The 224,169-nt window shown below is 67.2% G+C and carries 215 protein-coding genes, 6 tRNA genes and 1 pseudogene (1 of these 222 cut by a window edge); 130 read left to right on the forward strand and 92 right to left on the reverse strand.

What is annotated here, in order from left to right:
- The 4 genes from ACFQ0E_RS14135 to nfi form a co-directional block, all read right to left on the reverse strand.
- Positions 1-240 carry the beginning of an HlyD family efflux transporter periplasmic adaptor subunit gene (locus tag ACFQ0E_RS14135; RefSeq protein WP_386824877.1) on the reverse strand. 975 nt of this gene lie to the left of the window's left edge, so 240 of the gene's 1,215 nt are visible here — the first part of the coding sequence; its start codon is at positions 238-240; the stop codon falls past the left edge of the window.
- On the reverse strand, positions 237-1,706 hold the full coding sequence (locus ACFQ0E_RS14140; RefSeq protein WP_386824879.1) for an efflux transporter outer membrane subunit: 1,470 nt from the start codon (positions 1,704-1,706) through the stop codon (positions 237-239). The genes ACFQ0E_RS14135 and ACFQ0E_RS14140 overlap by 4 nt, the downstream gene beginning before the upstream one ends.
- A 1-nt stretch (position 1,707) precedes the next feature.
- On the reverse strand, positions 1,708-2,160 hold the full coding sequence (locus ACFQ0E_RS14145; protein ID WP_386824881.1) for a MarR family winged helix-turn-helix transcriptional regulator: 453 nt from the start codon (positions 2,158-2,160) through the stop codon (positions 1,708-1,710).
- Between the two features lie 87 nt (positions 2,161-2,247).
- Positions 2,248-2,949, reverse strand: coding sequence for a deoxyribonuclease V (gene nfi, locus ACFQ0E_RS14150; RefSeq protein ID WP_386824883.1), 702 nt, complete (start codon positions 2,947-2,949; stop codon positions 2,248-2,250).
- Between the two features lie 123 nt (positions 2,950-3,072).
- Between nfi and ACFQ0E_RS14155 the strand changes: the two genes are divergently transcribed.
- Positions 3,073-4,323: a threonine synthase gene (locus ACFQ0E_RS14155; protein WP_386824885.1), complete on the forward strand. Its 1,251-nt coding sequence runs from the start codon at positions 3,073-3,075 to the stop codon at positions 4,321-4,323.
- 133 nt (positions 4,324-4,456) lie between these two features.
- Entirely contained in the window at positions 4,457-5,392 is a 936-nt protein-coding gene (locus ACFQ0E_RS14160; protein WP_386824887.1) for an alpha/beta fold hydrolase, read from the forward strand.
- Here the strand turns inward: ACFQ0E_RS14160 and ACFQ0E_RS14165 are convergent.
- The 4 genes from ACFQ0E_RS14165 to ACFQ0E_RS14180 form a co-directional block, all read right to left on the reverse strand.
- Complete coding sequence (locus ACFQ0E_RS14165; RefSeq protein ID WP_386824888.1) at positions 5,358-5,663, reverse strand: cyclic-phosphate processing receiver domain-containing protein; 306 nt, start codon at positions 5,661-5,663, stop codon at positions 5,358-5,360. The two genes, ACFQ0E_RS14160 and ACFQ0E_RS14165, sit on opposite strands and share 35 nt — an antisense overlap.
- 8 nt (positions 5,664-5,671) lie before the next feature.
- Complete coding sequence (locus ACFQ0E_RS14170) at positions 5,672-6,838, reverse strand: serine hydrolase domain-containing protein (RefSeq protein WP_386824890.1); 1,167 nt, start codon at positions 6,836-6,838, stop codon at positions 5,672-5,674.
- Between the two features lie 43 nt (positions 6,839-6,881).
- Positions 6,882-7,889, reverse strand: a complete 1,008-nt coding sequence (locus ACFQ0E_RS14175) for an NAD-dependent epimerase (protein ID WP_386824892.1) — start codon at positions 7,887-7,889, stop codon at positions 6,882-6,884.
- Between the two features lie 251 nt (positions 7,890-8,140).
- Positions 8,141-9,445, reverse strand: a complete 1,305-nt coding sequence (locus ACFQ0E_RS14180) for a nucleotide sugar dehydrogenase (RefSeq protein ID WP_386824893.1) — start codon at positions 9,443-9,445, stop codon at positions 8,141-8,143.
- Between the two features lie 216 nt (positions 9,446-9,661).
- Here ACFQ0E_RS14180 and galE point away from each other — a divergent pair, with 216 nt between their 5' ends.
- Complete coding sequence (gene galE / locus ACFQ0E_RS14185; protein WP_386824894.1) at positions 9,662-10,678, forward strand: UDP-glucose 4-epimerase GalE; 1,017 nt, start codon at positions 9,662-9,664, stop codon at positions 10,676-10,678.
- Here the strand turns inward: galE and ACFQ0E_RS14190 are convergent.
- The 7 genes from ACFQ0E_RS14190 to ACFQ0E_RS14220 form a co-directional block, all read right to left on the reverse strand.
- Entirely contained in the window at positions 10,663-11,550 is an 888-nt protein-coding gene (locus ACFQ0E_RS14190) for an alpha/beta hydrolase family protein (RefSeq protein WP_386824895.1), read from the reverse strand. The genes galE and ACFQ0E_RS14190 overlap by 16 nt on opposite strands.
- The gene (gene thiD / locus ACFQ0E_RS14195) at positions 11,547-12,371 is read right to left on the reverse strand and encodes a bifunctional hydroxymethylpyrimidine kinase/phosphomethylpyrimidine kinase (RefSeq protein ID WP_386824897.1); all 825 of its coding nucleotides are present in this window, start codon (positions 12,369-12,371) and stop codon (positions 11,547-11,549) included. The genes ACFQ0E_RS14190 and thiD overlap by 4 nt, the downstream gene beginning before the upstream one ends.
- 43 nt (positions 12,372-12,414) lie before the next feature.
- Positions 12,415-13,086: a YoaK family protein gene (locus ACFQ0E_RS14200; protein ID WP_386824898.1), complete on the reverse strand. Its 672-nt coding sequence runs from the start codon at positions 13,084-13,086 to the stop codon at positions 12,415-12,417.
- A gap of 1 nt (position 13,087) precedes the next feature.
- Complete coding sequence (locus ACFQ0E_RS14205; protein WP_386824899.1) at positions 13,088-13,657, reverse strand: GNAT family N-acetyltransferase; 570 nt, start codon at positions 13,655-13,657, stop codon at positions 13,088-13,090.
- Positions 13,658-13,667: 10 nt separating this feature from the next.
- Positions 13,668-15,068, reverse strand: a complete 1,401-nt coding sequence (locus ACFQ0E_RS14210) for a PhoH family protein (RefSeq protein WP_386824901.1) — start codon at positions 15,066-15,068, stop codon at positions 13,668-13,670.
- Positions 15,069-15,192: 124 nt separating this feature from the next.
- On the reverse strand, positions 15,193-15,681 hold the full coding sequence (locus ACFQ0E_RS14215) for a peroxiredoxin (protein ID WP_386824903.1): 489 nt from the start codon (positions 15,679-15,681) through the stop codon (positions 15,193-15,195).
- Positions 15,682-15,697: 16 nt separating this feature from the next.
- Positions 15,698-16,300: a glycine cleavage system protein R gene (locus ACFQ0E_RS14220; protein ID WP_386825394.1), complete on the reverse strand. Its 603-nt coding sequence runs from the start codon at positions 16,298-16,300 to the stop codon at positions 15,698-15,700.
- Between the two features lie 304 nt (positions 16,301-16,604).
- Between ACFQ0E_RS14220 and dapA the strand changes: the two genes are divergently transcribed.
- From dapA to ACFQ0E_RS14275, 11 genes are all read left to right on the forward strand, one after another.
- Positions 16,605-17,513: a 4-hydroxy-tetrahydrodipicolinate synthase gene (gene dapA, locus ACFQ0E_RS14225; protein ID WP_386824904.1), complete on the forward strand. Its 909-nt coding sequence runs from the start codon at positions 16,605-16,607 to the stop codon at positions 17,511-17,513.
- A gap of 59 nt (positions 17,514-17,572) precedes the next feature.
- Entirely contained in the window at positions 17,573-18,109 is a 537-nt protein-coding gene (locus tag ACFQ0E_RS14230) for a hypothetical protein (RefSeq protein WP_386824906.1), read from the forward strand.
- Positions 18,110-18,265: 156 nt separating this feature from the next.
- Positions 18,266-19,546, forward strand: a complete 1,281-nt coding sequence (locus tag ACFQ0E_RS14235) for a DUF418 domain-containing protein (protein WP_386824908.1) — start codon at positions 18,266-18,268, stop codon at positions 19,544-19,546.
- Between the two features lie 49 nt (positions 19,547-19,595).
- On the forward strand, positions 19,596-20,849 hold the full coding sequence (locus tag ACFQ0E_RS14240) for an NAD(P)/FAD-dependent oxidoreductase (RefSeq protein ID WP_386824909.1): 1,254 nt from the start codon (positions 19,596-19,598) through the stop codon (positions 20,847-20,849).
- A 72-nt stretch (positions 20,850-20,921) separates the two neighbouring features.
- A complete protein-coding gene (locus ACFQ0E_RS14245; RefSeq protein WP_386824910.1) occupies positions 20,922-21,113 on the forward strand; it encodes a YgaP family membrane protein in 192 nt (63 codons plus the stop codon).
- A 134-nt stretch (positions 21,114-21,247) separates the two neighbouring features.
- A complete protein-coding gene (hutG, locus tag ACFQ0E_RS14250; protein WP_386824911.1) occupies positions 21,248-22,039 on the forward strand; it encodes an N-formylglutamate deformylase in 792 nt (263 codons plus the stop codon).
- Complete coding sequence (locus ACFQ0E_RS14255) at positions 22,036-22,947, forward strand: DMT family transporter (protein ID WP_386824912.1); 912 nt, start codon at positions 22,036-22,038, stop codon at positions 22,945-22,947. Before hutG ends, ACFQ0E_RS14255 begins: the two co-directional genes overlap by 4 nt.
- Positions 22,948-23,015: 68 nt before the next feature.
- On the forward strand, positions 23,016-23,795 hold the full coding sequence (locus ACFQ0E_RS14260; protein WP_386824914.1) for a hypothetical protein: 780 nt from the start codon (positions 23,016-23,018) through the stop codon (positions 23,793-23,795).
- A gap of 115 nt (positions 23,796-23,910) precedes the next feature.
- Positions 23,911-24,558 carry a hypothetical protein gene (locus ACFQ0E_RS14265; protein ID WP_386824916.1) on the forward strand — a complete coding sequence of 216 codons (648 nt, stop codon included), beginning with the start codon at positions 23,911-23,913 and terminating at the stop codon, positions 24,556-24,558.
- A complete protein-coding gene (locus ACFQ0E_RS14270) occupies positions 24,539-25,255 on the forward strand; it encodes a class I SAM-dependent methyltransferase (protein ID WP_386824918.1) in 717 nt (238 codons plus the stop codon). Before ACFQ0E_RS14265 ends, ACFQ0E_RS14270 begins: the two co-directional genes overlap by 20 nt.
- A gap of 303 nt (positions 25,256-25,558) precedes the next feature.
- Positions 25,559-25,750, forward strand: coding sequence for a hypothetical protein (locus ACFQ0E_RS14275; protein WP_386824920.1), 192 nt, complete (start codon positions 25,559-25,561; stop codon positions 25,748-25,750).
- A gap of 89 nt (positions 25,751-25,839) precedes the next feature.
- On the opposite strand, the gene nhaA is transcribed toward ACFQ0E_RS14275, so the two are convergent.
- The 3 genes from nhaA to ACFQ0E_RS14290 form a co-directional block, all read right to left on the reverse strand.
- Positions 25,840-27,264 (reverse strand): Na+/H+ antiporter NhaA, encoded by a 1,425-nt coding sequence (nhaA, locus tag ACFQ0E_RS14280; RefSeq protein ID WP_386824922.1) that lies wholly within the window; start codon positions 27,262-27,264, stop codon positions 25,840-25,842.
- 10 nt (positions 27,265-27,274) lie between these two features.
- Positions 27,275-27,718: a fasciclin domain-containing protein gene (locus tag ACFQ0E_RS14285; RefSeq protein ID WP_386824924.1), complete on the reverse strand. Its 444-nt coding sequence runs from the start codon at positions 27,716-27,718 to the stop codon at positions 27,275-27,277.
- A gap of 241 nt (positions 27,719-27,959) precedes the next feature.
- Complete coding sequence (locus tag ACFQ0E_RS14290; protein ID WP_386824925.1) at positions 27,960-28,280, reverse strand: hypothetical protein; 321 nt, start codon at positions 28,278-28,280, stop codon at positions 27,960-27,962.
- Positions 28,281-28,609: 329 nt separating this feature from the next.
- Here ACFQ0E_RS14290 and ACFQ0E_RS14295 point away from each other — a divergent pair, with 329 nt between their 5' ends.
- On the forward strand, positions 28,610-28,909 hold the full coding sequence (locus tag ACFQ0E_RS14295; RefSeq protein WP_386824927.1) for a hypothetical protein: 300 nt from the start codon (positions 28,610-28,612) through the stop codon (positions 28,907-28,909).
- 52 nt (positions 28,910-28,961) lie between these two features.
- Here the strand turns inward: ACFQ0E_RS14295 and ACFQ0E_RS14300 are convergent, their stop codons facing one another.
- Positions 28,962-29,987, reverse strand: coding sequence for a NosD domain-containing protein (locus ACFQ0E_RS14300; protein ID WP_386824929.1), 1,026 nt, complete (start codon positions 29,985-29,987; stop codon positions 28,962-28,964).
- Positions 29,988-30,171: 184 nt separating this feature from the next.
- Between ACFQ0E_RS14300 and ACFQ0E_RS14305 the strand changes: the two genes are divergently transcribed.
- From ACFQ0E_RS14305 to ACFQ0E_RS14315, 3 genes are read left to right on the forward strand one after another with little or no spacing between them, the layout of a single operon-like run.
- Positions 30,172-31,002, forward strand: coding sequence for a trypsin-like serine protease (locus tag ACFQ0E_RS14305; RefSeq protein WP_386824931.1), 831 nt, complete (start codon positions 30,172-30,174; stop codon positions 31,000-31,002).
- Between the two features lie 25 nt (positions 31,003-31,027).
- Complete coding sequence (locus ACFQ0E_RS14310; RefSeq protein ID WP_386824933.1) at positions 31,028-31,354, forward strand: hypothetical protein; 327 nt, start codon at positions 31,028-31,030, stop codon at positions 31,352-31,354.
- A 30-nt stretch (positions 31,355-31,384) separates the two neighbouring features.
- Entirely contained in the window at positions 31,385-31,636 is a 252-nt protein-coding gene (locus tag ACFQ0E_RS14315) for a hypothetical protein (protein ID WP_386824935.1), read from the forward strand.
- A 39-nt stretch (positions 31,637-31,675) separates the two neighbouring features.
- Here ACFQ0E_RS14315 and ACFQ0E_RS14320 read toward each other — a convergent pair whose 3' ends face one another.
- On the reverse strand, positions 31,676-32,143 hold the full coding sequence (locus tag ACFQ0E_RS14320) for a metallophosphoesterase family protein (RefSeq protein WP_386824937.1): 468 nt from the start codon (positions 32,141-32,143) through the stop codon (positions 31,676-31,678).
- Positions 32,144-32,322: 179 nt separating this feature from the next.
- Here ACFQ0E_RS14320 and ACFQ0E_RS14325 point away from each other — a divergent pair, with 179 nt between their 5' ends.
- The 15 genes from ACFQ0E_RS14325 (at position 32,323) to ACFQ0E_RS14395 (ending at position 46,639) form a co-directional block, all read left to right on the forward strand.
- Entirely contained in the window at positions 32,323-34,656 is a 2,334-nt protein-coding gene (locus ACFQ0E_RS14325; protein ID WP_386824939.1) for a DNA internalization-related competence protein ComEC/Rec2, read from the forward strand.
- A gap of 144 nt (positions 34,657-34,800) precedes the next feature.
- The gene (locus ACFQ0E_RS14330; RefSeq protein ID WP_386824941.1) at positions 34,801-35,463 is read left to right on the forward strand and encodes a MotA/TolQ/ExbB proton channel family protein; all 663 of its coding nucleotides are present in this window, start codon (positions 34,801-34,803) and stop codon (positions 35,461-35,463) included.
- A 1-nt stretch (position 35,464) separates the two neighbouring features.
- Positions 35,465-35,905 (forward strand): ExbD/TolR family protein, encoded by a 441-nt coding sequence (locus tag ACFQ0E_RS14335; RefSeq protein WP_386824943.1) that lies wholly within the window; start codon positions 35,465-35,467, stop codon positions 35,903-35,905.
- Positions 35,902-37,680 (forward strand): lipid A export permease/ATP-binding protein MsbA, encoded by a 1,779-nt coding sequence (msbA, locus tag ACFQ0E_RS14340; RefSeq protein ID WP_386824945.1) that lies wholly within the window; start codon positions 35,902-35,904, stop codon positions 37,678-37,680. The genes ACFQ0E_RS14335 and msbA overlap by 4 nt, the downstream gene beginning before the upstream one ends.
- The gene (gene lpxK / locus ACFQ0E_RS14345; RefSeq protein ID WP_386824947.1) at positions 37,677-38,723 is read left to right on the forward strand and encodes a tetraacyldisaccharide 4'-kinase; all 1,047 of its coding nucleotides are present in this window, start codon (positions 37,677-37,679) and stop codon (positions 38,721-38,723) included. The genes msbA and lpxK overlap by 4 nt, the downstream gene beginning before the upstream one ends.
- Before the next feature lie 47 nt (positions 38,724-38,770).
- Positions 38,771-39,022: a hypothetical protein gene (locus ACFQ0E_RS14350; protein WP_386824949.1), complete on the forward strand. Its 252-nt coding sequence runs from the start codon at positions 38,771-38,773 to the stop codon at positions 39,020-39,022.
- Between the two features lie 3 nt (positions 39,023-39,025).
- A complete protein-coding gene (gene kdsB / locus ACFQ0E_RS14355; protein ID WP_386824951.1) occupies positions 39,026-39,805 on the forward strand; it encodes a 3-deoxy-manno-octulosonate cytidylyltransferase in 780 nt (259 codons plus the stop codon).
- Between the two features lie 3 nt (positions 39,806-39,808).
- The gene (locus tag ACFQ0E_RS14360) at positions 39,809-40,303 is read left to right on the forward strand and encodes a low molecular weight protein-tyrosine-phosphatase (protein ID WP_386824953.1); all 495 of its coding nucleotides are present in this window, start codon (positions 39,809-39,811) and stop codon (positions 40,301-40,303) included.
- Between the two features lie 34 nt (positions 40,304-40,337).
- The gene (locus ACFQ0E_RS14365) at positions 40,338-41,765 is read left to right on the forward strand and encodes a thioredoxin-like domain-containing protein (protein ID WP_386824955.1); all 1,428 of its coding nucleotides are present in this window, start codon (positions 40,338-40,340) and stop codon (positions 41,763-41,765) included.
- 22 nt (positions 41,766-41,787) lie between these two features.
- The gene (gene uvrC / locus ACFQ0E_RS14370) at positions 41,788-43,740 is read left to right on the forward strand and encodes an excinuclease ABC subunit UvrC (protein WP_386824957.1); all 1,953 of its coding nucleotides are present in this window, start codon (positions 41,788-41,790) and stop codon (positions 43,738-43,740) included.
- A complete protein-coding gene (gene pgsA / locus ACFQ0E_RS14375; protein WP_386824959.1) occupies positions 43,737-44,357 on the forward strand; it encodes a CDP-diacylglycerol--glycerol-3-phosphate 3-phosphatidyltransferase in 621 nt (206 codons plus the stop codon). The genes uvrC and pgsA overlap by 4 nt, the downstream gene beginning before the upstream one ends.
- Before the next feature lie 24 nt (positions 44,358-44,381).
- Positions 44,382-44,457: transfer RNA gene (locus ACFQ0E_RS14380), tRNA-Gly, on the forward strand.
- A gap of 112 nt (positions 44,458-44,569) precedes the next feature.
- A tRNA-Cys gene (locus ACFQ0E_RS14385) sits at positions 44,570-44,643 on the forward strand.
- 106 nt (positions 44,644-44,749) lie between these two features.
- Positions 44,750-44,832 (forward strand) — tRNA-Leu (locus ACFQ0E_RS14390).
- Positions 44,833-45,010: 178 nt separating this feature from the next.
- On the forward strand, positions 45,011-46,639 hold the full coding sequence (locus ACFQ0E_RS14395; RefSeq protein ID WP_386824961.1) for an FMN-binding glutamate synthase family protein: 1,629 nt from the start codon (positions 45,011-45,013) through the stop codon (positions 46,637-46,639).
- Positions 46,640-46,648: 9 nt separating this feature from the next.
- Here the strand turns inward: ACFQ0E_RS14395 and ACFQ0E_RS14400 are convergent, their stop codons facing one another.
- The 7 genes from ACFQ0E_RS14400 to trxA all read right to left on the reverse strand — a co-directional run bounded on the left by ACFQ0E_RS14400 (position 46,649) and on the right by trxA (position 54,279).
- On the reverse strand, positions 46,649-47,074 hold the full coding sequence (locus ACFQ0E_RS14400) for a nuclear transport factor 2 family protein (protein WP_386824963.1): 426 nt from the start codon (positions 47,072-47,074) through the stop codon (positions 46,649-46,651).
- Positions 47,075-47,175: 101 nt separating this feature from the next.
- Positions 47,176-48,993, reverse strand: coding sequence for a DUF885 domain-containing protein (locus tag ACFQ0E_RS14405; RefSeq protein ID WP_386824965.1), 1,818 nt, complete (start codon positions 48,991-48,993; stop codon positions 47,176-47,178).
- A 132-nt stretch (positions 48,994-49,125) separates the two neighbouring features.
- Positions 49,126-49,896, reverse strand: a complete 771-nt coding sequence (locus ACFQ0E_RS14410; RefSeq protein WP_386824967.1) for a queuosine precursor transporter — start codon at positions 49,894-49,896, stop codon at positions 49,126-49,128.
- Positions 49,893-50,573, reverse strand: coding sequence for a DUF502 domain-containing protein (locus ACFQ0E_RS14415; protein ID WP_386824969.1), 681 nt, complete (start codon positions 50,571-50,573; stop codon positions 49,893-49,895). Before ACFQ0E_RS14415 ends, ACFQ0E_RS14410 begins: the two co-directional genes overlap by 4 nt.
- A 99-nt stretch (positions 50,574-50,672) precedes the next feature.
- The gene (locus ACFQ0E_RS14420; RefSeq protein ID WP_386824971.1) at positions 50,673-52,727 is read right to left on the reverse strand and encodes a bifunctional serine/threonine-protein kinase/formylglycine-generating enzyme family protein; all 2,055 of its coding nucleotides are present in this window, start codon (positions 52,725-52,727) and stop codon (positions 50,673-50,675) included.
- A 198-nt stretch (positions 52,728-52,925) separates the two neighbouring features.
- The gene (locus ACFQ0E_RS14425; RefSeq protein ID WP_386825396.1) at positions 52,926-53,384 is read right to left on the reverse strand and encodes a DUF4442 domain-containing protein; all 459 of its coding nucleotides are present in this window, start codon (positions 53,382-53,384) and stop codon (positions 52,926-52,928) included.
- A gap of 19 nt (positions 53,385-53,403) precedes the next feature.
- Positions 53,404-54,279 (reverse strand): thioredoxin, encoded by an 876-nt coding sequence (gene trxA / locus ACFQ0E_RS14430; protein WP_386824973.1) that lies wholly within the window; start codon positions 54,277-54,279, stop codon positions 53,404-53,406.
- A 169-nt stretch (positions 54,280-54,448) separates the two neighbouring features.
- Between trxA and ACFQ0E_RS14435 the strand changes: the two genes are divergently transcribed.
- The 5 genes from ACFQ0E_RS14435 to ACFQ0E_RS14455 are packed head-to-tail and all read left to right on the forward strand — an operon-like array spanning position 54,449 to position 56,745.
- A complete protein-coding gene (locus ACFQ0E_RS14435; protein ID WP_386824975.1) occupies positions 54,449-55,087 on the forward strand; it encodes a hypothetical protein in 639 nt (212 codons plus the stop codon).
- Positions 55,084-55,524, forward strand: a complete 441-nt coding sequence (locus ACFQ0E_RS14440; RefSeq protein ID WP_386824976.1) for a hypothetical protein — start codon at positions 55,084-55,086, stop codon at positions 55,522-55,524. The genes ACFQ0E_RS14435 and ACFQ0E_RS14440 overlap by 4 nt, the downstream gene beginning before the upstream one ends.
- On the forward strand, positions 55,521-55,949 hold the full coding sequence (locus ACFQ0E_RS14445; protein ID WP_386824978.1) for a hypothetical protein: 429 nt from the start codon (positions 55,521-55,523) through the stop codon (positions 55,947-55,949). Before ACFQ0E_RS14440 ends, ACFQ0E_RS14445 begins: the two co-directional genes overlap by 4 nt.
- Entirely contained in the window at positions 55,946-56,164 is a 219-nt protein-coding gene (locus ACFQ0E_RS14450; RefSeq protein ID WP_386824980.1) for a helix-turn-helix transcriptional regulator, read from the forward strand. The genes ACFQ0E_RS14445 and ACFQ0E_RS14450 overlap by 4 nt, the downstream gene beginning before the upstream one ends.
- Positions 56,161-56,745 (forward strand): DUF998 domain-containing protein, encoded by a 585-nt coding sequence (locus ACFQ0E_RS14455; RefSeq protein WP_386824982.1) that lies wholly within the window; start codon positions 56,161-56,163, stop codon positions 56,743-56,745. Before ACFQ0E_RS14450 ends, ACFQ0E_RS14455 begins: the two co-directional genes overlap by 4 nt.
- On the opposite strand, the gene ACFQ0E_RS14460 is transcribed toward ACFQ0E_RS14455, so the two are convergent.
- From ACFQ0E_RS14460 to ACFQ0E_RS14470, 3 genes are all read right to left on the reverse strand, one after another.
- On the reverse strand, positions 56,726-56,977 hold the full coding sequence (locus tag ACFQ0E_RS14460; RefSeq protein ID WP_137852734.1) for a SemiSWEET transporter: 252 nt from the start codon (positions 56,975-56,977) through the stop codon (positions 56,726-56,728). The two genes, ACFQ0E_RS14455 and ACFQ0E_RS14460, sit on opposite strands and share 20 nt — an antisense overlap.
- Positions 56,978-56,979: 2 nt before the next feature.
- Positions 56,980-58,284, reverse strand: coding sequence for a metal-dependent hydrolase family protein (locus ACFQ0E_RS14465; protein ID WP_386824984.1), 1,305 nt, complete (start codon positions 58,282-58,284; stop codon positions 56,980-56,982).
- A 120-nt stretch (positions 58,285-58,404) separates the two neighbouring features.
- Positions 58,405-60,072: a type IV secretory system conjugative DNA transfer family protein gene (locus tag ACFQ0E_RS14470; RefSeq protein WP_386825398.1), complete on the reverse strand. Its 1,668-nt coding sequence runs from the start codon at positions 60,070-60,072 to the stop codon at positions 58,405-58,407.
- 615 nt (positions 60,073-60,687) lie between these two features.
- Here ACFQ0E_RS14470 and ACFQ0E_RS14475 point away from each other — a divergent pair.
- From ACFQ0E_RS14475 to ACFQ0E_RS14515, 9 genes and pseudogenes are all read left to right on the forward strand, one after another.
- Entirely contained in the window at positions 60,688-61,683 is a 996-nt protein-coding gene (locus ACFQ0E_RS14475; RefSeq protein ID WP_386824986.1) for a transglycosylase SLT domain-containing protein, read from the forward strand.
- Between the two features lie 95 nt (positions 61,684-61,778).
- Positions 61,779-62,168, forward strand: coding sequence for a TrbC/VirB2 family protein (locus ACFQ0E_RS14480; RefSeq protein ID WP_386824988.1), 390 nt, complete (start codon positions 61,779-61,781; stop codon positions 62,166-62,168).
- A pseudogene (locus tag ACFQ0E_RS14485) lies at positions 62,161-62,469 on the forward strand (type IV secretion system protein VirB3); the annotation flags it as partial. The gene ACFQ0E_RS14480 and the pseudogene ACFQ0E_RS14485, both read left to right, overlap by 8 nt.
- A gap of 274 nt (positions 62,470-62,743) precedes the next feature.
- The gene (locus ACFQ0E_RS14490) at positions 62,744-65,206 is read left to right on the forward strand and encodes a VirB4 family type IV secretion/conjugal transfer ATPase (protein ID WP_386824990.1); all 2,463 of its coding nucleotides are present in this window, start codon (positions 62,744-62,746) and stop codon (positions 65,204-65,206) included.
- 115 nt (positions 65,207-65,321) lie between these two features.
- Complete coding sequence (locus tag ACFQ0E_RS14495) at positions 65,322-66,113, forward strand: hypothetical protein (protein ID WP_386824991.1); 792 nt, start codon at positions 65,322-65,324, stop codon at positions 66,111-66,113.
- A gap of 75 nt (positions 66,114-66,188) precedes the next feature.
- Complete coding sequence (locus ACFQ0E_RS14500; RefSeq protein ID WP_386824993.1) at positions 66,189-67,391, forward strand: type IV secretion system protein; 1,203 nt, start codon at positions 66,189-66,191, stop codon at positions 67,389-67,391.
- 185 nt (positions 67,392-67,576) lie between these two features.
- The gene (locus tag ACFQ0E_RS14505) at positions 67,577-67,894 is read left to right on the forward strand and encodes a DUF4189 domain-containing protein (protein ID WP_386825400.1); all 318 of its coding nucleotides are present in this window, start codon (positions 67,577-67,579) and stop codon (positions 67,892-67,894) included.
- Positions 67,895-68,375: 481 nt separating this feature from the next.
- Positions 68,376-68,960, forward strand: coding sequence for a DUF4189 domain-containing protein (locus ACFQ0E_RS14510; protein ID WP_386824995.1), 585 nt, complete (start codon positions 68,376-68,378; stop codon positions 68,958-68,960).
- Between the two features lie 155 nt (positions 68,961-69,115).
- A complete protein-coding gene (locus ACFQ0E_RS14515) occupies positions 69,116-69,748 on the forward strand; it encodes a DUF4189 domain-containing protein (RefSeq protein ID WP_386824997.1) in 633 nt (210 codons plus the stop codon).
- 83 nt (positions 69,749-69,831) lie between these two features.
- On the opposite strand, the gene ACFQ0E_RS14520 is transcribed toward ACFQ0E_RS14515, so the two are convergent.
- Positions 69,832-69,906, reverse strand: a tRNA-Val gene (locus ACFQ0E_RS14520).
- 80 nt (positions 69,907-69,986) lie between these two features.
- Positions 69,987-70,979 (reverse strand): hypothetical protein, encoded by a 993-nt coding sequence (locus tag ACFQ0E_RS14525; RefSeq protein WP_386824999.1) that lies wholly within the window; start codon positions 70,977-70,979, stop codon positions 69,987-69,989.
- 43 nt (positions 70,980-71,022) lie between these two features.
- Between ACFQ0E_RS14525 and ACFQ0E_RS14530 the strand changes: the two genes are divergently transcribed.
- A complete protein-coding gene (locus ACFQ0E_RS14530; RefSeq protein WP_386825001.1) occupies positions 71,023-71,421 on the forward strand; it encodes a hypothetical protein in 399 nt (132 codons plus the stop codon).
- A 75-nt stretch (positions 71,422-71,496) separates the two neighbouring features.
- Here ACFQ0E_RS14530 and ACFQ0E_RS14535 read toward each other — a convergent pair whose 3' ends face one another.
- The 4 genes from ACFQ0E_RS14535 to ACFQ0E_RS14550 all read right to left on the reverse strand — a co-directional run bounded on the left by ACFQ0E_RS14535 (position 71,497) and on the right by ACFQ0E_RS14550 (position 73,559).
- Positions 71,497-71,730: a hypothetical protein gene (locus ACFQ0E_RS14535; protein WP_386825002.1), complete on the reverse strand. Its 234-nt coding sequence runs from the start codon at positions 71,728-71,730 to the stop codon at positions 71,497-71,499.
- 353 nt (positions 71,731-72,083) lie between these two features.
- A complete protein-coding gene (locus ACFQ0E_RS14540) occupies positions 72,084-72,287 on the reverse strand; it encodes a hypothetical protein (protein WP_386825003.1) in 204 nt (67 codons plus the stop codon).
- Between the two features lie 341 nt (positions 72,288-72,628).
- A complete protein-coding gene (locus ACFQ0E_RS14545) occupies positions 72,629-73,255 on the reverse strand; it encodes a TetR/AcrR family transcriptional regulator (RefSeq protein WP_386825005.1) in 627 nt (208 codons plus the stop codon).
- A 46-nt stretch (positions 73,256-73,301) separates the two neighbouring features.
- On the reverse strand, positions 73,302-73,559 hold the full coding sequence (locus ACFQ0E_RS14550; protein WP_386825006.1) for an acyl-CoA-binding protein: 258 nt from the start codon (positions 73,557-73,559) through the stop codon (positions 73,302-73,304).
- A 198-nt stretch (positions 73,560-73,757) separates the two neighbouring features.
- Between ACFQ0E_RS14550 and ACFQ0E_RS14555 the strand changes: the two genes are divergently transcribed.
- A complete protein-coding gene (locus ACFQ0E_RS14555; protein ID WP_386825007.1) occupies positions 73,758-75,746 on the forward strand; it encodes an SDR family oxidoreductase in 1,989 nt (662 codons plus the stop codon).
- Positions 75,747-75,963: 217 nt separating this feature from the next.
- Here ACFQ0E_RS14555 and ACFQ0E_RS14560 read toward each other — a convergent pair whose 3' ends face one another.
- Together ACFQ0E_RS14560 and ACFQ0E_RS14565 are read right to left on the reverse strand one after the other, a co-directional pair.
- Positions 75,964-76,539 (reverse strand): phasin family protein, encoded by a 576-nt coding sequence (locus ACFQ0E_RS14560; protein WP_386825009.1) that lies wholly within the window; start codon positions 76,537-76,539, stop codon positions 75,964-75,966.
- A gap of 148 nt (positions 76,540-76,687) precedes the next feature.
- Positions 76,688-77,974 carry a patatin-like phospholipase family protein gene (locus ACFQ0E_RS14565; protein WP_386825011.1) on the reverse strand — a complete coding sequence of 429 codons (1,287 nt, stop codon included), beginning with the start codon at positions 77,972-77,974 and terminating at the stop codon, positions 76,688-76,690.
- A gap of 137 nt (positions 77,975-78,111) precedes the next feature.
- Here ACFQ0E_RS14565 and ACFQ0E_RS14570 point away from each other — a divergent pair, with 137 nt between their 5' ends.
- A complete protein-coding gene (locus ACFQ0E_RS14570; RefSeq protein ID WP_386825013.1) occupies positions 78,112-78,927 on the forward strand; it encodes an FFLEELY motif protein in 816 nt (271 codons plus the stop codon).
- A 9-nt stretch (positions 78,928-78,936) separates the two neighbouring features.
- Here the strand turns inward: ACFQ0E_RS14570 and ACFQ0E_RS14575 are convergent, their stop codons facing one another.
- Complete coding sequence (locus ACFQ0E_RS14575; protein ID WP_386825015.1) at positions 78,937-79,212, reverse strand: polyhydroxyalkanoic acid system family protein; 276 nt, start codon at positions 79,210-79,212, stop codon at positions 78,937-78,939.
- Positions 79,213-79,326: 114 nt separating this feature from the next.
- Here ACFQ0E_RS14575 and ACFQ0E_RS14580 point away from each other — a divergent pair, with 114 nt between their 5' ends.
- The gene (locus ACFQ0E_RS14580) at positions 79,327-80,127 is read left to right on the forward strand and encodes an FHA domain-containing protein (protein WP_386825017.1); all 801 of its coding nucleotides are present in this window, start codon (positions 79,327-79,329) and stop codon (positions 80,125-80,127) included.
- A gap of 15 nt (positions 80,128-80,142) precedes the next feature.
- Here the strand turns inward: ACFQ0E_RS14580 and msrQ are convergent, their stop codons facing one another.
- Genes msrQ through ACFQ0E_RS14595 form a run of 3 tightly spaced genes read right to left on the reverse strand, consistent with a single transcriptional unit; the run spans position 80,143 to position 82,073 of the window.
- Positions 80,143-80,778 (reverse strand): protein-methionine-sulfoxide reductase heme-binding subunit MsrQ, encoded by a 636-nt coding sequence (gene msrQ, locus ACFQ0E_RS14585; protein ID WP_386825018.1) that lies wholly within the window; start codon positions 80,776-80,778, stop codon positions 80,143-80,145.
- Positions 80,778-81,773, reverse strand: coding sequence for a protein-methionine-sulfoxide reductase catalytic subunit MsrP (gene msrP / locus ACFQ0E_RS14590; protein ID WP_386825020.1), 996 nt, complete (start codon positions 81,771-81,773; stop codon positions 80,778-80,780). The genes msrQ and msrP overlap by 1 nt, the downstream gene beginning before the upstream one ends.
- Positions 81,774-81,833: 60 nt before the next feature.
- Positions 81,834-82,073, reverse strand: a complete 240-nt coding sequence (locus ACFQ0E_RS14595) for a hypothetical protein (RefSeq protein ID WP_386825021.1) — start codon at positions 82,071-82,073, stop codon at positions 81,834-81,836.
- Positions 82,074-82,109: 36 nt separating this feature from the next.
- Here ACFQ0E_RS14595 and serC point away from each other — a divergent pair, with 36 nt between their 5' ends.
- From serC to aroA, 4 genes are all read left to right on the forward strand, one after another.
- The gene (gene serC, locus ACFQ0E_RS14600; protein ID WP_386825023.1) at positions 82,110-83,195 is read left to right on the forward strand and encodes a 3-phosphoserine/phosphohydroxythreonine transaminase; all 1,086 of its coding nucleotides are present in this window, start codon (positions 82,110-82,112) and stop codon (positions 83,193-83,195) included.
- 169 nt (positions 83,196-83,364) lie between these two features.
- Positions 83,365-84,630 carry a prephenate dehydratase gene (pheA, locus tag ACFQ0E_RS14605; RefSeq protein WP_386825025.1) on the forward strand — a complete coding sequence of 422 codons (1,266 nt, stop codon included), beginning with the start codon at positions 83,365-83,367 and terminating at the stop codon, positions 84,628-84,630.
- Positions 84,631-84,784: 154 nt separating this feature from the next.
- Entirely contained in the window at positions 84,785-85,936 is a 1,152-nt protein-coding gene (gene hisC / locus ACFQ0E_RS14610; protein ID WP_386825027.1) for a histidinol-phosphate transaminase, read from the forward strand.
- A 29-nt stretch (positions 85,937-85,965) separates the two neighbouring features.
- On the forward strand, positions 85,966-87,294 hold the full coding sequence (gene aroA, locus ACFQ0E_RS14615; protein WP_386825029.1) for a 3-phosphoshikimate 1-carboxyvinyltransferase: 1,329 nt from the start codon (positions 85,966-85,968) through the stop codon (positions 87,292-87,294).
- A 30-nt stretch (positions 87,295-87,324) separates the two neighbouring features.
- Here aroA and ACFQ0E_RS14620 read toward each other — a convergent pair whose 3' ends face one another.
- From ACFQ0E_RS14620 to ACFQ0E_RS14635, 4 genes are all read right to left on the reverse strand, one after another.
- Entirely contained in the window at positions 87,325-88,077 is a 753-nt protein-coding gene (locus tag ACFQ0E_RS14620; protein ID WP_386825031.1) for an alpha/beta hydrolase-fold protein, read from the reverse strand.
- Positions 88,078-88,139: 62 nt separating this feature from the next.
- Positions 88,140-88,682 carry a TlpA disulfide reductase family protein gene (locus ACFQ0E_RS14625; RefSeq protein WP_386825033.1) on the reverse strand — a complete coding sequence of 181 codons (543 nt, stop codon included), beginning with the start codon at positions 88,680-88,682 and terminating at the stop codon, positions 88,140-88,142.
- A 75-nt stretch (positions 88,683-88,757) separates the two neighbouring features.
- Positions 88,758-89,567: a ferredoxin--NADP reductase gene (locus ACFQ0E_RS14630; RefSeq protein ID WP_386825034.1), complete on the reverse strand. Its 810-nt coding sequence runs from the start codon at positions 89,565-89,567 to the stop codon at positions 88,758-88,760.
- Positions 89,568-89,646: 79 nt separating this feature from the next.
- Complete coding sequence (locus tag ACFQ0E_RS14635) at positions 89,647-90,186, reverse strand: GNAT family N-acetyltransferase (protein ID WP_386825036.1); 540 nt, start codon at positions 90,184-90,186, stop codon at positions 89,647-89,649.
- A gap of 178 nt (positions 90,187-90,364) precedes the next feature.
- On the opposite strand from ACFQ0E_RS14635, the gene ACFQ0E_RS14640 reads away from it, so the two are divergent.
- The 5 genes from ACFQ0E_RS14640 to ACFQ0E_RS14660 all read left to right on the forward strand — a co-directional run bounded on the left by ACFQ0E_RS14640 (position 90,365) and on the right by ACFQ0E_RS14660 (position 99,494).
- A complete protein-coding gene (locus tag ACFQ0E_RS14640; protein ID WP_386825402.1) occupies positions 90,365-91,900 on the forward strand; it encodes a fumarate hydratase in 1,536 nt (511 codons plus the stop codon).
- 189 nt (positions 91,901-92,089) lie between these two features.
- Entirely contained in the window at positions 92,090-93,463 is a 1,374-nt protein-coding gene (locus ACFQ0E_RS14645) for an MBL fold metallo-hydrolase RNA specificity domain-containing protein (protein WP_386825038.1), read from the forward strand.
- Between the two features lie 349 nt (positions 93,464-93,812).
- Positions 93,813-95,174, forward strand: coding sequence for a DEAD/DEAH box helicase (locus ACFQ0E_RS14650; RefSeq protein WP_386825040.1), 1,362 nt, complete (start codon positions 93,813-93,815; stop codon positions 95,172-95,174).
- 275 nt (positions 95,175-95,449) lie between these two features.
- Complete coding sequence (locus ACFQ0E_RS14655) at positions 95,450-97,369, forward strand: hypothetical protein (RefSeq protein WP_386825042.1); 1,920 nt, start codon at positions 95,450-95,452, stop codon at positions 97,367-97,369.
- Between the two features lie 202 nt (positions 97,370-97,571).
- A complete protein-coding gene (locus tag ACFQ0E_RS14660) occupies positions 97,572-99,494 on the forward strand; it encodes a beta-propeller domain-containing protein (protein WP_386825044.1) in 1,923 nt (640 codons plus the stop codon).
- Positions 99,495-99,554: 60 nt separating this feature from the next.
- Here the strand turns inward: ACFQ0E_RS14660 and fdxA are convergent, their stop codons facing one another.
- Together fdxA and ACFQ0E_RS14670 are read right to left on the reverse strand one after the other, a co-directional pair.
- Positions 99,555-99,878 carry a ferredoxin FdxA gene (gene fdxA / locus ACFQ0E_RS14665; protein ID WP_137851849.1) on the reverse strand — a complete coding sequence of 108 codons (324 nt, stop codon included), beginning with the start codon at positions 99,876-99,878 and terminating at the stop codon, positions 99,555-99,557.
- 162 nt (positions 99,879-100,040) lie between these two features.
- Positions 100,041-100,116, reverse strand: a tRNA-Glu gene (locus ACFQ0E_RS14670).
- A gap of 175 nt (positions 100,117-100,291) precedes the next feature.
- Here ACFQ0E_RS14670 and pcnB point away from each other — a divergent pair.
- From pcnB to pgi, 6 genes are all read left to right on the forward strand, one after another.
- The gene (gene pcnB / locus ACFQ0E_RS14675; RefSeq protein ID WP_386825046.1) at positions 100,292-101,629 is read left to right on the forward strand and encodes a polynucleotide adenylyltransferase PcnB; all 1,338 of its coding nucleotides are present in this window, start codon (positions 100,292-100,294) and stop codon (positions 101,627-101,629) included.
- Positions 101,630-101,642: 13 nt separating this feature from the next.
- A complete protein-coding gene (folK, locus tag ACFQ0E_RS14680) occupies positions 101,643-102,167 on the forward strand; it encodes a 2-amino-4-hydroxy-6-hydroxymethyldihydropteridine diphosphokinase (RefSeq protein WP_386825048.1) in 525 nt (174 codons plus the stop codon).
- Positions 102,168-102,266: 99 nt separating this feature from the next.
- On the forward strand, positions 102,267-103,082 hold the full coding sequence (panB, locus tag ACFQ0E_RS14685) for a 3-methyl-2-oxobutanoate hydroxymethyltransferase (RefSeq protein WP_386825050.1): 816 nt from the start codon (positions 102,267-102,269) through the stop codon (positions 103,080-103,082).
- Positions 103,079-103,495 carry a hypothetical protein gene (locus ACFQ0E_RS14690; protein WP_386825052.1) on the forward strand — a complete coding sequence of 139 codons (417 nt, stop codon included), beginning with the start codon at positions 103,079-103,081 and terminating at the stop codon, positions 103,493-103,495. Before panB ends, ACFQ0E_RS14690 begins: the two co-directional genes overlap by 4 nt.
- Positions 103,496-103,532: 37 nt before the next feature.
- Complete coding sequence (gene panC, locus ACFQ0E_RS14695) at positions 103,533-104,381, forward strand: pantoate--beta-alanine ligase (protein WP_386825054.1); 849 nt, start codon at positions 103,533-103,535, stop codon at positions 104,379-104,381.
- Positions 104,382-104,570: 189 nt separating this feature from the next.
- Positions 104,571-106,094 carry a glucose-6-phosphate isomerase gene (gene pgi, locus ACFQ0E_RS14700; protein WP_386825056.1) on the forward strand — a complete coding sequence of 508 codons (1,524 nt, stop codon included), beginning with the start codon at positions 104,571-104,573 and terminating at the stop codon, positions 106,092-106,094.
- 6 nt (positions 106,095-106,100) lie between these two features.
- Here pgi and ACFQ0E_RS14705 read toward each other — a convergent pair whose 3' ends face one another.
- Positions 106,101-106,760: a hypothetical protein gene (locus ACFQ0E_RS14705; protein WP_386825058.1), complete on the reverse strand. Its 660-nt coding sequence runs from the start codon at positions 106,758-106,760 to the stop codon at positions 106,101-106,103.
- A 179-nt stretch (positions 106,761-106,939) separates the two neighbouring features.
- Complete coding sequence (gene queG / locus ACFQ0E_RS14710) at positions 106,940-108,064, reverse strand: tRNA epoxyqueuosine(34) reductase QueG (protein WP_386825404.1); 1,125 nt, start codon at positions 108,062-108,064, stop codon at positions 106,940-106,942.
- Between queG and ACFQ0E_RS14715 the strand changes: the two genes are divergently transcribed.
- From ACFQ0E_RS14715 to ACFQ0E_RS14745, 7 genes are all read left to right on the forward strand, one after another.
- Positions 108,063-109,595, forward strand: a complete 1,533-nt coding sequence (locus tag ACFQ0E_RS14715) for an NAD(P)H-hydrate dehydratase (protein WP_386825059.1) — start codon at positions 108,063-108,065, stop codon at positions 109,593-109,595. The two genes, queG and ACFQ0E_RS14715, sit on opposite strands and share 2 nt — an antisense overlap.
- Positions 109,592-110,062 (forward strand): tRNA (adenosine(37)-N6)-threonylcarbamoyltransferase complex ATPase subunit type 1 TsaE, encoded by a 471-nt coding sequence (gene tsaE / locus ACFQ0E_RS14720; protein WP_386825061.1) that lies wholly within the window; start codon positions 109,592-109,594, stop codon positions 110,060-110,062. The genes ACFQ0E_RS14715 and tsaE overlap by 4 nt, the downstream gene beginning before the upstream one ends.
- Positions 110,063-110,150: 88 nt before the next feature.
- Positions 110,151-111,692, forward strand: coding sequence for an N-acetylmuramoyl-L-alanine amidase (locus ACFQ0E_RS14725; RefSeq protein ID WP_386825406.1), 1,542 nt, complete (start codon positions 110,151-110,153; stop codon positions 111,690-111,692).
- A 188-nt stretch (positions 111,693-111,880) separates the two neighbouring features.
- Complete coding sequence (gene mutL / locus ACFQ0E_RS14730) at positions 111,881-113,761, forward strand: DNA mismatch repair endonuclease MutL (protein ID WP_386825063.1); 1,881 nt, start codon at positions 111,881-111,883, stop codon at positions 113,759-113,761.
- Between the two features lies 1 nt (position 113,762).
- Positions 113,763-114,725 carry a DUF1684 domain-containing protein gene (locus ACFQ0E_RS14735; RefSeq protein ID WP_386825065.1) on the forward strand — a complete coding sequence of 321 codons (963 nt, stop codon included), beginning with the start codon at positions 113,763-113,765 and terminating at the stop codon, positions 114,723-114,725.
- A gap of 36 nt (positions 114,726-114,761) precedes the next feature.
- Positions 114,762-115,799 carry a TraB/GumN family protein gene (locus tag ACFQ0E_RS14740; RefSeq protein ID WP_386825066.1) on the forward strand — a complete coding sequence of 346 codons (1,038 nt, stop codon included), beginning with the start codon at positions 114,762-114,764 and terminating at the stop codon, positions 115,797-115,799.
- Positions 115,796-116,242 (forward strand): hypothetical protein, encoded by a 447-nt coding sequence (locus ACFQ0E_RS14745; RefSeq protein ID WP_386825068.1) that lies wholly within the window; start codon positions 115,796-115,798, stop codon positions 116,240-116,242. The genes ACFQ0E_RS14740 and ACFQ0E_RS14745 overlap by 4 nt, the downstream gene beginning before the upstream one ends.
- A gap of 24 nt (positions 116,243-116,266) precedes the next feature.
- Here ACFQ0E_RS14745 and ACFQ0E_RS14750 read toward each other — a convergent pair whose 3' ends face one another.
- The 8 genes from ACFQ0E_RS14750 to ACFQ0E_RS14785 all read right to left on the reverse strand — a co-directional run bounded on the left by ACFQ0E_RS14750 (position 116,267) and on the right by ACFQ0E_RS14785 (position 123,977).
- Positions 116,267-116,440 carry a hypothetical protein gene (locus ACFQ0E_RS14750; RefSeq protein ID WP_386825070.1) on the reverse strand — a complete coding sequence of 58 codons (174 nt, stop codon included), beginning with the start codon at positions 116,438-116,440 and terminating at the stop codon, positions 116,267-116,269.
- The gene (locus ACFQ0E_RS14755) at positions 116,441-116,983 is read right to left on the reverse strand and encodes a hypothetical protein (protein ID WP_386825072.1); all 543 of its coding nucleotides are present in this window, start codon (positions 116,981-116,983) and stop codon (positions 116,441-116,443) included.
- The gene (rnfB, locus tag ACFQ0E_RS14760; RefSeq protein ID WP_386825074.1) at positions 116,980-117,429 is read right to left on the reverse strand and encodes an Rnf electron transport complex subunit RnfB; all 450 of its coding nucleotides are present in this window, start codon (positions 117,427-117,429) and stop codon (positions 116,980-116,982) included. The genes ACFQ0E_RS14755 and rnfB overlap by 4 nt, the downstream gene beginning before the upstream one ends.
- 22 nt (positions 117,430-117,451) lie before the next feature.
- Positions 117,452-117,736: a hypothetical protein gene (locus ACFQ0E_RS14765; RefSeq protein ID WP_386825076.1), complete on the reverse strand. Its 285-nt coding sequence runs from the start codon at positions 117,734-117,736 to the stop codon at positions 117,452-117,454.
- A 57-nt stretch (positions 117,737-117,793) separates the two neighbouring features.
- A complete protein-coding gene (gene metG, locus ACFQ0E_RS14770) occupies positions 117,794-119,899 on the reverse strand; it encodes a methionine--tRNA ligase (protein ID WP_386825078.1) in 2,106 nt (701 codons plus the stop codon).
- 77 nt (positions 119,900-119,976) lie between these two features.
- Positions 119,977-120,417 (reverse strand): DUF2147 domain-containing protein, encoded by a 441-nt coding sequence (locus ACFQ0E_RS14775; RefSeq protein WP_386825080.1) that lies wholly within the window; start codon positions 120,415-120,417, stop codon positions 119,977-119,979.
- 73 nt (positions 120,418-120,490) lie between these two features.
- Positions 120,491-120,931: a DUF2147 domain-containing protein gene (locus ACFQ0E_RS14780; RefSeq protein ID WP_386825082.1), complete on the reverse strand. Its 441-nt coding sequence runs from the start codon at positions 120,929-120,931 to the stop codon at positions 120,491-120,493.
- A 178-nt stretch (positions 120,932-121,109) separates the two neighbouring features.
- A complete protein-coding gene (locus ACFQ0E_RS14785; RefSeq protein ID WP_386825084.1) occupies positions 121,110-123,977 on the reverse strand; it encodes a TonB-dependent receptor plug domain-containing protein in 2,868 nt (955 codons plus the stop codon).
- A 241-nt stretch (positions 123,978-124,218) separates the two neighbouring features.
- Between ACFQ0E_RS14785 and apbC the strand changes: the two genes are divergently transcribed.
- From apbC to ACFQ0E_RS14820, 7 genes are all read left to right on the forward strand, one after another.
- Positions 124,219-125,076: an iron-sulfur cluster carrier protein ApbC gene (gene apbC, locus ACFQ0E_RS14790; protein ID WP_386825086.1), complete on the forward strand. Its 858-nt coding sequence runs from the start codon at positions 124,219-124,221 to the stop codon at positions 125,074-125,076.
- A gap of 210 nt (positions 125,077-125,286) precedes the next feature.
- The gene (locus tag ACFQ0E_RS14795; protein WP_386825088.1) at positions 125,287-126,657 is read left to right on the forward strand and encodes a S8 family peptidase; all 1,371 of its coding nucleotides are present in this window, start codon (positions 125,287-125,289) and stop codon (positions 126,655-126,657) included.
- A gap of 146 nt (positions 126,658-126,803) precedes the next feature.
- Entirely contained in the window at positions 126,804-127,373 is a 570-nt protein-coding gene (gene dcd / locus ACFQ0E_RS14800; RefSeq protein ID WP_386825090.1) for a dCTP deaminase, read from the forward strand.
- 22 nt (positions 127,374-127,395) lie between these two features.
- Entirely contained in the window at positions 127,396-129,132 is a 1,737-nt protein-coding gene (locus ACFQ0E_RS14805) for a tetratricopeptide repeat-containing sulfotransferase family protein (protein WP_386825091.1), read from the forward strand.
- Positions 129,133-129,202: 70 nt separating this feature from the next.
- On the forward strand, positions 129,203-131,305 hold the full coding sequence (locus ACFQ0E_RS14810; RefSeq protein WP_386825092.1) for an amidohydrolase family protein: 2,103 nt from the start codon (positions 129,203-129,205) through the stop codon (positions 131,303-131,305).
- A gap of 119 nt (positions 131,306-131,424) precedes the next feature.
- A complete protein-coding gene (locus ACFQ0E_RS14815; RefSeq protein WP_386825093.1) occupies positions 131,425-131,907 on the forward strand; it encodes a glutathione peroxidase in 483 nt (160 codons plus the stop codon).
- A gap of 11 nt (positions 131,908-131,918) precedes the next feature.
- Positions 131,919-132,323: a hypothetical protein gene (locus tag ACFQ0E_RS14820; protein ID WP_386825094.1), complete on the forward strand. Its 405-nt coding sequence runs from the start codon at positions 131,919-131,921 to the stop codon at positions 132,321-132,323.
- Between the two features lie 31 nt (positions 132,324-132,354).
- On the opposite strand, the gene ACFQ0E_RS14825 is transcribed toward ACFQ0E_RS14820, so the two are convergent.
- Complete coding sequence (locus ACFQ0E_RS14825; RefSeq protein WP_386825095.1) at positions 132,355-132,984, reverse strand: energy transducer TonB; 630 nt, start codon at positions 132,982-132,984, stop codon at positions 132,355-132,357.
- Positions 132,985-133,124: 140 nt separating this feature from the next.
- Between ACFQ0E_RS14825 and serS the strand changes: the two genes are divergently transcribed.
- On the forward strand, positions 133,125-134,417 hold the full coding sequence (gene serS / locus ACFQ0E_RS14830; RefSeq protein ID WP_386825096.1) for a serine--tRNA ligase: 1,293 nt from the start codon (positions 133,125-133,127) through the stop codon (positions 134,415-134,417).
- A 225-nt stretch (positions 134,418-134,642) separates the two neighbouring features.
- Here the strand turns inward: serS and ACFQ0E_RS14835 are convergent, their stop codons facing one another.
- Positions 134,643-136,469 carry a serine hydrolase gene (locus tag ACFQ0E_RS14835; protein WP_386825098.1) on the reverse strand — a complete coding sequence of 609 codons (1,827 nt, stop codon included), beginning with the start codon at positions 136,467-136,469 and terminating at the stop codon, positions 134,643-134,645.
- 310 nt (positions 136,470-136,779) lie between these two features.
- On the opposite strand from ACFQ0E_RS14835, the gene ACFQ0E_RS14840 reads away from it, so the two are divergent.
- A complete protein-coding gene (locus tag ACFQ0E_RS14840; protein ID WP_386825100.1) occupies positions 136,780-137,757 on the forward strand; it encodes a LysR family transcriptional regulator in 978 nt (325 codons plus the stop codon).
- 26 nt (positions 137,758-137,783) lie between these two features.
- Positions 137,784-137,873 (forward strand) — tRNA-Ser (locus ACFQ0E_RS14845).
- A gap of 240 nt (positions 137,874-138,113) precedes the next feature.
- Here ACFQ0E_RS14845 and ACFQ0E_RS14850 read toward each other — a convergent pair.
- Together ACFQ0E_RS14850 and ACFQ0E_RS14855 are read right to left on the reverse strand one after the other, a co-directional pair.
- Positions 138,114-138,983, reverse strand: coding sequence for a TIR domain-containing protein (locus tag ACFQ0E_RS14850; protein ID WP_386825102.1), 870 nt, complete (start codon positions 138,981-138,983; stop codon positions 138,114-138,116).
- Positions 138,984-139,124: 141 nt separating this feature from the next.
- Positions 139,125-140,027, reverse strand: coding sequence for a M28 family metallopeptidase (locus ACFQ0E_RS14855; RefSeq protein ID WP_386825104.1), 903 nt, complete (start codon positions 140,025-140,027; stop codon positions 139,125-139,127).
- 172 nt (positions 140,028-140,199) lie between these two features.
- Here ACFQ0E_RS14855 and ACFQ0E_RS14860 point away from each other — a divergent pair, with 172 nt between their 5' ends.
- Positions 140,200-140,847 carry a response regulator gene (locus ACFQ0E_RS14860; protein ID WP_386825106.1) on the forward strand — a complete coding sequence of 216 codons (648 nt, stop codon included), beginning with the start codon at positions 140,200-140,202 and terminating at the stop codon, positions 140,845-140,847.
- Positions 140,848-140,865: 18 nt separating this feature from the next.
- Here the strand turns inward: ACFQ0E_RS14860 and rne are convergent, their stop codons facing one another.
- Entirely contained in the window at positions 140,866-144,198 is a 3,333-nt protein-coding gene (rne, locus tag ACFQ0E_RS14865; protein WP_386825108.1) for a ribonuclease E, read from the reverse strand.
- A gap of 634 nt (positions 144,199-144,832) precedes the next feature.
- Here rne and ACFQ0E_RS14870 point away from each other — a divergent pair.
- From ACFQ0E_RS14870 to ACFQ0E_RS14880, 3 genes are all read left to right on the forward strand, one after another.
- A complete protein-coding gene (locus tag ACFQ0E_RS14870; protein ID WP_386825109.1) occupies positions 144,833-145,828 on the forward strand; it encodes an RluA family pseudouridine synthase in 996 nt (331 codons plus the stop codon).
- 109 nt (positions 145,829-145,937) lie between these two features.
- Positions 145,938-147,011, forward strand: coding sequence for a hypothetical protein (locus ACFQ0E_RS14875; RefSeq protein WP_386825111.1), 1,074 nt, complete (start codon positions 145,938-145,940; stop codon positions 147,009-147,011).
- Positions 147,012-147,076: 65 nt separating this feature from the next.
- The gene (locus ACFQ0E_RS14880) at positions 147,077-147,523 is read left to right on the forward strand and encodes a hypothetical protein (protein ID WP_386825113.1); all 447 of its coding nucleotides are present in this window, start codon (positions 147,077-147,079) and stop codon (positions 147,521-147,523) included.
- A 369-nt stretch (positions 147,524-147,892) separates the two neighbouring features.
- Here the strand turns inward: ACFQ0E_RS14880 and ACFQ0E_RS14885 are convergent, their stop codons facing one another.
- From ACFQ0E_RS14885 to ACFQ0E_RS14905, 5 genes are all read right to left on the reverse strand, one after another.
- Complete coding sequence (locus ACFQ0E_RS14885; RefSeq protein ID WP_386825114.1) at positions 147,893-148,828, reverse strand: hypothetical protein; 936 nt, start codon at positions 148,826-148,828, stop codon at positions 147,893-147,895.
- Between the two features lie 74 nt (positions 148,829-148,902).
- The gene (locus ACFQ0E_RS14890) at positions 148,903-149,454 is read right to left on the reverse strand and encodes a hypothetical protein (protein WP_386825116.1); all 552 of its coding nucleotides are present in this window, start codon (positions 149,452-149,454) and stop codon (positions 148,903-148,905) included.
- A gap of 110 nt (positions 149,455-149,564) precedes the next feature.
- A complete protein-coding gene (locus ACFQ0E_RS14895; RefSeq protein WP_386825118.1) occupies positions 149,565-152,363 on the reverse strand; it encodes a protein kinase domain-containing protein in 2,799 nt (932 codons plus the stop codon).
- Positions 152,364-152,427: 64 nt separating this feature from the next.
- Positions 152,428-152,973 (reverse strand): ECF-type sigma factor, encoded by a 546-nt coding sequence (locus tag ACFQ0E_RS14900; RefSeq protein ID WP_386825120.1) that lies wholly within the window; start codon positions 152,971-152,973, stop codon positions 152,428-152,430.
- A 34-nt stretch (positions 152,974-153,007) separates the two neighbouring features.
- A complete protein-coding gene (locus ACFQ0E_RS14905) occupies positions 153,008-153,349 on the reverse strand; it encodes a 4a-hydroxytetrahydrobiopterin dehydratase (protein ID WP_386825122.1) in 342 nt (113 codons plus the stop codon).
- A 101-nt stretch (positions 153,350-153,450) separates the two neighbouring features.
- On the opposite strand from ACFQ0E_RS14905, the gene ACFQ0E_RS14910 reads away from it, so the two are divergent.
- Both ACFQ0E_RS14910 and ACFQ0E_RS14915 read left to right on the forward strand, forming a co-directional pair.
- Positions 153,451-154,044 (forward strand): NfuA family Fe-S biogenesis protein, encoded by a 594-nt coding sequence (locus ACFQ0E_RS14910; protein ID WP_386825124.1) that lies wholly within the window; start codon positions 153,451-153,453, stop codon positions 154,042-154,044.
- 15 nt (positions 154,045-154,059) lie between these two features.
- Positions 154,060-155,877 carry a hypothetical protein gene (locus tag ACFQ0E_RS14915; RefSeq protein WP_386825126.1) on the forward strand — a complete coding sequence of 606 codons (1,818 nt, stop codon included), beginning with the start codon at positions 154,060-154,062 and terminating at the stop codon, positions 155,875-155,877.
- Positions 155,878-156,051: 174 nt separating this feature from the next.
- Here the strand turns inward: ACFQ0E_RS14915 and ACFQ0E_RS14920 are convergent, their stop codons facing one another.
- Positions 156,052-156,492 carry a c-type cytochrome gene (locus ACFQ0E_RS14920; protein ID WP_386825128.1) on the reverse strand — a complete coding sequence of 147 codons (441 nt, stop codon included), beginning with the start codon at positions 156,490-156,492 and terminating at the stop codon, positions 156,052-156,054.
- Positions 156,493-156,503: 11 nt separating this feature from the next.
- Complete coding sequence (locus ACFQ0E_RS14925) at positions 156,504-156,848, reverse strand: c-type cytochrome (RefSeq protein ID WP_386825130.1); 345 nt, start codon at positions 156,846-156,848, stop codon at positions 156,504-156,506.
- Between the two features lie 356 nt (positions 156,849-157,204).
- On the opposite strand from ACFQ0E_RS14925, the gene ACFQ0E_RS14930 reads away from it, so the two are divergent.
- The 3 genes from ACFQ0E_RS14930 to ACFQ0E_RS14940 are packed head-to-tail and all read left to right on the forward strand — an operon-like array spanning position 157,205 to position 165,008.
- Positions 157,205-158,374: an efflux RND transporter periplasmic adaptor subunit gene (locus ACFQ0E_RS14930; protein ID WP_386825132.1), complete on the forward strand. Its 1,170-nt coding sequence runs from the start codon at positions 157,205-157,207 to the stop codon at positions 158,372-158,374.
- Complete coding sequence (locus ACFQ0E_RS14935; protein ID WP_386825134.1) at positions 158,371-161,901, forward strand: efflux RND transporter permease subunit; 3,531 nt, start codon at positions 158,371-158,373, stop codon at positions 161,899-161,901. Before ACFQ0E_RS14930 ends, ACFQ0E_RS14935 begins: the two co-directional genes overlap by 4 nt.
- Positions 161,898-165,008 carry an efflux RND transporter permease subunit gene (locus tag ACFQ0E_RS14940; RefSeq protein WP_386825136.1) on the forward strand — a complete coding sequence of 1,037 codons (3,111 nt, stop codon included), beginning with the start codon at positions 161,898-161,900 and terminating at the stop codon, positions 165,006-165,008. The genes ACFQ0E_RS14935 and ACFQ0E_RS14940 overlap by 4 nt, the downstream gene beginning before the upstream one ends.
- Before the next feature lie 67 nt (positions 165,009-165,075).
- Here the strand turns inward: ACFQ0E_RS14940 and ACFQ0E_RS14945 are convergent, their stop codons facing one another.
- From ACFQ0E_RS14945 to ykgO, 7 genes are all read right to left on the reverse strand, one after another.
- On the reverse strand, positions 165,076-166,326 hold the full coding sequence (locus ACFQ0E_RS14945) for a TraB/GumN family protein (protein WP_386825138.1): 1,251 nt from the start codon (positions 166,324-166,326) through the stop codon (positions 165,076-165,078).
- A 157-nt stretch (positions 166,327-166,483) separates the two neighbouring features.
- The gene (locus tag ACFQ0E_RS14950) at positions 166,484-167,410 is read right to left on the reverse strand and encodes an alpha/beta hydrolase (protein WP_386825140.1); all 927 of its coding nucleotides are present in this window, start codon (positions 167,408-167,410) and stop codon (positions 166,484-166,486) included.
- A 23-nt stretch (positions 167,411-167,433) separates the two neighbouring features.
- A complete protein-coding gene (locus ACFQ0E_RS14955) occupies positions 167,434-168,063 on the reverse strand; it encodes a TetR/AcrR family transcriptional regulator (RefSeq protein WP_386825142.1) in 630 nt (209 codons plus the stop codon).
- Between the two features lie 71 nt (positions 168,064-168,134).
- Entirely contained in the window at positions 168,135-169,019 is an 885-nt protein-coding gene (locus ACFQ0E_RS14960; protein WP_386825144.1) for a carbon-nitrogen hydrolase, read from the reverse strand.
- Entirely contained in the window at positions 169,016-170,170 is a 1,155-nt protein-coding gene (locus ACFQ0E_RS14965; RefSeq protein ID WP_386825146.1) for an agmatine deiminase family protein, read from the reverse strand. The genes ACFQ0E_RS14960 and ACFQ0E_RS14965 overlap by 4 nt, the downstream gene beginning before the upstream one ends.
- 4 nt (positions 170,171-170,174) lie before the next feature.
- Entirely contained in the window at positions 170,175-170,504 is a 330-nt protein-coding gene (locus tag ACFQ0E_RS14970) for a hypothetical protein (RefSeq protein ID WP_386825148.1), read from the reverse strand.
- A 247-nt stretch (positions 170,505-170,751) separates the two neighbouring features.
- A complete protein-coding gene (ykgO, locus tag ACFQ0E_RS14975; protein WP_010342887.1) occupies positions 170,752-170,877 on the reverse strand; it encodes a type B 50S ribosomal protein L36 in 126 nt (41 codons plus the stop codon).
- A 195-nt stretch (positions 170,878-171,072) separates the two neighbouring features.
- Here ykgO and cmk point away from each other — a divergent pair, with 195 nt between their 5' ends.
- From cmk to ACFQ0E_RS15060, 17 genes are all read left to right on the forward strand, one after another.
- Complete coding sequence (gene cmk / locus ACFQ0E_RS14980; protein WP_386825150.1) at positions 171,073-171,774, forward strand: (d)CMP kinase; 702 nt, start codon at positions 171,073-171,075, stop codon at positions 171,772-171,774.
- Positions 171,775-171,974: 200 nt separating this feature from the next.
- Positions 171,975-173,666, forward strand: coding sequence for a 30S ribosomal protein S1 (gene rpsA, locus ACFQ0E_RS14985; protein WP_386825152.1), 1,692 nt, complete (start codon positions 171,975-171,977; stop codon positions 173,664-173,666).
- 126 nt (positions 173,667-173,792) lie between these two features.
- The gene (locus ACFQ0E_RS14990) at positions 173,793-174,095 is read left to right on the forward strand and encodes an integration host factor subunit beta (protein ID WP_137851901.1); all 303 of its coding nucleotides are present in this window, start codon (positions 173,793-173,795) and stop codon (positions 174,093-174,095) included.
- 184 nt (positions 174,096-174,279) lie between these two features.
- Positions 174,280-174,585, forward strand: a complete 306-nt coding sequence (locus ACFQ0E_RS14995; RefSeq protein WP_386825155.1) for a lipopolysaccharide assembly protein LapA domain-containing protein — start codon at positions 174,280-174,282, stop codon at positions 174,583-174,585.
- A 1-nt stretch (position 174,586) separates the two neighbouring features.
- Positions 174,587-175,765, forward strand: a complete 1,179-nt coding sequence (lapB, locus tag ACFQ0E_RS15000) for a lipopolysaccharide assembly protein LapB (protein ID WP_386825157.1) — start codon at positions 174,587-174,589, stop codon at positions 175,763-175,765.
- A complete protein-coding gene (locus ACFQ0E_RS15005; protein WP_386825159.1) occupies positions 175,765-176,766 on the forward strand; it encodes a hypothetical protein in 1,002 nt (333 codons plus the stop codon). The genes lapB and ACFQ0E_RS15005 overlap by 1 nt, the downstream gene beginning before the upstream one ends.
- 6 nt (positions 176,767-176,772) lie before the next feature.
- On the forward strand, positions 176,773-178,692 hold the full coding sequence (locus tag ACFQ0E_RS15010) for a polysaccharide biosynthesis protein (protein WP_386825161.1): 1,920 nt from the start codon (positions 176,773-176,775) through the stop codon (positions 178,690-178,692).
- Positions 178,693-178,770: 78 nt separating this feature from the next.
- On the forward strand, positions 178,771-179,667 hold the full coding sequence (gene galU, locus ACFQ0E_RS15015; RefSeq protein ID WP_386825163.1) for a UTP--glucose-1-phosphate uridylyltransferase GalU: 897 nt from the start codon (positions 178,771-178,773) through the stop codon (positions 179,665-179,667).
- A 26-nt stretch (positions 179,668-179,693) separates the two neighbouring features.
- A complete protein-coding gene (locus tag ACFQ0E_RS15020; protein ID WP_386825165.1) occupies positions 179,694-180,992 on the forward strand; it encodes an NAD(P)/FAD-dependent oxidoreductase in 1,299 nt (432 codons plus the stop codon).
- Positions 180,993-181,163: 171 nt separating this feature from the next.
- A complete protein-coding gene (locus ACFQ0E_RS15025; protein ID WP_386825167.1) occupies positions 181,164-181,361 on the forward strand; it encodes a hypothetical protein in 198 nt (65 codons plus the stop codon).
- A 219-nt stretch (positions 181,362-181,580) separates the two neighbouring features.
- Positions 181,581-181,766: a hypothetical protein gene (locus ACFQ0E_RS15030; protein ID WP_386825168.1), complete on the forward strand. Its 186-nt coding sequence runs from the start codon at positions 181,581-181,583 to the stop codon at positions 181,764-181,766.
- Positions 181,767-181,829: 63 nt separating this feature from the next.
- Complete coding sequence (locus ACFQ0E_RS15035) at positions 181,830-182,057, forward strand: hypothetical protein (protein ID WP_386825169.1); 228 nt, start codon at positions 181,830-181,832, stop codon at positions 182,055-182,057.
- Positions 182,058-182,154: 97 nt separating this feature from the next.
- Positions 182,155-183,183 carry an ATP-grasp domain-containing protein gene (locus tag ACFQ0E_RS15040; RefSeq protein ID WP_386825171.1) on the forward strand — a complete coding sequence of 343 codons (1,029 nt, stop codon included), beginning with the start codon at positions 182,155-182,157 and terminating at the stop codon, positions 183,181-183,183.
- On the forward strand, positions 183,180-184,055 hold the full coding sequence (locus tag ACFQ0E_RS15045) for an SDH family Clp fold serine proteinase (RefSeq protein ID WP_386825172.1): 876 nt from the start codon (positions 183,180-183,182) through the stop codon (positions 184,053-184,055). Before ACFQ0E_RS15040 ends, ACFQ0E_RS15045 begins: the two co-directional genes overlap by 4 nt.
- A 5-nt stretch (positions 184,056-184,060) precedes the next feature.
- Entirely contained in the window at positions 184,061-184,579 is a 519-nt protein-coding gene (locus ACFQ0E_RS15050; RefSeq protein ID WP_386825408.1) for a MauE/DoxX family redox-associated membrane protein, read from the forward strand.
- Between the two features lie 5 nt (positions 184,580-184,584).
- A complete protein-coding gene (locus tag ACFQ0E_RS15055) occupies positions 184,585-185,196 on the forward strand; it encodes a hypothetical protein (RefSeq protein WP_386825174.1) in 612 nt (203 codons plus the stop codon).
- A gap of 401 nt (positions 185,197-185,597) precedes the next feature.
- The gene (locus tag ACFQ0E_RS15060) at positions 185,598-187,097 is read left to right on the forward strand and encodes a GGDEF domain-containing protein (protein WP_386825176.1); all 1,500 of its coding nucleotides are present in this window, start codon (positions 185,598-185,600) and stop codon (positions 187,095-187,097) included.
- A gap of 130 nt (positions 187,098-187,227) precedes the next feature.
- Here ACFQ0E_RS15060 and ACFQ0E_RS15065 read toward each other — a convergent pair whose 3' ends face one another.
- The 3 genes from ACFQ0E_RS15065 to ACFQ0E_RS15075 all read right to left on the reverse strand — a co-directional run bounded on the left by ACFQ0E_RS15065 (position 187,228) and on the right by ACFQ0E_RS15075 (position 191,576).
- Positions 187,228-188,436, reverse strand: coding sequence for an acetyl-CoA C-acyltransferase (locus ACFQ0E_RS15065; RefSeq protein WP_386825178.1), 1,209 nt, complete (start codon positions 188,434-188,436; stop codon positions 187,228-187,230).
- Between the two features lie 76 nt (positions 188,437-188,512).
- Complete coding sequence (locus ACFQ0E_RS15070; RefSeq protein ID WP_386825180.1) at positions 188,513-190,885, reverse strand: 3-hydroxyacyl-CoA dehydrogenase/enoyl-CoA hydratase family protein; 2,373 nt, start codon at positions 190,883-190,885, stop codon at positions 188,513-188,515.
- A gap of 61 nt (positions 190,886-190,946) precedes the next feature.
- Positions 190,947-191,576 carry a TetR/AcrR family transcriptional regulator gene (locus tag ACFQ0E_RS15075; RefSeq protein ID WP_386825181.1) on the reverse strand — a complete coding sequence of 210 codons (630 nt, stop codon included), beginning with the start codon at positions 191,574-191,576 and terminating at the stop codon, positions 190,947-190,949.
- Positions 191,577-191,851: 275 nt separating this feature from the next.
- Between ACFQ0E_RS15075 and ndk the strand changes: the two genes are divergently transcribed.
- The 11 genes from ndk to moeB all read left to right on the forward strand — a co-directional run bounded on the left by ndk (position 191,852) and on the right by moeB (position 202,034).
- Complete coding sequence (gene ndk / locus ACFQ0E_RS15080; protein ID WP_137851913.1) at positions 191,852-192,277, forward strand: nucleoside-diphosphate kinase; 426 nt, start codon at positions 191,852-191,854, stop codon at positions 192,275-192,277.
- Between the two features lie 28 nt (positions 192,278-192,305).
- Entirely contained in the window at positions 192,306-193,496 is a 1,191-nt protein-coding gene (rlmN, locus tag ACFQ0E_RS15085) for a 23S rRNA (adenine(2503)-C(2))-methyltransferase RlmN (RefSeq protein ID WP_386825184.1), read from the forward strand.
- A gap of 108 nt (positions 193,497-193,604) precedes the next feature.
- On the forward strand, positions 193,605-194,423 hold the full coding sequence (locus ACFQ0E_RS15090; RefSeq protein WP_386825186.1) for a helix-turn-helix domain-containing protein: 819 nt from the start codon (positions 193,605-193,607) through the stop codon (positions 194,421-194,423).
- Positions 194,424-194,758: 335 nt separating this feature from the next.
- Positions 194,759-195,391: a YfgM family protein gene (locus ACFQ0E_RS15095; protein ID WP_386825187.1), complete on the forward strand. Its 633-nt coding sequence runs from the start codon at positions 194,759-194,761 to the stop codon at positions 195,389-195,391.
- A 16-nt stretch (positions 195,392-195,407) separates the two neighbouring features.
- Complete coding sequence (bamB, locus tag ACFQ0E_RS15100) at positions 195,408-196,601, forward strand: outer membrane protein assembly factor BamB (protein ID WP_386825188.1); 1,194 nt, start codon at positions 195,408-195,410, stop codon at positions 196,599-196,601.
- Between the two features lie 136 nt (positions 196,602-196,737).
- Positions 196,738-198,138, forward strand: coding sequence for a ribosome biogenesis GTPase Der (der, locus tag ACFQ0E_RS15105; RefSeq protein WP_386825190.1), 1,401 nt, complete (start codon positions 196,738-196,740; stop codon positions 198,136-198,138).
- Positions 198,135-198,380, forward strand: coding sequence for a hypothetical protein (locus tag ACFQ0E_RS15110; RefSeq protein WP_386825192.1), 246 nt, complete (start codon positions 198,135-198,137; stop codon positions 198,378-198,380). Before der ends, ACFQ0E_RS15110 begins: the two co-directional genes overlap by 4 nt.
- Positions 198,381-198,383: 3 nt before the next feature.
- Positions 198,384-198,977 carry a molybdenum cofactor guanylyltransferase gene (mobA, locus tag ACFQ0E_RS15115; RefSeq protein ID WP_386825194.1) on the forward strand — a complete coding sequence of 198 codons (594 nt, stop codon included), beginning with the start codon at positions 198,384-198,386 and terminating at the stop codon, positions 198,975-198,977.
- The gene (locus ACFQ0E_RS15120) at positions 198,974-200,260 is read left to right on the forward strand and encodes a molybdopterin molybdotransferase MoeA (protein WP_386825196.1); all 1,287 of its coding nucleotides are present in this window, start codon (positions 198,974-198,976) and stop codon (positions 200,258-200,260) included. The genes mobA and ACFQ0E_RS15120 overlap by 4 nt, the downstream gene beginning before the upstream one ends.
- A gap of 129 nt (positions 200,261-200,389) precedes the next feature.
- Entirely contained in the window at positions 200,390-200,878 is a 489-nt protein-coding gene (yiaA, locus tag ACFQ0E_RS15125) for an inner membrane protein YiaA (protein ID WP_386825197.1), read from the forward strand.
- A 10-nt stretch (positions 200,879-200,888) separates the two neighbouring features.
- On the forward strand, positions 200,889-202,034 hold the full coding sequence (gene moeB, locus ACFQ0E_RS15130; RefSeq protein ID WP_386825199.1) for a molybdopterin-synthase adenylyltransferase MoeB: 1,146 nt from the start codon (positions 200,889-200,891) through the stop codon (positions 202,032-202,034).
- Positions 202,035-202,043: 9 nt separating this feature from the next.
- On the opposite strand, the gene ACFQ0E_RS15135 is transcribed toward moeB, so the two are convergent.
- Complete coding sequence (locus ACFQ0E_RS15135; RefSeq protein WP_386825201.1) at positions 202,044-202,814, reverse strand: alpha/beta hydrolase; 771 nt, start codon at positions 202,812-202,814, stop codon at positions 202,044-202,046.
- Between the two features lie 8 nt (positions 202,815-202,822).
- Positions 202,823-203,125 (reverse strand): DUF1244 domain-containing protein, encoded by a 303-nt coding sequence (locus ACFQ0E_RS15140; RefSeq protein ID WP_386825203.1) that lies wholly within the window; start codon positions 203,123-203,125, stop codon positions 202,823-202,825.
- Between the two features lie 72 nt (positions 203,126-203,197).
- On the opposite strand from ACFQ0E_RS15140, the gene folD reads away from it, so the two are divergent.
- The 3 genes from folD to guaA all read left to right on the forward strand — a co-directional run bounded on the left by folD (position 203,198) and on the right by guaA (position 207,546).
- Complete coding sequence (gene folD / locus ACFQ0E_RS15145; protein ID WP_386825204.1) at positions 203,198-204,064, forward strand: bifunctional methylenetetrahydrofolate dehydrogenase/methenyltetrahydrofolate cyclohydrolase FolD; 867 nt, start codon at positions 203,198-203,200, stop codon at positions 204,062-204,064.
- Between the two features lie 216 nt (positions 204,065-204,280).
- Positions 204,281-205,738 carry an IMP dehydrogenase gene (guaB, locus tag ACFQ0E_RS15150; RefSeq protein WP_386825206.1) on the forward strand — a complete coding sequence of 486 codons (1,458 nt, stop codon included), beginning with the start codon at positions 204,281-204,283 and terminating at the stop codon, positions 205,736-205,738.
- A gap of 242 nt (positions 205,739-205,980) precedes the next feature.
- Positions 205,981-207,546 (forward strand): glutamine-hydrolyzing GMP synthase, encoded by a 1,566-nt coding sequence (gene guaA, locus ACFQ0E_RS15155; RefSeq protein WP_386825208.1) that lies wholly within the window; start codon positions 205,981-205,983, stop codon positions 207,544-207,546.
- Between the two features lie 181 nt (positions 207,547-207,727).
- Here the strand turns inward: guaA and ACFQ0E_RS15160 are convergent, their stop codons facing one another.
- On the reverse strand, positions 207,728-208,153 hold the full coding sequence (locus tag ACFQ0E_RS15160; RefSeq protein WP_386825210.1) for an organic hydroperoxide resistance protein: 426 nt from the start codon (positions 208,151-208,153) through the stop codon (positions 207,728-207,730).
- Positions 208,154-208,274: 121 nt separating this feature from the next.
- On the opposite strand from ACFQ0E_RS15160, the gene ACFQ0E_RS15165 reads away from it, so the two are divergent.
- Positions 208,275-209,096 (forward strand): AraC family transcriptional regulator, encoded by an 822-nt coding sequence (locus ACFQ0E_RS15165; RefSeq protein WP_386825212.1) that lies wholly within the window; start codon positions 208,275-208,277, stop codon positions 209,094-209,096.
- 48 nt (positions 209,097-209,144) lie between these two features.
- On the opposite strand, the gene ACFQ0E_RS15170 is transcribed toward ACFQ0E_RS15165, so the two are convergent.
- From ACFQ0E_RS15170 to ACFQ0E_RS15195, 6 genes are all read right to left on the reverse strand, one after another.
- A complete protein-coding gene (locus ACFQ0E_RS15170) occupies positions 209,145-209,825 on the reverse strand; it encodes an ABC transporter ATP-binding protein (RefSeq protein ID WP_386825214.1) in 681 nt (226 codons plus the stop codon).
- Entirely contained in the window at positions 209,822-211,027 is a 1,206-nt protein-coding gene (locus tag ACFQ0E_RS15175; protein WP_386825216.1) for an ABC transporter permease, read from the reverse strand. The genes ACFQ0E_RS15170 and ACFQ0E_RS15175 overlap by 4 nt, the downstream gene beginning before the upstream one ends.
- 3 nt (positions 211,028-211,030) lie before the next feature.
- Complete coding sequence (locus ACFQ0E_RS15180; RefSeq protein ID WP_386825218.1) at positions 211,031-212,194, reverse strand: efflux RND transporter periplasmic adaptor subunit; 1,164 nt, start codon at positions 212,192-212,194, stop codon at positions 211,031-211,033.
- Between the two features lie 38 nt (positions 212,195-212,232).
- Positions 212,233-212,934 carry an SOUL family heme-binding protein gene (locus ACFQ0E_RS15185; protein ID WP_386825220.1) on the reverse strand — a complete coding sequence of 234 codons (702 nt, stop codon included), beginning with the start codon at positions 212,932-212,934 and terminating at the stop codon, positions 212,233-212,235.
- An 85-nt stretch (positions 212,935-213,019) separates the two neighbouring features.
- On the reverse strand, positions 213,020-214,162 hold the full coding sequence (locus tag ACFQ0E_RS15190) for an NAD(P)/FAD-dependent oxidoreductase (RefSeq protein WP_386825222.1): 1,143 nt from the start codon (positions 214,160-214,162) through the stop codon (positions 213,020-213,022).
- Positions 214,163-214,166: 4 nt separating this feature from the next.
- Positions 214,167-216,188, reverse strand: a complete 2,022-nt coding sequence (locus ACFQ0E_RS15195; RefSeq protein WP_386825224.1) for a LodA/GoxA family CTQ-dependent oxidase — start codon at positions 216,186-216,188, stop codon at positions 214,167-214,169.
- A gap of 213 nt (positions 216,189-216,401) precedes the next feature.
- On the opposite strand from ACFQ0E_RS15195, the gene tadA reads away from it, so the two are divergent.
- Both tadA and ACFQ0E_RS15205 read left to right on the forward strand, forming a co-directional pair.
- Positions 216,402-216,911 carry a tRNA adenosine(34) deaminase TadA gene (gene tadA / locus ACFQ0E_RS15200; protein ID WP_386825226.1) on the forward strand — a complete coding sequence of 170 codons (510 nt, stop codon included), beginning with the start codon at positions 216,402-216,404 and terminating at the stop codon, positions 216,909-216,911.
- 64 nt (positions 216,912-216,975) lie between these two features.
- Positions 216,976-217,476 (forward strand): hypothetical protein, encoded by a 501-nt coding sequence (locus ACFQ0E_RS15205; RefSeq protein ID WP_386825228.1) that lies wholly within the window; start codon positions 216,976-216,978, stop codon positions 217,474-217,476.
- A gap of 27 nt (positions 217,477-217,503) precedes the next feature.
- Here ACFQ0E_RS15205 and ACFQ0E_RS15210 read toward each other — a convergent pair whose 3' ends face one another.
- The gene (locus ACFQ0E_RS15210; protein WP_386825229.1) at positions 217,504-217,965 is read right to left on the reverse strand and encodes a DUF2721 domain-containing protein; all 462 of its coding nucleotides are present in this window, start codon (positions 217,963-217,965) and stop codon (positions 217,504-217,506) included.
- Between the two features lie 63 nt (positions 217,966-218,028).
- On the opposite strand from ACFQ0E_RS15210, the gene orn reads away from it, so the two are divergent.
- Positions 218,029-218,616: an oligoribonuclease gene (gene orn / locus ACFQ0E_RS15215; RefSeq protein ID WP_386825231.1), complete on the forward strand. Its 588-nt coding sequence runs from the start codon at positions 218,029-218,031 to the stop codon at positions 218,614-218,616.
- Positions 218,617-218,833: 217 nt separating this feature from the next.
- Positions 218,834-219,061, forward strand: a complete 228-nt coding sequence (locus ACFQ0E_RS15220) for a YciI family protein (protein ID WP_386825410.1) — start codon at positions 218,834-218,836, stop codon at positions 219,059-219,061.
- A 54-nt stretch (positions 219,062-219,115) separates the two neighbouring features.
- Here the strand turns inward: ACFQ0E_RS15220 and ACFQ0E_RS15225 are convergent, their stop codons facing one another.
- Together ACFQ0E_RS15225 and ppsA are read right to left on the reverse strand one after the other, a co-directional pair.
- Positions 219,116-219,520, reverse strand: coding sequence for a hypothetical protein (locus tag ACFQ0E_RS15225; protein ID WP_386825232.1), 405 nt, complete (start codon positions 219,518-219,520; stop codon positions 219,116-219,118).
- A gap of 22 nt (positions 219,521-219,542) precedes the next feature.
- Positions 219,543-221,915, reverse strand: coding sequence for a phosphoenolpyruvate synthase (ppsA, locus tag ACFQ0E_RS15230; RefSeq protein ID WP_386825234.1), 2,373 nt, complete (start codon positions 221,913-221,915; stop codon positions 219,543-219,545).
- Positions 221,916-222,008: 93 nt separating this feature from the next.
- Here ppsA and ppsR point away from each other — a divergent pair, with 93 nt between their 5' ends.
- The gene (ppsR, locus tag ACFQ0E_RS15235) at positions 222,009-222,830 is read left to right on the forward strand and encodes a posphoenolpyruvate synthetase regulatory kinase/phosphorylase PpsR (protein ID WP_386825236.1); all 822 of its coding nucleotides are present in this window, start codon (positions 222,009-222,011) and stop codon (positions 222,828-222,830) included.
- Between the two features lie 97 nt (positions 222,831-222,927).
- Positions 222,928-223,434: a DUF1249 domain-containing protein gene (locus tag ACFQ0E_RS15240; RefSeq protein WP_386825238.1), complete on the forward strand. Its 507-nt coding sequence runs from the start codon at positions 222,928-222,930 to the stop codon at positions 223,432-223,434.
- Positions 223,435-224,169 lie beyond the last annotated feature (735 nt).

The following is a 224,169-nucleotide window of genomic DNA, read 5'->3' on the forward strand; positions in this document are numbered from 1 at the left end:
GCCGGTGGTCTGCGGTGCGATGGTGACGATGTTGCCCTGCACGTAGGCGTCATCGGTCTCCTGGTGCCAGCGCCCGACCATCATGTGCCAGGCGAACCAGGAGAGGCCGGAGATCGCGACGACGGCACCGAGCACGGTGAGCGCGCGGCGGCGCTTGCCGTTGCCCTGCGGTGCCTGGGTTGGCGTGGCGGACTGCGCGTTCGCCGGAGTTGCGGGAGCGGGAGAGGTCGGCGTGCTCATGGCGTGTTCGATGCGGAAGACAGGGAAGGAGAGATCGGCGTGGTGCCGCCGCCGAGGGCGATCGCGAGGTCGGCGGAAGCAGTGGCGCGCTGCGCGCGCAGTGCGGCGAGCTGCTGGTCGAGCTGCAGGACGGGACGTTCGGCGTTCAGCACGTCGATACGCGTGCCCAGGCCTGCACGATGCCGGCTGGCGAGCACGTCGCGCGCGCGGGCGGCGGCATCGCGCGCCTCGCGGGTCGAGGCGATCTGTGCGTCCAGCGTGCGCGAGGCCTGCAGGGCGTCGGCGACTTCGCGCAGGGCGCCGAGCACGGCCTGGTCGTACTGCGCGACTGCGAGGTCGTAGTCGGCATCGGCGCCGGCGAGCTGCGCGCGCAGGCGACGGCCCTGGAAGATCGGCAGGCTGATCGCCGGGCCGCCAGTGGCGAAGGCGGACTTCGGGTCGAACAGGTCGCCGAGCTTGCCCGTGGCCAGGCCGACGATGGCGCTGAGATTCACGTTCGGACGGAATTCGGCCTGGCTGGCGTCGATGCCGCGCGTGGCGGCTTCCACGCGCCAGCGCGCGGCGACCACGTCGGGGCGATGACCGAGCAGTTCGCTCGGCAGCAGCGAGGGCAGGGCGGCATCGGCCGATGCACCGAGGCGCGGCCGCTGCAGCGCCAGGCCGCGATCCGGCCCCTGGCCCGCGAGCGCGGCGAGCGCGTTGCGCAGCGCGTCGATGCGCTGGCGCCCGGCGTCGGCCTGCTGGCGTGCCGCGGCGACCGCGCTTTCGGCCTGGCGCAGGTTGAGCGTGTTATCGAGACCGGCACCGACGCGACGCCGGGCGAGATCGAGCATGCCCTGCGCACGCGCCTGCTCGCGTTCCGCCGTGTCGACGAGGTCGTGCGCCTGCGCCAGCGCGACATAGCCGCGTGCGATGTTGCCGGTCAGCATGAGCCGTGCGTGCTGCACGTCGACCTCGGCGGCATGCGCCTGATCCACCGCCGCTTCCCAGCGGGCGCGTTTGCCGCCCCAGAGGTCCAGGTCGTATGCGAAGGACAGGTCGATCAGCGACACGCCCGTGTATTCGCCGCCGCCGACGTTCTCGGGAATCAGGCTTTCCGGCAGATAGGCGCCGGAATACTGCGCCGTGCCGCGCACGCCGGGCCGGCGGGCCTCGTCGGCCAGACCGGCCTGGGCCTGTGCCTTGCGCACGCGGGCTTCGGCGGCGTCGATCGAAGGCGCATCGCGCAGTGCATCGGCCATCAGGGCGTCGAGCTGCGGATCGCCCCAGGCATGCCACCAGTCGCTCGCGGGCCAGGCCGCGTCGGACAGCCGGCCTTCGAAGGTCTTCGATACGGCCAGGGTATCGGCGTCGCGGGGCGTGGATGCGGGCGCCAGGCCATGGGTGCTTGCGCAGCCCGACAGCACTGCGGCCACGAGCACGGCAGGAAGCAAGCGCAGGAAAGGAAAGCGGAAGTCGCGTGTCATGTCAGTCCTCGCCACCGAGGTTGTCGCGCACCTGGCCGAGCAGGCGCATCAGGGTTTCCTGTTCGGCTTCCGACAGCCCGCGCAGGGCGCGTTCGCGGACGCGCAGGCCGCACTGGTGGATGTCGGCCCACATCGCCCGGCCGGTTTCGGTCAGGGCCACGCGCACCGCGCGGCGGTCGTCGGGATCGTCGATCCGGGTGGTGAAGCCGCGCTCTTCCAGCCGGTCGAGCAGGCGGGTCATCGCGCTGGGATTGAGGTCCGCCGCCCGGGCCAGTTCGCTGGCGCCGGCCTCACCTTCGGCGAGGCGCTTGAGGGTGATGTACTGGCTGAAGGTGAGGTCGTGCCCGGCCTGGGTGAGTTCGCGTTCCATGCGCGCCCACATGGCGTCGCGGACCTGGCGGAACAGCAGGCCGAGCTGCGAGCCGGACTGCGGGGTCTGGGAGGCTGCGTTCATGGTGCGAATTATTTTGACCCTTGCAATATTTGTCAATGCAAATATTAAAAGGGCAAACAAGAACGCAGCGTTACATGAGCAGGATGCTCAAACGACCGGTGCCGCCCCCGGTCGGCGCGAGGCCACGGCATCGGCCTGCCGGGTAGGTTCGGGCAGGCGGTAGCGGCCGACGTAGCGCATCGTCATCTCGACGGCGGTGGTCATCGACACCCGATGCCCCGGCGAGACCACCAGCGGCAGGCAGATCGGCTTGCTGCGCAGCAGCCAGCCGATCTGCTCGCCGCGATGGCGCAGCGGCACGCGTGCGCCGCGTTCGTCGCCGAGCACACCGTCGGCGGTGCCGACCAGCGGCTTCTTCGCCACACCGATGCAGGGCAGGCCGGTGACGACGCCGAAGTGCGCCGCGATCCCCAGCCGGCGCGGATGGGCGATGCCCTGGCCATCGACGAAGACCAGGTCGGGCGTCTCGGGCAGCAGTGCCAGCGCCGCGAACAGGGCCGGCAGCTCGCGGAACGACAGCAGGCCGGGGACGTAGGGCATCGAGGTCGGCACGCGGGCGACGCATGCATGCCGCAACTCCGCCGAATCGCCGTCGAGCAGTACGGCCGCGGCACGCGTGGTTTCGCCACCGTCCTCGAAGCCGACGTCGAAGCCTGCGATCAGGCGCGGCGGCGAGGCGAAGTCGTCTTCCAGCCGCACCTTGCGCGCGAGCGCCGCCTGCAGCGCGCGTGCGCCAGCGATGCTGCCGTCCCAGTCCTCGAATGCCGTCGTGCCCGATGTCGTGTCCATGTGCCGATTCTGCCCGCAACGCCTGAAGACGCGCTGTCGAGATTCATTCGCCGTTGCGGCAGGCCGTCGCTGGTGGCCGCTCCGCTACCATCGCGGCTTCGTTCATTCAGGGAAGTCGGTCCGATGTCGTACGTGCGTTGTCTGCGAGGTCTCGCTTCCGGTGTCGAATACCCGGCCGACGTCCCGATGAACCTCGATCCCGTCGATGGCCGGCCGGTCGAGATGGTGCTCGATCTCGAACGCCTGGCGGCCGAGAAGCCTGATGCTGCATGGTACGAGCCGTCGCGTCGCGACCTCTGGCGCTTCGGCGCGCTGATGGCGATGGACATGGCGAATCCCGACGACGCGCGGCACATCGTCGCGCTCGGCGAAGGCCACACGCCGCTGCTCGACTATCGCGACCATCCGCTCGCGGTCTCGGCGGGACTCGCGCTGCAGGTGAAGGAAGAGGGCAAGGCCCATCCGGGGTTCGGCGCCAATCCGACGCAGAGCTTCAAGGATCGCGGCATGGCGATGGTGGTCGCGCAGGCGCGCCGCCTCGGCCTGACGAAACTCGCGGTGCCCACGCAGGGCAACGCCGGCGATTCGCTCACGCGCTACGCGCTCGCCGGTGGCCTCTCGGTCGTGGTGGCGATGCCCGACGACACGCCGGCGCCGATCCTCGGCAATGTCGCCGCTGCAGCGCTGCGCCATCCGGACCGGGTGAAGCTCGAACTGATCGGCCCGACCATCCGCGAGGCCGGTGCCTATCTCAAGGAACACTACATCCCGCAGGGCTATTTCTCGGTCGCCACTTTCCAGGAACCGGGCTGGCGCATCGAAGGCAAGAAATCGCTGGGCCTGGAACTGGCCGAGCCGCTGCCCGGAGAGAGGCGTTGGTCCCCGCCCGACGCGGTGATCTATCCCACCGGCGGCGGCACCGGCGTGCTCGGCATGTGGAAGGCCTGGAACGAACTCGAAGCGCTGGGCCTGATCGACAGCCGCCGCCCGCGCATGCTCTGCGTGCAGAGCGAAGTCACGCCGCCGCTGGTGCGTGCCTTCGATGCAGGCGCGGACGACAGCACGGTGGTCGAAGCCGGCAGCACGATGAGCTTTGGTCTGAACGTGCCCGGCGGCGTCGGGCACTTCAAGGTGCTCGACATCATCCGCCGCAGCGGCGGCGCCGCAGTCGCGGTGAGCGAAGCCGACACCGGCGCCGAACTGCAGCGCGTCTGGCGCGACAGGTTCTGGTGGATCAGCCCCGAAGGCGCCGCCTGCCTTGCCGCGATCCCGCAGTTGCTCGATCGCGGCCTGCTGAAGAAAGGCGAACGCGTGGTCGCGGTGAATACCGGGTCGTCGGAGAAATACCTGCCGGCAGTCCGACATCTGCTGTAGCGGCTGCATCTGCACGAAGCGGCAGTGTCCCATGCTACGGTAGCTCAGCCCCGGCGTTGGTCGCGGGCCGCAGAGCCGCAGCGGACGCGGAAGACAGGCCGGCCATGCCGGCCGCCATTGGAAGGAACGACACATGTCGGGATTCGTACCCTGGGACAGCCAGTCGCTCGATGACTGGACTCGCCGGCACGCGCGCGGTGCCACCATCGAACTGGCGGGGTATCGCACCCACTACATCGAGAAGGGCGAAGGGCCACCGCTGATCCTGCTGCATGGCTTCTTCTACGACACTTATCTGTGGGCAGAGAACATCGATGCGCTGGCGCGACACTTCAAGGTGTACGCACTCGACCTGTGGGGCTGCGGCTACAGCACGCGAGACCCCATGGATTACGGCTACGCGCTCTATGCCGAGCAGTTGCGGTTGTTCATGGATGCGATGGGGCTTGCCCACGCATCCATCGCCGGGCAGTCGATGGGGGCCGGCACGGCGATCAAGTTCTGCGTCGAGCATCGCGACCGCGTCGACCGACTGGTTCTGGTCGATGCCGCAGGCATGCCCAACCCGCTGCCGGCGATGGCGAAATTCTTCAACCTGCCCGGCCTCGGCGAATTCCTGCTGACCCGCAAGACCGATCTGTTCCGCAGGATGGCGCTGAAGGATCTCTTCATCCACGACGCTTCCAGGATCACCGACGACTATTACGCGAACGTCGTCCGCGCGCACAAGATCGCGGGCTCGGTCACGGCCGGTTTCGGCATCCAGCGCGCCGATTTCTTCGACAAGCTGTCCGACGAGGTGCGTGCGCTCGGGTCTCTCGACGTGCCGGTAATGCTGGTCTGGGGGAGGCAGGACAAGGCGATTCCGCTGCACTGCGCACAGCAGATGCATGCGCTGCTGCCTGGGTCCCGACTGGAGATCCTGGACAGGGCCGGCCATGTTGCGAATTTCGAGCAGGCCGATGCGTTCAACCGGCTAGCGATCGATTTCCTGCGCGAGAGCGCATCGGCGCGGACTCAGGTCGCAGGCCCGCCTACGGAGCGCGGGACGCCGATGCCAGTCGCGTGATCGCCGCGATTCCGGCCTCCATGCGCACGCGTGTGGCCGGGTTCGCAGAGTGCACGCGCACGACGGGCGGCACGAAGCCGCGCGTGACCACGGCTTCCTCGATCCACGCGATCACGTCGTAACCCGTGCCACGCGCGTCGTCGCCGAGGTCGTGGTCGAGGCTGATCTCGACCACGTTGCCGGTATCGAGCAATGCAATCGCTTCATCGGGCCAGTAGACGCGGGTCCAGCCCTCGGGCGTGGCGCGTTCGTCGTCGAGGTAGATGCGCATGCGAGTGTTCAAGGTTTCAGCAGATGTCGGAAGACGCTGCGCCGGATCCCGCGCAGTGGCAGGCCAGGATGACCGTCGACGTTGAACAGGCAGGCGTAGGTCAGGCGCGAAGGCACATGCGTGGCGAGAAAGGCGGTGAAGCCGGCGATGCCGCCATGATGCTGCACGATCAGACTCCCGTCCCGGGTCGAACGGTCAAGGAACAGCCCGAGACCGTACTGCGTCTCGCCCATTGCACTGTCGCGTTCGGAAAAACGATGTTCACTCGAATTGCGGCCATCGCGCAGCTTCCCCGGCGTGATCATCGCTGTCAGCGATGAGGGCGCGACTACCCGCCCCGAAAACAATGCGTCATGCCATCGGCACAGGTCGCGAACGGTCGAGCGCATGGCGCCTGCCGCACCTGCCTGCGTCACGTCGAGGTGCATCGCGTTCACGAACGGCGGTGTGCCGCTTTCCGTTGGGGAATAGCCGCTGGCACGGCCCGCCACCACCTCCGAGGCATCGTCGAATGCGGATCGGTGCAGGTCGAGCGGATGGAGCAAGAGCGCTCTGGCAGCCGTCGCGAGGGGTGTGCCCGTGACTTTCTCGATGATCGCGCCGATGACGATGTAGTTCGCATTGCTGTAGAGCCAGGCGCCGCCGGGTTCGAAGTCGAACGTGGTGGCCTGCTTCGCGATCCTGTCCGCCAGTTCGACCTGTGAGCTGGCCGATGCGATCGATACATCGGCCTCCTCGTGCAGGCCAGCGGTGTGATTCAGCAACTCGCGGATCGTGAACGAAGGATGGGAGCCGAAAGACGGGAGGAATCTGCCGGCTTTGTCGTCGAGCGACAACTCGCGGGCATCGACCAGTTTCAGGATTGCGCCTGCGGCGAATTGCTTGGTCAGGGATCCGATCCTGAACGCGCTGTCGCTGGATGCAGGTGTTGAGGTTTCCAGGTTGGCCATGCCGACGCTGCGTGCATAACGTTCACGGCCGTCCTGCCATACAGCGAGCGAGACTGCCGGTGAACTCCGGTCCGCCATGGCGCTGTCCAGCAATCCATCGAGGGCGGCGCTGTCGAGCGCATCGGTTGCTCCTGTCGACTTGCCGGCGGAAAAGACGTCCGGAATCGCGGCGCCGGCGAACAATGCAGAGGTTGCGGCGATGAAGCGGCGGCGTGGGACATGCATGTCGATTCGATCCGTGTCGAGGAAAGGAGGTCGCCTGCGTTCGTCAGACCTTGTAGAACCCGCGATACCACTCGACAAAATTCCTCACCCCCACCTCGATCGGCGTATCCGGCGAATAGCCGGTGTCGCGGGCGAGGGCGCTGACGTCGGCGGCGGTGTCGGGTACGTCGCCGGGCTGCAGGGGCAGCAGGTTCATGGTCGCCTTGCGACCCAGACAGTCTTCCAGCACTTCGATGTAGCGCAGCAGCTGCACCGGGTTGTTGTTGCCGATGTTGTAGACACGGTACGGCGCCGAGGACGTGGCGGGCGTCGGGTTCAGCGGGTCGTGGGTCGGGTCGGGGCCGGGCACGCGATCGAGGGTGCGGATCACGCCTTCGACGATGTCGTCGATGTAGGTGAAGTCGCGGGTGTGCCTGCCGTGATTGAACACGTCGATGGGTTCGCCGGCGAGGATCTTCTTCGTGAACAGGAACAGTGCCATGTCCGGGCGGCCCCAGGGGCCGTAGACGGTGAAGAAGCGCAGGCCGGTGGTCGGCAGGCCGAACAGGTGGCTGTAGGTGTGCGCCATCAGCTCGTTGGCCTTCTTGCTGGCCGCGTACAGGCTGACCGGATGGTCGACGCTGTCCTCGACCGCGAACGGCAGCTTGCGGTTGGCGCCGTAGACCGAGCTGGACGAAGCGTAGACCAGGTGTTCGATACCGCGATGACGGCAGGCTTCGAGGATGTTGAGGAAACCGACGATGTTGCTGTCGACGTACGCGTGCGGGTTTTCCAGCGAATAGCGCACGCCGGCCTGCGCGGCGAGGTTGACCACGCGCTCGGGCTTGAAGCTGTCGAACGCCGCTTCCAGCGTCGCACGGTCCTCCAGCGAGCCCTGCACGAACGAGAACCCGGGCAGCGGCGTCAGCCGCGCGAGACGTGCGTCCTTCAGGGCCGGGTCGTAGTAGTCGTTGAGGTTGTCGTAGCCCAGCACCGTGTCGCCACGGGCGATCAGGCGTTCGGTGAGCTTGGAGCCGATGAAGCCGGCGGCGCCGGTGACGAGAACGCGCATGGGGATGCCTCTGGGAAACCGGCGTCTATTGTAGAACCGTGGGGCGGGCGTACGACTGCGTCGCACGTAAATCCCCCCGCCAACGCTGCGCGTTGTCGCCCCCCTTTTGCAAAGGGGGCGTGTCGCCGGAGCGTGGCGAGTTCCGCCAAGGTTGCGCGGCTTTCCGCAAATGGTGTCGCGTTTTTCGGCGGCTGTGAGGCGTTCCCCCCTTTGCAAAAGGGGGGCAGGGGGATTTGCCTTTCGCTGTTGCCTTACAGCCGCCCGTCCACCTGATCGCGGGGCAGCAGCCCCTTCACGTCGAACAGCACGGCGCCGGGTTTGCCGAAGCGACGGATGCCCTCGACGCCGAGATCAGCGAATTCACGGTGCGAGACCGCCAGGATCACGGCGTCGTAGGCGCCTTCGTCCGGTTCGACGGTCATGCTGAGGCCGTATTCCTCGTGGGCGAGGTGCGAATCGACCCAGGGGTCGTGCACGTCGACCTGTGCGTTGTAGCTGCGCAGCTCGGCGAGGATGTCGACCACGCGGGTGTTGCGCAGGTCGGGGCAGTTTTCCTTGAAGGCGAGGCCGAGCACGAGGATCCGCGCGTTGGCCGTAGGCAGGCCGCGACGGGTCATTTCCTTGATCGTACACTGCGCGACGTGCTGGCCCATGCCGTCGTTGATGCGGCGGCCGGCGAGGATCACGTCGGGGTGGTAGCCGATCTGCTGCGCCTTGTGCGTGAGGTAATAGGGATCGACGCCGATGCAGTGGCCGCCGACCAGGCCGGGCTTGAACGGCAGGAAGTTCCACTTGGTGCCCGAGGCGGCCAGCACTTCGTGGGTGTCGATGCCGAGGCGGTGGAAGATCAGCGACAGTTCGTTGATGAGCGCGATGTTGACGTCGCGCTGGATGTTCTCGATCACCTTGGCCGCTTCCGCCACGCGGATGCTGCTGGCCTTGTGCGTGCCGGCGCGGATGATGCTGGCGTACAGCGCGTCGACGAAATCGGCGACCTCGGGCGTGGAGCCGGAGGTGACCTTCATGATCGTTTCGAGGCGATGCTGGTGGTCGCCCGGGTTGATGCGCTCGGGGCTGTAGCCGGCGTAGAAGTCGACGTTGAAGGTCAGGCCCGATTCGCGCTCGACGATCGGCACGCAGGTTTCCTCGGTCGCGCCCGGATAGACGGTCGATTCGTAGATCGCGATGCCGCCCTTGCGGATCGCGCGGCCCACGGTGCGGCTGGCCGATTCCAGCGGGCGCAGGTCGGGGCGCTTGTACTCGTCGATCGGCGTCGGCACGGTCACGATGAAGACATTGCAGCCTGCCAGGTCCGTCGCGTCGCAGCTGAAGGACAGCTGGTCGGCGGCGCGCAGTTCGTCCTCGCTGGTTTCGAGGGTGCGGTCGTGGAAGGTCTTGAGTTCGGCGACGCGCTGGGTATCGATGTCGAAGCCGACCACCGGATAGCGCTTGCCGAAGGCCGCAGCGAGCGGCAGGCCGACATACCCCAGGCCGATGATGGCGATGCGGACGCGATCGGGACTGCTGGGGTCCAGGGAGGGGAGTACGGCCTGCATCGTGCGCTGTTCCGGGAAGTCTTGAACGTGTGGGAGGAAAGTCTAGCAGTCGGGTTGCCGGCAACGGCGCGATGCCGCACCATGGCCGCCGCCGTGACGGGCGTTGGCAGAAGGGACGCGGAAAGTGCGTTCATCCGGCCATTCCACGATGCGATCGCCATCTGGCGATGCATCATGCCTGCCCCGGCTTCTGTCCACGAACGGAAATCCTCTTCGATGCGAGTCCTTGTCTGCGGCGGTGCCGGTTACATCGGCAGCCATACCTGCGTGGCGCTGGCCGAACGCGGCCACGAGGTCGTGGTGGTCGACAACTTCTGCAACAGTTCGCCAGTCGTCGCCGAACGCCTGCAGCGCATCACCGGCCGGGCGCCGGACGTCCTCCGCATCGACATCCGTGATGCCCAGACCCTCGGCCGGGTGTTTTCCGGCGACCGTTTCGATGCGGTGATCCACTTCGCCGCGCTCAAGGCGGTCGGCGAGTCGTGCGAGAAGCCGCTGGATTATTTCGACAACAACATCGCCGGCACGATCGCGCTGCTGAAGGCGATGCAGGCGGCAGGCGTGCGCCGGCTGGTGTTCAGTTCGTCGGCCACGGTCTACGGCGATCCGGCCTCGGTGCCGATCGACGAGGATGCCGCGCTGTCGGCGACCAATCCCTATGGCCGCACCAAGCTGGTGATGGAACAGCTGATCGGCGATGTCTGCGCCGCCGACCCCGCATGGCAGGCGATCAGCCTGCGCTACTTCAATCCGGTGGGCGCGCATCCTTCGGGCCTGATCGGCGAATCGCCCAACGGCATCCCCAACAACCTGATGCCCTACATCTGCCAGGTCGCCGTGGGCAAACGCGAGCGCCTGCAGGTCTTCGGCGGCGACTGGCCGACCGTCGACGGTACGGGCGTGCGCGACTACATCCACGTCATGGATCTCGCGCAGGCGCACGTGCACGCGCTCGAAGCGCTGGACGGTGTGCAGGGCCATCTGCCGCTGAATCTCGGCGTCGGGCGTGGCGTCAGCGTGCTGGAACTGGTGCGCGCCTTCGAAGCGGCGAGCGGACGCACGGTGCCTTACGCCATCGTCGATCGCCGCGCCGGCGATGTCGCGGCGGTCTATGCCGATCCCGCGCGCGCCGAACGCATCCTCGGCTGGCGCGCCATCCGCGATGTCGACGACATGTGCCGCGACGCCTGGCGCTGGCAGTCGATGAATCCCGACGGCTACGCGGACGGCTGATCCAGACCGGCGGCGAGCGCCCGGGCCACGGCATCGGAGCGTTGCATCCAGGCGAAATGATCGGCCCGGGTGCCCAGCGTGGATGCGTCGAGCGTGCGGCAGCGCAGTCCGGTCGTGTGCATCTTGCCGAGCAGGAAATCGAGTGATGATCGCGGTGCCAGCCAGTCGTCGGCGAACAGCACCGCATCCACATCGACCGCGACGGCGGACAGCGCGGTTTCCAGATCGCGGCTCATCCCGGCGCCGGCATAGCGGCCGCTGAGCGCCGTGCGCGACCAGTCGCGCATCACGCTGCGGGCCTCCTTGCCGCCGAAGCCGATGGCGCGGCCGGGCAGGGCGCCCCGACGGTCGGCCAGCCAGGGCAGGAAGCGATAGGCCAGCGGCAGCAGCCAGCGTCGCGGACGCGGGAACGCCGGCCAGTAGGGCGCGCCGCTGGCGACCAGCCACAGCCGGGAGGAGGCGTCCGGCACTAGTCCGAGCAGGCAGGCGGCGAGCTGCCCGCCGAGGCTGTGTCCGCCGAGGATGTGCGGCACGCCCGGCGCACGCGCGTGCATCGCGGCGAGGCTGGCGGGCAGGTCGTGGTCGAGCAGTTCGCGATAGCCCCAGTCGCTGTCGTGGCCGGCGCGGCGGTCGCTGCTGCCGTGGCCGCGCCATTCGTGCACGAACACCGCGACGCCGCAGCGGTTCAGGGCCTCGGCGAAGGGCAGATAGTGGCGGGCGGCGACGCCCAGTGCGGGAATCCACAGCAGGCTGGCGACCGGCCTCTCCGGCTGTCGGACCAGCAGCCGGTAGCGATGGCCGTCGCCGGCTTCGACCGGCAGGCCGTCGCCCTCGTCGGGACGTTCGGGGTCGAGCGCGTCGGACGATTTCAAGCGCGGTCCGCCGCCCCGAAGTGGTCCAGCACGAGGATGTCGCTGCGCCCCGGGCGCGTGCCGGTCTTCAGGGCACGGTGCACGTAGGCCGAAGCCGCGTGGCAGGCCTCGTCCAGCGGCAGGCCCAGCGCCAGTTGCGCCGCCAGCGCCGAGGCCAGCGTGCAGCCGGTGCCGTGTGCGTTGATGTCCAGCCGGGGGTGGTGGATCTCGCGGTGCATGCGGCCGCCGGACTCACGGCGTGCCGCGAACAGGTCGACCACCTCCGGGCCCGTGTCCAAGTGACCGCCCTTCAGCAGGACCGCGCCCGCACCGAGGTCGAGCAGGTCGTCGCAGGCCTGGCGCATGGCGTCGAGGTCCGCAATGGGACGGCCGAGCAGGAATTCCGCCTCGGGCAGGTTCGGCGTCACCACGGTCGCCATCGGCAGCATCCGCTTGCGCAGCACCTCGATCGCGCTGTTGGCCAGCAGCTGCGCGCCGGAGGTGGCGACCATCACCGGGTCGACCACGATGAAGGGCGGGCAGTGCTGGTCGAGCGCCTTGACCACGGCATGGATCATGTCGGCGTTGGCGAGCATGCCGATCTTCACCGCCTGGATCCTGAAATCATCGAAGCAGGCGTCGATCTGTTCGCGCAGGAAGGTCGGCTGCGGCACTTCCACCGCGGTCACGCCACGCGTGTGCTGCGCGGTCAGCGCCGCGATCGCACTCAGGCCATGCACGCGGTGCGCGGCGAAGGTCTTGAGGTCGGCCTGGATGCCGGCGCCGCCACCGGAGTCGGAACCGGCGATGGTGAGGACGGAAAAGGGGCGTGAGTTGGGCATGCGGGGATTGTCGCTCGGCAACGGGGGGCTCCGCACCTCGAATTTACGACAGTTCGTGCCGTTTCCAGTGTCGGTGCGCGACGTAGGCGATGGCGATCGTGCCGGTCAGCACGGCCGGCACCGCCAGCGCGCGATAGGCCCACAGCCGGAACAGCCAGGCGCCGAGCACCGCACCGATCAGGAAGCCGGCGATGATCAGGGCGCTCAGCCGCAGCCGTCGGGTCTGCAGCGGCAGCCCGCGCAGCGCATGGCCCAGGCCGATGCCGAGATCGGTAAACATGCCGCTGAGGTGGGTGGTGCGGATCACCGCGCCGCTGTAGGTGGTGGCCATCGCGTTCTGCAGGCCGCAGGCCATCGCCGCCGTCCACGCGCCGAGGATCCACTGCCGCTCCAGCATCGGGATCGACGCGAACAGCAGCAGCGACACGCCGCCCAGCGCGACGCCGTAGCGACGCCCCAGCTTCAGCGTGCTGTCCTGCACGATCAGTCCGCTGAGCATCGCGCCGAGCACGAAGGCCACGATCACGCCGCCGAGGTGCATGGCCTTGCCGACGTCGGCCATCGACAGGGCATCGCCGAGCAGCGTCGTCGTGCCGGTGAGATGGGTGATCGCCTGGTGCTCGAACCCCAGGTAGCCGACGACGTTGACCATCCCGCCGATGCACGACAGGGCGAAGGCGCCGATCCACACCCAGCGCGGCAGGTGCACGCCCATCTCAGTCGCCTCCGGCGTCGGCGGGCGAGGGGGCCAGGTCGCGCGGCAGCAGCGAAAACACCACGGCATCGCAGGCCGCGTCCTGGAACACGATCGCATCGCGCGAGATGCCTTCGCAGACCGCGCCGAGCTTGATCGCGACGCGCAGGCTGGCGCCGTTGTCAGGCTGGACGAGGATCGCGATGCGCTGCAGGCCGAGGACATCGAACCCGAAGCGCGCGGCCTGTCGTGCGGCCGCGACGGCCACGCCGCGCCCACGCGCGGCATCGGCGATCCAGTAGCCCATGTGCGCGGAACGATAGGCCGGGATGCGGTGGTTCAGTCCGATGCCGCCGAGCAGGGCGCCCGATGCGTCGTCGAACACGCCGAAATGATGCTCCTCATCGGCCTCGCGCATCCGCGCGCAATGCGCGATCCATGCGCGCGCGGTCGCGAGGTCGTAGGCCTCGGTCGCCCACGGCAGCCAGCGCGAGAGTGTCTGCAGCGAGGCGCGGACGGCGCTGTGCAGGGCGTCGGCATCCTCCGCGCCCAGTGCGCGGAGGTGGAGGCGCGATGGCGCGTCCGTCGACATGGTCGCCGCGTCAGAGGACTTCCGACGCGTAGTCCGCCAGGCGCGAGCGTTCGCCGCGCTTGAGGGTGATGTGCGCGCTGTGCGCCCAGCCCTTGAAGCGGTCGACGGCGTAGGTCAGGCCGGAGGTCGTCTCGGTGAGGTAGGGCGTGTCGATCTGCTCGACGTTGCCCAGGCAGACGATCTTGGTGCCCGGGCCGGCGCGGGTGATCAGCGTCTTCATCTGCTTCGGCGTCAGGTTCTGCGCCTCGTCCAGGATCAGCCAGCGGGTCAGGAAGGTGCGGCCACGCATGAAGTTCAGCGAGCGGATCTTGATGCGCGAGGCCAGCAGGTCGTTGGTCGCCGCGCGCCCCCAGCTGCCACCGTCCTGGGTGTTGGGCATCAGTACTTCGAGGTTGTCGGTCAGCGCGCCCATCCACGGCGTCATCTTTTCCTCTTCCGTGCCGGGCAGGAAGCCGATGTCCTCGCCGACGCTGACCGTCGCGCGGGTCATGATGATTTCGCGGTAGCGCTGCTGGTCCATGGTCTGCGCAAGACCTGCCGCGAGCGCGAGCAGGGTCTTGCCGGTGCCGGCGGTGCCGAGCAGGGTGACGAAGTCGATCTCCGGGTCCATCAGTGCGTTGAGGGCGAAGTTCTGCTCGCGGTTGCGCGCGGCGATGCCCCACACGGCATGCTGGTGGTTGCGGTAGTCGTCGACGATCTGCAGCGTGACCTTGTCGCCCTCGATGCGCGCGACGCGCATCTCGGTGTCGGCGTCGCCCGGCAGATAGAGGAACTGGTTCGGATACCACTCGTCGTCCTCACTGCGGAGGATTTCGTAGAACGTGCGGCCCTTTTCGGTCCAGGAGCGCAGGTCCTTGCTGTAGCGCGACCAGAAATCCTCCGGCAGCGGCGTGGAACCGGTATACAGCAGGCTGAAATCGTCCAGCGCGCGGTCGTTCTCGTAATCCTCGGACGCGATGCCGGCGATCGAGGCCTTGATGCGCAGGTTGATGTCCTTCGACACGAACACCACCGGCACGTCCGGCTCGGTCTCGCGCAGGTGCAGGATCGCGCCGAGGATCTGGTTGTCCGGCATCACCGCGCCGAAGCGCTTGGCCGAATCGAAGCTGCTGGTCTGGAAGCGCAGCTTGCCGATGCTCTCGGCCGCGCGCAGTTGCAGGCCCTTCGGGCGGCTGAGCGTCAGCCCGGTGGCGATCCGGTCCGTGCCCTGGCCTTCGATGAGTTCGTTGAGGAAGCGGCTGACCTGGCGCGCGTTGCGGCTGGCTTCGGACGTGCCCTTCTTGGCGTTGTCGAGCTCCTCGATCACCTGCATCGGCAGGTAGACGTCGTGCTCCTCGAACTTGAACAGCGCGGTCGGATCGTGCATCAGCACGTTGGTGTCGAGGACGTAGATGCGCTTGCCTTTGGTCATCATGCGGTCGGTATGCCGATGCTGGGGGAGGAGGGCGTGCGATGCCGCGCTGGATCAGGCGGACAGCACGAGACCACCGCAGCCCGCGAGGCGGGGCGGTGGCCGGGGAGGGGGACGACGGGGATCACTGCGATCGCGCTGCCTTCAGTGCGTCGAGCACGGCCTGGGCATGGCCGGCGACCTTCACGCCGCGCCACTCGGCCGCGAGGATGCCGCCGGGCGCGATCAGGAAGGTGCTGCGGACGATGCCCAGCACCTTCTTGCCGTACATGTTCTTTTCCTGGATCACGTCGAAGGCCTTGCACAGCGCTTCGTCGGCGTCGCTGACCAGCGGGAAGTCGAAGCCCTGCTTGGTGCAGAAGTTCTGGTGCGACTTGATCGAATCGCGCGACACGCCCATCACGTCGCAATCGAGCTTCGCGAACTTCGGGAGCAACGCGTTGAATTCCAGACCCTCGGTGGTGCAGCCGGGCGTGGAGTCCTTCGGATAGAAGTACAGGATGACCCAGCGCTCGGCGAACTCCGACAGCCTGACGGTACGGTCGTCGGACAGCGCCAGCGGCAGCGCGAGGGTGGACTTGGTGAGCGGTTTTCCGAGCTTGGGGGCCGTCATCGTCAGTACTCCATCCTCAGAACTTCATCGGGTCCATGATGGCATCGAGGTTCAGGTGGTCGCAGAACTCGAGGAAATCGTCGCGCAGGCCGGCGATGTGCATGTCGGCCGGCACGCCGATGGTGAGCTGCGCCGAGAACATCTCCGCGCCGGTCTGCATGGCGCGGTAGCGCGCGCAGTGCAGGCTTTCGATGGTGATGCCCTGCCGGTCGAAGAAATCGGCCAGCTGGTACAGCACGCCGGGCTTGTCGGCGGCGACCACCTCGACCACGTACGGCAGCAGGTTGGACTGCAGCGGCTTGGGGCCGGTGCGGTACCACATCAGCTTCAGGCCTTCCTCGCGCTCCAGGCGGCTGAGCATGGCTTCCAGCTTGGCGATCGCGTCCCAGGGGCCGATCGCCAGCGCGGTCACCGACACGTCCCGGCCGACGGTGGACAGCCGGGCGTCGACGAGGTTGCAGCCGCTGTCCGCGATCCGCCGGGTCACCGACAGCAGCGGCGACTGCGGATGCGTCGTGTAGGCATTGATCAGCAGGTAGTTCTCGTTCGGCGCGGGCCGGGAGACGGTCGAGGAATCGCTCAAGTTGAAGTCCGCCAAGGGGGCGTGAAGTGGAGGCAGGCGCGTCCCGGGGCCGCTGTCGCGGGGTGTCCGGATGCGCGGTCAGGATACTGGTCGGCGGTTTCGGGCCGCAAGGGAAACCTCGGAATGCCCGGCAGCGCGCGCATTTTTTGCGCGCCAGCTGCCGACATGCCCCTGCAAGTGGTTGATTCCCGGTCGCCGGCCTTGCCGTGCGGAGGATGGAGTGTTCAGTGCTTCCCAAGTAACATCGCGTCCCGGTGCGATGCCGGGCGAGCCTTCGTCCGCAGCGCCTCCCATCCCGCGCTTCACGACCCCGTCCCCCCACGTTCCCCAAGGCAATCGCGTGCATCTGTCCGGCAGTATCACTGCGCTGGCCACGCCGTTCACGGCGGCTGGCCCCCTCGATGGCGACATCGACTTCGACGCCTGGGAGCGCCTGCTGCGCGCCCAGCTCGCTTCCGGAACCCAGGCCATCGTCGTCGCCGGCTCCACCGGCGAAGCCAATGCCCTGTCCGACGACGAATACGAGGCGCTGCTGCGCCGTGCCGTGGAGATCGTGGGCAAACGCATCCCGGTGCTCGCGGGCACCGGGCTCTCGAATACCGCCAAGACCATCGAACTGACCCGCCGCGCCGCCGCCTGCGGCGCCGATGCGGCGCTCGTGGTCACGCCGCCGTACGTGCGCCCGACCCAGGCCGGCCTGGTCGCCCATTACCGCGCGGTCGCCGACGATGGCGCCCTGCCGGTCGTGCTCTACAACGTCCCGGGCCGCACCGGCTGCGACCTGCTGCCGGCCACCGTCGCCGCGCTGGTCGATCACCCGCGCATCGTCGCCATCAAGGAAGCCCGTGCCGAGCCCGAGCGCATGGCCGAGCTGCTGGCCCTGCGCTCGCCGACCTTCACCGTCCTCTCCGGCGACGATCCGACCGCGACCAGGGCCATGCTGGCCGGTGCCGATGGCGTGATCTCGGTGGCCTCCAACGCCATCCCGGCTTCGATGCGCCGCCTCTGCGACCTCGCCCGGGCCGGGCAGCGTGCCGGTGCCGAGGCCGAAGCCCTGGACGCCGAGCTGCAGCCAGTGTTCGACTTCATGGGCGTCGAGCCGAATCCGATCCCGATCAAGGCCGTGCTGGCGCGCCAGGGCATCGGCCACGGCCTGCGCCTGCCCCTGACCGAGCTGTCCGCCGCCCACGCCGATGCCGCCGATCGCATCGTCGCCCGCATCGCCGAACTGGAGGCGCGTCCGGCCTGAGCCGGCCGCACCGCCTGCATTCCGGGCCCTGCCCGAACCGTTTTCCACCAGGAGTTGCCATGTTCCCGACCCGCAGTGTCCGCCTCCGCCAAGCCCTGTCCCGCGCCACGACGGTCGCCCTGATCGCTGCGATGTCCGTCGCCGTGCTCGGCACCTCGGGCTGCAAGTGGTTCCGCAAGGACAAGTACTACGGGCAGGACGAAAGCCAGCGCCCGCTGGAATTCCCGCCCGCGTTCGACGCGGCCGAAGCCGATCGCAGCGCGAATGCCGCCGCCGGCTCGGTCAGCCGCTCCTCGCTGACCGCCGCGGGTACCCAGGCCCGCGCCCTGGGCTTCACCGTCGCCGGCGACCGGGCCAGCGTCTTCGCCAAGGTCGGCGAGGCCCTCGCCGCGACCCCGGGCCTGACCGTGGCCAGCCGAGCCCAGCTGCTCGGCGCCTATGACGTGGACTATCAGGGCCAGAAGTTCCTGGTCCGCGTCAGCGAGAGCGGCAACGGCAGCCAGGTGTCCGCCGTCGATCCGCGTGGCGTCCCGGCCGACAACGACGCGGCCTCCAAGCTGATCGCTTCGCTCAAGGCGACCCTGGGCGGCAACTGATCGGCAGGCGATCCGGTCGTCCCGGGTCGCTTTCCGGTCGCCATGACGGCCCGCGCGAGCGGGCCGTCGTCGTTTCCGGTCGGCCGGGCGCATCCGGCGGGTTTTCCGCCTGCGTCGATTCGGTGAAGATGGCCGGCCCACGTCGAGGACTTCCGCATGACCCATTCCCCCGTGCTCCGGCCGGTCGGTGCCGAAGAGCGCATCGATGTGCTCGATGTCCTGCGCGGCTGGGCGCTGCTGGGCATCCTGCTGATGAACATCGAGGCCTTCGTCGGGCCGCTGATGGTCGCGATCACCGGTCTCGATCCCACCCTGACGGGTGCCGACCGAATCGTCGACGCCGCGATCTACATCCTCGTCCAGGGCAAGTTCTACCTCCTGTTCTCGCTGCTGTTCGGCATGGGCTTCGCGGTGATGATGGCGCGCGCCGAAGCCACCGGGCGCCCGTTCGCGGCGCTGTACCTGCGCCGCACCTTCGCCCTGCTGGCCATCGGCCTGGTGCACCTGATCGTGATCTGGTCGGGCGACATCCTCACTCTCTACGCCCTGATCGCGCTGGTGTTGCTGGCCCTGTTCCGACATGTGCCCACCAGCCACCTGCCGGGGTGGGCGCTGGGCTTCCATGCGTTGGCCTGGCTGTTCTCGGCCGGTCCGCTGCTGATGGGCGCGATGGCTCGCATGGTCCCGGGGGCGGCGACCGAGGTCGACAAGGTCATGCAGGCGGAGACCGCGCGCGTGCAGGTGCAGATCGAGGCGGAGCGCCAGGTCCTCGGCTCCGGTTCGTTTGCGGACGCCGTCGCGCATCGTGCCGGCGAGGCGCCGGAGATGCTGTTCTTCCTGCTGTTCGCCGGCGGCCAGGTCCTCGGCATGTTCCTGCTCGGCATGTGGTTCGTGCGCAGCGGCGCGATCGCCGATCCCGCGCGCTTCCCGCGCCTGTACGCATGGCTGCGCTGGGGCGCGCTGCCGGTCGGCCTGGGGATGATGCTCGTGTCGTTCGCGCTGATGCCCACCGCCGATTTCACCACGATCACCTTCGCCAACGGCTTCGGCACGCTGCTGTCGATGATCGCCGCGCTGCTGATGTGCCTGGGCTATCTGGCCTGGATCCAGCGCGGGCTGTCCACGTCGCTGGCGCCGATGCTGCGCGTGGCCGCACCGGCCGGGCGGATGGCGCTGACCAACTACCTCGCGCAGTCGGTGATCTGCACGCTGATCTTCTACGGCTACGGCCTGGGATATTTCGAGCAGTTGCCGCGCGCGTGGCAGCTGCCGTTCGCGATCGCGCTGTTCGCGCTGCAGGTCGCCTTCAGCCACTGGTGGCTGTCGCGCTTCCGCTACGGGCCGATGGAATGGCTGTGGCGCGCAGCGACCTATCTGCACTGGCCGGCAATGCGACGCGCAGATCGGGATGGCCCGCTGGTGCAGCAACCGGATTGACGATGCCGCAGGCATACGTGCGTGCCTGCACCTGGAGAGAAACGGAACGATGTCGGAAATCGATGTCCTGATCGTGGGTGGTGGCGTCAGCGGCCTGACGGCGGCGCTCGCCCTGCTGGAAAGCGGACGCGGCGTGCGCGTGATCGAGGCGCGCACACTCGGCAGCGGCGCCTCGCACGGCAACTGCGGCACCATCACGCCGAGCCATGCGCCGCCGCTCGCGGCGCCGGGCACCGTGTTCAAGGCCCTGAAATGGGCGCTCACCCCCGACGCGCCGCTGTACATCCCGCCGCGCTACGACCCGCTGCTGTGGCGCTGGCTGCTTGGGTTCTCGCGCCGCTGCAACCGGCGCGACTGGGAAGCCAGCGCGCGCGGCAAGTACGTCCTGCTCGACGACTCCCGCCGCCGTCTCTGCGACTGGATCACACGCTTCGGCCTGGACTGCGAATTCGTCGAATCCGGCGAGGATTACGTCTTCCGTGACCCGCGCGCCTTCGCGCATGGCCAGCGCGAGATCCCGCTGCTTCGCGAGCTGGGCGTGTCGGTCGAGCTGGTCGACGGCAAGCGCCTCGAAGCCGAGGAGCCCGCCCTAAAGCCCGGCGTCGCCGGTGCGCTGCGCTTCTCCGGCGATGCCGCGCTGCGTCCGGACCGCTACCTCGCCGAACTGGCCCGCGCCATCCGCGACCGAGGCGGCGAGATCGTCGAACACTGCGCGCTGCATGGCCTGCGCGAGGACCGCGAGGGTGTTGTCGCGTTCACCGACCACGGCCAGGTCCGCGCACGCAACGCCGTGCTCGCGCTCGGTGCGTGGAGCGCGAAATCCGCCGACGCGCTCGGCCTGCCGTGGCTCAAGCGCATCATCCAGCCCGGCAAGGGCTATTCGATCACCTACAGCGCGCCGGCCCGCGTGCCGAAGCGCCCGCTGGTGCTGCGCGAACGTTCGGTCTGCGTCACCGCCTGGGGCAGCGGTTTCCGCCTCGGCAGCACGATGGAATTCTCCGGTTTCGACGACACGCTCAACGCCCGCCGCCTCGGCGCGCTCGAACGCGGCGCGCGGGAGTACCTGCACGATCCCGTCGGCCCCGAAGTGCGCGAGCAGTGGTTCGGCTGGCGCCCGATGAGCCGCGACGACATGCCGCTGATCGGTCGCGCGCCCGGCATGCGTCGGGTGTGGATGAACACCGGCCACGGCATGATGGGCGTGGGCATGAGCTGCGGCAGCGCGCAGCTGCTAGCCGACCTGATGGCCGGCCGCGCACCGGCGCTCGACCCAGCGCCGTACCGGCCGGAACGTTTCGTCTGAGAAATTGCGCCGGATCAAGCCGGCGCAGCCCAGCAGCGCGACACTGGCCGCACCCCAGCAGGAGTGCTCGCCATGAAAGCGAATGTAGGTTCCGTCGATCGCATCCTCCGCGTCGTCATCGGCATCGGTCTGCTTGCGCTGTTCTTCGTGCTCGATGCGCCGCTCAAGTACCTCGGCCTGATCGGCCTGGTGCCGCTGGCCACCGCCGCACTGAACTGGTGCCCGCTGTACACGCTGCTGGGCATCAACACCTGCCGCACCTGACCAAGGACGCCGCCTTTCTCCCTCCCCTTCAAGGGGAGGGCCGGGGTGGGGATGGGTTTAGCCCTGCTGCTGCAGTCGCTCAGCACACGAACAGCGCCAAGCCTCCGTGACGCCACGCCGGTAGAATCCCCGGCATGGATATCTGCAGCCTGCATCGCGGCACCGCGCCGCTCCTGGTGAGCCTGCCGCACGACGGCAGCCGCATTCCCGACGATCTCGCCGCGCGCATGACGCCCGAAGCGCGGCGCGCGCCCGACACCGACTGGCACGTGTCGCGGCTCTACACCTTCGCGCGCGACCTCGGCGCCTCGATCCTCGTGCCGACGTACTCGCGCTACGTCGTCGACCTCAACCGACCGCCGGACGATGTCTCGCTGTATCCCGGGCAGAACACCACCGGCCTGTGCCCGATCGTGCGGTTTTCCGGCGACCCGGTGTATCTGCCGGGCCAGGAACCGACGCCGGACGAGGTCACCTCGCGCGTCGACACCTACTGGCGCCCGTACCACGAGGCGCTGCGTGGTGAACTCGACCGCCTGCGCGCCGAACACGGTCGCGTGCTGCTGTGGGAAGGCCATTCCATTCGCGGCGAATGCCCGTTCCTGTTCGACGGCCGCCTGCCGGACCTCAACATCGGCACCGCCGCAGGCGCGAGCTGTTCGCCCGCGCGCCAGGTGTGCATCGAAGCCGCGCTGCAGGCGCAGCAGCACTACGACTGGGTGCTCAACGGCCGCTTCAAGGGCGGCTACATCACCCGGCATTACGGCGATCCCGCGAACGGCATCGGCGCCGTGCAGCTGGAGATCAGCCAGCGCATCTACATGGACGAGGACTCGTTCGCCTACGACGAGGCGCTCGCCGCATCGGCCGCGCGCGCGATCCAGTCCTTGATCGAAGCCGCATTGCGCGCCGACGCCGGCGCATGAGCCAGGCCGCCACGCCGGATGTACGCCGGCTCGATCCGCTCGGCGTGCTGCTCGTCGCCGGCGGCGCGGTCGCGTTTTCCGGCAAGGCCATCATCGTCAAGCTCTGCTATCGCCACGGTGTCGACGCGGTCACGCTGCTCGCGCTGCGCATGATCGTCGCGCTGCCGTTCTTCGTCGCGATGGGCGTGTGGGCCGCGCGCCGCGCCGCGCCGCTGCAGCCCGGCGACCGCTGGCGCATCCTCGCCCTCGGCGCCTGCGGCTACTACCTCGCCAGCCTGTTCGACTTCCTCGGCCTCGCCTACATCTCGGCCACGCTCGAACGCATCATCCTCTACCTCACGCCCACGCTGGTGCTGCTGATCGGCGTGCTGCTCGCGCGGCGCTGGCCCTCGCGGCTGCAGTGGATCGCGCTCGGCGTGAGCTATCTCGGCGTCGCGCTCGCCTTCGGCCACGACCTGCGCGTGGACGGCGAGGGCACGCTCATCGGCAGCGCGCTCGTGTTCTGCAGCGCGCTCTCGTATGCCGCCTATCTCTACGGCAGCGGCGAACTCGTCGGCCGCATCGGCGCGGTCCGCCTCACCGCCTACGCCAGCATCGTCGCCAGCCTGCTGTGCATCGGCCAGTACCTGATCCTGCAACCGATGCCGCTCGCCGACCTCGCCCGCGAGGTCTACGCGCTCTCCCTGCTCAACGGCACGCTCTGCACCGTGCTCCCCGTCCTCGCCACGATGATGGGCATCCGCCGCATCGGCTCCGGCCCCGCCGCACAGATCGGCATGATCGGCCCGGTGTCCACCATCATCCTCAGCCTGCTGATCCTGCATGAACCGATGGGCGCGTGGCAGGTGGCGGGCACGGTGCTGGTCGCTGCGGGGGTGTTGGTGGTTTCGCGGGGGAGGGTGGAGTGATGATCCTGTTGGTTGTTACAGGGTTTTGTTGAATTGACCGGGGGTTGTGGGTAGTGGCAGTCTTTTGAGTGCGCCCCAACACGGGCTTCAAATTAGGCAACCATATGCCGCTATCCCATTCCGATGATCTCTACTGGCTAGCTGGTGGTACCAAGATGGTGCCGACAGCTACAGCGCCAGCTATGGCATTTGTCAATGAACACTCTAGGCTTCTGGACTTTGCTTTATTCGCGACCCAGGCATTCTTGGATAAGGCAAATGCCAGCATCGGAGTTGAAAATTCTTCAGACGGCTCCGATGACAACGATGAAATGCTTCAAGAGCTTATTCTTACGCGTACCGTTGACAACTTTCTCTGCTTTCTGAGTGATCTACTTGCGCTTATTTATAAGACGAAGCCGCAAATGTTGAGATCGTCCGAACAGGAGCGTCTAGATTTTGTTCTGAATTTTGAGAGCATGGACGAACTGCGTGCTGCAGTCGCGGAGAAAAAGGTCGAGCGCCTCTCATATCTCGGGCTGCGAGATCTGAATGATAGTCTTAGGGGTCAGATGGGGTTTGAGCTTTTCGGTTCACCAAAGGATCTGAATGAAGCGGCTGTTCTAGTCGAAATGCGAAACATATGCGTTCATGCTCGAGGAGTGGTTGGTGCTACATCTGCGCGTCGTTTCGCTGAGTTCAAAGATCTGCTCGGAAAGCGACTAGATTTCTCTCACGAGCGCATCCGTGCCTGCCGGAAATTTTTGGAGAACGCAGTCTTCGATATTGATGTCCGTGCGACAGAAAAGTTTTCCCTTCCTTGTTGCAAGGTTCCCAAGCCACCATCACATCTTATTGGGGGCGAATAAAAGAACTGCAAATCGCATTCACGAGAAATGCAAGCCGCTTTTCTGGAGGATGGAGCGTGAAGCGGATTTCACGGCAAGTTGATGTGCGTCGCTACGAGGTGATAAAACTGCGAGGATGACCTGTTTCCTCGTTAAGGAACTGATTAAATGGAGAGAGCATATGAGGTCTATGCTTACGTGGTTGGCAGCAGCGGCTTCTCTGATAGGTCTTTTTTTTACTCTTCGCCCGCCGAATGGAGATCTCACACCAGTGCAGGTTGGTGTTGTAATTTTAGTTTTGATAACATTTGGCGGTGCTGCATTTTCTGAAATCCGTCAAGAACGTAAGAGAGCCATTAAAAAATATAAAAACTCTGCTGCGATAAATGATTATATGTATGAAATGCTAAAGAATAGCGGAAGGTGCGAGATTTGTTCTCGAGATGCTAGTTGGGTATTAGACAAACGCATTCATTTCCTGCTTGAAGGAAAGGCATCAAGAGGTGAGTTGACGTTTCTTGTTCATCACAGCACGTCGGAAATCAAAGCATTGGCTGATCGTGGGGCAGAAGTCATTGAATATGGAAGACTGGGCTTTGAGCCAATAACTCGGTTTACCGTGGTCAATGCTGGCAATATTGCTTCGTCTTACGTGGCGATTGGTCGTCAAAAGCCAAATGAGCATCATGTGATTGAAGAGGTTGACTCGTCGCATCCTATGTATTCCATGGCGCGCGACCTTGTGCGATCAATTAGGATAGCAAATGATCAGTCTAAAAAATAAGAAAAATCCCAAAATTTTGACACGCGAGTGGGATGAAATTGCTGCCCTGCGTGAGGAGCAAATTTCATCAGGCAAGGATCATAGCGCTAATTTCGTGCTCGCTCCTGCGATAATCGAGGAGTTGCCTAAGGTTTATTATTTGGTGGATATTGGGTGCGGAACTGGATGGCTCACGTCACGTGCGTCGTTATATTCAAAGAAGACCGTTGGAATAGACCCTAGCTCAGAGTCTGTTTCACTTGCCAAAGTGCGTCACTCTAGATCTTCTATAACGTACTTGGCTGATAGCGTTGAGCATTACTCTCGTCGTCGTTTGCGTCCGATTTTTGATGCGGCCATTTCGAATATGGCAGCTAGCAGTTCGCCTGACTTGGATGCTTTCTTTGTTGCATCAAGAAAAATTCTTAGGGAGAAAGGACTGTTTATTGTAACGATACCTCACCCCTGCTTTTGGCCTTTGTACTGGGGTTATGCTTCCCATCCGAAGTTTCGTTACGATAAGTGCATTGCGGTTGAGAGTGAGTTCAAGATCCGCAGGCAGTCAACGCAGATGTTGACAACGCACTTCCATCATCCATTGCATCGTTACCTGTCTAGCCTCATAAGTGCTGGATTTGCTGTGGAGAAACTGCGCGAACTTACAGGTCGAGGCTTCAATTTTCCGCGATTTATGCTTATCGTTTGCCGTGCAACTTGATGTGCGAAAAATGCGGAGTGTGTAAGGTGCATAAGCGATGCGCCATACGCCTTCTTCAGATCACACATGATCGGTGTCGCATCATGGCGCATGACGCCTTCGGCTTATGCGCCCTACGAAAGGCAAAAGCGTGCGCGGATGGTGTGAGGTGGGTGCCCACCGTTGTCGTCCCAGTGTTGCATCGTGCTCGGCGCGTCAAGGTCGAGGCGAGTTGCTGCGCAAACCTTGACGCGCCTGCGCGCGATGCGGTGTGGACTCGCCAACGGCGGCCACAGTGGCTGCCGGGCGAAACGGAGTGCCGTCATGTCCAAGCCCAAGCCGCAGTTCCAGCCGTCCAACGTCCTCATCGTTGAAGTCCCGCCTCAGTTCATCGCCCTGTGCGAAGCCAGCGGCGCCAGCCCGCAAGCCGCGCTGCGCGGCATGGCCGCGATGCTCTGCGGGTTGCAATATGACGAAGACAATCGGCTGGTCCCGCTGGAAGAGAACGCTGCCTGATCCCTGCCCGGGCGTGGGCGCTGCCTGCGCCCGGGTCATCGTCCATGTGTTTCGCGCCGCATGCGTGGCGTGCCGACGACCACCGGCGCCTATGTGTCCTCGCTCGATCCGCGCCTGGCCGAGGTCAGCCACAGCAGCAGGCTCACCCCGGAGATCGCCGAGAGGAGCGAGGCCGTGAGGATGCCGAGCTTGGCGGAGCCCAGGCGATCGGGGCTGAGGGCGAGTTCGGCGATGAGGATCGCCATGGTGAAGCCGATGCCGGCGAGCGTGGCGCCGCCGGCGATCAGTGGCCAGGAAAGCCCGTCGGGCCTGATGCCGAGCTTGAGCCGGGCCGCAACGAAGCTGAAGAGCACGATACCGAGCGGCTTGCCCAGGGACAGACCCGCGACGATCGCGGCCGTGAGTCGCCAGTCGACCTCTCCCAGCGCCAGCGGGAAGCCGGCGTTGGCCAGTGCGAACAGCGGCAGCACCAGGAAGGCCACCCAGGGATGCAGGGACAGTTCGATGCGTTCGAGCGGCGAGATGGCCTCGCGCGCCGCGATGCCGGCGCGTTGCAGATCGCGGCGGTCCTGGGTGTCGCCGCTCCAGTGCGCGCCCGCCGGATAGGCCATGACCTTGCCGAGGATCGCGTGCAGGCGGTTGTCGCTGACCCAACTCCTGGCCGGGGTCATGAAGCCCAGGAGCACCCCGGTGAGCGTGGGGTGGATGCCGGATTCGGACAGCGAAAGCCAGATGAAGACGCCGATCGCAATATAGGCGGCGACGGCGCGGACACCCATCCACCCGAAGCCCGCCACTGCGATCAACCCCGCTGCGGCATAGCCAAGCGAGTCCCAGTGCAGGGCGCCGCCGTAGCCGATGGCGATGACGAGAATGGCGCCGATGTCGTCGAAGATGGCGAGCGACAGCAGGAACAGGCGGAGGCTGCGCGGTATGCGCGATCCCAGCAGGGCCAGGCAACCGATGACGAAGGCGGTGTCGGTCGCCATGGCGATGCCCCAGCCGCGCGGGGTCGTGCTGCCGTCGAGCACGACGAACAGCAGTGCCGGTACCAGCATTCCGCCCAGTGCCGCCGCCATGGCGAATGCCGTCGTGCGCGGGTCGCGCAGTTCGCCGAGCACGGTTTCCCGCTTCAGTTCCAGCGCGACCACGAAGAAGAACAGCGTCATCGCGCCGTCGTTCAGCCAGTGCTTGATGGTGTGGGAGAGCTCCGCATTGCCCCAGCGGATGCCGATGGGCGTGTCCCAGAAAGCCAGATAAGCCGCAGACCAGGGCGAATTCGTCAGCCCCAGCGCGAGGGCGACGCACAGCAGGAGCAAGGTTCCGGAGGCCGCTTCGATACGGAGAAAACGTGCGAACGCCTGCGTGAACCGGTCGGCCGGCTCGCGTGGCAAACGTTGCAGGCTCACGGGCATGGCCGAGCCCTGGCTGTGCATGCTTGCGATGCTGGCATGGTGTAAACGTCCGCCAAAAAAGAAAATGGCGGGGAAATCCCCGCCATTCTCGGATTGCACGGACAGACCGTTACAGCGGCTTGCCCGGGATGTTGACCTTGTCGATGCCGTGGATCACGCCGTTGCTGGAAGCGATGTCTGCGGAGGTGACATGGGCGCCATCGATGCTGAACTTGCCGTCCTTCATCACGATGGGGGCCGATTGGCCGCTTGCCGTCTTCGCCTTCTCCCACTTGCCGACTTCTTCCGCGCTCTTGCGGCCGTTGACGACGTGGTAGTTCACCAGCGCGGCCAGTTCAGCCTTGTTTTCCGGCTTGAACAGGGTCTCCATGCGGCCTGCGGGCAGCTTCTTGAACGCATCGTCGGTCGGGGCGAAGACGGTGAAGGGGCCGGGGCCGCGCAGCGTTTCGCTGAGGCCCGCTTTCTCGACGGCGAGGCCGAAGGTCTTGAACGAGCCGTTGGTGGCAGCGGTATCGAGCACGTTGAGTGCTGTGGTGTTGACTTGCGTGTTCATGTTATTGATTCCTGTCGAGCGAACCCGCCGTTCGCGGATTCGAAATGGCCGAAGCCAAGGCGCCTGCCCATGGCAGGACGCGAGAATGCCCAGTGCGGAGAGTGGGGGAGTGGTGCGGCGCATCTGAGTGGCCGTTACGACCTTGCGTCGTAGTGCCAGTGCATGCTGCGCCTTGTGATGTTATTTGCTTGTTACGACGCGTCGGACTGAGCGAGGCTCCAGTCAATCGACAGGATGCCATTCAGTCTGAGGCAGTATCGGCAACCTTGGAACGACGTCGTGTGGTGTCGTCGCATCCCCGGGAGTCTTGCTCGGCCGGTGGTTTGTCGGTGATTTGCAAGGAAATGAACACCACTCTTTCCACCTCGAATTCGAGCAGCGGGTGCAGCGATGGGTTCGAACCGGGCATCTTGATCAAGGTCAGCGTGACGGGCTGCCCCTTCTGCGACCCGATTCCACGGTAAGCCAGCTCCAGGCTGTAGGGTCGATCATGGCCCAGCAGCGAAATGTGCAGATCGCCGGATTTCAGGGCGTCGGCGAGTTCTCCTGAGACAGTGCGCATGGTTGTCTCCTTTGAAGGAATCGCATGGTTCCTTCCGCTTGTTGTAGCACCATCGCTGTAAGGATTCGCTATTCGAGTGTTGATTCACGCCATTTGTCTGCAGAAAGCCGGTCCGGCAAAGCCGAAAGTGCCGTACAGCGGTCTCAACTCCGCCGAAAAGGAGTCGCGTACTGCAGGAAGCGACGCCCCCCCCCCCCCACACACACCCGGTATGCGCATTCGACCATCCGCAGGGTGTCGCGGCGGGCCGGACTTGCCAACAGCGGCCATGGCGGCTGCCGGGGTATGAGGCATACTCTTCTCTGCTTCCGAGAGGGTCGCTGTCCTTCATGACCATCCATGCCGACCGTTGGAACGAACTCCGCAAGCGCGAACGCTGGATGCTGTTCTTCCTCATCGCGTATATCCCTGTCGTAGGCGGCTCGGTCGCGCTGCTCGAACGCTTCGTTTCGCCCGACATCCCCGGAGTTGTGCTCGCCATCGTCTGGATGCTGATGATGGCGGTGGCGTGGTACAGGCTGCTCTCCTTCGCCTGTCCCCGCTGCGGCGAATGGTTCCACACGAAGTGGTTCGCCTGGGTGTCGCTGGGACGGCGATGTGTCCATTGCGGGCTCGAGAAGGGGGCGTAACCTCTGTCGTCCACGCTGATCCGCTTGCGCGCGATGGGCTTCGAACCCGCGCTCAATGGTAATAGTTGATTCCGCTCTCATCGATCACGGGAGTGAGGGTGCCGGCGACATCATTGGCGATGGCGGTGTTGCTCACCGTGTCGACCCTGTAGTAGACGCCGAGGATATTGTCGTGCAACTGGTTGAGCCGGGCGAAGTTCTTGCGGACCGGTCGGCCCGGGCCGCCGTTGCCGAACTGGATGGCGATGATCTGCTGGCGGATCAGGTTGCTTTCGATGTCGTTCGAATAGGCGAGGTCGCCTGCGGAGGCGGGGCGGTTGCAGCTGCCGAGTCCGGCATCCACGAAGACCCCGATGCTGCCGGTGTCGATGCCGTTGCCGTGGATCTTGTTCATGTTCGAGGAGCGCACCACGATGCCGTACTCGGTGGCGTTCCAGATCACGTTCGAGTGGATCGTGTTGCGGTCGCTGCTGTCGAGCAGGCGGATGGCGAACGCCTTCGAGCGCGCGAAGGCATTGTTGGAGATCGTGCTGCTGCCGGTGTCCATGCCACACAGCTGCACGCCGCCATCGACGTCCGAGAACGCGTTGTCGACGATGCTGTGATACCCGGGGCCGATCCGCGGGTCGATCGTCGAGTTGTCGTAGAAGGCCAGGGCGATGGCGCTGTTGCGGCTGAAGGTGTTGCCGGCGAAGGTATTGGACAGCGCATGCGAGATCGATGCGCCGGCGACGTTGTCCTCGAAATCCACGCCCATGACCTTCAGCGCATGGCTGCGCTGCCCGTACACGCCGATCGAGAAGCCTCGGATCTTCCCCGGTCCCTTGATGGTCACGCTGCTCGCGTTGTAGATGCTGACGCCCGGGATGCGCATGTCGCCGCTCAGGGTATGACCATTGAGGTCGATGGTGACGCCGGAGGTTGGCACATGCAGCGCGTAGTAGCCGGTGGTGCAGTGCAGGTCGGCGGTCAGCCGCACATCCGAGGTCACGGTGTCGCCGCAGCTCAATGCGAACGAAGGAAAGGGCACCAGCAGGATGAGCGCGCACAGCCAGGATGGCAGCGATGACGTCGGCATGATCTTCACCTCGATTTGGGGGATGCTTGGGGTCACGCAAATCGGTGCTGTGGACGGACACCGAGGACGGGATGGACAGGCACGGAGCCAGAGTGCACGGTCCACTTGCTCGAGCGATCGGCCATGGGCATTTGCCCGTATGTCACAATCCGGATCCGTCGTTCGTTCTTCGAGGGATTTCCGCTTGACTCGACTCTGGCTGCTTCTGCTTCTGGCCGCTTCATCCACAGCCAGTGCAATCGTCATTCGCGACGATGTCGACGATGCGAAGTATCGATTGCCGGCCTCCGAGTTCCCCGCACTCGCCGACATGCCGGGCGAGGGACATGGCGTGCTGATCGCGCCGCAGTGGGTGGTCACCGCGGCGCATGCTGTCGCCGGGCAGCCCGGGCTCAGGCAGGTGACGATCAACGGCATTCCCCGCAACGTCGAGCGCGTTGTCGTGCATTCCGGCTACCGCAGTCCGCCGCCGGCATTGGCAGAGCAGGCCATGCAGACCTGGGACTGGACGCTGTTCGTCGCGCTGCTGTCCACGTCGGACGACATCGCGCTGCTGAAGCTGGCCGAGCCGGTGACCGATGTCGCCCCCGTGGCCCTGCACGAAGGCGAGGGCGAGTTCGGCCAGATCGTGCAGATCATCGGCAAGGGCGCCACCGCCGATGGCGTGTCCGGTTACGGGATGGACGCGTCCCATCGCACCCAGCTCCGCCGCGCCTACAACAAGGTCACCAGCGCCCACGACCGCTGGTTCTGCTACGTGTTCGACGCGCCTGCCACCGCGCTGCCGCTGGAAGGCGGATCCGGTGCCGGCGACAGCGGCGGCCCGATCCTGATCAAGACCGGAGAGGCCTGGCGACTGGCCGGGCTGACCTCATGGACTGCACCGCACAAGGGCACGACGCGTGTGCCTTTCGGGCAGTACGGCCAGATCAGCTGCAATGTCCGCCTCGGTCACTACCGCGCATGGATCGAAGGTGTGATGTCGGCGCGGTCGCCGGCAACCACGGATCAATAACCACGGCATTCCGCTGCCACGAATGATGAGCAACCCCTATCGTCCGCCGGACAGCCCCACCGACCAGCCACTGCCGTCAATGTCGCGCAGGCAGCGGTGCGGCTGGGCGTTCCTGTCCGGTTTCGTCTGGGCGGCCCTGTTCATTGGGGTCATCTTCATCCTCACAGCAACGGAGCCGCTCCATGTAGCTGCAATGCGATTGAAGTATGAGCGAGTGGTTGCTATTGCATCGGGATGCGGCGCTGTGTGCGCCGCGCTCGTGCTTTTCATCCCACGCTTTCCGGTCTGGCTCAACCTGTTCATCGGTCTGGTGCCGATCCTGCTGTTGATCATTTTCAGCATGTTTTTCTAGCAACCCGTCCTTTGCCCGGCCAAGCCTGCCATGACGCTCTCCATCACCCCATGGGCCGTTGCCCGCGTCCTGCTCTTCGTGCTCGCAATGCTGGGGCTCTTTCTGGCGCCGCCTGCGGTCACTGCATACACATGGCTTCTGTTGCTCGCCGTGCCGCTGTATTTCTGGATCAGGGGCAGCTTCGATGCATCCCTGTCGCCGGGCGACAGGTCGATCAATCGTGTGCAGGCCGTGCTGGGGGTGCTCGTGACTGTCGATCTCTGCTTTCGCTATCTGGGGTGAGCGAAGAGCGAGTGTGCCGGACAAGGCGTTCGATCGACTTCACTTCCCGATGTCAAGCTCGACGATCCGGGCGGATGCACGTCCCTGTTCGATCTCCAGGATCGCCACCGTCACCGGCAGCTTGAATCGACGCGGGCCGGCGCTGCCCGGATTGAGGTGGAGGATGCCGGCGCGTTGTTCGATGTGCGGGCGATGCGAATGCCCGGTCACGATCACGTGAACTCCGCTCGCCACGGGGTCGACATCGAGATCGGCGATGTCGTGCAGCAGGTGGATCAGCACGCCGCGAATGTCGATCCACTCGCGTTCGGGCAGGTCGGAGGCCCACGCATCCTTGTCGTTGTTGCCTCGCACGGCGGTGGTCGGCGCGAGCGTCGCGAGCTGCGCGAGGATCTCCGCCGCGCCGATGTCGCCGGCATGCAGGATCGCATCGCAGCCCTGCAGCGCCGTGATGGCTTCGGGCCGCAGCAGGCCATGGGTGTCGGAGATCACGCCGATGCGGGGCATTGTTAGCAGTCTGGTGGGCGTCCGCTGCCGACGGACGTTCGTGGGATTCGCAGTGTAGATCGTCGACGCGCTGTGCGGGATCGGAAAATTCCTACAGCAGACCGCGCGCTCCGCCGACATCTTCCGCGCAGTGATTGCGACACGCTGGCGCATCCCGACCCATGGAATTCCGATCACGCATGAGCATCCTGTCCGCTTCCGCCTGGCTGCTCGCCGGCATCGGCCTGTGCCTGTGTCTCCCGGCGCCGCCCGATGCCGTGCTGCTGTCGATGATCGCGGCCTTGGCAGTCGTGTCGCTGCTGCGCACGCACTGGCGTCCTTTTGCGGTGCTGTGCGCGGGGATGCTGCTCGCCGGCCTGCATGCCTCGTGGTCGCTGTCGAGCCAGTTGCCGGTGTCGATGGAGCACGGCGTTTTCCTGCTGCGTGGCACGGTGTCGGGCATGCCGATCCACGAGGCGCGGCGCACGCGCTTCGAATTCCTGGTCGACGATGTCGATGCGATGCCGGAGGCCCTGCGCGGCGCGCGGCTGCGGCTGGCGTGGTACGACGATTTCGATGTCGAGACGCCTCCGCCGGATGCGCCGAGGCTGCGTCTGGCGGCAGGCAGCCGCTGGGTGCTGTCGGCGAAGCTGCGCGCGCCGCGCGGGCTGCGCAATCCCGGCAGCGTCGACGGCGAGAAGCATGCCTTCGTCGATCGCATCGTCGCCGGTGGCTACGTGCGTGCGCCGGAGACCGCGCGCCAGCTGCGCGGGCCGCGTGGCATCGACGCCTGGCGCGAGGCGATGTCGCGACGGATCGAACGCGCCGTGCCGGACGCGTCGTCGCGCTTCCTGCGCGCGCTCGCGCTGGGCGACACGCGCGGGCTCGATGACGAGGACTGGTCCGTGCTGCGCGCGAACGGCTTGACCCACCTGATCGCGATCTCCGGCTTCCATGTCGGGCTGGTCGCCGGGTTCTTCGCCCTGATGGCGAGCGCGACGTGGTGGCTGTTCCCGCTGCTCGGCCGGGTCGCGCCACGCGTGCAGGCGTCGGCGCTCGCCGCGCTCGCCGGTGCCGCGATCTACGCGGCGATGGCGGGATTCGCGCTGCCGACGGTGCGCACGCTGCTGATGATCGCGGTCGTCGCCATCGCGCGGCTGTCGCGGCGTGCGTGGCGGCCGTGGTCGGCGGTGGCGATGTCGGTGGTCGCGATGCTGGTCGTCGATCCGCTGGCGGTGCTGACCGCCGGCTTCTGGCTGAGCTTCGGCGGCGTGGTGTGGCTGCTGTGGTGCCTGCCCGACGGCGGCGGCAGCCCGGTGCGAGACTTCCTGTCGGCGCAGGCGGTCGCGACGGTCGGCCTGCTGCCGCTGACCGTGGCGCTGTTCGGCCAGGCCTCGCTGGCCGGACCGTTCGCGAACCTGCTGGCGATCCCGTGGTGGAGCCTGGTCGTGGTGCCGCTGTCGCTGGTCGGCCTGGCGCTGGAGGCGCTGCATGCGGGGTGGGGCGCATGGCCGTGGCGACTGGCGGCCTGGGCCTTCGATCCGAGCTGGTCGCTGTTCGAAACGATGGCCGGCAGCCCGCTGGCGCTGTGGTGGCTGCCGGAAGCGCGCTGGTATGCACTGCCGCTGGCCCTGCTGTCGGCGTTCTGGTGCCTGCTGCCCCGCGCGCTGCCGGGCAAGCCGCTGGCGCTGCTGCTGTGGCTGCCGCTGCTTTGGCCGGATCGACAGGCGCCGGACCCCGGTGAGGTGGAGGTCGTCGTGCTCGACGTGGGGCAGGGGCTGTCGGTGCTGGTGAGAACCGCGAACCACCATCTTCTCTACGACATGGGTCCGGCGATTCCCGAGGGCTTCGATGCCGGCGAGCGGGCGGTGGTGCCGGCGCTGCATGCCTTGGGCGTGCGTGCGCTGGACGCGGCCGTGGTGAGCCATGGCGACAACGACCATGCCGGCGGCTTCGAGTCGGTGGCGGCGGTGTTCCCGATGCGCTGGGTCTTCGCGCCGGAGGGCAGCAACCGGCCTGCGGCCGTGCCCGGCTTGCGCCAATGTCGGGCGGGCGATGCGTGGACCTGGGATGGCGTGCGCTTCCGTGTCCTGCATCCAACGCCGCACTTCCCGTACCTGCGCAACGAATCGAGCTGCGTGCTGCGCATCGAGACCGCGCACCGTGCCGTGCTGCTGACCGGCGACATCGGCCACGTGATCGAGCGCGGCCTGCTGCGCCACGATCCGGCGGCGGTGCGGGCCGAGGTCGTGCTGATGGCCCACCACGGCAGCGATGGTTCCTCCGATCCCGGTTTCGTCGCCGCCACCGGCGCCCGCTTCGCCCCGGTCTCGGCGGGTTACGGCAACCGGTTCCGGCATCCCAAGCCGGCGGTGGTCGAGCGCTGGCGGTATCGCGGGGCGCGCACGCCGTTGACTGCCGAGACCGGCGCCCAGCGCCTGCGGCTGACGGCGGCGGGCATCGCCTACGAGGACGAGCGCACGCGGCGTCGTCGCCTCTGGGACGCCGTAGCGCGGCGGGCGAGGGCGGAGTAACGGGCTGAGTGACGAGCGACGTGGGCGGCGTTGCGCGAGGCGCGTGATGCCGGTCGCGTTGCATTCCCGGCCGCAGCCCCCATCCGGACGGCTGGGCTATGCTATGTGCCTGAATCAACACGGCCCCGGGCCGGAGGACGCGACGTGCTGGAACTGGTCAAGGCGGGCGGATGGCCGATGATTCCCCTGCTGCTGCTCACCGTGGCGGCGCTGGCGATCATCCTCGAACGGTTCTGGACCCTGCGCCGCAAGACCGTGCTCCCGCCCGGACTGGGCGACGAAGTCCGCGCCTGGGCCGCGCGCGGCAACCTCGACCCGACCCACATCGATTCCCTGCGCCGCACCTCGCCGCTGGGCAGCCTGCTGGCCGCCGCGCTGGACGTGCGCAACCGGCCGCGCGACCAGATCCGCGAGCGCATCGAGGACGTGGGCCGCCATCTGGTCCACCGGATGGAGAAATTCCTGAACACCCTCGGCACGATCGCCGCCGCCGGCCCGCTGCTCGGCCTGTTCGGCACCGTGGTCGGCATGATCCAGATGTTCATCACCATTTCCGACGGCAGCATCGGCGACGTCAACGAACTGGCCGGCGGCATCGGCAAGGCGCTGATCTGCACCGCGACCGGCATGATCGTGGCCATCCCGGCGCTGATGTTCCACCGCTACTTCCGTGGCCGCATCGCCGGCTACATCGTCGAGATGGAGCACGAAGCGATCCAGTTGCTCGATACCCTCGACGCGCCGCGCGCCTCGGCCCCGACCGCGTCCGGCGCGCGCGGGATCACGCCGCCGGTGCCTGGAATCTGACATGAGGATCCGCGACTTCCGCAGCGACGACGAGCCCGAGATCAACCTCGTGCCGCTGATCGACGTGATCCTGGTGCTGATCATCTTCTTCGTGGTCACCACCACCTTCGACGCGCGTTCGGTGCTCAAGCTGCAGCTGCCCAAGGCCGAGGGCACGCCGACCGAGGCGAGTTCGAAGGCATTGAGCGTGCTGGTCAACGCCGATGGCCGCTATTTCGTGCAGGATCGCGAGGCGCTGCGCACCGACCTGGAGTCGCTGAAGCGCACGATCGTCGAGGTCGCCGGCGATGACCGCAAGCGTCCCGTGCTGCTGCGCGCCGACGCGCGCACGCCGCACCAGGCCGTGGTCACCGCGCTCGACGCGCTGGGCCAGCTCGGCTTCCGCCAGATCAGCATCGCCACCGCGCCCGAACAGAAGGCCGGGGGAGCGGCGAAGCGGTGAGCAAGCGCGACACCACGCCCACCTGGCCGATCTATCGTCGCGTGCTGGGTTTCGCCCGGCCGTATCGCGCCCTGCTCGCGCTGGCGCTGCTGGGCATGCTGATCGAGGCCGCCGCCGGTGGCGCCTTCACCTTCATGATGAAGCCGATCACCGACGGCCTGAACAATCCGTCGCCGGACATGCTGTGGCGGATGCCGCTGATCATCGTCGGCATCTTCGTGGTGCGTGGGCTGGCCGGCTACATGTCCGACATGTGCATGGCGCGCTCCGCGCGCAGCATCGCCCGCGACCTGCGGGTACGGGTGTTCGGCAAGTTCCTGCGCATGCCCGGCCAGCACTTCGATCGCGAGCCGGTCGGCAGCATGCAGATGCGCCTGGGCTCGGACAGCGACCAGGTCGCGCAGGCGGCGGTGGATGCCGCCAAGGTCATGCTGCAGCAGTCGTTCCAGGTCATCGCGATGCTGTCGGTGATGCTCTACACAAGCTGGCGGGTCACGCTGGCGGTGCTGCTGATCGCACCGATCATGGCCTGGATGATGGACACCGTCGGCAAGCGCTACCGGCGCTACGGCCACCGCATCCAGGAAAGCGGTGGGCGCCTGCTGCAGGCCGCCGACCAGGCCCTGGGCGGGCAGCAGGAAGTGAAGGTCTACGGCGCGCAGCCGGCCGAGATGGCGCGTTACCGTGGCCTCGCCGACGAGAACCTGCGCCTGGCGATGAAGGTCGAGGCCACGCGCAGCATCACCTCGGCGGTGATCCAGCTGATGGGCTCGATCTGCCTGGCGCTGCTGCTGTTCTTCGCCGGCGGCGAGGCGATCAAGGGCCGGCTCACAGCGGGCGAGTTCGTCGCGCTGATGACCTCGATGATGGCGATGATCCCCGCGCTGAAGCAGCTGACCAACGTGCAGAACATGCTGCAGAAGGGCGTGGCCTCGGCTGAGCGCCTGTTCTCGGTGCTCGACGCCGACGAGGAGCGCGATACCGGCACGCGCGCGCTCGAACGCGCGCGCGGCCAGATCGAGTTCCGCGACGTCGGCGTGCGTTATCCCGGCCAGGCACAGGCAGCACTGGACCACGTGTCCTTCGTCGCGAAGCCGGGCACGGTCACCGCCATCGTCGGCCGCTCGGGCAGCGGCAAGTCCTCGCTGATCAAGCTGATCCCGCGCTTCTACGAGCCGGAATCCGGCGAGATCCTGCTCGATGGCCACGCACTGGGCGAGTACCGGCTGGCCGACCTGCGCCGGCAGATCGCCCTGGTCGGACAGCAGGTGATGCTGATCGACGGCACCGTCGCCACCAACGTGGCCTACGGCGAGATGGGCGAGGCCGATGCCGACGAGGTGCGCGGTGCGCTCGATGCCGCGAACGCCAGCGAATTCGTCGAGCGCCTGCCCGAAGGCGCCGACACCCACATCGGCACGAAGGGCGGGCGCCTCTCCGGCGGCCAGCGCCAGCGCCTGGCGATCGCGCGCGCGATCCTCAAGGACGCGCCGATCCTGATCCTCGACGAGGCCACGGCCGCGCTCGACACCGAATCCGAACGCCTCGTGCAGGACGCGCTGAACCGGCTGATGCCCGATCGCACGACGCTGGTCATCGCGCACCGACTGTCCACGATCGAACATGCCGACCAGGTGCTGGTGCTCGACCAGGGCCATCTGGTGGAGCAGGGCACGCATGCCGAACTGCTGGCGCGCGGCGGCCTCTACGCCCACCTCCATCGCATGCAGTTCCGGGATCCCGACGCCGCCGACGGCGCGTCGACGAGCGCATGACGACAGCCCGTTCCACGCACCCGCAGCCGCCGCCCTACTGGTTCGACGGCAGCGCGCCGCCCTGGCCCGCGCGCCTGCTCTCGCACGTCTACGCGGGCGCGGTCGCCGCGCGCGCGGCGCTGTTCCGCCACGGCGTGCTGCGCAGCACGCACCCGGGCAAGCCGGTGGTGGTGGTCGGCAACCTCATCGCCGGCGGCAGCGGCAAGACGCCGCTGGTCATCGCCATCGTCGAGCGCCTGCGCGAGGAGGGCTGGGTCCCCGGCGTGGCCAGTCGCGGCTACGGCCGCCAGGACCCGACCACGCCGCGCTGGGTCGAAGCCGACACCGCGCCGGAGCTGGCCGGCGACGAGCCCCTGCTGATCGCCCGCGAGGCCGTGGTGCCGGTGCGCGTGGATCGCGACCGCGCCGCCGCCGCGCGCGCGCTGGTCGAACGCGGCTGCAACGTGGTGGTCTGCGACGACGGCCTGCAGCACTACCGGCTCAAGCGCGATATCGAGATCGAGGTGATCGACGGCCGCCGCCGCTACGGCAACGGCCTGCTGTTGCCGGCCGGCCCGCTGCGCGAGCCGCTGTCGCGTCGTGCGGACTGCGATTTCCACGTCGTGAACGCGGGCACCGAGCCCGGTGACGGCCGGATCGCTGAAGCCGGCGAGGCCGGTTTCGGCGAGTGGCGGATGCGCCTGCTGCCCGGCGATGCGCAGGCGCTGCGCGGCGCGCGCGCGCTGCCGCTGTCGGCGTTCTCCGGCCAGCGCGTGCACGCGGTCGCGGGCATCGGACATCCCGAGCGTTTCTTCTCGCTGCTGCGCGACCTCGGCATCGCCGTCGTGCCGCATGCCTTTCCCGACCACCACCGCTACACCCGCGAAGACCTCGCGTTCGGCAGCGACCTGCCGGTGTTGATGACCGCGAAGGATGCGGTCAAATGCGCGCCATTCGCAGGCGAACGGTGCTACAGCGTGCCGATCCGCACGGAACTGCCCGAAGCATTCTGGGTAATGTTGCTGGATCGCCTGCGCGAATGCGCACAAGGACAATCGATGTGAACACGGCAGACATGCACAGGACCGCAGTGAACAGGAACGAGGCGAGGATGGCGGGATGGCTGCGGGCCCTGGCCGCACTCGCGTCCGCCGGCTGGGTGGTGCCGATGTGGCTCGGCTTCTGGACCGTGCTGCAGTTCGCCGAGCTGGAACTGATGCCGGCGCTGATGCAGCAGCCGCGCCTCAACTCCTTCCCCTTCCTCGATTTTGCGGTCGACTGCCTCGTGATCGGTTTCCTGTGGCTGGGCGCGGTCATCGCGGGCTGGGTCTGGGTGGCCACCGGTCGTCGCAGGGGCGCCTGAACGATGCCGGGCACCGATTTCGTCGTCGCCATTCCTGCGCGCTACGCCGCGTCGCGCCTGCCGGGCAAGCCGCTGCGCCTGCTCGGCGGCGAGCCGCTGGTGCTGCACGTCGCCCGCCGAGCGTTGGAGGCCGGCGCCCGCGAGGCCTGGGTGGCCACCGACGACGCGCGCATCGCCGAGGCCCTGGCCGACAGCGGCGTGCGCATCGCGATGACCTCGCCGGACCACGCGTCGGGTACCGACCGCCTGGCCGAGTGCGCGGCGATCGCCGGCTGGTCCGACGACACCGTCGTCGTGAACCTGCAGGGCGACGAACCGTTCGCACCGGCCGAGGGCATCCGCGCCGTGGCCGAGGCGCTGGTCGACAGCGCCGCGCCGATGAGCACCCTGGCCGCGCCGATCGAGGATGTCGAGACGCTGTTCGACCCCAATGCGGTCAAGCTGGTCCGCGCTGGCAACGGCGACGCCCTCTACTTCAGCCGTGCGCCGATCCCGTGGCCGCGCGACGCCTTCGCCCGCGATCGCGGCACGCTGCCTTCCGGCGGGCACTGGCTGCGCCACATCGGCATCTACGGCTATCGCGCCGGGTTCCTGCCGCGTTTCGCCGCGATGCCGCCCGCCACGCTGGAGCGGATCGAATCGCTGGAACAGCTGCGCGTGCTCGAAGCCGGACATCGCATCGCGGTCCGCCTTAGTCCGGCGCCGTTCCCGCCGGGCGTGGACACGCCTGAAGACCTCGACCGCGCCGAGCGCCATCTCGCCGCCCTGCGCGCGGGAGGCTGATCGATGCGGCTGCTGATGGTCTGTCTGGGCAATATCTGCCGGTCGCCGCTGGCCGAGGGCGCGGTGCGCGCGCACCTGGACCGCCATGGCCTGGACTGGGTCGAGGTCGATTCGGCCGGCACCGGCGGCTGGCATGCCGGCGAACCCCCGGATCGGCGCAGCATCGCGGTGGCCGCTTCGTTCGGGGTCGACATCCGCGCCCAGCGCGCGCGCAAGCTGGTCCGCGCCGATTTCACCCACTTCGACTGGCTGCTCTGTGCCGACCGCAGCGTGCTGCGCGATGTCCGCGCCGCCGCGCCGGCCGAGGCGCGCGAGCGCGCGGCGCTGCTGCTGGAATGGGCCGGGCAGGGCACTGATGCGGAGGACGCTGCCGAGATTCCCGACCCCTACACCGGCGGCCCCGAGGATTTCCGCCGCGTCTGGGACATGGTCGACGCCGCCGCGGCCGGCATCGTCGCGCGGATCGCGCGTGGCGCGTCCGGTCGAATGCCGGGTTGACGCTCGCGCCCTGACTGCGGATGCTGCACAGGTTATGGAACCTTCCCTCGCCCCCGAATTTCCGTCCAGCCTCGAATGGCTGAACCTTCCCCGCCCGCTGCGCATGGCGCAGCTGCGCGGCAAGATCACCGCGATCGCCTTCGTCAATGCCGGTTCGGCCTGGTGCCAGCAGCGGCTGGCCGACCTGGTGACCCTGCGCAAGCGGCACGGCGAACACCTGCATGTCGTCGCCGTGCACGTGCCGCGTTTCGACCACGAGCGCGATGCGCGCCGGGTGATGAAGCGCCTGCACCGCCAGACCCTGGATTTCCCGATCGCCCATGACGCCGACTGGGTCATGTGGCAGCACTACGGCATCGAGGCCTGGCCGACCGTGGTCATGCTCGACGGCCAGGGCCGCATCCGCGAGCGCGTGGTCGGCGACAGCCCGATCCGCGACCTCGACAGCCTGTTCACCAAGCTGCGCGCCGAGGAAACCCCGCAATCGATCAATCCCGACCCGATCGAACTGCGCCGCAGCCGCGAGCCCGACCTGCCGCTGCGTTTCCCGATCGGCATCGCCGCCAACCAGCAGTACCTCTACGTGGTCGACTCCGGGCACCATCGCGTGCTCGAGTGCACCCACGCCGGGCGCATCCACCGCCAGTTCGGCAGCGGCGGCGCGGGCTTCATCGACGGTCCGATGGAACTGGCCGCGTTCCAGAACCCGCAGGGCCTGTGGCTGCAGCGCGACGCGCTGTACGTCGCCGACACCGGCAACCATGCCGTGCGCCGGATCAAGCTGAGTACCGGCGACGTCGACACCCTCTGCGGCGCCGGCCGCGCCGGCACCCCGACCGAGGGCCCGGTGCAGGATCCGCGCGCGGTCGCGCTGGACCAGCCCCGTGCCGTGGCGGTCTCGCCCTCGAACATCGTCTGCATCGCCACCGCCGGCGACAACCGGATCTGGGCCTACGACCTGGGCGATCGCTCGATCCGCCTGCTCGCCGGCTCCGGCCGGATGGAGCTGGCCGATGGCGAAGGCCCCGCCGCCAGCTTCGCCGGGCCCAGTGCCTTGGCTATCGTCCAGCAGATCCTCTACGTCTGCGACGAGGCCGGCTCGGCCATCCGCAGCGTCCACCTGCGCACCCGCCAGGTGACCACGCTGGTCGGGCAGGGCGCCTGGCAGTTCGGCAACCTCGAAGGTTCCCGCGCCGACGCCCTGCTGCAGCAGCCGCAGGCGATCTCGCTGGACGGCGCCTCGCCGGTGCTCTGGGTCGCGGACAGCGGCAACGACCAGCTGCGCACCCTGCGCCTGGGTGGCGGCGAGGTCAGCACGATCAGCCTGCCGCAGCGCCTGCACGCGCCGGCCGGCCTGGCGGTGGTGAACGGCATCGTCTGGATCGCCGACACCGACGCCCACGCCGTGCTGCGCTTCGACCCGGCCGACGGCAGCCTGCGCCAGATCCCCATCGGGGACTGACCGCGCGGCGACCGAGTCCGGCATGGTCGGCAACGCATCCGGCGGGCCAGGCGGCACGGCCGACGACCCGGTCGAAGACGGCTTCGATGGTCGCGCCTACGCCCGCGAGCTGACGCCCGCGCCGGGCGTCTATCGCATGTACGCCGCCGACGACAGCCTGCTGTACGTCGGCAAGGCGGCGTCGCTGAAGAAGCGCGTCGCCAGCTACTTCACCAAGGCCCTGCCCACGCGCACCGCCGTGATGGTGTCGCAGATCGCGCGCATGGAAGTCACGGTCACGCGCACGCCGACCGAGGCCCTGCTGCTGGAAAACCAGCTGATCAAGTCGCTGCGCCCGCGCTACAACGTGCTGCTGCGCGACGACAAGAGCTATCCCTTCGTGGTGCTCACCCGCGAGGCCTGGCCGAGGATCGCCTTCCATCGCGGCGCGCGATCGCTGCCCGGCCGCTATTTCGGGCCGTATCCCAGCGTGTACGCGGTGCGCGAGACGCTGAACCTGATGCAGAAGATCTTTCGCCTGCGCAGCTGCGAGGACAGCGTGTTCCGCAATCGCTCGCGACCCTGCCTGCAGCACCAGATCGGGCGCTGCAGCGCGCCGTGCGTGGGCCTGGTGCAGGCGCGCGACTATGCCGACAGCGTGCGCCAGGCGACGATGCTGCTGGACGGCCGCAGCGACGACCTCACCGCCGAACTGACCGCGTCCATGGAACAGGCCAGCGCCCGTCTGGATTTCGAGGAGGCCGCGCGCCTGCGCGACCTCGTCGCGTCGATCCGCAAGCTGCAGTCGCGCCAGTACGTCGATGGCAGCGCCGCCGATCTGGACGTGCTCGCCGTGGCGATGAAGGGCGCGCAGGCCTGCGTCCTGCTGATGATGTTCCGCGACGGCCGCAACCTCGGCACCCGCAGCTTCTTCCCGAAGACCAACGGCGAGGACAGCGCGGAGGAAGTGCTGGGGGCGTTCGTCTCGCAGTACTACGCCGAACAGCCGCCGCCGCGCGAGATCGTCCTCGATCGGGACATCCCCGAGCGCGAGATGATCGAGGAAGCCCTGGGCCTCTCGGCCGGGCGCAAGGTGCAGGTCAAGACCAGCGTGCGCGGCGAACGCGCCGGCTACCTCGACCTCGTCCGCCGCAACGCCGAGATGGCGCTCGCCACCGAACTGGGCAGCAACGCCGCGCAGCGCGCACGTGCCGATGCGCTGCGCGAGATGCTCGGCCTGGACGAACTGCCGCAGCGCATCGAGTGCTTCGACATCAGCCACACCATGGGCGAGGCGACCGTGGCCTCCTGCGTGGTCTTCGACGCCGATGGCCCGGTGCGCGGGCAGTACCGGCGCTACAACATCGAAGGCATCGAGCCCGGCGACGACTACGCGGCGATGCACCAGGCGCTGGAGCGCCGCTTCCGTCGCGCCGTCGAGGCCCGCCAGGACGCCGAGACCGCTGCCGAAGATGAGGGGCAGGGCGAAGCGGCGGCGACCGGACGCACCCGCAGCGGCGCCGGCGTGCTGCCGGACCTGCTGCTCATCGACGGCGGCGCCGGCCAGGTGGCCCAGGCCCAGGCGGTGCTCGCCGACCTCGGCGTGACCGGTGTGATGATCGTCGGCGTGGCCAAGGGCGAGGCCCGGCGCCCCGGCGACGAAACCCTGCTGCTGCCCGATGGCCGCGAACTGCACCCCGGCGCGGCCTCCCTCGGCCTGCAACTGGTCCAGCAGGTGCGCGACGAAGCGCACCGATTCGCCATCACCGGGCATCGCGGGCGTCGCCAGAAAGCGCGCACGACGAGCAAACTGGAGGACATTCCCGGCATCGGACCGCGTCGACGCGCTAATCTGTTGCGGCATTTCGGCGGTCTCGGCGGCCTGAAGGCGGCGGGCATCGAAGACATCGCCCGCGTCGAAGGCATCAACGCCGCCCTCGCCGAACGGATCTACGCGAGCCTCCACGGCATCGACACGCAGCAAGGACTCCCATGAAGTTGACGGTACCGACCCTCCTCACCCTCGCGCGGATCGTGATGATTCCCGTGCTGGTGCTGGTGTTCTACCTGCCCTACGGGTGGACCAACTTCGCCTGTGCCGGCCTGTTCGCGCTCGCGGCGTTCACCGACTGGCTCGACGGCTGGATCGCACGTCGCTACCACCAGTTTTCCGCGTTCGGCGCCTTCCTCGATCCCGTGGCCGACAAGCTGATGGTCGCGGTCGCCCTGTTCCTCATCGTGCAGGGCCATCCCACGCGCTGGATGACCCTCTGGGCGCTGGTGATCGTCGGTCGCGAGATCGCGGTGTCGGCCTTGCGCGAATGGATGGCGGAGATCGGTCAGCGCGCCACGGTCAAAGTCGCTTTCATCGGAAAAATCAAGACTGTTGCGCAGATGGTCGCGCTGCTATGCTTGCTTTATTCGGTGACACCGGACACGCCTCCGCGTGCGATGCCATGGATGGGCCAGCCCATCTTCCACATCGGCGAATGGATGCTGGCGGCCGCCGCGATCCTGACCCTCTGGTCCGGAGCGCAGTATCTCAAGGCGGCCTGGCCCGCCCTGATGGCGGACGAAGGCAAACGAGTGGAGAGTGTTGACAGCGCCGAATAACGTTGTAAAATTTCAATCTCTTCTGCGGGAATAGCTCAGTTGGTAGAGCGCAACCTTGCCAAGGTTGAGGTCGCGAGTTCGAGTCTCGTTTCCCGCTCCAGTTTCAAGCAGACCCCGGTTCGCCGGGGTTTGTTGTTTCAAGAGGGCCCATCGGGAAGTTGGGTCCACGAGGATTGATTCCGTCATCGGATCGGCCTCACAATGCAGTCACCGGCCTGGTGGCAGAGTGGTTATGCAGCGGATTGCAAATCCGTCAATGCCGGTTCGATTCCGACCCAGGCCTCCAAGTTTCAGCAGCGTCAACGAGAACCCGCTTCGGCGGGTTTTTTGTTGCCTGCGCTTCTCACAGGTGGTTTCCATTCTGGGTGCCGCTCAGGCACGCTATGCGCGCCGCCCGGGTGGCGAAACGGTAGACGCAGGGGACTTAAAATCCCCCCGCCGCAAGGCGATGTGGGTTCGAGTCCCACCCCGGGCACAACACCAAATCCGGTCGTGGGGTTCGTCCACGCGTTGCGACGCGTTTGTCGCCACCATGGCTTATTGCTGAGGAGGCGCGGTTCGAGTCCCACCCCGGGCACAACACCAAATCCGGTCGTGGGGTTCGTCCGCGCGTTGCGACGCGTTTGTCACCCTCGTGTCGAAGGGGAACCAGAATGTCGCGCTATGCCACCTATGCCGCTGCCTGGTTGCTGACCGCGCTATCGATTGCGGCCACGGTCTTCGGAGGCAGCGGTTGGGCCTGGATGATCGGCCTCTTCGGTGCCTTCACGCTGCTCGGCACGCTGGATCTGCTGCAGACGCGCAGTACGCTGCGCCGCAATTATCCGATCCTCGCGCACTTCCGCTACGGGCTGGAGTCCATCGGTCCGGAGATGCGCCAGTACTTCATCGAGTCGGACACCGCCGAGGTGCCGTACTCGCGCCAGCAGCGCGCGCTGATCTACCAGCGGTCCAAGGGCGTGAACGACACGCGTCCGTTCGGTACGCAGCAGGATGTCTACGGCGACGAGTACGAGTGGGTGAACCATTCGATGCTGCCGGCGCAGGTGGACTCCGAGGATTTCCGCATCCGCATCGGCAGCGGATCGGCGCAGCCCTACGATGCCAGCGTCTTCAACATCTCGGCGATGAGCTTCGGTTCGCTGTCGGCGAACGCGATCCGAGCGCTGAACGCCGGCGCGAAGCGCGGCGGTTTCTACCACGACACCGGCGAAGGCTCGATCTCGCCTTACCACCGCGAGCACGGCGGCGACCTGGTCTGGGAGATCGGCAGCGGCTACTTCGGCTGCCGCAACGACGACGGCAGCTTCAGCGATGAGCGCTTCGCCGCGAACGCGCGCGACCCGCAGGTGAAGATGATCGAGCTGAAGCTGTCGCAGGGTGCCAAGCCCGGCCACGGCGGCGTGCTGCCGGCGGCGAAGGTCAGCGCGGAGATCGCGACGACACGCGGTGTGCCGATGGGCGTCGACTGCGTGTCGCCGGCGCGGCACTCGGCCTTCTCCACGCCGATCGGGCTGCTGGAATTCGTCGCGCGCATGCGCGAACTCTCGGGCGGCAAGCCGACCGGGTTCAAGCTGGCGATCGGCCATCCCTGGGAATGGTTCGGCATCGCCAAGGCGATGCGCGAGACCGGGATCCTGCCGGACTTCATCGTCGTCGACGGGGGCGAGGGCGGCACCGGCGCGGCGCCGGCGGAGTTCATCGACCACGTCGGCGTGCCGATGCATGAGGCGCTGATGCTGGTGCACAACACCCTGGTCGGCCTGGACCTGCGCGATCGGGTGAAGATCGGCGCGGCAGGGCGCATCGCCAGCGCGTTCGACATCGCGCGCACGCTGTCGATGGGCGCGGACTGGTGCAACGCCGCGCGCGGCTTCATGTTCGCACTGGGCTGCATCCAGGCGCACAGCTGCCACACCAGCCGCTGCCCGACCGGCATCGCCACGCAGGATCCCTCGCGCTGGCGCAACCTCGATGTCGACGACAAGTCGATGCGTGTCCATCGCTTCCATCGCCACACGCTGCACGCGCTGAAGGAACTGCTGTGCGCGGCGGGACTGGAACATCCCTCGCAGCTGGGGCCCGAGCACATCCTGCGCCGTGTGTCGCCGATCGAAGTCCGCTCGCTGGCCGCACTGTATCGCTTCCTCGAACCGGGCGAGCTGCTCGCCGGCGGAGTGAGCGAACACGCCGTGTTCCGCGACTACTGGGCGATGGCGCGCAGCGATGCCTTCGCGCCGCCGGAAGGCATGCTGCGGATGCGCGGCAGCAAGTCGCGCTGAGCGGCTTCGTCAGTCCAGGCAGTTGCCCGAGCGGCCATCCGCGCCTGGAATCGACAGCCCGGCCGGGCCGACGTGGTAGTAGAGCGACACGATCTTCCAGCCGTCGTCGTCGCGGTACAGCTGCAGGCTGTTCACGCCGGTGAAATCGGGCGTCTTCGCCGATGCGTCGGTGCGCGATTCGACCACGCTGTAGACCGTGGCGAAGCGATCGTAGGTCTCGATGTCGCGCGCGATCTCGCATTCATGGAAGCCGGCTTCGCCGACCGGTTCGAGCGCCTTGAGGAAGTCGCCGGCGCTGCTGCGCCTGAGCGAAGGGTGTCCTTCGCGCACGCGGCTGCCGAAGATCACCGCGTCCGCATGGAAGATCCCGCGCAGGGTCACGACATCGGCCGCGGCACCGGCCTCGTGCGACATCGCGCGCCACAGCGAGGACACGGTGTGCTCCGGTCCGGCGATTCCTGCGGCACGCGCGCCAGGGACAACAAGCAGGGCCGCCAGCAAGGCGGCCCCGGTGGTTGCACGGATGCGTGGACGCATCAGGCCTTCTTCGACGCGATCCAGCGGTCGATCTTCGCCTCCAGCACCGACAGCGGCACTGCGCCGTCCTTCAGCACTTCCGCGTGGAACTCGCGCACGTCGAACTTCGCGCCGAGCGCCTTGCGTGCGCGCTGCTTGAGTTCCTGGATCTTGAGCTCGCCGATCTTGTAGGCCAGTGCCTGCGCCGGCCAGGCGATGTAGCGCTCGGCCTCGGCGGTGGACTGGGTTTCGCTCTCGGCGGAGTTGTCGAGCATGTACTTGATGACCTGCTCGCGACTCCAGCCCTTGCTGTGCAGGCCGGTGTCGGTCACCAGGCGGATCGCGCGCCACAGCTCGTTCTGCAAGTAGCCGAAATGATCGTACGGGTTCTCGTACACGCCCAGCGACTTGCCCAGCGATTCGGCGTAGAGGCCCCAGCCTTCGGAGAACGCGGTTTCGCCGCCGAAGCGACGGAAGGCGGGCACGCCCTTAAGCTCCTGCTGCAGCGCGATCTGGAAGTGGTGGCCGGGCACGGCTTCGTGCAGGTAAAGGTCCTCGGCATCCCAAGTCTTGCGCGTCGGCAGGTCGTAGGTGTTGACGTAGAAGATGCCCGGGCGCGAACCGTCCTCGCTCGGCCCCTGGTAGGAGCCGCCGGCGGCGGACTTGGCGCGGAACGCTTCCACCGGACGGATCTCGAAGCCGGCCTTCGGCATCAGCGAGAACTGTTCGCCGATGCGCACGTTCACCTTCGCCTCCAGGCTGCGGTAATGCTTCAGCAGCGCTTCTTCCGACGGGTACTGGAACTGCTTGTCCTCGCGCATGAACTTGAAGAAGTCCTGCAGCGAGCCCTTGAAGCCGACCTCGGCCATGATCTTGCGGATCTCGCCGTGGATCCGCGCGACTTCGTCCAGGCCGATCTGGTGGATCTGCGCAGGCGTGAGGTCGGTGGTGGTGCTCTGGCGCACGTTGAACGCGTACCACTCGGCGCCGCCGGGGATCTTGTCCAGGCCGACCGTGTCGCGCGTCGCCGGCATGTACTCGTCGGCGAGGAAGGTGCGCAGCTTGCGGAACGAGGGCATGACCTGTTTGCCGATCATGTCGCGGTAGGCCGCAGTCAGGCGGGCCTTGTCGGCTTCGCTGAAATCGGCGGGCATCGACTGGATCGGGCCCCAGAAGAGGGTCTTGGTCGGGTCGTCGTTGGTGAGCGCGTCGATCTGAGGCACCACCTTCACCATCAGCGCGCGCGGCTGCACCACGCCGGCCTTCATGCCTTCGCGCATGTTGCCGATCATGCTGTCGATCAGCACCGGCAGGCGGTTGCCGCGCGCCAGCCAGTTCTCGTAGTCCTTCACGGTCTTGAACGGCTGCGGGCCGGTGCCCGAGCCGAACATCGCGGCGTAGGTGACCAGGCTGCCCATCTGGTTCACCGGCAGCATCCAGCCGGGATATTTCTCGGCTTCGAGCGAATCCCGGAGATCCTCGACGAAGATCTCGTAGCTGAGCAGGTCCTGCCCCTGCAGGCCGGCCGGGCCGATCGCTTCGACCTTCTTCAGCCAGCGCTCGCTGAAGGCGATGGCATCGGTACGGAATTGGGCCGAATAGAAATCGGGCATCTGGTCGTTGTAGCGAGGGTCGCCCTGCAGCGTGGCCTGGATCGGGCTGAGCTTGAGGGTCTCTTCCCAGTACTCGGCATAGAGGCGGTCGAGACGCTGGGCCTTGGATTCCGAGGTCGCGGCCTGCGCGGGCTGTGCGGCCCGGGCCGGTGCGGCGGGCGCGATGGCGATCAGGCTCGCGGCGACGGCGATCGCGAGCAGGGACTGGCGGGTGAAGGCGGACATGCGGGGCTCCGGAAACGTGCGTTCGGGGGCCGTCGGCGGTCGGGAGGCCGGGACGGGACGAGCGCAAGCGTCCCCCGGGAGCGGGGGAGCGGGCATCGGCCAAAGGTCACGCGCCGGCGGCTGCCTGCGCGTTCAGTGCGCGGCGTCGTGGCGCAGCTGCGCGGCGCGCTCGGCGCCGAGATAGGCGGTGATGCCGCGCCGGATCAGGTAGATCAGCGGGATCATCGCGATCGCGGCGGCCATCTTGTAGGCGTAGTTCACGGAGCTGACCGCCAGGAACAGCGAGGTCGGCCACTGCTGCGGCCCGAGCACGAAGGCGATGTACAGCACGACGAAGCTGTCGATCAGCTGCGAGACCGCGGTGGAGCCGGTGGCGCGCAGCCAGACGTGCTTCTCGCCCGTGGCGCGGCGGATGCGATGGAAGACCGACACGTCGATCAGCTGGCCGAGCAGGAAGGCGACCACCGAGCCGGCGATGGTCCACAGGCCCTGGCCGAACACGGCGGCGAAGGCCTTCTGGTAGTCCGGCACGCCCTGGTCCTGGGCGGCGCCGACCCACCAGCCGGCCGGGGCGAGGTGGATCGCGGCGAACGCGAACACGAAGCCGTACAGGATCAGCGCGACCGCGACCCAGGAGATCATGCGCACGCCGCGCTTGCCGTAGAACTCGTTGATGACGTCGGTGAAGACGAACACGATCGGCCACAGCAGGGTGCCGGCGGTGAAGCTGAGCGAACCGGTCTGGCCGAACAGGTTCCATTCCATCGGTGCGATGCCGAGGGTGTCCTCCAGCGCGAAGATCTTCACGCCGATGAACTCGGCGAGGACGGTGTTGACGCAGAAGAACGCGGCCAGAACGATGAACAGGCGGGTCGCGCGGTCGTCGAACAGGCGGAAGCTCATGGCGTGGTGTCCGTTTGCGGGCTGGCGGGCGCGGAAAAGGGGATGTAGTCCGGCGCGACCGCGCCGCCGCTGATGATGAAGCTCATCGCCTGGTCGACGGTCCAGTCGGTGGGCGTCATCTTCTCGACCGGCACGATCTCGAGATAGCCGGAGGTGGGGTTCGGCGTGGTCGGCACGTAGACGGCGGCGAGTTCGCGGCCCGTGCCGTGTTCGCGCATCACCCGGGTGACGAAGCCGAGCGTCTTCATCTCGGTGTGCGGGAAGTCGATCAACACCACGCGCTGGGTGCCGTCGGGCTTGGTCTGCAGGATGTCCAGCAGCTTGCGCGCGCTGCCGTAGATGGTGCTGGCCAGCGGGATGCGCTGGATCAGCGATTCGAACCAGGCGAGCAGGCGCTTGCCGATCACGCGGCGCGCCATGAAGCCCGAGAGCAGGATCACGCCGATGGTGGCCAGCACGCCAAGCGCACCGCGTACCCAGGGCTGCACCAGCCAGGCCAGGTCGCCGGCCGTGGCGAGATTGGCGAGCATGGGCTCGATGATCGGCCGGCTGATCTCCGACAGCAGCAGGAACACGAACTTCACCACGACCCAGGTCAGCCAGATCGGCAGCAGGGTGAGCAGGCCTGTGATGAACAGCCGCTGCAGGCGGCGGTTGAACGAAGTGGGAGAAGACATGGCGCGATTGTACGGGCAGGCGCGCGCCATGCGACCGGCCGATCGTGCGCCGTGCGCAACCCAGCGGGCCGATGGCGAGACCCGCTGCCGGTGCTGCGGTTACAGCTCGCGCACCAGGCGGAAGCCCACGTCGTCGTAGCCGCGTCCGGCATCCAGCGGGCGACCGCCGCCGGCACCGCGCCAGCTCCGGCCGCTCGCCATGCGCCGCACGCAGCCGCTGCCGCTGCATTCGCCGAGCCATTCCGAGACCTGCTTGCCGCCGCTGCCGTAGCCCGCGGCCTGGGCTTCGGACGCCGTGGGCAGGCGATAGCGATGGCCGGTGCGTTGGCTCTGCCAGCGCGCGAAGGCGTCGGCGTCCTGCCAGGACACGCAGACCACGGCGTGACTGTTCGCCTGCTCGAATCCGGGCGTTTCCCAGGTGCGCGGCGCCAGCACGCGCAGCAGCGAGGCCTTTTCGCGGCACAGCGCCGGCTTGCGCTGGGTGAGCTTGGCGAATGCGGCGTAGTTCTCGCGGGTCACCGTGCTGCGCGAGATGGCGACGAGCTTGTTGCCGCTGCCTGCAACCAGGGTCATCTCGCCCAGGGCATCGGCCACGCGATCGCCCGGTTGCGCGATGCTGCCGGCACGGGTCTGCAGCGCGGCCACCTGGGCGCGGTCCAGGCCGAGGCTTTTCGCGGAGGTCACGATCTTCTGTGCGGCATCGCGATTGAATTGCGCTTCGGCCTGCGTCATCGCAGACGACAGCGAATCGCCCATGCGCTTGCGCAGCTGCACCATGACCGGCAGGCCGCGCGCGCGGTCCTGTTCGGCCAGGCGCTGCATGCGACTCACGATGTCGCGCACGGCAGTGTCCTCGCCGTTGCGCAGGCGACGGTCGGCGTCGTTGCCCAGCGCGGTGAGCAGCCGGGTGCTGGCCTCGGGCAGCGCGATGTGGCTCGGATCGGTGCGCCAGGCCAGCATCAGGCTGTCGTAGGCATTGCCGCCGGCGGGGCTGGTCAGGCGGCCGCTGCGCAGCTGCTGCTCGGCGGCGGTGATGTATTTCTGCGCGGCCGATTCCGGTGCGCCGCGCAGGATCGCTTCGGAGGGATCGGGCAGCGGCGCGCTGCGGCTGAGGTCGACGCCCGGCGTGTCGGTCGACGTCGCGGAGGCATTACCGTTCATCATCCGCGCCAGGGTTTCCTGGGTATTGCGCTGGTCCATGCGATACAGCGCGACGATGCCGCTGGCCACCACACCCACGACCAGGGCCGCCACGGCGAGCTGGCGGAGGCCGAAGCGGGCGCGCAGGCGCGCGATCGCGGCGCGCATCGGTTCGCGTTCGGCGTGCGGCACATTGCGCATCGCTTCCAGCATCTCCTGCGCATCGCTGTAGCGGTCGTTGGGCTGCTTGGCGAGCGCGCGATCGAAGAAGCGCTGCCAGTGCGCCAGGTGCGGCGGCAGGCGCGGGATCGGGTCCTGGGCGTGCTTGAGCACCATCGACAGGCCATCGTCCGCCTGATAGGGCAGGCTGCCGGTCAGCATTTCCCAGGCCAGCACGCCGAGGCTGTACAGGTCCGCGCGCAGGTCGACCTCGGTGCCCCGCGCCTGTTCCGGCGCCATGTACGCGGTGCTGCCGACCGCCATGCCGGCCGTGGTCACGCGCGAGCCGTAGCCGCGACGCAGCGCGATGCCGAAATCGGTCAGCATCGGCCGTTCGGCTTCGTCGAACAGCACGTTCTCGGCCTTCACGTCGCGGTGCACCACGCCGCGGCTGTGCGCGTAGGCGAGGGCGGAGAGCAGGGCTTCCAGGATCTGGCGGATCCGCGCCTCGTCGCGGGTCAGGTTGCGCTTGCCCAGGTGTCCACGCGGGAACACCGGCATCACGTGGTAGGGCTGCCCGTCCTTGGTGCGGCCGAAATCGTGGATGCGCACGATGTGCGGATGGTCGAGGCGCGCGACGGTGCGCGCCTCGTTGTCGAAGCGTCGCCGCCCGACATCGTCGGTGACGACCTCCGGACGCATGATCTTGATGGCGACGTTCCGGCCCAGCGACAGCTGCTGGCCGAGGTACACCGTCGACATGCCGCCATGCCCGAGCACCCGCACGAGCTTGTAGCCGGTGATCTCCGGCAACGGCTCCTGCGGGTGTTCCTTGTCCTTCTGTGTGGAACCCATGTAGCACTCCCCCTGCTCACCCGTCGAGAATACCCAAGCCGGCACGGCGAGTGAATCGGCAGGTTCGCGTGAATCCGTGACCCAGTCCTCGCGCGAATACCGACGATCGAAGCGTTTGGCGCATTTTTCCGGTCCGCTGCCCGGAACGAGCGCGATCGGGTGATCCCTGTCGCGTCGGGCGGGGCGGCGATGGCGAGCTCAGCTGCGGGTGTCGTCCCGCTTGCGTCGGATGTACAGCTGCTTGCGCACGCGGGCGACCACATCGCCCGCTGCGTCGACCACCTCGGTCTCCATCCAGCGCAGGTGCTTCCCGCCATCGGCGGTGGCGGCCCGGATCTCGTCCAGGGTCGCGTCGTCCAGCACGAAGCGGGCGACCACCCGGCCCTTGCCGGGCTTGAGGAATTCGATCTCGCCGGCCCTGTCCCAGACGATGAAGTCGCCGCCGAGCGCGTTCATCGTCAGCAGCATCCAGAACGGGTCGGTCATCGAGAACAGGTTGCCGCCGAAGTGCACGCCGACGTAGTTGCGGTTCCACGGGCGCGAGCGCAGGTGCACCTCGGCGGACCGCCAGTCCCCGGCGATCCGATGCACATGGACGCCGCTGAACAGGAACGGCGGCCACAGGTTCATCACGCGCCGCAGCGCGCGTGGCTTCAGCGACAGGAGCATCCCCGGGTCAGACCAGCAGCAGCGCCGACATCTTGCGGCGGTACTGGCCGACCAGATCGGCATCCTCGACGACGCGGAAGGCGTCGATCAGGGCCTTCCGCGGCAGGCCGTCCTCGTACTGCTTGTTGCGGCGGAGCATTTCCATGAACTGCTCCAGGCCGTCCTCCGAGCGCCCGGCGACGATGTGGTGCACGCCCAGCAGGTGGCGGGCGTGCAGGTCGTTCTCGTCGGCGGCGATGGCGGCCTGCAGCGCGTCGATGCCGGGGGCGTCCTTGAGCAGGGCGGCGAAGCCGAGGCGGGCGCGGCCGCGCACGGCACGATCGTCGGTCTCGAGGTTGGCGGGCAGGGCGTCGAGCAGGCGCCCGGCTTCCTGCGCCTCGCCGGCCTGGAGTAGGGCCAGGGCGAGATCGAGCTTGAGTTCGACCTTGTCGGGTTCCTGTGCGATGGCCTCGCGCAGGCGCGTGACCTCGGCCATGGGATCGATCGCAGCCGGTGCCGGGGCTTCCTCGACCACGGGCGCCGGTTCGACCTCGCCCGGCAGGATGCCGTGGTGCTTCAGGAATTCGCGCAGCTGGCCCTCGGGCAGGGCGCCCTGGAAGCCGTCGACCAGTTGCCCGTCCTTGACCAGGACGACCGTCGGGATCGAGCGGATCTGGAAGGCCGCGCCCAGCTCCTGCTGGGCTTCGACATCGACCTTGGCCAGCACGAAGGCGCCGTTGTACTCGTCGGCCAGCTTTTCGAGGATCGGGCCGAGGGTCTTGCACGGGCCGCACCACTCCGCCCAGAAATCGAGCAGGACCGGGGTCTCCATCGAGCGCTTCAGGACATCGGTTTCGAACCCTTCGGCGGTCGCATCGAAGACGTGGGGCGTGGTGGCGGACATGAAGGTGGCTTCCTGAAGGTGATCGGCCCGAGATTGTGCCAGCGACAGGCATTTCCAAGGCCGATCCGAGCGATTCCAACCGCCTGTCGGCGATCAATGTCTGGTGTACTTGACATGGGGAAAGTCGGATGTAATCTCTACATTACATTTCGTCTGCTTGGAGTGACACATGAAAGGCTGGGATGGCTGGCGTTGGGGGTTGATTGTTCTGGCAGGTGTGGCGCTGTGGCTGCTGCTGGCCGGGCCGGATCGGTTGTTCGGCTGGGACACCGGAACATTGGGCATGGCGCTGCTGGTCGGCAGCGCCTGGGGCCTGCTCTACGCCGTGTCGCGCCTGCCGCGCGAGGCCCTGGCCCGCTCGGCGTCGCCGGCCGAATGGAAGGCGCGGGTCGGTGCCGGCTTCACCCTGGTTGCCATCGCGTATTTCCTGTCGAAGATGCACGTCTTCAACGATGCCGCGTTTCCGTACAACCACGGCGCCAGCGCGGTCGGTCGCAACCTCGTGCTGCTGCTGATCGCCTGGACGATCCTGTCGCAGGTGCTGGCATCGCGGCTGAAAGGTGTGGTCGAGGCGGACGAGCGCGATCGCGAGATCGCCGTCGAAGCGGCAGGCTGGGGGCGTGGCGCGCTGATCGTCTGCATCATCGGCATCGCGGTGATGCTCGGCTTCACGCCTGCGGACCGCCTCGACTGGGCCACGCCGCTGATGATCGGCAACCTGCTGGTGTTCGCGCTGATGTGGGGCTGGCTGTGCGAGTACGCGGCGACGTTGGCGTACTACTGGCGTGACAGGAGGGCGATGGCATGAGCAAGCACGAGATTTCCGCGTGGTGGCGCCTGGGTTTGTCTGGTGTATATGGCGCCTATCTGCTCTGGGTGCTGTTCCTTGCAGACCAGGAAGCCATCAGCACTGCCATGTATTACCGAACGGCTTCAATGCTTTCTTTCATCGTCTTGATCTGGCTGTCAGCATGGTATTTGCAGCGGCGCAAGGGGATCGATCAGGATGAGCGCGACCGTGCGATCACCATGACCGCGACCCGGGTTGCGCTCATCGCGGTGGTCGTGATTGTCGTCATGACGCCGATCGTACTCTTCGAGGCCATATTGGGCGCGAAAGAGGCGGTCACGTTTCGCCTGGATTGGGCGGAGTTCTACATCAACGCATGCCTTACATTTGCGATCTGGGTGGAGGCCTCGGTCACCGTGTTCCTTCACGTGCGTGACCGGAGGCAGGTCGAATGAACAAGCATGAACAGGCGGCATGGTGGCGTCTTGGCTTGGGTATGGCGTTTCTTGCCTACCTCTGCTGGCAGCTGTTCTCGTCAGAACAGATGTTTGGCGAAGAGGGCTGGGATGGCATTCGCGGGATGCTGAATGTCTTCGTCGCATTGTTTCTTCTGATGCACGGAATAGTGCGTCGACGCAAGGGCATCGAGGAGGATGAACGCGACCGGGTCATTTCCGGAGTTGCGGCGAGAAATGCGCTTTTTGCATTGATCGTGATCGTGTTGGTCAGCCCCATGATCATGAGTGGTACGGCGGTTCCGGAGGGAGCGATCACGCGCGAAGCGGACTGGCTGACGTTCTACACGATTGCCTGCGCAATGTTCGCCATGTCGTTCGAGGCGGCCGTCACCGTGTTCCATCACTGGCGGGATCGCCGATGACCGCGCCTCCCATCGCCAATCAGATCCGTCGGCTGCGTTTCGATCATGGCGAGATGACCCAGGAAGGGCTGGCGCAGGCCTGCGGCGTGACCCGGCAGACCATCATCGCCCTCGAGGCCGGACGCTACGCGCCTTCGCTGGAGCTGGCGTTCCGCATCGCGCGCGCATTCGGAGTCGGCGTCGAGGATGTGTTCCAGTGGAAGGAGACGGAATGATGCGCGGATCGAACCTCATCGGCGCCGTCGCGCTGGCCTTGCACCTGTGCGCGGCCGTCGTGTTCGCGCTACTGCTCGACGGCTACTCGCACCGCGAGTTCCCGCTTGCGCTGCTTGGCGCGCAGGGCGTGCCGCGCGCGATGGCATTCAATCTCTGCGCCTTCGTCGTGCCGGGGGCGCTCGCTGTGATCGCGATGTGGCGCCTGCGCTCGGCGCTTTCGGCGGATGCGCGCTGGCCTGCGCGGATCGGCATCCAGCTCATGACCCTGTCCGGCCTTGCCTTCGCCGCGCAGGGCCTGCTGCCGCTGGATCCGGGCGATGTCGGCGCGGCATCCAATGCGTTGCATGCGCTGGCCTGGACCCTGTGGTGGATCGCAGGCGCCAGCGGCGCGCTGCTGCTGGGCTGGGCGGCGCCTTCGCGCGGGTTGCGCATCGCCTCGGTGGCGATGGCCATCGCCGTGCCGCTGCTTGCCCTGCCGCCCTGGCCGGGCGCGCTCGCGGCGTTCGCACCGCGAGCGGCTTTCGTGGCCTGGCTGCTGTGGGTCGCGCTGGCGCCGCGACTCAACCGTGCTTCAGCTTGAGTCCCAGGATCGTCGCAGACAGGAGGAAGGTGACGATGTTGGAGAGGATCATCGGCATGGAACCCAGCGCGATGCCGTAGACCAGCCACATCGCGATCCCGGCGGTGAACACCACGTACATGCCCAGCGAGATGCTGCGGGTGTCCTTCGTGCGGATGGTCTGCCATGCCTGCGGCACGAAGGCGAGGGTGGTCATCGCGGCGGCGGTGTAGCCGGCCCATTCCATCGACATGCTTACGGCTCCTGCCCGGGGCGGCGGTAGATCGCGCCGTCCTTCATCACGAAGTCGACGCGCTGCGTGGCGGTGATGTCGGTCAGCGGGTCGCCCGGCATCGCGACGATGTCGGCGCGCTTGCCGGTTTCGATCACGCCCTGGTCGCTGACGCCCAGCACGTCGGCGGCGTGGAGCGTTGCCGACTGCAGTGCGTAGGCGGCAGGGATGCCGGCTTCGACCATCAGCACGAACTCGCGCGCATTGTCGCCGTGGGGACCGACACCGGCATCGGTGCCGAAGGCGATCTTCACGCCGCTGCGATGCGCCTTGCCGGCGGTGTCCTGGATCAGCGCGCCGATCCGCGCAGCTTTAGGCCGGACCATTTCCGGAAAATAGCCGTCGATCTTCGCCTTGTCGGCGACGAAGCGGCCGGCGGAGATCGTCGGCACGTACCAGGTGCCCTTCTGTTTCATGAGGCTCATGATCTCCTCGTCCATGTAGGTGCCGTGCTCGATCGTGGTCACGCCGCCGAGCACGGCGCGCTTCATGCCTTCGGCGCCGTGCGCGTGCGCGGCGACGCGGTAGCCGTAATCCTTTGCGGTATCGACCACCGAGCGGATCTCGTCGACGGTGAACTGCGGGGCATCGCCGGATCGCGCGTAGCTGAGCACGCCGCCGGTCGCGGTGATCTTGATGACGTCGCTGCCTTCCTTGTAGCGCTGGCGCACGGCCTGGCGCGCGTCCTCGACCGAGTTGATGACGCCCTCGGTCGGGCCCGGCGGACCGACGAGGTGCTGCAGCGCGGAGTTCATGCCGTTGGTGGGATCGGCGTGGCCGCCGGTGGTGGCGATGGACTTGCCGGCAGCCCAGATGCGCGGCCCGTCGATCAGGCCCTGGTTGATCGCATCGCGCAGATGCGGTGCCTCGTTGCCTCCGAGGTCGCGCACGCTGGTGAACCCGGCCATCAGCGTCTTGCGCGCGTAGCTCACGCCGCGCAGGGCGAAATCGATATCGCTGAGGCGGAAGCCTTCCTCGTAGCTGCGCGGACTGGACTGGCTGCCGAGGTGGACGTGCAGATCGGTCCAGCCGGGGCTGCAGGTGTGGCCGGACAGATCGATCGCCCGCGTGCCCGCCGGTGCTTCGACGCGACCGGGCAGCACCTCCGCGATCCTGCCGCCGCGCACCACGATCGTGCGTGCGTCGAGCATCTTGCCGCTGCGGCTGTCGAACACGCGCCCGCAGTTCAGGGCGTAATCCGCTGCGGAGGCGCCCAGCGGCGCGAGGCAGGCGAGGGCAAGGGCGGCGGAAAGCGCGTGTCGGGTCATGGCGGGAGTCCTCGGAGGTCGTCCCCCGATCATAGGATGCCGCGCTCCCGCTTGCACCGACCGCCCCGCAGCAGCCACGGCGCGCACAGGTGGCGTGCCGTGGCGTCCGTCACGCTTCGATCAGACCTTGATGTCCATGGGCTCCACCTTGGCCGCCGGCAGCAGGCGCTGGGTGAAGTACTTGTCCTGGAAATACTTGATCTTGTCGCACAGCACCGGGTGCGGGATGCCTTCGTAGAAGAAGATCTCCTTGTCGAAGCCGATCGCCTTCAGCTCCTGCGGCAGCATCAGCGCGCGGCGCTCCTCGGATTCGCTGCGGCTGAATTCGCGGCCCCGGGTGAAGCTGTCCTTCTTGACCGTGGTGTAGCCGAGCATCTCGGAGTAGTCGTTCGCGTCCTGCTGTTCGCGCGGCGCATACACGATCTGCATCGCGTGGTTGGTGATCATCGTGCGCGACAGGTCCTTGCCGTAGGTCGCGTCCAGCTGCGACATGCTCTGGATGATCGGCAGCAGGCGGATGTTGTAGCCGGCCATGTAGGACACGGCGGTCGCGATGATGTCGACCTTGCCGATGGCGGTGAACTCGTCCATCAGCAGCAGGCACTGGTGCTTCAGCTCCTTGTTGTTCTGCGGCAGCTCCTTGGTGTTGAGGTTGATGAGCTGGCTGAAGAACAGGTTGATGATCAGGCGGCTTTCGGCCAGCTTGTTCGGCTGGATGCCGATGTAGATGGTCATCTTCTTCTTGCGCACGTCGGTGAGCAGGAAGTCGTCGGCGCTGGTCACCGCGTCGAGGATCGGGTTGATGAAGCCGTTCAGCGGCTCCTTGAACGTGCCGAGGATCGAGGCGAAGGTCTCGTCCGCCTGCGACAGCATGCCCGCGAACGCGGTCTTCGCGTGGCTGCTCAGGAACGGGCGCTGCGACAGGTCCTTGAGGAAGGGCTTGAGCTCGCTCTGCCCATCGCCCGAGGACAGGCGGTACACCGCGCCCAGCGACGGCGGCCTGGAGAACGGGAAGCCGATCTTCTGGTCGTCCTCGTATTTCTCGAACAGGTACAGCGTGAAGGCCATGAACGCGTTGCGCGCCTGGCTGACCCAGAACTTCTGGTCCTCGGCACCGTCGGGGTAGAGCATCGCCGCGATGCTCATCAGATCCGACACGCGGAACGCCGGGTCGCTGGACACATAGGTCAGCGGGTTCCAGCGATGGCTGCGACGGTCCTCGGCGAACGGGTTGAACAGGTAGATCTCGTGTCCCTGGCTCTGGCGCCAGCCGCTGGTCAGGTCGAAGTTCTCCTGCTTGATGTCCAGGACCACCATCGATTCCTGGTAGTCGAGCAGGTTGGGGATCACGATCCCCACGCCCTTGCCCGAGCGGGTCGGCGCGGCGAGGATCACGAACTGCTGGCCGCCCAGGCGCAGCAGCTTGCCGCCGAACTTGCCGACCACGATGCCGTTGGCCTGGGTCTTGAAGAAGCCTTTCTCGGACAGGTCGCCGCCGGTCGCGAACCGGGCGTCGCCGTGCAGCGACTTGGCCTTGGGCTTCAGGGCCAGGACCAGCAGCGCCAGCCATGTCACGAGTGGAATGCCGAAGCCGAACGCGCCGCTCGACTTGATCTTCTTCACATAGGGCGCGACCTGCGGGACGTCGATCACCTTCCAGTAGCCCAGCCAGGTGTCCCAGGCCAGCGGCGGCGGTTGCGGCAGCTTCAGCCGCATCAGCAGGATGTAACCCGAGAGGTACAACCCGGCGACGAGGGCGGCCAGGAGCAGCACGCCGAGGAAGATCAGTTTGGCTTTGGTGTTCTGTTGGCTCACGTTGCGGCGTCCTGCAGTGAACGGGCGGCCCGGACGCGCATCCCGGACGGACGCGCGTGGATGGGCCTGCGAAGGGAAGGGCGAGGGCGGCAAGCCCTGCCGTCGATGCGGCGTCGGGCATCGTACCGGAGTGTTGCGACAAGGTCTCCGGGTATGCGTGCCCCGGGGCATGCCTCAGGAAGACAGCCTGCATGGTTGAAAGGGGCATGGGCCGACGCAGCGAATGGTTTCGGATGAAACTTCGCCACGGTCTGTCCCTGCATGCACGCCTCCGGATCGATGGCTTCGATCCTAGAGCCTGTTCTCTACCTTTTCGAGACATCCTGCACGTCCTGGATCTGCATGTGCGACCAGCGAAAGCGGGTTACCATGCGCAGCCGCATCGTCGAACGGCCTCCACGGTTTCGTTCTGCGACGGAATGCGCGCTTTGGGGTATCATCAGCGCGCCCTTTTCGTTGACATGCAAAGCGGCCCTGTGGATATTGACTCGGGCAATAGGGAGGACAGGGGATGGCCCACATTGCTGGCATTGGAGGCGCGACGAAGGCCGTCGCCCAATACGGGAGGGCAGTGCATTGTTGCCCGGCATGGAATTGATGGGCTGCCAGGGACTGGCCGTACCGTCCGAAGTGATGCATCACGTGGTGCGGGTCGAGTCCTCCTACAACCGATACGCCATCGGCGTGGTCGGCGGCCGGCTCGTACGACAGCCCAGGAATCTTCCCGAAGCCCTTGCGACCGTCCGCATGCTGGAGGGGCGCGGCTTCAACTTCTCGATCGGCCTCGCGCAGGTCAATCGCTACAACCTCGACAAGTACGGACTCGACTCCTATGAGGAGGCCTTCGAGCCCTGCGCCAACCTGCGCGCGGGGTCGAAGATTCTCGCCGAGTGCTATCACCGCGCCGGCCGCGACTGGGGCAAGTCCTTCAGCTGCTACTACTCCGGCAACTTCTCCACCGGCTTCCGCCACGGCTACGTCCAGAAGATCTATGCCTCGCTTCGGCAGGGCAGGGAGACGAACGAGTCCACCGGGGCCGCGCCGATCGACGTCGTTTCGCGCGAGTCGCGACGCAGTGTCCCGGTGGACCGCCACCCCCTGTACAGCCGCGCCGATCCCGATCAGGCCCGTCCTGATCAGGTCGATACCGCCGCCACGCAGGCGATCCTCCCGGCATCTCCGCTTTTGCCTTCCCCTGTCGCAGCCCCGTCACCGCGACCGCGCTGGGCCGCCCGCATCGTGTCGGATTCCTCGCGCGTCGAGCCCGTCGGCACCGCGGCCGCCCCTTCCATCGAACAGGTGATGGAGGCCGCTGCGCGTCAGCCTGAGCCGACCGTCGTGGCGATGCCATCCGACCCGGCCGCCGACTTCCCGGGGCGCGCGGTCGTGAAGCCTGCATTCGCGGACGCCACGCGCGCGATCCCGACCGGTGTCGCCGCGCTAGCGCCTGCTGCAGGTCCGGCTTCCGGCCCGGCCGTCGTGCCGGCGACTGGCGCCCGACCTGCGCCCGTGTCTCAGATGCCGACACAGGACAGGGCCATGATCCTCAATGCACCGGCCCAGGATCGCGCCTTCGTGTTCTAGCCTAGCCCCTCAGGATTTTCCAACCCCCGAGCCGGCCCGGGCCGGCAACCCAAGCCCCAGGTTCCACCCCACCAACACCCCCAAGGAGAAACCCCGTGAAGAGCTTCAACCACGACACCAAGCGTCACCTGTCCGCCGCGATGACGGCCCTCGTTTTCGTCGCCGCCCTGGCCCTGCCGAATCTCGCGTTCGCCGGCTTCGCCGATGAAGGCGGCAAGGCGTGCGGCTTCATGCAGAACATCACCGGCATCCTGAACATCATCTCGCTCGCCGTGGTGACGGTCGCCATCATCTTCGCCGGCTACCAGATCGCCTTCGCCCACAAGCGCATCTCGGACGTCGCTCCGATCCTGATCGGCGGCCTGCTGATCGGCGCTGCCGGCCAGATCGCCAAGATGCTGCTCGGCGACAGCGCCGACGCCGGCTGCACCGGTGAAGGCGACATCTTCGCCATCGTGAACACCGTCCTGCCGCTGTATGCATAAGAACGTCCTGTTCCGCGGCTGCACCCGCCCGGCGATGTTCATGGGCGTGCCCTACGTACCGTTCTTCGTCGGTGCGGGCGGGTCGCTGCTGCTCGCGATGTACTTCGGACTGCAGTTCCTGCTGCTGATTCCGATCGTCATCTTCGCGATGCGGCAGATGGCGCGGCGGGACGAGATGATCTTCCGCCTGCTCGGTCTCAACCTGCAGTTCCGGCTGAAGGCGAAGAACCAGCAGGCACACGGTGGCATGTGGGTGTTCAGCCCGCACAACCACCGCAGCACGCAGCCCGGCGCAGCGCGCCGTCTTTCGGGGCCGTTCTACATTTCCGGTCGCATGACCGGGCCGGCGAATCCGAAGGCGGGCATGTCCCGGGCGAGGTGAACCGCTTGCGGCGTCGCATGACGCCGCAGGTCGTCCCGGCGCGACGACCCGGCCTCGTTACCGAGGTCGGGTCGTGCCGTCGCACATGATGTGATCGGGCTGCCATGCTTCGTCGGCAACCCGCTGTTTCCCCATCCGATGCCGATCACGGGCATTGGCCGCTCGCTCCGCAGCACCGACCGCACAAGACCGCATGTTCACGTCCGATACGCCGATCAGCGAATTCATCCCGTTCTCCTCGCACGTCTCGCCCACGGTTATCAAGACCCGGGACGGCGACTACCTGCTGTCCTGGCATCTCGAAGGGCTTCCTTTCGTCGGTCGCGAAGAGTGGGAGATCGAACACCGGCACAACACGTTCAATCGCCTGCTGCAGACCCTGCGCGCGCCCGATTTCGTCAACGTCGCGTTCTGGGTGCACGACATCCGCCGCCGTCGCCGGATCAACGTCAAGAGCCAGTTCCGCCACCGCTTCAACCAGGAGATGTCGGACGCCTACTACGGCGCGCTCTCCTCGCAGAAGATCATGCAGAACGACCTGTACATGACGATGATCTACCGACCGGTCGTGGGCGGTAAGCGTTTCGTCGAGAAAAGCACCGACCACGCCAAACTCAAGGCGGAGGAGGAGCAGGCCATCACCAAGCTGATGGAGCTCGCCGGCAACGTCGAAGCGGTCATCAAGGATTACTCGCCCTATCGCCTGGGCATGTACGAAGGCGCCAACGGCGTCGTCTTCTCGGAAACCCTCGAATTCCTCGGTTACGTGCTGAACCGCATCGAAGAGCCGGTGCCGGTGCTGCATGCGCCCATCTACAACTACCTGCCGGTGAGCCGGCACATGTTCTCCGCCAAGAGCGGCGACTTCGTGGTGACCACGCCCAACGGCGTCAATCACTACGGCGCGATCCTCAACGTCAAGGAATACTGCGACGCCACGTACCCGGGCATCCTCAACGGCCTGAAGTACATGGACTTCGAGTACGTCATCACCCATTCGTTCAGCCCCATGGGGCGTCAGGACGCGCTCAAGGTGCTCGACCGCACCAAAGGCATGATGATCTCCTCGGGCGACAAGGCCGTCAGCCAGATCGTCGAACTCGACTACGCCATGGACCAGCTGTCGTCCGGCAACTTCATCCTCGGCGAGTACCACTTCATCATCGCGATCTACGCCGACAGCCAGGATCTCCTCAGCCAGCGCGTCGCGTCCACGCGAGCCGAGCTGTCCAACGGCGGGTTCGTCTCGTCGAAGGAGGATCTCGCGATCTCCTCGTCGTTCTACTCGCAGCTTCCGACCAACTGGAAGTTCCGCACCCGGATCGCCAACGTCAGCTCGCTGAACTTCCTCGGCCTCTCGCCGCTGCACAACTTCGCCTCCGGCAAGCGCGAGAACAATCCCTGGGGGCAGTGCGTCACGACCCTGCAGACGACCAACGGCCAGCCCTACTACTTCAATTTCCACGCCACGCACCCGGCCGAGAATTCGCTCGGCGAGAAGGCGATCGCCAACACCATGGTCATCGGCAAGTCCGGTACCGGCAAGACGGCGTTGATCAACTTCCTGCTCAGCCAGGTGCAGAAGTACGAGCCCTGTCCGACGATCTTCTTCTTCGACAAGGATCGCGGCGCCGAGATCTTCGTCCGTGCCTGCGGCGGCAACTATCTCGCTCTCGAGAATGGCCAGCCGACCGGCTTCAATCCCTTCCAGTGCGAGCGCAACGAGGCGAACGTGCAGTTCCTCGCGGACCTCGTCAAGGTGCTGGCGGGCAAGAAGGAATACACCTCCCGCGACGAGGAAGACATCTTTCGCGCGGTCGAGAACATGCTCGACACGCCGAAGCACCTGCGCAGCATGACCAACTTCCAGAAGAGCCTGCCCAACATGGGCGACGACGGGCTTTTCGCGCGCATGCGCAAGTGGACGACTGCAGGCTCGCTGGGCTGGGTGTTCGACAACCCGCAGGACACCATCGACCTGCAGAAGGCCAACATCATCGGTTTCGACTACACCGACGTCATCGACAACCCCGAAGTGCGCGTGCCGGTGATCAACTACCTGCTGCACCGTCTTGAGGAACTGATCGACGGCCGTCCGCTGATCTACGTCATGGACGAATTCTGGAAGATCCTCGACGGCGAAGGCGGCCTGAAGGAATTCGCCAAGAACAAGCAGAAGACCATCCGAAAGCAGAACGGCCTCGGCATCTTCGCGACCCAGAGCCCGGAGGACGCGCTCAAGAGTTCGATTTCCGCGGCACTGATTGAGCAGACCGCGACCATGATCCTGCTGCCCAACCCGAACGCCAACCGCGACGACTACGTGGAGGGTCTCAAGCTGACCGAAGCCGAGTACCAGGTCGTCAAGAGCCTGGACGAACGCTCGCGCTGCTTCCTGGTGAAGCAGGGTCACGCGTCCAGCGTCTGCCAGCTCAACCTGCGCGGCATGGACGACTCGCTCGCGGTGATCTCGGCCTCGACCGACAACATCGAAATACTGCACCAGGTCCTGGCCCGCACCGCCGAGCGGAAGGGCGTTTCCGAGGGCGCGCTGCATCCCGATGACTGGCTCGACGACTTCTACGAAAACCGCAAGGGCTCGGGCAAACGCCCCGGCCAGTCGTCCGGAGGCGGCCGTCAGGCGGTCGGCGCTTGACTCCTGTCCTGAATCGCGCTTTAACCCGTTTCTAGCATCAAGGGAACGGCCCGCAAGGCCGTCCCATCCCCCACCCAAGACACTCGCTCTGACTGGACCGCACTGGAGGTGCCCCGTGAAGACTGAACACAAGACCCGCCCGTCCTTCCGCAAGACCCCGCTCATGGCAGGCCTCGTCCTCGCCTGCGGCCTGTTCACCGGCAATTCCAGCGCCCAGTGGGTCGTCACCGATCCCGGCCACACCGCCGGCACGCTCGCCGACATGGCCCAGAGCTGGGGCGAATTCATGGAACAGTACAGCCGCTGGCAGCGACAGCTGTCCGAGTTCCAGGATGCGCTGACCCAAGTGACCAGCATCGTGCAGAACCCGAGTCTCATGCTTTCGAATTTCGACACCAGCCTCAGGACAATCGACATAGACCATGGTGCCGAAATGCAATGCCCTGCTCCTCAGGGCAGTGGATTCTCCTTTGACAATCCCGCCAGTCTCTTCGCTTCGTTGGTGCCAAGCGCGAACGATGATGCTGTCCAGAAGCAATGGGTGCTGTGCAATCAGATCGTGCGTTTGAAGAACAGGAAGTACAACGATGTCGTGAATTTCGCGAAGTCTGCAGAGGCCCGCAGCACTGAGGTTGGAAACATCATGTCGCAAGTGGGTGGCCCTGGTGGCAACAAGACTGAAGGCGCTCATAGGGCGAGCATGCTTCGTGCGACGATGCTCATGAATCAGCAGATCACTGAGATGAATTACGCTCAGGCTAAGATGGCTGCATACGATTCCGCGGTTGATCGTTTACAGCGTGAGTCGAATGGTTATGCAATTCAGATGTTGAATGGTAAAAAAGGCCTGATGGGCCAGGCTGTTTCTCTCGCAGCCTTGAAGGGTGCGCTTGAGATTGCAGATTGACTTCGTTTGCCGTGGCGGCTGATGGTCATGCCAGCATTCTCGTTGAATGGATCGTTTTGAGTAGGTAGGGGCGCAATGGATTATCAAATACTAAATGTTGTTGGTCATGTCTCGGCATCCGGCTTGGACATGTTGCTCAATCCATTGGCCCAGTCGTGGGCTGAAGCTGGCTATTTCACGCTGATCTACGACTTTCTCCACGATCAGATAAACGATTTCCGTGATGAAGTGCTGGGGCGTGCCTCAGCTCTCATCGGCGGCATCGCCTTGATTGTCATGATGTGCTGGGTGTTCTTCCAGGGCCTCCGAATGGTCACTGGGCAAAGTCGAGATTCGATGATGGCCTTGGTGATGAATTCGCTCAAGGCGACACTCATCATTGCTGCCGCTACATCGATGGGCGTCGCTGGGTCGGAAGTCAACGAAGTCCTTACCGAAGGTCTTCAGGCGACGATTACCGAATTGGTCACGGGCGAAGATGACACTTCCCCTAAAGAGCAGATCGATGAGAATCTGCTTTACATGCATCTTGCGATGACAAGCATCGATGCTGTGCAGATCGTCAATAACGATCAGATTCTCAACGACAAGAAGCAGCAGGCGTTGATGCTTGCTGGTGTCGGTACGGCTGGTCCGGCGATGACTGGAGCGGCCATGTTGTTGTTATATGAGGTCGCCATGGCCATGTTTATCGGCTTTGGACCTATCTTCATATTGTGTCTTTTGTTTGATTCGACGAAGTCGCTTTTCCAGCGATGGCTGCTTTATGGGATCGGAACCCTGTTTTCCATGGCAGTGCTTTCGGCCATGGTCGCTATTGCCACCAAGGTTGTTGTAGCCGTGGCCGGTGCGTTCTGGGCCACTGCTGCTGCAGGTAGCTTGCTTGGTTTGAATTTCAATGATGGCTTTATGGGCATTGCTGTCCAGCAGGGCGGAATTGGCATCCTGCTTACTGTTCTCCTAATCAGCACTCCACCTATGGCTGCCAGCTTTTTCCAGGGCACCCTCGGTAGCTTCGCCCATTACACCGCGTGGCAGGGGGGCGGCAATGTTGGTCAGCGCCCAGGTGAGGCTGGATATCGCGGACAGAGTGCGCAAGCGCCTGCACCTAATCCCTCCAGTGGCAGTTACTCTGGTGGTTGGGGCGGGGCGTCGCAGCAGGCTTCAGCTCCCCCTGCGCCCAACTATAACAACCCTGCCACCAATCCTAACTACGGTACACAGCAAGTTCAGGCTGATGTTGTAAAAACAGCTTCTAATCGCCCTAGGACAGAGTGAGCAACAGCATGAAGTTCACGAACTTGCTCGTTTTAAGTTTTATGCTCTTGGCCTTTGCGAAGACGGCTTTAGCTGAGGGGGGGACATGTCCCCCCGGATACTATCCTGTTAATTCCCCAGGAGTTATGGGATGTGCACCGATGCCTGGTGGATCAGGCCTGCCTCCGGATACTGGCCCTTCTTGGATGACTACGTGGGGTGCCATCGCTGCCGATGGAGATAAGCAGGTTGTTGCTTCCTCCTACAATCAGGGTAGCAAGAGGAAAGCAGAATCTTCAGCCATCAAGGAGTGTCGAGCCAAGGGTGGGTCGAAGAAGTGCAAGGCTTGGGTTTCCTTTTACAATCAATGCGGAGCCATGGCGGCAGGTGACTCTCAGGCTGTGGCCTTCCGTGCCCCGACAGTTGACGAGGCTAGTCGCGGTGCAGTCAGAGATTGTGCATCTCGGACCACAAACTGCAAATTGATTCAGACTGTGTGCAGCTACCCAGCGCGCGTGCAGTGAGAGAGAGAAGCAAAGTCTTCTTATTGGGCTTTGATTTCAAATGCGGGACGTGGTGTTCCTTATGTAGGTTCTCTTTGGTGATCAGTTGGGGCGCTATATCAGTCGATGGTCCTATGCGCGTGATTGGTGCATCCCATAGCCAGCGCAGCAAGCGCAAGACCAATGCCGCAGCGATAGCGGATTGTATTGCCTGAGGCGGTGCCAAGAAGAACTGTAAGGTCTTGATTTTCTTTTATAATCAGTGTGATGCCATCGTCGGTGGTGATATCGAAGCTATTCCCCACAGTGCAGGCATAGCCGGACAGGCCGGCAAGCTTGCACTTCAGCCTTGTTCGAGCATGACTTCCAGTTGCAAGGTTCTTTAAACAGCCTGCATTTATTCAATGAGGGTTGGCTGATCCGGAATTGTCGAAGCGGATCAGGGAGTGCAGTGGCCTATGTCACAAACTGGAGTTATAAGTAGTCCTTGTGTGCGATGGTCATGAGGCCCTATCTTTTTCTTGCCGCAGCATTTGCATTCCTCGCAAGCGAAGTGCTTGCGCAGCAGGTTGTGGGTGACTACGTCTACACCTGCCCCGCAGGCCTGCCTTGGAACGATCCGCGTTGCATTCGTGAACCCGTAGACCGCGGTGATGCCGGTCAGGCAGGGCAGACTGATTCAGGCCATGTGCCCGTAGGGCCTGTTGCCAGAAACACTGCCCACTGGGTGCTTGCAATGGGCGTTGGCCCTAACGGCAAATCGACATACGCGCTTGGCGCAGATCCGTTGTCAGCAAAAGCGGCGGAAAGTGTCGTGTATCGGCGCTGTGAATCTGCGGGCGTCAGGAATTGTCGCGTCGTCCACCAGTACAACTCGGGTGTTCTGGCGATCGCGCAGACACCGGATGGCGGTTTTATCCACGGCGTCTATCCGTACCCTCAGCTGACTTCAGAGATGAAGCAGGCGAAGAAAGCCAGGAAAACTGCGGGTGATGCCGTGCTGTCGGCCTGTTCCAAGCAAGCGGGCGGACGCTGCAAGCTGCTGCAGGTCCTGCCCAGCAACGATTGGCTGGGTTACGACGAATGATTCAGGTATCGGCATGACCGAACCGGCTCCATCCATGGCGTCGAAGGCAACGCTCAGTTCGCACGCCATGGCTGTTTCTCCCGGTACTGCCGGGAAGATCTTCGCGTTCAATCGGTGATTGCTGGTGATTGCTGGTGATTGCTGGTGATTGCATCATGCCGCATGATGCAGTGATGAAACCATTTGTCCGTGCGCCGTATTCATCCATTCACTTTGTTGTCGCGAGTTTTCTGTTCCTTTATGCCGGGACTGCACTCGCACAGGCTTATCCCTGCCCGCAAGGTCCCGGCGCGGGGCAGCAACAGGTAGGCACGGCGGGGGGATCGAATGGCGTCGCCTCCGTTCCGATGTGCGTGGACACCGGGGCGGGCAGTGCGGGTTATTCGGCCAGTCAGAGTGGTCCTGCCCCTATTCACGCCGCGCACTGGGTGTTGGCCATCGGCACCCGAAGCGATGGCCGTGCGGCCTACATGCTCGCGGCTGATGCAGTCTTTGCAGAGGATGCGGAGGCGCGGGTCTTTCGTCGTTGCGAGGCCGCTGCTATCCGCGACTGCCGGGTCGTGCGCAAATTCGATCGTGGGCTCTTTGCACTTGCTGAGGCGGCAGACGGAGGCTTCGTCCATGCCATCTATCCCTATCCGCAGTTCACGTCCGAGATACGCCAGGCGAAGAAGGCGTTGAAGGAAGCAGAGAAGGCGATTGCGGAGGCCTGTGTCCAGCAGACAGGAGCGGGATGCACTGTGAAGGAAGTCAGGCCGAGCAACGAGTGGACGGGTTACGACGAGTAAGTGGTCCGTGGCGTCATGTCCGGGTACTGACTTGATACTCGGAGGCATAAAAAAGCCCGGATTGCTCCGGGCTTTTTCCGATCTGGTGGGCGGTGCAGGGTTCGAACCTGCGACCCTTGCCGTGTGAAGGCAATGCTCTACCGCTGAGCTAACCGCCCGATGTCGCGGGCGGCCATTGTACGGAGGACGCGGCGGGGAGGCAAGCGGTCCGGATAAGGCTTGGCTGCCAGGCCCCGGCTCACTCGATTTCTGATCGGGCGTAGGCGGCGTCGAGGGCTTCCATCGCGTCGAGGGGCTTGCACACGGCGGCTTTCTCGTAAGCGGCGGCGGCATCGTCCTCTTTCTTGTCGCCGTGCAGAAGCATCAGCACGTTTCCGTATTCGACCAGGGCAATCGGGGAGGCCGGCGTCAGCTTCAGGGCTTCCTTGATGTGCTTCTCGGCATCGGCAGCCTTCGCGCCGTAGGTCAGTCCACCGATCATCGCGCCGATCTTGGAGATGATCTCTGCGTGGTACAGGGCCATGGCGGTGTGCGCCTCGGCGTGCTTCGGGGCCAGTTCGAGCGCGGTCTGCAACGAGGCGCGGACCTTGCCGGCGATGCCTTCCTTCAGCGCCTTGGTGATCGATAGCCCCTGGCTGTAGCGGCCGAGGGCGAAGGCGTGGCGATAGTGGCTGTTGGCCTCGTCCGGCAGCGCCTTGATCGCGGCCTCGGCGAGCTTGGCGGCCTGTTCGAAGCGCTTGAGTTTTTCTGCGTCGGCATCGACGAGGTAGGTGGCATGGATGCCGAGCGCCTTGATCGCGACCGATGCGCCGATGGGGCCGAGGGCTTCACCAGCCTCGAAGGCGGCCTTGAAGTCGCCGTGGTGGAAGCTGCGCCAGGCATCCTGCAGCGCTTCCGCGAGTGCATCCGCATCCAGCCCCTTGGGAGCGGCCTTTCCGGCGGCCTTGATCAGTGAGGCTGCGCGCTTGGCGTCCGGGAACGGTTCGCAGTCTCCCGCGTGCAACTTGGGCCAGGCTTTCTTGAGGGCATCGCCGGTGTAGGCAAAGGCCTTTGCATCATGCGGGAAAGGGGCCCAGGCGGATTTGGCCATCGTTCGTATCCTCCAGAATGTGCGCTGAGCATCCCGCGAGACGGCCTGGCAGGCAAGCCCCGAATCGCAGCTTCTTGCGTCTGCGGAAGGCTGGGCAACGTAGTGTGTTTGCTCTGACCATACGATGCAGTCTGTTGTCATCCCGAGCCGGGTTTTCCGGCGCCCCACGCAACGGAGTCCATCCATGGCACGCAAGACCTCCCCCCGCATCACCCCGACCGCGACGCCTCGTCACTTGTGGCTGGCTGGCTTGGGATTCGTCTCCATCGCCAGCCGTCGCACGGTGGCCGGAGTCGGCACCATCGCCGATCGTGCCGCGCGTGCGCGGCAGGATGCGCTCACCGCTGTGCGTCAGGTCGGTTCGCAGGCGACATCGGCCACGATCGCCGTGCGCGATCGCCTGGAGACCACCGCAGACCGTGTGAATGCAGCGCTCGAGCAGGCGATCTCGCCGCTGGTCGCCAAGCTGAAGCCCGCAGGCAAGGCCAAGCGCACCGCGCGCCGTGGACGCAAGCCGACGGCCAAGACCGCGCGTCGTGCCGCACCGAAGGCGAAAGTGGCGCGTCGTACGCGCCGTGCCTGATTCGCATCTCGCAGGCACATGACGAAGAAAGGGCGCCGATGGCGCCCTTTCGCTTTCGTGCGCTATCCCGCGAACTCAGTCAGGCTTGTTGCCGGTGCTGTTCGCCGTCGGGGCTTTCACCGGGATGAGCATGCCGCGGCAGGTGTAGTACTCGACTTCGCAGGTCCAGGCATCGCCACCGTAGGCGAGGCAATCCTGATACTGCTGGTAGCAGTACCAGTGCGGCGAAGCGTTCGCCTTGCCGCTGGGCAGCGCGAAAAGCGCAGCGATGGAGATGACGAGTGCGCCGGTCTTCAGCATTGTGTTCATGAACATGTCCTTGTCGTGTGGATTCCCCTGTACAAGCGAGCGTCCAATAAGCCATCGGCATGCACAATCGCCTCTGAGTACGAGCAGGGATGGGCGGCGTGGATTTCATGACAAGCGGCAGACATCGCGTGACATGGGAGGACGACCCCGGATCCCGAGTATCTGGCTGAGAGCGAACAGGTGATGACCTGCGGTCGATGCTGCACTGCATCGAATCGAGCGTGAGACGCGTGGCCTGCACGTGTCGCCGAAGGGCGGGTTTCAAGCAGGACGGCGCGCATTATCCGGGATCGCCCCGGCAACGTGCCCAGACAGGAAGGACGCCATCGGCGACCTTCCTGCCGATGCATGGATCAGGGATCCATGCACAGATTCCAGCGCAGGCACTCCTCGTACCGGACATAGCATTCGGATTCGTCCAGGTCGCCGGCACGGACGCATTGCAGGTATTCCCAGTAACAGTTGCCGCAGGAGTAGAAGGGCTGTGCCTGCGTGACGCTCGATGTCAGCAGCATCGTGGTCGCGAGCGTGGCCAGCATGACGCGCAAGTGCTTCATGTGAAGATTCCTTTCTTGAGAGAAAGCCCATTCGTGCAGGGCGGGATCCACGGAATTGAACAGCCGGGAACGGCTGGACCGTCCTTGTGGTGCAAGTCGCGGAATGTCTTGCATGCACCCGTTGCGTGGCTGGGCAAAAGGCAAGCCAATCCGGCAGGAAGAGCTCCGCAGCTGGAACGATGGTCGATGCGAGCCGTCCAGTCCCCTGTCCCTGGGCTTGGCCGAAGACGCTTCCGTCGCTATGGCTTCGAATGCTGCTTTCCCTGCGGCGCGTACTCTAGCGCGGCAGGTCATCCGGTTTTGCAGGTTGGCTCACGGTTCAGGACAGGCGTCCAGGGCGATCACTCGAAATAGGCGCGGATCAGCGTGTTGAGGTGCACGCGCTCGGCGTCGCGGAGGAAAGGGGCCAGCAGCATCATGACCTGGACGATCCCCTGGCGGATCGCGACCTGTTCGTCGCGGTCGCCACGCGCGGCGGAGTAGTTGAGCCAGAAGGTCGACAGCACGAGGATGTTGGTCGCGGCGGCGTCGAGCTCGTCCGCGGAGGCGCGCATCACTTCCGCCTGGCACAGGCCGCGCATCACGATGTGCGCGCGGTCGTCGGCGCGCTTGAGGATGCGCGCGAAGCGCATGCGCATGCGCCGGTTGCGGCTGAGGATCTCGACCAGGTCGCGATAGAGGAAGCGGTAGTCCCAGATGCACTCGAACACGAGATGCAGTTGCAGCCAGATGTCCTCCAGCTGGGGCAGCCGGCCCGAGGGCGAGGCCAGCGCGTTGTCCATCCGCTCTTCGTAGCGCGCGAAGAGCTGCTCGATGATGTCGTCCTTGTTGCGGAAGTGGTAGTACAGGTTGCCCGGGCTGATCTCCAGCTCGTCCGCGATATGGTTCGTGGTGACGTTGGGCTCGCCCTGCGCGTTGAACATCGCAAGCGAGGCATCGAGGATGCGCTGTCGTGTCTGCTTCGCCATGCCGGCGGGTTTCCGGGCGGGCTTCCGGGTGGGGCTGGCGGAAAGGTCAGCCAACGAGCTTCTTCACCAGGTCGACGTATTTCTTCATGGCGTCGTCCTTCGCCGTGCCCTTGAGCTTGGCCCAGGCTTCGTACTTTGCCGTGCCGACGAAATCGAAGAAGCCCGGCTTGTCGCCGTGGACGTCGCCCTCGGCACCCTGCTTGTAGAGGGCATACAGGCGCAGCAGGGTCTCGTTGTCGGGACGTTCGGACAGGCCCTGGACGTCCTTGGCGGCTTGCTCGAACAGCTTCTGCAGATCGGACATGGTTTCGATTCCTCCGTCGATGCGGCATGACAGCATGGGCCGGGCCGGCGGGTCAATACGATGCCGTCCGGCGTCCGGGTGGTCCGCGCCAGGACGCCTCGCCGGACCCTACGGCGCCGGATTGTTCTTGCCCGCCGGCTCTGGCAACGTAACCGCTTCGGACCGCGCCGCGGGCCTGATCCCAATGAGGGCAAGGATATGAGCTATTTCGTGACTGGCGCCACCGGGTTCATCGGTCGCTACCTCGTCGGCAACCTGCTCAAGCGCAAGGGCACGATCTACGTGCTGGTGCGCAAGGATTCGCAGAAGAAATTCGATGCGCTGGCGAAGAAACTAGGCTGGGATCCCAAGCGCGTCGTCGCGGTGCACGGCGACATGACCGCCGCGAAATGCGGCGTCACCGCCGCCCAGCTCAAGATCCTGGCCGGCAAGGTGAAGCACTTCTTCCATCTCGCCGCGATCTACGACCTCACCGCCAGCGCCGACAGCCAGCGCAAGGCGAACGTCGACGGCACCCAGAACGCGCTCGACCTCGCGGCGGCGGTGGGCGCGGGCTGCTTCCACCACACCAGTTCGATCGCGGCGGCAGGCCTGTATCCCGGCATCTTCCGCGAGGACATGTTCGACGAGGCCGAGGGCCTGGACGATCCCTACCTGCGCACCAAGCACGATTCCGAGGGACTGGTGCGCCGCGAGAAGCGGATCAAGTGGCGCATCTACCGTCCGGGCATGGTCGTCGGCCATTCGCAGACCGGCGAGATCGACAAGATCGACGGGCCGTACTACTTCTTCACCCTGCTCAAGAAGATGCGCGAGATGCTGCCGCCGTGGATGCCGATGCTGGGCATCGAGGGTGGCCGGATCAACGTGGTGCCGGTGGATTTCGTCGCCGATGCGATGGACCACATCGCGCACAAGCCCAAGCTCGACGGCCACTGCTTCCACCTGGTCGATCCCGAGCCGATGCGCGTCGGCGAGGTGCTGAATACGTTTGCACGCGCCGGCCACGCGCCGGAGATGACCATGCGCCTGGATGCGCGCATGTTCGCCTTCGTGCCCAGCGGCATCCGTGGCGCGGTCGGCAGCCTGCCGCCGGTGAAGCGCTTCGTCGGCATGCTGCTGCGCGACTTCAAGATCCCGAAGGAAGTGCTGAAGTTCATCACGTACCCGACCCGTTTCGACAATCGCGAGACCGAGCGTGCGCTGAAGGGCAGCGGGATCGCCGTGCCGCGCCTGGAAACCTACGCTTGGCGCCTGTGGGACTACTGGGAGCGCCACCTCGACCCGGACCTGTTCATCGATCGCAGCCTCAAGGGCAAGGTCAAGGGCAAGGTCGTCGTGATCACCGGCGGCTCCTCGGGCATCGGCCTGTCGAGCGCGCAGCGCGTCGCCGAGGCGGGGGCCACCACGATCATCGTCGCGCGAGGCGAGGAGGAACTGTTCAAGGCGCGAGACGAGATGAAGGCGAAGGGCGGCAAGGTCTTCGCCTACACCGCCGACCTGGCGGACATGGCCGATTGCGATCGGCTGGTCGCGACCATCCTCAAGGAGCACGGCCATGTCGACATCCTGGTCAACAACGCCGGTCGTTCGATCCGTCGTTCGATCGAGCTGAGCTACGACCGCTTCCACGACTTCGAGCGCACCATGCAGCTGAACTACTTCGGCTGCCTGCGCCTGATCATGGGCTTCATGCCGACGATGGTGCAGCGCCGGAAGGGTCACATCATCAACATCAGTTCGATCGGCGTGCTGGCCAATTCGCCGCGGTTCTCGGCCTACGTCGCCTCGAAGGCGGCGCTGGATGCCTTCAGCCGCTGCGCGCAGGGCGAACTCTCCGGCAAGGGGATCAGTTTCACGACGATCAACATGCCGCTGGTGCGCACGCCGATGATCGCACCGACCAAGATGTACGAAAGCGTGCCGACGCTCAGCACCGACGAGGCCGCGGACCTGGTGGTCAAGGGCATCATCGAGAAGCCGAGCCGCATCGCGACCCGACTCGGCATCTTCTCGGCCTTGCTCAACGCGGTCGCGCCGAAGGCGTACGAGGTCATCATGAACACCGCGTTCGAGCTGTTCCCGGATTCGGCTGCGGCCAAGGGCGACCGCAAGGCGCTGAAGGAAGAACAGCCCAGCCAGGAGCAGATCGCCTTCGCCGCACTGATGCGGGGCGTGCACTGGTAACGCCCGGTTTCCCGGCGACGCAAACGCGAAAGGCAGCCGCGAGGCTGCCTTTCGTTTTGCCGCAAGCGACGCGCGGCGAATAAAAGAAACCCGTCGATCGGAAGCCGTGAGGGGAGGGGAGCGACGGACTTCGTGCGGGATCGACGGGTCAAGCGGCAGGATCGCTGCCGAAGGGACGTCGCTTGCGCGACGAGAGAGAGATGGTTGCGGGGGGAGGTCAGGCGTCCTGCGACTCGCTGGCGGCGACCTTGGCCTTGCGCGGCGCGCGCTTGGTGGCCTTCTTCGCCGGGGCCTTTGCGGCCTTCGGTGCCTTGGCTGCCGGCTTGCGCTTGGCGGTCGGCGCGGCGCCGCCCTGGCGACGAAGTTCGGCAGTCAGGGCCTCGACGCGATCGCTCAGGTCGTTGAGGTCTTCGCGGCTCGGCACGCCGAGCTTGACCAGCGCGCGCTGGACGCGGTCCTCGAAGACCTTTTCCAGCTTGTCCCAGGTGTCGGTGGCGCGCTCGCGGGCCTGGCCGACGCGGTTCTCGACGGCGTCGCGGACCACTTCGGCGCGACCGCCGGCGAACTTGCGCACGGTCTGCTCCAGACCCATGCCTTCCTTGACCAGGCCTTCGAACAGCTTGGTGCCTTCGGCCTGCGCGCGGGAAAAGGCGCCGACGCCGGCGAGCCAGATCTGCTGTGCGGATTCGCTGAGGGACTTGGACAGGCGCTCGGCTTCGGCCTGCGATCCAGCGGTCTTGCCTGCGGTCTTGGCGGTGGTCTTCTTCGACGCGGTCTTCTTGAACTTGGCCATGTGCCCTCCGAGCGGGCAAGTGATCGATTGCGCAACAGAATGCGCGTCATGTCTAGAGTATTCACACGAGGTTGCGCGCATGCGACAGCACCCGCCGACGACGTGCGCGGCGGGCGTGGGCGTGGCCGGTGAAGCGTCGCGGGATGCGTCAGCCGCGTTTGCGCTTGCGGATCAGGTGTTCGGTTTCGTCCAGCGCGCGGCGCAGTTTCGCGGTGGTGTCGGTACTGCGCGGCGGTGCGGTGCCGAGGCCGGTGAGCACGGTGCGATGGCGATCTTCCAGGATGTCGTGGCGCAGGCGGATGCCGTGCGCGGCGAGCACCGGCTCCAGGGATTCGGCGCGCTTGCGCAGGTCCTGAAGCGTGTTGCGGTAGCCCAGCTGGCAGAGCCTGCGACGGTTGCCGAAGCTGAAGGCGTTGGTGAAGAACATCTCGCCGTCGTTCGCGTTGGGCTCGAAGATCAGCTGGTCGATGTCGGGGTATTGCTGGGCGTACTTCGCCAGCCCGACCTGCATGCGCGACTGCAGCAGGGTGCGGAACGTCTGCGACATCACCGCCGGCAGGCCGCCCTGCCAGATGCGGTGCGGGTCGATGTCGCCCTGGCGGCCGGCATCGCTGTCGACCTTGGTGGAGTCGAACGGCACCAGCGGATTGATGCCGATCAGCAGGTCCACGCCGCGCTCCAGCAGTACCGAAGCGTGCATGGTCCGGCGCAGGGCGCCGTCGACATAGTGCCGGCCGCGGACTTCGACCGGCGGATACAGGCCGGGCAGGGCGGCGCTGGCCTGCACGGCCTTGGAGATCGGGATGTCGCGCCAGTCCTCGCCACCGAAGCGGACGGCCTCGCCGCTGTCGAGGTCCACCGCGACCACGAACAGCTCGCGTTCGAGCTTGCGGAAGTCGTTGGTGCGGCCCCGCCGGGAGAAGATCTCGCGCAGGAAGCGCTCGACCTCGCTGTTGTCGAACAGCCCGGTGGGGACGACGCTGCCGAAGCGGACCATGAAGTCCGAGAGCCGCGACTCGCGCGGGCTCAGCAGGCTGGCCCACCAGTCGAAGGTCAGCCGCGGCAGGGCCGAGGCGCGGCGCAGGTATTCGAACACCGCCGGGCGCAGGAAGGTCTCGGGCCGGAATCGCACGTCGTCGCTGTCGCCGGTGATGAAGATCCGGCACATCTCGGCGGTGGTCATGCGGTTGACCAGTCCGGCGGCGAGGAAGGCACCGCTGCTGACGCCGACGTAGCAGTCCATCCGGGTCAGGTCGACACCGTCGAGGGCTTCGTCGAGCGCGCGCAGGGCGCCGAGTTCGTACATGGCGCCGATCGGGCCACCGCCGGCGATGGCCAGGCCGATGCGGGCGGAGGACGGGGCGGGGGTGGCGGATTTGCGGCGGCCCGTGCGGGCCGGCGCGGTGCGCCGGGTGGCGGCGTGGAGTGAGAGCATGCAGGCAATACGGAAGAGTCTGGTCGAGTGTAGCCCAAAGCCCGTTCATGGACCGTTGCGCTGCATCAAACCCGCACGGCCCGCCGGATCGGACGATCGTCCTTGTTCCGGCGCCGGCTCGCCCCGATCATCGAAGCATGAAGATCGTCACGCCCGACCTGGCCCACGGTCGCCGCCGGCTCGACAAAGCGGACCTCGCCGCCGCGCTCCGCCGCCGGCTGGGCTGGCACCAGCGGATCCACGACCGAACCTTCGAACCGCGCAACGACCTGCGCTGGCTGCCGATCCTGCGCCGCTGGCAGGCGGCCCGCCTGTCGAGGAGCTTCGAGGCCTTCATGGCCGATCCGAAACGGCGCGGTGCGGCCGAATTCTTCCTGACCGACCTGTACGGCGACCAGGATTTCAGCCGCCGCGATGCCGATATCGCCCGGGTGGTGCCGAAGATGCAGCGCCTGTTGCCGCAGACCCTGCTGGAGACGCTGGCCGATGCGATCGAGCTGGGCGCGCTGACCCATGCCTTCGACCTGCGCCTCGCCGAAACCCTGCAGCGGCTGGCGCCGCGCCGTACCACCCTCGACGACGAACTCTACGGCCGCGCCTACCGCGAGGTGGGCATGCCGCGCCTGCGCGCGCACCAGATCGACCTGATCGTGGTCGCGGGCTACGGTCTTGGCCATGCCTTGCGCACCCGGGGCGTGGCCACGTTGCTGGCGGTGCTGCGCGGTCCCGCGCGTGCGGCCGGGCTGGGCGAACTGCAATCCTTCCTGGAGCGCGGCTTCGGCGCCTACGCCAAGCTCGACGACGTGGGCGAGTTCATCGCCGACATCGAGCGCAGCGAGCGGGAAGTGTCGCGTCGCCTGTTCGCCGGGCATCCCCGGCCGTTCGAACCGCTGCCGGACGCACATCCGCCCGGGGAGACGGGGCGCGACGTGCGGCGCATGCGCAACCGCTGACGCGCTGACTCAATTGAAACGTTCGTCCAGCACCCGGCGGATTTCCTGCTCGATCGAGTCCTTGAACATCGCCACGAGGAAGCCGAGCTTGGCGGTGACATGCAGGTCCTTGGGCGACAGCGCGATCCGGCCGTCGACGCCGGACCGGTTGAAGTGCAGCGTGTCGCCGTCCCAGTGCCATTCGAAATCGAAGCGCTCGGCGAGCTTCTCCGCGACTTCCTCGATCGCCTTGCGCGCCTTGGGCAGTGGCAGCGAATGCGGGTGGCGGATGTCGATACCGGACATGGGGGCTCCTGATCAGGCGTATTTCGGATGGCCCGCGAGTCTAACGCCACTCCGCTTGTCGAATCGACCTTCGTCCCCTTCAACGGCGCGGCATGCATGTTAGATTGCGTGCCGATGGAAGGCCTGAAGCTCCGGTTCCCCGAACACCACCACCCCGAAATGCCGCTGGGTCCCGGCGTGCATGGCATCGGGCGCATCGGCGATACCGTCGGTCTGGTCGGCACGGGCGAGGGCGATGCGCCGGCGATCCGGCTCTACGTCGATCGTCGCGGCGTGTGGATGACGGTCGCCGACGGTGCGCGCGGCATCCATGTCAATGGCCGCCCGGTGCAGCGCATGGCCATGCTCCGTCTGGGCGATGCGATCTATCTGGACGGCGTCGAAATGGTGCTGGCGTCGATGCGTCGCGTCGAGCCGCTGCCCGATGCCCTTCGCCACGTGCCCGGCGAATTTCGCGGCGACTGCCGCGTGGTCGTGCGCGGCGTGGGCGGTCGGCACCACGGACGCAGCTTCACCCTCGAGGCGCCCAGGCTGGTCGGACGCAGCGACGAGGCGGACATCCGCATCGACGACCCCGATTTCGCCGAGCGCCACGCGCGCATCGAGATGATCGGCAACCGCATCGTGCTGCGCGACCTGGGCAGCGGTGACGGCAGCCTGGTCAATGGCGAGGCGGTGCGCGATGCCGTGTTGGCGCCGGGCGATCAGATCGTGTTCGACCTGCACCATCGTTTCGTGATCGAAGCGCCTTCGGTCGCCACGCCGCAGCCGCCCAAGCCGGCCGAAGATCCCGACGGCATCGAACTGCCGCTGGCGCCCGCGCGCCGTCGCGGCCATCGCCTGCCGTGGCTGCTGCTGGCGGCCCTGATGCTCGCCGGCGCGATCTCGGCCCTGCTGCTGCTCGGCGGCGACTGAACCAAGACGGGCCGGTCAGGCCGAGCCCGGCTTCTTCGAGGGCGCCTTCCGCCATCGCCACCACAGCCGCCAGCCCAGCAGCACGGCGAGGATGCCCGCGTACAGCGCCGGCTCGCGGATGTCGGACTTCACCAGCCACCAGAAATGCAGCACGGCCAGCACGGCGATGGCGTAGACCAGCTTGTGCAGGCTCGCCCAGCGCTTGCCGAGGCGACGGATCCAGCCCGTGGTCGAGGTCACCGCGAGCGGCACCAGCAGCAGCCAGGCTGCGAAGCCGACGGTGATGTACGGTCGTTTCACGATCTCCTCGAAGATCTGCAGCCAGTAGCCGCGCAGGTCCAGCACCAGATAGGCCGCCAGGTGCAGGCTCGCGTAGGCGAAGGCGTACAGGCCGAGCATGCGCCGGAAGCGGATCACCACCGGCTGGCCGGTGAACTGGCGCAGCGGCGTCACCGCGAGCGCGATCAGCAGGAAGCGCAGGGCCCAGATGCCGAGGCGGTGTTCGATCTCCGCCACCGGGTCCGCGCCCAGTGCGTCGCTGCCGGTGCGGTACACGTCCCAGAACTGCCAGGACAGGATCGCCAGCGGCGTCAGGCACAGCGCATGCACCAAGGTCTTGACGGCGATGAACCGCCCGGAAGCACCTGCCATCAGAACCATTTCCTCAGGTCCAGCCCCTTGTACATCCCCGCCACCTGCGGCGCGTAGCCGTTGAACAGGCGGGTCGGGATGCGTTCGGCGAACAGCTTGCTGGCGCTGCCGCTGATGCGGCGCTCGGTCTTCTGGCTCCAGCGCGGGTGGTCGACGTCCGGATTGACGTTGCTGAAGAACCCGTATTCCTCGGGCTGCAGGTCGTTCCACGCGGTTTTCGGCATGGTCTCGACGAAGCGGATCTCCACGATCGACTTGATGCTCTTGAAGCCGTACTTCCACGGCACGACCAGGCGCACCGGTGCGCCGTTCTGTTGCGGCATGGGCTTGCCGTACAGGCCGGTGGCGAGCAGGGTCAGCGGATGCATGGCTTCATCGATGCGCAGGCCTTCGCGGTAGGGCCAGTTGATCGAATCCACGCGGACGCCGGGCATCTGCTTCGGGTCGGCGAGGGTGGTGAAGGCCACGTACTTGGCCTTCGAGGTCGGCTGGAAGCGCTTGAGCACATCGCCCAGTGGCACGCCCAGCCACGGGATCACCATCGACCAGCCTTCGACGCAGCGCAGGCGGTAGATGCGCTCCTCTGGCGTCAGGCCCTTGATCAGGTCCGCCAGTTCGAGCTTGCCGGGCTTCGCGCATTCGCCGCCGACGACGACGGTCCACGGCTTTGTGATGAGGGTCTTGCGCGCCCGCGCCGGGTCGGCCTTGTCGGTGCCGAACTCGTAGAAGTTGTTGTAGGTGGTCACGTCCTCGTAGCGCGTCAGCTCCTCGTCGGTGCGGAAGCCGGACCTGGCCTGCGCCTTCGCCTGCGCCGGCGTCAGCGCGCTCTTCGGCGGTGGCGGCGGCGGTTCGGCCTCGGCGCATCCGGACAGGGCCAGGGTCGGCGCGGCGGCGAGCAGGCCGAGCAGGCGACGACGGTCGCGGTAGACCGCTTCGTCGGTGATCTCGCTGGGGGGGATGCGCAGGGCGTCGCGAATGGAGCGGGACTGGGACATGGAAACTCCGTGGACAGGGAATGCCGGCGGCCGATGTGCGGGAGGCAGCATCGCATGGCGTCACGGTGCTTGGAGGTGGATACCGTGCCTCCGGTTGCGCGTGTCGCGCATGCCGTTGCAGGCATCGTTCACCTTGCCGCCGACGATGGGCTTGCCGATGTGGTTTCGCATGAAACGGTTACGTATGGAACCGTTCCGGGCATGAGCAGGGACGGGGCTGGCGGCTGAAAGGATGCGCGTGATCGGCAAATGGCGAATCGGCATTTGCCGGATGCACACAACGATGGTGCGCTGCGGCATACTCGGGGACCCTTTCGCCAGACCATGGAATTCCCGATGTCGCGCGCGTTCAACTTCAGTGCCGGTCCCGCCACCCTGCCCGAGAGCGTCCTGCGCCAGGCCCAGGACGAGATGCTGGAGTGGCGCGGTTCCGGCGCCTCGATCGTCGAGCACAGCCACCGCGGCCCGGAATTCATCCAGGTCGCCGCCGAGGCCGAAGCCGACCTGCGCACGCTGATGTCGATTCCCGAGGACTACGCGGTGCTGTTCCTGTCCGGTGGCGCGACCACGCAGCAGGCGCTCATCCCGCTCAACTTCGCCGCCGCCGGCCAGACTGCCGATTACGTGGTCACCGGCCACTGGGGCAAGACCGCGATCAAGCAGGCCAAGCCGTACGTCGCCGTGAACACCGTCGCCAGCAGCGAAGCCGGCGGTTTTCGTGACATTCCCGCGCGCGGCGAGTGGCAGCTGTCGAAGGACGCGGCCTATGTCCATATCACTGCGAACGAAACCATCCACGGCGTCGAATTCCGCGACACGCCGGACACCGGCGACGTACCTCTGGTCGCCGACTTCAGCTCCAGCATCGCCTCGGAACCGGTCGATGTGTCGAAGTACGGCGTGATCTATGCTGGCGCGCAGAAGAACCTCGGCCCGGTCGGCATCACCGTCGTCATCGTGCGCCGCGACCTGCTGGAGCGTGCGGGCCAGAACCGTGCCGACATCTTCAACTACGCCTCGCACCTCAAGGGCGAGTCGATGCTCAACACGCCGCCGACCTGGAACTGGTACATGCTCGGCCTCAACATGAAATGGATGCTGGCCGAAGGCGGTGTCGCCGAGTTCGCTCGCCGCAATGCCGAGAAGGCCGCGCTGCTGTATTCGGTGATCGACGGCTCCGGCGGCTATTACCGCAACGAAGTCGCCGCTGCCGTGCGCTCGCGGATGAACGTGCCGTTCTTCCTGCACGACGAAGCGCTGGACAAGCCCTTCCTGTCCGAAGCCAAGGCCGCTGGCCTGATGGCGCTGAAGGGCCACCGTGCCCTCGGCGGCATGCGCGCATCGATCTACAACGCGATGCCGGTCGAAGGCGTGAAGGCGCTGGCCGACTTCATGAAGGACTTCCAGCAACGCCACGGCTGATCGGTCGCACGGCCGGTGCGCGCGATGCGTACCGGCCCGGCCCTGCAGCGGTGGATCGACGAGCGGAATGCCGCGTCCACCCCGGCGACGGCGGTCCGCACCCACGACGAATCCATTCTCCATTCGTACAACCGAGGGGCGCCGACAGCAACGCCGGCGCAGCACAGCGATGACCACCGACAAGCGCCGGACGCCGGCCAAGGCAGCAAAGACCGCGACGGGCACGGCCCGAAGCGTCACGAAGACATCATCCGCGAAGACGGCTGCGAAGACGGTTGCGAAGCCTTCCGCCAAGGCCGCGCCGGTCGCCGCGGTGAAGGAGCGCAAGCAGGTCGACATCCCGGTCGACGCCCAGGGCAAGCCCGACCTGCTGTCGGTGCGCGCGCAGATCGACGGCATCGACCACGAGATCCAGTCGCTGATCGCCGAGCGCGCGCTGTGGGCGCACCAGGTCGGCAAGGCCAAGGGCAAGCTCGCTGCCGCCGTCGACTACTACCGCCCCGAGCGCGAGGCGCAGGTGCTGCGTCGCGTGGTCGACCGCAACGAAGGCCCGTTGTCCGACGAAGTGCTGGTGCGCCTGTTCCGCGAGATCATGTCCGCCTGCCTCGCCCAGCAGGAACCGCTGAAGATCGGCTTCCTCGGCCCGGAAGGCACCTTCTCGCAGCAGGCGGTCTACAAGCACTTCGGTCATTCCGCGAAGGCGCTGCCGCTGGCGACCGTGGAGGAAGTGTTCGACGAAGTCGCCGCTGGCCATGCCGATTTCGGCGTCGTGCCGGTCGAGAACTCCGGCACCGGCACCATCCAGTCCACGCTCGACCTGTTCCTGACCTCGCCGCTGATGATCTGCGGCGAGGTCGAGCTGCGCGTGCACCAGTACCTGCTGTCGCGCACAGGCCACATCGAGGACATCGAGCGCGTCTACTCGCACGCGCTGTCGCTGGCGCAGTGCAAGGCCTGGCTGCGCCAGAACCTGCCGAAGGTCGAGAAGCACGCGATGGTCAGCAATGCGGAGGGCGCGCGCCGCGCGCGCAATTCCGACGATGCCGCCGCGATCGCCGGCGAGAACGCCGCGCACGCCTACGGCCTTAAGGTCGTCGCCGGGCCGATCGAGGACCGCGACGACAACACCACGCGCTTCCTCGTGATCGGCCGCAGCTCGTTCCCGCCCTCGGGCAACGACCGCACCTCGCTGCTGGTATTCATTCGCGACCAGCCCGGTGCGCTGTACCGCATTCTGGAACCGCTGGCGCGGCGCATGATCAGCATGAACCGCATCGAATCGCGTCCCGCCCACGGCAAGCTCTGGCAGTACGCCTTCTTCATCGACGTCGCCGGCCATGCCGAGGAAGCGCCGCTGAAGGACGCGCTGGCCGAGATCGACGAATTCGCCGGCGAAGTGCGCGTGCTGGGCTCGTATCCGGTGGCGGTGCCCTGACGTCAACCGAAATACGTACGTCATCCTCGCGCAAGCGAGGACCCATGCATGGTCATGATGGTGCCCGGGTTCCTGCTTTCGGGGGAATGACGACAAAGAAAACGACGACGATCCAATCGCCTTCTTTCCTGCAGCGACGCCCGCGAACGACACCATGTCATCGACGCATCCCGACGAAAGTTTCTTCTCCTCGCTCGCCCAGCCCGGCATCCAGCGCCTGCGCGCCTACGATCCCGGACACGACCTCGTTGCGTTCCGGCGCCGATTCGAAGGGCGCTTCCTGGTAGAGCTCGGTTCGAACGAGAACCCCTACGGCCCGAGCGCGAAGGCGAAGGAAGCCGTGCTCGGCACGATCCACGACAGCTTCCGCTATCCCGACCCGTTGGGCGGCGACCTCAAGCGCGCTCTCGCGGCGAAGCACGGCGTCGAGGCCGCGTCGATCCTGCTCGGCAACGGTTCGCACGAGCTGCTGATGCAGTTCGCCCAGGTGTTCGCGGGACCGGGCGCGGATGTCGTCGCCTCGAAGTACGGGTTCGCGGTCTACGCCATCGCCGCACAGGCCGCCGGCGCGACCCTGCATGTCGCGCCCTGCAATGCCGACGATCACGCGATGCCGCGCGGCCACGATCTCGACGCCATTGCTGTGACGATCACGCCGACCACGCGACTGGTCTACATCGCCAATCCGAACAATCCGACCGGGACATGGTTCGGTGCCGATGCGTTCGCAGCGTTCATGGCCAAGGTGCCCGCGGACGTGCTGGTGGTGGTCGACGAGGCCTATGCCGAATTCGTCGACGCGCCGGAATGGGCATCCGCCCTGTCGCTGATCCAGACGCATCCGAACCTGGTCGTGACCCGCACCTTCAGCAAGGCCTATGCGCTGGCGGGGCTGCGCGTGGGCTACGCGATCGCCCATCCCGGGCTGATCGCGGTGATGGAGCGCGTGCGCGAAAGCTTCAACGTCAACAGCGCCGGCCTGGCAGCGGCGGAGGCTGCGCTGGGCGACGACGAACACCTGCGCTGGGTGGTCGCGCGCAATGCCGAACAGCGCGCCTCGCTTGCCGAAGCGCTGCGCGCGCGCGGCTTGATGGTGTTCCCGTCGCAGACCAGCTTCCTGCTGGTGAAATTCGCCGAGCCGGGCGACGAGGCGCGGGTCGCGCGCATCGACGCGGCGCTGATCGACGCCGGCGTGGTGCTGCGGCCGATGGGCGGCTATGGCCTCGGCCACTGCCTGCGGATCACGGTCGGCAATGCCGACGAGAATCGCCGCCTGCTGGCGGAACTGGACAAGGTGCTGGCATGAGCGGTGGCGAACAAGGAAAGGATGCAGGGATGAAGGATTGGATCGTCGCGCCGGGCGCGCCGCTGTCGGGACGCATCCGCGTGCCGGGCGACAAGTCGGTGTCGCATCGCGCGATCATGCTCGCCTCTCTGGCCAATGGCGTATCGCGCATCGACGGCTTCCTCGAAGGCGAGGACACGCGGGCGACGGCGGCGGTGTTCCAGCGACTCGGCGTGAAGATCGAATCGCCGTCCGCGCAGTCGCGGATCGTGCATGGCGTCGGTCTGCAGGGCCTGCGCGGCAGCGTCGATGCGCTGGATTGCGGCAACGCCGGCACCGGCATGCGCCTGCTCGCCGGCGTACTGGCCGGGCAGGCATTCGACAGCACCCTGGTCGGCGACGCTTCGCTGTCGAAGCGACCGATGCGCCGCGTGATCGACCCGCTGTCGAAGATGGGTGCACGGATCGACAGCGAAGAGGGCGGCCTGCCGCCGCTGCGCATCCACGGTGGCCAGGCGCTGACCGGCATCGACTACACGCTGCCTGTGGCGAGCGCGCAGGTGAAGTCCGCGCTGCTGCTCGCCGGCCTGTACGCGGAGGGCGAGACCATCGTCCGCGAGCCGCATCCCACCCGCGACTACACCGAGCGCATGCTGTCCGCGTTCGGCTGGCCGATCGAATTCGAACCCGGCTTCGCGCGCGTGCGCGGCGGCGCCGATGGTCGTCATGCGCTGCGCGCGACCGATGTGTCGGTGCCGGCGGACTTTTCCTCGGCGGCGTTCTTCCTGGTCGCGGCCAGCGTGATCCCGGGTTCGGACCTGCTGCTCGAAGCGGTCGGCATGAACCCGCGCCGCACCGGACTGCTGCAGGCGCTGCGCCTGATGGGTGCGGACATCGAGGAATTGAACGTGCGCAAGGCCGGCGGCGAAGCCGTGGCCGACCTGCGTGTGCGCTTCGCACCGCTGCGCGGTATCGACGTGCCCGAGGGCATCGTCCCGGACATGATCGACGAGTTCCCGGCGCTGTTCATCGCAGCGGCCTGTGCCGAGGGCGTGACCCGCGTGCGCGGCGCGGCCGAGCTGCGAGTGAAGGAATCCGATCGCCTCGCCACGATGTCCGCCGGCCTGCGCCAGCTCGGCATCCGAGTCGACGAAACGCCCGACGGCGCCGACATCCATCCGGGCCCGCTGCAGCCTGCAGCCGATGGGAGCACGCGGATCGACAGCCACGGCGACCATCGCATCGCGATGTCGTTCGCGATCGCCGCGCAGCGTGCAGAAGCGATGTTCGTCGTCGGCGACATCGCCAACGTCGCGACCTCGTTCCCGGGCTTCGACAGCCTTGCGCGCGACGTCGGGTTCGGCCTGCGCGACGCCTGAAGCCGCGCAGGTCGGGTGGGCCTCAGCGCCTCAGCGCTTGGCTTCGGCCTGCTTCAGCACTTCGCCGATCGCCGGGGACCAGACCGTCCAGGTGTGGCCGCCGTCGCGGACCAGCACCTGCTCGGCGGGCAGGGCCGGGGCAAGCAGCGGCACCGCGTTGCGCAGGCGGTCCTTGTCGCCGTAGGCCAGCCAGAAGCGCTTCGACTGCGCCGGATCGCGGGACACCTTCTGGATGTGGCGCCAGATCTCGCGCTGCCAGGTGTCGTCGTTGACCTCCTGCGGCGGGCCGGCGTCCCACTTGGCGATGCCGCCGGCGTCGCCGATCTCGCGCAGCAGCTTGCGGTCGCCCAAGTACGGCGCCAGCAGCACCAGACCGTCCATCTCGCCGGGACGCAGGCGGTCGTAGAGCAGGACGCCCATGCCGCCCATCGAGGCGCCGGCCAGCCAGACCTCGCGGTAGCCGCGCTGGCGGGCGGGAACGACGACTTCGTCGTGCAGCCGTTCCGGTGCGCGGCCCTGCATGTAGTAGCCGAGGGTCAGCTCGGCGAACAGCACGTCGGCATCGGGCCAGGCGCCCTGGATGGCGGCGGCCATGCCGCTGTCGCGCAACGCGGGCAGGCCGTCGGCGCGGCCGGGCAGCACGATCACCAGGCGCTTCGCCGGCTGCGGCGCGGGCACCAGCAGGGTGGGGATGGTCTTCGAGGGATCGCTCGGCGGCAGGCAGCCGGCCAGGGTCAGCATCAGGGCGATCAGTGCGATCAGGGCGAACGGCTTGTGTCGCATGGAACGATCTCCTCGGTCAGGTGACGCACCTACGCGGCCGGGTGGCCGGCGGATGCAGGCTCTCAGCCGCCGGCGGGACGCTGCAGCACCTCGGGCGGCAGCAGTGCACTGATTTCTCGGATGATCACCGGCAGGCTCTGTTCGGAGTAGCCGCGATGCACGTGGGCGACCTTGCCCTCGCGGTCGATGATGAACATGTTCGGCAGCGCCTGCACGCCATAGCGGACACTGGTGGCGCCGCTGCTGTCGTGGACCCAAGTCAGGCCGAGGTCCTTGTTGGCGCGGATCACGCCCAGATAGTCCTTGCGCGGCTCCTTGACGTTGATCGCGATGACTTCCAGCGCGTCCTTGCCGACCGCGCGCTGGAACTGGCCCAGCACCGGCAGCTCGCGGCGGCAGGGGGCGCACCACGAGGCCCAGAAGGTCACGATCACCACCTTGCCGCGATGCTGGCTCACGGTCTGCTCATTGCCCTCGCGGTCCTTGCCCAGCGCATTCGGCGGGATCTCGCCGGGTTTCGGTTGCGGATGCGGGCCGGCGGCCGCGACGGTGGCGACGACGGCGAGGAGCAGCATGGCCAGCAGGCCACGGAGGCGGGAAGGCATCATCGGTCTGGCATCCGGCGCTGCGGGTTGCAGCCGCGCCAGTCTATGCGAGCGCAACTGCGCCAGCGAGCGGCCTCACTTCTCGACGAAGGCGCGCTCGAACACGTATTCGCCGGCGGTGCCGATGCGCGGCGACGCGGTGAAGCCCCGGCCGTCGAGGATGCGACGGAAGTCGGCGAGCATCTGCGGGCTGCCGCAGATCATCGCGCGGTCGTGCGCCGCGTCCAGCGGGTCGAGACCGAGGTCGGCGGCGATCCGCCCGCTGTCGAGCAGGTCTGTGATCCGGCCGCGCTGAAGGCGGCCGTGGAAGAAGAAGTCCTCGCGGCTCACCGCTGGGTAGTAGAGGAGCTTGCCGCGGATCTCCTCGCCGAGGAATTCGTGGCGCGGCAGTTCGCGTTCGATGTAGTCGCGATAGGCCAGGTCCGGCTCGCCGCGCACGCCGTGGACGATGACCACCTTCTCGAAGCGCTCGTAGGTCGCCGGATCTTTCACCACCGCCATCCACGGCGCCAGGCCGGTGCCGGTGGACAGCAGGTAGAGGTTGCGGCCGGGATGCACGTCCGAGATCAGCAGCGTGCCGGTGGGCTTGCGGCCGATCAGGATCGTGTCGCCGGGCCGGATGTGCTGCAGTCGCGAGGTCAGCGGGCCGTCCTGGACCTTGATGCTGAAGAACTCCAGCTGTTCTTCCCAGTTCGCGCTGGCGATCGAATAGGCGCGCATCAGCGGCTTGGTCGAGCCGTCCGGCTGCGGGACTTCCAGCCCGATCATCACGAACTGGCCGTTGTCGAAACGGAAGCCGTCGTCGCGGGTGGTGGTGAAGCTGAAGTAGGCGTCGGTCCAGTGACGCACGTCCAGCACGGTTTCGGTGCCGTAGGGGGAGGCCATGGGGTCGGGCAGGTGGCGAGGCGAAGCGGGCGCGCATTGTACCGGACGGCCTCCGTGGCGCCGTCCGGGACAAGGGCGGTCAGAGGGTCAGCGTATGCAGGACCTGGGTGCGGTCGTCGGGGTCCGGCGCGGTGTGGAAGCCGAGGTGATGGGCGAGGTGGGTCATTTCCTGATTCTCGGCGAAGTCCAGCGACACCATCCGCCGCAGGCCGCGCTCGCGGGCGGCCTCGATCAGCCGGCGCATCAGGGCCGTGCCCAGTCCCAGGCCCTGCCAGGCGTCGAGCACGGTGACCGCGATCTCGCAGGCCAGCGGGTCGCTGCCGACCGCGTAGCGGGAGACGCCGACGATGGCGCCGCGCTCGTCGGCATCGGCCAGGGCGACGAAGGCCTCGTCATTGACGTGGTCCACGTTCACCAGCTTCTCGATCATCTCCGGCGCCGGGTCGCGGATCTGCTCCTGGAACCGGTAGCGCCGCGCCTGCGGCGACAGCGCCAGGATGAAGGCGCGCTCCGCCTCGGCGTCGCCGGGATTCATCGGCCGGATCAGGACCTTGCGGCCGTCAGCCAGGGTCTCGACGGTATAGGGCAGGAAGGACGGGCGATCGGTGGCGCTGTGCATGGCGGGCTCCGGGAGGGGGCGATCTGCGCGGGAATGAAGACGTGGGCTTGATGGTGATTGTGCAAAGCACCATCCCGCCACGTATTGACCCCGGTCAAACCGCACGAAGGGGTAAAATCCGCATCCCGACCCGCCACGACGGTTTCCTTCCGTGTCCGCAGCCTCCGCCTCCACCGCCATGCCCGCCGACCGCCGCCCGGTCTCGATCAAGCAGGAAGACCTCATCCAGTCGATCGCCGACGGCCTGCAGTACATCAGCTACTACCACCCGGTCGACTACATCAAGAACCTCGCCGCCGCCTACGAGCGCGAGGAAAGCCCGGCGGCGAAGGACGCCATCGCCCAGATCCTGATCAACTCGCGGATGTGCGCCGAAGGCCACCGGCCGATCTGCCAGGACACCGGCATCGTCACCGTGTTCCTCGAAGTGGGCATGGATGTGCGCTGGGACGATGCGACGATGGCGCTGGAAGACATGGTCCACGAGGGCGTGCGCCGCGCCTACAACCATCCGGACAACAAGCTGCGCGCCAGCGTGCTGGCCGACCCCGCCGGCAAGCGCACCAACACGAAGGACAACACGCCCGGCGTGGTCAACGTGAAGATCGTGCCGGGCAACACCGTGGACGTGATCGTCGCCGCGAAGGGCGGCGGCAGCGAGGCGAAGTCGAAGTTCGCGATGCTCAACCCGTCCGATTCCATCGTCGACTGGGTACTCAAGACCGTGCCGACGATGGGCGCCGGCTGGTGCCCGCCCGGCATGCTCGGCATCGGCATCGGCGGCACCGCCGAGAAGGCGATGCTGCTGGCCAAGGAATCGCTGATGGAGCCGATCGACATCACCGAACTGCAGGCGCGTGGCGCCAGCAATCGCGCCGAGGAACTTCGCCTCGAGCTGTACGAGAAGGTCAACGCGCTCGGCATCGGCGCGCAGGGCCTGGGCGGCCTGACCACGGTGCTCGACATCAAGGTCAAGGATTACCCGACCCACGCCGCCAACCTGCCGGTGGCGATGATCCCGAACTGCGCCGCGACCCGCCACGCGCATTTCACGCTCGACGGCAGCGGCCCGGTGATGCTGGACCCGCCGTCGCTGGAAGACTGGCCGGAGCTCACCTACGACGCGTCCAAGGGTCGTCGCGTCGATCTCGACACGGTGACGAAGGAAGACGTCGCGTCCTGGAAACCCGGCGAAGTCCTGCTGCTCAATGGCAAGCTCCTGACCGGTCGCGACGCCGCGCACAAGCGCATGGTCGACATGCTCAACAAGGGTGAGTCGCTGCCGGTCGATCTGCGCGGCAAGTTCATCTATTACGTCGGCCCGGTCGATCCGGTGCGCGACGAGGTCGTCGGTCCCGCCGGCCCGACCACCGCCACGCGCATGGACAAGTTCACCGAACAGGTGCTGGCGCAGACCGGCCTGATGGGCATGGTCGGCAAGGCCGAGCGTGGCCCGACGGCGATCGAAGCGATCAAGAAACACCAGTCGGTGTACCTGATGGCTGTCGGCGGCGCCGCCTACCTCGTCTCGAAGGCGATCAAGGGCGCGAAGGTCGTGGGTTTCGCCGACCTCGGCATGGAAGCGATCTACGAGTTCGAGGTGAAGGACATGCCGGTCACCGTCGCCGTGGATTCGCAGGGCACCTCGGTGCACCAGACCGGCCCGAAGGAATGGCAGGCGCGGATCGGGAAGATTCCGGTGGTGGTCGCGTAATCCCGGCAGACATCGGCGCCCGATCGCGCATGGGCGCCGCGTCGTGATCGATCGCGCAGGTCGGCGCTGCTGCGTGTGCGCAGCGCCGACCAACAGGCCGCCCCTTTCCATGGCCTCGGTCGCCTCCGCGATTGCGGCCTTCCCCTGTTTGCGAGATGCTCAGTCGATCGACAGACGAGGGCATGCTGCATGCGCGTGAAATTCCACGGTGCCGCCGGCGAGGTGACCGGCTCCCTGCATGAAGTCGAGGCGGCCGGGCAGCGCCTGCTGCTCGACTGCGGCATGATCCAGGGCAGTCCCGAAGCCGAAGCCCGCAACGCCGATCCCTTTCCGTTCGAGCCGACCGCGCTCGACGCGCTGGTGCTGAGCCATGCGCACATCGACCACATCGGCCGCGTGCCGTTGCTCGTGCAGCGTGGCTTCCGAGGCCCGATCTACGCGCAGAAGGCCACCGCCGACCTGATGCCGATCATGCTGCTGGACGCCGCGGGCATCGCCGAGAGCGAGGCCATGCGCGCCAACCGCGATCGCCGCCGCGGCCAGCCCGTCGCGGTGCCGCTGTACACCAAGGACGATGTCCACGCCGCCATGCGCCTGGTGAAGCCGCTGCCGTACGGCGCGCGCACCGAGGTGCTGCCCGGTGTCGAGCTGTGCTTCCACGATGCCGGCCACATCCTCGGCTCGTCGATCGTCGAGCTGTGGGCCGAGGGCCGGAAGTTGGTGTTCTCCGGCGACCTCGGGCCGAAGGGCACCCCGATCCTGCGCGATCCGGTCGACATCGCCGAGGCCGATCTGGTGCTGATGGAATCGACCTACGGCGACCGCCTGCACCGCGAGCGCGCCGAGACCATCCGCGAACTGGAAGGCATCCTCGACGATGCCTGGCGGCAGGGCGGGGCGGTGCTCATTCCGGCGTTCGCGGTCGGGCGTACCCAGGAGCTGCTGTACTGGTTCGCCAAGCACTGGGACGACTGGAAGATGTCGCGCTGGCAGATCTTCCTCGACAGCCCGATGGCCGCCAAGGTCGTCGATGTCTACGACCGTCACCATGGACTGTTCGACGACGATGCCAAGGCGGTCTGGCGCGACCAGCCCAATCCCTTCAAGTTGCCCAACCTGCACGTCACCGAGAGCGTGGATGAATCGATGGCGATCAACCGCATCGAGCGCGGGCTGATCGTGATCGCCGGATCGGGCATGGCCAATGCTGGTCGCATCCTCCACCACTTCAAGCACCGCCTGCATCGCAAGCAGACCCATGTCGTGTTCGTCGGTTACCAGGCAGAAGGCACCACCGGTCGGCGCATCGTCGACGGCGCCCAGTGGGTCCGCATCCATGGCCACGACGTGCGGGTCGCTGCCAAGCGCCACACCGTTGGCGGCCTGTCCGCGCACACCGACCAGCGCGGGCTGATGGACTGGTACGGGGGCTTCGAGAAGCGTCCGCCGCTGGTCCTGGTGCATGGCGAGGACAAGGCCCGCGAGGCCCTGGCGGGGGAGATCGGTGAGACCTACGGCGTCCAGGCGATGCTGGCGCGGCCGGGTCTTGAACACGAGGTCTGATCGCGAGGCCTGATCGCCTCGCGCGGTGTTGGAGGGGGCGCGCCGCCGGTCCCGTCGGTCGGAAATCCCCGGCCGGACAATGATTTGCTGTCGCCGGGACGGCTTTTCGCGTATCATCCGCCTCGTTTCGCGCACGGCTGGTCCGTTTTCCCTCGACAGCCGCCGCCGCCCGGTCCGCCTCTGCGATCTGGCTCGGCTTCTCCGCACGTCTTTCGTCGCGCCGAACACGGTCCGCCAACGGGTGGACCGTCCAAGATCTTGCTCGCAGCGCGGTTGGAAAGCTCCGAGTAACGCTTCGCGCCCGATGCAGCCTCCCGTTGCCGGCGCGACACCACCGGAGTTTCAATCCATGTCGTTCGAATCCCTCGGGCTTTCGCCCGCGTTGCTGCGTGCGCTCGCCGACAACGCCTACACCACCCCCACGCCGATCCAGGCCGAAGCCATCCCGCTGGTCCTCGCCGGCCACGACGTCCTCGGCGGTGCCCAGACCGGCACCGGCAAGACCGCCGCCTTCGGCCTGCCGCTGCTGCAGCGCCTGTCGGAAGGCAACAAGCCGGCTGCCGGCCCGCGCAAGCCGCGCGCGCTGATCCTCGTTCCGACCCGCGAACTCGCGGTGCAGGTCGCCGACAGCCTGCGCAGCTACAGCAAGTACATCCGCCTCAACGTCACCACCATCTTCGGTGGTGCCGGCATGGGCCCGCAGGTCGACAACCTGCGTCGCGGCGTCGACATCCTCGTCGCCACGCCGGGTCGTCTGATCGACCACATGCAGCAGGGCAGCGCCAAGCTCGACGGCGTCGAAGTGCTGATCCTCGACGAAGCCGACCGCATGCTCGACATGGGCTTCCTGCCGGCGATCAAGCGCATCCTCGCGCGCGTGCCGGCCGACCGCCAGACGCTGCTGTTCTCGGCGACGTTCGAGGCGCAGATCAAGCAGCTCGCCCTGGAATTCATGCGTGATCCGCGCCAGGTGCAGGTGGCGACGCAGAACACCATCGCGGCAACCATCCAGCATCGCGCGCACCCGGTCGACGGTTCCCGCAAGCGCGATCTGCTGATCGACATCCTCACCACGCGCCACACCGAACAGGTGCTGATCTTCGGCAAGACCAAGCATGGCTGCAATCGCCTGGCCGAACAGCTCGAAGCCGCCGGCCTGCCGGCGCTGGCGATCCACGGCAACAAGAGCCAGGCCGCCCGCCAGAAGGCGCTGAACGCGTTCAAGTCGGGCAAGGCACGCATCCTCGTCGCCACCGACGTCGCCGCACGCGGCCTCGACATCCCGAACCTGCCGCTGGTCATCAACCACGACCTGCCGATGGTCGCCGAGGACTACGTGCACCGCATCGGCCGCACTGGCCGCAACGGCGCGCAGGGCGAGGCGCTGTCGCTGGTGTCGCCGGACGAGGCGCCGCTGCTGCGCCAGATCCAGCGCCTGCTGAAGTCTGACATCGCGCTGGAGGCCGTCGAAGGCTTCGAGCCGAGCCGTCCGATCCGTCTCGACGGCAACGCGCCGGGTGCCGGTCGTCCGGGCGGCCAGCGTCCTGCCGGGGGGCAGCGTCCGCCGCGCAAGCCGGGCAACCGCGCCCACGGCCGTCCGGCCGATCGCGGTGCCCACGCCCATGCCCACACCGGGCAGAAGCAGGGCGGCCAGCGTGGCCAGGGTCAGGGTCAGGGCCGCAGCGGCGAGCGTCGCGACCGTCGCGCCTGATCCACCGGATGCGGTGACGCACCGGTTGTGATCGATGCACTGAATCGCATCGATCCAAACAATCGATCGCCCGAAGGGCCGGCCATGCCGGCCCTTCGCGTATGTTCGGTCATGACATCGACCGTCCCTGCGGCCGGTGTCCAGGCTGCAAGGCATCCGCGCAGGAGGCGTGGGATCGCGTCGCAGGGAATTCGACGCGGAACGGCACGGACGCCCGGTTGGCGACGTGCGTCCCGCGCGGGTGATGCCCCCAACCATCACAAGGAGTGACTCTCATGCGTACCTGCACGATCACTGCGTCGGCCAGCCGGCGCTGGTGGACGCCACTGACCGCATTCATGCTGACCTTCGGCCTCGCCGCGTGCGACTTGCCCGGCACCCAGAGCGCCAAGGTCACCGACAAGGGACTCGAAGCCGACATCGGCGCGCTGGACACCGCATCGCCTGCGTTCACCGCAACGCCGTCCATCGCACGCGCCGGCGCATTCGCCGCAACGGCGGAAGAACCGCCCGTGCTGCGTCTCCCGCCCGTGGAAGACATGCTGCTCACGCCGCTCGAGAACCTCGGCGACCCGGCCGGCAACGCGCTGCTCTCGGTGCGCTTCCTCGACGACGGCTCGCTTCCGGACGCGCTGCCGCTGGTGGTCGACAAGGACACATTCACCTTCAAGCGCGATCCATCGGACAAGACCGTGTTCAACGGCATGATCCGCTTCGACTTCGATCGCTTCATCGGCGAGCAGAAGGACCGCCAGAGCCTCATCGCCGAAACCCGTACGACGGGCGAGGCCACGTTCGCCGTGCGCGAGTTCCTCGGCGAAGAGAAATTCCAGTTCATCGATCCGCAGATCATCCAGCGGGCACGGCAGACATCCACGGCGTTCCGCATCCCGCGTCAGGCCTTCGCGATGCCCGCCTCGGCGGTGGATCCGCGCCGCGAGCTGATGATCACCGATGTTTCGGTCGTGAACGATCCGACGCGCACCTTCGACATCTGCAACAACACCGGCAACCCCAATGGCGCCTGGACCTTCAAGACGCTGATGACGAACATGGCGAACCAGCCGTTCACCGGCATCGATCCGGCGGTGTTCACCGAGAACTGGCTGCAGAGCTGGAACGTCAACCACACCATCAACACGTTCCCGGTCCCGGCGCGTCCGAACATTGGTCCGCTGGTGCTGAACAGCTGGCCGCGCATCGCCGGCAAGCTCGATCTCAACCGTTCGCCGTTCCGCCTGCTGGCGATCGTGAACCGCGTCGATCTGCGCGGCAACACGGTCTATGGCGGCGGCTCGGCGGGCGAGGGCCGCTTCGTGTTCGGCGTGGTCAACCGCAACGCGAATGGTGGGTGTTCGACCACGCCCTTCCTGGTGATCTTCGAATACGGCGTGCCGATCAGCGGATGCACCAACGTCAAGAACTACGCCCAGCAGTGGGTCAATCTCGGCAGCATCGCCCTCGGCAGCGCCGCGTTCAATCCTGCGCTGCAGGCGATCACCGACCAGTTCACGACCGCGAACGCGGCGCCGAACAAGCCGAACCGCAGCGCGCTCAACCAGCTCCGCACCAACGAGAACGCGCTCAATCCACTGTGGGAATTGCGCGAGTTCATCCTCCCCGGGCGCACGCCGGTCGCGACGATGCTCAACATCGTGTCGACCAAGAACGCACCGCATCACACGCGCAACAACACGGCGCAGCTGGCGAACTACATGAATTCGGGACTGACCAGCGTGCCGGCCTCGCATCTGGGCTCGCCGTTCCTGACCGGGTCGAACTTCAACTTCTCGATCGCCGACGGTGCGGTCTGGAACGCTCCCGGCGCGACCAACGCCAACCGACATCGGGTCTCGCTGGATACCTGCAACGCCTGCCATGGTGGCGAGACCCGCGCGAACGGCAATCCGGCCGTGGCCTTCCCGCCGGCGAATGGCCCGGAGACGAACTTCGTGCACATCGACGTGCGCCTGCCTGGCGCGCAGAGCCGCCTGTCGAAGTTTCTGATCGGCACGGGCAACCTCGCCCTGCCGACCACGTTCCCGAAGAACGATCCGATCAATGGCGTGCCGCAGCGCAACTTCGGCGACCTGTTGCGCCGCCAGCAGGACCTGGCGAACCTGATGAACACCACATGCCAGACCACCGGCCTGCTGCAGGCGATCCACTTCCAGCCGCTCGACATGGTGCACTGATCCATCGTGCGACGTCCGCCGGTCATGTGCCGGCCGACGTCGGGATTCCAGCGACGCGACGAAGGGCCGGCATCGCCGGTCCTTCGCGTGTCCGGGTGGGCATCCGCCCTGCGCAATTCCGTCCAGGCAACCCCGGCGGCGCCGGCGATCCGTTATCGTTCGCGACTGCGGCCCACGCGCCGCCTGACCGGATGGAGCACGCATGAAGAGTCGACGCATGATGGGATGGGGACTGCTGTTGGTGCTGCCGGTGGCCGGGGCGATCGCCTGGTCGGGGACCGGTGCAGGATCCGCAACGGAGGGCGCTTCCAAACCCGCAGCCAAGCAGGGGGCGACCCTGCGCGCCTTCGCCAGCGAAGCGGCCCTGAAGGCCGAGCTCGAGCGCCTGCGCCGCGAGGAGCGCGAACGCATGCGCCGTGAGCCCCCGCCGCCACCTGCCGCGCCCCCACCGCCGCCCGCGCCCATGGCGGCCGCGCCTGCGGCCGAAGCCGCGCCCTCGGCCGGCGCTTCGGCCAAGGAAGAATCGATCACCAATACCCAGGTCGCGGGCGTCGACGAGGGCGGCATCGTCAAGCGGCGCGGTGACCACCTCGTCGTGCTTCGACGGGGACGCCTGTTCACCATCCGCATCGGCGGCGACGCGCTCAAACCGATCGCGAGCATCGATGCCTTCGGCCCCGACATCGACCCGTCCGGCGCGTGGTACGACGAGATGCTGGTCAGCGGCGACACCATCGCCGTCATCGGTTACAGCTACCAGCGCGGCGGCACCGAAATCGGCCTGTTCGACCTCGACGCCAGCGGCGGCCTGAAATATCGCGCCACCTACCATCTGCGCAGCAACGACTACTACTCGTCGCGCAACTACGCCAGCCGCCTCATCGGCGACAAGCTGATCTTCTACGCGCCGCTGTACCTCAATCTCTACGGCGACTACACCGACAGCCTGCCGGCGCTGCGGCGTTGGCAGCGCGGTGCCGATGCCAAGGGCTTCGCGCGCATCCTGGAGGCGAAGCGCATCTATCGCGGCTACGGCAGGCTGGATGCGCGTTCCGGCATCGCCCTGCACACCGTGACCATCTGCGACCTGGCCAAGGCGGACATGCAGTGCCGGGCCACGGCGGTGTTCGGCGCGCCGGGACAGGTCTTCCATGTGTCCGAGGATGCGGCGTTCGTGTGGACCACGCCGTGGTCGCGCGACCGACGCAAGCCGGCGTTGTCCGAAGTCTTCCGCATCCCGCTGGACGGCCGCGCACCGACGGCGATGCGTGCGGAAGGCGCGCCGATCGATCAGCTCTCGTTCCTGCAGCGCGACGGCCATCTCAACGTGCTGTTGGGCAGCCGTTCCAACGGCCAGTGGATGTGGGCGCCCGAAGGTGGCGCCGGCGAACTCGCGCTGCTGCGCGTGCCGCTGTCGATGTTCGGCGACGGCAGTCTGGTGGCGCGGCGAACGCACTACCGGCCGGTGACGGGCTTCTCGCCCGACAGCGCAGCCGTGCAGAACCGCTTCGTCGGCGACTGGCTGCTCGTCGGCGCTGGACGCAGCTGGCGGGGCGATGCAGTCAGCGACCATATCCATGCAGTCCGCTACGCCAGTCGCGACCCGTTCGTCGCGCTGGAGGTGGGCCACGCCGCAGAGCGTTTCGAAGCCCTGGGCACGGACGGCATCGTCATCGGCCAGTCGCAGCAGGACCTCGTGTTCACCAGCCTGCGCCTCGGACGCACGGCCGAGACGGCGGGACGTTACGTGCTGCCCCAGGCCAGCCAGGGCGAGCAGCGCACGCATGGCTTCTTCTATCGGCCAACGGGTCAGCAGGTCGGCGTGGTCGGACTGCCGGTGCTCGGCGGAGGCAGGGATGGGGCCGGCGCGTCGGTCCTCTATCTCCACAACCGCGCCCTGGCACTGAGCGAAGCGGGGCAACTGAAGGCGAAGTCCGTCGGCGCGCTGGCCGACGACTGCAAGGCCAGCTGCGTCGACTGGTACGGCAATGCGCGGCCGATCTTCATCGGTGAACGCGTGTTCGCGCTGCTCGGCTACGAACTGGTGGAGGGTGGCTTCGAACGCGACCGCATCCGCGAACGGCGTCGCGTGGATTTCTCGCCGGGGCAGGTCATCGCCCGCTGAGGCGGGCAGGGCGGTGCGGGCATCGGCCCCACCGCCCGAGGATAGGTCAGCCTTCGGGCATCAACGCTCGAGCAGGGGCAGCTTGCCGGGCTTGCCTTCCCATTCCTTCGCGTCCGCCAGCGGCTCCTTGCGTACGGTGATGACCGGCCACGCAGCGGACAGTTCGCGGTTGAGCGCGACGAAGGCCTCCTGGCCGGCCGGCACGTCGTCCTCGGGGTAGATCGCGTTGATCGGGCATTCCGGTTCGCACAGCGTGCAGTCGATGCATTCGTCCGGGTCGATCACCAGGAAGTTCGGCCCCTCATGGAAGCAGTCGACCGGGCAGACTTCGACACAGTCGGTGTACTTGCACTTGATGCAGTTTTCGGTGACGACGAAAGGCATGGGGTCCGACCCTGGCAACGATGTCCGCGTAGTGTAAAGGCTGCCGGCCGAGAGGCGAAGGTGGCCGGGGTGGCTGCTGGATGGGCGAACCTGTCGAACCCGGGGTTCGAACCCTCCGGTCGCGCAAAACGAAAAGCCCATGCTTGCGCATGGGCTTTTGTTTGGCGCTCCCTACGGGATTCGAACCCGTGTTTTAGCCTTGAGAGGGCCACGTCCTAGGCCTCTAGACGAAGGGAGCAGAGCTTGGGCACGACCACCGGATACAAGGAGGGCGCAGCACTGGATTCGTCGACCTGCATCGCTGGACCCGGTCGCCGCGAGGACGATGGCGGGCGTTGGATGCCGGCAGGCTGCTAGTATAGCCGGTCCCTCGTTTCCCACAAACACCCCCGATCCCCATCATTGCCGTTTCGATGACCTCACCGATTTTCCTGCCAGCCGAGCCGCTGACCATTCCCCGAGATCAGCATGCGATCTCGCGCAAAGACATCAGTCCCAGTGCGCTGCGCGTGCTGTACCGGCTGCACGAGGCGGGGTACGGCGTCTATCTGGTGGGGGGCGCGGTCCGCGACCTGCTGCTGGGCGAACACCCCAAGGACTTCGATGTCGCCACCGATGCCACGCCAGAGCAGGTCAAGCACCTGTTCCGGAATTGCCGGCTGATCGGCCGCCGCTTCCGGTTGGCCCATGTGGTCTACGGACGCGAGATCATCGAGGTCGCCACGTTCCGCGCCAACACCGACGACGGCAGCGGCGACCGGGAGACCGACGAGGACGGCCGCGTGCTGCGCGACAACGTCTACGGCACCATCGAGGACGATGCCGTCCGCCGCGATTTCACCGCCAACGCCCTGTATTACGCGATCGCCGATTTTTCGGTGCGCGACTACACCGGCGGCTTCGAGGACGTGAACAACCGCACGCTCAAGCTGATCGGCGACCCCGAGACCCGCTATCGCGAGGACCCGGTACGCATGCTGCGGGCGGTCCGGCTTGCGGCCAAGCTGCGTTTCACCATCGATCCGGCCAGCGCGGAGCCCATTTCCCGCCTGGCGCCGCTGCTGCAGGAAGCCGCCGCCGCGCGCCTGTTCGAGGAATGCCTGAAGCTGTTCCTGTCTGGCCATGCCGAGGCCAGCTTCCTCGGTCTGGAGGCCCACGGCCTGCTGGCCGGTCTGTTTCCGGAGACCGCGCGCGCCCTGGCGTCGAACCGCAGCGGCGCGCTGCGCCGGATGCTGATCGAAGGCCTGCGCGCGACAGATGCGCGGATCGCGGCCGACGAGCCGGTGTCGCCGGCGTTCCTGTTCGCGCTGCTGCTGTGGCCTGCCTACTGCCGCACCCTGGCGATGCTGCAGGCCCAGGGCGTGGAGGCGGCCGATGCCGAGCGCCGCGCCGCCGACCGCGTCACCCTGCACCAGGTCGACACCGTCGCGCTGCCGCGCCGGTTCTCCCTGCCGATGCAGGAAATCTGGCTGCTGCAATCGCGCTTCTCGCTGCGCCAGCGCAAGAAAGTGGTCCGCCTGCTGGCCCACCCGCGCTTCCGCGCCGCCTACGATTTCCTCCTGCTGCGCCAGTCAGCCTCAGATGGCCACGCTGCCGACATCGCCTTCTGGTCCGAAGCCCAGCTCGACCCCGACCACGCCCTGGCCGTGACCGCGGTGCGTGCCGAGGTCGATGCCGAGACGGAGGAGGGTGGCGATGCGCGCAAGCCGCGCCGTCGGCGTCGTCGCAGGCCGGCGGCGACAGGGCACTGAGTAAGGTCGCAGGATGTCCAGACTCCAGAACGCACCGGTAGTGGCCTTCATCGGCCTTGGCGGCAACCTCGGCGACCCGCTCGCCACGTTGCGCTCGGCCGTGCCCCGGTTGATGACCGTGCCGCGCAGCCGGTTCCTTGGCGCGTCCCGCTTCCATCGCACCCCGGCCTGGGGCGAGCGCGACCAGGCCGATTTCGTCAATGCCGTGGTCGCGATCGAGACCGCCCTGGCACCGAAGATCCTGCTCGATGAGCTGCTCGGCATCGAGCGCCAGTTCGGACGCCAGCGCGGTGCCGACGGCAGCGGCAACGTCCGCTGGGGGCCGCGCACGCTCGACCTGGACATCCTGCTCTACGGGGCGATCACGCTCGACACCCCCAGCCTGAAGCTGCCGCATCCGCACCTGCACGAGCGCGCCTTCGCCCTGGTGCCGCTGCTCGAACTGGTCGACGACATCGACATCCCCGGGCAGGGCAGCGCGCGTGCAGCACTGGCGCGCCTGGACCGCAGCGGCATCCAGGCGCTGGCGGAACGCTGAGGGCGCGTCGGCGTCCCGTATACGCCCGCTACTCGAATCCCCGACCTGCTAGGCTATTTGCTTCCGGCCTCTTCCATACCGGCCAACTTTCGGATTCGCATGGCCTCTCGAGAAGACAAGCCCTGGACGGTGCCCGCCCTGGCCGATGCCAAGCGCGCGGGACGCAAGCTCGCGATGCTCACCGCCTACGACGCGGTGTTCGCGCGGGTGCTCGACCAGAACGGCGCCGACCTGATCCTGGTCGGCGATTCGCTCGGCATGGTGGTCAAGGGCCACGCCTCGACTCTCCCGGTCACGGTCGACGATATCGCCTACCACACCGCTGCCGTGGCCACCGGCCTGCAGCGCGCCCTGCTGATCGCCGACCTGCCGTTCCAGGCCGATGCCACGCCGGAACGGGCGCTCGACGCCGCCACACGCCTGCTCCAGGCCGGTGCGCAGATGGTCAAGCTCGAAGGCGCAGGTCCGCACAAGCTCGACGTGATTCGTTACCTCGTCGAGCGCGAAATTCCCGTGTCCGGTCATCTCGGCATGACGCCACAGTCGGTGCTGCGTTTCGGTGGCTTCAAGGTGCAGGGACGCGAGGAACGTGCCGCCGAGAAGTTGCGCGAGGACGCGCTCGCCGTGGCCGAGGCCGGTGCTTCGCTGCTCGTCCTCGAATGCGTGCCCTCGGCGCTGGCGCAGTCGGTCACCGCCGCCAGCCCGATCCCGACCATCGGCATCGGTGCCGGGCCGCACTGCGACGGCCAGGTACTGGTGCTGCACGATTTTCTCGGCCTCGACAGCGGCCACCGGCGTCCGAAGTTCGTGAAGGACTTCCTGGCCGAAGGCGGTTCGGTCGCCGGCGCCGTGCGCGCCTACTGCGACGCGGTCCGCGACGGCAATTTCCCCGGCGCGGAGCACGCCTACCAATGATCGGCCTGCGCGCGGCCGCTTTCGCCCTGGCGATGGGCCTGCCGCTCGCGGCGGCCTCCGCGCCGCCGTCGCCGCCGGACAGGCCCGTGATCGTCGGCGAGCAGGAGGACCTCGATGCCTGCGGCAGTTGGGCCGAGGTGCATGGCCTGAACCCGAAAGGCGACGGCTTCCTCGCCGTACGCGCGGGGCCGGGCGTGACGCATGCGATGCGCGACCGCCTGCGCGAGGGCGATGGCCTGTTCGTCTGCGGCGGTTCCGCGGATGGCGCCTGGCTGTCGATCGTCTATCCGCGGAAGGGGCAGGACGCTGCCGAGTGTGGCGTGTCCAGCCCTGTGCCGGCGCCGCGTGCGTATCGTGGCCCGTGTGGCTGGGGTTGGGTCCGCGCGGACTGGATCCGCATCCTCGCCGGTTGAACCGGCCTCCACGCATTCCCTCCGAGACACGATGTCCATGATCGAAACCATCACCGAACTCCAGCGATTGCGCGCCTGCATCCTCGGCTGGCGCCGCGAAGGTCTGCGCATCGGCTTCGTGCCGACCATGGGCAACCTGCACGCGGGGCACTATTCGCTGGTCGCGCTGGCGCGCAAGCACGCCGACCGGGTGATTTCGAGCGTGTTCGTCAATCCGACCCAGTTCGGCCCGAACGAGGACTTCACCCGCTATCCGCGTACGCCCGAAGCCGACACGAGCGGTCTGGAGGCCGCCGGTTGCGACGCCCTGTGGCTGCCGACGGTCGAAAGCATGTATCCCTTCGGCGTCGACCTCGCGGTGCGCATGCGCGTACCCGGTGTCGCCGACGTGCTGGAAGGCGCGCATCGTCCGGGGCATTTCGACGGCGTCTGCACCGTGGTCGCGCGCCTGCTCAACCAGGTGCAACCTGACGTGGCCGCGTTCGGCAAGAAGGATTTCCAGCAGGTCGCGGTGATCCAGCAGATGGTCACCGACCTGGCGTATCCGCTCACGTTGCTGCGCGGCGAGATCGTGCGCGAACCCGACGGCCTGGCGATGAGCTCGCGCAACCAGTACCTCACGCCGGAAGACCGCGTGGTCGCCGCCGAGATCCATCGCACGCTGCAGGCGATGCGCGAGCGGCTGCAGGCGGGTGCGACGCGCGCCGTGGTCGAGGCCGAAGGCGAGCAGCGTCTGGCGCAGGTCGGTTTCGCGGTGGATTACGCGGCCGTGCGCGCGCCGGATCTGTCCGAGCCCGATGACGCGCCGGGCCCGCGCGTGGTTCTGATCGCGGCGCGGCTGGGGCGCACGCGTCTGATCGACAACCTGGAATTCACGCTCGGCTGACCCGTCGCCTGTCGCGCGCATCGTCGCGGGATAGGCGATGCGACAGGACGACATTGGCTGCGTGACCGCATCGCGACGCACCTGCGCGCACAGGACAGCCTGTGCGCCAACTTGCCGGACATCGCATCTCCGTCGGATTCGATCTGGCATGATGAGGCGGTTGCCCACTGTGCCGTTGTCGACTCCCCCATGACGTCATCGAGCTACGAAACCCTCCGCGCACATGCGCGCCGCCTCCAGCATCGCCCGCTGTCCGCATTGATCGCGGAAGACGCCGATCGCCCCCGCGACTTCGCGCTGCGGAGTGGCGCGCTGTACGCCAGCTTCGCGCGCCAGCGTTACGACCGCGAAGCACTGGATACGCTGTTCGCGCTCGCCGAATCCGCCGACCTGGCCGGCGCGCTGTGTCGCCTGTTCGACGGCCATGTCGTCAACGTCACTGAAGGCCGTGCGGCCCTGCACACCGCGCTGCGCAGCGATCTTTCCACCGCTGCCGTCGCCCGCGATGCCACCGCGCAGGCGCGTGCGGCGCGAACGCGCATGGCGACCCTGGTCGAGCGGCTGCGTGACTCCGACATCACCGACATCGTCAGCGTCGGCATCGGCGGTTCCGACCTCGGGCCGCGCCTGGTCGCCGACGCGCTGTCCGACGATGCCGGCGGCCTCCGCGTGCATTTCGTTTCCAACGTCGACGGCAACGCGATCCGCCGCACGCTGTCGAAACTCGATCCGTCGCGCACCGCCGCCGTGCTGATCTCCAAGACCTTCGGCACGCAGGAAACCCTGCTCAACGGCCGCATCGTGCGCGATTGGCTCGGTGCGCACGCCTCGCGCGACGGCGGCCGCGTCTATGCCGTCAGCGCCAACGTCGAGCGCGCCGCCGCGTTCGGCATCGCCGAGGACCGCATCCTGCCGATGTGGGACTGGGTCGGTGGTCGCTACTCGCTGTGGTCGGCGGTCGGTTTCCCGATCGCGCTGGCGATCGGCATGGACGGTTTTGAACGCCTGCTCGCCGGTGCCGCCGAGATGGACGCGCACACGCTCGCGACGCCGCTGCGCGACAACCTCGCGGTGTGGCATGCGCTCACCGCGATCTGGAACCGCAACGCTCTTGAAGCCGGCTCGCACGCGGTGCTGCCTTACGACGAACGCCTGCGTCTGCTGCCGAATTACCTGCAGCAGCTGGTCATGGAAAGCCTCGGCAAGTCCGTGCGCCTCGACGGCAGCCCGCTGTCGCTGGACACCGTGCCGGTGTGGTGGGGCGGGGCGGGAACCGACACCCAGCACAGCTTCTTCCAGGCCCTGCACCAGGGCACCCAGGTCGTGCCTGCGGATTTCATCGGCGTGCTCCGCCCCGACCATGCGCACGAAGAGAACCATGCCGCGCTGCTGGCGAATCTCCTTGCGCAGACCGAAGCCTTCGCCAACGGCCAGGCCAGCGACGACCCGCATCGCCTGTACGCAGGCAATCGCCCGAGCACGCTGCTGCTGCTCGACGCGCTGACCCCCGAATCGCTGGGTGCGCTGATCGCGCTGTACGAACACAGCGTCTACCTGCAGTCGGTGCTCTGGGGCATCAACGCCTTCGACCAGTTCGGCGTCGAACTCGGCAAGCAGGTCGCGAACCGCCTGCTGCCGGCCCTGCGCGGCGAAGCGGACGCCGACGACCCGGTGACGCGCGCGCTGCTGGACGAGATCCGCTGGCGGTCTTGACGCGTGTCAGCCCTTCGCTGCGGGCGTGGGCTTGTACGCGAGCCACGAGGCCGCGCCGATCACCACGGCGGCGAGCAGCAGTCCGAACACCGTGCGCTGCGATTCGGTGAGATGCGGGAAGGCCGCGTCGAACGCGGTCGCGCGCTGCAGCATCGTCCACGCGGTGAAGGCCAGTGGCGGGATCGCCGCGCGTGCCCAGTCGGCGGCGCCCATCTGCGCGCGCCAGCTGGTTTTGTCGGCCTTCGCGGCGGTCCATGCGGCGTAGAGCCGGGGCACGAGGTACAGGGCCATGCCGATCAGCGCCAAGGCCCAGAAGGCGATCGCCAGCGAGCTCGGATCGGAGATCAGCGTGATCGTGCTCGGCGTAGCGCCGGCGGCTTCCGGTGCGCCGGTGATGGCGGCTTTCGTGGCGGCGGGAACGGCATTCGGTGGAACGATCCGCGTGGTCGCGCCGAGGATCAGCGCGTGCAGCGTGAGCACTTCGGTCGGCACCAGCGCGGCCGTGGCTTCGACATAACCGTTCACGGTGACCGGTTTGTTCGCTTGTGCGCTCTCGTCCTTGCCGCCGGAGGCCTGGGTGAAGGTGCGGATGGTGGTGTCGGACGCCGGGGCGGCCGCTGCGGTCTTCCTCTGCTGTGCGATCTGCGCGTACAGGAACGAACTCATGGCGGATCCTTGCGGCCTCGTGCGGCGGGGCGATGGCGTGGGGCAAGCCGGCTTGTGGTCCGATGCGCTCCCGTGTCCAGCGGCCCCCGTCGTCCGTGGATACGCCCCGCGTCGCGATCTTCCCCCTGCAGACGAGTAGAAACCAATCCTTCGGCGTGTTCAAGCGACCGGGCGCGTCATCAGGGATTCGATGTCGATGCGATCCCGACCCCGTGCCGACGCAGGGCCCATTCGACGTGCTCGCGGACCATGGCGTCGGCGATGTCGCGCCGCGACTGCAGCGCCGCGACCGCCTCGGGCGTGGTCGGCGCATTGCCCAGTGCGATCGCGAGGTTGCGCAGCCAGCGCGCATGGCCGCTGCGGCGGATCGGCGAGCCTTCGGTACGTCGCAGGAATTCGGCCTCGTCCCAGGCGAACAGGTCGGCCAGCGTCGCCTTGTCGAGATCGTTGCGCGCGCGGAAATCCGGCTCGTCGGTGGTCTTCGCGAACTTGTTCCAGGGGCAGACGAGCTGGCAGTCGTCGCAGCCGAAGATGCGGTTGCCGATCAGCGGGCGCAGGTCCTCGTCGATCGCGCCCTCGTGCTCGATGGTGAGGTAGGCGATGCAGCGGCGCGCGTCCAGCCGGTAGGGCGCGACGATGGCCTGCGTCGGGCAGATGTCGATGCAGCGGGTGCAGGTGCCGCAGTGCGCGGTCGCCGGCGGATCCACGGGAAGCGGCAGGTCGACGTAGATCTCGCCGAGGAAGAACCACGAGCCACCGTCCTTGTCGATCAGGCAGGTGTGCTTGCCGATCCAGCCCAGCCCGGCGTTCCGCGCCAGCGCGCGCTCCAGCACCGGCGCGGAATCGACGAACACGCGGAAGCCGAACGGCCCGATCTCCGCTGCGACGCGATCGGCCAGTTTCTGCAGGCGGTTGCGCATGAGCTTGTGGTAGTCGCGGCCCAGCGCGTAGCGCGCGACGTAGGCGCGTTCGCCGTCTTCCAGCGTGGCCCAGGCTTCGTCCGCGTCGCGGCCGTAGTCCAGGCCCACCGAGATCACCCGCAGCGTGCCGGGGACCAGGTCCGCCGGACGGCTGCGCTTGTCGCCGTGCTCGGCCATCCAGCGCATCGAGCCATGCAGGCCCTTGTCCAGCCAGTCGCGCAGGTGGCGCTCGTCGTCCGCCAATTCGATCCCCGAGATGCCGCAGCGCTGGAATCCGGCCTCGGCCGCGAGCACGCGGATGCGGTCCGCCAGTGCGGCGAAGTCGGGGTTTGCGTGCGGGGGCTGCGCGTCGGTATCCACGCCGGAAGTATAGAATCCGTGCATGCGCATCGCGTCCTTTCCTGCCTTGCAGACCGTCTACCTCGGTGCCGCCATCCGTGCCGCCGAGGGCATCGCAATGTCGCGCTTCGGCCTGGACGAAGACGACCTCATGGCCCGTGCCGGCCTGGCCGCGTGGCGGCTGGTGCTGGAGCGCTGGCCGCAGGCGCAGCGCATCGGCGTGGCCTGCGGGCCCGGCAACAACGGCGGCGACGGCTACATTCTCGCCGCGCTGGCGCTGGGCTCGGGGCGGCAGGTGTCGCTGCTGCAGCTCGGCGAGGGTCCGGGATCCGACGTTGCCCGGCGCGCGCAGGCGGTCTTTCTGCAGACCGGCGGCCAGATCACGGCCTTCAATGCCGACGCAGCGCTGCCACAGGTCGAACTCTGGGTCGATGCGCTGTTCGGCATTGGCCTGCGTCGGCCGCTCGACGGCGCCGCCGGCGACCTGGTCCACGCGTTGAACCGTGCTGCGACCGACCGCCGCGTGCCGCTGTTTGCGCTCGACGTGCCCTCGGGCGTGGATGCCGACACCGGCGACGACCACGGCCTGAGCGTGCGGGCCGACGTCACGCTGGCCTTCATCGCCGGCAAGCCCGGCCTGTACACCGGTCGCGGACGTGTCGCCGCAGGCGATGTCGTCGTCGATGCGCTGGGCCTGGCCGACCATCTCTTCGACGATCTCGAACCGGCCGCGCGCGTCGCGCGCGCCGATGCGCTGTCGTCATGCTTCGCGCCGCGCCCGCACGATGCGCACAAGGGTCATTTCGGCCATGTGCTCTGCATCGGTGGTGATCGCGGTTACGGCGGCGCGCTGGCGCTGTGCACCGAAGCCGCGCATCGCGTCGGCGCCGGGCTGGTCAGCGCCGCCACGCGTGCGGAACACGTGCCGGTGCTGCTGGCGCGTCGTCCGGAAACGATGGTGCGCGCCATCGAGGATGTCGATGGCGGCAGCGATGGATTGTCGGCATTGCTCGACAAGGCTTCGGTCATCGCCATCGGTCCTGGCCTCGGCGGCAGCGAATGGAGCTTGTCGCTGCTGCATGCCGCGATGGACGCCGGAAAGCCCCTCGTTCTCGATGCCGATGCGCTCAACGCCCTCGCGCGCCGCGATGCGGAAGCACTGCGCGATGCCGTGCTGACGCCGCATCCGGGCGAGGCCGCGCGCCTGCTCGGCACGACCACCGACGCGATCGCCGCAGATCGCCTGCGCCACGCGCGTCAGCTCGCCGCACGCTTCGATTGCGCGGTCGTGCTCAAGGGCGCAGGCACGGTGGTCGCCGCGCCCGGACAGGTGCCGATCCTCATCGACGCCGGCAATCCCGGCATGGCCACCGGAGGCATGGGCGATGTGCTGACTGGCGTGATCGCCGGCCTGATCGCGCAGGGCGCCGCGCCGTTCGATGCCGCCGCCTGCGGCGCGCTGCTGCATGCGGTCGCTGCGGATCGCGCTGCGCGAGACGGCGGCGAACGCGGTCTGCTGCCATCGGATCTCTTCGCGAATCTGCGTCGATCGGCGAATCCGGGCGCCATGGCATGAGCGCGTTCTCCATGCATCTGGCCGATGCCGATGCGACCGCAGGTTTCGCCGAAGCCCTGGCCGCGACCGCGCCGGTCCCTGCTGCCGTCCATCTGCACGGCGACCTGGGCGCGGGCAAGTCCACGCTCGCACGCGCCTGGCTGCGTGCGCTGGGCGTGCAGGGCGCGATCCGCAGCCCGACCTATACGCTGGTCGAGCGCTATCCGCTGGCGACCGGCGAGGCCCTGCACCTCGATCTTTACCGCATCGGCGACGGCGCCGAGCTGGAATTCCTGGGTCTGGACGATGTCGATGCTGCCCTGTGGCTGATCGAGTGGCCCGAGCGGGCAGGGGATGCGCTGCCCATTCCCGATCTGCGGGTCGCGCTGTCGATCGAAGGGGAGGGGCGCCGCTGTGAACTGCGTCCCGGAACGGAGGCGGGGCAGGCCTGGCTGGACCGTCTGCAGTCGGTTGCGGGGCATAGCTGACCCCAGTCGACAGGAAGTTCAGGCAGGTCACGGATTATTAAGGGAAAAGTGCTTGAAAATTTCCCTTGCCGGTGGTTCACTGGCCGGCATGCGCATCAAGGGGACCACCATCCAGCAGATCATCCTGGGGCTCGCGCTCCTGGTCGCCCTGTGCTGGAACCTTGCGCAAGCCAACGAAATCAAGGGCTTGCACCTCGCCGATGGTCCGGCCGGGACGCGTGCCGAACTGCAACTGCAGTCACAGGTCGCCTTCCGTACCATGCGCCTGTCGGCCCCCGAACGCTTCGTCGTCGATCTGCCCGACACTGCCGCGCGCAATCTCCGCCTCCCGGCGCCTGCCGGCATCGTGAAGTCCGTCCGTACCGGCCAGCCGGCGCCGGGCGTGACCCGCATCGTCTTCGATCTCACTGCACCGGTCGCACCGCTCAAGCCGCGTCTGGAAGCCGGTGCCGACGGCGCACGACTGGTCGTCGAATGGCCCGGCGACGGTCTTGCAAAGCCGCCGGTCGCCACGACGCCGACGACCGCTCCGACTGCGACGACGGCCGCGCCGCTCGCAGTCGCGGCTGCGTCTTCGAAGCCTGCGACGCCGTCGCCGGCGGCGACGTCGCAGTCCGTCCCCCCTGTTTCCGCTGCCCCGACCACGGTCGCCGCCACCACTGCCGGCGGCCTGCAGCCGACCGCGCCCGCCACACCGACCCCCGCTTCGCCCGCGAATACGACCGCAAATCCGCCGATGACCGCTGCGACGCCGACAACGCGTCCGGAGCAGGCCACGGCCCCCGTGACGGCCGAAGCGCTGGCGCCGGGCAAGACCCTGCGCGACCTGCGCAGCGGCACGCGTCCGTTGATCATCGCGATCGATGCCGGCCACGGCGGCCAGGATCCGGGCGCGATCGGTCCGACCGGCAAGCGCGAGAAGGACGTGACCCTGGCCATCGCCCGCGAACTGGCGCGCCAGGTGAACGCGACGCCGGGTCTCAAGGCCTTCCTGACCCGCGATTCGGACATGTTCCTGCCCCTGCATCGTCGCGGCCAGCTCGCGCGGCAGGCGAAGGCCGACATCTTCATCTCGATCCACGCCGATGCCGCCGAGAACCGTTCCGCGAAGGGCTCGTCGGTGTACGTGCTGTCGACGCGCGGCGCTTCCTCGCAGCGCGCCCGCTGGCTGGCCGACAAGGAAAACGCGTCCGACCTCATCGGTGGCGTCAAGCCGAAGAACGACAACACCCTCGCGTCCGTGCTGCTCGATCTGACCCAGAGCGGGCAGATGAAGGCTTCGGAAGATGCGGCCAACCAGGTGCTCTCCGGCCTGAAGAACGTGGGCTACAACCACAAGCCGAACATCGAGCGCGCGAACTTCGCGGTGCTGCGCACCTCGGACATGCCGGCGATGCTGGTCGAGACCGCCTTCATCTCCAACGCGGACGAAGAGCGTCGCCTCGTCGATCCGACCTACCAGCGCAACCTGGCCCGCGCAGTGCTGCAAGGCGTGGATACGTATTTCACCCGCCAGCCGCCGCCGGGCACGCTGTACGCCGCCCGTGCCAAGGCACTGGAGAGCGGGACCGTCGTCGCCAGCGCCGCGAGCGTGACGGCGAAGCCTGCGACCACCGGTGGCAGCCCCTGATCCAGACGTGTGATTCTGGTGCGTGATTCAGGCGTGATCCCGGGTTGAACTTCGAATACAGACACCGGCACGGACTTTCCGTGCCGGTGTCTGTGTCTTCAGGGCAAGCGTCACGACCGTGGCCCCGATGCCCGGGCTATCATCATCGTCCTTCCACGACAGGCCGCAGATGCGGCGACTTCGACGACGTGACGATCCGCCAGCTGCCCGACACCCTCGTCAACCAGATCGCCGCCGGCGAAGTCATCGAGCGCCCGGCATCGGTCGTCAAGGAGCTGGTCGAGAACGCCATCGACGCCGGTGCGACCCGGGTCGACATCGACCTGGAGGACGGCGGCGTCCGCCTGATCCGCATCCGCGACGACGGCGGCGGCATCCCGCCGGAGGAGCTGCCGCTGGCGATCCAGCGCCATGCGACCAGCAAGATCGCGTCACTTGATGATCTCGAAGCCGTGGCCACGCTGGGCTTTCGGGGCGAAGCGCTGCCGTCGATCGCCTCGGTCAGCCGCTTCAGCATCGCCTCGCGACAGGGCCGCGACGGACGCGGCACGGTGCTGCTGGTCGAGGGTGGCCGCGTCGGCGAAGTCGCGCCCAAGCAGTTGCCGCCCGGCACGACGGTCGAAGTCCGCGACCTGTTCTTCAACGTGCCGGCGCGACGCAAGTTCCTGCGCGCCGAACGCACCGAGCTGGGGCACATCGAGGAATGGCTGCGCCAGCTTGCGCTCGCGCGACCGGACGTGGAGTTGCGCGTCACCCACAACGGCAAGCCGCTGCGTCGCTACAAGGGCGGCGAGTCGGGCACGCTGTTCTCGGCCGACCGTCTCGGCGAAACCCTCGGCGAGGAATTCCTCGTGAACGCGCTGCAGGTCGACCACGAAACCCCGGTGTCCACCGAGAGCGGAAGCACGATGCGCCTGCGCGGCTGGATCGCGCGTCCTGCGTATTCCCGGGCCAGCGCCGACCAGCAATACCTCTACGTCAACGGCCGAGCGGTGCGCGACCGCAGCGTTGCGCATGCGGTGAAGCAGGCGTACGCCGACGTGCTGTTCCATGGCCGCCAGCCTGCCTACGTGCTGTTCCTCGATGTCGATCCGCGCCGCGTCGATGTCAACGTGCATCCGGCCAAGCACGAAGTGCGCTTCCGCGATTCGCGCGCAATCCACGAGTTCGTCTATCGCACCTTGAGCGCGGCGCTGGCCGAAACGCGCGCCGGTGCGGTCGCAGGCATCGATCCCGCCACCGGCGAGCTGGTGTCTCCGATGCCTGCGTCGATGCCATCGTCGATGCCGTCATCGACGGTCTCTTCGGCCTACGGCGGACAGCCGGCGATGCGTCCCGATGTCTCGGCCTGGAATCGTCCGATGCCGCAGACCGGGCTGGGCCTGCGCGTGGACGAGGCGAGGGTGGCCTATGGCGCGCTGTACGGCGCATCGACCGCGCCGCAGCAGGCCGTGCGTCCCTTGCCCGAAGCAGTGGAAGGCGAGGTGCCGCCGCTGGGCTACGCCATCGCCCAGTTGCACGGCATCTACATCCTCAGCGAGACCGTCGATGGCCTGATCGTCGTCGACATGCACGCCGCGCACGAGCGCATCGGCTACGAAAAGCTGAAATCGGCGCACGACAGCATCGGCCTGCGCATGCAGCCGCTGCTGGTGCCGCAGACCATCGCGGTGTCCGAGCGCGAAGCCGAGACCGCCGAGCGCGAAGCTGAAACCCTGGCCGCGCTGGGCTTCGAGGTCACCCGCAGCGGGCCGCAGGCGCTGGCGCTGCGCGGCGTGCCGGCGCTGCTGGCCGATGGCGAGATCGAAGCCCTGTTCCGCGACGTGATCGCCGACCTGGTCGAGCACGGCGCCTCGCGCCGGGTCGCCGGTGCCCGCGACGAACTGCTCGCGACCATGGCCTGCCATAGCGCGGTGCGCGCCAATCGCCGCCTCAGCCTACCGGAGATGAACGCGCTGCTGCGCGAGATGGAGGCGACGGAGCGGTCCGGTCAATGCAATCATGGCCGCCCGACGTGGGCGAAGTTCACCCTGGGCGAGATCGATCGCTGGTTCCTGAGAGGACGCTGACATGCCTGTGCTCCGTGATCGCACCTTCTGCAATGTCGTGCACCTGGCCGGCATCGGTTTGATGCTGGCGCTGCTGTCCGGGTGCGGCGGCGATGCGCCAGCGGCCAAGACGCCGATGAGCGAGGAAGAGGCGCGCTATCTGTCCGACGAGAACCTCTGGCGCGTCCAGCGCGAGGAACAGCTGGTGAGGCCGGATGGCTGGACCAGCCTGATCGCGCTGCATTTCCTCACCCTGCAGTCGCACTACATCGGCAGCAGCGCGCGCAGCGGCATGCGCATCCCGCTCGGGCCCGACTCGCTGGGCATGATCCAGCGCAGCGGCGACCGCGTGTTCTTCGTGCCCGAATCGGGGCTGTCGCTGACCGTCGACGGCGAGCCGCTCAAGGGCCGCGTCGAGCTGAAGGACGACAGCGCCGGTGCGCCGACGGTGATCGGCTTCGACGAGGGCAAGGGCCGCTTGAACCTGATCACCCGGGGCGGGCGGCAGGCGGTGCGCGTGCGCCACGAGGATGCGCCGACGCGGAAGAACTTCACCCCGATCGAATTCTGGAAGCCCGATCCCGGCTGGCGCGTGCAGGCGCGCTTCGTGCCGCATCCGCCGGGCAAGACGCTGGAGATCGGCACGATCATCGGCACCAGCGAAGCGATGCCGAACCCCGGCGTCTTCGAATTCCAGCGCGACGGCAAGACCTATCGCATCGAGGCCCTGGACCAGGGCGAAACGACCCTGCAGCTGATCATCGCCGACCGCACCAGCGGCCACGAAAGCTACGGCGCCGGCCGCTATCTCGATGTCGCGCGCCCGGGTCCGGATGGCAAGGCGGTGATCGACTTCAACCGCGCCTACAATCCGCCCTGCGCTTTCACGCAGTTCGCGACCTGCCCGCTGCCGCCGAGGGAGAACCGCCTCGACCTGGCGATCACCGCCGGCGAGAAGCGCTATCCGCCGAAGAAGAAAGCCTGACCTCCCGTCGCGCCCCCCACGGACCCTTCCCGAACCATGCGCTCCCGAACCCTGCTCATCGGCCTGCTCGTCGCCGCCATCGCCACCGTCTCTGCGGTCGCCGCCACCAAGTCCGGCCCGCGCAAGGCCGCCGCTGCGCCGCAGACGCCGCCGGTGCCGCCGGTGCCGCTGCTGTGGAAGGTGTCGGACGGCGACAACGACCTGTACCTGCTCGGCTCCTTCCATCTGTTGAAGCCTGCGGATTACCCGCTGTCGCAGGATGTCGACCTGGCCTTCGACGATGCCGAAACGCTGGCCTTCGAGTTGTCGCCCGAGGAAATGACCTCGCCGGCGCTGGCGCAGGCCATGGCCCAGGCCGCGCTGCGCACCGACGGCAAGCCCCTGAGCCACGAATTGCCCGAGCCGATGCTCAGGCAGCTGCAGGCCTGGACCAAGGCCAATGCCGAGACTCTGGAAGCGATGGGCCTGCATGGCGACATGCTCCTGGCCTTCGATGCCTGGTTCGTCGGCCTGACGATCTCGATCATCGAGATGCGCAAGCAGGGCCTCGATCCGGAACAGGGTCTCGACAAGTATTTCATGGCGCGCGCGGCGAAAGCCGGCAAGGCCGCGACGGGGCTGGAGAAGGGCCGTGAGCAGATCGCGATCTTCGACACCATGGGCAAGGTCGAGCAGTTGCAGTTCCTTGAAGAAGCGCTGAGCGAAGCGCACAAGTCCGGCGACGAGATCGAGCAGCTGCACACCGCCTGGCGCCGGGGCGATGCCGCGCAGCTGTGGCAGGGCATGGCGGTCGAGATGCGCGACGAGTATCCGAAGCTCTACCAGCGCATCAACGTCGCGCGCAACGACGCCTGGGTGCCCAAGTTGCAGGCGATGCTCGACCGACCCGGCACCGACGACACCCTCGTGGTCGTCGGCACGCTGCACCTGCTTGGCGAAGACGGCGTGGTCGAGAAGTTGCGCGCAAAGGGCTATCGCGTCGAACGCGTCTGCACCGGCTGTCCGCCGGAGACCCCGCTGGGCTCGGGCAAGTCGCCCGCGGCGGGCAAGCCGGTTGCCGGAAGCAAGCGATGAGCGTCACCCCTGCGGGCGTCCAGCCAATGCTGGCGCTCGGCGGTGCCTTGAGCGCGATCGCCGCGCTGGCGCATATCGGCTGCATCGTCTTCGGCGCGCCGTGGTACCGCTTCTTCGGCGCGGGCGAGCGCATGGCGCGGATGGCCGAGGCGGGCAATCCGACGGCCGCCGTGATCACTGCGGGCATCGCCGCCGTGCTGATGCTGTGGGCGGCCTATGCCTTCTCCGCCGCCGGCGCGCTGCCGCGCATGCCGTGGTCGAAACTGGCGCTGTCGGCGATCACCGGCATTTACCTGCTGCGCGGGCTGGTCGGGATCGGCGTGGCCCTGTTCGCCATCGAGACCGAGCAGGGCACGCCGTTCTGGTGGTGGAGTTCGGCCATCTGCCTCGCGTTCGGCGCGGTGCATGCCTGGGGCCTGTCGCGGGTCTGGGACAGGCTCTGACGCCCGCTTCCGCAGCCTCGGCGTTCAGCTCTGGGCGTGTTCGCGTTCGCCGAGGGTGTCGACCAGCACGATCTTCTGCCAGATGTTCGCGGACAGCCCCGTGGTCAGGCTCTGGATGTCGTTCACCGCGCTGAGCACCTGCGGGTCGTCGATGTCCTGCACGTACAGTGCGGCGACCTTGCTGATCAGCGCCAGCATCTAGGTGCAGTAGTCGAGATAGCGGCCGAGTTCGAAGCGGTCCAGCGTGCGTTTCGGCGACGAGACCGTGCCGCGCTCCGGCGACAGCAACTGCTCCGGATCCTTGGTCAGCTGGTGCATGTCGATCACGTGCGCGAGGCTGCGCAGCTGGTGCAGCGCATGCAGCGCCTTGTTGCGCTTGAGCCGGGTTTCCACGGACACGAGGAAGAACACCGCTACGCCGAGGAAGATCACGTCGTTGATCGCGGATTCGACGATCTGCAGCAGCGGGAACAGCTCGATGCGCGAGGCCGGCGCCGGTGCGGTGAGCGCGATGCCCACCACCACCGACAGCATGCTCGCGATCACCACGCCGGTGGCGATGCGGATCGGCCAGTGCGGCCGGCGCGCTTCGGCGATGTGCCGCGAGCTTTCCCGCGCCACGTCGACCAGCTCGCCGGCGACCTTCGACAGGCCGGATTCGGGGAAGCGTTCGCGGATACGCGCGGCCAGACGCTCGCCGGTGGCGATGATCGCCGCCTCGTCGAGCGCGCGGTAAGTCATGCCGCAGCCGATTCCGGCGCGATGTGCGGGGGCATGCCTGCGGGGACCAGCTCGATGCAGTCGACCGGGCAGGCCGGCACGCACAGTTCGCAGCCGGTGCACAGCGGTTCGATCACCACGTGCATGTGCTTGGCCGCGCCGATGATCGCGTCGACCGGGCAGGCCTGGATGCACTTGGTGCAGCCGATGCAGTCGGCCTCGACGATCACCGCGACCGGGGCCGGCGCCTTGTGCGCGCCGCGCGTGCGGTCGTAGGGCCGCGTGGGCACGCCCAGCGCCCGTGCCAGCGCGCGTGCGCCGGCGTCGCCACCCGGCGGGCAGTGATCGATGCCCGCCTCGCCGCGTGCCATCGCCTCCGCGTACGGCCGGCAGCCCGCATAGCCGCACTGCCCGCACTGGGTCTGCGGGAGCAGGCGGTCGAGGCGTTCGACGAGATCAAGTGGCACAGGCTGCGTCGTTCGATCGCAATCAGGGCTTGGCGGGCACGGCGCAGTAGGCCGCGAAGGCCTCGGCGTCGTTGGCGAAGCCCTTGGCCTTGGCCAGTTCCCATGGACGCACGCAACTGTTTTCGCGCGCGCACCAGCTGTAGCCGGCGGCGGGCAGGCAACCGTTGGCATCGCGATCGCCGCCGATGGCGCGCTGCGGCTCGGCGTCCGGCTTCACCGGCGTGTTGCGCACCTCGGGCGGGACGCTGTAGCAGGCGGCCAGCGAAGCGGTCAGGCAGAGCAGGGACAGCAGGCGCAGCGTGGACATCGCGGATCTCCAGGGCTGGTGGATGGTCGAGCAGATGAAGCGAACGCGTGCAGGGCCTCAGCGGACCGGCATGCCCGGCAGCGCGCCGTCGTCGGCGTCGAGCAGCGCAAGCGCGCCGCCATCGAAGCCGGCGGAGAGGATCATGCCTTCGCTCATGCCGAAGCGCATCTTGCGCGGCGCGAGGTTGGCGATGAACACCACGCTGCGGCCGACGAGCTTTTCCGGCTCGGCGTAGCTGGCGCGGATGCCCGAGAAGATCTGGCGTTCGCCCAGATCGCCGGCGTCGAGCTTGAAGCGCAGCAGCTTGTCCGATCCGTCCACGAAACCGCATTCCAGGACCTTGCCGATGCGCAGGTCGAGCTTTGCGAAGTCCTCGATGCCGATGTATTCGCTCTTCGGGGCTTCGGGCTTCGCCGGTTCGGCGGCCTTCGGCGCGGCGGTCTCTGCCTTTGCAGGCGCGGCGGGTGCGGCAGGCTGCAGGGAATCCTTGGAAGCTTCGGTCATGGCGTCGATCTGTTTCGGGTCGATTCGGGTGAAGAGCGGGGTGTAGGGCTGGATGGCGTGGTCGAGCAGGGGGGACTCAAGATCTTGCCATCGTGAGACGGTGCAATTAAGGAACGACTCGGCTCTTGCCGCCGTCTCTGGAATGATGGGTTTCAGATACCCAGCAATCAATCGGAAAAGATTGATTGCCAAACTGCAAACGTCATGAAGTTCATTGCGACGGCTTTCATCCTTGGCTAGCGCCCAAGGTGCCTTGTCCGCAATCCAAGCGTTGGCTGCATCCGCAACGTCCATTGTTTGTCGGCAGACATGCGCAAAGTCCCACTGCGCTGATTCGTTCAGGCCGTAAGCTGCAGACCTGCCATCCGTGACTTGTCCGTGGATTTTGTTGTACTGAAAACGATAAAAATCTGCTGCTTCCTTTGATAGGAATGCTGCTAGTTTTCCCTGAAAATTCTTTTCGATGAAGCCGGCGCAGCGGCTGGCAATATTGACAAACTTGCCAACGAGATCACTGTTAATGCGTGCGACAAAGTCGCCAAGATTCAAGTCTAGATCGTCTACGCCCCCAGATGACTTAGCGGCGTAGTAGTAACGCAGCGCTTCCGGTGGCAGGCCGGCATCGACGTACGTCTTCGCCATCACGAACGTGCCGCGTGACTTGGACATCTTCGCGTTGTCCACGGTGAGGTAGCCGTTCACATGCAGCTTCGTGGGCGTGCGGAAACCGGAACCCTTCAGCACCGCCGGCCAGAACAACCCGTGGAAGTTCACGATGTCCTTGCCGATGAAGTGGTGCATCTCGGCGTCGCTGCCGGCTTTCGTGAACGCGTCGAAGTCGTAGCCCTTCTTTTCGCACAGCGCCTTGAAGCTGCTGAGGTAGCCGATCGGGGCGTCGAGCCAGACGTAGAAATACTTGCCGGGCTGACCGGGGATCTCGAAGCCGAAGTAGGGCGCGTCGCGGGAGATGTCCCAGGGGCGCAGGCCGCCTTCGGCGTCCAGCCATTCCTGGAGCTTGGCCTTGACGCCGGACACGGCGACGTCGCCGGACAGCCACTCGCGGAGGAAGCCGTCGAACTGGCCGAGTTCGAAGAAGAAGTGCTCGGATTCGCGCAGTTCCGGCGTCTCGCCGCTCAGCACCGAGCGCGGTTCCTTCAGCTCGGTCGGCGCGTAGGTGGCGCCGCAGACTTCGCAGTTGTCGCCGTACTGGTCGGCGCTGCCGCAGTTCGGGCAGATGCCCTTGATGTAGCGATCCGGCAGGAACATGCCCTTGACCGGGTCGTAGAACTGCTGCACGGTCTTGCGGCCGATGTGGCCGTTGGCGTCGAGCCGTGTGTAGATGGCTTCGGTCAGCGCGCGGTTGCCGGCGGAGTTCGTCGAATCGTAGTGGTCGAATTCGACGCCGAACGCGGCGAAGTCGCGCTCGTGCGCGGCCTGGACATCGGCGATGAAGGTTTCCGGGGTCACGCCGGCCTTTTCCGCCGCGAGCATGATCGGCGTGCCGTGGGTGTCGTCCGCGCAGACGAAGTGCACCGTGTCCCCGGACATTCGCCGCGCGCGCACCCAGATGTCGGCCTGGATGTAGCCCACCAGGTGGCCGAGGTGGATCTGGCCGTTGGCGTAGGGCAGGGCGTTGGTGACGAGGACGGAACGGGACATGGGCGCGGACGGCTCCGGACAGGGCGGCCGGCGATTATCGCACGGGCGTCGCGACCCCCGGCCGCTGGTTCATGCGCTCATTCCCGCATCCAGACCTGGGTCCGACCGAGCAGGGCCATGCCGATGAAGCCACGCACTTCCAGCTTCCTGCCGGCGGCGATCGGTGTCATCTTCACCGAGTACTCCTTGCCGTTCTCGGGATCGAGGATGCGGCCGCCGCCCCAGGCCTTGCCCTGCGGCTTCAGCCCCCAGGCGATGTGCATGCCGACGATGGGCTGGTTGCGGCGCTTGCCCTCGCAGGCCGTGCACAGCGGGTTCGGGCCGTCCTTCGTGTCCAGCACCTGCACGATCCGTGCCGTGAGCGTGCCGTTGCCGGCCTCCTGGATCTCGATCACCGCCTTCGGCTTGCCGGTGGCATCGTCGATGCTGCGCCAGCGGCCGACCGGCGAGGCCTGCTGCGCCCAGGCGGCGATGGGCAGGAGGCAGGTGAGTAGCGCGGCGGCGGGGGCGATGCGCATGACGGGCGATCTCCGAGGCGTGGAAACGAAGACGGCCCGATGCCGGGCCGTCCTGGGGATGCGTGGAACGCGATCAGTTGACGCGGACCCACTCCGCGCTGCGGCACAGGAATGCGGCGACGCAGCCGGTGACCTTCAAACGCTTGCCGCCATCGATCAGTTCGACCTTCTTGGCCTTGAAGCTGCGGTCTTCCGATGGCTTGTAGCCGTTGCCTTCGCCCCAGCCGCCTTCGATGGGCTTGAGGCCCCACAGGGTCAGCATGCCGACAACCGGCTGCCCCTTGTTCTTGCCGCTGCAGGTGGTGCAGGTGTCCGGCAAGCCGAGGTTCTCGACGATCTTGGCTGCGAAGGTCCCGTTCTTGGCCTGATAGACCTCGGTGATGGTCATCGGCTTGCCGGTTTTGTCGTCCAGCGTCTTCCAGCGGCCGACGATGCCGGTGTCTTGCGCCGACGCCGCGAACGAGGCGACCAGCAGCGGCAGGGCGAACAGCGAAATGATGGATTGGATGCGCATCGTGACCCCTCCCAGGGCGTTGGATTCTGAATGTGTCGTGCCCCGGCTCGGTACCGCCCGGACATGTGCCAGTTATACCGCATCCGGTGGGGTATGGACGTGATGTCGGTCAGTCGGACAGGCAAAAAAAGAGCCCGGCTTGCGCCGGGCTCCTTCATCTCGCGCGTACGAAGTTCGATCAGTTGAACTTGTACGAGAACTGCGCCGAAACGGTACGACCGATCGGGCTGTAGCCGCGCCAGAAGAACGGATACGTGTTGAAGCCGCTGTCGTCCGGGTGGAAGTTGTTGAAGATGTTGTTCACGAAGAAGCTGACGCTGGCCTTGTCCGTGATCTTCTTGCTGACGTTCGCGTTCCACAGGAAGTACGGCGCGACGCGTGCGGTTTCCTGCCAGTTCGGCAGGCTGCCGTAGCGGGTCATGAACACGTTCGCCGCCCAGTCGCCCTTCTGCCAGCCCACCGAGCCACGCATGCGGCTGCGGAAGTCGAAGTTGCCCGGATCGTCACGCCAGTTGCGGTCGATCGGATCGGTGGCAAAGGTCTGCAACTCGTAGCCGAGGACGTGCGACCACTCCAGCGAGAACGCGAAGTCGCCGAAACGGTCGGTGTCCATCCGGTACCTGATCGACGCGTCGATGCCGTCCACGCGGCGCTGCGACTGGTTCACCGGACCGCTGCGGATGCCGGTCACGCGGTCGGTCGGTTCGCCTGCGGCAGGCTCACGGGTCACGCGGCTGATGACTTCCTGGCAGAACGCCGATCCCGCTGCGAACGGATAGGGCTGGCGGGTGCGGGTCAGGCCCGTGCGGCAACCGGCTTCCGCGTCCAGGATGAAGGTGGACGACAGGTTGGCCACCGCGCCTTCGAGCTTGACGACGTAGTAGTCGGCCTGCACGGAGAGGTTGTCGGTGATGTCCCAGACCAGACCGTAGGTCAGCGACTTGCCGGTTTCTTCCTCGAGCGTCGGCTCGCCCTTGCTGGTCGCGAACATCGAGTAGCTGTACGTGGCGCCCGCGCAGCTCGCCGTGCCGGGCGTGCCGCCGGTCGACAGGCAGCGGAAGGTGTCGAGCGCGGTGCTGAAGCCGCCGCTGCCTTCGTTGTACACGTAGTGCATGTCCGGCGCCTTGAAGCTGGTCGAGTAGTTGGCGCGGAGCAGCAGCGATTCGATCGGACGGAATTCGAGGCCGGCGGCCCAGGTCTTCGCGTCGTCGACGTTGGTGATGTCGTTGTACTTGTCGAAGCGGCCGGCCAGGTTGGCCTTCAGCATGCTGAAGATCGGGATGCTGACTTCCGCGCCGATCGCGTAGCGGTCGCGATCACCGCCGCCGTTCGTGCCGGTCAGGTTGTAGACCGTACGGTTGGTCGGCAGGATGCCCGCCGGCGACTTCAGCTCGTAACCCTGCTTGGTGTATTCGATGACACCGGCGATGCCCAGCGGGCCGGCCGGCAGTTCGAACAGATCGCCGCTGACCACGAAGTTGCCCTGGGTGACGTACGAATCGGCTTCGTACTTCAGGATCGAAGACATCGCCCGGTATTCCTCGGGCGTGATCGGGCGGTACCAGCGGTCCAGGTTGATCAGGTAGCGCGGAGCCGCCGCAGTGCCGAGGTTCGGGCCGAGGAAGAAGTTGGTCACTTCCGAGCCGTCGAGGCGCGGGCGGGTGCGGCTTGCGCTGTACTCGGCGCGGCCGAGGGTCAGATCCCAGTCGAACTTCTCGCCGAAGTTGCCGCGCAGGCCGATCGCGAAGTCCCAGGACTTCTCGGTGAACTTCTGGTTCGTCGCTTCGACGCCGCCCACTTCCTGCGGCGTGAAGATGCGCTGCACCGTGACGTTGCCGTTGATCGTCGGGTTGGTGGCGAAGAAGGCTGCAGTGCGCGTGCCGACGCCATCCGTATGCGGGCCACCGAAGAACTCGAGGCCGCCCGACAACTCCGACTTGGAGTGGTAGGCCATCAGGCTCGACCACAGTTCCATGCCGTTGTCGAACTGCCAGTTGCCGTACAGGTAACCCGACAGGTCCTTGTTGCCGTTGTTGATGGTCTGGTAACCGACATCCTTGAAGTAACCGCAGGTGCTGCCGGTGACGTAGGACTGGCCGGCCAGCGGATGGGTCGCCGGGTACACGGCGCGGTACGTCCAGTCGACGTATTCGCCGCCGAAGCGGTCGCAGGTGCCTGCTGGCGGCGTGATGCGGTTCTGCGAACCGACCGGCACGCCGGAGCGCAGGATCAGCAGGCCGCTGGCCGGCTGGTTGCCGACGACGGCCGGCGGCAGCGGGTTGTCGTCGCGCGAATCCATGAAGTCGCGCTGGTAGGCATAGACCGGCTCGTCGTAGAAGTATTCGAGCGCGTAGGTCAGGCTCCAGTTGTCGCCGGTCTTGCCGCCGACCCACTGCAGGTCGGTGTAATCGCCGCCGCCCGTGGTGCTGGTGCCGGCGCGCAGGGTGAAGATGTCGCCTTCGTAGTTCTTCTTCAGCACGACGTTGACCACGCCGGCCACGGCGTCGGAGCCGTAGATCGCCGAGGCGCCGCCGCTGAGGATTTCGATGCGTTCGACCGCAGCGGTCGGGATGTTGCCGAAGTTCTGGAAGTTGCTCTGGCCGTTGTACGGGAACGGATAGTCGGCGGCGCGACGACCGTTGATCAGCAGCAGCGTACGGCCTTCTCCGAGGCCGCGCAGGTTGATCGGCGAGCCGTTCGGCGTGAAGCCACCGGCCGAGTTCAGTTCGTTCTGGCTGGAACCGGCGTTCTGCGTGATCGTGCGCAGGGTGTCGGCGACGGTGACGAAGCCTTCGCGCTGCAACTGCTCGGTCGAGATCACCGTGACGGGCGAGGGGCCCTCGACTTCGGAGCGCTTGATGCGGCTGCCGGTGACCACGATGCGGTCGAGGTTGCCGGACTCGTCTTTGTTCTCTTCCTGGCCCTGCTGGGCGCCGGAATTGCTGGTGTTGTCCTGTGCGAAGGCCATGCCAGAGATCAGCAGCGTCGAGAGGATCGCCGTGGTGAGCTGGCAGCGCCGCAAGGCGCGCGAGTTGCTAGAAATCATGTGTTTCCCCGGTTGCAAGTCGTTATTCGATATCGAGATGGCATGACAGTCCCCGGCCATCCTCGGCGAACTTAACATGCGGTTAACGCCGTTGTCATGAGCACTTCATGTTCCTGTGTTGCCCTGAACTAGTGATTTTCGTCACAAAATAAACGTACTGTGCCGTATTGTGACGCTGCGCGACGCAGTGCTGGCCGGGCGGGCAGGTGCCGGCGACAATATCGGGATGAATACGCCTTCCATGTCCCGACTCCCTCCGCACGCCGTCCAGGCCGATCTCGCGCCCCTGCCGCGCATCCGCAACATCCTCGCCGTCGGCTCCGGCAAGGGTGGGGTCGGCAAGTCGACCACGGCGGTGAACCTCGCCGTGGCGCTGGCCGCTTCGGGCCTGCGCGTCGGCCTGCTCGACGCCGACATCTACGGCCCCAGCATCCCGACCATGCTCGGCTTGTCCGGGCGTCCTGACAGTCCGGACGGCAAATCCATCGTGCCGATGCGGGCCCACGGCGTGGAGACGATGTCCATCGGCTTCCTGGTGGAGCAGGACACGCCGATGATCTGGCGCGGCCCGATGGCGACCTCGGCGCTGACCCAGCTGCTCAACGACACCCGCTGGGGCGGTGACGAAGGCGAGGGCCTGGACATCCTGGTCGTCGACCTGCCGCCGGGCACCGGCGACATCCAGCTCACGCTGGCCCAGAAGATCCCGGTCGCGGGCGCGCTCATCGTGACCACGCCGCAGGAAGTGGCCACCCTGGACGCGCGCAAGGCGCTGAAGATGTTCGAGAAAGTGAACGTCCCGGTGCTGGGCCTGATCGAGAACATGGCGCAGCACGTCTGCTCGAACTGCGGCCACGTCGAACACCTGTTCGGCAGTGGCGGCGGCGAACGCATGGCGGCGCAGTACGGCGTGCCGCTGCTGGGTTCCCTGCCGCTGGACATCGCGATCCGCGAGCAGGGCGATGGCGGCGTCCCGGTCGTGGCGGCAGCGCCCGACTCCCCGGTGGCGGCGGCCTATCGGGCCCTGGCGGCACGTGTGGTCGCGACCCTGCGCGAGCGTCCGCGGGTCAAGGCCGAGATCGGCGCGACCTTGCTGTGATCCTGCCGGCAGATTGATTGCACGATCAATAAATTGATCGTTGTTCATAGGTATTGTCGATGACAGCGGTGGCAAGCCCGGCCGCTGGTCGGCGATGTTGCATCGCGGCGTGCAACCGCTCGCGATGCGTCCCTAGTGTGTCGACGCTTCGGCGGATTTCCGCCGGTCTGCAGCAACGACAATCACAATCACAACAGGGGCTTGAAACAGATGAACCGTACCGTCCGTCGCGCCATGCTGGCATCCGCAGTCCTGCTCACCCTCGGCCTGTCCTCCACCGCGTTCGCCGGTGGCCGTCCCGATGCCGTCATTTCCGGTCTCAACGCCGGACGCGCCCATGAGGCCAACCAGCTCATCATCAAGTTCCGCGACGGTGCCAGCACCGTGCAGCGCAATGCCGTGCGTGCCGGCCTGCGCGCGGTGTCGCAGGACACCCTGCGTCGCGGCAAGCGCGGCGGCGACACCACCCTGATGCGCCTGCCCAGCGGGGTCAACCTGCAGGCGCTGGTCCGTCGCCTGTCGACCAACCCGGCGATCGAATACGCCGAGCCGAACTGGATCTATACCCATTCGGCGTCCTCGAACGACCCGTACTACACCAACGGTTCGCTGTGGGGCATGTACGGCGATGCCACCAGCCCGGCGAACCAGTTCGGTTCCCAGGCGGGTGAAGCCTGGGCCGCCGGCCACACTGCCTGCAACGGCGTCCTGGTCGGCGTGATCGACGAAGGCATCTACTTCAACCATCCGGACCTCGCCGCCAACATCTGGACCAATCCCTACGATCCGGTGGACGGCGTCGACAACGACGGCAACGGCTACGTCGACGACGTGCGCGGCTGGGACTTCGACGGCAATTCGAACAACATCAACTCCGGCGGCGCGGGCGACGACCACGGTACGCACGTGGCCGGCACCATCGGCGCCGTCGGCGGCAACGGCGTCGGCGTCGCAGGCGTGTGCTGGAGCGGCGTGAAGATGATCTCCGGCCGCTTCCTCGGCCGCCGCGGCGGCACCACCGCCAATGCGATCAAGGCGGTCGACTACTTCACCGACCTGAAGACGCGCCACGGCCTGAACATCGTCGCCACCAACAATTCCTGGGGCGGCGGCGGCTTCTCGCAGGCGCTGCAGGATGCGATCGGCCGTGCCAACAATGCAGGCATCCTGTTCGTCGCGGCGGCCGGCAACTCGGGCGCCAACAACGACACCACCGCCAGCTATCCGTCCAACTATCCGAACGCGAACATCATCGCGGTCGCCGCGCTGGCCAGCAACGGCAGCCTCGCCAGCTACTCGCAGTACGGCGCCACCACCGTCGACATCTGCGCACCGGGCTCGGCCGTCAACTCGACCGTGCCGGTCAGCTCCAAGGGCAGCGTCGTGCCCGGTTATGCGAGCTACAGCGGCACCTCGATGGCGACCCCGCACGTGACCGGCGGCGTCGCGCTCTATGCCTCGTCGCACCCGGGCGCCAGCGCCGCCGACATCAAGGCCGCGATCATGGGCACCGCCGTGCCCACGACCTCGTGCAACGGCAAGGTGGTCAGCAACGGCCGTCTGAACGTCAGCAGCTTCTGATTTCCGGCCTCCCCGACCCGCGAAGGCCCGGCCCTGCCGGGCCTTCGTCGTTCCCGGGCATCCGTCCGGGGCAAGCCTCGGCGGCGATCCCGTAGAATGGCCGGCCTTGCCCCTGACAGACGGGCCCCGGCCCGGAACACACACGCATGAGCATCAAGAGCGACCGCTGGATCCGCCGCATGTCCGAACAACAGGGCATGATCGACCCCTTCGAGCCTGGGCAGATCAAGCATGCCGCCGACGGCCAGCGGATCGTCAGCTACGGCACCTCCAGCTACGGCTACGACGTGCGTTGCTCGCGCGAGTTCAAGATCTTCACCAACATCAACTCCACGATCGTCGATCCCAAGCATTTCGATCCCAAGAGCTTCGTCGACGTGGTCGCCGACGAGTGCATCATCCCGCCCAACTCGTTTGCGCTGGCGCGCACCGTCGAGTACTTCCGCATCCCGCGCGACGTGCTGGTGGTGTGCCTGGGCAAGAGCACCTACGCGCGCTGCGGGATCATCGTCAACGTCACGCCGCTGGAGCCGGAATGGGAAGGTCACGTGACCCTCGAATTCAGCAACACCACGCCGCTGCCGGCGCGCATCTACGCCAACGAGGGCGTCGCGCAGATGCTGTTCTTCCAGTCCGACGAGGTCTGCGAGACCTCCTACAAGGACCGCGGCGGCAAGTACCAGGGCCAGACCGGCGTGACCTTGCCGCGCACCTGAGCGCGCCAGCAGGCTCCGCGAGATGAGCGATTTGCAGGCCAGTCTGGCGGCGATCTACGCCGATCTCACCGGCGGTCGCGTCCCCCAGGCCGGGCCGAAGCTCGAAGCGCTGCTGCAGACGCATCCGCACCTGCCCGAAGTCCGGCGCGCGCAGGCGGCCTGGCTGCAGATGTCGGGACGCGGGGATGACGCCATCGATGCCATGCAGGCGGCTGTCGCCCTGTCGCCTGACGATGCCGCGCTGCGCATCGCGCTTGGCCAGGTGCAGGCATCGGCGGGCCGGACCGATGAGGCGATCGCTTCGTTCCAGATGGCCTGCGAGCGCCAGCCGTCGAGTGCGGAAGCCTGGTATCTGCTCGGCGCCACGCACTACGGCAATGGCCGGCTCGCCGAGGCCCTGCAGCCGCTCGAACGCGCGCAGGCGCTGATGCCTGCCCAGCCGATGATCGCCGCGATGCTGGCGGACACGCTGTTCCTGCAGGGACGTTTCGAGGATGCGCTGGCGCATTTCCGCCGGCTCATGCAGACGCAGCCGCCGGACGCGATGCGCACGCTGCGCGTCGTGCAATGCCATCGCGCCCTCGGCGAACCGGCGTTGGCCCTGCAACTGGCCCAGGCCTGGCAGGGCGACGGTTTCGCGCCGTTGTGGCTGGAAATCGGCGGCCTGCACGAAGACCTCGGCGATGCCGATGCCGCGCATGCGGCCTACCTCCAGGCCACCGCCCTGCAGCCAAATTGGGCCGAGCCGGTGTCCGCGCTGATCGGTCTGCGCCGCGAGACCACGCCTAGCGCCGTGCTGGAGGCGGCGCAGGGCCTGCTTTCGAGCGGCGCGCTGCCGCCGCGATCGCGTGCGCTGCTGCATCACGCCTTGGGCAAGCGCGCGGACCGGCTGGATGCCACCGACCAGGCCGCCGCGCACTGGCGCGAGGCCAATCGCCTGCGCCGCGCGCAGGATGGCGCGCTCGACCGTGCCGTACACCAGGCGCGCATCGACACGCTGATCGCCCGCACTGTCGATGGTGTCGCCGCACATGTGCAGGATGCCGATGTATCCGGCCCCCGGCCGCTGTTCGTGGTCGGCATGACGCGCAGCGGCACCACGCTGGTGGAGCGGATCCTCGCTGCACATCCGCAGGCGCACGGTTGCGGCGAACTGCCGGTCTTCACCGCCTTCGGCAACGCGCTGCCGGATGCACCGTTCACGACCGACACGCAGAGGCTTGCCGAGCTGGCGGAGCGGTGGCGTGCCGCCGTGCGTCGCACCGCACCGGACGGCGTCGCGCTGGCCATCGACAAGCATCCGTTCAACCTCGAACAACTCGCCCTGGTCGCGGCCACGTTGCCCGATGCGCGGGTGGTGTGGTGCCGGCGCGATCCGCGTGATGTCGCACTGTCGATCCATGCCGAGAGCTTCGCCCCCGACGCCACCTATGCGACCGACCTCGATGACATCCGCTTCGTGATGCAGCAGCAGGCCCGCCTGATGCGACACTGGCGCGACGTGCTCGCGCTCCCGATCCACGAGATCCGCTACGAGCAACTGGTCGACGATCCCCAGACCGAGGCACGACGTCTCGTCGAATTCGCCGGCTTGCCCTGGCACGACGATTGCCTGCGCTTCCACGCGAGCGCCGGGCCCGTGCAGACCCACAGCCGTTGGCAGGTCCGCCAGCCGATCCATCGCGGTGCGATCGGGCGCTGGCGTCGCTACGCCGACTGGTTTGCTGGCTGGCCGGACGACGGTGCCGACGAGGCCTGAGCCCGGGCTGCGGAGCGCACGGCTTGTGGCATGATTCGGCGGGTCGCCCCATGCCACGAAGGAAGAGGGAATGTCCGTGAATCGCAGCCGTCATCGCAGCCATGTCTGCCCCCATCGTCCGCGTCCGCTGGTGCGGGTCCTGGCCTTCGGCGCACTCGCGCTGCTCAGCCTGCAGGCGCTGGCCGCCGAAACCATCCGCTATGTCGCCCTGGTCGACGGCGGCAAGACAGCCGGCCACCAGATCGTCGAACACGGCGACGACGGTGTCACCCGCGTCGACTACATGTTCAAGGACAACGGACGCGGTCCCGAGCTGAAGGAAACCTACGTCCTCGCCAGCGACGGCACCTTCGCCAGCTACAGCGCGAAGGGCGCCTCCACGTTCGGTGCGCCTGTCGACGAATCCTTCGTGATAGAGAACGGTGTTGCGCGCTGGAAATCGACGGCGGACGCGGGCGAGCAGCCCCACCAGGCCGGCGCGGCGTACTTCCCGCTCGGCGGATCCCCCCAGGCCTACGCCGCGCCGCTGGCCGCACTGGCCGCGCGCGCGGACGGCAAGCTGCCGCTGGTGCCCAGCGGCACGCTCACGATGCAGCAGGCGGACGAAGCCGAAGTGTCGGACGGCACCCGCACGCGCAAGGTGCGCCTGCAGCGGGTCACCGGCATCGGCTTCACACCGACGTTCGTGTGGATGACCGACGACGCGAAGCCGCGCCTGTTCGCACTGATCTATCCGGGCTACCTGCAGCTGGTCGAGGAAGGCTGGCAGGCCAGCACTGCCACCCTTGAAGCGCGGCAGAAGTCCGCCGAAGCCCGCGCGCTGGTCGAGTTGCAGCAGACGCTGGCGAAGCCGCTGCGCGGCACGACCCTGATCCGCAATGCCCGCGTGTTCGACAGCGTTGCCGCGCGCATGGGCGAGGCCTCCGACCTGCTGATCCGCGATGGTCGCATCGTCTCGATCTCCGGTGCCAACCAGGAGCGCGCCCGCGCCGATCACGTCGTCGATGCCGGCGGGCGCGTGCTGCTGCCCGGCCTGTACGACATGCATGGCCACGTCAACGACTGGCAGGGCGGCCTGCACATCGCCGCGGGTGTCACCACCGTGCGCGACATGGGCAACGACAACAAGACCCTGCAGGCGCTGATCGCCGACGAGCGCACCGGGCGCGTGCTGTCGCCCAGCATCGTCGCCGCCGGCTTCATCGAAGGCGAAAGCCCGATGTCGGCGCGGAACGGTTTCGTCATCAAGGACCTGGCCGAGGCGAAGAAGGCCGTCGACTGGTACGCCGCGAACGGCTACCCGCAGATCAAGATCTACAACTCCTTCCCCAAGGACATCCTGCGCGAGACCGTCGCCTACGCGCACAGCCGCGACCTGCGCGTGAGCGGACATGTGCCGGTGTTCCTGCGCGCGCAGGATGCGATCGATTTCGGCTACGACGAGATCCAGCACATCAACCAGGTGCTGCTGAACTTCCTGGTCGACGACAAGACCGACACGCGCACGCTCGAACGCTTCTACCTGCCGGCCAAGCGCATCGCCGATCTCGACTTCAATTCCAAGCCGGTCCAGGACTTCATCGCCGCGCTCGCCGCCAACCGCATCGCGGTCGATCCCACGCTGGCCACGTTCGATTTCATCCGCCAGCGCCCGGGACAGCTCTCGCAGACCTTCGCGGCGGTCGCCGACCACATGCCGCCGGACGTGAAGCGCGGCCTGTACGCGGCCGAGTTCGACATTCCCGACGACGCCACGGCGGCGCGCTACAACCGCTCCTACGAGAAGATGGTCGAATTCGTCGGGCGCATGTACAAGGCCGGCGTGCCGATCCTGGCCGGTACCGACAGCCTGCCGGGCTTCGCCCTGCAGCGCGAACTCGAACTGTACGTGCAGGCCGGCATGACCCCGGCGCAGGCGCTGCAGGTGGCCACCTGGACTGCCGCGCAGCACAGCCGCACCGATGGCGATCGCGGCGCGATCGCGGTCGGCAAGCGCGCCGACCTGCTGCTGGTCGACGGCGATCCCTCGAAGACCATCGGCGACATCCGCAAGGTCGCGCTGGTGATCAAGAACGGCACGGCCTATTACCCGGCCGAGGTGCATGAAGCCCTGGGCATCAAGCGCTTCACCGACCCGGTCCGCGTGCAACCGGCGGCCGCGGCGGCGCCTTGAGGCGCGAAGCGCATGGCCAGCCGCTCATGCTGTCGGTCATGCACCCGGGATGGCGCCGGCATTCCCATGCCGGCGCTTTGTCCTACACTGGGGTCACCCCTCGCACGTGGAGCACCGCCTTGACCACCGCCTACGACTTTTCCGCGATCGATATCGACGGCCACGACAAGGCGTTGTCCGACTACGAAGGCAAGGTTCTGCTGATTGTCAACGTCGCCTCGAAATGCGGATTCACGCCGCAGTACACCGGCCTGCAGAAGCTGTGGGAGACCTACCGCGATCGCGGCCTGGTGGTGATGGGTTTCCCCTGCGACCAGTTCGGCCACCAGGAGCCGGGCAACGAAGCCGAGATCATGAATTTCTGCTCGCTCACCTACGACGTCGACTTCCCGATGTTCTCGAAGATCGACGTCAACGGCGCCAAGGCCCATCCGCTGTGGAAATGGCTGAAGGACGAGAAGGGCGGGCTGCTGGGGATCGATGCGATCAAGTGGAATTTCAGCAAGTTCCTCGTCGGCCGCGACGGCAAGGTCATCAAGCGCTACGCGCCGACCGACAAGCCCGAGTCGCTGGCCCGCGACATCGAAGCCGCGCTGGGCTGAGGGCTTCAGGCGTGATCCCGGCGGCCGATGGCGGCGAACAAGGCTTCCAGCTCACGCTGGACACCGAAAGCTCCGGTCTCGTGGCCACGGTCACCGGCCGGATCGAGACGGTCGAGCACCTGATCGCGCTGTTCATGCGCATCGCCGGCGAAGTGCGGCGCACGGGCGTGAAACAGGTGCTCGTGCTCGACCACACCCAGGGCGTGGTGCCGCCTGAAACGCAGATGCGCAAGTTGTTCGCCGCGCTGGAAGGGCAGGGCTTCGACGCGGTGCGCGTGGCCTATGTCGATGCGCGCGGCACTGCGGTCAGCCGCATGGAAGTCGGCGAGATCCTCGGTCGCGAACACGGCTACGAATGCCGGGTGTTCGACAACGAATCCCGCGCCCGCATCTGGCTGCATTACGGCGAGAGTTGATCGTCCTGTCGACGCGCCTGCTGCCGGGTCCTCAGCGCGCGTCGAGCTTGAATTCGAACGGTACTTCGACGGAACCGGCCTGGCCGGGGCGGAAGCGCCAGCGCTTCGCCGCCTGCGTGGCCGCGCGGTCCAGTGCGCGCGAACGGCTGCTGCGCACCACTTCGACATCGTCCGGCTTCCCGTCGCTGCCCACCGTGATCCGCACCGTCACCGTGCCCGACTCGTTGCGACGCATGGCGTCGGACGGGTAGTCGGGCTGTACCCGGGATACCGGCACGGGGAGGCCGGGCGCCACGTCGGAGGTGCTGCGGGGCGGCGGGGCGTTGGTGTCGGCAGGCGAGGGCGCTTCGGTCGGGCCTGCGATCTGCGCCGGCGGCGGGGCGGGCTTCGGCCGTCGTGCGGCTTCCTCTGCGGCCTCGGAAAGACCGCTGGCGCTGCGCTCGCCCGGGGCCATCGGCACCGGCAGCGGCTCGAACACCTGGCCGTCCACGGCCTCGGGCTTGTCGGTGGCGCGATAGAAATTGCCGTTGTCGCGCATGTCCAGCCAGAGCAGCAGGAACAGCAGCAGCCCCAGTCCGAAACCGCCGGCGATCAGGAGCAGGGCGCGGCGCGACAGGCCGAGGCGCGGTGCCTGTGAATGCGAGGGATGTGGGGTCGACATGCGGACTGCAGGCACGGAGATGGCCCGATTGTGGCACAGGCATCCCGACGCCCATCCGCCGTTCCGCGGCTGGCGACACGGGATTCGGGCGCAATTCAGGCGATAATCGGCGTCCCGTCACGTTACGCGCCCCTGTCCCCATGCTCGATCCTGTCCTGCTGCGCAACCAGCCCGCCGACCTGGCCGCCCGCCTCAAGGAGACCCGCGGTTACGACCTGAACGTCGCCGACCTGATGCTGCTCGAAACCGAGCGCAAACAGATCCAGGTGCGCACGCAGGAACTGCAGAACCTGCGCAACACCAAGAGCAAGCAGATCGGCATGCTCAAGGCGAAAGGCGAGGATGTCTCCGCCGTGATGGCCGAAGTCGCCGGCTTCGGCGACGAACTCAAGGCGAGCGAAGCGCGCCTCGACGAGATCAAGCTCGCCATCGACGCCATCGCCGCTGGGATCCCGAATATCCCGCACGAGTCGGTGCCGCTGGGCAGCGACGAAACCCAGAACGTCGAACAGCACCGCTGGGGCTCGCCGCGCACCTTCGATTTCGAGGTCAAGGACCATGTCGAACTTGGCGCACGCCACGGCTGGCTGGATGCGGAAACCGCCGCCAAGCTCAGCGGTGCGCGCTTCACGGTGCTGCGTGGCCAGCTCGCCCGCCTGCATCGCGCGCTCGCGCAGTTCATGCTCGACCTGCATACGAATGAGCACGGCTACGAGGAAACCAGTGTCCCGCTGCTGGTGAACGCCGACTCGATGCGCGGCACGGGGCAGTTGCCGAAGTTCGAGGAAGACCTGTTCTCGACGGCGGTGGGCGAGGGCGAATCGGCGAGCAAGCGCTACCTCATCCCCACCAGCGAAGTCCCGCTCACCAACATCGTCCGCGACGAGATCGTCGACGCCGAGCGCCTGCCGCTGCGCATGACCGCGCATTCGATGTGCTTCCGCGCCGAGGCCGGCAGCGCCGGTCGCGACACGCGCGGCATGATCCGCCAGCACCAGTTCGAGAAGGTCGAACTGGTGTCGATCGCGAAGCCCGAAGAGAGCGACGCCGAGCACGAGCGCATGACCCGCGCCGCCGAAACCGTGCTGGAGAAGCTCGGCCTGCCGTACCGCAAGGTGCTGCTGTGCACCGGCGACATGGGCTTCTCCGCGCGCAAGACCTACGACCTCGAAGTCTGGCTGCCCTCGCAGAACACCTATCGCGAAATCTCGTCCTGTTCGAACTGCGGCGACTTCCAGGCCCGCCGCATGCAGGCACGCTGGCGCAACCCCGCCACCGGCAAGCCGGAGCTGGTGCACACGCTCAATGGTTCGGGCGTCGCCGTCGGTCGTGCGCTGATCGCGGTGATGGAGAACTACCAGAACGCCGATGGCTCGATCACTGTGCCTGATGCGCTGCGTGGCTACATGGGTGGCGCCGAAACGATCGCTTGATCGGCTGATCGCTCGGAAAGAAACGTCATCCTCGCGCAAGCGAGGACCCACGCATCAGTGGCGTTCAAGCATGGGTCCTCGCTTGCGCGAGGATGACGATGGTTTTTCTTCTCTTCACGCTGCGTCGTCGTTTCATGTGATGCGCAATGACACGGGCCGCTTTCGCGGCCCGTGTCGTTCAAAGCAGTTCCCTCGCTGCGCTCGGGATGACAGCTAGGCTATCGATCAGAACAGGTTGACGTTCGGCCACGCAGACACGCCGCTGTCGATGGCCTGCAGCATGGTGTCCATGTCGTCCGGCTTGCCGTTGTCGCCGTTGCCGGCGCCGACCAGGCCATTGCCGCCCGGTCCGACGCGGAACACCGCCGAGGTGCCGCTCATTTCGCCGTAGTGCGCATAGCCGTTGCCCAGCGCGGTCTGGAACTTCATGAAGCGCAGCAGGTCCATCGGGCGGGCGATCCAGCCGCCATGCGAATCGAAGCGCTTCGGCTTCACGCTGGAATACGCGCCGCCGCCGTAATACACGACTTCGTCGGACTTGCGGTCGGCTTGCTTGTCGCCGCCGATCACCACGTCCGGCGCACCGGCGGGCTTCATGAAGTTGTCGCGCACGTAGGCTTCGTACGACTTGCCGGTCTTCTTCTCGATCACGCGGCCGAGCAGGCAGTAGCCGAAGTTCGAGTACATGTCCGAACCATCGAGGTCCGCCGGCGTGGTGCCGGGGGTGTAGCCGAGCGGATAGTTCTCCAGCGCCCAGGTGATCAGGCCGGCGTGGTCGGTGCCGCTGTAGTCGAACATCGGGTCGCTGCCGTTGCCATCCTTGTTGATGCGACGGAAACCGGCGCGATGGCGGATGAGGTGGTCGATGGTGATCTTCTCGATGTCGGGATTGCCCGACGGCGTCGACCAGGTATTGCCGAGCACGGTGTTGCTGCCGAAGACCTTGCTGCCGCTGTCGAGGTTGGTATCGGCGAGCAGCTTCAGCACCGCGACATGGGTGACCGGCTTCGAGACGCTGGCCACGCGCAGGCGATGGCGCGGCGACATCGGCAGGCCGCTGTCCTTGTCGGCGACGCCGAAACCGGCTGCGTACACCAGCTGCTTGTTGCGCATGATCGCGATCGACACGCCCGGCATGCCGGTCGCACGCAGGTAGTCGCGCGCCTTGCGATCGATCAGCTCCAGGTCGCTGCCCTTGAACACCGTGTTCGTCCAGATCGCATTGAAGCGCACGCCGCTGCCGCTGTTGAACGCCTGCAGGTAGGCCGGTTCGTAGCTCTGGTACAGATGGTTGTCGAACACCGACTGGTAGTGCGCAGCCGGAATGCCATGGCGTGCGGAGTAGTACGGTCCCGCCTGCTTGGTCCACAGCGCCGCGTAACGGTCGGTGCCGCCGTCGCGATAGCCGCTGACCATCTTCAGTCGCCAACCCTGGCGGCCGAAGGTGTCGAAGGCGGTCTGGTATTCGCCGGCGCTCAGGCCGTGGCGCGCGACCCACGCGCCGCTGTTCTTCTCGAAGATCGCCGCGAAGCGCGGCGAGCCCCCGACGCTGAACGCGCTGACATGGGTCAGGCCGTAGCCGTCGCGCTCGGCCTCGGTCACCGCGGCCTGATACTGCTGCGCCGTGAGGCCATGGCGGGCGCGCATCGCGGCACCGCCGCGTTTTTCCCAGATCGCGGCATAGCGCGCCTGGCCGGCGACCGCATAGCCATTGATGTAGGTCAGGCGATAGCCCTGGCCGTTGAGGGTGTTGAACTCGGTCTGATACTGGTCGGACGTCAGGCCATGGCGCGCGGCCCAGGCCGGGCCCGGGACTTTCTTCCAGATCGCGGCGTAGCGCGCGCCGCCCGCGTCGTAGCCGCTGATCGCGGTGAGGCGAAAGCCCTTGCTGTTGAAATCGTTGAAGGCGGACTGGTACTGGGTGGAATTCAGGCCGTGTCGGGCGGCCCATTCGACCGCGCTGGCGGTCGTGGAGGCGAGGGCGGCGGCGACCAGCAGCAAGCTGGCGCAGGCGCCGCGCAAGGCGCGACGGCGGGTGGACATGAAGGACATGGTGCGTCTCCTGGTGCGATCGCACGCTCGAGCAGGTGTTGCCGACGAGCGCGCGGACGGGGGATCCGGCGACGTGTGCCGGGATGGTGCGTCGGATGGGCGCGGCCCCCGGAGACCTTGCGCCTCACGCCCCCATTCCGTGGGAACGTGCGATGTCCGACAGTCGAGGGTTACGGGAGTTCAGGGTGGCAGCGGACAGTCGCAGGCGTTTGCTGACCGAACCTGGCGGCAGCGATGACCTTTGTCCGTTGCGCATGGCGAATAAAGCTGGTTCAATTTCGCTCAGTGTTCTGAATATGGAAAGGCCGCCATGAACGATCTGAATGACCTCTACTACTTCGCGATGGTGGTCGAACACTCCGGGTTCGCCGCCGCCGAGCGCGCGCTGGGCATCCCGAAATCCCGCCTCAGCCGCCGCATCAGCCAGCTCGAAACCGACCTCGGCGCCCGCCTGCTGCAGCGGTCCACCCGTCGCTTCGCGGTCACCGATGTCGGCCAGAGCGTCTACCGCCACGCTCAATCGATGATGGCCGAGGCCGCCGCCGCCCGCGAGGTCGTCGACCGCCTCAGCGCCGAGCCGCGCGGCCTAGTCCGGGTCAGCGTCCCGGTCGGCATCGCCCAGGAACTGATCCCGAGGCTGCTCCCGGATTTCCTCGCGCGCTATCCGCTGGTGCGCGTGCAGTTGCAGGTCAGCAACCGCCGCGTCGATGTCATCAACGAAGGCTTCGACGTCGCGATCCGCGTGCGTTCCCGTCTCGACGACGACGGCAGCCTGGTGATGCGCAGCTTCGGCCAGATCCAGGAACTGCTGGTCGCCAGCCCGAAATACCTCGACCGCGCCGGCCGCCCGCGCGAGCCCGAGGATCTCGCCAACCACACCACGTTGAGCATGAGCGAGGACGAAGCCCGCCAACGCTGGGAACTGCAGGGCGAGAACGGCGAGATCCGCCGCGTCGAACTCAAGCCCCGCGTCGCCGGTTTCGATTTCCCGATGCTCATGGCCTTGGCCAAGCAGGGCCTGGGCGTCACGCTGCTGCCCGAGACCATCTGCGCCGAAGCGGTACGCGCGAAGGAACTGGAAGTCGTCCTGCCGCAGTGGCGCCTGCCGATGGGCATCTGCCACGCCGTCTTCGCCTCCCGCCGTGGCCTGCTCCCCGCCGTGCGCATGTTCATCGACCACCTCGCCGAGTACATGCCCCCGCTGCTGGAAGTCTCCCGCCTGCAGTGCAGCAACTGCCCCCAGACCGTGGAAAGCGCGAAACAGGTTAAAATGCCGACCCCGGCGTGAGGCCGGCATGCATCGCGGAACACAACGGAGAGATGGCCGAGTGGTTTAAGGCAGCGGTCTTGAAAACCGCCGAAGGGTCAAACCTTCCGTGGGTTCGAATCCCACTCTCTCCGCCAGATACGCAAAGGCCCCCGAAAGGGGGCTTTTGCGTATCTGGCGGAGCGCAGCCGGTGGACGAATACGCCAGGTTCGACGCATCGGCAGGATTGCCGATGCGCACAGCGAAGCTGCCCGCAGGGGTGAGGTGGGAATTCGCGCGGCATGCCGCGCGCCACCGAACGCCGATGCATACGCATCGGCCGGAAAGGGCCATGGATGGCCCGAGTAAATCTCACTCTTTTCAAAAAAACTCAAAATTAAACTGACTGCTGGACTATCAATTTCTGAGTCCGCTGTGGAATTCCATGCTCCTTATCCAAGGCATTGGCATTCTCATAAATCTCGATAGTCAATTGCTTGCAAGCATTCGACACTCGAAAGTCTGTAAATGCCTCAGCGGGGCCGCTCGCCCAAAAGGTCTGGGTGCCGCCTACTATGCCGGTAGAATGATCCCATGCAATTGATGGCGGTGTTGACGACATCATCCAGCCCATGCTCAGTTCTGCACCTGGGCTATGTGGTGTGCCAATCAACTTGATCCTTATGGCATGGCCGCTGCTTAGCTTGACTGCCAAGCAGTATCGTTTATCCGCTTCAAGCGCAGCGTTGTCGTTCATTGCTAATACATTGGGGCGATTTTGCACGATCTCCGGATAATCCAGTCGGTCGGCGCGAATTGCACTTTCTATGCTCCGGATCGCAGCCCCAAGGGAGGCTTCTTGTTCACCCTTGCGGAAGCGGTCAAGATTGAAGTCAACGGGTTGTATGCCCGCCAAGTCGGAAAGGTAATTGAGTTTCTCTCCTCGTGGCGTGAGCAAAAACGCGCGATGAATGCCGTGTTTAGCGGCAAAGTATCCAAGCTCAAAGACAACATTCATTCTGGGCACGAGAAACGTGGCATCGCGGCTTTGCAAGACATCGTCGGGCGTAAGCACAAATATGCCGTAGGCATGACTGTCAACAGCTTTGGCGAATGAATCTAAAGCGCCGAACCCGGCTCGAAATACACCCTGTGTCCAAACCGTCGGCTCATACCTATAGTCAAGTTGCCTCTGCACCTCGGTTGCAACATCAAGAGCTTCTTTATCAGCGGCTGACAGAATGAGAATTCTAGGGCGACTAGTCATGGATGCAGTGCCTTGATTGACTTATGGGGTATAAGTTGGATTCTTTGGCATTCTACTTCTATGACTGCGGAAGCAGTCTTGACCCAAAGACGTGTTTCTTAGCAATTTCTGGAGCGATACAGGGCTCCTGATCCGAAACCCTCACTCCACCCCCGCATCCCAAGCCCGGATCGCAGCCTCCACCGCGTCGATGCCTTTCGCGACGGCGTCCGCGTCGACATGCTCGATGGTGTCGTCGGCGCTGTGGATCACCTTCATCACCTTCGGCATCGATTCCGGTTCCTTGCCGCCGAACACGGCGAGGATGTTCGGGATCTCGGTCGCGCCGACCAGCGAATAGGACACCGCCGGCCATTCGGCCTTGAGGAAGGCGAGGTGATCGGTTGGCGGATACTGCCTGCCTGCGGTGATCTGCAGGCCCTGCGCCTGCGCGGCGTCGCGGCTGCGCGCGACCAGCGGATGCGCGTCGTCGGGCGTCATCATCCACAGGCTGTCGCCCCAGCCGAACACATCGAAATTCACGTACAGCGCCGGCTTCTCGCGTTTGTCGGCGACATACGCCGCTGCGCCGCGCAGGCCTTCCTCTTCGAGATCCCAGAAGGCGACCTGCACGCGGTGGCGCTGCAGCGGCTGCACGCGGAAGCGTTCGGCGAGTGCCAGGGCGACCGCGCTGCCGGACGCGTTGTCGGTGGCGCCGCGCCCCGCACTGACGCGATCGGAATGCGCGCCGATCAGCAGCAGCGGCTGTTCGGTGCGACCGCTGACATCGGCGATCAGGTTCTCGCCGGTGACGGTGCCGTGCAGGAAGGTGTGCACCTGTGCCGGCATGCCGGCCGCGTCCAGGCGCTTGCGCAGGTAGTCGCGACGCCCCGCGTTGTCGTCGGCCGACGCCATGCCGGCCACGTCGGCCTGCCATGCGGTCTTGGCGACCTCGGACGGGTTCGGCATGTCCAGGGCCAGCGCGGACTGCGCGAGCATGCCGCCGGCGAGGAGCAGGGCGGCGAGAGCGAGGGGCGCACGGCGCAGGAAAGCGGGCAGATGCATGTCGAAACTCCGGGGACGAAGCGCCGATGGTGCCAGAGCCGCAGGGCGCACGGCCCTGTCGGAAGTCATCGGGGTCGGAATTTTCCTACAGGCCCGAGGGCGGTCTTCCGCTTGTCGCCCGCCGGTGCGCCGCCTAGTCTGTGCGCCGGACGAACCGATGGAAGCCAAGGGAATGACGATCCGCGTATTTCTGCTCGACGACCACGCGCTGGTGCGCACCGGCATGCGCATGATGCTGGCCAACGAAACCGATATCGAAGTGGTCGGCGAGGCCGACAACGGCGAAACCGCACTGCCGATGATTCGCAAGCTCAAGCCCGACGTGGTGCTGTGCGACCTGCATCTGCCCGGCATCAGCGGGCTGGAGGTGACCGAACGCATCGTCAAGGGCGACTACGGTTGCCGCGTGGTCGTGGTGTCGGTGCTGGAGGACGGGCCGATGCCGAAGCGCCTGATCGAGGCCGGCGCATCCGGATATGTCGGCAAGGCCGGCGATGCGGCCGAACTGCTGCGCGCGGTGCGCGATGTGTCGCGCGGCAAGCGCTATCTGGCCAGCGGGATCGCGCAGCATCTGGCGCTGTCCGGGCTCGGTGGTGAAGCGACGCCGTTCGATGCGCTGTCGCCGCGCGAGCTGGAAGTGGCGATGCTGATGGTGCAGGGCATCCGCCAGGAAGAGATCGCGCGACGCCTGAGCCTCAGCGCGAAGACGGTGAACACGCACAAGGCGCGTCTGTTCGAGAAACTCGGGATCCAGGACAGCATCGCGCTGGCGAGGCTGTCCACGCAGTACGGACTGAGCGACCCCGCGCGCGCCGTGTGACGCGCGCGGGGCTGTGCATCAGGCGCGCGGTGCGCTCTCGTCGCTCGACGACGTGTCGGCGGCGGGACGTGCGTCGACCGGCTGGGCATCGAACAGCGGCAGGCCGACGCCGTACTGCGGTGCGGCGATTTCACTGACGAGCTCGGCGGCGACGTCCGGCGCGGCGACGATCACGTCCGGCGTCGCGGCGACGCTTTCGGTGGAGATTTCCGCAGTCGCTTCGACCTTGGCGGCTTCCACGACGGTGGCTTCCGCAACCGGGACTTCGACGACAGGTGCTTCGACAGCGACAGACTCGACGGCGGCCGTTGCGGCAGGCGCCGTTTCGACGAGCGTCGCCTGGACAGCGGACTGTTCGACCACGGTCTGCTCGACGGCCGCCTGTTCGACTGCCGGTTCGACAACGGCCGGTTCAACCACGGTGGATTCCACGACCGTCGGTTCGATCACGGCGGGTTCGATCACCGCAGGCTCGGGCACCACCACAGGCTCGGGCGCCACAGGCGTTTCGACGACGGTTTCGCTTGGTGCGACGGGCGTCTCCGACGGTGCGGCAGGTGTCGTGCTCGCAGCGGTGTCGACAGCCGGCTGCTGGGGCGTGGGTTCGATTTGCGCAGGCGCATCGACGGCGGTTTCCGCCAGGGCAGCGACGGCAGCGACCGCGACCGGTGCGGCGATCGCAGCAGCCACGGGAGCCGGCGTTGCCTTCTCGGCAATCTCCGTCTTGGCGGGCGCTTCAGGCAGGTCGTCGAAGTCGAACTCCGGCTGGCTGCGATCAACCGTGATCTGCGCGCCGTCGTCGACGGCGATCACGTCATCGCCCAGTGCCTCGGCACCGGCGTTCTCGCCATTGCCGCGACGGCGGCGGCGACCACCGCGACGGCCACGACGGCGACGACCGCCACCTTCGGCGCTGCCGTCATCGCTGCCTTCGCCATCGCCGGCATCGGCGGTTGCGTCATCGCCGGCCTGCAGCGCGTCGTCGGACGCCGCGATGCCTTCGGTCTTCGGCACGATCGGTGCAGCGACTGCGGGTGCAGCGATAGCGACGGCCGCGACAGCCGGTGCGGCTGCGGCTTCGGCCGTGGTCACTGCAGGTACGGCAGGCAGCGGCTTCTGCGCCTCGGCCTGTTGCGGCTGCGCACGCTCCTCGCGACGCGGCTGGCGCGGCTCGTTGCCCTGCGGCTTCTGTGCCTGCGTCTGCGCCTCGGCCTGGCGTTCCTGACCCTTCTCCTGCTGGCCGCGTGGCTTCTGACCCTGGCCCTGCGGCTGGCCGCCCTGCTGCTGCGGGTTCTGCTGCTTCTGCTGCTTCTGCTGGCCGTTGTTCTGCGGCTGCTTCTGCGGACCACCCTGCGCCTGACCCTGCTGCGCATTGCGGCTTTGATCGTTGCGTGACTGCTCGTTGCGTGACTGCTCGTTGCGGCGCTCGTCACGACGGTCGTCGCGACGCTCCTGGCGCGGCTGCTGGCCCTTCGGCCCGCGCTGGTCCCGGCGCTGGTCGCGATCGCGGCGCTGGTCGCCGCCGCGGTCCTGCCGGCCCTGGCCCTGCTGGCCATGCTGTGCTTTCGACGGCGCTGCCGGCTGCGCGGTTTCGCCGCCGAACAGGCCCTTCAGCCAGCCCATGAGACCACCGGACTTCGCGACAGGTGCGGGCTGGTGAGCAGGGGCCGCGACCGGCGTCGGTGCAGGTGCCGGAGCGGGCGCCGGCTGCTGGCGCGGCTGCTCTTCGCGTTCTTCGCGTAGCGGGGCAGGGCGGTCGGGCTTGACGTTGGTCACCGCGAACGGCGGCGGGATGTTGAGGTTGGCCTTGGTCAGCGCGATCGTGGCCAGCTTGCGCGGCGTGCCGCGCTGGTAGCTCGGCTTCGCGGTTTCCTCGCCCATCTCGTTCTCGCGGATGCGCGTGACTTCGTAGTGCGGGGTGTGCAGCGACTCGTCGGCGACGATCACGATCGGCGCGTCGTGGCGCTTCTCGATCTCGCTCAGCGCGCGGCGCTTTTCGTTGAGCAGGTAGTTGGCGATCTCCACCGGCGCCTGCACCAGCACCTGGCCGGTGTTGTCCTTCATCGCATGCTCTTCGGCGAGGCGGATGATCGACAGCGACAGGGATTCGATGCTGCGCATGCGGCCGTGGCCGTCGCAGCGCGGGCAGACCAGCTGGCTGGATTCGCCGAGGCTGGGGCGCAGGCGCTGGCGCGACATTTCCATCAGGCCGAACTTGGAGATGCGACCGAGCTGCACGCGGGCGCGGTCGTGCTTGAGCGCCTGGGCCAGGCGGTTCTCGACCTCGCGCTGGTGCTTGTTCGAGGTCATGTCGATGAAGTCGATCACGACCAGGCCGCCGAGGTCGCGCAGGCGCATCTGGCGCGCGACTTCCTCGGCCGCTTCGAGGTTGGTGTTGAACGCGGTTTCCTCGATGTCGCCGCCCTTGGTGGCGCGCGAGGAGTTCACGTCGACCGCAGTCAGCGCTTCGGTCTGGTCGATCACCAGCGAGCCGCCGGACGGCAGGCGGACGGTGCGCTCGTAGGCGTTCTCGATCTGCGATTCGATCTGGAAGCGGTTGAAGAGCGGGGTGTCGTCGGTGTAGTGCTTGAGCTTGCGCAGGTTGTGCGGCATGACCTGCTCGACGAAGTCGCGCGCCTCGGCGTACATCTCCGGGGTGTCGACCAGGATTTCGCCGATGTCGGCGCGCATGTAGTCGCGCAGGGCGCGGATGATCAGGCGCGATTCCTGGTAGATCGGCAGCGGCGAGGGCTTCTTCAGCGCGGCCTCGGTGATCGACCGCCACACGCTGAGCAGGTAGTCGAGGTCCCACTGCAGCTCTTCAGCATCGCGGCCGACGCCGGCGGTGCGGATGATCACGCCCATGTCGTCGGGGATGTTGAGCTTGTCCATCGCCTCCTTGAGGGCGGCGCGGTCGTCGCCCTCGATGCGGCGCGAGACGCCGCCGGCGGTGGGCGAGTTCGGCATCAGCACCATGTAGCGGCCGGCCAGCGAGATGAACGTGGTCAGGGCCGCGCCCTTGTTGCCGCGCTCTTCCTTGTCGACCTGGACGACGATCTCCTGGCCTTCGCGCAGGAGTTCCTTGATGCTGGCCTTGTGGTGGTCCACGCCGGCCTGGAAGTAATCGCGGGAGATTTCCTTCAGCGGCAGGAAGCCGTGTCGCTCGCCACCGTATTCGACGAAGGCGGCTTCCAGCGACGGTTCGAGCCGGGTGATGCGGCCCTTGTAGATGTTGGACTTCTTCTGTTCCTTCGACGGGCGTTCGATGTCGATGTCGTAGAGGTTCTGTCCGTCGACGATCGCGACGCGCAGTTCTTCCGCCTGCGTCGCATTGATGAGCATGCGTTTCATGGTCTTGCGTTCCTCGCGCGCTCTCCCCGGGCGCATCGCGTGGATGCGGAAACCGGATGCGCGGGACGCCGGGGGGCGCGTCGCCTGGAGCAGACCTTCGGCCGCATGCGTCGTGCGGGCGCCCGGGGCGTTGTCGCGCGCTGCGGACCCCGATCCCGTCGAAACGGAACTGCGGCCCGGCCCACCACGCGCGATGGCGCATGGTGCCGGCGACAACCTCCTTGTCGGTTCGCCCGGGTCGTCCCGCCGGCTTTCGCCCGGACGGCCCGTCGTTGCAGATGGCGTGGGGTGTTTCCAGCGCTACGACACCACGGCGGACCGCGGGAGCGCTTGTTGTGCATGGAGCTAGTGTTGCCGGGCCGGCGGCCGACTCCCTTCGCGCCTTCGGCGCGAGGGGCGGCCACACGGGACGTGTTCAGCCCAGGTGCGCATGGCACCCGGCGATAAGCGGGAGTGCCGACGAGCCGCTAACATGGCCGCCCCGAGGACGGTGGTCGCGCACTCCATCGGATATCGCGGGGGAGGTGGGCTTTCGGCCCGCTGGCACCGCCGGCCGACGTTGCGGCTGGCGACCAACTCCTTAGCGAAATCAAACCCTTATATCGCGCAGCGAGTGTAGCAGATCACGACCCTGATGGCCTCATCCAATTCTCGTGGGGACGACTCCCCCCAGCGGCCTTCGGGCCAGGTCCGCCTTGTCCGCGTCGCCGACGACCGGGCCGGCCAGCGGCTGGACAATTTCCTGCTCGGGCAGCTCAAGGGCGCGCCCAAGTCCTTGATCTACAAGATCGTGCGCAGCGGCCAGGTCCGCGTGAACGGCGGCCGTGCCAAGGCCGAGACGCGCCTGGAGGGCGGCGACGAAGTGCGCATCCCGCCGGTCCGTCTGGCCGAGGCCGGTGAAAAGACGCCACCACCCAAGGGCCTGCTGGCGGCGATGGAGGCCAGCATCGTCTTCGAGGATGCCCGTCTGCTCGCCATCAACAAGCCGTCCGGGCTGGCCAGCCACGGCGGGAGCGGGATCAGCCACGGGGCGATCGAGACCCTGCGCGCCCTCCGGCCGAGGGAGTCGCTGGAGCTGGTCCACCGGCTCGACCGCGATACCTCGGGCCTGCTGATCGTTGCCAAGAAGCGTTCGGCCCTGACCGAACTGCAGGCCCTGATGCGCGAGAACGACGCCGACGAGGGGCGGGGGATCGCCAAGCGCTACCTGGCTCTGCTGGTCGGGCGCATGCCGGACGGCGTCATGACCGTCGACGCGCCGCTGCACATCGGCCTGCGCCAGGGCGGCGAGCGGCATGTCCAGGTGCATCCGAACGGCAAGCCTTCGCTGAGCCACTTCCGCGTGCTGGAGCGACGTGGCGGACATTCCTACTGCGAGGTGCGGATCGAGACCGGTCGCACCCACCAGATCCGCGTTCACGCCCAGCACATCGGCCATGCCGTCGCCGGCGACGACAAGTACGGCGACCCCGAGATCAACAAGCGCCTGCGCGAACAGATCGGCCTCAAGCGCCTGTTCCTGCACGCCGCATCGCTGGAATTCGCCCTCGACGGCGGTCGCGCCCCGTACCTGCTCGATGCGCCGCTCGCGCCCGAGCTGATGGATGTGCTGGATCGGCTGGGGTCGTAGAAGGCGCCTGGCGCTGCTTGGCGCCCGCCCCCGGATGGACCATCATCATGTCGGATACTGCGATGGGGATCGTGGTGTCCGGCACGTCCACTACAGGGGATCTCCTCGCATGTTCAAGCGTCTCATCATGTCCGTCGCGCTGGTCGCGATGTCCTTCGTTGTTTCCGCGGCCAAGCCTCAGGCGCTGCCCATGCCGCTCGGCGAACAGTTGCCCGTCGAAGTCGTACTCCATCAACAGGAACTGGCTGTCGATGTGCACAGTACGGCCGGCCTGGGCATGCAGTTCGGCCTGGTCGGCGCACTGATTTCGTCGGCCGTCGACAACGCCAATGCGAAGAAGGCCGAAGCGCGGGTAGCTCCACTGCGCGATGCGCTGATTTCCTACCGGTTCAATGAACGTTTCGAGGCCGAACTTCGAGCCAAGCTGGCCTCGGAGGGTATTTCGGCCGACCCGCAATTGATGGTCCTGTCCAGCAGCCGGGATTTCATCGGAGCGCAGGCGGATGCCGATGTGCCGAAGTACGCCATGGTGATCGCTCCGCGTTATGCCATGGATTTCGACTTCGGACGCATGTACGTGCAGGCGTCCGTGTACATCGTCGATCGCGAACGCAAGAGCAACGGCAAGCTGAAGACCCGCTACCGTGCCTCGCGCGTCTACAATTTCAGCCATCGAATTGAAGGCGGCAAAGCCGACGACTACCCCGCGACCTGGCAGAATCTGCCGCCGAATGCGATGGCGGACATGCTTGACCGCAGCGTTCGCCATGTCACCGACATGATCGTCTACGACTTCAGCGCGCAGGGGCGTTCCGAGTGGACCGCCAGCGTGAAGAAGACGAGTGCCAAGCTCGGCAATCATGAGTACGGCGGCCTGGAAGTGCGCCGTGGCGATGACTGGATCTGGCTGCGGGCAGGCGCGCCCGGCCGCAAGCTTCAGACCCGTACGATCGTGAAACCAGGGTTCAACAACGGCATCAATGGCTTCAACGTGGTCGATCCGATTGCGCTGGCATCGGCTGCTGCCACGAATGCCAGGACGGCGGAGATGCCTTCTCCGGCCGTGACGGGTGTTTCTACTCCGTCCGAGACCAGCCATGCAGAGTCTGTGGTGGCACCTGCAGGTGCCGAAGCGCAGCCTCCTTCTCCGCAGACGCCTCAGCCCGAGGCGGACACGCCGTGAGGCGCATCGTCATTGCCTTTGCAGCATGCGCGACCCTGCTGTCGTCGGCCTGCACCCCGAAGATCGTGAAAGTGGACATGGACCCCGGACGATTGGCCGCCATCGGCGCCACCGATGCGCGCCTGCGTTGCGGGTATCGTCTCGGCGATGTGGTCGACATGCGCCCGGCCGGCGATCGTGCCGGCGGGCTCGGGTTCCGCATGTTCGCGTTCGAGGATGCCCCGGCTGTGGTGCGCAGCAGCCTGCACAACGTGGGTTTCAGTGATGCGCCGGATGCGCGCGCTGTCGAGGTCCGCCTGATGCGCCTGTACATGAACCAGGTGAACGTCACCAAGATTCCGGTCGTGGTGTACGAAGTGCAGGTCGATGGACTGGCGCCGCAGTTGATCCGTTCGCAGTTGCCGAACATGAACTGGAACGGCAGCGAGGACGAGGCCTATCGCGGATATGGCCGTGCGCTCGAGGGGGCGAATCGCCAGCTCGTGGAGAAGTTGAATCTCGCCTGCAACTGATCCCGTGGCGTGGCCCCGGGATCGGATCGGAGGAGATGGCATGTCGTCTAAGGGCATGTCGTCGAAGGGCATGTCGTCGAATGAGTCGTGCTGGCTGCTGCAGCCCTGCGGAATGCTGTGGTCGAGCCCGGTCGTTGCGGCGAAACCACCGGATCTGTCGGTCCTCCCGGGGATCGACGGGCTGTCCCGATCGCGCAGACGGCGGACATGATCGCGTTCGATTTTTCCGCCGAAGGCCGTGCGCACCGGGGGCGCAACCTGTGCATGACTCGGTTCGAGGTCGATGGACGTGAGCATTCCGGTCGTCTGCTGCGCCGCGGCCAGAACTGGGTCCCTGCCGTTGCAGGTCTTGCCCCCCGGCCGCTGATGTCACATCGGTGCCGGCACCCGTGGTGAACGCCGCCAGATCTGCCCGCTGTCGGTGAGGACCCAGGCATTGCCGGCGCTGTCGACGCCGACGCGCTTTCCGGCCGCGTCGGTGTCCCGCCAGCTGCCGGCGTTGTTCCAATGCAGGACGGCATTGCCGTCGCCCTTGCCGCGTCGACAGGCGATCGCGTAGACGGTGTGGCCGTTGGCGGCGACGTCGACGAAGCATCCGGGCCGCTTCGACCATGTTCCGCCGCCGCCCTCGGCGCGTTCGTACAGTTCGTTGTTCGCGGTGACGACCCAGACGCTGGCGCCGACCGCAATGCGGGTGGCGGCGCCGCTCACGCGTTCCCAGCCGCAGAAGTCGTTGCCGGACAGTTGTCCCTGGGCAGGCGGGCAAGGTGTCGCGCGGGCGATGGCATTGCCGCCGTCACCGGCAGGTTCGGACGTGATCACCCACAGTCCGGCGACACCGGCGCCGACATCCACGATCGGCCGCCCATCCGGCGTGCCGCGCTGTTTCCAGGCGCCGTCGCTCGCGCTGGACCACAGCAGGGCGTCGCCACCCACGACATAGGTATTGCCGCCGTGCGAGGCGATGGCGCTGCCGCGCCCGCCTGAAGCATGCGGAACGAAGGCGTTGCCGTTCCAGCGATACAGGCCGGACGCACCGCGTTCGCCGTTGCCGACATCGCAGCCGGTCACGTAGACAATGTCGATGCCGGCGCCGGTGATGTCGCGTGCGCAGCCGGGGACCTGATCCCAGCGGCTCGCGCCATCGGTAGGAAGGATGCGGTCGCTGCGTTTCGGCGGCGTGGCCACGGGCGCCTGGTGTGTCGATTCCTGGCGCGTGCGGCGCAGGTTCTGGGCCTCGGTGATGGATGCGTATGCGAGCGCGCAGAGGCTCAGCAGCGCAGCGGACGTGCGGATCGGCAACATGATGGTGTCCTTGTGTGTCGGGGTGCGGTCGATCACGTCGCGATCGACCGGAGATGCAGCGAGCGTTTCGGTCCTCACAGGCGCGTGATCGCGTCGCGTGCGGCCTGTTCGAGGCGGTCGTCGAGTGCGCCATCGGCACGCATGCCGGTGATGTTCAGTACCAGCAGTCGCGCTCCCTTGCGGACCACGATCACGCGGGCCTGGACGGCATCCAGCTGGCCCTGCTTGCGCCAGGCGCGGTCGCCCAGCCCCTGCGGCGCGGTGCCGCCCTGGGTGCCGCCCAGCGCGGACACCATGGCGTCGAACATGCCCTGCGCTTCGTCCGCATCGGCGGACTCGCTCAGCTGGACCATGAACATCGCGATGTTGCCGGGATGCCCCTGGCTGGCCCAGACGCAGTTCTCGGGATCGTCACCCATGATCCCTGCGGGCTGGCCGAGCACGACCTGCACGCGCGCGGCATCGAGCAGGGCGCAGGCTTTCGGCAATGGCGTGTCCGGCGTGGAGGACGCCGCAGCGACCCGGGGCGTTCCTGCGTCCGACGAAGGTGTGGCAGCGTCGGGCTGGCAGCCGGCCAGCAAGGCGAGAACGAGCAGGAGGGCGAAGGGAGAAGAGGACGCGTTCATCGGATATCCGTGCGGTGAAGGGCATTCGCCGAACGGAGATTCGCGGGCCGGACCGGACATCGCTTGCGCATGAGATGTCGACGCGTTGCCGACAGGGCGGGTGCGGGGCTTCAGGGCGCAGGCGAGACCAGGCGTCGTGCGCGGGTACGCGGGCTGTCCGGATGATCGAAGCGCCGGCTCGCCTCGGTGGCGGCTTCTTCGAGCCGCTGGGCGCCGGCCAGGTCGCCGGTGGCGGCGAGGACATCCGCGCGCACGCGCTGCAGCACGACGCCCATGCGGATGTCGCGGAAGCCGGTGACGCGAGCCCAGGTGTCCAGTGCGGCGGCACTGTGCCGCAGTGCCGTGGACGTGTCGCCTCGCGCCAGCGCGACGCGTGCGAGCCCGCCCTGCGCAAGCGCGACATGCGCGAGCGGTCGGTCCTCGGCGTGGGCGAGGATGGTGTCGAATTGCGCCTGTGCCTCGTCCAGCCGCCCCCGGTCGAGCAGCCAGCGCCCCCAGCTTTCGCGGATCGCCATCACAGGCTGTTCCGCATCGGCCTGATGGGCGAGATAGTCGTCGAGCGAGCGCTTGAGCGTGCGCCCGGCCTCGTCGATGCGGCCGGCCTGCGCCTGGGCTTCGCCGAGGTAGCGCAGCGTGAGTCGCCACTTGAAGGGATGCGCGGACTGCCGCCGATAGATCGCTTCTGCGGCCTGCAGGTGTGGAGTGCCCAGTTCGGGCCGGCCTTCGGCACTCAGGCGTTCTCCGTAGACCTCGCGGACGGCAGCGGCTTCGATCGCATGGCGGCCGTCTTTCGGCAGCAGCGGGACGACGCGCGAAAACTCGCGGTGCGCCGCATCGCGATCGCCGGCCAGGTGCAGGGTGCGCGCCGCGTTCGATCGCGGTACCCAGGCGGTCGGGAAGTCCGCGCCGGTCGTGCGCGCGGCGATGTCGGCCGATGCGGCGAATGCGCGACCTGCCTCGGCGAAACGACCCAGTTGCTGATGGAGCAGGCCGAGGTTGCCGTACAGGGTCTGCAGTTCGGCATCGTTGCGATCGGGCAGGGTGTTTGCCAGCGTCAAGGCCTCGCGGTAGGTGCGGATCGCAGCTTCGTGGTCGCCGCGCCGGGAAGTGAGGAAGCTGGCGTATTCCTGCAGCGCAGTGACGTGGCCGCGCGTACGCGGTGCGTGGCTGCGGAACAAGGCGATCGCACGCTCGAAGGCCGCCTGCGCGCGATCCTCCGCGCCGTCCTGCGCCTGCCAGCGATTCGCGCGGAGGATCCACCAGTGCGCGCGCAATTCCGGGTCCTTGTCGCCGGCCTCGCGCAGCAGGCGATCGGATGTCGTCAGGGCGCGGTCGCAGGCGGGGCCGTCGGCGGCGACACAGGCGATCGTCGCCGCTTCCACTTCGCCATTGAGCAGGTTCGGATGCAGGCGGCCGTAGCGTTCGCGCACCTTCGCGAGCTGTTTTTCCTGCAGCGCGCGGTAGCGGTCGTCTTCGCCGAGTTGGCGGTACAGGTCGGCCAGCGTGCGCAGCAGTTCGATCTGCAGGTCGGGGTCGTCCGCGAAGCGCTGCTCGATCCTGTCCGCGCTGGCATCGAGCAGCGCCCTGGCGCTGATGTTGCCGCGCGGCGCATCCGATGCGATGCGCGGGTCGCTCGCGGAGAAGACTTCGATCAGGAAATTCTTGATGGCCGTGGCCCGTCGGGCTTCCTCGGCGGCGCGCTGCGCCTGCCAGAGCACGCCGGCGATGCCGACGCCCAGCGCCAGGGCCAGCAACGCCGCCACGGCGACGCCCTGGCGATGCCGCTGGACGAATTTGCGCAAGCGCAGCCAGCGCCCGATCCGACGGGCGCGGATCGGCCTGGAGTCGAGGTATCGCTGCAGATCCTCGGCGAATGCGGCGACGTTGTCGTAGCGCTGCATGGCCTCCGGATCCATCGCCTTGGCGAGGATGGCATCGAGGTCACCGGCGATCGCTCGCCGACGCGGGCCTTCGACGCGCGTGGAGGCCAGCGGCGCTTCGCTGCGGGTGTCGAGCATCCGGCCGAGGCGCGAGCGGGTCGGGAACGGCCGTGTCCCGGTCAGCAGCTCGTACAGCATGATGCCGAGCGCGTAGACGTCCGTGGCGACCGTGACCACGCCACCCTCCAGTTGTTCCGGTGCGGCGTAGTCGGGCGTGGCCGCCCGCCCGCCCCACTGGGTCAGGCTGCTGTCGCTGCTTTCCTCGCCGAGCAGTTTCGCGATGCCGAAATCCAGCAGCCGGGTCTCGCCCTGGGCCGTGACCATTACGTTCGCCGGCTTCAGGTCGCGATGCACGATCAGCCGGGCATGCGCCGCCTGGACCGCCCCCGCGACATCGCGGACCAGGCGCACGCGCTCGCGCACATCCAGCCCGTAGCGATCGCAGTGCGCGTCGATCGGCGTACCGGCGATGTACTCCAACGCCAGCCACGGTTGGCCGTTTTCGGCCACGCCTGCGTCGTAGAAGCGGGCGATGCGCGGGTCCACCAGCGTCGCGAGGATGTCGCGCTCGCGCTGGAAACGTTCGCGCAGCGCGCCGCCCAGCAGATGTGGATGAGGCAGTTTCAGCGCCACCTCGCGCGCGTAGGCGCCGTCGTCGCGTGACGCCAGCCAGACTTCGCCCATGCCCCCGCGTCCCAGCGGCCGCAGCAGACGCCAAGGGCCGATCCGCTCGCCTTCGGCCATTCCGGATGGTTCGGCCGTGATGGCCGGCGGCCGTTCGAGCCATCCGCTTTCGGCGCTGCGTGCGTTGTCCTGCAGAAGGGCGCGCAGAGTGGGCGCGAATCGACGGTCGTCCGCATCCAGTGCGTCGATCCAGGCCGCGCGCGCTTCCGGCGGCAGATCGAGGCATTGGTCGAGCAGGGCCGAGAAACGGGGCCAATCGGCGGGAGTGCAGGGCAGGGCTTTCATGCGCGCTCGCGTGGGGATGCCCTCGCCGAACGGGCGCGGGCGCGGCAACCGGACATCCCGGTCCTCAGGACAGCATCGCCGCGAGCAGCAACCGAGCCTTGTCCCAGTCGCGGCGGATGGTGCGCTCGGTCAGCCCCAGTGCCTCGCCGATTTCGGTTTCGGTCATGCCGCCGAAATAGCGCATCTCCACCACCTGGGCCAGGCGTGGTTCCACCTGGGCCAGCGAGGCCAGGGCCTCGTGGACCTGGAGGGCTTCATCGTCCCCGGCCAGGCCGTCGCCGATGCCGGTGTTGAGGGTGAGCGCCTTCTCGCCGCCTCCGCGCCGCACGGCGTTGCGCTCGCGTACCTGGTCGACGATGACGTTGCGCATCACCTCGGCGGCATAGGCGAAGAACCGCCGACGGGTGTCGACCTGCAGCGTGCGCTGGTCCGCCAGCTTCAGCCAGATCTCGTTGACCAGCGCGGTGCTGTCGAGCAGTGTCATCGGCCCGCTGCGCGACAGGCGCGCGCGGGCGAGCTTCTTCAATTCGTCGTAGGCCGCGCCGAACAGCGCGGCGTTGTCGACGCCGTCGTCGCGTCCCTGTTCGATGAGTTCGGTGATCTCGCCCATGGTGTCCGTTCCGGCGTCGGGGCTCGGGCGGCGGTCAGCCCGCCAGCGCCTCGGCCCTGGCCGCGCAGATGAAGTCGTTCTCGCTCAGGCCGCCGACATCGTGGGTGGAGAAGCGGACCACGCAGCGGTCGTAGTGCACGCCGAGGTCGGGGTGGTGGTCCTCGCGGTGGGCGACGTGGGCGAGGGCGTTCACGAAGGCCATCGTCCGGTAGTAATCGGGAAAGGCGAAGGTCTTCACGAGGGCATGGCCGTTCTCGGCCAGTTCCCAGCCGGGCAGCTGCGGCATCAGCTCGGCGACCTGGGCCGGCGGCAGGCGGTGTTCGTGTCCGCGACGGGGGATGCAATGGGCCTGGGCGAGGGGGACGAGGTCGGTCATGGGGGCGGTCCTGTGCGGGAAGGCGTTCAAACTGAACAATGTTCCGGAGCGGCAACGAAATAGTTACCAGCGCGGCTGAATCCGGCCGCTAGAATAGCCCGATGATCCAGATTTCCGAATCCGCGCAGACCCATTTCCGCCGCCTGATCGAACGCGAAGCCCTGCCGGGCCTCGGCGTGCGCCTGAGCGCCCTCCACCCCGGCACGCCGCGCGCCGACGTCCGCCTGGAGTTCGCCGAACCCGGCGACCTGCAGGGCGACGAATGGGCAGTGGACTGCGAAGGCTTCACCCTCTGGCTCGATGCCGGCAGCGTGCAGTTCCTCGACGGCGCCGAGATCGACTACACCACTCAGGCCACCGGCGGCCAACTGCAGATCCGCGCACCGAAGATCAAAGGCGAGGCACCGAACGGCGATGCGTCCTTGGTCGAACGCGTGCGCTGGGTGGTCGAACACGAGATCAATCCGCAGCTCGCCCAGCACAAGGGCCATGTCTCGGTGCGCGAAGTGACCGCCGATGGCGTGGTCGTCCTCAGTTTCGGCGGCGGCTGCCACGGCTGCGGCATGGCCGACGTGACGCTCAAGCAGGGGATCGAAAAGACGTTGCTGGAGAAAGTGCCCGGCGTGACCGCCGTGCGCGATGCGACCGATCACGCCACCGGATCGGCGCCCTACATCGCTCGCGACGCGCACTGACGGGGCGCGCCGCGCGTGTTCTCAGCCGCGGACCTCATCGAAGCACTGTCGGCCCGCGTCCGGCGGCGCTTCCCGCTCCAGCCCGAACGTGCGTTCGGCGAATTCCCGCCGACGTGGCGCGCCTGGTTCCTGGCCATCGCGGAACGGCCCGGCATCCTGCGCGGCGTCCCGGCCGCCGATTACCTGACGATCCTCGCTGCGCGCACGCCGCGCCAGCCGCCGCGGGCCAGTGCCGAACTCGGCCGCTGGCAGTCCTACCGGCATCTGCTGCGCCAGCAATGGCATTCCGCGCCCGCCGATCAGCGCCGTACGCGCCGGATCGGCGCTGCGGTGTCCGCGCTGATGCATCTCTGCCTGATCCCCTTGCTGCTGTGGGTGGGCATGGTGCACATCGGCGATGCGCCGCCGGATGCGGAGCAGGCTGGCGAGGCGGTGCAGGTCGAATTCATCGGTGAAGGCACGCCTGTCGACGAGGGCGGGGCGCCTGCGCCGGGCCAGACGGATGCGCCGGCGTCTGCGGGTGCGGGCCAGCCGGCAGCGGCCGGGGGCGGACAGCAGGCCGCAGCCGCGCCTCCACCGCCGCCGTTCGTGGCGGCAGCGCCACCCGATGCCGACGACACGCCGCCGCAACCCGCGCCTCCTGCGGAAGCGGCGAGCGCGCAGCCGCTGGTGGTGACCGAAGCGGCGGCCCCCGATCCCGAGTTCACCCTGCCGGAGACCGCCGTCCGCGACATCGCGCTGCCCAGCCTGCGCCCGCAGACGCCGAACCTGTCGACGCAGGTGGTGGAAGTGGAGACGCTGAGCGCGCCGGTGCCGACCCCGACGCTGCGCGCGCCGACGCCGCGCCCGGTCGCACCCACCGTGCCGGCGCTGCGCACGCAGGTCGTCGAGATCGACACCTTCCAGCCGACCGTGCCGGTGCCGACGATCCAGGCGCCCGCGCCGCGCACCGCCTCGCCGAAGGTGCCGACGCTCCGCACCCAGGTCACCGAGATCGAGGTGCATTCCCCGCTGTCGCCCGTCCCCTCCACCGGCATCGCGCAGACCCCGTCTACCTCGCCGCGCCTGCGGCCCCAGGAACTGCGCACCGCCCCGGGCGAGATCGCGCTCAAGCCCGGCGTGCCTGGCGGAGCGGCATCAAATTCACCTACCTCGACGCCATCGCGCGCGCCCGGCAATCAGGCGTCCACCGGCGCCGCGCAGACGCCATCGACGACGTCCGGCTCGACAGCGGCCGGTGGTCGACCGCAGGCCCAGACGGCCGGGCGCACGGCCGGTACCGCACCCTCGGGCGCCGGCACGCGTCCCTCGACACGCCCGGGCGCGGCCACGTCCACGGCCCGCGACGATGACTGGGGCGCTTCGAACCGCAACGTGCCCGGCAATGCCAGCGCAGGCAACGGGAATACGGCGGGACTTTTCAACAGCGACGGCAGCGTGCGTCTGCCCGGTGGTGCGGGCGATGTCGGTGGTGGCCTGCCACCGGGCACGATCATCGAGGATTTCGAGAAGATCGATCGCATGGGCACCTGGCTCAAGCGTCCGCCGCTGGACTACACCCCGACGCGCTTCGACCGGTTCTGGATCCCGAACAAGACGCTGCTGGAAGAATGGGTCAGCCGTGGCATCAAGAAGGTCGCGATTCCGATCCCGGGCACGACCAAGCGCATCGAATGCACGGTGAGCCTGCTCAGCGTGGGCGGCAGCTGCCGTGTCATGGATCCGAACCTGCAGGATCAGGAAGCGACCGCGCGACCGCCGCCGGACGTGCCCTACAAGCCCGAACTGCGCGAAGACAAGGATGGCCCGTCGGCGCCTCCCGCCGCGCCGTGATTGTCGCGAGCGGCATGAGGCATCTTTTGCCGCTCATGACGCGGATCGAAAGCATTGTTTGACCGGGGTTTGATCCGCGTCCTCCGCGTCAATCCCTGGCAGGAAAACGAAACGGGAGCCCTGCGGCTCCCGTTCGTGTTTCAGCATGGCGCCCGTGCGTGACGGGGATGCGGCTTACTTGCCGTGCAGGTCGCCCAGCGGGCCGCTCTGGGCGGCGAAGTAGGCCGACAGGTCGGCGATGCCCTGTTCGTCCAGAGTGCCGGCGTCGAAGGCGCCCTTGATCTGCATGGTCATCAGCGCGTGGTCGCGCTTGCCTTCGCGGTAGTGCTGCAGGCTGTGGAACAGGTAATCCTGGTATTGGCCGCCGATGATCGGGGTGGCGGCATCGATCGGCTTCAGGCCGCCGGTGCCGTGGCAGTCGACGCAGGACTGGCCGCTCGGCAGTTTGGTGGCGGCCAGCTTCTCGCCGCGTGCGGCGTCGCCGTCGAAGGCGTTGATGTGCTTGTTCGCGGTCTTGTGGCCGGCGCCTTCGGCGGCGGGCTCACTCTTGCCGCAGGCGGCGAGGCCGAGGAGGAGGGCGCAGGTCGTTGCGATGGCGAGAGGACGCTTCGTCATGGAGGGGGCGCTCACTTCTTCAGGCTCGAAAGGTAGGCGGCGATGGCGGCGATGTCCTCGTCGGAGAAGCTCTGCGCCTGGGCCTGCATGGTCGGGTGCTTGCGCGTGCCTTTCTTGTAGGCGGTCAGTGCGTTGACCACGTATTCCTGGGTCTGGCCGGTGATCTTGGGCACGCTGTAGGTCGGGTAGGCGTTCTTGTAGCCGGTGACGCCATGGCAACCCTGGCAGGTATAGGCGAGCTGCTTGCCCTTGTCGGCTGCGCCGGCGGCGTCGGGGCTCTGCGCCTGGACGGCGAACGATGCGAGGAGGGCGAGGCAGCCGGCGAGCAGCGGATGGCGATTCGGCGATCGGATCATGTCTGGCGTCAGGTCAGGGTTGAGTTCGGGGGCACGTCGCGGCGGCCTGTGCCGGCCCGCTGGCGCCATGGACCGCTCTCGGGAAGCGGTCGCAAACGTGCAATCGCGACAGTATAGCCTGCAACGCGACCGGGTCGCGAAGGGTGCGATCCGGCAGTGTTCCGACCCGGTCGCGCGCGCGGCGGCGGGTCGGGATCGCATCGCGTGGTCGAACGCTCCGGCGACAGCATGGTTCGTGACGACATGCTTCGGCGAGAAGGGCTGGCATGACGCGAGTCACCATGACCTCTGGCGGATGCCGGTCGCGCATGGGTGATCTACCTTCATACAACACCTAACCCCCTCCCCGGATCGCCATGCCTGCCACGACCCCCACCCCCGTCGATTCCACGCCCGTGCCATCGGCTGTCCGAACGCCTCTGGTCCACGCGCTGACCGCCGCCGTGCTGCTGGGCTGCCTGGCGATCGCCGGCTGCAAGGGTGGCCCCGATGCCCAGGCCAAGGGCAAGGATGGCGACAAGAAGGAAGAAAAGGCGCAGGAGGCCGTGCCGGTCGAAGTGGTCGCCGTCGCCAACCGGCCGGTCGCGGCCAGCTACAGCGGCACCGCGCCGCTGGAGGCCCGGGGCGAGTCGCAGGTGGTCGCGAAGACCTCCGGTGTCGCCCTTCAGGTCATGGCGGAGGTGGGACAGCAGGTGCGCGCGGGCCAGGTGCTGGTCCGCCTCGATTCCGACCGCGCCGCGCTGCAGGCCGCGCAGAGCGCCGCGCAGGTGCGCAAGCTGGAGGCCAACTACAACCGCTCGCTGCAGCTGTCCAGGCAGCAGCTGGTCAGCGCCAACGACCTCGACCAGCTCAAGTTCGACCTGGAGAACGCCCGCGCGGTGAATCGCCTGGCCAATCTCGAAGTGTCCTACGCCAACGTGGTCGCGCCGATCTCCGGTGTCATCGCCGATCGCTCGATCAAGCCCGGCAACTTCGTCCAGCTCAATTCGCCGATCTTCCGCATCGTCGACACCTCGCGCATCGAAGCCACGCTCAACGTGCCCGAGCGCGAGCTGGCCACGATCAAGCCGGGCCTGCCGGTGCAGCTGATGGTGGATGCGCTGCCGGGCAAACCGTTCCAGGGCACGGTCGATCGCGTCGCGCCGGTGGTCGACTCCGGCAGCGGCACCTTCCGGGTGATCTGCGCCTTCGACAGCGCCGCCCTGCTGCAGCCGGGCATGTTCGGTCGCATCCGCATCGATTACGACCAGCGCGCGAATGCGCTGGTGATCCCGCGCAACGCGCTGCTCGACGACGAGAGCGACCCGGCGGTCTACGTGGTCCGCGGCAACAAGGCCGCGCGCGTCTCGGTGAAGCTGGGCTACTTCGACGGCGAGTGGGTCGAGGTGCGCGGTGGACTCAAGCAGGGCGATCGCGTGGTCACCGCAGGCAAGGTCGCGCTGCGCGAAGGCACCGACGTGCAGGTCATCGGCGATCCCGCCGCGAAGCAGGTCGCCACCGTCGCCAAGACAGGGAACAAGCCGTGAGCGGATCCCATTCCCATACGCCGGAAGACGGCGGCCCCGGCGGTCCGGGCGAAGGCCCGGGTGGCGGTTTCGACCTGGTCGAGTTCTCGACGCGGCGCCGCGTCACCGTCGCGATGTTCTGGCTGACGATGGTGCTGTTCGGCGCGATCGCGCTGTTCAGCCTCAAGGTCAACCTGCTGCCCGACCTCAGCTATCCGACGCTGACGGTCCGCACCGAATACACCGGCGCCGCGCCTGCGGAGATCGAAACCCTGATCACCGAACCGGTCGAAGAGGCCGTCGGCGTGGTCAAGAACCTGCGCAAGCTCAAATCGGTGTCGCGCACCGGGCAGAGCGACGTGGTGCTGGAATTCGCCTGGGGCACCGACATGGACCAGGCCAGCCTCGAAGTGCGCGACAAGATGGAAGTGCTGCAGCTGCCGCTGGAGGCCAAGCCGCCGGTGCTGCTGCGCTTCAATCCGTCGACCGAGCCGATCATGCGTCTCGCGCTGTCGGCGAAGGATGTCGATGCCGCGGACGAGGCCAAGGCGCTGCGCCGGCTCACCGAACTGCGGCGTTTCGCCGACGACGACCTGAAGAAGAAGCTGGAGCCGGTCGACGGCGTGGCGGCGGTCAAGGTCGGCGGCGGCCTGGAAGACGAAGTGCAGGTCGACATCGACCAGCAGAGGCTCGCGCAGCTCGGCCTGTCGATCGACACCGTCATCCAGCGCCTGCAGCAGGAAAACATCAACATTTCCGGCGGCCGCCTGGAGGAAGGCAGCCAGCGTTACCTCGTGCGCACGGTGAACCAGTTCGCCAGCGTCGAGGAAATGCGCGAGATGCTGCTGACCACGCGCACCGCCGGCAACGATGCCGCCGCCTCGGCGGCACGGCAGATGGCCGCGGTCGCCGCAGCGACCGGTTCGGCCGAGGCCATCGCGGCCGCGAGCTCCGTGCAGAACGCATCGGGTGGCGGCAGCAGTGCACCGGCCGGCGGCATGGCCGTGCGCCTGAAGGACGTGGCCGACGTGCGCCAGGGCCACAAGGAGCGTGAGGCGATCATCCGCCTGGCCGGCCGCGAAGCGGTCGAGCTGGCGATCTACAAGGAAGGCGATGCCAACACCGTCGCCAGCGCCGACGCCATCAGCGCCAAGCTGGAGGAGATCCGCAAGACGCTGCCGAAGGACATCGAGCTCACCACCATCGACGACCAGTCGCAGTTCATCCGCCACGCGATCAGCGACGTGAAGTTCGACGCGGTGATCGGTGGCCTGCTCGCCGTGCTGATCATCTTCCTGTTCCTGCGCGATGGCTGGAGCACGTTCGTCATCTCGCTGTCGCTGCCGGTGTCGATCATCGCCACGTTCTTCTTCATGGACCAGTTCGACCTGAGCCTGAACGTGATGTCGCTCGGCGGGCTGGCCCTGGCCACCGGTCTGGTGGTGGATGACTCGATCGTGGTGCTGGAGAGCATCGCCAAGGCACGAGAACGCGGCCTCGGGATCTTCAAGGCGGCGATCGAAGGCACGCGCGAGGTCAGCCTGGCCGTGGTCGCGTCCACGCTCACCACCATCGCGGTGTTCCTGCCGCTGGTGTTCGTCGAAGGCATCGCCGGCGAACTGTTCCGCGACCAGGCCCTGACCGTGGCCACCGCGATCGGTATCTCGCTGATCGTGTCGATGACCCTGATCCCGATGCTCAGCGGCCTGCGCGACAGTGCGCCGATGGCCTTCCAGGAAGAAGAACCGCACCCGGAATGGCACCCCGAGAAGGGCTGGCAGAAGCCGGTGGCGGTCGTCAATCGCGGCCTCGCCGCAGGGACGCGCGGCGCCACCTTCGGACTCAGCTGGCTCGTGATCCGCCTGTGGCGCGGCGTGAGTGCCGTCGTCGGGCCGGTGATGCGCAAGCTCAGCGACATCGCGATGGCGCCGTATCACCGCATCGAACGCGGCTACCTGCGCCTGCTGCCCGGTGCGATGCAGCGACCGGTGCTGGTGCTCGGCTTCGCCGCTGCGGCATTCGCGGCCAGCCTGCTCGCGGTGCCGCTGCTTGGTACCGACCTGATCCCGCAGCTGGCCCAGGATCGCTTCGAGATGACCGTGAAGCTGCCGCCGGGCACGCCTCTGCGCGACACCGACCGCATCGTGCGCGAGCTGCAGCAGTCGCACGCGAAGGAGGAGGGCATCCGCGCGCTGTACGGCGTGAGCGGCAGCGGCACGCGGCTGGACGCCAATCCGACCGAAAGCGGCGAGAACATCGGCAAGCTCACCGTGGTGATGGGCGAAAGCGGCGACGAAACGCGCGAAGCGCAGCTCGTCGAAACGCTGCGCGGCAGCGCTGCGCGCTATGCCGGCGCACAGGTGGATTTCAGCCGGCCCGAGCTGTTCAGTTTCTCGATGCCGCTGGAGATCGAACTGCGCGGCCAGGACCTGCAGGGCATCGAACGCGCCGGCAGGAAGATGGCCGAACTGCTGCGCGCCAGTCCGCACTATGCCGACGTCACCTCGACGGTGGAGCAGGGCTTCCCCGAGATCCAGATCCACTTCGACCAGGAGCGCGCCGCCGCGCTGGGCCTGACCACGCGCCAGGTCGCCGACTCGGTGGTGAAGAAGGTGCGCGGCGACGTCGCCACGCGCTACAGCTTCCGCAGCCGCAAGATCGACGTGCTGGTGCGGGCGCGCGAGAACGACCGCGCCACGATCGAGGACATCAAGCGCCTGATCATCAATCCAGGCAGCGCCAGCCCGGTGACCCTGGAGTCGGTCGCCGACGTGGTGTCGACGGTGGGCCCGAGTGAAATCCACCGCGCCGACCAGGTGCGCGTGGCGATCGTCTCGGCGAACCTGCGCGACATCGACCTCGGCACCGCGATGCAGGAAGTGCAGGATCTGGTCGCGAACAACGAAGGCGGCCTCGGCGCCGGCATCGACATGCACATCGGCGGCCAGGGCGAGGAATTGTCGCAGTCGCTGAAGTCGCTGCTGTTCGCGTTCGGCCTGGCGATCTTCCTCGTGTACCTGGTGATGGCCTCGCAGTTCGAATCGCTGCTGCATCCCTTCGTCATCCTCTTCACCATTCCGCTCGCACTGGTCGGCGCGGTGCTGGCGCTGCTGCTGACCAACTCGACGGTGTCGGTCGTGGTGTTCATCGGTCTGATCCTGCTGGTGGGACTGGTGACGAAGAACGCGATCATCCTCATCGACCGCGTGAACCAGGCGCGCGAAGCGGGCATGGCCAAGCGCGACGCGCTGGTCGAGGGCGCGCGCTCGCGCCTGCGTCCGATCATCATGACCACGCTGTGCACGCTGTTCGGCTTCCTGCCGCTGGCCCTGGCCTTCGGCGAAGGCGCGGAGGTGCGCTCGCCGATGGCGATCACCGTGATCGGCGGCCTGCTGGTGTCGACGCTGCTGACCCTGGTCGTGATCCCGGTGGTCTACGATCTGCTGGATCGCAAGAGCGACGAACATTACGTCGCGCGCGGTCGTCGCAGCCGTGCCCGTCGCGGCGAGGACTTCGACGCGACGCCTGAGGAGGGCGCATCCGCATGAGCGTCGCCGAGTTCAGCATCAAGCGGCCCGTCACCACGGTGATGTTCTTCATCTCGCTGTTCGTGGTCGGCCTGATCGCGGCGGTGCGCCTGCCGCTGGAGGCGTTCCCGGCGCTCACCTTCCCGGGCATCTTCCTGCAGTTGCCCTACAGCGGCTCGACGCCCGAGGAAGTGGAGCGCACCGTGCTGCGGCCGGTCGAGGAAGCGGTGTCGACCATGAGCGGCATCAAGCGCATGGAAGGCACCGCGCGCGCCGAGGGCGCGTCGATGTTCATCCAGTTCTCGGACTGGGAGCGCGACGCCTCGATCGCCGCCTCCGAGGCGCGTGAGCGCATCGACGCGATCCGCGACCAGCTCCCGGACGACCTGCAGCGCTACTTCGTGCTGAAGTTCTCGACCTCCGACGAGCCGGTGCTGAAGGTCCGCCTGGCCAGCAACCGCGACATGACCCGCGAGTACGACCTGATCGACCGGGAGTTCAAGCGCAGGCTGGAGCGCATCGCCGGCGTGGCGCGCGTCGACGTGCTCGGTGCGCCGCCGAACGAAGTCGAGATCGCGATCGCGCCCGATCGCCTGACCGCGCACGGCATCTCGCTCGACCAGCTGAACCAGCGCCTGCGCTCGCTGAACTTCTCGGTCTCCGCCGGACAGATCCAGGATGCGGATCGTCGCCTGCGCGTGCAGCCGATCGGCGAGATCGTCGACCTGCAGCAGTACCGCGACATCGTCATCGACGGCAAGGGCACCCGCCTGGCCGACGTGGCCGACGTGCAGCTCAAGCCCGCGCGCATCAACTACGGACGTCGCCTCGACGGCCAGCCGGCGGTGGGCCTGGACATCTTCAAGGAGCGCAGCGCCAATCTCGTCGATGTCGCCAGGCGCGTCCTCGATGAAGTCAATGTCATCGCCGAGGACCCGGCGCTCGATGGCGTGCAGGTGCTGGTAGTCGAGAACCAGGGCGACGCCGTCACCAGCTCGCTGCTGGAACTGGCCGAAGCCGGCCTGGTCGGCCTGCTGCTGTCGATCATCGTCCTGTATTTCTTCCTGCGCCACTGGCCCTCCACGCTGATGGTGAGCACGGCCATCCCGATCTGCTTCGTGATGACCCTCGGCTTCATGTACTTCGCCGGCGTCACCCTCAACGTGCTGACCATGATGGGCCTGCTGCTGGCGGTGGGCATGCTGGTCGACAACGCGGTCGTGGTGGTGGAGAGCATCTACCAGGAGCGCGAGCGCATGCCCGGGCAGCCGCGCCTGGCTTCGCTGATCGGTACGAAGAACGTCGCGATCGCGCTGTCCGCCGGCACGCTGTGCCACTGCATCGTGTTCGTGCCGAACCTGTTCGGTGAGCGCAACATCATCAGCATCTTCCTGTCGCAGATCGCGATCACCATCTCGGTGTCGCTGCTGGCATCCTGGCTGGTCGCGGTCAGCCTGATCCCCATGCTGTCCGCGCGGATGAAGACGCCGCCGGCGGTGCAGAGCGATCGCGGCCTGATCCCGTCGCTGCAGCGCCGCTACGCCGCCTTCCTGCGCTGGACGCTGGAACATCGCGGCAAGAGCATTCTCGGGATCGTGCTGATCGTGCTGCTCAGCGTGATTCCCGCCACGCAGATGAAGACGAACATGTTCGGCGGCGAGGAAGGCGGTGAAGCCGACATCTTCTACCAGTGGAACGGTGCCTACACCAAGCAGCAGATTTCCGACGAGGTGACGAAGGTCGAGAACTTCCTTGACGCCAATCGCAAGAAGTACGGCATCGTCCAGATCTATTCCTTCTACAGCGAGGAAGGCTGGGCCGGCACCCAGGTGAAGTTCGACACCAAGAAGGCCGGCGAGACGAAGCAGCGGGTCGATGCGCTGCGCGAAGCGCTGCCCAAGTCCGCGCGCGCCAAGATCGGCATCGGCGACCAGGGCGGTGGCCCGGGCGGCGGTGGCGGCAGCGGCCTCGAGCAGAACGTGCAGGTGCGGCTGGTCGGCGATTCGACTGAACAGCTGAAGGAGATCGCCGAGGACGTCATCCCGATCCTGGCCCGCCGCAAGGAGCTGCTCGATGTCCGCGTCAACATCGGCGACCAGAACAGCGAGATGTCGGTCCGCGTCGATCGCGAGCGCGCGGCTTCGTTCGGCTTCAGCGCGCAGGAAGTCTCGCAGTTCGTCGGCCTTGCCCTGCGTGGCGCGCCGCTGCGCGAGTTCCGCAAGGGCGATACCGAAGTCCCGGTGTGGGTGCGCTTCGCCGGCGCCGAGGATTACGGCATCAAGGACATCTCCGCGTTCACCGTGCGCGCGCCGGACGGCCGCACCGTCCCGCTGCTGGCGATGGTCGACGTGCAGATCGGCGCCGCCGCGTCCGAGATCCAGCGTTCGAACCGGCAGACCACGCTGACCATCCAGGCCAATCTCGCCGCGAAGGTGTCGATGCCCGAGGCGCGCAAGGCGATGGAGGACACGCTCAAGGAGATTCCGTTCCCGGCCGGCTACAACTATACCTTCGACGGCGGCGGCTTCCAGGACGACGCCGAGGCGATGCAGGACATGCTCTTCAAGCTGGTGATCGCGCTGATCATGATCTACGTGATCATGGCGGCGGTCTTCGAATCGCTGCTGTTCCCGGCGGCGATCATGAGCGGCGTGCTGTTTTCGGTGTTCGGCGTGTTCTGGCTGTTCTGGATCACCGGCACCGAATTCAACGTCATGGCCTTCATCGGCATCCTGGTGTTGATGGGTGTGGTCGTGAACAACGGCATCGTGATGATCGAACACATCAACAACCTGCGACGGCGCGGGCTCACGCGAACCGATGCGCTGGTCGAAGGCAGTCGGGAGCGCCTGCGCCCGATCCTGATGACCATGGGCACGGCGATCCTCGCGATGATTCCGATCTCGCTGGGCGGCACGCAGATGGCCGGCGACGGTCCGCCGTACTTCCCGATGGCCCGCGCGATCGCCGGCGGCCTGGCGTTCTCGACGGTGGTCAGCCTGCTCTTCCTGCCGACGATCTACGCCGTACTGGACGACACGCGTGCGAACTTCCTGCGCATCTCCAGGCGAGCCATGGGCAAGCGCGAGGTGCCGGCGGCTGCGGTGACGGCAATCCACATCGACTGATGGCAGTCGCCGGATGGTGAAACGGCCGGGGAGCGATCCCCGGCCGTTCTTGTTTCGATGGGCTTGTTTACCCGAGCAGCGTCTTGATCATCTTCGCCCCGCCGGCCCAGACACCGATCGCGGTGCCGAAACTGGTCAGGAAGAAGTTCAGCAGCGTGCGCGCCACGCGGTTGCGCCACCAGCCCTTCACGCTCTGCACATCGTCGCGCAGCGCCATGAAGTCGGCATACGTCGGCTTGCGTACCCAGGCTTCGACCAGTGCGCTCAGCGTGCCCGAGGCCAGCGCCGGATGCAGCGGCGTGATCGGCGACGACACGAACGCGGTGAGGATGCTCAGCGGATGCCCGCCGGCGAGCAGGCAGCCCACGGCGCCCAATGTGCCGGTGACCAGCACCCATTCCAGTACCAGTTCGCCGCCGACCTCGGCGCCGCCGCGCCAGAAGCCCCAGACGAAGCCACCGAGCACGAAGAAGGCCAGCAGCAGGGTGAACCAGGGGAACGAGGATTTTTCCTTCACCGTGCGCAGATCGGACAGCAGGGCGGCCGGGTCCCGCGTGTCTTCGCGCAGATGCTGCTCCATGCCCTGCAGATGTCCGGCGCCGACGACGGCCAGCACTTCGCGTGCCTCGGGATGCTGTGCGGGGATCTCGCGCAGTCGTGCTGCCATGTAGGCATCGCGTTCGGCGATGACGGTTTCGTAGAGCGCCGGGCTGCCTTCCGCGAATTCGCTGAAGCTCGCTTCGAGCATGTCGCCCTGCTTGAGGTTCTCGATCTGTTCGTCCGAGACTTTCTCGTCGACGAACAGCGAGGTCATCAGTCCGCCGCCAACCTTCGCGCGGCCCCAGAACCCCAGGCGCTGCATCGCGCGCTTGAAGGTCAGGCCGACGTCGCGATCGATCAACGTCATGGTCAGCCCGCGTTCGCGTGCATCGAGCACCGCCGCCTTCAGTTCGGCGCCGGGCTCGATGTCCAGCTGTTCGGCGAGGCGGCGCTGGTACGCGGCCAGACCGAGGTTTGCGGCGAACACCGCGGTCTTGCCCTCGCGCAGCACCTTGACCAGATCGAGCTTGGCCAGCGCGTCGGGATCGGTCAGCGCCTGTGCGCGCTGCGGGTCCAGTTCGACCGCGATCGTGTCGTAGGCGCCGGTGGCGATCGCCGCGCGCACCACGTCGACGCTGGTCTTCGAGACGTGCGCGGTGCCCAGCAGGGTGTAGCGCACGCCGTCGCGTTCGACGATGGCGTGCGGCTGGCCCTGCAGCGGGGCGTCCGGGTTGACGGTCGGTGTCGCGTCGGTCGGGGTGTGTGGCGTATCGGTCATCGTGACGAGGGGGACATGTGGGGGCGCGGGATCGCGTGTTCTAGGAATCGCGGTTGCCTGTCCCACCGGTCCAGCGGGGAGCCTGCGACGCAGCGCGCAGGATAGAGCCTCGCGCCGGCGCTGTCTGCGTCCGCCCCCAGGCGTTGCGCGGTCCGCCTCAGCACATCCCGTAAGGCAGGTTCGGCGACGACACCAGACGCTCGCCGACCGTTTCCCCGCGCAGGAAGCGCAGCGCGTCGCCGATCACGCCCGGATGATCGGCGATCCGGTTGTGGCCGAAGCCCCGCGTGCTGATCAGCCGCGCCCCGTTCCAGAGCCTCGCGTACCGTTCGCCCTCGTGCCACGGCACTTCCCGATCTTCCAGGTCGTGGACGATCAGCGCCGGCCGCGCGATCAGCGGGGCATTGCGATGCGCCTGCAGTTCCTCGATCGGCACGCGCGTCCTCGCTTCGAAGAACGCCGCCATCCGCGCCGCGAACGCGGTCCCCAGCCCGACGAAGCGGCTGAAGCGCTCCATCGCCGCCAGCGGGTCGGCTGCCGGGGCGATCAGCACCGCGCGTTCGGCCTGCAATCCGCGCGCCAGCGCCACCGCCGCCGCAGCGCCGCCCAGCGAATGCCCGATCACCGCCGCCGCCGGCCCGAAATGCCGTGCGACCGCCATCAGGTGACAGGCGAAGTCGGGCAGGGTGGTGCGCTGGCCGCCGCTGCGGCCATGGCCGGCCTGGTCGAAGGCGACCACGGCGTATCCCGATGACTGCAGCGGTTCGATCCACTTCGCGATGCGCGTGCCGTGGCTGGACCAGCCGTGAGCGAACAAGACGTAGGGCTGGCGCGACGGATCGCCCCAGGCGTAGGTCGCGATCGACAGCCCGTCCACGTCGAGTCGCGATTCCCGCGCGCCGTGCGTCGGCGCAGCGAGCGCCCGTGACCGACTGCTTGCGAACGGGGTGCTGAACAGCCGCACGGCGCGGTGCAGGGTGTTCTGGGGACGCAGGATCCGTCCCAGCGCGAAACCGATGCGCAGGGTCTGCAATCCGACGATATTACGAACGGTCGTGCTAATTCTGGATGCGTGCTTGGACATGTCGACCTCGTGGGGGAGGGGGGTCAGGAAACCGGGACGGTGCTTCTGGGAGGTGCCGCGTAGAACGCCAGCAGGTGGTCGAGCATGCGACGGCCGCGCCCGGTGGCTGTTTCCAGCCCGCACATCGCCGCATCGTGCTGGACGGCGAGGGCGATCGTGTTCAGTTCGAAGGCGAACTGTTCCGGGTCGAGGTCTGCACGCAGTTCGCCGGTGCCCATGGCCATGCCGATCGCGCGTGCGAGATCGTCGCGCCAGCGCTGGTGGAGGGCGACGACGCGGTCGCGCAGCGGACCGGGCCGGTCGTCGAATTCGCTGATCGCAGTGAGCAGCAGGCAACCACCGCGATCGCGACGCAGCCAGTCGAACCAGTTGTCGAGGATCGCGTGGAGCCGGGGCAGGCCACGCGGTGCCTTCAGCGACGCCACCAAGGTGTGCTCGCCGAAACGTGACGCGGCCAGGTCGAGCACGGCCAGCTGCAGTTCCTCGCGGGAACCGAAATGAGCGAAGACACCGCTCTTGGACATGCCCACGGCTTCGGCCAGCGGACCGATCGACAGGCCTTCCAGGCCCGCCGATGCGGCGATCATGTAGGCCCGGTCGAGGATGACGTCCCGGGTGGCGGCGCCTTTGCTGGTGGCGGGTTGCGGTCCCATGGCGCCATGAATAGCGCGACCGTTCGTTTCGTGCGAGCGCCAAGCGACGAGCGGTGCCCGCCGGGTGCGACTCAGTCCCGGTAGCGCTTCAGCAGGTCGCCGTAGGCGTCGATGCGGCGGTCGCGCAGGAACGGCCAGATCCGGCGGACATGCTCGCTGCGCGCCATATCGACCTCGGCGAGCAGGATCGTCGGCTCGGTGCCGGCCTCGGCGATGAACTCGCCCTGCGGGCCGAGGACGTGGCTGTTGCCCCAGAAGTCGATGCCGGCTGCACCGAGTGGCGAAGTCTCGTGACCGACGCGGTTGCAGCTGAGCACGGGCACGCCGTTGGCCACGGCATGGCCGCGGTGGCTGAGGATCCAGGCATTGCGCTGGCGATCCTTCTCCGCCTGTTCGTCGGACGGGTCCCAGCCGATCGCGGTCGGATACAGCAGCAGTTCGGCGCCGGCCAGCGCCATCAGCCGGGCGGCCTCCGGATACCACTGGTCCCAGCATACGAGCACGCCGAGGCGGCCGACCGAAGTATCGATCGGCGTGAAACCGAGGTCGCCCGGCGTGAAATAGAACTTCTCGTAGAAACCCGGATCGTCCGGGATGTGCATCTTGCGGTACTTGCCGGCGATCGACCCGTCGGCGTCGTAGACCACGGCGGTGTTGTGGTACAGCCCCGCCGCGCGTCGCTCGAACAGCGAACTCACCAGCACCACGCCGTGATGTTTCGCCAGCGAAGCGAGACGCTCCGTGCTCGGCCCCGGGATCGGCTCGGCCAGGTCGAACTCGTCCACGCATTCGTGCTGGCAGAAGTACGCGCCGTTGTGCAGTTCCTGCAGCAGCACGAGTTTCGCGCCGGACTTCGCCGCCTCGGCGACGCGCGCTTCGATCACCGACAGGTTGGCCTCGGCGGTGCCGTGGTTGATTTCCTGGATGAGGGCGACGGGAAGCGTCTTGGTCTTCATGCGAGTACACCTTCCGGAAGTTGCATCGTGATGCAGTGCAGGCTGCCGTTCTGCCAGATCAGCGGGCGGCACGGCACCGGGACGATCTCGCGGCCCGGGAACGCCTCGGCCATCACTTCCTGGGCGCGCGCGTCCGCCGGATCGCCGTAGGACGGCATCAGCACTGCGCCGTTGACGATGAGGAAATTCGCATAGCTCGCGGCGAGGCGACGGCCGTCGTCGAAGATGGGTTTCGCCCACGGCAGCGCGAACAGCCGATACGGCTTGCCGTCGCGGGTGCGCAGCGCGGCGAGTTCGGCGGCCATCGTCTGCAGTTCGGGGTAGTGCGTGTCGCTGACGTCGTCGCAGCCCTGGTAGACGATCGCGTCCTCGGCGGCGAAGCGGGCGAGGGTGTCGATGTGGGCGTCGGTGTCGTCGCCTTCCAGATAGCCGTGGTCGAGCCACAGCACGCGATCCTGGCGAAGCCACGTCGCGAGCTTTGTCGTCAATTCCTCGCGACTCGCGTCCGGATGGCGCTCGTGCAGGCACTTCCAGGTCGTCAGCAGGGTGCCGGCGCCGTCGGTCTCGATCCCGCCGCCTTCCAGCGCGAAATCGATCTGCTCGCGCGTCGCGTTCGCGAACACGCCCTGCGCGGTCAGCGCCTCGACCAGACGGTCATCGCGGCTGGCCTCGAACTTCCCGCCCCAACCTGTGAAGCGGAAGTCGAGCTGCAGGAAGCCATCGGTCGTGACTGGTGCTGCGGCACAAGGATGTGCCGCCCGCGAATCCGCGTCAGCGGATTCGGCGGACGCCTGTTCGGACATGAGCCGAACAGGCGGCGTGCGAGCCGCGCCAGGATGGCCGGTCTCGCACTTCAGGGTGATCGGACCGCTGTCGCGCAGCCAGGTGTCGTCGTATTCGACGGTCACGAAGCGGACGCGGCCCATGTCGACCCGCGCCGAACGCAGCCGCGCCTCGGCATAGGTCTGCAGATCATCGTCGGCGACGCAGATCACGGCGTCCTGGAACGCGGTGATCGCGGCGACCAGGGCGATGTAGGTTTCCTCGACATCGACCAGGCGCGGGCCCCAGTCGGTCTCGGGATGCGGCCACGCGATGAGGACGGCGGACTGGGGTTCCCATTCCGCCGGAAAACGGACAGTTGTGGACATCGAATTACTTGATCGGAGGTTTCGGGCCGACTTCGTTGCTGCCGGCGCGGATGGCGACCGCGTCGATGACGCGATCCTTCTCGAAATAGACGACGAAATTCGGGTAGGTCCAACGATTGATCGCCGGCCACTGGCGCTTCTGGCCGCCGCGGGGATCCATGCGCTGGGTCGGTGCGCCGAACTTGCGCTCGACCTCGGCCATGCGCATGCCGCGGGCGGGCAGGGTCATTCCGGCCTCGCTCTGCACGCGTTCGATCAGCAGCCTGTCGGCGAAGGCCTGGGGTGCGGCGGCGCAGAGCGCGGCGACGACCAGGGCGGCAGGGAGAAGACGCATGGGGGACCTCCTCGAACGGATGCGGATGGGCGGGACTTGCGGCGCAGCGATTGTAAGCGCATCGCGGCGGTGCAGGCGCACCGCGTTCACGAATCCGCCACGTGGCCGCTGGTGCTCCGCGTGGCGGGGGCTGGACATGACAAAGGCCGCGCGAGGCGGCCTTTGCAGGGTGCCGGCGCAACGGCTTGTAGCCGTTCCGCCTGTCGCTGTCGATCGTGCCGACGGCGCGATCCGCGACGATCCGGTATCAGCGCTGGCGCGCCTTGAAACGCGGATTCGACTTGCAGATCACGAAGACCTTGCCACGGCGGCGAACGACCTTGCAGTCGCGGTGACGGGCCTTCGCCGACTTCAGGGAGGACAAGACCTTCATGGAAACCTCGGCGATAACGCGGTTGAATGTGGATGGGAAGGGTGAAGCGGTGGGTTGCACCGTAAAACAGCCCGGCATTCTGCCGTGCCTCGCGCGGGAAAGCAAGGCCGATCAATCGCTTGCAGCGGATGCATGCCGGGCGGGGGCGGTGCGGCGGGTAGAATGTCGCATCCCCACGCCCGCAGCGAGCCGTCCATGCCCGATTCCGTCAACGCCCAGGCCTCCGCCGTTCCCGTCCTGACCATCGACGGCCCGTCCGGGGCGGGCAAGGGCACGATCAGCCGGCTGGTCGCGGCCAGACTGGGCTGGCACTACCTGGACTCCGGCGCGCTGTACCGGGGCGTCGGCGTCGCCGCCGGCTGGGCCGGGCTGGACCTGGCCGACCCCGGCGCCCTGATCCGCTGCGCCTTCGATGCCCACATCGGCTTCGAGGAGGATGCCGCCGGCGAGCTGCGGGTCATCGTGAACGGAGTCGACGCCACCGACGAGCTGCGCACCGAGACCGCCGGCGCCGCCGCCTCGGCGATCGCCGCCGTGCCCGAGGTCCGTGCCGCCCTGCGCGAGCGCCAGCGTGCGTTCCGGCGCCCCCCTGGCCTCGTGGCCGACGGTCGCGACATGGGCACGGTCATCTTCCCCGACGCACTGCACAAGGTCTTCCTCACCGCCAGCCCCGAGGAGCGAGCCGACAGGCGGTATAAGCAGTTGAAAGACAAGGGGGTTTCCGTTACATTGGACGACCTGCTGCGGGAGATCCTCGCCCGCGACGCCCGCGATGCCAATCGCGCGGTGGCGCCCTTGCGACCGGCCGAAGACGCCGTCTGCATCGACACCACCGGCCTCGGCATCGATGCGGTGGTCGAACGCGTGCTGGCCGTCGTCTCCGCCGCACGCGCCTGACCTGCGCTCTTCGCCGAGCGGCTTTTCGCGCAGCAGGCTACAGGTTCCGTCGCACTCCACCGCGCAAGCGGTGGTGCGGCGGTGTTTCCATATCTCACTCCTACGGCCAACGGCAATCCCGCCACGGCCCCAACGGGTGGACCGGCCCCGCACCGCATCGTCGGCGCTCCGGTCTGTGTCATCAACAGAGTATTCAACCCATGACCGAATCATTTGCAGAATTGTTCGAACAGAGCGCGGCCGCGAACCTGGCCAAGCTCAAGCCCGGCTCGATCGTCTCGGGCGTCGTCGTCGATGTGCGCACCGACGTGGTGGTCATCAACGCCGGCCTGAAGTCCGAAGGCATCGTGCCGATCGAACAGTTCCGTAACGAAGCCGGCGAGATCGACGTTGCCGTCGGCGACGTCGTCAAGGTGGCGCTGGACTCCCTCGAAAACGGCTTCGGCGAAACCGTTCTTTCCCGCGACAAGGCCAAGCGTGCCATGGTGTGGGACGAGCTCGAAGAAGCTCTGGAAAAGAACGAAACCATCACCGGCCGCATCAGCGGCAAGGTCAAGGGTGGTTTCACCGTCGACATCAAGGACGTCCGCGCGTTCCTGCCCGGTTCGCTGGTCGACGTGCGCCCGGTCCGCGACCCGGTGTACCTGGAAGGCAAGGAACTCGAATTCAAGCTCATCAAGCTCGACCGCAAGCGCAACAACGTCGTTGTCTCGCGCCGCGCCGTCGTCGAGAGCGAGCATTCGGAAGAGCGCGAGCAGCTGCTCGAGAAGCTGGTCGAAGGCGCCAAGCTCAAGGGCGTCGTCAAGAACCTCACCGATTACGGTGCGTTCGTCGACCTCGGCGGCATCGACGGCCTGCTGCACATCACCGACATGGCGTGGAAGCGCGTGCGCCATCCGTCCGAAGTGGTGGAAGTCGGCCAGGAACTCGAAGTGCGCGTGCTCAAGTACGACCGCGAGCGCAACCGCGTCAGCCTCGGCCTCAAGCAGCTGGGCGAGGATCCGTGGGACAACATCGCCCGCCGCTACCCGGCCAACGTGCGCATGTTCGGCAAGGTCTCCAACGTCACCGATTACGGCGCGTTCGTCGAGATCGAGCCGGGCGTCGAAGGCCTGGTCCACGTGTCCGAAATGGACTGGACCAACAAGAACGTCAACCCGTCGAAGGTCGTGCAGGTCGGTGACGAAGTCGAAGTCATGGTCCTCGACGTCGACGAAGAGCGCCGCCGCATCTCGCTGGGCATGAAGCAGTGCACCAGCAACCCGTGGGAAACCTTCGCGGCGATCTACAAGAAGAACGACAAGGTGTCCGGCCAGATCAAGTCGATCACCGACTTCGGCATCTTCATCGGCCTGGACGGCGGCATCGACGGCCTGATCCACCTGTCCGACCTGAGCTGGAACACCACCGGCGAAGACGTGGTCCGCAACTTCAAGAAGGGCGACACCCTGGAAGCCGTGGTCCTCGCCGTCGATCCGGAACGCGAGCGCATCAGCCTCGGCGTGAAGCAGCTGGAGCAGGATCCGTTCGGCCAGTTCATGGCCTCGTTCCCGAAGGGCTCGAAGGTCTCGGGCACCGTGAAGGAAGTCGACTCGAAGGGCGCCACCATCGACCTGGGCGACGGCATCGAAGGCTACGTCTCGGCGCGCGACATCAGCTACGAGCGCATCGACGACGCCAGCCAGCACCTGAAGGTCGGCGACAAGATCGAAGCCAAGCTCGTGGGCATGGACCGCAAGGGCCGTACCCTGCAGCTGTCGATCAAGGCGAAGGACGAGGCTGAGACTCAGGAAGCGCTGGCCGAGTACGCCAAGGCGTCCGCCGACGCCGCCAGCGGCACCACCAAGCTGGGCGCGCTGCTGCGCGAGCAGCTGGAAAACCGCTCCGAGTAAGCGTCGCGTCATCCGCTCTGCGGCATGCGGCGGTCCGGGATGTCCCGGGCCGCCGCAACGCCGGACGGCGGCAGTTTTCCGTCTGTACGTCCTGCCTGTTCCTCCTGTCCGGATCGCGTACCCCTCATGACCAAGTCCGAACTGATCGAGATCCTGTCCCAGCGTCAGAGCCATCTGAAGGCCGACGACGTCGATCTGGCGGTCAAGTCGCTGCTGGAAATGATGGGCGGCTCCCTCTCGCAGGGCGAGCGCATCGAAATCCGCGGTTTCGGCAGCTTCTCGCTGCACTACCGCCCGCCGCGCACCGGCCGCAACCCGAAGACCGGCGATGCCGTGGCCCTTCCGGGCAAGCATGTCCCGCATTTCAAGCCTGGCAAGGAGCTTCGCGACCGCGTCAGCGCGGTGGTGCCCCTGCCGCCGGAAGACTGATCGCGAGTTTCGGCCAGCCTGTCGACCGGCCACCCCTGCATCCCCGATGACCGCTGGGCTGCGACCGTCGTCATGACGGCCGTGCGCGGGCATCGTCATCGCCGTATTCGCGGCATACACTGAATACCGTGCGCTGCCGCCATGCGCCGGCGTCGACCTCCTCCTTTCTTCCCAGCGGCCCTGCATGCGTCCACTGCGAGCGTTCATCGCCCTCCTGTTCCTCGCCCTCGGCGTGGTGGTGGGTGCGCTCAATCCGGGCGTGATCGCCGTCGATCTGGGGTTCTGGCGCATCGAAGCCGCGCTCGGCGTACTGCTCCTGGCCGCGGTCCTGTGCGGCGTGCTGCTGGGCGGGCTGGCGATGGTCGTCGCGGTGGTGATGCCGCTGCGGCGCGAACTGCGACGCGCATCGCCGCCGGGCGAAATCGCTGTCCCGGCGGCCTCGACGACACCGTCCCCGGTCGTCGCATCCCTTTCTTCTTCGGAGCCTTGAGATGGCCTTCATCTCTGAGTGGTTCTGGTATTTCCTGCTGATTCCGCTGGCGGCCGTGATTGGCTGGGTCATCGGGCGCCGAGGCGGCGAACGCCACAGCGATCACCAGGTCAGCCGACTCTCCACCACCTACTTCCGTGGCCTGAACTATCTGCTCAACGAGCAGCCGGACAAGGCCATCGAGCTGTTCCTGCATATCGCCGAGCTCGACAAGGACACCTTCGAGACCCAGGTCGCGCTCGGCCATCTGTTCCGGCGCCGGGGCGAGGTCGACCGTGCCATCCGCCTGCACCAGGGGCTGGTGCAGCGCCCCGACATCAACGACCAGCAGCGGGTGCAGGCCCTGCTGGCGCTGGGCGAGGACTACATGCGCTCAGGCCTGCTCGATCGCGCCGAGACCGTCTTCACCGATCTGGCGAAGCTGGACGATCGCGCGCCGCAGGCGCTGCGACACCTCATCGGGATCTATCAGTCCGAGCGCGACTGGCAGCAGGCGATCGAGAAGGCGTCCCGCTACGAGGCGGTCACCGGCGAGCCGATGGGCAAGCTGATCGCGCAGTTCGAGTGCGAACTGGCCGAGCGCCATCGCGTGGCCGGCGAGCTGGACCAGGCGCGTGCCGCGATCGCACGCGCCTACGCAGCCGATTCGACTTCGGTGCGCGCGGGCATGCTGGAAGGGCGCATCGAGTTCGATGCCGAACAGTATCCTGCCGCGATCCGTGCCTTCGAGCGCGCCGCGCGTCACGACCCCGACTACCTGCCGGAGATCCTGCCGCCGCTGCAGGTCTGCTACGACAAGGTCGGAGACCCGACCGGGGCCCGCGCCTTCCTGACCCAGATGTGCGAGTACTACCGGGGTATCGCGCCGGTGCTGGCGCTGACTCGCCTGGTGGAGGCGACCGAAGGCGTCCACGCCGCGCGTGACTATCTGGCGCGCCAGCTGAAGGAACGGCCTTCGGTGCGCGGCGAAGCGGCGCTGATCGACCTGAGCCTGGCCGACAGCACCGACCCGACCGCGACCCTGCACGACCTCAAGCACGTGACCGAGCAGCTGCTGGTCCGCAATCCGAGCTATCGCTGCAATCGTTGCGGCTTCGGTGCGCGCAGCCACCACTGGCAGTGCCCGAGCTGCAAGGAGTGGGGTTCGGTCAAGCCGCTGCTCAACTACGCGGTGGTGTGATGACCTGGACGCCCGGACTCGCGCTCTGGTGCCTGATCTTCGCCGGCATCGGCGCGGCGGGGACGTGGATCGCACGAGGCTATGCGCTGCGCAGCCGCCTTCTGGATGCGCCCGGTGAGCGGCGCAGCCATTCCGTGCCGACGCCGCGCGGTGGCGGGATCGCGATCGCGCTGGCCTTCCTGGTCGCGATGGTCGCGATGGTCGCACGGCGGCCCGACGAGATCGTGCTGCTGGCCTGCGCCGGCATCGGCCTGGTCCTGGTGGCCGGGATTGGCTGGGTGGACGACCACCGGCCGCTGTCGCCGTGGTCGCGGCTGGCGGTGCACGTGCTCGCCGCCGGGTGGCTGATGGCCGGCGTCTATCTCTCCGGGCGCGGTGGCGTGACGGCCCTGGTGGCGTTCGGTGCAGCGCTGGTGCTGGTCAATGTCTGGAACTTCATGGACGGCATCAATGGCCTGGCCGCCACGCAGGCTGCGCTGGTCGTCGCCGGCCTCGCATTTCTTGCAGGTACGGATGCCGTGCTGGTTCATCTTGGGTTGGCATTGATCGCGTCAATCTTTGGATTCCTGCCGTTCAACTTTCCGAAGGCGCGTATCTTCCTCGGGGATGTGGGCAGCGGGGCGCTTGGATACGCATTGGCGCTGCTGCTGGCGATGTCGCTGCACCGGTTGCCTGAAGCCGCATGGCCGCTGGTCCTGCTGCCTTTGAGTGCGTTCCTGCTGGATGCCGGGCTGACCCTGTCGGCCCGCATCATCGGCGGCGAGAAGTGGTGGACGCCACACGTCCAGCACGTCTACCAGCGCTGGGCGAGGCGATTGGGTGGGCATCCGCCCGTCACCATCGCCTTTGCCTTGTGGACATTGGTGGCATGTTCCGGAGCGGCATGGCTCGCAGGCAGCGGGCGCAGGGAAATCGCAATGGTGGTGTCGGTCTGGTTGGTATCCGGGATCGGTCTGTGGCGCGTTCTCCGTGTCCGGTCCGCGACCCCCACGACGAACTGAGGATTCATGGGAACGACCGCTTTCACCGATCGCATGGGCGGACTGTGGCCACGCACGGCCATCGTCCTCCACGACCTGTGCATGGTCTGGCTGTCCTGGACCGGACTGGTCCAGCTGCGCTTCGCGATGGTCGGCAACGCCGCGCATCCGCCGCTGTGGTCGACCGAGACCCTGCTGGTACTGGTCGCACAGGGCCTGGTGTTCTGGTACGTCGGCCTGTATCGCGGCATCTGGCGCTTCGCCAGCGTGCCCGACCTCGTCAACATCGTGAAGGCGAGCCTGATCGGCCTGTTCGCCATCGTCCTGTCCCTGTTCATCTACAACCGGCTGGACCAGACCTCGCGGCTGGCGCTGGTCATGTATCCGCTGGTGTTGAGCGTGATGCTCGGCGCGCCCCGGTTGCTGTACCGCTCGTGGAAGGACCACGGCCTCATCAACAGCGACAAGTCCGCCGTGCGCGTCCTGATCCTGGGCGCTGGCCGTGCCGGCGATGCGCTGGTCCGCGACCTGCTGCGTACGGGCGCCTACGAACCTGTCGGCTTTCTCGACGATGCCGCCCGCCTGCGCGGCACGCATCTGCACGGGGTGCCGGTGCTGGGGCGGATCGATGACGTGGCGCGCATCGCGCCGGAAACCGCAGCCAAGCTGCTGGTGATCGCCATGCCGTCGCTGGATGCGCAGCGCATGCGCCGGATCATCGAAGCCTGCGAGTCGACCGGTCTGCCGTTCCGCATGGTGCCGAGGCTCAACGACATCCTCGAAGGTCGCTCGATGCCGGGCGAGCTGAAGGAGGTCGCGATCGAGGACCTGCTCGGTCGCGCGGCCGTGGTGCCCGACTGGAAGGCGATGCGCGACTGGCTGGGTGGACGCAGCGTGCTGGTCACCGGTGCTGGTGGTTCGATCGGGTCCGAGCTCTGCCGCCAGTGCGCGCGCCATGGCGCCAGCCGGATCGTGCTGGTCGAGATCGACGAACTGGCCCTGATCACCACCCGCATGCGCCTGTGCCGGGATTTCCCGGGCATCGAGGTCGTGTCGGTGCTGGGCGACTGCGGCGACCCGGCGGTCATCCGTCACGCCCTGCGGATCGGCAATCCCGAGGCCGTCTTCCACGCTGCCGCCTACAAGCAGGTGCCGCTGCTCGAAGAGCAACTCCGCGAGGCGGTGCGCAACAACGTGCTCGCCACCGAGACCGTGGCGCGGGAGAGCGTCGAGGCGGGCGTCGGCAGCTTCGTGCTGATTTCGACCGACAAGGCGGTGGATCCGGTCAACGTGCTCGGCGCGACCAAGCGCCTGGCCGAGATGCTCTGCCAGCGCATGGACGACCCGCGGTCCACGCGCTTCGTCACTGTCCGCTTCGGCAACGTCCTGGATTCGGCCGGCAGCGTGGTGCCGCTGTTCCGCGAGCAGATCCGCAGCGGCGGCCCGGTCACCGTGACCGATCCGGAAGTCACGCGCTTCTTCATGACCATTCCCGAGGCCTGCCAGCTGATCCTGCAGGCGTCCGCGATCGGCTCGCAGCAGGCGATCTACACGCTCGACATGGGCGAGCCGGTCTCGATCCGCGTCCTTGCCGAGCAGATGATCCGCCTGGCGGGCAAGCAGCCCGGGCGCGACATCGCCATCGTCTACACCGGCCTGCGCCCCGGCGAGAAGCTGCACGAAACCCTGTTCCACGCCGACGAGCGCTATCGGCCGACGTCGCACCCGAAGATCCTGCAGGCACAGCCGCGTCACGTGCCCGCCGAAGCGCTGGCGGCAGCGCTCGTTCGCCTGCGCAAGGCCTGCGTGGCCTACGATCTGGAGGCGATGGCGTCGCTCCTCCGCGAAGCCGTGCCCGAATTCGTGCCCACGCCGACCAGCGACGAAACCCGGCCGGCGGAGGCCACGGTGGTAGCATTTCCTGCCCGCAACGCGCGCAGGACCTGATCCGCCCCGCGCGACGCTGGCTCGGTGCGCGCCGACAGGCGCGCACCTCATCACCGCATTCACTGACGTCGAGCTTCCATGAGCCGTATCCGCAAAGCTGTCTTCCCGGTGGCCGGTCTCGGCACCCGCTTCCTTCCCGCGACCAAGACCGTGCCCAAGGAAATGCTGCCGATCGTGGATCGGCCGTTGATCCAGTACGCCGTGGACGAGGCCGTCGAGGCCGGGTGCGACACCCTGATCTTCGTCACCAACCGCTACAAGCACGCGGTTGCCGATTATTTCGACAAGGCCTACGAGCTGGAGCAGAAGCTGGAGAAATCCGGCAAGACCGAGCAGCTGGAACTGGTCCGCAACGTGCTGCCGCCGCATGTCCGTGCCGTCTTCGTCACCCAGGCCGAGGCGCTGGGTCTGGGCCATGCGGTGCTCTGTGCCAAGCCCATCGTCGGCAATGAACCTTTCGCCGTGCTGCTGCCGGATGACCTGATCTGGAACCGCGGCGACGGCGCGCTCAAGCAGATGGCCGACGCCGCCGAGGACAGTGGCGCCAGCGTGATCGCGGTCCAGGATGTCCCGCGCGAACAGACCAGCAGCTACGGCATCGTCGCCACCGACGGCTTCGCCGGACGCAGCGCACGCATCCGTGCCATCGTCGAGAAGCCGAAGCCCGAGGTCGCGCCCAGCAATCTGGCGGTGGTCGGGCGCTACGTGCTCGATGGACGCATCTTCGAGCTCCTTGAGAAGACCACGCCGGGCGCGGGCGGCGAGATCCAGCTGACCGATGCCATCGCCACGCTGCTGGCGGAACAGGCGGTGCACGCCTACCGCTTCCAGGGCACGCGTTTCGATTGCGGGACGCACCTGGGCCTGATCGAGGCCACGATCCGCTACGCGCTGGACCACGAAAAGCTTAGCGATGCCGCACGCGGGATGATGCAGAACGCACTGAGCGAGCTGGGCGTCGTCGACCTCGACTGAAGCGCCTGGCCATGCCGGACCGCAACATGACGGATCGCGACGCGACCTTCTATCGGGCCACGCTGGGCGAAGTGGCGCGCCTGCCTGCGCTGCAGGGACGTCACGACACCGAGGTCTGCGTGGTCGGCGGCGGTTTCGCTGGCCTGAACACCGCGTTGGGCCTGTGCGAGCGCGGTGTGCGCGATGTCGTCGTGCTCGAAGCCGAGCGGATCGGCCATGGCGCGTCGGGTCGCAACGGCGGTTTCGTCTTTTCCGGATTCTCGCGCGGCGAGGCCGACCTGCTGCGCGACCTCGGGCCGCAGCGCGCGCGGGCGCTGCATGCGGGCACGGTCGCAGCGGTGGACCTGATCCGCGCGCGCAGTCGTCGCCATGGTATCGATTGCGATCTCGTCGATGCGGGCGTGATCTGGGCCAACTGGTTCCGCGATCCCGGTGTGCTGCATGCGCGCCAGCGCCTGCTCGCAGAGCATTTCGGCGTGGAGTGGCAGTGGATCGCGCGCGAGCGGATGCGCGAACTGCTCGACACGGATCGCTATGCCGATGGCCTGTTCGAACCGAATGCCTTCCATTTCCATCCGCTGAAATACGTGCATGGCGTCGCATGCGCGGCGATGGGGCAGGGGGCACGCATCCACGAGGCGTCTCCGGCCATCGCGCTGTCCCGCGATGGCGCCGGCTGGCGCGTGCGCACGCCCGAGGGCGAGGTTCGCGCGCGCCAGATCGTGCTGTCCTGCGGCGGCTACCTGGCCGGGCTGCGTCGCGACGTCGATGCCGCCGTGCTGCCGATCGCGACTTACGTGATGGTGACCGAGCCGCTGGGCGACCGCCTGTCGACGGTGCTGCGCACGCAGGCTGCCGTGTATGACACGCGCTTCGCCTTCGATTACTACCGCCCGCTGCCAGATACGCGCCTGCTCTGGGGTGGCCGCATCTCCATCCTCGACCGTTCGCCCGCGCAAGTGCAGCGACTGCTGCTGCGCGATCTGGCGCACGTCTATCCGCAGTTGGCGGACGTGCGCGTCGATTTCGCCTGGTCCGGCCTGATGAGCTATGCGCGGCACGAGATGCCGCAGATCGCCCGGGTCGAAGACGGACTGTGGGTCGCGCAGGCCTTCGGCGGCCATGGCGTCGCGCCGACGACCTTTGCCGGCGAAATCCTGGCGGCGGCGATCGCCGAGGGCGACGGGCGCTGGCGCGAGTTCGCCGACTACGGGCTGGTATCGGCGATGAAGCCGGCAGGCTTCATCGGTGCACAGGCGACCTATTGGTGGCTGGAGATGCGTGACGCCCTTCGCGATCTGCACGACGACGCGCGCCGCGCCTGAGCCAGGCCCGACCATCGGTCGTCCCGGCGGCATGACCGGCACCCTCCCTGTCGTTGAGGCGGTCCTGACGGCTGCAGCTTCTGGAGTACACTCGGTCAGGCATCGGCCGGAGCGATTCCGGCGATGCGGTCAGCAGCATCCTCGCACCCCATGGACAAGGAAGGTGTATTGATGGACAAGCAACAGGTTCTTTTCGCGTTCCGCCTCGCCGACGCCACGCGCGAGGCCCGGCCGGACCAGCAGGCATCCGATCCGAAATGGAAGGCCCAGGACGGCGTCGCCGTCGCAGGGTGCACCGACTATCGTTTTCCCGGCAATGTCCGTTCGTACAGCCAGATCTTCGGCAACGATCGCGGTCTCTACTGCTGAATCCCTCCTCTTCGTTATCCGGCCTGCCTCGCGGCGGCGCCGGCGCGGCCATGGATGGTCGCGTGACGCACCGGCCTGCAGGCCGATGCGTCCCAGCGCAGTCCGGCATCCGGCCGGCCGCGCGGCGGAGGGGGGCGCGTCGGAGACGCGCCGGTCGCATCCGCCACGCCCGCGCGTTCGCGCGGGTGCCTTCAATCCATCCAGAAAGGAAAGGTCGACATGGAAAACAAGCAGAATCTCTTCGCGTTCAAGCTCGCCGCCAAGGACAACGCCCAGCCGCAGGCCGATGCGCAGTGGAAGGCGAAGGAAGGCGTTGCCGCCGCCGGTTGCACCGACTATCGCTTCCCGGGCAACGTGCGCTATCCGCACTCCCTCTACGGCGCTGATCGCGGCGTCTACTGCTGATCGAGCGCGCAGGACGCATCGTGGCGCAGGGACGCGCCTGATCGGATCACCCAGAACGACCGCATGACAGCCAAGGACACGTACGACATGGACAACGAGAAGACACTGTTCGCGTTCAAGCTGGCTTCGAGCAAGCCGGCAGCGAGCGCGGACGCACGGCAGGCCGGCGATGGCAAGTGGAAGGCGCGCGAAGGCGCTGCCGTCGCGGGTGGATGCAGCGAATACCTCTACCCGGGCAACCTGCGCTACGACAGCTGGTGGTGGGGTCAGGACCAGGGCGACTGGTGCTGATGCGTTTCAGGTGCAGAGGCGCGGATCGCGCCTCTGCATCGTCCCGGCAGCGCCGGGCACGTCTTTCCGCTTCACTTCCAGGCACGACCCGCATCGCATGCAATCACGCATCCTGATCGTCACCCATCGCGGCGACATCCACGCCGATCTCGTCCAGGAACGGCTTCTCCGCCGCGGCGAGCGGCCTTTCCGGCTCAACCTCGACGAATTCCCGGCGCAGTACAGGGTCGATCTCGCCTTCGACGGCCTGCGCTGGTGCGGCATGCTCGCGCGCCGCGACGACGGCAGCCGCATCCTTGTCGACGGGATCCACGCGGTATGGACGCGCAAGACCGCCGATTTCGCCTTCGCGGTCGACCTCGGCGTGCAGGAGCGCGCCTACGCGACCGGCGAGACCTCGCACATCCTTTCCGGTCTGCTGCATGGCCTGGAGGCCTACTGGATGAGTCATCCGTCGGCTGTACGCGCGGCGCAGTGGAAAGGCGAGCAGCTCGCCCGTGCCGCACGCATGGGCTTCCGCGTGCCCCCCTCCCTGATCAGCGACGACAAGTCCGCTGTGCTCGCCTTCCGCGAGGCCATGGGGGGCGACATCGTGTTCAAGACCATGGAATCGCCGTTCCTGGCTGCCGATGAAGTCGAAGACGACGAGCGGGTGGCCCACGGGATCGGCACCACGCGCATCGAGGCCGGGCACGAGGGCATGCTCGACGCGGTGAGCGCGCTGCCCTGCTTCTTCCAGCGCCACGTGCCCAAACGCCACGAAGTACGCGCGACCGTGATCGGCAATCGCCTGTTCGCTGCGCGCATCCACTCGCAGGACGACGAGCGCACACGGGTCGATTTCCGCAACTACGATGCGCCGGTCCGCTACGAGGCTGCGCGGTTGCCCGAAGAGGTCGAGCGCCGCTGTCTCGCCTTCGTGCACAGCTACGGCCTGACCTACGGCGCGATCGACCTGATCGTGGACCATGAGGACGAATACGTGTTCCTGGAAAACAATCCCGGCGGGCAGTTCCTGTTCGTCGAACAGCGCGTGCCCGCACTGGCCATGCTCGATGCCGTGGCCGATTGCCTGCGCGCCGGCGCCGATGCGCGCACGGATGCGATGGCTGGAGCCTGCGCATGAGCGTGCTTGCGCGCCTGCGCGAGATCGAGACCGCAGGCGGTGGCCCGATCCTGGTGTTCGCCGCATCGCGGCTGGACATCGACCTGCTGCCGCCGCTCTACGACATCCTGTGCGGGATCGGTCGCGTGCCGCGACTGCAGGTGGTCGTGCAGTGCCGGGGAGGCGACACCAATGCCGCGCGCAGGATCGCGTTGCTGCTCCACGAATTCGCGGACGAGGTGGTGTTCGTTGTCCCGCATTTCTGCGAATCCGCAGGAACGGTGATGGCGCTCGCCGCGCATCGCATCGTCGCCGGACCGGTGGCGATCTTCTCGCCGATCGATCCGCAGCTCAGTGCTGAGGCCGGCGGGAGCGGCCCCTCGTCGATGTCGGTGCAGGACCTGCGCCAGTTCTGGCGCATGACGCAGGACTGGTTCGGGCTGGACGAAGCGACGGCGAAGTCGCATGCCTTGCAGGCGCTCGCGCACAGCATCTTTCCGACCACGCTCACCTCGTTCCACCGTTGCGCGCTGGAAGTGCAGGCGATGGGCGAGGAACTGCTCGCGCGACACATGGCCGACCAGCCCGCCGAAATGCGGACGCGCATCGTCGACACGCTGCTGCACGGTTTCCACTCGCACAGCCATGCCCTGACGCGCGACGACCTGCGGCGTATCGGTTTGCCGGTGGTCTCGGATCCGACGCTGGAAGATGCGGCCTGGGCGCTGGTACGCGGCCTGCGCGGCCATGTGGGCCCGGAGACGCGCGGCGACGAGGAGTCGCCGTGGTTCGATGCGGCGCTGCTCACCGCGACGCAGGCCCTGCGTCGCCAGCGCGACTTCCGGACGCCGATGCCCCGCTGGTCGACCTTCGATCCCGAGGTCGCATCGTGACGTGGATGGAAGCCGGTGCCGAACTCGCGCGATGGCTGGTGCTGTCGGCGCTGCTGTTCGCGGCCATGGCCAAGTCGCTGGGATTCGCCGCATTCCGGCAGAGCATCGCCGATGGCTTTCCCGGATTCTCGGCGCAGGCCGGCGCATGGGCCATGCTGATCGTCGTGGTGGAGTGGGGCATCGGTCTTGCGATGCTGCTCGGCGGCGGCGGACTGCGCATGGCTTCGCTCGCTGCGGCCATGCTGTTCGCGGTGTTCGCCGGCGTGATCGCCGTGGCGCTCGCGCGCGGCGAAGCATTGGCCTGCAGCTGCTTCGGCGCCAGTGGACGCCAGGTCGGCATCGCGGATCTGCTGCGTGGCACGCTGTTCGCATCGGCTGCGGCCTGGACCTGGCATGCCGCGCCGGCGACCAGTCCTGCGCTCCCGGAACGCCTGCTGCTGGCCGGACTCGGCATCGCCCTGGTGCTGCCGACTGTCTGGATGCGGGAATCGCTGTGGTTGCTGCGCGCGCGGGCGGGAGAATGAGTCCGATGCTGTCGCCCGCCGTGCTGTGGGTGGTCCTGGCGGTGCTCGTCGTCCTGGTCGTGCTCAACCTGCTGTTGACGCTGCGTCTGGCGGGCATCGTGCAGCAACGCGAATACGATCGCCTGCCGCTGGCCTTCCCGATCGGTGCGCCGCTCCCCGAATTCACCGCACGGAGGCAAGGCGACGGCGCCGTCCTGTCCAGCGCGAGCCTGTCCGGGGCCGCGGCGGTGCTGGTGTTCCTGTCGCCGGCCTGCGGCGACTGCCGGCGCAGGCGCCTGGAATTGATCGAACTGCATCCGGCCATCGCCGCATCCGGCATCGGTCTGTGGCTGTTCGGTGCCGGTGCGCGACGGCGCGTCCGCGCCTTTTTTGAAGGTACGCCGCTCGCGGACCATGTCATGTCGATCCGCCCCGGCGTGCGGCGTCGGCTCAATGCGCGCAATGCGGCGCCGTTCTATCTCTTCGTCGACGACACCGGCACCGTGGTGGCGAGCGGCTTCGTCGGCGATGGCGATTGGAGCAGCTTCGATGCGCAGATGCGCGAAGTGCTCGCGTCAGGACTTCGGGGATCGGCTCCGCCCGATGTCGGCAAGGCGGTCGCTGCCGAAGTCGGTTGATCGCGCACGACCGATCGCGCACGACTCGACATGGCGGCGTCGAGGCGGGCGGAGAGCGTGGATCGTGGTGCCCGAGCGGGCCGCTCATGACGAATCCACATGAAGGCACAGCCTCTTCTTCGCTTCGACGCCTTCCGAGGTCGGCCGGTTCGCGGTTCGAACATCAGTCTAAATCATTGATTCGCATCAGGTTGAGTGCTGCATCTGCCGAAGCCGGGCGGCATGTCCTCCCGATTGGGGGCGCCGGACCCTGAACGCGTGCGTGGTCCGGCCGGTGGCAGGGCCGCAGGGCGCTCGCTATGCTCGTGCAGCCTTGCGCAGGCAGCGCGGGACTTTCCAGCCGGGACGCTGTTTTCGATTGTGTGCCGACGACGCCGTAGGGGGCTGGAATGCGGGCAACAATGACGTCCGGGCGTTCCGGACGTGCGCGACCCGCCGTCTGGTGGGCCTGGCCCTTGGTGGGGCTGTTCGTCGTGGTCTTGTGGCTGGTCGCAAATGCCGCCGCCACGATGCTGGAATATCGTCCGCTGGCCAGCCTCTGGTTTCCGCCGACCGCGATCAGCTTCGCGGCCTTCGCCGTGTTCCGCCGCGGCGCATGGCCGGGACTGCTGGTCGCCAACCTCATCGGTGCATTCTTCACCTTCCTGCGCACCGGCCACGACTTCCCCCCGGATCGCATGCTGCTCTACGGCAGCCTGTTCGCGCTCGCGCACTGCGTGCCCTTTTGCCTCGTGGCGCACGCCACGCTGCAGTCGATCCCGCGCAATGCCGCGCCCTCGCTGGCGCGCACCGTCGGCGTGTTCCTGCTTGGCGGCGTGGTCGCGGCGCTGATCGCTGCGGTCGCCGGCGTCTGGGTGTCCACCCTGGCAGGCATGGCCGATCGCGCGGACACCTGGTCGATGATCCTGCCCTGGCTGATCGGCGATGTCGCCGGCCTGCTGGCGTTCGGCCCGCTGGCCCTGCTCGGTTTCCGTGCGCTGGCCACGCGCCTGCGCATCCCGGTGCCGCACCGCCTGCATGCCTTCGACGACCTGCCGCGTCCGCCGCGTGCGCCTGCGGCCTATGCGCTGAAGCTCGCGGCGACGCTGGGCACTGCCTGCCTGGCCCTGTACGCGATCTCCCGCGCGCCGCACAACGAGCCGCTCCTGTTCATCGTCTTCATCGCGATCGTGTTGCAGCTGTGGATCGTGCACACCCAGGGGACGCTGGAATCGCTGGTGTCGATCGGTGTGTTCAACCTCTGCATCGTCGGCCAGGTCTACGTGCTCGGGCTCGGCGAACACGCACTGACCCTGCAGTTCGCCATGATCACGCTGGCCTCGGCCAGCTACTACGGCCTGGCCGTGCCGCTGCTGTATGCAGACAACGTGCAGTTGCGTCGATTGCTGATCCACGACGCGCTGACCGGCGCCTACAACCGGCATTTCTTCGTCGAACTGTCGCAACAGGCGATCCGACAGTCGCGGATGCGCGAGCAGCCTGCCTCGATGCTGATGCTCGACCTCGACAACCTCAAGCAGATCAACGACCACCACGGCCACGCGGCGGGCGACCAGGCCCTGGCTCAGGTCGCGGAAGCCTGCCGGAGCGCACTCAGCGCCAACGATCTGCTCGGCAGGCTGGGCGGCGACGAGTTCTGCGTACTGCTGCCGGGCGTGGATCATGCCGGCGCGGCGATCATCGCGCAGCGCCTGCTCTCGGCGGTGCGCGCCTCCGTCTACCCGTTCTCGACCGAGATCCGTCCGAGCATGAGCATCGGCATCTCGACCACGGTCGACGACGAGGACGACTACGACAGCCTCTGGATGCGTGCGGACTCGGCGCTGTACGTCGCCAAGCGCGGCGGTCGCGACCGGCTCGCGCAGGAAGAAGCCACGCCGCGCGAGACGGAGCCGGCGTGATCATGGCCGGCTGAATGTCCTGGATGGACGCGGGCCGCAGGACGATGCCTGCGGCCCGATGTCGTTTCGCTTGCGTTTTTCGATTGGATTGCCGGCTTGAAATGCGATGCCGGCCGAACGCTCGTCCTGGTTACAGCGCTTCGAAGATGCCCGCAGCGCCCATGCCGGTGCCGATGCACATCGTCACCATGCCGTACTTCTGCTGGCGGCGGCGCAGGCCGTGGACCAGGGTCGCGGTGCGGATCGCACCGGTCGCACCGAGCGGATGGCCCAGCGCGATCGCGCCGCCCAGCGGGTTCACCTTCGACGGGTCGAGGCCCAGGTCGCGGATCACCGCCAGCGCCTGCGCGGCGAAGGCTTCGTTGAGTTCGATCCAGTCGAGCTGGTCCTGGGTCAGGCCGGCCTGCTTGAGCGCCTTCGGGATCGCGGCGATCGGGCCGATGCCCATCACTTCCGGGCGCACGCCGGCGACCGAGAAGCTGACGAAGCGGGCGAGGGGCGTCAGGCCGTAGTCCTTGATCGCCTGTTCCGACGCCAGCAGCACCGCACCGGCGCCATCGCTCATCTGCGACGCGTTGCCGGCGGTGACGGTGCCGCCGAACATGCCGTTGCGGAAGACCGGCTTGAGCTTGGCGAGACCTTCGATCGAGGAATCCGCACGCGGACCTTCGTCGATTTCGATCAGGCTCTTCTTCACCTTGATGGCGTTGCCGGCGAGGTCCGGAATGCGCGCGATCACTTCGTAGGGCGAGATCTCGGCCTTGAATTCGCCGGCCTGGATCGCGGCCATCGCCTTCTGGTGCGAGGCGAGCGCGAAGGCGTCCTGGTCCTCGCGCGAGATCTTCCACTCCTCGGCGACCTTCTCGGCGGTGATGCCCATGCCGTAGGCGATGGCGACGTTCTCGTCCTTCGCGAAGACCTCGGGGCTCAGCGCGACCTTGTTGCCCATCATCGGCACCATCGACATCGATTCGGTGCCGCCGGCGAGCATGAGGTCGGCGTTGCCGAGACGGATCTGGTCGGCGGCCAGCGCCACGGCCTGCAGGCCGGACGAGCAGAAGCGGTTGATGGTCTGCGCAGCGACGGTGTTCGGCAGTCCGGCGAGCAGGGCGCCGATGCGGGCGACGTTCATGCCCTGTTCGCCCTCCGGCATCGCGCAGCCGATGATGGCGTCGTCGATGCGCGAGGTGTCGATGCCCGGCGCCTGCGCGACCACGTTGCGCAGCGCGTGCGCCAGCAGTTCGTCGGGACGGGTGTTGCGGAACGCGCCCTTCGGGGCCTTGCCGACCGGCGTGCGGGTGGCGGCGACGATGTAGGCGTCTTGAACGATCTTGGTCATGGTGTGTTCCTGGATTCGAGATTCGTGAATGAGGAGAGGGGGCGTGCCGCGCGTACGGCGCGGCCGCTCACGAACCTCAGTTCCTGAGGGGCTTGCCCGTCTCGAGCATGTGCTTGATCCGCGCCTGGGTCTTCGGCATCTGCGCCAGCGCGACGAAGTGCTCGCGCTCCAGGCGGATCAGCCACTCCTCGTCGACGATCGCGCCGCGATCCACATCGCCGCCGCACAGCACGGTCGCGATCCGGGTCGCGATCTCGTAGTCGTGCTCGGAGATGAAGCGGCCTTCCAGCATGTTCACCAGCATCATCTTGAAGGTGGCGATGCCGACGTTGCCGGCGACCTGCACGCGACGCGCGGGCAGCGGCGGGCGATAGCCGGACTCGGCCAGCGCCAGCGCCTGCTGCTTGGCGATGTGCAGCAGCTCGTGCGCGTGGAAAGCGATCACGTCGTCCTTGCGCAGCAGGCCCAGTTCCTTCGCTTCGAGCGCGGAGGCGGAGACCTTGGCCATCGCCACGTTCTCGAACAGCGGCTTGAGCTGGGCGAACACGTCGCCGCCCGGGCCTGCGGCCTGCGAGGCGCGGACCGCGAATTCCTTCAGGCCGCCACCGGCCGGCAGCAGGCCGACGCCGGCTTCGACCAGACCGATGTAGCTTTCGAGATGCGCGACGGTGCGCGCGGTGTGCATCTGGAACTCGCAGCCGCCGCCGAGGGCGAGGCCACGCACCGCGCCGACCACCGGGACGAGCGAGTACTTGATCCGCTGGCTGGTCGCCTGGAAGTCCGCCACCATCGCGTTGAAGCCCGCCACGTCGCCCGCCTGCAGCAGGCCCAGCGCGCCGGCCAGGTCGGCGCCGGCCGAGAACGGCTCCTTCGGCTGCCAGATCACCATGCCGCGGAAATCGCGTTCGGCAATCCCGATCGCTTCCTGCAGGCCGGCGAGTACGTGGTTGTTGACCGTGTGCATCTTGGTCTTGAACGAGCACACCGCGATGCCGTCGCCGTCGTGCCACAGGCGCACGCCGTCGTTTTCATAGACGGTTTCGCCGGGAGCGAAACGCTCGCCGATCAGCGGATCGGGGAAGCGCTGGCGGCAGTAGACCGGGTTGGACGAACGCGGCACGTCCGCGCCCTTGGCCGGGCTGAAGCTGGCGGACGGGCCGTGCACGCCGGCGCGGCCGTCGGTCACCCAGGCCGGCAGCGGCGCGCTGCTCATGGCCTTGCCGGCGGCGATGTCCTCGGCGATCCACTGCGCGACCTGCGTCCAACCGGCGGCCTGCCAGGTCTCGAACGGGCCGAGCTGCCAGCCGTAGCCCCAGCGGATCGCGAAGTCCACGTCGCGCGCGGTGTCGGCGATGTCGGCCAGATGGAAGGCGCTGTAGTGGAACAGGTCGCGGAAGCAGGCCCACAGGAACTTCGCCTGCGGATGCTCGCTGGCGCGGAGCTTGGCGAACTTCTCGGCCGGGTTCTTCGTCTTCAGGATCTCGACGACCTCGGGCGCGGCGCCGCGATCGGACGCGCGGTAGTCCTGCTTCTCCAGATCGAGGACCACGATGTCCTTGCCGACCTTGCGGAAGATGCCGGCGCCGGTCTTCTGGCCCAGCGCGCCCTTCTGGATCAGCGCGCCCAGCCAGGCCGGGGCGTTGAAGTACGGGTGCCACGGGTCGTTCGGCAGGGTGTCGGCCATCGTCTTGATGACGTGAGCCATGGTGTCGAGGCCGACCACGTCGGACGTGCGGTAGGTCGCCGACTTCGGGCGGCCGAGCAGCGGGCCGGTCAGCGCGTCCACTTCATCGAAGCCCAGGCCGAAGGCGTGGGTGTGGTGGATCACCGACAGGATCGAGAACACGCCGATGCGGTTGCCGATGAAGTTCGGGGTGTCCTTGGCGATCACCACGCCCTTGCCGAGGGTGGTGGTCAGGAAGGTCTCCAGGCCGTCGAGGATCGCCTGGTCGGTGGTGCGGGCCGGGATCAGCTCGGCCAGGTGCATGTAGCGCGGCGGGTTGAAGAAGTGCACGCCGCAGAAGCGGTGGCGCAGTTCTTCCGGAAGCACTTCCGCCAGCGTGTTGATGCCCAGGCCGGACGTGTTGCTCGCCAGCACCGCGTGCGGGGCCACGAACGGGGCGATCTTCCTGTACAGGTCCTGCTTCCAGTCCATCCGTTCGGCGATCGCCTCGATGATCAGGTCGCAGTCCTTCAGCTGGTCCAGGCCGCTGTCGTAGTTCGCCGGGGTGATCGCCTCGGCGAGGGACTTGCTGGCCAGCGGGGCGGGGGAGAGCTTGCCCAGGTTTGCCAGCGCCTTGAGCACGACGCCATTCGGGTCGCCTTCCTTCGCGGCGAGATCGAACAGCACCGTGTCGACGCCGGCATTGGTCAGGTGGGCCGCGATCTGCGCACCCATGACGCCGGCGCCGAGCACCGCGGCGCGTCGTACAAGCGGTTTCTGAGACATGTTCCGTATCCTGTTGATAACGTGGGATTTTCGTGGGAAGAAAAGTCGGGTCGACGCCCGCTCAGTTGACCTTGCCGGCCTTGAAGCCGGCGGCGGCGAAGCGGATCAGCTCGCGCGCTGCGCGCTGCCGGTGCTCCTGCTCGGAGACCCCGGCGGGGCGCTTGATCATTCCGAAATCGGCCATGGCGTAGGTCAGGGCGCCGGCGAGGAAGTCCAGTCGCCAGTACAGCTCCTCCTTGCTCAGGCCCGGCATGCAGCCGGCGATCGCCTTGGCGAACTCGCGCAGCACGTGGCCGTATTGCTCGGACAGGAACCGGCGCAGGCTGTCGTTCTTCTCGGCATAGGCCCGGGCGATCACGCGGATGAAGGCGCCGCCGCCGTGGCGGTCCTGGGCCATGGCCAGCGGGGGTTCGACGAAGGCCGCGAGGATGCCGTCAAGGTCGGCGGGGTCGGCCTCGATCGCCGCCTGCAGCAGGGCGATGCGCTGGCCGCTCATCTCGTCCATCCGGCGACGGAAAACCTCGTTGACCAAGTTCTCCTTGCTGCCGAAGTGGTAGTTGACCGCGGCGATGTTCACGTCCGCCTGGCTGGTGACCTGGCGGAGCGAGGTGCCGCCGAAACCGTACTGGGCGAAGAGGGTCTCCGCCGCGTCGAGGATGCGTTCCTTGGTCGAGAACTGGGCCTTGCTCATGTCGCCTCCGCATGGGATCGGTGTCGCGTCCCGGCGACCGGTCTGAATCAAACGCTTGTTTGAGCGCCTGCGGAGACTACCCCCGGATCGACCGCGATGCAAACACCGGCTGGAAATGTGATCGCCGACAAGGATGCAAGGAGACCCTCGACCGGGTTAGAATCCTCTGCAGCCGAATCGGCTAAACCCGCGTTCCCACGCGGGTTTTTCCTTCCCATTCATGTTATGGTCCGGTCCCAGCGACTGCGGCCGAACGACCCCTGGAGATATCCACAATGGCGCTTGAGCGCACCATTTCGATCATCAAGCCCGACGCCGTCGCCAAGAACGTCATCGGTGAAATCTATTCCCGCTTCGAGAAGGCCGGCCTCAAGGTCGTCGCCGCGAAGATGAAGCACCTGTCGCGCAAGGAAGCCGAAGGCTTCTACGCCGTGCATCGCGAACGCCCGTTCTTCAACGCGCTGGTCGAGTTCATGACCTCCGGCCCGGTGATGATCCAGGTGCTCGAAGGCGAGGGCGCCGTGCTCAAGAACCGCGAGCTGATGGGCGCCACCAATCCGAAGGACGCCGCGCCGGGCACCATCCGCGCCGATTTCGCCGAATCGATCGACGCCAACGCCGTGCACGGTTCCGACTCGCTGGAGAACGCCGCGATCGAGATCGCGTATTTCTTCAGCACCACCGAACTCTGCCCGCGCTGATCCCGCCGGTCGAAGGAAAGCAGTCCCCGTGACCGAGGTCGTGCAAAACACCGCAGCCAAGCAGAACCTGCTCGACCTCGATCGCGAGGGTCTGGAGCGCTTCTTCGCCGAGGTTCTCGGCGAGAAGCGCTACCGCGCCCACCAGATCATGAAGTGGATCCACCACCGTCACGTCACCGAGTTCGACCAGATGACGGACCTGGGCAAGGCGCTGCGCGCCAAGCTCGAAGCGCACGCCGAAGTGCGCGTGCCGCTGATCCAGTTCGACAAGCCCTCCGAAGACGGCACCCACAAGTGGCTGTTGGGCATGGATGGCAAGAACGCCATCGAAACCGTCTACATTCCCGACAAGGGCCGCGGCACGCTGTGCGTGTCCTCGCAGGTCGGCTGTGCACTGAACTGCACCTTCTGCTCGACCGCGACCCAGGGCTTCAACCGCAACCTGTCCACCGCCGAGATCATCGGCCAGGTGTGGACCGCCGCGCGCCACCTCGGGAACATCCCGCACAAGCAGCGCAAGCTCACCAACGTCGTGATGATGGGCATGGGTGAGCCGCTGGCCAATTTCGACAACGTCGTGCGCGCCATGAGCGTGATGCGCGACGACCTGGGTTACGGCCTGGCGAACAAGCGCGTCACGCTGTCGACCGCCGGCATGGTGCCGATGATCGATCGCCTGGCGCAGGAAAGCGACGTCTCGCTCGCGGTGTCGCTGCACGCGCCGAACGACGAACTGCGCGACCAGCTGGTGCCGCTGAACAGGAAGTACCCCATCGAAGAGCTGATGGCCGCCTGCGTGCGCTACGCCAAGCGCAAGAAGGGCGAGTCCGTCACCTTCGAGTACACGCTGATGAAGGGCGTCAACGACCAGCCGCAGCATGCGCGCGAACTGGTCCGCCTGCTGCGCGCGTTCGACAACGCCGTGCAGATGAAGGACGCCGCCAAGGTCAACCTGATTCCGTTCAATCCATTCCCCGGCACGCGTTACGAGCGCCCGGAGGACGCGGTCATCCGCGCCTTCCAGAAGTTGCTCAACGATGCCGGGATGATCGCGCCGGTCCGTCGTACGCGTGGCGACGACATCGATGCCGCCTGCGGCCAGCTCAAGGGCCAGGTGGCGGACCGGACGCGGCGACAGGCCGAATTCCGAAAGTCGCTGGAAGCGCGCGTGGGGCGCGCATCGGGCGACGAGGATCCAGAGGCGGCGCATGCGGCGTGATGCGCCTCCCGCCAAGACCGTCGACGATGCTCCGGCGAGCGTCGTCGATGCAATGCAGGGTCGCTTTGCTTTGGGGAGCCATTCGCGATGACATCGTTGGAGACCGGGATGCCCGAGACGGTTCGCGGCATCGGTGAAAGATTGCGACAGGCCCGCGTGCGTGCGGGCATCAGTCCTGCGGAAGCGGGCGCGAAGCTGAAGATGCCGACCCACGTCATCGAGGCGCTGGAGCGCGAGGACTGGAGCAGGATCGGTGCGCCGGTCTTCGTGCGCGGCCACCTGCGCAGCTACGCGAAGCTGCTGGGACTGCCGGCCGATGCCATCGCTGCCAACGTGGCAGTGCCTGCGCCCAAGGCCGCCGAGCTGGTGCCGCGGACCTACACGCCGCGCATGCAGCGCGTGGTCGAACAGACCGGCCGCCGTCTCGTGTACGTCCTGATCACCGCCACCATCGCCGTCCCGGTGTGGCTGGCGACGCGGTCCCATCTGGATGGCAGCGCCAACGACGCGGTTCCGCTGGATGGCGCCGCCAGCCTGACCCTGCCGCAGCCGGCGACCGCCACCACGGCCGATACCGGCACGGCTTCGGCGCGTGTCCAGCCCGAGCCGCTGGTCGCATCCATCGCGCCGATGCCGCAGCGTCCGCAGGCAACGACTGCTGCGAGCGATCTCACCGTCTCGTTCAGTGGCGAAAGCTGGGTGCGCGTGACTGCGGCCGACGGCAGCGTCATCGAGCAGGCACTCGTCCAGCCCGGCCAGCAGCGCGTGTTCAAGGCCGGCCAGCTCGGTCAGGCCGTGCTCGGCAATGCCCAGGCCATCGCCGTGCAGTACCAGGGCCGTCCGGTGGACCTCACGCCCTACATCCGCGCGAATGTGGCGCGCTTTACGGTATCCTCTGACGGTTCTCTCCAGCCGGTCGATCGCTGAGGGATCCCGGTGAGGCCGGGCAGGCGCGCGTCGCTTCGCCCGGTACGGGGTTCGCTGCGACGCCGCCGCTGAAGCGATCCGGAAACGCGCAACCCCGTCCCATCCTGCTGCGGCTTCAGCCGCCTCCAGGCCCGGTCCGGTCGTTTCCCTGCCATGTCCCCGTGCCTGCCGGCCGACCGCCGCAGCCCGATGCGACGGCAGGGATTCAGGCGTCGACTGCTACAACGTCGCGACATCGCGACGCCGGCCCAGTCGATCGCGTGCGTTCCGGGTGGCTTGCATCGGCCCCGGCACCCGCCATCCACCGCAGCCGTATCCATCACAACGAAGACACCATGGCGATCGACGATCTCCTCGACGAACACGAACAAAGCGAACGCGTCCGCAAATGGCTGCGCGAGAATGCCCTTGGCCTGATCGGCGGCGTGGGCCTCGGCCTCGCCGCGGTCTACGGTTATTTCTGGTGGGGCGACCGTCAGGACGCCGAACGCCTGAAGGCCAGCGACCAGTACCAGGTCGTCGTCCAGGAGCTCAAGGCCAACAAGCTCAAGGAAGCCCAGGGCAAGGTCGGCGAGCTGAAGGACACCGCCTTCGCCGCGCTGGTCGCGCTCGACATCGCCAAGGCCCAGCTGGACGCCGGCAAGCGCGATGACGCCATCGCCACCCTGCGCGCGGCGAAGACCACCGACAGCATGGTCGCGCCGATCGTCCAGCAACGCCTCGCGCGCCTGCTGATCGATGCGGGCAAGCACGAGGAGGCCCTCGGTCTGCTCAAGGCCGCCGACGATGCGACGAGTCATGAAGTGCGCGGCGACGCGCTGTTCGCGCTGGGCCGCAAGGACCAGGCCCGCGACGCCTATAACAAGGCCCTGGGCCTGCTCGACGTGGCCGCGCCGCAGCGCCGCCTGCTCGAACTCAAACTGACCCAGGCCGGCGGCACGCCGCCGAAACCCGCTACCGCTTCCTGAGTACGACGACTTGCCGATGACCTCGAATTCCCTCCCGCGCACCAGCGCAACCCTGCGGATCGCTCTCCTGGCCGCCGTGGTCGCGCTGTCCGGCTGTACCACCGTCAAGGGCTGGTTCGGCGACAAGAACGACGACAAGGCCGCGCGCAAGCCAGCCGAACTGGTCGAATTCACGCCCTCGGCCACGGTGACCAAGCTGTGGTCGGCGAAGGCCGGCGACGGCAACGAGAAGCTCGGCCTCACCCAGGGCCCGGTCGTCGCCGACGGCCGCGTCTATGCCGCCGCGATCGAAGGCGGCGTGCGCGCCCTCGACCTGCAGACCGGCGCGCTGGTCTGGCAGCACAAGTCGGATCTCGAGATTTCCGGTGGCCCCGGCGCAGGCGAAGGCCTGGTCGTGTTCGGCACGCTCGACGGCGACGTGGTCGCCCTCGACTCCGCCACCGGCACCGAGCGCTGGAAGGCCAAGCTCATCAGCGAAGTCATCGCCGCGCCTGCGATCGCGCAGGGCGTGGTGGTGGTGCGCTCCAACGACGGCCGCGTGACCGCGTTCGACATCACTGACGGCAAGCGCCGCTGGTTCTGGAACCGTGACCTCCCGCGCCTGACCGTGCGCGGCAACGATGCCCCGACCTTCGGCCCGGGCGTCGTGTTCGTGGGCAACGACGACGGCACCGTGGCGTCGCTGGCGCTGACCGATGGTCGTCCGCTGTGGGACCAGGCCGTGGGCCAGCCCGATGGTCGCTCCGAGCTGGATCGCATGGCCGACGTGGACGGCAGCCCGGTGCTCGATGGCGCCACGCTGTTCGCGTCGAGCTACAAGAAGCAGACCATCGCCATCGAGGCGCCGAGCGGTCGTCCGCTGTGGGCGCAGGACCATGGCGGCGCCGGTCGCGTCGGCCTGGCCACCGATCGCGTGGTCGTCGCAGACCCGGCGGGCGTCGTCTGGGCACTGGACAAGAATGGCGGCACCGCGATGTGGCAGCAGGCGGGCCTGGCCCGCCGCAGCCTGTCCGGCGCCGCGGTGCAGGGCGAGTTCGCGGTGGTCGGCGATTACGACGGCTACCTGCACTGGCTGCGCCTGGACAACGGCGACTTCGGTGCCCGCGTCCGTGCCGGCCGCGACCCGATCAATGCGGCGCCGGTCGTGTCCGACGGCATCCTGCTGGTCCAGACCGCGAGCGGTGACCTGAGCGCCTGGCGCGTCCAGTAATCCCTCGCAAGGCATCACCGACGACCCCGGGGAGCCCGACTGCCCGGGGTCGTCTTTTTCGGTATGGTGTCCGCAGCGCTCCACCAGGCGCGACACCCGCCGCATCCCATCCCGCTACGTTTCCGGTTCGAACCCCATGCTGCCTCTCGTCGCCCTCGTCGGCCGCCCCAATGTCGGCAAATCGACACTGTTCAATGCGCTGACCCGCACCCGCGATGCGCTCGTGCACGACGAGCCGGGCGTGACCCGCGACCGCAACTACGGGATCTGTCGCCTGAACGAGGCGCGGCCGTTCGTGATCGTCGATACCGGCGGCATCGCCGGCGAGGACGAAGGCCTGGCCGGAGCGACCGCGCGGCAGTCGCGCGCCGCCGCCGAGGAAGCCGACCTGGTGCTGTTCGTCGTCGACGGCCGCGAAGGTCCTTCGGCGCTGGACGACGAAATCCTGCGCTGGCTGCGCAAGGCCGCGCGCCCGACGGTGCTGGTGGTCAACAAGACCGACGGCATCGACAGCCGCGCCGCCATCGCCGAGTTCTCGCGCTACGGCATCGCCGATGCGCTGGCCGTGTCGTCCGCGCATCGCCAGGGCCTGGACCGCCTGCTTGACGACGTCCTCTCGCGCCTGCCGGAAGAGGGCGACACCGAAGTCCTCGACAACGACCCGGAGCGCGTCCGCATCGCCTTCGTCGGCCGCCCGAACGTGGGCAAGTCGACGCTGGTCAACCGCATCCTCGGCGAGGAGCGGATGATCGCCTCCGACGTGCCGGGCACCACCCGCGATTCGATCGCGGTGGACATGGAGCGCGACGGCCGCAAGTACCGCCTGATCGACACCGCCGGCATCCGCCGCAAGTCGAAGGTCGAGGAAGCGGTCGAGAAGTTCTCGATCGTGAAGACGCTGCAGGCCATCGAGCAGTGCCAGGTCGCGGTGATCATGCTCGACGCCAGCGAAGGCGTGACCGACCAGGACGCCAGCGTGCTCGGCGCGGTGCTCGACGCCGGCCGTGCGCTGGTCGTCGCGGTGAACAAGTGGGACGGGCTGAGCCAGTACCAGCGCGAGCAGACCGACGGTCTGCTGTCGCGCAAGCTGTCGTTCGTGAACTGGGCCGAGGCCGTGCACATCAGCGCGAAGCACGGTTCGGGCCTGCGCGAGCTGTTCGGCGCCGTGCATCGCGCCCACCGCTCGGCGACCTACAAGTTCAGCACCTCCGAAGTCACCCAGGCGATGGAAGTCGCCTACGAGACCAATCCGCCCCCGTCGATCCGTGGCCACGTCTCCAAGCTGCGCTTCGCGCACCCGGGCGGCGAGAATCCGCCGACCTTCGTGGTCCACGGCACGCGCCTGCGCAACCTGCCGGAAAGCTACCGCCGCTATCTCGAGAACTTCTTCCGCAAGCGCTTCAAGCTGATCGGCACCCCGGTGCGTTTCGTGTTCAAGGAAGGCGACAACCCGTACAAGGACAAGAAGAACGTGCTGACCGAAGGCCAGATCAAGAAACGCCAGCGGATGATCCGGCACGTCAAGCGGAACAAATGATCGACTCGATCGACACCTATGTGCGAACCCATGGTGCCGCTTGCCCTGTGTGTGGTGGGCGCGACCTGGATCGTGCACCTGCGAGCATCATCCCCGTGCCTCAATCTGGCGAATTGACCGTGTGGGTCGGCTGCGAAAGTTGCCGCTCGACCTGGCAGGAAATCTATCGGCTGGTTGATTGCGTCGAGCTGTCGGATACCGATGGAAAGCCACTCGAGTTTGCCGCGAGTCGTCCCAATTGAACTATGCGTCTGCCTTCGCCCCATGAGCTGACACTCGGCCTGATCGCCGGCGGTCGCGCATCGCGGCTGGGCGGTGTCGACAAGGCCTGGCTGATGCGCGGCGGCGTGTCGCAGGTGCTGCGCTGGACGCGGCGCTTTCCCGGCGAACATGGCCCGGTGCTGGTATCCGCCAACCGCGATCCGGATCGCTACGCCGCGCATGGACTGTTCGTCGTCGGCGACCGGCATCCGGACCTCGGCCCGATCGGCGGCCTCGATGCGCTGTCGCAGGCCTGCGCGACGCCATGGCTGCTGACGCTGCCGGTCGACCTGGTCGGCGTGAACGATTGCCTGGTCCGCACCCTGGTCTCGAAACGCGATGCCGACGGTGCCTTCGCCCGCGACGACGACGGCGTGCAGCCGCTGGTCGCGCTGTGGCGCGCCGAGGCCCTGCGCATCGCCTGCGCCGAAGCGATCTCACGCGGTGAGATTGCGATCCATCGCCTGCAGGCGACGCTGCGCATGGCCGAGGTCGCATTCACGGGCTTCCGCTTCGGCAATCTCAACACGCCCGACGACCTGCGCGCGGCGGGCATCGACCCGGAACCAACGGCATGACCGCAGCACCGACGAGTCCATTCCCCTCCCGCATCGGCCTGGACGAGGCCCTCGCCATTGTCCGCGCGGTCGCGGTGAAGTGCCGCCTCGGCAGCGAAAGCCTCGCGCTGCAGCGCGCGCACGGCCGCGTGCTTGCCCGCGACCTTCATGCGGTGATCGACCAGCCCGGTTTCGACAACTCAGCGATGGACGGCTTCGCGCTGCGCCATGCCGATCTCGCCAGCGAAGGCGAAACCGTGCTCACCCTTGTCGGCGAACAGTTCGCCGGCCGCGCGCTCGATGTCGAAGTCCAGCCCGGCACCTGCCTGCGCATCACCACCGGGGCACCGATGCCGCGCGGCGCCGATACTGTGGTCATCAAGGAGAACACACGCGTTGAAAGCACGTCCCTCGACGGCGACCGCGTGCGCATCCTCCAATCCGCTAAACCCGGCCAGCACGTGCGCCGTGCCGGCGAGGACGTGCGCGTCGGCGATGCGCTGCTCGCGGCCGGACAGGTGCTGACGCCGTCGCGGATCGCGCTGGCGGCGGGGCAGGGCCAGGATCGCCTCGACGTGGTCCGCCGCCCGACCGTCGCGGTGTTCACCACTGGCGATGAACTGGTCGAACCGGGCCTGCCGCTGCAGCCGGGTCAGTTGTACAACAGCAATCGCGAGCTGCTGATGGGCCTGCTGCGCGCGGACGGCTTCGAGCCGGTCGCGTGGCCGACCCTGCCGGATGACGCCGACGCGGTCGAGAATGCGCTGCGCCATGCCGGGCACGCCTTCGATGTCGTGATCACTTGCGGCGGCGTCTCCGCCGGCGAGAAGGATCACCTGCCGGCGCTGTTCCGGCGCGTCGGCGACGTGCATTTCTGGAAGGTGCGGATGAAACCGGGCATGCCGGTGCTGTTCGCCGGCTCGCGCCCGGCGCAGGGCGACGACGACGGCCACGGCGGGCTGGGCGACGCGCTGTTCCTGTGCCTGCCCGGCAATCCGGTCTCGGTGCTGGCGACGTATCTCGCGCTGGGGCGCTCACTGCTCGATGGCCTGCAGGGACGCGGTGAAGCACGGCTGCGTCTGCGCGCGCGCCTGCAGGCGCCGTTGTGCAAGACGCACGAGCGCCTGGAATTACTGCGCGGCCGGTTGTCGTTCGGCGATGACGGTGCAGTCCATGTCGAGCCCAATCCTGCCGATGGCTCGCACCGCATGCGCGCCGCCGCCGACAGCGACGCCCTGATCGTCTTGTCCGAAGGTCCGCTCGACCTGCAGGCCGGCGATCCGGTCGACGTGCTGCCTTACTGATCCGCCCGCCTATCGGCACGCGCATGGACGCGGGGTCGAGGAATCCTCGACCCCCCACGACGCGATGCCATTCCTCCGCAACTCGATTACGCTCCGCCGCACGTCCCCATCGCAGACACAAGGATCACGATGACTCCCGCCCTGAAGCCCGCCCGCGCCACCGGTCGACCGTCGCCTGCGTTCATCGGCGCGTCCTGGTTCGCACTGCTGGTCGGTATGGCCGCCTATCTCACCGGCCTGTGGAACGCGCCGATGATGCTGAACGAGAAGGGCTACTACTTCACCGTGCTGATGTATGGCCTGTTTTCGGCGGTATCGGTGCAGAAGGCGGTGCGCGACCGCATCGAGGAGATCCCGGTCACCGGCATCTATTACGGCCTGGCCTGGTTTTCGACCATCCTGTCGATCGTGCTGCTGGTTGTCGGCCTGTGGAACGCAGAGATGACGCCGTCGGAGAAGGGTTTCTACGGCATCGCCTTCATGATGAGCCTCTTCGCCGCGATCGCGGTGCAGAAGAACACCCGCGACGCCGCCGTGGCCGATGCCGAAGATCGGGAAACGCGTCCGCGCGCCTTCGCATCCGCCGTGCCGCCGCTGCCGAAGCGCGACGAGGACTGACGAGCACGCCATGCCCATCCCCGAAATTTCTCCCGCCGAAGCCCGCGTACGCTGCCGCGACGGTGCCGTGCTGATCGATGTGCGCGAGCCGCACGAGCACGCGCTGGGCATGGCCGAAGGCGCGCAAGGCGTGGCGATGGGCGAGCTCATCGCCAACCCGTCGATCTATCTGCCAGCAGGCGATGTCGAGGTGCTGCTGATCTGCCAGGGCGGCGTGCGCTCGCTGCGTACCGCCGAGGCGCTGGCGGCGCAGGGTTTCGATCGGCTGTGTTCGGTCGAAGGCGGCACGACGCGCTGGGTCGCCGAATCGCTGCCGATCACGATGCCGGAGGGCGAACTCGACGCGGATTTCGCCGAACGCTACTCGCGCCACCTGCGTCTGCCGCAGGTCGGCGTGGACGGGCAACGCCGGCTCGAAGCCGCGCGCGTGCTGATGATCGGCGCCGGCGGACTGGGCTCGCCGGCGGCGTACTATCTGGCTGCGGCCGGCATCGGCCATCTGCGCATCGCCGACGACGACGTGGTCGATCGCAGCAACCTGCAGCGCCAGATCCTGCACACCGAGGCGCGCATCGGCGTCGCCAAGGTCGACTCCGCCGCGCAGGCGCTGTCGGCGCTCAACCCGCGCGTGCGCATCGAGGCGGTGCGCGAACGCGTGACCGCCGCCAATGTGGACCGCTTGCTAGACGGCATCGACGTGGTCGTCGATGGCGCCGACAACTTCGCGGCGCGCTATCTGCTCAACGATGCCTGCGTGCGCCACGGCAAGCCGCTGGTCTACGGCGCGGTGCATCGCTTCGAAGGTCAGGCCAGCGTCTTCGATGCCGGGCGTCGTCGCGGTGAGGCGCCGTGCTACCGCTGCTTGTTCCCCGAACCGCCGCCGCCGGAGGCCGCACCGAACTGCGCCGAGGCCGGCGTGCTCGGCGTGTTGCCGGGGCTGGTCGGCCTGATCCAGGCGACCGAGGCGATCAAGCTGATCCTCGGCATCGGCACCTCGCTGTCCGGACGCCTGCTGCACGTCGACGCGCTGTCGATGCGGTTCCGCGAAACCCGGCTGCCGGTCGATCCCGATTGCCCGACCTGCGCGCCGGGGCGTGCGTTCACCGGTTACGTCGACGAAGCGGTCGCCTGCGCGAGCGATCCGGACAGCCGCTGACGCCGCGCTTCAGCGCATGAATCCGGCCAATGCCGGCGCGAACTGCGGATGCTCGTCGATGTCGTTGTGGCCGGCGTCCGCGATGCGCACGACGGTCGGCGGTGCAGGCAGGGCTTCGACCAGCCGCAGCGTGTTGGCTTCCGGCACCACGTCGTCCCGCCCGCCGTGCAGGACCAGCACCGGCCGGCGATAGCCCGACAGCGCGCGGTCCGATTCGTAGCGTTCTTCGAGCAGCCAGTCGACCGGGAACAGCGGGTAGTGCGCCTTCGCCGCGCCGACCATGCTGTCGAACGGGGTGATCAGCGCGAGGCGTTCGACCGGTCGCCGAGCCGCGAGCTGGCTGGCCACGCCACTACCCAGGCTGGCACCGATCGCCGAGACAGCGTGTCCATGGTGTCGGGATTGCACGTGGTCGAACAGCGCTACGGCGTCCGCGACCAGCATCGCCTGCGAGGGTTCGCCTTCGCTGGCGCCGTAGCCGCGGTACGACAGCATGTACACGGTGCGGTCCGGGAACAGGCGGCTGAATTCGTCGCGATTGAACTCGATGCGCTCGGCGTTGCCGCCGAAATACAGGATCGGCCGCCCTGCCTGCGGGTTCAGCACCCAGCCGCGCAGCGTGGCGTCGGGTCGCTTCAACGCGAAATCGGTCTGCGCAGCCGGGACCGTCGTCGTCCAGCCGTAGTAGATCAGCGCCCGCTGCCGTGCGTGCAGGAACCAGCAGGCCCCGGCGTAGAGCAGGGCGAGCAGGGTGGCGGCGGCGATCAGGACGGTGCGCATCCGGCTGGTCAGCCGTGGCGTTTCTGCGCGGCCTCGAACGCGGCCAGCTGTTCCGGCGTGGCGTCCTTCTGGTGCTTCGCCTTCCATTCGGCGAAGGGCATGCCGTAGACGATCTCGCGGGCCTGATCCTTGTTCATCGTGATCCCGCGCTCGGTCGCGGCATCGCGATACCAGTCGGCGAGGCAGTTGCGGCAAAAGCCGGCGAGGATCATCAGATCGATGTTCTGCACGTCCGGACGCTCCTGCAGGAGGTGATCGCGGAGGCGGCGGAAGGCGGCGGCTTCGAGTTCGGTGACGGTCTGCGGGTCCATGGTGTCCGGGCGGGGCGGGGAAGGGGAGACTTCGGCGATAATAGCCGGCCACCCGCTTCGAACCGCACCCGCATGACCGCCAGGATCCTCGACGGCAAACGCATCGCCGACAGCCTTCTCGACGACCTCAAGGCCCAGGTCGACGCGCGGGTCGCCGCTGGCAAGCGCCGCCCCGGCCTGGCCGTGGTGCTGGTGGGCAGCGACCCGGCGTCGCAGTCCTACGTGCGCAACAAGCGCCGCGCGGCGCAGAAGGTCGGCATCCAGGCCTTCGACTACGACCTGCCGGCCGGCACCGGCGAGGCCGAGCTGCTGGCCCTGATCGACCAGCTCAACGCCGACCCGGCGGTCCACGGCATCCTCGTCCAGCTGCCGCTGCCGGGCATCCCGGACGCCAGCAACCTGATCCACCGCATCGACCCGCGCAAGGACGTGGATGGCTTCCATCCCGAGAACGTCGGCCACCTCGTCCTGCGCCAGTTCGGCCTGCGCCCCTGCACCCCCCGCGGCATCACCACGCTGCTGGCCTACACCGACCGTCCGGTGCGCGGGCAGAGCGCGACGATCGTGGGGGTGAGCAACCACGTCGGCCGGCCGATGGCGCTGGAACTGATGATCGCCGGCTGCACCGTGACCAGCTGCCACCGTTTCACGCCGCCTGAAGTGCTCAGGCGCCATGTCAGTGAGGCCGACATCCTGGTCGTCGCGGTGGGCAAGCCGGGCCTGATCCCGGGTGAGTGGGTGAAGCCGGGCGCGGTGGTCATCGACGTCGGCATCAACCGGATCGAGGACGGCCGCCTCGTGGGTGACGTGCAGTTCGACGCCGCCGCCGAGCGCGCCAGCTGGATCACCCCGGTCCCGGGCGGGGTGGGGCCGATGACCGTGGCCACCCTGATGCAGAACACCCTGGAAGCCGCCGACGCTGCCGATTCGGCGGCCTGAGCTGGCCGGCGCCTTGTAGGAGGGCCTTCAGGCCCGAGCTTTTCCTGACGGGGTCCGGAGATCAAAAGCTCGGGCCTGAAGGCCCTCCTACAGGCCCTCCTGCAGACCTCCGGCCGGCTTCCCTGTGCATTCGCCTGAGAGCTGGCGCACCCGGGCCCACCCAATGAACGGCGGCAACCGGTTACAATATCGCGCTTCTTCCCCTCCGGACCGGCCATGCTCCGTATCCAGGCTGAAGCGCTCACCTACGACGATGTCTCCCTCGTCCCCGCGCATTCGACCGTCCTGCCCAAGGACGTCTCCCTCTCGACCCGCCTCACCCGCAACCTGCGCCTGAACCTGCCGATCGTCTCGGCGGCGATGGACACGGTGACCGAAGCCCGCCTCGCGATCGCGATGGCCCAGCTCGGCGGCATCGGCATCATCCACAAGAACCTCACCTGGCAGCAGCAGGCGGCGGAAGTGGCGAAGGTGAAGACCTTCGAGGCCGGCGTGATCAAGGAACCCTTCACCGTCAGCCCGGATACCACCATCGGCGAAGTGCTGCGCCTCACCCGCGCCCGCAACATTTCCGGCGTGCCGGTGGTCGACGGAGGCCGACTTGTCGGCATCGTCACCGGCCGCGACATGCGCTTCGAGAAGAAGCTCGACGATCCGGTCCGCCACATCATGACCAAGCAGGACAAGCTGGTCACCGTGCGCGAAGGCGCCAGCGACGACGAAGTGCTGGAACTGCTGCACAAGCACCGCATCGAGAAGGTGCTGGTGGTTAACGACGGCTTCGAACTGCGCGGCCTGATCACCGTGAAGGACATCCAGAAGAAGCGCGACAACCCCAACGCCGCCTACGACGCCAGCGAACGCCTGCTGGTGGGCGCGGCGGTCGGCGTCGGCGGCGACACCGAGCAGCGCATCGAAGCGCTGGTCGAGGCGGGCGTCGACGTGATCATCGTCGATACCGCGCACGGCCATTCGCAGGGCGTGATCGACCGCGTGGCCTGGGCGAAGAAGCAGTATCCGAACCTGCAGGTCGTCGGCGGCAACATCGTCACCGGCGACGCGGCGTTGGCGCTGGAAGGCGCGGGCGCGGACGCGGTGAAGGTCGGCGTCGGTCCCGGTTCGATCTGCACCACGCGCATCGTCGCCGGTGTCGGCGTGCCGCAGGTCACCGCCGTGTCGATGGTCGCCGAGGCGCTGCAGGACCGCATCCCACTGATCGCCGACGGCGGCATCCGCTACTCGGGCGACATCGGCAAGGCGATCGTCGCCGGCGCGTCCTCGATCATGATCGGCGGCCTGTTCGCCGGCACCGAGGAAGCCCCGGGCGATACCGAACTGTTCCAGGGCCGCAGCTACAAGAGCTATCGCGGCATGGGCTCGCTGGGCGCCATGGAGAAGGGCTCGAAGGACCGCTATTTCCAGGACGCCAGCGACGCCGACAAGCTGGTGCCGGAAGGCATCGAAGGCCGTGTCCCGTATCGCGGACCGCTCGGCAACGTCGTGCACCAGCTCGCCGGCGGCCTGCGCGCGACGATGGGCTATGTCGGCTGCGCCACCATCGACGAGATGCGCAAGAAGCCCTCGTTCGTGAAGGTCACCGGTGCCGGACAGCGCGAAAGCCACGTGCACGACGTGCAGATCACGAAGGAACCGCCGAATTACAGGATGGGGTGAGGCAGGCCGCTTGCGCGGCATTGCCGCGCGGCCTGCCGAACGCCCGGCCATGGATGGCCGGGCAGGGCTTCCCGCAAGCCCTCGATGTGCCGCCAAGGATGGCATTGCGACACCGCTTTTCTTGTCATCCCGAGCGCAGCGAGGGACCTGTTGTCGAGACGGCCGAGCGAGTACGAAAAGCAGGTCCCTCGCTGCGCTCGGGATGACAGCCATTTCAATTTCCGATTTGCGATCCCGGGCCCATGACCGACATCCACAGCGACAAGATCCTCATCCTCGACTTCGGCGCGCAGTACACGCAGCTGATCGCGCGACGCATTCGCGAGATCGGCGTCTACTGCGAGATCTGGGCCTGGGACCACGATCCGGCCGACATCGCGAAGTTCGCCCCGAAGGGCATCATCCTCTCGGGCGGGCCGGAGTCGACGACCGAAGACGGTTCGCCGCGTGCGCCGCAGGAAGTCTTCGACAGCGGCCTGCCGATCCTCGGCATCTGCTACGGCATGCAGACGATGGCGATGCAGCTCGGCGGCCTGGTCGAGGGCGGGCATCACCGCGAGTTCGGTTATGCCGAGGTCGAGATCGTCGGCGACGACAAGCTGCTCGGTGCGCTCACCGACCATCCGGGCCGCAAGGGCCTGGACGTGTGGATGAGCCACGGCGACCGCGTCACGCAGATTCCGGACGGTTTCAGCGTCACCGGCCGCACCGAGAGCGTGCCGATCATCGCGATGGCCGACGAGGCACGTCGCTGGTACGGCGTGCAGTTCCATCCCGAAGTCACCCACACGAAGCAGGGCGAGACGATGCTGCGCCGCTTCGTGCTCGACATCTGCGGCTGCCAGCCGCTGTGGACGGCGGCGAACATCATCGAGGACCAGATCGCCCGCGTCCGCGCGCAGGTCGGTTCGGATGAAGTGATCCTCGGTCTGTCCGGCGGCGTCGATTCCTCGGTGGTCGCGGCGCTGCTGCATCGCGCGATCGGCGAGCAGCTGACCTGCGTGTTCGTCGATACCGGCCTGCTGCGCTGGAAGGAAGGCGACCAGGTGATGGCGATGTTCGCCGAGCACATGGGCGTGAAGGTGATCCGCGTGAACGCCGCCGACCGCTATTTCAGCGCATTGGCTGGTGTGTCCGACCCGGAAGCCAAGCGCAAGATCATCGGCAACCTGTTCGTCGAGATCTTCGAGGAAGAGTCGAACAAGCTGAAGAACGCACGCTGGCTTGCGCAGGGCACGATCTATCCGGACGTGATCGAATCCGCCGGCAGCAAGACCGGCAAGGCGCACGTCATCAAGAGCCACCACAACGTCGGCGGCCTGCCCGAGCACATGAAGCTCGGCCTAGTCGAACCGCTGCGCGAGTTGTTCAAGGACGAAGTGCGTCGCCTCGGCGTCGAACTCGGCCTGCCGCGCGAGATGGTCTACCGCCACCCGTTCCCGGGCCCCGGCCTCGGCGTGCGCATCCTCGGCGAAGTGAAGCCGGAATACGCCGAACTGCTCGCGCAGGCCGACGCGATCTTCATCGAAGAACTGCGCAAGTGGGGCTGGTACGACAAGACCTCGCAGGCCTTCGCGGTGTTCCTGCCGGTGAAGTCGGTCGGCGTGGTCGGCGACGCGCGCGCCTACGAGTGGGTCATCGCGTTGCGCGCGGTCGAGACCATCGACTTCATGACCGCGCACTGGGCGCACCTGCCGTACGAGTTCCTCGACGAAGTCTCGCGCCGCATCGTCAACGAGCTGAAAGGCATCTCCCGCGTGGTCTACGACATCAGCGGCAAGCCGCCGGCGACGATCGAGTGGGAGTGAGTGTTCTCCGATCGTGATCCGGAACGAAAAGAAGCCCCGAATGTTCGGGGCTTCTTCGTTTCGAGGCTGAAGTGGTTTTCACCTTCCCCCGCCTGCGGGGGAAGGCCGGGATGGGGGCGCGCAGATTCGAGCGCCTTGCCCCCACCTCGATCCTCCCCCGCAGGCGGGGGAGGAAGTGGCATCACACCACCGTCAACGTCACGTCGACATTGCCGCGGGTGGCGTTGGAGTACGGGCAGACGATGTGCGCTTTCTGGACGAGTTCCTCGGCCTGTTCGCGCGGCAGGCCGGGGAGGCTGATCTGCAGTTCGACCTGGATGCCGAAGCCGTTGGGGATCGGGCCGATGCCGACGCGGCCGGTGATCGCGGTGTCGGCGGGGAGGGCGATCTTGGCCTGGCCGGCGACGAACTTCAGGGCGCCGATGAAGCAGGCCGAGTAGCCGGCGGCGAACAGCTGTTCGGGGTTGGTGCCCGGGCCGCCAGCGCCGCCGAGTTCGCGCGGGGTCGAGAGCTGGACGTCGAGGACGTTGTCGGAGGAGATGGCGCGGCCGTCGCGGCCGCCGGTGGCGGTGGCTTCGGCGGTGTAGAGGACTTGTTCGAGCGACATGGTGGGGCTCCTTGCGGGTGGGTGGATTGGGCGGACGGGTGCCGTCCGTGGGGTGTACTGTGCGCTTGCCCGGCGTACGATACGTGACACTTCGTCCACGAAACTTGACCGAGCGTATCGAATGGCGGATCGACTCGAAGCCCTGTTCGCCCATTTCGCGGTCTCCGCACGGGTCTTCAACGTCGGGCCCGTCTGCGGCATCAACGATCTCGACGAGCCCGACGTCGGCCATCTGCACGTGGTCCGCAGCGGCTGGCTGGACGTGCACCACGGCGGCCGCCTGGCGATCGAGATCCGCGAGCCGTCCCTGCTGCTGTATCCGCGCCCGATGCCGCACCGCTTCGTCAGCGATCGCGAACGCGGGGCCGAACTCACCTGCGCGCGGCTGGGCTTCGAAGGCGGCGCCTCGAACCCGATCGCCAACGCGTTGCCGCCGTACATGGCGATGCCGCTGTCGTCGCTGGGCTGGACCGCGTCGCTGCTCGATGCCCTGTTCAACGAAGCAGCGCACGACTACTGCGGCCGACAGGTGGTGCTGGACCGGTTGTTCGAAGTGCTGTTCGTGCAGGTGCTGCGCACGTTGATGCACCACGGCGACGTGCAGGCGGGGCTGATGGCCGGGCTTGCGCATCCGAAGCTGCGCCATGCGCTGGTGGCCATGCACGAACAGCCGTCGGAAGACTGGTCGATCGATGCGCTCGCGCAGCGCGCGGGCATGTCGCGCAGCGTGTTCGCGAACGCGTTCCGCGATGCCGTCGGCGAAACGCCGGCCGCCTATCTGCAGCGCTGGCGGGTCGGACTTGCACAGCAGGCATTGCGCGAAGGGCAGGCGCTGAAGCGCGTCGCCGACCTGGTCGGCTACAGCGGCGAGGCCGCATTGTCGCGCGCGTTCAAGGCGCAGACCGGACTGTCACCGCGCGAGTGGCGGGCATCGATGCGCTGATCTCGGGCGCTCTCCCGCCTGTCGAGCGACACGATGAAGAAGCGAGCGTCAAGCCGAGCGCACCCGCCCATCGCTGAGCGTGATCCGTCGGGTGCAGCGCGCTGCGACATCGTCGTCATGGGTGCAGATCAGGAAAGTCGCCTTGTCTTCCCGATTGACTTCGCGCATGAGGTCGAGCACCTGTTCCGCAGCGACCCGGTCGAGGCTGCCGGTGGGCTCGTCGGCCAGGATCAAGGCCGGCCTGTTCATCAGCGCACGGGCGATGGCGACCCGCTGCTTTTGACCGCCGGACAGGCGCGTCACGAGGAAGTCCATCCGATCCTCCAGCCCGACGCGGACCAGCAGGTCGCGGGCGCGTTGCCGCATGGCCGTCGAGATCCCGCCCGCAGGGGCTGCGGCGGGAAATGCGACGTTCTCGATCGCGGTGAAATCGGGCAGCAAGTGATGGAACTGGAAGATGAAGCCCAGCCGCTGGTTGCGGAACACTGCGCGCTGGGCCTCGGTCAGGCCTTCGACGCGCTGGCCTTCGATGGCGATGGTACCGGCGGTGGGCTGCAGCAGCAGCCCGACGATCGACAGCAGCGTCGACTTTCCCGAGCCCGACGCCCCCTGCAATGCCACCAGCTCGCCCGGGTCGAGCGACAGGTCGATCCCGTTCAGCACGCGCGTGACCTCGTCGCCGTTGCGGAAACGCATCTCGATGCCGCGAGCTTCGAGCACCGGGGTCATTGCTGGATCGCCTGCAGCGGGTCGAGGCGCGCTGCGCTCCGTGCCGGGATCACCGAGGCGAGCACCGAACCCAGCGTGGTGAGGATCAGGACCAGCGCATAGCCGCCCTGGCCGGGCGCGATCGGCAAGGCCATGCTGCCATCGGCCTTGGTCAATGTGGACAGCCAGAGGCAGAGGCCGTAGCCGGTGATGCAGCCGACCGCCGCGCCGACCAGGCCGATCAGCAATCCCTGCAGCACGAAGACCGTCGCGATGAAGGATTTCGAGATGCCGAAGGCGCGCATGATGCCGATCTCGCCACGCCGCCGGTTGGCCGAGAGCATGAGGGCGCTGGCGATGCCGATCAGCACCGAGATCAGCGAGAACATCTGGATGAGTGTTCCGGTCTGCGCCTGTGCGGTCAGTGCGTCCTCCAGATTCGCATTCCGTTCCTGCCAGGGCGTGGCGCGCAGGCCGGTGGCGTCCTGCAGGAACACGGCGACATCGCGCGCACGGTTGGCATCGTCCAGTTTCAGCTCGATGTTGGTCAGGCCTTCCGGCAGGCGGAAGAGCGGGCGGGCGCTCTGCAGCGACAGATAGGCCACGCGCTCGTCGGCGCTGCGGACGCCGGTCCTGAAGATGCCGCGCACGGTCAGCAGGCGTTCGACACCGCGATCGGTACGGAAAAGCACCGGTTGCCCCGCAGACAGCCCCAGCGTTTCGGCGAGCTTCGTGCCGATCAGGATGCCGTCCGCGCCCAGGCTGCGCCGACCGCTGACGATCTGCCGGCTGATCGGCGAGATCGCGTCCAGGTTTTCGGGCTCCACGGCGGTGACCGATACCGGTGCCACCGCCTGACCTTTGACCAGGAAGGCGCTGCCGGTGATCTGGGTGCTGATGGCCGACACCGACGGCTGTTCGCGCAGCAGTGCGACCGTGGACTGCCATTCGCGGATCTGCTGCCGCTGGAAGGTCGAGACCAGCGCGACCGCTTCGGTCTCGACACCGGGCTTCGGCAGGACCCGTGCGACGCGCGTGACGGGCTCCAGGCTGACGTGCGCGCTGTTCGCGGTGACTTCATCGGTCAGGCGGATCGCCAGCCCCTGGATCAGCGCGGTGATGAACACGAACGCGGTCACGCCCAGAGCGACGCCAGCGACCAGCAGCGCGGACTGCGCGCGGTTGGACAACAAGTAGCGACGGGCGACGGTGAAGGTGAACATGGCTCATTCGCCGGACGAGGGCGCGTGATTTGTCGCATGCGCGACAGGACGCACCCGGCTTGATGCTTCGATGGTGTCCGGAGACAGGATCACGCGATCACCGGCCGCCAGCCCGCGTTCGATGATCGCGTTCGACGATGGCCACGCCAGGAGCTTCACGCGCCTGGCACGCGCGATGTCGTTGGCATCCACGACCAGCACGGTTGGATCGGTGGTGGCGTCGCGTATGGCCTGGCGCGGAATCGTGATCGCCTGCGTGCGCGTTGCGACCACGATCGTGATGTCGATGGAGCGTCCGGATGGAATTCCGGTTGCGCGATCCGGCACGAGCTTGACCAGACGACCGCCGGTGCTGGCGTCGACGCGGGGCGACACTTCGATCACGCGCGCCGCGAACTGCGTGGCCGTGCCGGACAGCGATGCCCGCGCTGCCATGCCCGGACGCAGCGCATCCGCATAGGTTTCATCGACATCGGCATGGATCTCGACGCCCTGCACGGAGCCGATCTGGAAGAGCAGGGTCTCCGTCGAGACGACCTGGCCGCTGTCGATCGGACGCACCAGCACGGTGCCCGCCATCGGTGCGCGGATGGTGAACTCGCCGGTGCGCGCGGCGGTCGCGCGGCCCTGTGCGACCGCCGCAGCGACCGCGGCATCCGCAGACAGCATGCTGGCGCGCGCCTCATCGAGCGCGGCCCTGGAGACGAATCGATCGGCAGCGAGCGCCCGTGTGCGCTCGTAGGCCAGCTTCGCCCGGGCGGCTTCCGCGCGGGCGGCTGCGGCGCGCGCGTTGTCGGCATCGTTCTGCGCCTGTTCAACGGTGGAACGGACGATGGCCAGTGGTTCGTCGGCGGCCACGGTATCGCCGTCGTCGCGGAAGACGCGGATGATCTGTCCGGCATTCGGCGACTTGATGTCGACAAGCGCGCCGGGCCTCGCCCTGCCGACCACGGCGAGCGCGATTTCGACGGTGCTCGGCGCGATGGTCTCGACGATGACTTGCGGCGGACGCAGGCGCTGGAACGCGATGACGGCAATCGCGATGATCGCCAGCAGCGCTGCGCCCAGGATCAGACGTGTCTTCGATGAAAAGCGGCCGTGCCGGACCGGGTCTTGATGTCCAGGGGCAGCGGCATCGGGCGGGGGAGCAGCTTGGTTTGGTTGCACGGTTCGACCTGCGATGATCGACGGAGACGCGGCATGGGCTAGCGGGTCGGGCTGCCCTCGACCGGCAGCATCACTTCATTGCGCCGCAGCGGCCCGAGCGTCCACGGTGGATTGTATTGCGCCAATACCGCGGGGCCGGTGGCCTTGAGGTTTCGCTGCGCCATCCATCGCTCCAGCTCGACGCGCTTTCGTTCGAAGTCGCGATTGTTCGCCCATCCGGTGAACCGGATCACGGCGAAGCGCGCGGCCGGCGTCACGCGCAGCTCCACGCGAGGATCGTTCGGCGTCGGCAGCGTATCGAGCGTGTATCCGGCCGGCATCGTGAACCGGACGATCCATGCCCCGGCGACACCGGTCTGGCTCACGGGCGCGGTCATCGCGATCTTCTCGCCCGTCGGCGGCGACTGCGAGACCGCTGCGGTCATCGCGATGCGCTCGCGTCGCGTGTTCTTGCCGAAGATGTAGTCGGCCAGGATGCGGAATCCTGCGCTGGATGCGTCGTCGCGGGTTCCCTTCACTTCCGTCTCGGCGACCACCAGCGGCGGATACTGCCTGACCTGGAACGCGTCCTCATCGACGACGAGGGTGAACGGCGGTTCTTCGGTGGCCATGGCGACGTTGCCCGTGAGCAGGAGAAGGATCGACGCTGCAGATGCGAATGCGAACGTTTTCACTGGATGGATCCGCAGGCGAAGGGCGATGCGTTCGAGTATGCGCCCGATCGATGAACGCTGTCGCATGCCCGCGCATCCATCATGCTGTCGTGCAGAAAGCGGGACCGCAGCGGGGTAGGACCCGCCTGCCGCGCATGGCGACGAGGCCGCGTCAGGCGGTCTCGCGCAGCGGAAGGGCGGCGAGGCGTCGCGCCCAGTAAGGTGCTTCGGGCCAGTGCATCTCCATTGCATGGAACGCGCGCAGTTGTTCGCGATAGACGCGATGGATGTCGAGCAGGTGCTGCGTGTAGGCGTCGATGGCGCCTGCATCACCGCGATCGTGGCGGAGCAGAGCGTCGGCGGCACGCAGGCCGGTGTACATCGCATTGGCGATGCCTTTCGACGACAGCGGGTCGAAGGCGAGGGCGGCGTCGCCGACGGCCAGCCAGCGTTCGCCGGCGGCACGGTCCAGATGGCTGCCCGAGGCGTCCGCGCCACGTGCCTGCGAGGCCGGGGCGTAGCCGTGCGTCTTGCACAAGGCATGCAAATGCGGTGCGTCGACCAGTGCACGCCACAGGCCGTCGCCGTCGAGCAGGCGGCGGTGGTCGCAGAGGTCGGCATCGGTGAGGAAGGCGACCAGTCGCTCGCGCGAGGGTAGCAGCACGCTGTACCACCAGCCGTCCTCGACGGCTTCGACGAAGGTGCGGCCGTCGTGGTCGTCGTCGCGTGCGCTGCGCAGACGCTGGTGGAACGCGATCTGTCCGTCGTAGGCGACCTTGCGCGCACCGAGCGCGCGGGCGAGCGTCGCACTTCGGCCGGTGGCGTCGATCAGCCAGTCGGCCTCGATGGATTCGGCCTCCGCGTGCGTCTGCGCATCGACGGGGCGCAGCGCGAGTCGGTGCGGTCTCGTCGCGTCGCCGGCTGTCACGATGCGCACGAGTGCATCGGGCAGCACTTCCGCGCCACTCTGTGCTGCCGCGTCGCGCAGCATCGCGTCGAAACGCGTGCGGTCGAGCTGCAGGCCGTGGCCGTGCAGCTGGAACAGGAAGTCGTTGGCGTGCGGCGTCGCATCGCCCCAGAACGCGCAGGTGCCGGGGCTGGCGCGATGGCCGTCGGCGAGCACGCGTTCGAGCACGCCGAGATCGCGCAGCAGCGCACGCGCATTGGGCGGCAGGCCCTCGCCGATCTTGAAGGCTGCGTCGTCGCTGCCCGCGACCAGCAGCACGTCGCGGCCGGCGCGGGCCAAGGCGATTGCGGCGGCGGCGCCCGCAGGGCCGCCACCGGCGATGACGACTTCGTGTCGCCGCGTCGACACCCGGTCAGTCCGTTGTCCGCGTGCGTCGCACCGGCAGAGGCGCGGCGTCGGCTTCGGACTGCGACGCGAAATTCACGCCGCTGAGCCGCAGTTGCGCCATCGGATGCGCCTTGAGCGAGGCTTCCGCATCGGACGCCTTCGCCACGGCGCGCGGCGGTGCGGCGACGGCGGCATCGCTGGTGGTGCCTGCATCGGCCGGCGCCACGTCGGGCCCGTAGCTGGCGACCATCATCAGCGCCGGGAAGTCCGGCGCGACGCTGGCATCGAAGCGCGGCTCGACCAGACCCATCGAGCCGAAGATGTGCGTCATCTGCACCATCTGCTGCGCGGTGGTGCCGTGCAGCGGCTTGTTCCAGCTGGTGCGGTTGCTGAAGGCGTCGATGCGTTTCGACATCGGCTGGGTCTTGTCGACCACGATCGCGTAGTCGTCGGCGGTCAGCACATGGTTCGGGACGCGCGCGGGCCAGAAGGTCGGCGCATACGGGTCGTAGGCAGTGTCGTAGCCGGCGCGGCAGAACGCGGTGTCCGCCTGCCAGGGCAGGCCCATCCAGCGGTTGATGTCGCCGGGGGCCTGCGCGTGCAGCGGGCCGTCGGGTGCGAGCGCCTGCGCCTGGTCGAGTGTGGGACCGTAGTCGGGCTCGGGCTGGCCCGGCGGGCGTTCGAGGATGCGGAAGGGTGCGCGGTACATCGTGATGTGGCGCATCGGCCAGGTCATCTCGCAGCCGGGGTGGAAGGCGTCGGCGAGACAGAATTCCATCGCCGCGCGATCGATCGTCGCCGGCTGCGCGGCCAGCGGCACCTGGTCGATGTCCGACGGCCCCGTCGCCGGCAGGCCGCCGACGCGGTCGTCGACGAAATCGCCGTTCGCCCAGCGCTGCAGGATGGTGAACTGGGTCTGGCTGATCGCCGCGTTCTGGCGCGGGCTCGGCCCGGCGGGCACTTCCATTGCGTCGCCGTAGATCCACGGCCACGGCAGCTGGTTGCCGTCCGGCGGATTCGGTGGGCGGAAGCTGTTGAACACCTGGCGGCGCAGTTCGGCATTGGGGTCGTACTGGCCGGCCGGCGGCTTCGAGGCGAGCCGCGCGACGAAGGCCGGATCCTCGAACGGATGCGGCCCGTCTTCGCCGTACTGCGTGGCGAAGCCCTGGTTGACCCACTGCAGGCCGGACAGCCGCTGCAGGATCGGGTAGACGTCGTGGCTGAAGGACAGCGTGCCCGGCGCCTGCATCCAGCCGGCCTGGATGTACAGGTCGTAGAGCAGGTCGTAGAGCGTGCGCTCGGACTTGAGCTGCGGCGCGTAGTTCGGCGGTGCGGTGACCACCCAGGCCGAATCGACCGGGATGCTCTGGCCGCCGATCGTCACCTTCGCGGAGATCGGCCCGTCGCAGGTGTCGTCGTACCAGCCGTCGGCGTTGATGAAGGAATTCGGGTCGGTGGGAATGTAGATCGGCGTGTTCGTCGGCGAGGCCGAGACGCCATGGCCGCCGAGGAACAGCAGCCGGCCGTGTTCATCGGTGCGCAGCTCGCCGATCTTCACCGGCACGCCGGTGTAGGCGCCGCTGCAGTCGACCGGCGCCGCGTTCTTTCCTGAGATCGACTGCGGGCCGGCATCGATGGTGAGCGAGGCGCGGTCGGCGACGGTGGCGTTGCGCAACGGCAGCACCGTGCCTGCGGCTTCCGGAATGTCCATCGCGATCTGCCACTGGTACCAGGCAGCCTTGCTGTTCGCGACGTGCGCGGTCCAGGTGATGTCGGCGTTGTCGGCGGTGAGCTCAGCGACCACTTCGCCGGCCGCGTTGTAGCCGTAGATGCGGAACTGCGCGGCTTCGCGCTTGAGCGCGCCGGTGGCGTCGCGGTAGAAGCCCTGCGGCTTCGACGCGGGGTCGGGCACCAACGGGCCGATGTAGAACTCGTCGACGCTGTTGCCGACCCGGGCCAGGCCGATGCCCGGGTGGATGGCGGCACGGACGATCGTGCCGTCGGAAGGAGTGGTGTCCGAGGGCGTGCTGGCGGAAGGCGTGGTCATGGCGGTGCGCTCCTTGTCGATGTATCCGGTCCGATGCGGGATGGCCGTCGCTGGCCTGTGCTGAAGTATCGCGATGGGCGCGGCCGTGGCTACCTGCAATATCGCACAGCCCCGTGATGAGTCAGAGGCGAGGTCTGCCATCGCCCGGGATCAGTCCGGTCGCAGTCCGGCATCGTGGTCCGGTGGGCGTCTCCGGGCGATAATGCACGCCTGATGCATCCGGAGACTTGCGTGGACCCCGCCGCCCCCCTCGCCGATGAGGACATCCGCTGGATGCGCCACGCGCTTGCGCTGGCCGAACGCGCCGAGCGCGAGTTCGACGAGATTCCGGTCGGCGCGGTGCTCGTCGATGCCGAAGGCCAAGTGATCGGCGAGGGCTGGAACCGCAACATCGGCGACCGCGACCCGAGCGCGCACGCCGAGATCGTCGCGATGCGCGAAGGCGGTCGCGCGCTCGCCAACCATCGGCTGGTCGGCTGCACGCTCTACGTCACGCTCGAACCCTGCGCGATGTGCGCGATGGCCGCCGTGCATGCGCGACTGGCTCGCGTGGTGTTCGCCGCCACCGATCCCAAGACCGGCGCCGCAGGCAGCGTCTTCGACCTGATCGCCGATCCGAGGCACAACCATCGCGTCGAGGTCGTCGGTGGCGTGCTGGCCGATGAAGCCGGTACCATGCTCACCAATTATTTTCGGCGGAAACGGGGAAAACCGCCGATCTGACACTGCCGTCCGGCCCGGGGGGTCGGCGGCTCAATCCACAGGGGGACGAAACATGTTGAGAATCGTGCTGCTGGCCGGCGTGCTGGCTGGGCTGGCGTGGTGGTATTTCATCGGCGGCCGGACGATCAGCGAATCCGACGTCCGTGCGTTCTATGCGGCTGAATCCGAGGCCATGCGCAAGCTGGATGCGGAGGCGATGTGCGACATGCGCGACAACGAATTCGTCGGCAAGGAACGGATCACGATGTCGGGACGTTCGAGCATGGGCAATTACGACAAGGCCCGCTTTTGCGAGAACACGAGCAACAACATCGGCTACGTCAAGCGACTGATGGAAAGATCGGGCAAGGAAGTCCCGATCGAACTCAAGATCGACATCAAGTCGATCGTCATCGCCGACGACAGGAAATCGGCCACCGTCGAGTATGTGCAGCGCCTGCTGGTCGAGGGCGAGGTGGGGATCAAGCGCAAAGTCGTCGAGGAGCTCAACAAGCGCAACGGGACCGTACGCAGCCTGCGCGTGGACTCCGCGTCGGAGGTCTACGGTAGGCTCGGTCAACGCTGATCGGCTTCCAGTCGCGCGATTCCGGGGTCAGCCCCGCCGTCGCGCCATCTCCTGGTCCAGCTCATCGTCGAAGCTCTTCACCGACAGCCCTACTTCGCGGCCCATGTAGAGGCTGGCCAGCAGCAGGCAGAGCATGCCGGCGACGGCGATGACGGTCGGCACGGCACCGACGATGGGATAGCCGAGCAGGGCGTCGGCCGCCAGCGCGAGGCTGGTGCCGACGAACGCACCCAGCGCCGCGTACAGCAGGCGACACGCGCGCAACACCATGGCCGCGCGGGTGCGGTGGCGCTGGATCTGCAGGTCGCGCTCGCTGCGGTCGGGCGCGTCTTTCTCCCAGGCCACGATCAGCGACCGCAGGCGGTCGACCACGCGCGCCAGCCGGGCGTTCGCCGAGACCAGCAGCGAGCCAGTGGCGGCCATCAGCAGGGCGGGCGCCAGCATCGCACCGAGGATCGAATGGTGGTCGATGGGGGCGGGCAGGGACATGGCGTGTACCGGGGGAGGGGGCCTGCGTATCATGCGGTATTCCCGCAACCGCACGCGAGTCGCATGGCCCTCATCACCACGCCCGAACCCCTGCCGTCCGAAGGCCGACTGATCTGGATCGACCTGGAAATGACCGGCCTCGATACCGACCGCGATTCGATCATCGAGATCGCCACGGTGGTGACCGACGCCCAGCTCAACGTGCTCGCCGAGGGGCCGGAGTTCGCGATCACGCATGACCTCGCCACATTGGAGGCGATGGACGACTGGAACCGCAACCAGCACCGCAAGTCCGGCCTCTGGCAGCGGGTGCTGGAGCAGGGCGTGTCGATGGCCGAAGCCGAGCAGCGCACGCTGGAATTCCTGCAGGCCTGGGTCGGCCCGCGTGCCTCGCCGATCTGCGGCAACTCCATCTGCCAGGATCGCCGCTTCCTGCACCGCTGCATGCCGACGCTGGAAAAGTATTTCCATTACCGCAACCTCGATGTCAGCACGATCAAGGAACTGGCCAGGCGCTGGGCGCCGGGCGTGCTCGCCGGGGTGCAGAAGGAATCCGCGCATACCGCGCTCAGCGACGTGCGCGATTCCATCGCCGAGCTGCGTCACTACCGCAGCCGCTTCGCCGAACTCGCCGCCCCGCCGTCGGAGTGATCGCCATGATCCGCATCCCGCTCGTGCTCGCGCTGTCCCTCGTCGCCATGTCCGCCTTCGCGCAGTCGCCCGCGCCTGCCCAGCCGGCGAAACCCGCCGCCGAGACCGCGCCCGCGACGCCTGCCGCACCCGCGCTGCCGCCCGGCATGAAGCAGTACTGGTTCGTGATGCTCAAGCGCGGCCCGAAGCGCGACCAGTCGGCCGAGGAGCGAAACAGCTGCAGGCCGGGCACATGGCGAACATGGAAGCCTATGCCGCGGCCGGCAAGCTGCAGATCGCCGGTCCCTTCATGGACGACGGTGACTGGCGCGGCATCTTCGTTCTCGACGTCCCGGATCGCGCCGCCGCCGAAGCCATGTGCAACGACGACCCTGCGGTGAAGGCCGGGCGACTGGCCTGCGAGATCCATCCGTGGCTGTCGCAGCCGGGTGCGACGTTGAAGTAGTCCGGGTCGAGCGCGCCGCGCGGCTCTTGACGGCATAGCCTGCCGACCCGCCGTTTACATCTCCGGCCGGATGGCGTCCGCACCTGCATTCAGCTCATCGGTCACGCAGGTGAACATGGTCGCGGACAGCTTGGCGACCAGGTAGTCCTTGAACCCCTGCTTTTCGATGAGCGCATTGATCTTCGCGTCATCGAAGCCCTGGATCTCCTTGACCAACGGCATGGTTTCGATGCGCTTCTGGACGCAGTCGCAGAGCAGGTTTTCCGGCCGCGAAGACAGCGTGGCGCCCAATCCCGGGGCATTCCGGAGCTGCGCCGACATGCTGCCGCACTGCGAATTGATGGCATCGAGCATCATCGCGACGCCTTCGCGGGCTTCCGATGCAGCGGCGGTGGACGGCATCGCGATACCGAACAGCAGCGGCAGCACGGCGAGGGTGGTCATCTTGCGCACGGGCATGTCTCTGATTTGTGTGATGTGATCAGCCGGCCTTCGACTTCGCCAGCTTCAGCCAGGTGTCGACCACGGTATCCGGATTGAGCGACACCGATTCGATGCCTTCTTCCATCAGCCATTGGGCGAGGTCGGGGTGGTCGCTGGGGCCCTGGCCGCAGATGCCGACGTACTTGCCCTTGCGCTTCGCGGCCTGGATGGCCATCGACAGCATCTTTTTCACCGCCGGGTCGCGCTCGTCGAACAGGTCGGCGACGATCGAGGAATCGCGGTCCAGACCCAGGGTGAGCTGGGTCATGTCGTTCGAGCCGATCGAGAAACCGTCGAAGATGTCGAGGAACTCGTCGGCGAGCAGCGCGTTCGACGGCACTTCGCACATCATGATGATCTTGAGGCCGGCCTTGCCTTGCTCCAGCCCGTTCTCGCGCAGCACCTCGATCACCTTGCGGCCTTCGTCCAGCGTGCGCACGAACGGGATCATCACCCAGCAGTTGTCCAGGCCCATGGTCTCGCGGACCTTGCGCACCGCACGGCATTCCAGCGCGAAGGCTTCGCGGAACGACGGATCGATGTAGCGCGCGGCGCCGCGGAAACCGATCATCGGATTCTCTTCATGCGGCTCGTAGCGCGCGCCGCCGATGAGATTGGCGTACTCGTTGGACTTGAAGTCCGACAGGCGCACGATCACCGGATTCGGTGCGGCCGAGGCGGTGATGGTGGCGATGCCTTCGGCCAGGCGGTCGACGTAGAAATCGACCGGGCTGGCGTACCCCGCCATCTTCGCGTCGATCTTGCGCTTCGTGTCGGCGTCCTGGTTCGCGTAGTCGAGCAGCGCCTTCGGATGCACGCCGATGTGGCTGGCGATGATCATTTCCAGGCGCGCCAGACCGATGCCCGCGTTCGGCAGCATCGCGAAGTCGAAGGCACGCTCCGGGTTCGCCACGTTCATCATGATCTTCAGCGGCGCCGGCGGCATGTTGTCGAGATCGGTGACGATGCGCTCGAACGGCAGCTCGGTGTCGTAGATGAAGCCAGTGTCGCCCTCGGCGCAGCTCACGGTGACAGGCTGGCCGTCCTGCACGGTGTCCAGTGCGTTGCCGGTGCCGACGACCGCCGGCACGCCCAGCTCACGGGCGATGATCGCGGCGTGGCAGGTGCGGCCGCCACGGTTGGTCACGATCGCGGCGGCGCGTTTCATCACCGGTTCCCAGTCGGGATCGGTCATGTCGGCGACCAGCACGTCGCCGGGCTGGACGCGGTTCATGTCGGCGATCGAGCGCACCACGCGGGCGGTGCCGCTGCCGATCTTGTGGCCGATGGCGCGACCTTCGGCGATCACCTCGCCGCGACGCAGCAGCGAGAAACGTTCGATCTGCGTGGCGTGCGCGCGCGACTTCACGGTCTCCGGGCGCGCCTGCACGATGAACAGCTTGCCGGTGATGCCGTCCTTCGCCCACTCGATGTCCATCGGACGGCCGTAGTGCTGTTCGATGACCAGCGCCTGCTTCGACAGTTCCTGCACGTCCTCGTCGGTGATCGAGAAGCGGTTGCGAAGCTCGGCCGGCGTGTCCTCGTTGCGCACGCGCTCGCCGGGCTTGTCGGAATAGACCATGCGGATCTGCTTGCTGCCCAGCGCGCGACGCAGGATCGCCGGCTTGCCCTGGCGCAGGGTCGGTTTGTAGACGTAGAACTCGTCGGGATTCACCGCGCCCTGCACGACGTTCTCGCCCAGGCCGTAGCTGGCGGTGACGAACACGACATCACGGAAGCCCGACTCGGTGTCCAGCGTGAACAGCACGCCCGACGAACCGACATCCGAGCGCACCATCAGCTGCACGCCGGCGGAGAGGAACACGTCCTCGTGCTTGAAGCCGTGGTGCACCCGATACGCAATGGCCCGGTCGTTGTAGAGGCTGGCGAACACTTCCTTGACCTTGTGAACCACGTCGTCAGCGCCGGTCACGTTGAGGAAGGTTTCCTGCTGCCCGGCGAACGAGGCGTCCGGCAGATCTTCAGCCGTCGCCGAGGAGCGAACCGCGACGGCGATGTCGCTGCCGCCGTTCTCGGCACAGAGCTGCGCGTAGGCGGTGCGGATGTCGCGATCGAGCTCGGGCTGCAGCGGCGCGTCGATCACCCAGCCGCGGATCTCGGCACCGGCGGCGGTCAGCGCCGGGACGTCGTCCACGTCCAGCGTCGCCAGCTTGTCGTAGATGCGCTGGTGCAGGTTGTTGTGGGCGATGAAGTCCTTGAACGCCTCGGCCGTGGTCGCGTAGCCGCCCGGCACCGACACCCCGAGCTGGGCCAGGTGGCCGATCATTTCGCCGAGGGAGGAGTTCTTGCCGCCGACGCGGGCAAGGTCGGACAGGCGCAGCGCGTGCAGCCAGAGGATGTTCTCGTTCAAGGGACAACTCCAGACGGGCGCGTGGGGGCGCCGGGGCGGGGAAAGCGGTATTTTAACAAGACCGCGCCCCGCGCTGTCCCACAACGAGTCCTCATGAGCCAGATACGACCGGTGTTCTACGTCTCCGACGGGACCGGGATCACTGCGGAGACCATCGGCCACAGCCTCCTGACCCAGTTCACGGGGCCCCGGTTCGTGACCGACCGCTTGTCCTTCGTCGATACGGTCGAGAAGGCCGACGAGGTCGCCGGGCGCATCCGGGCCGCCGGGGAGGCCCACGGCGTCCGGCCGATCGTGGTCAACTCCTGCGTAGACGCCAACCTGACCGCGCGGCTGGCCGAGAGCGGGGCGCTCATGCTGGATGTCTTCGCGCCGTTCATCGAGCCGCTGGAGCGGGAGCTGGGCGAGCAGCGCCAGCCGCGGGTGGGGCAGGCGCACGGCATGGTCGATTTCGATACCTATCACCGGCGCATCAACGCCATGAATTTCGCGCTGACCCATGACGATGGGGTGGCGACGAACTACGACGAGGCCGACGTGATCCTGGTCGCCGTGTCGCGGGCCGGCAAGACGCCGACCTGCATCTATCTGGCCCTGCATCACGGCGTGAAAGCGGCCAATTACCCGCTCACCGACGAGGACCTGGAGCACGACCGCCTGCCGCCGCGCCTGCGGCCGTACCGGAACAAGCTGTTCGGCCTGACCATCGATCCGGTGCGCCTGCAGCAGATCCGCCAGGAGCGCCGGGCCAATTCGCGCTATGCGCAGATGGAGACGTGCCGGCGCGAGGTCGCCGCCGCCGAATCGATGATGCGCGCCGAGCGCATCCCGATGCTGAGCACCACGCATACGTCGATCGAGGAAATCTCCAGCAAGGTGCTGACCACCCTGGGCCTGCATCGCGAGATGTACTGATGCAGCGAAGTTGCGGGACGTGGCGGTTCCATCTTCCGCGCGGTGTTCCGATCCGTCAATCCTGTTGCGGCTGGTGCGCGATGTGTAGGATCGCCTCATGTCGAACCTGATCGCCCGCCCCATCAGTGCAGCGAAAATCAGCCGGTTTTCATGGTTGATGGCGCTGTATGCCGAGAACCACCGCCTGCTGCAGCGGCTCTTCCTGCCCGAACGCCTGGCCGAAGGTCGCTATGTGTCCTCGATCGGTGACGGCCTCGACCTGCACCTCGATGTGATCGCGCTGCACGCCTACACCGTCGAGCTGCGCCTGAGCTACGCCATCCTCGATCCGGTCACCGGCGAGCCCGATCCATCCGCCTATCTGCGGCTGTACCACGACACCGAGCAGGTCGAGGCCACGCATTGCTACATCGGCCGGCGCTGGCAGGACGTGATCGGCCTGTATCCGCCGCCGTCGGAAGTCCTCGACCACCGCCTGCGCATGAACACCTTCCTCGGCAAGTGGCTGCATTACCTCGCCGAACGCGGACATGGCACGGCCACCCTGCGCAGGACAGGCGATGTCCCGCCGATGCGCGCCGAGATGCTCGACCCAGCGGTCTGAGCGGATTTTTCCGAAGCCCGGAAACGACGAAGCCCGCTTTCGCGGGCTTCGTGCTTTGAAGAAGTGGCGTCCCCACGGGTTCGCGAGCGGAACCCCCGGGTGGTCGTCCTTCGATGGCGCCGGGATCTGGGCACCATCAGTCTGCGCCGGCAGGCGGCACGGGCCGCATAGCCCCAGCTCGTCGACGGCGGCGCCATTCCGCGCCGCTTTCCTACTTAAACGAATGCCCGCAGCCAGCCATCGCGCTGGGTGCGTTGCTGCGCGTGCCTCGTAGAGCGGTCGATCGAGGGCTGCCGACGGGGTCATGCGCGGGCTGGCGACGGCGCCGGCCTGGTGCACGTCATGACCCGCTGCAGGTCGTTCCGGCAAAAAAAGTTGACCCCTCGGGAAGGGGTGACATAGGTGACAGGCTGTGGATGCAGGACATTTAAACGAATGGAATCAATGGGATATCTGTACTAGTAGGAAGGTGACATTTAGGTGATTCAGAGGTGACATGTCACCTTTTCCCGGGGTGACATCAGAATTTTCTAAAGTCCTTTTAATTCAATGACATGTGATTTTGTCACCTCGGCCGTCACCTCTTGTCACCTTTTCGGGGTGACAAATAAATCATTGATTCTGCTTTGAAAAAGGTGTCTATCCACAGCCTGTCACCTATGTCACCCCTTCCCGAGGGGTCAACTTATTAGACCCCCTACCACCCCCGGTTTCGTGGCGTTAATGCGGCTCATT

Origin of the sequence: Lysobacter brunescens (assembly GCF_042677005.1) — a bacterium.
GTDB classification, from domain to species: domain Bacteria; phylum Pseudomonadota; class Gammaproteobacteria; order Xanthomonadales; family Xanthomonadaceae; genus Lysobacter_I; species Lysobacter_I brunescens.

Bases quoted from the DNA above. Each gene is read 5' to 3' on its own strand.
- ACFQ0E_RS14140 (WP_386824879.1), bottom strand. From the start codon at position 1,706: ATGACACGCGACTTCCGCTTTCCTTTCCTGCGCTTGCTTCCTGCCGTG.
- ACFQ0E_RS14145 (WP_386824881.1), bottom strand. From the start codon at position 2,160: ATGAACGCAGCCTCCCAGACCCCGCAGTCCGGCTCGCAGCTCGGCCTG.
- nfi (WP_386824883.1), bottom strand. From the start codon at position 2,949: ATGGACACGACATCGGGCACGACGGCATTCGAGGACTGGGACGGCAGC.
- ACFQ0E_RS14155 (WP_386824885.1), top strand. From the start codon at position 3,073: ATGTCGTACGTGCGTTGTCTGCGAGGTCTCGCTTCCGGTGTCGAATAC.
- ACFQ0E_RS14160 (WP_386824887.1), top strand. From the start codon at position 4,457: ATGTCGGGATTCGTACCCTGGGACAGCCAGTCGCTCGATGACTGGACT.
- ACFQ0E_RS14165 (WP_386824888.1), bottom strand. From the start codon at position 5,663: ATGCGCATCTACCTCGACGACGAACGCGCCACGCCCGAGGGCTGGACC.
- ACFQ0E_RS14170 (WP_386824890.1), bottom strand. From the start codon at position 6,838: ATGCATGTCCCACGCCGCCGCTTCATCGCCGCAACCTCTGCATTGTTC.
- ACFQ0E_RS14175 (WP_386824892.1), bottom strand. From the start codon at position 7,889: ATGCGCGTTCTCGTCACCGGCGCCGCCGGCTTCATCGGCTCCAAGCTC.
- ACFQ0E_RS14180 (WP_386824893.1), bottom strand. From the start codon at position 9,445: ATGCAGGCCGTACTCCCCTCCCTGGACCCCAGCAGTCCCGATCGCGTC.
- galE (WP_386824894.1), top strand. From the start codon at position 9,662: ATGCGAGTCCTTGTCTGCGGCGGTGCCGGTTACATCGGCAGCCATACC.
- thiD (WP_386824897.1), bottom strand. From the start codon at position 12,371: ATGCCCAACTCACGCCCCTTTTCCGTCCTCACCATCGCCGGTTCCGAC.
- ACFQ0E_RS14200 (WP_386824898.1), bottom strand. From the start codon at position 13,086: ATGGGCGTGCACCTGCCGCGCTGGGTGTGGATCGGCGCCTTCGCCCTG.
- ACFQ0E_RS14205 (WP_386824899.1), bottom strand. From the start codon at position 13,657: ATGTCGACGGACGCGCCATCGCGCCTCCACCTCCGCGCACTGGGCGCG.
- ACFQ0E_RS14210 (WP_386824901.1), bottom strand. From the start codon at position 15,068: ATGACCAAAGGCAAGCGCATCTACGTCCTCGACACCAACGTGCTGATG.
- ACFQ0E_RS14215 (WP_386824903.1), bottom strand. From the start codon at position 15,681: ATGACGGCCCCCAAGCTCGGAAAACCGCTCACCAAGTCCACCCTCGCG.
- ACFQ0E_RS14230 (WP_386824906.1), top strand. From the start codon at position 17,573: ATGTTCCCGACCCGCAGTGTCCGCCTCCGCCAAGCCCTGTCCCGCGCC.
- ACFQ0E_RS14235 (WP_386824908.1), top strand. From the start codon at position 18,266: ATGACCCATTCCCCCGTGCTCCGGCCGGTCGGTGCCGAAGAGCGCATC.
- ACFQ0E_RS14240 (WP_386824909.1), top strand. From the start codon at position 19,596: ATGTCGGAAATCGATGTCCTGATCGTGGGTGGTGGCGTCAGCGGCCTG.
- ACFQ0E_RS14245 (WP_386824910.1), top strand. From the start codon at position 20,922: ATGAAAGCGAATGTAGGTTCCGTCGATCGCATCCTCCGCGTCGTCATC.
- hutG (WP_386824911.1), top strand. From the start codon at position 21,248: ATGGATATCTGCAGCCTGCATCGCGGCACCGCGCCGCTCCTGGTGAGC.
- ACFQ0E_RS14255 (WP_386824912.1), top strand. From the start codon at position 22,036: ATGAGCCAGGCCGCCACGCCGGATGTACGCCGGCTCGATCCGCTCGGC.
- ACFQ0E_RS14265 (WP_386824916.1), top strand. From the start codon at position 23,911: ATGACCTGTTTCCTCGTTAAGGAACTGATTAAATGGAGAGAGCATATG.
- ACFQ0E_RS14270 (WP_386824918.1), top strand. From the start codon at position 24,539: ATGATCAGTCTAAAAAATAAGAAAAATCCCAAAATTTTGACACGCGAG.
- ACFQ0E_RS14275 (WP_386824920.1), top strand. From the start codon at position 25,559: ATGTCCAAGCCCAAGCCGCAGTTCCAGCCGTCCAACGTCCTCATCGTT.
- ACFQ0E_RS14285 (WP_386824924.1), bottom strand. From the start codon at position 27,718: ATGAACACGCAAGTCAACACCACAGCACTCAACGTGCTCGATACCGCT.
- ACFQ0E_RS14290 (WP_386824925.1), bottom strand. From the start codon at position 28,280: ATGCGCACTGTCTCAGGAGAACTCGCCGACGCCCTGAAATCCGGCGAT.
- ACFQ0E_RS14295 (WP_386824927.1), top strand. From the start codon at position 28,610: ATGACCATCCATGCCGACCGTTGGAACGAACTCCGCAAGCGCGAACGC.
- ACFQ0E_RS14300 (WP_386824929.1), bottom strand. From the start codon at position 29,987: ATGCCGACGTCATCGCTGCCATCCTGGCTGTGCGCGCTCATCCTGCTG.
- ACFQ0E_RS14310 (WP_386824933.1), top strand. From the start codon at position 31,028: ATGAGCAACCCCTATCGTCCGCCGGACAGCCCCACCGACCAGCCACTG.
- ACFQ0E_RS14315 (WP_386824935.1), top strand. From the start codon at position 31,385: ATGACGCTCTCCATCACCCCATGGGCCGTTGCCCGCGTCCTGCTCTTC.
- ACFQ0E_RS14320 (WP_386824937.1), bottom strand. From the start codon at position 32,143: ATGCCCCGCATCGGCGTGATCTCCGACACCCATGGCCTGCTGCGGCCC.
- ACFQ0E_RS14325 (WP_386824939.1), top strand. From the start codon at position 32,323: ATGAGCATCCTGTCCGCTTCCGCCTGGCTGCTCGCCGGCATCGGCCTG.
- ACFQ0E_RS14335 (WP_386824943.1), top strand. From the start codon at position 35,465: ATGAGGATCCGCGACTTCCGCAGCGACGACGAGCCCGAGATCAACCTC.
- lpxK (WP_386824947.1), top strand. From the start codon at position 37,677: ATGACGACAGCCCGTTCCACGCACCCGCAGCCGCCGCCCTACTGGTTC.
- ACFQ0E_RS14350 (WP_386824949.1), top strand. From the start codon at position 38,771: ATGGCGGGATGGCTGCGGGCCCTGGCCGCACTCGCGTCCGCCGGCTGG.
- kdsB (WP_386824951.1), top strand. From the start codon at position 39,026: ATGCCGGGCACCGATTTCGTCGTCGCCATTCCTGCGCGCTACGCCGCG.
- ACFQ0E_RS14360 (WP_386824953.1), top strand. From the start codon at position 39,809: ATGCGGCTGCTGATGGTCTGTCTGGGCAATATCTGCCGGTCGCCGCTG.
- ACFQ0E_RS14365 (WP_386824955.1), top strand. From the start codon at position 40,338: ATGGAACCTTCCCTCGCCCCCGAATTTCCGTCCAGCCTCGAATGGCTG.
- uvrC (WP_386824957.1), top strand. From the start codon at position 41,788: ATGGTCGGCAACGCATCCGGCGGGCCAGGCGGCACGGCCGACGACCCG.
- pgsA (WP_386824959.1), top strand. From the start codon at position 43,737: ATGAAGTTGACGGTACCGACCCTCCTCACCCTCGCGCGGATCGTGATG.
- ACFQ0E_RS14395 (WP_386824961.1), top strand. From the start codon at position 45,011: ATGTCGCGCTATGCCACCTATGCCGCTGCCTGGTTGCTGACCGCGCTA.
- ACFQ0E_RS14405 (WP_386824965.1), bottom strand. From the start codon at position 48,993: ATGTCCGCCTTCACCCGCCAGTCCCTGCTCGCGATCGCCGTCGCCGCG.
- ACFQ0E_RS14410 (WP_386824967.1), bottom strand. From the start codon at position 49,896: ATGAGCTTCCGCCTGTTCGACGACCGCGCGACCCGCCTGTTCATCGTT.
- ACFQ0E_RS14415 (WP_386824969.1), bottom strand. From the start codon at position 50,573: ATGTCTTCTCCCACTTCGTTCAACCGCCGCCTGCAGCGGCTGTTCATC.
- ACFQ0E_RS14420 (WP_386824971.1), bottom strand. From the start codon at position 52,727: ATGGGTTCCACACAGAAGGACAAGGAACACCCGCAGGAGCCGTTGCCG.
- trxA (WP_386824973.1), bottom strand. From the start codon at position 54,279: ATGTCCGCCACCACGCCCCACGTCTTCGATGCGACCGCCGAAGGGTTC.
- ACFQ0E_RS14435 (WP_386824975.1), top strand. From the start codon at position 54,449: ATGAAAGGCTGGGATGGCTGGCGTTGGGGGTTGATTGTTCTGGCAGGT.
- ACFQ0E_RS14440 (WP_386824976.1), top strand. From the start codon at position 55,084: ATGAGCAAGCACGAGATTTCCGCGTGGTGGCGCCTGGGTTTGTCTGGT.
- ACFQ0E_RS14445 (WP_386824978.1), top strand. From the start codon at position 55,521: ATGAACAAGCATGAACAGGCGGCATGGTGGCGTCTTGGCTTGGGTATG.
- ACFQ0E_RS14450 (WP_386824980.1), top strand. From the start codon at position 55,946: ATGACCGCGCCTCCCATCGCCAATCAGATCCGTCGGCTGCGTTTCGAT.
- ACFQ0E_RS14455 (WP_386824982.1), top strand. From the start codon at position 56,161: ATGATGCGCGGATCGAACCTCATCGGCGCCGTCGCGCTGGCCTTGCAC.
- ACFQ0E_RS14460 (WP_137852734.1), bottom strand. From the start codon at position 56,977: ATGTCGATGGAATGGGCCGGCTACACCGCCGCCGCGATGACCACCCTC.
- ACFQ0E_RS14465 (WP_386824984.1), bottom strand. From the start codon at position 58,284: ATGACCCGACACGCGCTTTCCGCCGCCCTTGCCCTCGCCTGCCTCGCG.
- ACFQ0E_RS14475 (WP_386824986.1), top strand. From the start codon at position 60,688: ATGGAATTGATGGGCTGCCAGGGACTGGCCGTACCGTCCGAAGTGATG.
- ACFQ0E_RS14490 (WP_386824990.1), top strand. From the start codon at position 62,744: ATGTTCACGTCCGATACGCCGATCAGCGAATTCATCCCGTTCTCCTCG.
- ACFQ0E_RS14500 (WP_386824993.1), top strand. From the start codon at position 66,189: ATGGATTATCAAATACTAAATGTTGTTGGTCATGTCTCGGCATCCGGC.
- ACFQ0E_RS14505 (WP_386825400.1), top strand. From the start codon at position 67,577: ATGACTACGTGGGGTGCCATCGCTGCCGATGGAGATAAGCAGGTTGTT.
- ACFQ0E_RS14510 (WP_386824995.1), top strand. From the start codon at position 68,376: ATGAGGCCCTATCTTTTTCTTGCCGCAGCATTTGCATTCCTCGCAAGC.
- ACFQ0E_RS14515 (WP_386824997.1), top strand. From the start codon at position 69,116: ATGCCGCATGATGCAGTGATGAAACCATTTGTCCGTGCGCCGTATTCA.
- ACFQ0E_RS14525 (WP_386824999.1), bottom strand. From the start codon at position 70,979: ATGACAACAGACTGCATCGTATGGTCAGAGCAAACACACTACGTTGCC.
- ACFQ0E_RS14530 (WP_386825001.1), top strand. From the start codon at position 71,023: ATGGCACGCAAGACCTCCCCCCGCATCACCCCGACCGCGACGCCTCGT.
- ACFQ0E_RS14535 (WP_386825002.1), bottom strand. From the start codon at position 71,730: ATGAACACAATGCTGAAGACCGGCGCACTCGTCATCTCCATCGCTGCG.
- ACFQ0E_RS14540 (WP_386825003.1), bottom strand. From the start codon at position 72,287: ATGAAGCACTTGCGCGTCATGCTGGCCACGCTCGCGACCACGATGCTG.
- ACFQ0E_RS14545 (WP_386825005.1), bottom strand. From the start codon at position 73,255: ATGGCGAAGCAGACACGACAGCGCATCCTCGATGCCTCGCTTGCGATG.
- ACFQ0E_RS14550 (WP_386825006.1), bottom strand. From the start codon at position 73,559: ATGTCCGATCTGCAGAAGCTGTTCGAGCAAGCCGCCAAGGACGTCCAG.
- ACFQ0E_RS14555 (WP_386825007.1), top strand. From the start codon at position 73,758: ATGAGCTATTTCGTGACTGGCGCCACCGGGTTCATCGGTCGCTACCTC.
- ACFQ0E_RS14560 (WP_386825009.1), bottom strand. From the start codon at position 76,539: ATGGCCAAGTTCAAGAAGACCGCGTCGAAGAAGACCACCGCCAAGACC.
- ACFQ0E_RS14565 (WP_386825011.1), bottom strand. From the start codon at position 77,974: ATGCTCTCACTCCACGCCGCCACCCGGCGCACCGCGCCGGCCCGCACG.
- ACFQ0E_RS14570 (WP_386825013.1), top strand. From the start codon at position 78,112: ATGAAGATCGTCACGCCCGACCTGGCCCACGGTCGCCGCCGGCTCGAC.
- ACFQ0E_RS14575 (WP_386825015.1), bottom strand. From the start codon at position 79,212: ATGTCCGGTATCGACATCCGCCACCCGCATTCGCTGCCACTGCCCAAG.
- ACFQ0E_RS14580 (WP_386825017.1), top strand. From the start codon at position 79,327: ATGGAAGGCCTGAAGCTCCGGTTCCCCGAACACCACCACCCCGAAATG.
- msrQ (WP_386825018.1), bottom strand. From the start codon at position 80,778: ATGGCAGGTGCTTCCGGGCGGTTCATCGCCGTCAAGACCTTGGTGCAT.
- msrP (WP_386825020.1), bottom strand. From the start codon at position 81,773: ATGTCCCAGTCCCGCTCCATTCGCGACGCCCTGCGCATCCCCCCCAGC.
- ACFQ0E_RS14595 (WP_386825021.1), bottom strand. From the start codon at position 82,073: ATGCCGCAGCGCACCATCGTTGTGTGCATCCGGCAAATGCCGATTCGC.
- serC (WP_386825023.1), top strand. From the start codon at position 82,110: ATGTCGCGCGCGTTCAACTTCAGTGCCGGTCCCGCCACCCTGCCCGAG.
- pheA (WP_386825025.1), top strand. From the start codon at position 83,365: ATGACCACCGACAAGCGCCGGACGCCGGCCAAGGCAGCAAAGACCGCG.
- hisC (WP_386825027.1), top strand. From the start codon at position 84,785: ATGTCATCGACGCATCCCGACGAAAGTTTCTTCTCCTCGCTCGCCCAG.
- aroA (WP_386825029.1), top strand. From the start codon at position 85,966: ATGAAGGATTGGATCGTCGCGCCGGGCGCGCCGCTGTCGGGACGCATC.
- ACFQ0E_RS14620 (WP_386825031.1), bottom strand. From the start codon at position 88,077: ATGCGACACAAGCCGTTCGCCCTGATCGCACTGATCGCCCTGATGCTG.
- ACFQ0E_RS14625 (WP_386825033.1), bottom strand. From the start codon at position 88,682: ATGCCTTCCCGCCTCCGTGGCCTGCTGGCCATGCTGCTCCTCGCCGTC.
- ACFQ0E_RS14630 (WP_386825034.1), bottom strand. From the start codon at position 89,567: ATGGCCTCCCCCTACGGCACCGAAACCGTGCTGGACGTGCGTCACTGG.
- ACFQ0E_RS14635 (WP_386825036.1), bottom strand. From the start codon at position 90,186: ATGCACAGCGCCACCGATCGCCCGTCCTTCCTGCCCTATACCGTCGAG.
- ACFQ0E_RS14640 (WP_386825402.1), top strand. From the start codon at position 90,365: ATGCCCGCCGACCGCCGCCCGGTCTCGATCAAGCAGGAAGACCTCATC.
- ACFQ0E_RS14645 (WP_386825038.1), top strand. From the start codon at position 92,090: ATGCGCGTGAAATTCCACGGTGCCGCCGGCGAGGTGACCGGCTCCCTG.
- ACFQ0E_RS14650 (WP_386825040.1), top strand. From the start codon at position 93,813: ATGTCGTTCGAATCCCTCGGGCTTTCGCCCGCGTTGCTGCGTGCGCTC.
- ACFQ0E_RS14655 (WP_386825042.1), top strand. From the start codon at position 95,450: ATGCGTACCTGCACGATCACTGCGTCGGCCAGCCGGCGCTGGTGGACG.
- ACFQ0E_RS14660 (WP_386825044.1), top strand. From the start codon at position 97,572: ATGAAGAGTCGACGCATGATGGGATGGGGACTGCTGTTGGTGCTGCCG.
- fdxA (WP_137851849.1), bottom strand. From the start codon at position 99,878: ATGCCTTTCGTCGTCACCGAAAACTGCATCAAGTGCAAGTACACCGAC.
- pcnB (WP_386825046.1), top strand. From the start codon at position 100,292: ATGACCTCACCGATTTTCCTGCCAGCCGAGCCGCTGACCATTCCCCGA.
- folK (WP_386825048.1), top strand. From the start codon at position 101,643: ATGTCCAGACTCCAGAACGCACCGGTAGTGGCCTTCATCGGCCTTGGC.
- panB (WP_386825050.1), top strand. From the start codon at position 102,267: ATGGCCTCTCGAGAAGACAAGCCCTGGACGGTGCCCGCCCTGGCCGAT.
- ACFQ0E_RS14690 (WP_386825052.1), top strand. From the start codon at position 103,079: ATGATCGGCCTGCGCGCGGCCGCTTTCGCCCTGGCGATGGGCCTGCCG.
- panC (WP_386825054.1), top strand. From the start codon at position 103,533: ATGATCGAAACCATCACCGAACTCCAGCGATTGCGCGCCTGCATCCTC.
- pgi (WP_386825056.1), top strand. From the start codon at position 104,571: ATGACGTCATCGAGCTACGAAACCCTCCGCGCACATGCGCGCCGCCTC.
- ACFQ0E_RS14705 (WP_386825058.1), bottom strand. From the start codon at position 106,760: ATGAGTTCGTTCCTGTACGCGCAGATCGCACAGCAGAGGAAGACCGCA.
- ACFQ0E_RS14715 (WP_386825059.1), top strand. From the start codon at position 108,063: ATGCGCATCGCGTCCTTTCCTGCCTTGCAGACCGTCTACCTCGGTGCC.
- queG (WP_386825404.1), bottom strand. From the start codon at position 108,064: ATGCACGGATTCTATACTTCCGGCGTGGATACCGACGCGCAGCCCCCG.
- tsaE (WP_386825061.1), top strand. From the start codon at position 109,592: ATGAGCGCGTTCTCCATGCATCTGGCCGATGCCGATGCGACCGCAGGT.
- ACFQ0E_RS14725 (WP_386825406.1), top strand. From the start codon at position 110,151: ATGCGCATCAAGGGGACCACCATCCAGCAGATCATCCTGGGGCTCGCG.
- ACFQ0E_RS14735 (WP_386825065.1), top strand. From the start codon at position 113,763: ATGCCTGTGCTCCGTGATCGCACCTTCTGCAATGTCGTGCACCTGGCC.
- ACFQ0E_RS14740 (WP_386825066.1), top strand. From the start codon at position 114,762: ATGCGCTCCCGAACCCTGCTCATCGGCCTGCTCGTCGCCGCCATCGCC.
- ACFQ0E_RS14745 (WP_386825068.1), top strand. From the start codon at position 115,796: ATGAGCGTCACCCCTGCGGGCGTCCAGCCAATGCTGGCGCTCGGCGGT.
- ACFQ0E_RS14750 (WP_386825070.1), bottom strand. From the start codon at position 116,440: ATGCTGGCGCTGATCAGCAAGGTCGCCGCACTGTACGTGCAGGACATC.
- ACFQ0E_RS14755 (WP_386825072.1), bottom strand. From the start codon at position 116,983: ATGACTTACCGCGCGCTCGACGAGGCGGCGATCATCGCCACCGGCGAG.
- ACFQ0E_RS14765 (WP_386825076.1), bottom strand. From the start codon at position 117,736: ATGTCCACGCTGCGCCTGCTGTCCCTGCTCTGCCTGACCGCTTCGCTG.
- metG (WP_386825078.1), bottom strand. From the start codon at position 119,899: ATGTCCCGTTCCGTCCTCGTCACCAACGCCCTGCCCTACGCCAACGGC.
- ACFQ0E_RS14775 (WP_386825080.1), bottom strand. From the start codon at position 120,417: ATGCGCATCGCCCCCGCCGCCGCGCTACTCACCTGCCTCCTGCCCATC.
- ACFQ0E_RS14780 (WP_386825082.1), bottom strand. From the start codon at position 120,931: ATGCGCATCCAATCCATCATTTCGCTGTTCGCCCTGCCGCTGCTGGTC.
- ACFQ0E_RS14785 (WP_386825084.1), bottom strand. From the start codon at position 123,977: ATGATTTCTAGCAACTCGCGCGCCTTGCGGCGCTGCCAGCTCACCACG.
- apbC (WP_386825086.1), top strand. From the start codon at position 124,219: ATGTCCCGACTCCCTCCGCACGCCGTCCAGGCCGATCTCGCGCCCCTG.
- ACFQ0E_RS14795 (WP_386825088.1), top strand. From the start codon at position 125,287: ATGAACCGTACCGTCCGTCGCGCCATGCTGGCATCCGCAGTCCTGCTC.
- dcd (WP_386825090.1), top strand. From the start codon at position 126,804: ATGAGCATCAAGAGCGACCGCTGGATCCGCCGCATGTCCGAACAACAG.
- ACFQ0E_RS14805 (WP_386825091.1), top strand. From the start codon at position 127,396: ATGAGCGATTTGCAGGCCAGTCTGGCGGCGATCTACGCCGATCTCACC.
- ACFQ0E_RS14810 (WP_386825092.1), top strand. From the start codon at position 129,203: ATGTCCGTGAATCGCAGCCGTCATCGCAGCCATGTCTGCCCCCATCGT.
- ACFQ0E_RS14825 (WP_386825095.1), bottom strand. From the start codon at position 132,984: ATGTCGACCCCACATCCCTCGCATTCACAGGCACCGCGCCTCGGCCTG.
- serS (WP_386825096.1), top strand. From the start codon at position 133,125: ATGCTCGATCCTGTCCTGCTGCGCAACCAGCCCGCCGACCTGGCCGCC.
- ACFQ0E_RS14835 (WP_386825098.1), bottom strand. From the start codon at position 136,469: ATGTCCTTCATGTCCACCCGCCGTCGCGCCTTGCGCGGCGCCTGCGCC.
- ACFQ0E_RS14840 (WP_386825100.1), top strand. From the start codon at position 136,780: ATGAACGATCTGAATGACCTCTACTACTTCGCGATGGTGGTCGAACAC.
- ACFQ0E_RS14850 (WP_386825102.1), bottom strand. From the start codon at position 138,983: ATGACTAGTCGCCCTAGAATTCTCATTCTGTCAGCCGCTGATAAAGAA.
- ACFQ0E_RS14855 (WP_386825104.1), bottom strand. From the start codon at position 140,027: ATGCATCTGCCCGCTTTCCTGCGCCGTGCGCCCCTCGCTCTCGCCGCC.
- ACFQ0E_RS14860 (WP_386825106.1), top strand. From the start codon at position 140,200: ATGACGATCCGCGTATTTCTGCTCGACGACCACGCGCTGGTGCGCACC.
- rne (WP_386825108.1), bottom strand. From the start codon at position 144,198: ATGAAACGCATGCTCATCAATGCGACGCAGGCGGAAGAACTGCGCGTC.
- ACFQ0E_RS14870 (WP_386825109.1), top strand. From the start codon at position 144,833: ATGGCCTCATCCAATTCTCGTGGGGACGACTCCCCCCAGCGGCCTTCG.
- ACFQ0E_RS14875 (WP_386825111.1), top strand. From the start codon at position 145,938: ATGTTCAAGCGTCTCATCATGTCCGTCGCGCTGGTCGCGATGTCCTTC.
- ACFQ0E_RS14885 (WP_386825114.1), bottom strand. From the start codon at position 148,828: ATGTTGCCGATCCGCACGTCCGCTGCGCTGCTGAGCCTCTGCGCGCTC.
- ACFQ0E_RS14890 (WP_386825116.1), bottom strand. From the start codon at position 149,454: ATGAACGCGTCCTCTTCTCCCTTCGCCCTCCTGCTCGTTCTCGCCTTG.
- ACFQ0E_RS14895 (WP_386825118.1), bottom strand. From the start codon at position 152,363: ATGAAAGCCCTGCCCTGCACTCCCGCCGATTGGCCCCGTTTCTCGGCC.
- ACFQ0E_RS14900 (WP_386825120.1), bottom strand. From the start codon at position 152,973: ATGGGCGAGATCACCGAACTCATCGAACAGGGACGCGACGACGGCGTC.
- ACFQ0E_RS14905 (WP_386825122.1), bottom strand. From the start codon at position 153,349: ATGACCGACCTCGTCCCCCTCGCCCAGGCCCATTGCATCCCCCGTCGC.
- ACFQ0E_RS14910 (WP_386825124.1), top strand. From the start codon at position 153,451: ATGATCCAGATTTCCGAATCCGCGCAGACCCATTTCCGCCGCCTGATC.
- ACFQ0E_RS14920 (WP_386825128.1), bottom strand. From the start codon at position 156,492: ATGACGAAGCGTCCTCTCGCCATCGCAACGACCTGCGCCCTCCTCCTC.
- ACFQ0E_RS14925 (WP_386825130.1), bottom strand. From the start codon at position 156,848: ATGATCCGATCGCCGAATCGCCATCCGCTGCTCGCCGGCTGCCTCGCC.
- ACFQ0E_RS14930 (WP_386825132.1), top strand. From the start codon at position 157,205: ATGCCTGCCACGACCCCCACCCCCGTCGATTCCACGCCCGTGCCATCG.
- ACFQ0E_RS14940 (WP_386825136.1), top strand. From the start codon at position 161,898: ATGAGCGTCGCCGAGTTCAGCATCAAGCGGCCCGTCACCACGGTGATG.
- ACFQ0E_RS14945 (WP_386825138.1), bottom strand. From the start codon at position 166,326: ATGACCGATACGCCACACACCCCGACCGACGCGACACCGACCGTCAAC.
- ACFQ0E_RS14950 (WP_386825140.1), bottom strand. From the start codon at position 167,410: ATGTCCAAGCACGCATCCAGAATTAGCACGACCGTTCGTAATATCGTC.
- ACFQ0E_RS14955 (WP_386825142.1), bottom strand. From the start codon at position 168,063: ATGGGACCGCAACCCGCCACCAGCAAAGGCGCCGCCACCCGGGACGTC.
- ACFQ0E_RS14960 (WP_386825144.1), bottom strand. From the start codon at position 169,019: ATGAAGACCAAGACGCTTCCCGTCGCCCTCATCCAGGAAATCAACCAC.
- ACFQ0E_RS14965 (WP_386825146.1), bottom strand. From the start codon at position 170,170: ATGTCCACAACTGTCCGTTTTCCGGCGGAATGGGAACCCCAGTCCGCC.
- ACFQ0E_RS14970 (WP_386825148.1), bottom strand. From the start codon at position 170,504: ATGCGTCTTCTCCCTGCCGCCCTGGTCGTCGCCGCGCTCTGCGCCGCC.
- ykgO (WP_010342887.1), bottom strand. From the start codon at position 170,877: ATGAAGGTCTTGTCCTCCCTGAAGTCGGCGAAGGCCCGTCACCGCGAC.
- cmk (WP_386825150.1), top strand. From the start codon at position 171,073: ATGCCCGATTCCGTCAACGCCCAGGCCTCCGCCGTTCCCGTCCTGACC.
- rpsA (WP_386825152.1), top strand. From the start codon at position 171,975: ATGACCGAATCATTTGCAGAATTGTTCGAACAGAGCGCGGCCGCGAAC.
- ACFQ0E_RS14990 (WP_137851901.1), top strand. From the start codon at position 173,793: ATGACCAAGTCCGAACTGATCGAGATCCTGTCCCAGCGTCAGAGCCAT.
- ACFQ0E_RS14995 (WP_386825155.1), top strand. From the start codon at position 174,280: ATGCGTCCACTGCGAGCGTTCATCGCCCTCCTGTTCCTCGCCCTCGGC.
- lapB (WP_386825157.1), top strand. From the start codon at position 174,587: ATGGCCTTCATCTCTGAGTGGTTCTGGTATTTCCTGCTGATTCCGCTG.
- ACFQ0E_RS15005 (WP_386825159.1), top strand. From the start codon at position 175,765: ATGACCTGGACGCCCGGACTCGCGCTCTGGTGCCTGATCTTCGCCGGC.
- ACFQ0E_RS15010 (WP_386825161.1), top strand. From the start codon at position 176,773: ATGGGAACGACCGCTTTCACCGATCGCATGGGCGGACTGTGGCCACGC.
- galU (WP_386825163.1), top strand. From the start codon at position 178,771: ATGAGCCGTATCCGCAAAGCTGTCTTCCCGGTGGCCGGTCTCGGCACC.
- ACFQ0E_RS15020 (WP_386825165.1), top strand. From the start codon at position 179,694: ATGACGGATCGCGACGCGACCTTCTATCGGGCCACGCTGGGCGAAGTG.
- ACFQ0E_RS15025 (WP_386825167.1), top strand. From the start codon at position 181,164: ATGGACAAGCAACAGGTTCTTTTCGCGTTCCGCCTCGCCGACGCCACG.
- ACFQ0E_RS15030 (WP_386825168.1), top strand. From the start codon at position 181,581: ATGGAAAACAAGCAGAATCTCTTCGCGTTCAAGCTCGCCGCCAAGGAC.
- ACFQ0E_RS15035 (WP_386825169.1), top strand. From the start codon at position 181,830: ATGACAGCCAAGGACACGTACGACATGGACAACGAGAAGACACTGTTC.
- ACFQ0E_RS15040 (WP_386825171.1), top strand. From the start codon at position 182,155: ATGCAATCACGCATCCTGATCGTCACCCATCGCGGCGACATCCACGCC.
- ACFQ0E_RS15045 (WP_386825172.1), top strand. From the start codon at position 183,180: ATGAGCGTGCTTGCGCGCCTGCGCGAGATCGAGACCGCAGGCGGTGGC.
- ACFQ0E_RS15050 (WP_386825408.1), top strand. From the start codon at position 184,061: ATGGAAGCCGGTGCCGAACTCGCGCGATGGCTGGTGCTGTCGGCGCTG.
- ACFQ0E_RS15055 (WP_386825174.1), top strand. From the start codon at position 184,585: ATGCTGTCGCCCGCCGTGCTGTGGGTGGTCCTGGCGGTGCTCGTCGTC.
- ACFQ0E_RS15060 (WP_386825176.1), top strand. From the start codon at position 185,598: ATGACGTCCGGGCGTTCCGGACGTGCGCGACCCGCCGTCTGGTGGGCC.
- ACFQ0E_RS15065 (WP_386825178.1), bottom strand. From the start codon at position 188,436: ATGACCAAGATCGTTCAAGACGCCTACATCGTCGCCGCCACCCGCACG.
- ACFQ0E_RS15070 (WP_386825180.1), bottom strand. From the start codon at position 190,885: ATGTCTCAGAAACCGCTTGTACGACGCGCCGCGGTGCTCGGCGCCGGC.
- ACFQ0E_RS15075 (WP_386825181.1), bottom strand. From the start codon at position 191,576: ATGAGCAAGGCCCAGTTCTCGACCAAGGAACGCATCCTCGACGCGGCG.
- ndk (WP_137851913.1), top strand. From the start codon at position 191,852: ATGGCGCTTGAGCGCACCATTTCGATCATCAAGCCCGACGCCGTCGCC.
- ACFQ0E_RS15090 (WP_386825186.1), top strand. From the start codon at position 193,605: ATGCCCGAGACGGTTCGCGGCATCGGTGAAAGATTGCGACAGGCCCGC.
- ACFQ0E_RS15095 (WP_386825187.1), top strand. From the start codon at position 194,759: ATGGCGATCGACGATCTCCTCGACGAACACGAACAAAGCGAACGCGTC.
- bamB (WP_386825188.1), top strand. From the start codon at position 195,408: ATGACCTCGAATTCCCTCCCGCGCACCAGCGCAACCCTGCGGATCGCT.
- der (WP_386825190.1), top strand. From the start codon at position 196,738: ATGCTGCCTCTCGTCGCCCTCGTCGGCCGCCCCAATGTCGGCAAATCG.
- ACFQ0E_RS15110 (WP_386825192.1), top strand. From the start codon at position 198,135: ATGATCGACTCGATCGACACCTATGTGCGAACCCATGGTGCCGCTTGC.
- mobA (WP_386825194.1), top strand. From the start codon at position 198,384: ATGCGTCTGCCTTCGCCCCATGAGCTGACACTCGGCCTGATCGCCGGC.
- ACFQ0E_RS15120 (WP_386825196.1), top strand. From the start codon at position 198,974: ATGACCGCAGCACCGACGAGTCCATTCCCCTCCCGCATCGGCCTGGAC.
- yiaA (WP_386825197.1), top strand. From the start codon at position 200,390: ATGACTCCCGCCCTGAAGCCCGCCCGCGCCACCGGTCGACCGTCGCCT.
- moeB (WP_386825199.1), top strand. From the start codon at position 200,889: ATGCCCATCCCCGAAATTTCTCCCGCCGAAGCCCGCGTACGCTGCCGC.
- ACFQ0E_RS15135 (WP_386825201.1), bottom strand. From the start codon at position 202,814: ATGCGCACCGTCCTGATCGCCGCCGCCACCCTGCTCGCCCTGCTCTAC.
- ACFQ0E_RS15140 (WP_386825203.1), bottom strand. From the start codon at position 203,125: ATGGACCCGCAGACCGTCACCGAACTCGAAGCCGCCGCCTTCCGCCGC.
- folD (WP_386825204.1), top strand. From the start codon at position 203,198: ATGACCGCCAGGATCCTCGACGGCAAACGCATCGCCGACAGCCTTCTC.
- guaB (WP_386825206.1), top strand. From the start codon at position 204,281: ATGCTCCGTATCCAGGCTGAAGCGCTCACCTACGACGATGTCTCCCTC.
- guaA (WP_386825208.1), top strand. From the start codon at position 205,981: ATGACCGACATCCACAGCGACAAGATCCTCATCCTCGACTTCGGCGCG.
- ACFQ0E_RS15160 (WP_386825210.1), bottom strand. From the start codon at position 208,153: ATGTCGCTCGAACAAGTCCTCTACACCGCCGAAGCCACCGCCACCGGC.
- ACFQ0E_RS15165 (WP_386825212.1), top strand. From the start codon at position 208,275: ATGGCGGATCGACTCGAAGCCCTGTTCGCCCATTTCGCGGTCTCCGCA.
- ACFQ0E_RS15170 (WP_386825214.1), bottom strand. From the start codon at position 209,825: ATGACCCCGGTGCTCGAAGCTCGCGGCATCGAGATGCGTTTCCGCAAC.
- ACFQ0E_RS15175 (WP_386825216.1), bottom strand. From the start codon at position 211,027: ATGTTCACCTTCACCGTCGCCCGTCGCTACTTGTTGTCCAACCGCGCG.
- ACFQ0E_RS15185 (WP_386825220.1), bottom strand. From the start codon at position 212,934: ATGCGACAGCGTTCATCGATCGGGCGCATACTCGAACGCATCGCCCTT.
- ACFQ0E_RS15195 (WP_386825224.1), bottom strand. From the start codon at position 216,188: ATGACCACGCCTTCCGCCAGCACGCCCTCGGACACCACTCCTTCCGAC.
- tadA (WP_386825226.1), top strand. From the start codon at position 216,402: ATGCATCCGGAGACTTGCGTGGACCCCGCCGCCCCCCTCGCCGATGAG.
- ACFQ0E_RS15210 (WP_386825229.1), bottom strand. From the start codon at position 217,965: ATGTCCCTGCCCGCCCCCATCGACCACCATTCGATCCTCGGTGCGATG.
- orn (WP_386825231.1), top strand. From the start codon at position 218,029: ATGGCCCTCATCACCACGCCCGAACCCCTGCCGTCCGAAGGCCGACTG.
- ACFQ0E_RS15225 (WP_386825232.1), bottom strand. From the start codon at position 219,520: ATGCCCGTGCGCAAGATGACCACCCTCGCCGTGCTGCCGCTGCTGTTC.
- ppsR (WP_386825236.1), top strand. From the start codon at position 222,009: ATGAGCCAGATACGACCGGTGTTCTACGTCTCCGACGGGACCGGGATC.
- ACFQ0E_RS15240 (WP_386825238.1), top strand. From the start codon at position 222,928: ATGTCGAACCTGATCGCCCGCCCCATCAGTGCAGCGAAAATCAGCCGG.